Annotated in this window: 226 protein-coding genes, 6 tRNA genes, 3 pseudogenes and 3 riboswitches (2 of these 238 running past the window's edge); of the genes and pseudogenes, 182 read left to right on the forward strand and 53 right to left on the reverse strand. The window is 54.4% G+C overall.

The genetic code is table 11. The features are described from left to right. Window positions 1-147, forward strand: partial view of a hypothetical protein gene (locus GCU45_RS20795; RefSeq protein WP_094595183.1) — the 3' end only. The gene continues 171 nt to the left of window position 1, outside the view; the window shows 147 of its 318 coding nt (coding positions 172-318); its start codon lies beyond the left edge, outside the window; the stop codon is at window positions 145-147. On the opposite strand, the gene GCU45_RS33840 is transcribed toward GCU45_RS20795, so the two are convergent. Both GCU45_RS33840 and GCU45_RS20800 read right to left on the reverse strand, forming a co-directional pair. Further along, on the reverse strand, window positions 131-307 hold the full coding sequence (locus GCU45_RS33840; RefSeq protein WP_163882478.1) for a hypothetical protein: 177 nt from the start codon (window positions 305-307) through the stop codon (window positions 131-133). The genes GCU45_RS20795 and GCU45_RS33840 overlap by 17 nt on opposite strands. 14 nt (window positions 308-321) lie before the next feature. Beyond that, entirely contained in the window at window positions 322-687 is a 366-nt protein-coding gene (locus GCU45_RS20800) for a hypothetical protein (RefSeq protein ID WP_076175060.1), read from the reverse strand. 549 nt (window positions 688-1,236) lie between these two features. On the opposite strand from GCU45_RS20800, the gene glpK reads away from it, so the two are divergent. The 5 genes from glpK (at window position 1,237) to GCU45_RS20825 (ending at window position 8,230) form a co-directional block, all read left to right on the forward strand. After that, window positions 1,237-2,727: a glycerol kinase GlpK gene (gene glpK / locus GCU45_RS20805; protein ID WP_152400223.1), complete on the forward strand. Its 1,491-nt coding sequence runs from the start codon at window positions 1,237-1,239 to the stop codon at window positions 2,725-2,727. A 56-nt stretch (window positions 2,728-2,783) separates the two neighbouring features. Further along, window positions 2,784-4,448: a glycerol-3-phosphate dehydrogenase/oxidase gene (locus tag GCU45_RS20810; RefSeq protein WP_152400225.1), complete on the forward strand. Its 1,665-nt coding sequence runs from the start codon at window positions 2,784-2,786 to the stop codon at window positions 4,446-4,448. A 312-nt stretch (window positions 4,449-4,760) separates the two neighbouring features. Beyond that, a complete protein-coding gene (locus GCU45_RS20815) occupies window positions 4,761-6,170 on the forward strand; it encodes a deoxyguanosinetriphosphate triphosphohydrolase family protein (protein WP_152400227.1) in 1,410 nt (469 codons plus the stop codon). 28 nt (window positions 6,171-6,198) lie between these two features. Beyond that, on the forward strand, window positions 6,199-7,137 hold the full coding sequence (locus tag GCU45_RS20820) for an LLM class flavin-dependent oxidoreductase (RefSeq protein WP_152400229.1): 939 nt from the start codon (window positions 6,199-6,201) through the stop codon (window positions 7,135-7,137). A 142-nt stretch (window positions 7,138-7,279) separates the two neighbouring features. Then, on the forward strand, window positions 7,280-8,230 hold the full coding sequence (locus tag GCU45_RS20825; RefSeq protein ID WP_152400231.1) for a TRM11 family SAM-dependent methyltransferase: 951 nt from the start codon (window positions 7,280-7,282) through the stop codon (window positions 8,228-8,230). A gap of 351 nt (window positions 8,231-8,581) precedes the next feature. Here GCU45_RS20825 and GCU45_RS20830 read toward each other — a convergent pair whose 3' ends face one another. Next, window positions 8,582-9,553 (reverse strand): D-2-hydroxyacid dehydrogenase, encoded by a 972-nt coding sequence (locus GCU45_RS20830; protein WP_152400233.1) that lies wholly within the window; start codon window positions 9,551-9,553, stop codon window positions 8,582-8,584. A gap of 322 nt (window positions 9,554-9,875) precedes the next feature. Here GCU45_RS20830 and thpR point away from each other — a divergent pair, with 322 nt between their 5' ends. The 6 genes from thpR to GCU45_RS33845 all read left to right on the forward strand — a co-directional run bounded on the left by thpR (window position 9,876) and on the right by GCU45_RS33845 (window position 18,405). After that, window positions 9,876-10,493 carry an RNA 2',3'-cyclic phosphodiesterase gene (gene thpR, locus GCU45_RS20835; RefSeq protein WP_167527176.1) on the forward strand — a complete coding sequence of 206 codons (618 nt, stop codon included), beginning with the start codon at window positions 9,876-9,878 and terminating at the stop codon, window positions 10,491-10,493. A gap of 256 nt (window positions 10,494-10,749) precedes the next feature. Beyond that, window positions 10,750-11,607 carry a cell wall hydrolase gene (locus tag GCU45_RS20840; protein ID WP_152400237.1) on the forward strand — a complete coding sequence of 286 codons (858 nt, stop codon included), beginning with the start codon at window positions 10,750-10,752 and terminating at the stop codon, window positions 11,605-11,607. Window positions 11,608-11,662: 55 nt separating this feature from the next. Then, window positions 11,663-12,346 (forward strand): metal-dependent hydrolase, encoded by a 684-nt coding sequence (locus GCU45_RS20845; RefSeq protein ID WP_152400239.1) that lies wholly within the window; start codon window positions 11,663-11,665, stop codon window positions 12,344-12,346. A 95-nt stretch (window positions 12,347-12,441) separates the two neighbouring features. Then, complete coding sequence (locus GCU45_RS20850; protein WP_152400241.1) at window positions 12,442-12,927, forward strand: ferritin-like domain-containing protein; 486 nt, start codon at window positions 12,442-12,444, stop codon at window positions 12,925-12,927. 386 nt (window positions 12,928-13,313) lie between these two features. Further along, window positions 13,314-17,912: a glutamate synthase large subunit gene (gene gltB / locus GCU45_RS20855; protein ID WP_152400244.1), complete on the forward strand. Its 4,599-nt coding sequence runs from the start codon at window positions 13,314-13,316 to the stop codon at window positions 17,910-17,912. Between the two features lie 337 nt (window positions 17,913-18,249). Next, window positions 18,250-18,405, forward strand: coding sequence for a hypothetical protein (locus GCU45_RS33845; protein WP_163882458.1), 156 nt, complete (start codon window positions 18,250-18,252; stop codon window positions 18,403-18,405). 206 nt (window positions 18,406-18,611) lie between these two features. Here GCU45_RS33845 and GCU45_RS20860 read toward each other — a convergent pair whose 3' ends face one another. Beyond that, on the reverse strand, window positions 18,612-18,980 hold the full coding sequence (locus tag GCU45_RS20860; RefSeq protein WP_076175034.1) for a helix-turn-helix domain-containing protein: 369 nt from the start codon (window positions 18,978-18,980) through the stop codon (window positions 18,612-18,614). Window positions 18,981-19,200: 220 nt separating this feature from the next. Here GCU45_RS20860 and GCU45_RS20865 point away from each other — a divergent pair, with 220 nt between their 5' ends. The 5 genes from GCU45_RS20865 (at window position 19,201) to GCU45_RS20885 (ending at window position 23,706) form a co-directional block, all read left to right on the forward strand. Continuing rightward, the gene (locus GCU45_RS20865; protein WP_076175032.1) at window positions 19,201-19,632 is read left to right on the forward strand and encodes a hypothetical protein; all 432 of its coding nucleotides are present in this window, start codon (window positions 19,201-19,203) and stop codon (window positions 19,630-19,632) included. Window positions 19,633-19,855: 223 nt separating this feature from the next. Then, the gene (locus tag GCU45_RS20870) at window positions 19,856-20,527 is read left to right on the forward strand and encodes a sugar transferase (protein WP_167527279.1); all 672 of its coding nucleotides are present in this window, start codon (window positions 19,856-19,858) and stop codon (window positions 20,525-20,527) included. A gap of 61 nt (window positions 20,528-20,588) precedes the next feature. Continuing rightward, window positions 20,589-21,545, forward strand: coding sequence for an LCP family glycopolymer transferase (locus GCU45_RS20875; RefSeq protein ID WP_152400248.1), 957 nt, complete (start codon window positions 20,589-20,591; stop codon window positions 21,543-21,545). Window positions 21,546-22,022: 477 nt separating this feature from the next. Then, window positions 22,023-22,934 carry an ABC transporter ATP-binding protein gene (locus GCU45_RS20880; protein WP_152400250.1) on the forward strand — a complete coding sequence of 304 codons (912 nt, stop codon included), beginning with the start codon at window positions 22,023-22,025 and terminating at the stop codon, window positions 22,932-22,934. Then, a complete protein-coding gene (locus GCU45_RS20885) occupies window positions 22,927-23,706 on the forward strand; it encodes an ABC transporter permease (protein ID WP_152403230.1) in 780 nt (259 codons plus the stop codon). The genes GCU45_RS20880 and GCU45_RS20885 overlap by 8 nt, the downstream gene beginning before the upstream one ends. Window positions 23,707-23,812: 106 nt before the next feature. On the opposite strand, the gene GCU45_RS20890 is transcribed toward GCU45_RS20885, so the two are convergent. Further along, a complete protein-coding gene (locus GCU45_RS20890; RefSeq protein ID WP_089549924.1) occupies window positions 23,813-24,232 on the reverse strand; it encodes a bactofilin family protein in 420 nt (139 codons plus the stop codon). A 148-nt stretch (window positions 24,233-24,380) separates the two neighbouring features. Next, window positions 24,381-25,376: a M23 family metallopeptidase gene (locus tag GCU45_RS20895; protein ID WP_152400252.1), complete on the reverse strand. Its 996-nt coding sequence runs from the start codon at window positions 25,374-25,376 to the stop codon at window positions 24,381-24,383. Between the two features lie 198 nt (window positions 25,377-25,574). On the opposite strand from GCU45_RS20895, the gene cls reads away from it, so the two are divergent. Further along, window positions 25,575-27,011, forward strand: a complete 1,437-nt coding sequence (cls, locus tag GCU45_RS20900) for a cardiolipin synthase (protein ID WP_145160845.1) — start codon at window positions 25,575-25,577, stop codon at window positions 27,009-27,011. Between the two features lie 31 nt (window positions 27,012-27,042). Here the strand turns inward: cls and GCU45_RS20905 are convergent, their stop codons facing one another. Continuing rightward, window positions 27,043-27,366, reverse strand: coding sequence for a YnfA family protein (locus GCU45_RS20905; RefSeq protein WP_076175017.1), 324 nt, complete (start codon window positions 27,364-27,366; stop codon window positions 27,043-27,045). Window positions 27,367-27,623: 257 nt separating this feature from the next. Here GCU45_RS20905 and GCU45_RS20910 point away from each other — a divergent pair, with 257 nt between their 5' ends. Continuing rightward, entirely contained in the window at window positions 27,624-28,448 is an 825-nt protein-coding gene (locus GCU45_RS20910; RefSeq protein WP_234489791.1) for a YitT family protein, read from the forward strand. Between the two features lie 50 nt (window positions 28,449-28,498). Here GCU45_RS20910 and ligD read toward each other — a convergent pair whose 3' ends face one another. From ligD to GCU45_RS20925, 3 genes are all read right to left on the reverse strand, one after another. Then, on the reverse strand, window positions 28,499-29,401 hold the full coding sequence (gene ligD / locus GCU45_RS20915; RefSeq protein WP_152400254.1) for a non-homologous end-joining DNA ligase: 903 nt from the start codon (window positions 29,399-29,401) through the stop codon (window positions 28,499-28,501). A gap of 93 nt (window positions 29,402-29,494) precedes the next feature. Next, complete coding sequence (locus tag GCU45_RS20920; protein ID WP_152400256.1) at window positions 29,495-30,436, reverse strand: ATP-dependent DNA ligase; 942 nt, start codon at window positions 30,434-30,436, stop codon at window positions 29,495-29,497. 22 nt (window positions 30,437-30,458) lie between these two features. Next, on the reverse strand, window positions 30,459-31,367 hold the full coding sequence (locus tag GCU45_RS20925; RefSeq protein ID WP_152400258.1) for a non-homologous end joining protein Ku: 909 nt from the start codon (window positions 31,365-31,367) through the stop codon (window positions 30,459-30,461). 163 nt (window positions 31,368-31,530) lie between these two features. Here GCU45_RS20925 and GCU45_RS20930 point away from each other — a divergent pair, with 163 nt between their 5' ends. The 3 genes from GCU45_RS20930 (at window position 31,531) to GCU45_RS20940 (ending at window position 33,322) form a co-directional block, all read left to right on the forward strand. Then, window positions 31,531-31,854 carry a hypothetical protein gene (locus GCU45_RS20930; RefSeq protein ID WP_152400260.1) on the forward strand — a complete coding sequence of 108 codons (324 nt, stop codon included), beginning with the start codon at window positions 31,531-31,533 and terminating at the stop codon, window positions 31,852-31,854. A gap of 126 nt (window positions 31,855-31,980) precedes the next feature. Further along, window positions 31,981-32,160 carry an H-type small acid-soluble spore protein gene (locus GCU45_RS20935; protein ID WP_094595213.1) on the forward strand — a complete coding sequence of 60 codons (180 nt, stop codon included), beginning with the start codon at window positions 31,981-31,983 and terminating at the stop codon, window positions 32,158-32,160. 352 nt (window positions 32,161-32,512) lie between these two features. Beyond that, on the forward strand, window positions 32,513-33,322 hold the full coding sequence (locus tag GCU45_RS20940) for a phosphotransferase family protein (protein ID WP_167527177.1): 810 nt from the start codon (window positions 32,513-32,515) through the stop codon (window positions 33,320-33,322). 98 nt (window positions 33,323-33,420) lie between these two features. On the opposite strand, the gene GCU45_RS20945 is transcribed toward GCU45_RS20940, so the two are convergent. Further along, on the reverse strand, window positions 33,421-33,960 hold the full coding sequence (locus GCU45_RS20945; protein ID WP_105442066.1) for a GNAT family N-acetyltransferase: 540 nt from the start codon (window positions 33,958-33,960) through the stop codon (window positions 33,421-33,423). Between the two features lie 352 nt (window positions 33,961-34,312). On the opposite strand from GCU45_RS20945, the gene GCU45_RS20950 reads away from it, so the two are divergent. From GCU45_RS20950 to GCU45_RS21045, 20 genes and pseudogenes are all read left to right on the forward strand, one after another. Further along, entirely contained in the window at window positions 34,313-35,212 is a 900-nt protein-coding gene (locus tag GCU45_RS20950; protein WP_152400263.1) for a LysR family transcriptional regulator, read from the forward strand. A gap of 102 nt (window positions 35,213-35,314) precedes the next feature. After that, a complete protein-coding gene (locus GCU45_RS20955) occupies window positions 35,315-36,166 on the forward strand; it encodes a transporter substrate-binding domain-containing protein (protein WP_425281209.1) in 852 nt (283 codons plus the stop codon). A 34-nt stretch (window positions 36,167-36,200) separates the two neighbouring features. Next, a complete protein-coding gene (locus tag GCU45_RS20960; RefSeq protein WP_152400267.1) occupies window positions 36,201-36,986 on the forward strand; it encodes an amino acid ABC transporter permease in 786 nt (261 codons plus the stop codon). After that, window positions 36,983-37,693, forward strand: coding sequence for an amino acid ABC transporter permease (locus tag GCU45_RS20965; protein ID WP_152400269.1), 711 nt, complete (start codon window positions 36,983-36,985; stop codon window positions 37,691-37,693). Before GCU45_RS20960 ends, GCU45_RS20965 begins: the two co-directional genes overlap by 4 nt. After that, entirely contained in the window at window positions 37,690-38,442 is a 753-nt protein-coding gene (locus tag GCU45_RS20970) for an amino acid ABC transporter ATP-binding protein (protein WP_116231873.1), read from the forward strand. Before GCU45_RS20965 ends, GCU45_RS20970 begins: the two co-directional genes overlap by 4 nt. Window positions 38,443-38,454: 12 nt before the next feature. Then, window positions 38,455-39,471: an LLM class flavin-dependent oxidoreductase gene (locus GCU45_RS20975; RefSeq protein ID WP_152400270.1), complete on the forward strand. Its 1,017-nt coding sequence runs from the start codon at window positions 38,455-38,457 to the stop codon at window positions 39,469-39,471. Between the two features lie 74 nt (window positions 39,472-39,545). Beyond that, on the forward strand, window positions 39,546-40,724 hold the full coding sequence (locus tag GCU45_RS20980) for a M20 peptidase aminoacylase family protein (protein WP_152400272.1): 1,179 nt from the start codon (window positions 39,546-39,548) through the stop codon (window positions 40,722-40,724). A 2-nt stretch (window positions 40,725-40,726) separates the two neighbouring features. After that, complete coding sequence (gene solA / locus GCU45_RS20985; RefSeq protein WP_152400274.1) at window positions 40,727-41,893, forward strand: N-methyl-L-tryptophan oxidase; 1,167 nt, start codon at window positions 40,727-40,729, stop codon at window positions 41,891-41,893. A gap of 21 nt (window positions 41,894-41,914) precedes the next feature. After that, window positions 41,915-42,382: a DinB family protein gene (locus tag GCU45_RS20990; RefSeq protein WP_152400276.1), complete on the forward strand. Its 468-nt coding sequence runs from the start codon at window positions 41,915-41,917 to the stop codon at window positions 42,380-42,382. 72 nt (window positions 42,383-42,454) lie between these two features. After that, window positions 42,455-43,792, forward strand: a complete 1,338-nt coding sequence (locus GCU45_RS20995) for an LLM class flavin-dependent oxidoreductase (RefSeq protein WP_089549934.1) — start codon at window positions 42,455-42,457, stop codon at window positions 43,790-43,792. A gap of 11 nt (window positions 43,793-43,803) precedes the next feature. Next, window positions 43,804-45,042 (forward strand): M20 metallopeptidase family protein, encoded by a 1,239-nt coding sequence (locus GCU45_RS21000; protein ID WP_152400278.1) that lies wholly within the window; start codon window positions 43,804-43,806, stop codon window positions 45,040-45,042. 2 nt (window positions 45,043-45,044) lie between these two features. After that, entirely contained in the window at window positions 45,045-45,611 is a 567-nt protein-coding gene (ssuE, locus tag GCU45_RS21005) for an NADPH-dependent FMN reductase (RefSeq protein WP_076174972.1), read from the forward strand. Between the two features lie 318 nt (window positions 45,612-45,929). Beyond that, window positions 45,930-47,258, forward strand: coding sequence for an LLM class flavin-dependent oxidoreductase (locus GCU45_RS21010; protein WP_145160822.1), 1,329 nt, complete (start codon window positions 45,930-45,932; stop codon window positions 47,256-47,258). Between the two features lie 83 nt (window positions 47,259-47,341). After that, window positions 47,342-48,997, forward strand: a complete 1,656-nt coding sequence (locus GCU45_RS21015) for an ABC transporter substrate-binding protein (protein ID WP_152400280.1) — start codon at window positions 47,342-47,344, stop codon at window positions 48,995-48,997. A 19-nt stretch (window positions 48,998-49,016) separates the two neighbouring features. Then, complete coding sequence (locus tag GCU45_RS21020) at window positions 49,017-49,943, forward strand: ABC transporter permease (RefSeq protein WP_152400282.1); 927 nt, start codon at window positions 49,017-49,019, stop codon at window positions 49,941-49,943. Between the two features lie 19 nt (window positions 49,944-49,962). Beyond that, on the forward strand, window positions 49,963-50,859 hold the full coding sequence (locus tag GCU45_RS21025; RefSeq protein WP_089549939.1) for an ABC transporter permease: 897 nt from the start codon (window positions 49,963-49,965) through the stop codon (window positions 50,857-50,859). 16 nt (window positions 50,860-50,875) lie between these two features. After that, a pseudogene (locus tag GCU45_RS34245) lies at window positions 50,876-53,099 on the forward strand (dipeptide ABC transporter ATP-binding protein). Between the two features lie 34 nt (window positions 53,100-53,133). Continuing rightward, window positions 53,134-54,633, forward strand: a complete 1,500-nt coding sequence (locus GCU45_RS21035; RefSeq protein ID WP_244364181.1) for a DHA2 family efflux MFS transporter permease subunit — start codon at window positions 53,134-53,136, stop codon at window positions 54,631-54,633. 30 nt (window positions 54,634-54,663) lie between these two features. Further along, window positions 54,664-55,746 carry an LLM class flavin-dependent oxidoreductase gene (locus GCU45_RS21040; protein ID WP_152400284.1) on the forward strand — a complete coding sequence of 361 codons (1,083 nt, stop codon included), beginning with the start codon at window positions 54,664-54,666 and terminating at the stop codon, window positions 55,744-55,746. 181 nt (window positions 55,747-55,927) lie between these two features. Further along, entirely contained in the window at window positions 55,928-56,323 is a 396-nt protein-coding gene (locus tag GCU45_RS21045) for a DUF1801 domain-containing protein (RefSeq protein WP_244364183.1), read from the forward strand. Window positions 56,324-56,382: 59 nt separating this feature from the next. On the opposite strand, the gene GCU45_RS21050 is transcribed toward GCU45_RS21045, so the two are convergent. Next, the gene (locus tag GCU45_RS21050; protein ID WP_152400286.1) at window positions 56,383-57,120 is read right to left on the reverse strand and encodes an alpha/beta fold hydrolase; all 738 of its coding nucleotides are present in this window, start codon (window positions 57,118-57,120) and stop codon (window positions 56,383-56,385) included. Window positions 57,121-57,467: 347 nt separating this feature from the next. Between GCU45_RS21050 and GCU45_RS21055 the strand changes: the two genes are divergently transcribed. The 6 genes from GCU45_RS21055 (at window position 57,468) to tsaD (ending at window position 61,664) form a co-directional block, all read left to right on the forward strand. Then, complete coding sequence (locus tag GCU45_RS21055; protein ID WP_244364649.1) at window positions 57,468-57,956, forward strand: DUF2269 family protein; 489 nt, start codon at window positions 57,468-57,470, stop codon at window positions 57,954-57,956. A 191-nt stretch (window positions 57,957-58,147) separates the two neighbouring features. Then, window positions 58,148-58,699 (forward strand): nucleotidyltransferase family protein, encoded by a 552-nt coding sequence (locus tag GCU45_RS21060; protein ID WP_152400290.1) that lies wholly within the window; start codon window positions 58,148-58,150, stop codon window positions 58,697-58,699. Window positions 58,700-58,813: 114 nt separating this feature from the next. Beyond that, window positions 58,814-59,308, forward strand: a complete 495-nt coding sequence (gene tsaE, locus GCU45_RS21065; RefSeq protein ID WP_425281210.1) for a tRNA (adenosine(37)-N6)-threonylcarbamoyltransferase complex ATPase subunit type 1 TsaE — start codon at window positions 58,814-58,816, stop codon at window positions 59,306-59,308. Continuing rightward, entirely contained in the window at window positions 59,305-60,081 is a 777-nt protein-coding gene (gene tsaB, locus GCU45_RS21070; protein WP_152400292.1) for a tRNA (adenosine(37)-N6)-threonylcarbamoyltransferase complex dimerization subunit type 1 TsaB, read from the forward strand. The genes tsaE and tsaB overlap by 4 nt, the downstream gene beginning before the upstream one ends. Window positions 60,082-60,100: 19 nt before the next feature. Beyond that, entirely contained in the window at window positions 60,101-60,601 is a 501-nt protein-coding gene (gene rimI / locus GCU45_RS21075; protein ID WP_152400293.1) for a ribosomal protein S18-alanine N-acetyltransferase, read from the forward strand. Between the two features lie 16 nt (window positions 60,602-60,617). Then, the gene (tsaD, locus tag GCU45_RS21080; protein ID WP_152400296.1) at window positions 60,618-61,664 is read left to right on the forward strand and encodes a tRNA (adenosine(37)-N6)-threonylcarbamoyltransferase complex transferase subunit TsaD; all 1,047 of its coding nucleotides are present in this window, start codon (window positions 60,618-60,620) and stop codon (window positions 61,662-61,664) included. A gap of 627 nt (window positions 61,665-62,291) precedes the next feature. On the opposite strand, the gene GCU45_RS21085 is transcribed toward tsaD, so the two are convergent. Then, complete coding sequence (locus GCU45_RS21085) at window positions 62,292-64,256, reverse strand: ABC-F family ATP-binding cassette domain-containing protein (protein WP_076174937.1); 1,965 nt, start codon at window positions 64,254-64,256, stop codon at window positions 62,292-62,294. 192 nt (window positions 64,257-64,448) lie between these two features. Between GCU45_RS21085 and GCU45_RS21090 the strand changes: the two genes are divergently transcribed. From GCU45_RS21090 to ppk1, 9 genes are all read left to right on the forward strand, one after another. Then, entirely contained in the window at window positions 64,449-65,075 is a 627-nt protein-coding gene (locus tag GCU45_RS21090; protein ID WP_244364185.1) for a 5-formyltetrahydrofolate cyclo-ligase, read from the forward strand. Continuing rightward, entirely contained in the window at window positions 65,056-65,529 is a 474-nt protein-coding gene (gene moaC, locus GCU45_RS21095; protein WP_152400300.1) for a cyclic pyranopterin monophosphate synthase MoaC, read from the forward strand. The genes GCU45_RS21090 and moaC overlap by 20 nt, the downstream gene beginning before the upstream one ends. Before the next feature lie 80 nt (window positions 65,530-65,609). Next, window positions 65,610-66,095 carry a MogA/MoaB family molybdenum cofactor biosynthesis protein gene (locus tag GCU45_RS21100; protein ID WP_076174928.1) on the forward strand — a complete coding sequence of 162 codons (486 nt, stop codon included), beginning with the start codon at window positions 65,610-65,612 and terminating at the stop codon, window positions 66,093-66,095. A gap of 218 nt (window positions 66,096-66,313) precedes the next feature. Then, window positions 66,314-66,571, forward strand: a complete 258-nt coding sequence (locus GCU45_RS21105; RefSeq protein ID WP_076175208.1) for a twin-arginine translocase TatA/TatE family subunit — start codon at window positions 66,314-66,316, stop codon at window positions 66,569-66,571. Between the two features lie 96 nt (window positions 66,572-66,667). Further along, a complete protein-coding gene (gene tatC, locus GCU45_RS21110; protein WP_089550500.1) occupies window positions 66,668-67,441 on the forward strand; it encodes a twin-arginine translocase subunit TatC in 774 nt (257 codons plus the stop codon). A 371-nt stretch (window positions 67,442-67,812) separates the two neighbouring features. After that, the gene (gene groES, locus GCU45_RS21115) at window positions 67,813-68,094 is read left to right on the forward strand and encodes a co-chaperone GroES (protein ID WP_076174926.1); all 282 of its coding nucleotides are present in this window, start codon (window positions 67,813-67,815) and stop codon (window positions 68,092-68,094) included. Between the two features lie 92 nt (window positions 68,095-68,186). Next, window positions 68,187-69,815: a chaperonin GroEL gene (gene groL, locus GCU45_RS21120; RefSeq protein ID WP_076174923.1), complete on the forward strand. Its 1,629-nt coding sequence runs from the start codon at window positions 68,187-68,189 to the stop codon at window positions 69,813-69,815. A gap of 191 nt (window positions 69,816-70,006) precedes the next feature. Next, on the forward strand, window positions 70,007-70,918 hold the full coding sequence (locus GCU45_RS21125) for a Ppx/GppA phosphatase family protein (RefSeq protein WP_167527178.1): 912 nt from the start codon (window positions 70,007-70,009) through the stop codon (window positions 70,916-70,918). Next, window positions 70,915-73,053, forward strand: a complete 2,139-nt coding sequence (ppk1, locus tag GCU45_RS21130; RefSeq protein ID WP_152400303.1) for a polyphosphate kinase 1 — start codon at window positions 70,915-70,917, stop codon at window positions 73,051-73,053. Before GCU45_RS21125 ends, ppk1 begins: the two co-directional genes overlap by 4 nt. Window positions 73,054-73,203: 150 nt before the next feature. Here the strand turns inward: ppk1 and GCU45_RS21135 are convergent, their stop codons facing one another. Continuing rightward, the gene (locus GCU45_RS21135) at window positions 73,204-73,431 is read right to left on the reverse strand and encodes a hypothetical protein (protein ID WP_076174906.1); all 228 of its coding nucleotides are present in this window, start codon (window positions 73,429-73,431) and stop codon (window positions 73,204-73,206) included. Between the two features lie 343 nt (window positions 73,432-73,774). Here GCU45_RS21135 and GCU45_RS21140 point away from each other — a divergent pair, with 343 nt between their 5' ends. Further along, window positions 73,775-74,452 carry a DUF4183 domain-containing protein gene (locus GCU45_RS21140; protein WP_244364650.1) on the forward strand — a complete coding sequence of 226 codons (678 nt, stop codon included), beginning with the start codon at window positions 73,775-73,777 and terminating at the stop codon, window positions 74,450-74,452. Window positions 74,453-74,582: 130 nt separating this feature from the next. After that, window positions 74,583-74,867: a DUF4183 domain-containing protein gene (locus GCU45_RS21145; protein WP_152400307.1), complete on the forward strand. Its 285-nt coding sequence runs from the start codon at window positions 74,583-74,585 to the stop codon at window positions 74,865-74,867. Between the two features lie 44 nt (window positions 74,868-74,911). On the opposite strand, the gene GCU45_RS21150 is transcribed toward GCU45_RS21145, so the two are convergent. Beyond that, entirely contained in the window at window positions 74,912-75,592 is a 681-nt protein-coding gene (locus GCU45_RS21150) for an SOS response-associated peptidase (protein WP_152400309.1), read from the reverse strand. Between the two features lie 127 nt (window positions 75,593-75,719). Between GCU45_RS21150 and GCU45_RS21155 the strand changes: the two genes are divergently transcribed. The 3 genes from GCU45_RS21155 to GCU45_RS21160 all read left to right on the forward strand — a co-directional run bounded on the left by GCU45_RS21155 (window position 75,720) and on the right by GCU45_RS21160 (window position 76,634). After that, complete coding sequence (locus tag GCU45_RS21155) at window positions 75,720-75,917, forward strand: YqaE/Pmp3 family membrane protein (protein ID WP_076174899.1); 198 nt, start codon at window positions 75,720-75,722, stop codon at window positions 75,915-75,917. Between the two features lie 188 nt (window positions 75,918-76,105). Then, window positions 76,106-76,228 (forward strand): hypothetical protein, encoded by a 123-nt coding sequence (locus GCU45_RS34415; RefSeq protein ID WP_260869427.1) that lies wholly within the window; start codon window positions 76,106-76,108, stop codon window positions 76,226-76,228. Window positions 76,229-76,430: 202 nt separating this feature from the next. Next, window positions 76,431-76,634 (forward strand): DUF6199 family natural product biosynthesis protein, encoded by a 204-nt coding sequence (locus GCU45_RS21160; RefSeq protein ID WP_105442089.1) that lies wholly within the window; start codon window positions 76,431-76,433, stop codon window positions 76,632-76,634. 56 nt (window positions 76,635-76,690) lie between these two features. Here GCU45_RS21160 and GCU45_RS21165 read toward each other — a convergent pair whose 3' ends face one another. Then, window positions 76,691-77,449 (reverse strand): SDR family NAD(P)-dependent oxidoreductase, encoded by a 759-nt coding sequence (locus GCU45_RS21165; RefSeq protein ID WP_152400311.1) that lies wholly within the window; start codon window positions 77,447-77,449, stop codon window positions 76,691-76,693. A gap of 149 nt (window positions 77,450-77,598) precedes the next feature. Between GCU45_RS21165 and GCU45_RS21170 the strand changes: the two genes are divergently transcribed. From GCU45_RS21170 to tyrS, 7 genes are all read left to right on the forward strand, one after another. After that, window positions 77,599-78,867 (forward strand): helix-turn-helix domain-containing protein, encoded by a 1,269-nt coding sequence (locus GCU45_RS21170; protein ID WP_152400313.1) that lies wholly within the window; start codon window positions 77,599-77,601, stop codon window positions 78,865-78,867. A gap of 375 nt (window positions 78,868-79,242) precedes the next feature. Further along, window positions 79,243-79,815 carry a sulfurtransferase TusA family protein gene (locus tag GCU45_RS21175; protein WP_152400315.1) on the forward strand — a complete coding sequence of 191 codons (573 nt, stop codon included), beginning with the start codon at window positions 79,243-79,245 and terminating at the stop codon, window positions 79,813-79,815. Between the two features lie 46 nt (window positions 79,816-79,861). Beyond that, entirely contained in the window at window positions 79,862-80,257 is a 396-nt protein-coding gene (locus GCU45_RS21180; protein WP_152400317.1) for a DsrE/DsrF/DrsH-like family protein, read from the forward strand. Between the two features lie 17 nt (window positions 80,258-80,274). Continuing rightward, entirely contained in the window at window positions 80,275-81,429 is a 1,155-nt protein-coding gene (locus GCU45_RS21185; protein ID WP_152400319.1) for an MBL fold metallo-hydrolase, read from the forward strand. 71 nt (window positions 81,430-81,500) lie between these two features. Further along, on the forward strand, window positions 81,501-82,292 hold the full coding sequence (locus GCU45_RS21190; RefSeq protein ID WP_152400321.1) for a sulfite exporter TauE/SafE family protein: 792 nt from the start codon (window positions 81,501-81,503) through the stop codon (window positions 82,290-82,292). Between the two features lie 119 nt (window positions 82,293-82,411). Then, window positions 82,412-82,681, forward strand: a complete 270-nt coding sequence (locus tag GCU45_RS21195) for a metal-sensitive transcriptional regulator (protein WP_152400323.1) — start codon at window positions 82,412-82,414, stop codon at window positions 82,679-82,681. A 433-nt stretch (window positions 82,682-83,114) separates the two neighbouring features. Beyond that, the gene (tyrS, locus tag GCU45_RS21200) at window positions 83,115-84,374 is read left to right on the forward strand and encodes a tyrosine--tRNA ligase (RefSeq protein WP_152400324.1); all 1,260 of its coding nucleotides are present in this window, start codon (window positions 83,115-83,117) and stop codon (window positions 84,372-84,374) included. A gap of 161 nt (window positions 84,375-84,535) precedes the next feature. On the opposite strand, the gene GCU45_RS21205 is transcribed toward tyrS, so the two are convergent. After that, the gene (locus GCU45_RS21205; protein ID WP_152403236.1) at window positions 84,536-85,054 is read right to left on the reverse strand and encodes a DUF3231 family protein; all 519 of its coding nucleotides are present in this window, start codon (window positions 85,052-85,054) and stop codon (window positions 84,536-84,538) included. 336 nt (window positions 85,055-85,390) lie between these two features. On the opposite strand from GCU45_RS21205, the gene GCU45_RS21210 reads away from it, so the two are divergent. From GCU45_RS21210 to GCU45_RS21230, 5 genes are all read left to right on the forward strand, one after another. Next, window positions 85,391-86,221: an alpha/beta hydrolase gene (locus GCU45_RS21210; protein ID WP_152400326.1), complete on the forward strand. Its 831-nt coding sequence runs from the start codon at window positions 85,391-85,393 to the stop codon at window positions 86,219-86,221. A 194-nt stretch (window positions 86,222-86,415) separates the two neighbouring features. Beyond that, window positions 86,416-87,927: a YheC/YheD family protein gene (locus tag GCU45_RS21215; RefSeq protein ID WP_167527180.1), complete on the forward strand. Its 1,512-nt coding sequence runs from the start codon at window positions 86,416-86,418 to the stop codon at window positions 87,925-87,927. 94 nt (window positions 87,928-88,021) lie between these two features. Then, entirely contained in the window at window positions 88,022-88,438 is a 417-nt protein-coding gene (locus tag GCU45_RS21220) for a VOC family protein (RefSeq protein ID WP_089549965.1), read from the forward strand. 406 nt (window positions 88,439-88,844) lie between these two features. Next, the gene (locus GCU45_RS21225; RefSeq protein ID WP_152400330.1) at window positions 88,845-89,756 is read left to right on the forward strand and encodes a prenyltransferase; all 912 of its coding nucleotides are present in this window, start codon (window positions 88,845-88,847) and stop codon (window positions 89,754-89,756) included. 46 nt (window positions 89,757-89,802) lie between these two features. Further along, entirely contained in the window at window positions 89,803-90,564 is a 762-nt protein-coding gene (locus GCU45_RS21230) for a DUF6081 family protein (protein WP_105442101.1), read from the forward strand. A gap of 177 nt (window positions 90,565-90,741) precedes the next feature. On the opposite strand, the gene GCU45_RS21235 is transcribed toward GCU45_RS21230, so the two are convergent. The 3 genes from GCU45_RS21235 to GCU45_RS21245 are packed head-to-tail and all read right to left on the reverse strand — an operon-like array spanning window position 90,742 to window position 93,686. Beyond that, window positions 90,742-91,656, reverse strand: a complete 915-nt coding sequence (locus tag GCU45_RS21235) for a glycine betaine ABC transporter substrate-binding protein (protein ID WP_152400332.1) — start codon at window positions 91,654-91,656, stop codon at window positions 90,742-90,744. A 1-nt stretch (window position 91,657) separates the two neighbouring features. Continuing rightward, window positions 91,658-92,491: an ABC transporter permease gene (locus GCU45_RS21240; protein WP_076174858.1), complete on the reverse strand. Its 834-nt coding sequence runs from the start codon at window positions 92,489-92,491 to the stop codon at window positions 91,658-91,660. Next, window positions 92,469-93,686, reverse strand: coding sequence for a quaternary amine ABC transporter ATP-binding protein (locus GCU45_RS21245; protein WP_152400334.1), 1,218 nt, complete (start codon window positions 93,684-93,686; stop codon window positions 92,469-92,471). Before GCU45_RS21245 ends, GCU45_RS21240 begins: the two co-directional genes overlap by 23 nt. A gap of 365 nt (window positions 93,687-94,051) precedes the next feature. On the opposite strand from GCU45_RS21245, the gene GCU45_RS21250 reads away from it, so the two are divergent. From GCU45_RS21250 to GCU45_RS21290, 9 genes are all read left to right on the forward strand, one after another. Beyond that, a complete protein-coding gene (locus GCU45_RS21250) occupies window positions 94,052-94,621 on the forward strand; it encodes a GbsR/MarR family transcriptional regulator (RefSeq protein WP_116231912.1) in 570 nt (189 codons plus the stop codon). A 156-nt stretch (window positions 94,622-94,777) separates the two neighbouring features. Continuing rightward, window positions 94,778-96,073 carry an aspartate aminotransferase type Ic gene (locus tag GCU45_RS21255; RefSeq protein WP_152400336.1) on the forward strand — a complete coding sequence of 432 codons (1,296 nt, stop codon included), beginning with the start codon at window positions 94,778-94,780 and terminating at the stop codon, window positions 96,071-96,073. A gap of 304 nt (window positions 96,074-96,377) precedes the next feature. Further along, complete coding sequence (locus GCU45_RS21260; protein WP_244364187.1) at window positions 96,378-96,986, forward strand: YkoP family protein; 609 nt, start codon at window positions 96,378-96,380, stop codon at window positions 96,984-96,986. Window positions 96,987-97,120: 134 nt separating this feature from the next. Next, a complete protein-coding gene (locus tag GCU45_RS21265; RefSeq protein WP_076174843.1) occupies window positions 97,121-98,227 on the forward strand; it encodes an outer membrane lipoprotein-sorting protein in 1,107 nt (368 codons plus the stop codon). A 305-nt stretch (window positions 98,228-98,532) separates the two neighbouring features. Beyond that, window positions 98,533-99,717, forward strand: a complete 1,185-nt coding sequence (gene alr, locus GCU45_RS21270; RefSeq protein WP_105442107.1) for an alanine racemase — start codon at window positions 98,533-98,535, stop codon at window positions 99,715-99,717. A 230-nt stretch (window positions 99,718-99,947) separates the two neighbouring features. Continuing rightward, the gene (locus GCU45_RS21275; protein ID WP_036648438.1) at window positions 99,948-100,229 is read left to right on the forward strand and encodes a CopG family ribbon-helix-helix protein; all 282 of its coding nucleotides are present in this window, start codon (window positions 99,948-99,950) and stop codon (window positions 100,227-100,229) included. A 3-nt stretch (window positions 100,230-100,232) separates the two neighbouring features. Then, window positions 100,233-100,583, forward strand: coding sequence for a type II toxin-antitoxin system PemK/MazF family toxin (locus GCU45_RS21280; protein ID WP_076174838.1), 351 nt, complete (start codon window positions 100,233-100,235; stop codon window positions 100,581-100,583). Window positions 100,584-100,792: 209 nt separating this feature from the next. Next, entirely contained in the window at window positions 100,793-102,982 is a 2,190-nt protein-coding gene (locus tag GCU45_RS21285) for an alpha-galactosidase (protein ID WP_152400338.1), read from the forward strand. Between the two features lie 544 nt (window positions 102,983-103,526). Beyond that, complete coding sequence (locus GCU45_RS21290; RefSeq protein WP_152403237.1) at window positions 103,527-105,725, forward strand: Tex family protein; 2,199 nt, start codon at window positions 103,527-103,529, stop codon at window positions 105,723-105,725. A 194-nt stretch (window positions 105,726-105,919) separates the two neighbouring features. Here GCU45_RS21290 and GCU45_RS21295 read toward each other — a convergent pair whose 3' ends face one another. Next, window positions 105,920-106,483, reverse strand: a complete 564-nt coding sequence (locus GCU45_RS21295) for a CGNR zinc finger domain-containing protein (protein WP_152400340.1) — start codon at window positions 106,481-106,483, stop codon at window positions 105,920-105,922. A 150-nt stretch (window positions 106,484-106,633) separates the two neighbouring features. On the opposite strand from GCU45_RS21295, the gene GCU45_RS21300 reads away from it, so the two are divergent. Further along, entirely contained in the window at window positions 106,634-107,122 is a 489-nt protein-coding gene (locus tag GCU45_RS21300) for a DinB family protein (RefSeq protein ID WP_152400341.1), read from the forward strand. Between the two features lie 106 nt (window positions 107,123-107,228). Here GCU45_RS21300 and cmpA read toward each other — a convergent pair whose 3' ends face one another. After that, entirely contained in the window at window positions 107,229-107,357 is a 129-nt protein-coding gene (cmpA, locus tag GCU45_RS21305) for a cortex morphogenetic protein CmpA (protein WP_089549977.1), read from the reverse strand. Between the two features lie 209 nt (window positions 107,358-107,566). Further along, window positions 107,567-107,920, reverse strand: coding sequence for a hydrolase/acyltransferase (locus GCU45_RS21310; protein WP_152400343.1), 354 nt, complete (start codon window positions 107,918-107,920; stop codon window positions 107,567-107,569). A 139-nt stretch (window positions 107,921-108,059) separates the two neighbouring features. On the opposite strand from GCU45_RS21310, the gene GCU45_RS21315 reads away from it, so the two are divergent. From GCU45_RS21315 to GCU45_RS21325, 3 genes are all read left to right on the forward strand, one after another. Then, entirely contained in the window at window positions 108,060-108,539 is a 480-nt protein-coding gene (locus GCU45_RS21315; RefSeq protein WP_084204161.1) for a SprT family protein, read from the forward strand. Window positions 108,540-108,570: 31 nt separating this feature from the next. Then, window positions 108,571-108,646 (forward strand) — tRNA-Asn (locus tag GCU45_RS21320). Window positions 108,647-108,653: 7 nt separating this feature from the next. After that, window positions 108,654-108,742: transfer RNA gene (locus tag GCU45_RS21325), tRNA-Ser, on the forward strand. A gap of 316 nt (window positions 108,743-109,058) precedes the next feature. Here the strand turns inward: GCU45_RS21325 and tlp are convergent. Next, window positions 109,059-109,268 (reverse strand): small acid-soluble spore protein Tlp, encoded by a 210-nt coding sequence (gene tlp, locus GCU45_RS21330; protein ID WP_152400345.1) that lies wholly within the window; start codon window positions 109,266-109,268, stop codon window positions 109,059-109,061. A gap of 193 nt (window positions 109,269-109,461) precedes the next feature. On the opposite strand from tlp, the gene GCU45_RS21335 reads away from it, so the two are divergent. From GCU45_RS21335 to GCU45_RS21360, 6 genes are all read left to right on the forward strand, one after another. Further along, window positions 109,462-109,536: transfer RNA gene (locus GCU45_RS21335), tRNA-Glu, on the forward strand. A gap of 196 nt (window positions 109,537-109,732) precedes the next feature. Further along, window positions 109,733-109,808: transfer RNA gene (locus GCU45_RS21340), tRNA-Lys, on the forward strand. Between the two features lie 31 nt (window positions 109,809-109,839). Beyond that, window positions 109,840-109,925 (forward strand) — tRNA-Leu (locus GCU45_RS21345). Between the two features lie 157 nt (window positions 109,926-110,082). Next, a complete protein-coding gene (locus GCU45_RS21350) occupies window positions 110,083-110,739 on the forward strand; it encodes a ThuA domain-containing protein (protein ID WP_167527181.1) in 657 nt (218 codons plus the stop codon). 3 nt (window positions 110,740-110,742) lie between these two features. Further along, window positions 110,743-111,408: an SDR family NAD(P)-dependent oxidoreductase gene (locus GCU45_RS21355; protein ID WP_152400349.1), complete on the forward strand. Its 666-nt coding sequence runs from the start codon at window positions 110,743-110,745 to the stop codon at window positions 111,406-111,408. Between the two features lie 26 nt (window positions 111,409-111,434). Then, on the forward strand, window positions 111,435-112,175 hold the full coding sequence (locus tag GCU45_RS21360; protein ID WP_152400363.1) for an SDR family oxidoreductase: 741 nt from the start codon (window positions 111,435-111,437) through the stop codon (window positions 112,173-112,175). A 152-nt stretch (window positions 112,176-112,327) separates the two neighbouring features. On the opposite strand, the gene GCU45_RS21365 is transcribed toward GCU45_RS21360, so the two are convergent. The 5 genes from GCU45_RS21365 to GCU45_RS21385 all read right to left on the reverse strand — a co-directional run bounded on the left by GCU45_RS21365 (window position 112,328) and on the right by GCU45_RS21385 (window position 118,078). After that, the gene (locus GCU45_RS21365; protein WP_244364189.1) at window positions 112,328-114,280 is read right to left on the reverse strand and encodes an amidase family protein; all 1,953 of its coding nucleotides are present in this window, start codon (window positions 114,278-114,280) and stop codon (window positions 112,328-112,330) included. Between the two features lie 229 nt (window positions 114,281-114,509). Further along, complete coding sequence (locus tag GCU45_RS21370; protein ID WP_152400365.1) at window positions 114,510-115,349, reverse strand: AraC family transcriptional regulator; 840 nt, start codon at window positions 115,347-115,349, stop codon at window positions 114,510-114,512. A gap of 298 nt (window positions 115,350-115,647) precedes the next feature. Next, window positions 115,648-116,865, reverse strand: a complete 1,218-nt coding sequence (locus tag GCU45_RS21375) for an MFS transporter (protein WP_152400367.1) — start codon at window positions 116,863-116,865, stop codon at window positions 115,648-115,650. 9 nt (window positions 116,866-116,874) lie between these two features. Beyond that, a complete protein-coding gene (locus GCU45_RS21380) occupies window positions 116,875-117,258 on the reverse strand; it encodes a MarR family winged helix-turn-helix transcriptional regulator (protein ID WP_167372902.1) in 384 nt (127 codons plus the stop codon). 202 nt (window positions 117,259-117,460) lie between these two features. Further along, window positions 117,461-118,078 carry a PAS domain-containing protein gene (locus GCU45_RS21385; RefSeq protein WP_152400369.1) on the reverse strand — a complete coding sequence of 206 codons (618 nt, stop codon included), beginning with the start codon at window positions 118,076-118,078 and terminating at the stop codon, window positions 117,461-117,463. A gap of 248 nt (window positions 118,079-118,326) precedes the next feature. Between GCU45_RS21385 and GCU45_RS21390 the strand changes: the two genes are divergently transcribed. Next, window positions 118,327-118,683 (forward strand): helix-turn-helix domain-containing protein, encoded by a 357-nt coding sequence (locus GCU45_RS21390; RefSeq protein WP_076173486.1) that lies wholly within the window; start codon window positions 118,327-118,329, stop codon window positions 118,681-118,683. A gap of 89 nt (window positions 118,684-118,772) precedes the next feature. Here the strand turns inward: GCU45_RS21390 and GCU45_RS21395 are convergent, their stop codons facing one another. Then, on the reverse strand, window positions 118,773-119,420 hold the full coding sequence (locus tag GCU45_RS21395; protein ID WP_152400371.1) for an urease accessory UreF family protein: 648 nt from the start codon (window positions 119,418-119,420) through the stop codon (window positions 118,773-118,775). A gap of 252 nt (window positions 119,421-119,672) precedes the next feature. Between GCU45_RS21395 and GCU45_RS21400 the strand changes: the two genes are divergently transcribed. Next, window positions 119,673-119,755 (forward strand) — tRNA-Leu (locus GCU45_RS21400). A gap of 142 nt (window positions 119,756-119,897) precedes the next feature. On the opposite strand, the gene GCU45_RS21405 is transcribed toward GCU45_RS21400, so the two are convergent. Next, entirely contained in the window at window positions 119,898-120,392 is a 495-nt protein-coding gene (locus GCU45_RS21405) for a glutathione peroxidase (RefSeq protein ID WP_089549985.1), read from the reverse strand. Window positions 120,393-120,702: 310 nt separating this feature from the next. Then, window positions 120,703-120,913: riboswitch (cyclic di-AMP (ydaO/yuaA leader) on the forward strand. A 121-nt stretch (window positions 120,914-121,034) separates the two neighbouring features. Then, window positions 121,035-121,207, forward strand: a riboswitch (cyclic di-AMP (ydaO/yuaA leader). 137 nt (window positions 121,208-121,344) lie between these two features. Between GCU45_RS21405 and GCU45_RS21410 the strand changes: the two genes are divergently transcribed. The 5 genes from GCU45_RS21410 to kdpC all read left to right on the forward strand — a co-directional run bounded on the left by GCU45_RS21410 (window position 121,345) and on the right by kdpC (window position 126,430). Beyond that, complete coding sequence (locus tag GCU45_RS21410; protein WP_152400373.1) at window positions 121,345-121,734, forward strand: hypothetical protein; 390 nt, start codon at window positions 121,345-121,347, stop codon at window positions 121,732-121,734. A 141-nt stretch (window positions 121,735-121,875) separates the two neighbouring features. Then, window positions 121,876-121,953 carry a K(+)-transporting ATPase subunit F gene (gene kdpF, locus GCU45_RS34570; RefSeq protein WP_354502751.1) on the forward strand — a complete coding sequence of 26 codons (78 nt, stop codon included), beginning with the start codon at window positions 121,876-121,878 and terminating at the stop codon, window positions 121,951-121,953. 70 nt (window positions 121,954-122,023) lie between these two features. Next, window positions 122,024-123,703, forward strand: coding sequence for a potassium-transporting ATPase subunit KdpA (kdpA, locus tag GCU45_RS21420; RefSeq protein ID WP_152400375.1), 1,680 nt, complete (start codon window positions 122,024-122,026; stop codon window positions 123,701-123,703). Between the two features lie 16 nt (window positions 123,704-123,719). Then, complete coding sequence (gene kdpB, locus GCU45_RS21425; protein WP_152400377.1) at window positions 123,720-125,750, forward strand: potassium-transporting ATPase subunit KdpB; 2,031 nt, start codon at window positions 123,720-123,722, stop codon at window positions 125,748-125,750. A gap of 62 nt (window positions 125,751-125,812) precedes the next feature. Further along, window positions 125,813-126,430, forward strand: coding sequence for a potassium-transporting ATPase subunit KdpC (gene kdpC, locus GCU45_RS21430; protein WP_152400378.1), 618 nt, complete (start codon window positions 125,813-125,815; stop codon window positions 126,428-126,430). A 66-nt stretch (window positions 126,431-126,496) separates the two neighbouring features. On the opposite strand, the gene GCU45_RS21435 is transcribed toward kdpC, so the two are convergent. Beyond that, window positions 126,497-127,846 carry an Nramp family divalent metal transporter gene (locus GCU45_RS21435; RefSeq protein ID WP_152400380.1) on the reverse strand — a complete coding sequence of 450 codons (1,350 nt, stop codon included), beginning with the start codon at window positions 127,844-127,846 and terminating at the stop codon, window positions 126,497-126,499. 242 nt (window positions 127,847-128,088) lie between these two features. Here GCU45_RS21435 and GCU45_RS21440 point away from each other — a divergent pair, with 242 nt between their 5' ends. The 14 genes from GCU45_RS21440 (at window position 128,089) to GCU45_RS21505 (ending at window position 141,441) form a co-directional block, all read left to right on the forward strand. Further along, on the forward strand, window positions 128,089-128,508 hold the full coding sequence (locus GCU45_RS21440; RefSeq protein WP_089549991.1) for an organic hydroperoxide resistance protein: 420 nt from the start codon (window positions 128,089-128,091) through the stop codon (window positions 128,506-128,508). An 80-nt stretch (window positions 128,509-128,588) separates the two neighbouring features. Then, on the forward strand, window positions 128,589-129,014 hold the full coding sequence (locus tag GCU45_RS34250) for a zinc ribbon domain-containing protein (RefSeq protein ID WP_244364191.1): 426 nt from the start codon (window positions 128,589-128,591) through the stop codon (window positions 129,012-129,014). Between the two features lie 180 nt (window positions 129,015-129,194). Then, on the forward strand, window positions 129,195-129,473 hold the full coding sequence (locus tag GCU45_RS21450) for a hypothetical protein (protein ID WP_089549992.1): 279 nt from the start codon (window positions 129,195-129,197) through the stop codon (window positions 129,471-129,473). Between the two features lie 125 nt (window positions 129,474-129,598). Further along, on the forward strand, window positions 129,599-130,021 hold the full coding sequence (locus GCU45_RS21455) for a thiol-disulfide oxidoreductase DCC family protein (protein ID WP_244364193.1): 423 nt from the start codon (window positions 129,599-129,601) through the stop codon (window positions 130,019-130,021). Between the two features lie 177 nt (window positions 130,022-130,198). Then, window positions 130,199-131,362 carry a P-loop NTPase family protein gene (locus tag GCU45_RS21460; RefSeq protein WP_152400382.1) on the forward strand — a complete coding sequence of 388 codons (1,164 nt, stop codon included), beginning with the start codon at window positions 130,199-130,201 and terminating at the stop codon, window positions 131,360-131,362. Beyond that, window positions 131,355-132,581, forward strand: a complete 1,227-nt coding sequence (locus GCU45_RS21465) for a TadA family conjugal transfer-associated ATPase (RefSeq protein WP_152400384.1) — start codon at window positions 131,355-131,357, stop codon at window positions 132,579-132,581. Before GCU45_RS21460 ends, GCU45_RS21465 begins: the two co-directional genes overlap by 8 nt. 239 nt (window positions 132,582-132,820) lie before the next feature. Beyond that, the gene (locus GCU45_RS21470) at window positions 132,821-133,600 is read left to right on the forward strand and encodes a type II secretion system F family protein (protein ID WP_152403240.1); all 780 of its coding nucleotides are present in this window, start codon (window positions 132,821-132,823) and stop codon (window positions 133,598-133,600) included. A 13-nt stretch (window positions 133,601-133,613) separates the two neighbouring features. Then, complete coding sequence (locus tag GCU45_RS21475; protein WP_152400385.1) at window positions 133,614-134,486, forward strand: type II secretion system F family protein; 873 nt, start codon at window positions 133,614-133,616, stop codon at window positions 134,484-134,486. 11 nt (window positions 134,487-134,497) lie between these two features. Then, window positions 134,498-134,686, forward strand: a complete 189-nt coding sequence (locus GCU45_RS21480; RefSeq protein WP_116231932.1) for a Flp1 family type IVb pilin — start codon at window positions 134,498-134,500, stop codon at window positions 134,684-134,686. Beyond that, window positions 134,667-135,353, forward strand: coding sequence for a TadE family protein (locus GCU45_RS21485; RefSeq protein ID WP_280117421.1), 687 nt, complete (start codon window positions 134,667-134,669; stop codon window positions 135,351-135,353). The genes GCU45_RS21480 and GCU45_RS21485 overlap by 20 nt, the downstream gene beginning before the upstream one ends. A 22-nt stretch (window positions 135,354-135,375) precedes the next feature. After that, the gene (locus tag GCU45_RS21490) at window positions 135,376-137,610 is read left to right on the forward strand and encodes a TadE/TadG family type IV pilus assembly protein (protein WP_152400388.1); all 2,235 of its coding nucleotides are present in this window, start codon (window positions 135,376-135,378) and stop codon (window positions 137,608-137,610) included. Further along, window positions 137,579-138,610, forward strand: coding sequence for a TadE/TadG family type IV pilus assembly protein (locus GCU45_RS21495; RefSeq protein ID WP_152400389.1), 1,032 nt, complete (start codon window positions 137,579-137,581; stop codon window positions 138,608-138,610). Before GCU45_RS21490 ends, GCU45_RS21495 begins: the two co-directional genes overlap by 32 nt. 171 nt (window positions 138,611-138,781) lie before the next feature. Further along, window positions 138,782-139,288 carry an A24 family peptidase gene (locus tag GCU45_RS21500; protein ID WP_280117422.1) on the forward strand — a complete coding sequence of 169 codons (507 nt, stop codon included), beginning with the start codon at window positions 138,782-138,784 and terminating at the stop codon, window positions 139,286-139,288. A 47-nt stretch (window positions 139,289-139,335) separates the two neighbouring features. Beyond that, a complete protein-coding gene (locus GCU45_RS21505) occupies window positions 139,336-141,441 on the forward strand; it encodes a DUF6382 and FHA domain-containing protein (protein WP_152400390.1) in 2,106 nt (701 codons plus the stop codon). 17 nt (window positions 141,442-141,458) lie between these two features. Here GCU45_RS21505 and GCU45_RS21510 read toward each other — a convergent pair whose 3' ends face one another. Together GCU45_RS21510 and GCU45_RS21515 are read right to left on the reverse strand one after the other, a co-directional pair. Further along, entirely contained in the window at window positions 141,459-142,364 is a 906-nt protein-coding gene (locus tag GCU45_RS21510) for a TIGR01777 family oxidoreductase (RefSeq protein WP_152400392.1), read from the reverse strand. A 203-nt stretch (window positions 142,365-142,567) separates the two neighbouring features. Next, the gene (locus GCU45_RS21515; RefSeq protein ID WP_152400394.1) at window positions 142,568-143,038 is read right to left on the reverse strand and encodes a DUF2621 family protein; all 471 of its coding nucleotides are present in this window, start codon (window positions 143,036-143,038) and stop codon (window positions 142,568-142,570) included. 123 nt (window positions 143,039-143,161) lie between these two features. Here GCU45_RS21515 and GCU45_RS21520 point away from each other — a divergent pair, with 123 nt between their 5' ends. The 10 genes from GCU45_RS21520 to GCU45_RS21565 all read left to right on the forward strand — a co-directional run bounded on the left by GCU45_RS21520 (window position 143,162) and on the right by GCU45_RS21565 (window position 158,535). Next, entirely contained in the window at window positions 143,162-144,283 is a 1,122-nt protein-coding gene (locus tag GCU45_RS21520; RefSeq protein WP_076173461.1) for a deoxyribonuclease IV, read from the forward strand. Between the two features lie 70 nt (window positions 144,284-144,353). Beyond that, entirely contained in the window at window positions 144,354-145,253 is a 900-nt protein-coding gene (purU, locus tag GCU45_RS21525; RefSeq protein ID WP_152400397.1) for a formyltetrahydrofolate deformylase, read from the forward strand. A gap of 366 nt (window positions 145,254-145,619) precedes the next feature. Further along, a complete protein-coding gene (locus GCU45_RS21530; protein WP_152400399.1) occupies window positions 145,620-147,992 on the forward strand; it encodes a DUF8725 domain-containing protein in 2,373 nt (790 codons plus the stop codon). Then, complete coding sequence (locus tag GCU45_RS21535; RefSeq protein ID WP_089545525.1) at window positions 147,989-148,918, forward strand: ABC transporter ATP-binding protein; 930 nt, start codon at window positions 147,989-147,991, stop codon at window positions 148,916-148,918. Before GCU45_RS21530 ends, GCU45_RS21535 begins: the two co-directional genes overlap by 4 nt. Beyond that, window positions 148,915-149,850 (forward strand): ABC transporter permease, encoded by a 936-nt coding sequence (locus GCU45_RS21540; RefSeq protein ID WP_076173457.1) that lies wholly within the window; start codon window positions 148,915-148,917, stop codon window positions 149,848-149,850. Before GCU45_RS21535 ends, GCU45_RS21540 begins: the two co-directional genes overlap by 4 nt. Window positions 149,851-149,935: 85 nt before the next feature. Then, entirely contained in the window at window positions 149,936-151,627 is a 1,692-nt protein-coding gene (locus GCU45_RS21545; RefSeq protein ID WP_152400401.1) for a DUF8809 domain-containing protein, read from the forward strand. Window positions 151,628-151,650: 23 nt separating this feature from the next. Further along, on the forward strand, window positions 151,651-152,640 hold the full coding sequence (locus tag GCU45_RS21550) for an AAA family ATPase (protein WP_152400403.1): 990 nt from the start codon (window positions 151,651-151,653) through the stop codon (window positions 152,638-152,640). Beyond that, complete coding sequence (locus tag GCU45_RS21555; RefSeq protein WP_152400405.1) at window positions 152,637-153,572, forward strand: DUF58 domain-containing protein; 936 nt, start codon at window positions 152,637-152,639, stop codon at window positions 153,570-153,572. Before GCU45_RS21550 ends, GCU45_RS21555 begins: the two co-directional genes overlap by 4 nt. Window positions 153,573-153,605: 33 nt before the next feature. Beyond that, window positions 153,606-155,612, forward strand: a complete 2,007-nt coding sequence (locus tag GCU45_RS21560; protein ID WP_152400407.1) for a vWA domain-containing protein — start codon at window positions 153,606-153,608, stop codon at window positions 155,610-155,612. Further along, the gene (locus GCU45_RS21565; protein ID WP_152400409.1) at window positions 155,596-158,535 is read left to right on the forward strand and encodes a VWA domain-containing protein; all 2,940 of its coding nucleotides are present in this window, start codon (window positions 155,596-155,598) and stop codon (window positions 158,533-158,535) included. Before GCU45_RS21560 ends, GCU45_RS21565 begins: the two co-directional genes overlap by 17 nt. A 147-nt stretch (window positions 158,536-158,682) precedes the next feature. On the opposite strand, the gene GCU45_RS21570 is transcribed toward GCU45_RS21565, so the two are convergent. From GCU45_RS21570 to GCU45_RS21585, 4 genes are all read right to left on the reverse strand, one after another. Continuing rightward, entirely contained in the window at window positions 158,683-159,615 is a 933-nt protein-coding gene (locus GCU45_RS21570; protein WP_152400411.1) for a sensor histidine kinase, read from the reverse strand. Window positions 159,616-159,700: 85 nt separating this feature from the next. Beyond that, complete coding sequence (locus GCU45_RS21575; protein ID WP_152400413.1) at window positions 159,701-160,450, reverse strand: ABC transporter permease; 750 nt, start codon at window positions 160,448-160,450, stop codon at window positions 159,701-159,703. Further along, window positions 160,447-161,367, reverse strand: a complete 921-nt coding sequence (locus tag GCU45_RS21580; protein ID WP_152400415.1) for an ATP-binding cassette domain-containing protein — start codon at window positions 161,365-161,367, stop codon at window positions 160,447-160,449. The genes GCU45_RS21575 and GCU45_RS21580 overlap by 4 nt, the downstream gene beginning before the upstream one ends. A gap of 197 nt (window positions 161,368-161,564) precedes the next feature. Beyond that, complete coding sequence (locus GCU45_RS21585; RefSeq protein ID WP_152400417.1) at window positions 161,565-162,257, reverse strand: response regulator transcription factor; 693 nt, start codon at window positions 162,255-162,257, stop codon at window positions 161,565-161,567. 435 nt (window positions 162,258-162,692) lie between these two features. On the opposite strand from GCU45_RS21585, the gene tkt reads away from it, so the two are divergent. Both tkt and GCU45_RS21595 read left to right on the forward strand, forming a co-directional pair. After that, window positions 162,693-164,735 carry a transketolase gene (gene tkt, locus GCU45_RS21590; protein WP_116231948.1) on the forward strand — a complete coding sequence of 681 codons (2,043 nt, stop codon included), beginning with the start codon at window positions 162,693-162,695 and terminating at the stop codon, window positions 164,733-164,735. Between the two features lie 50 nt (window positions 164,736-164,785). Beyond that, complete coding sequence (locus tag GCU45_RS21595; RefSeq protein WP_076173446.1) at window positions 164,786-165,103, forward strand: pyrimidine/purine nucleoside phosphorylase; 318 nt, start codon at window positions 164,786-164,788, stop codon at window positions 165,101-165,103. A gap of 122 nt (window positions 165,104-165,225) precedes the next feature. Here the strand turns inward: GCU45_RS21595 and GCU45_RS21600 are convergent, their stop codons facing one another. Continuing rightward, complete coding sequence (locus GCU45_RS21600) at window positions 165,226-166,125, reverse strand: NAD(P)-dependent oxidoreductase (RefSeq protein WP_105446021.1); 900 nt, start codon at window positions 166,123-166,125, stop codon at window positions 165,226-165,228. Window positions 166,126-166,337: 212 nt separating this feature from the next. Here GCU45_RS21600 and GCU45_RS21605 point away from each other — a divergent pair, with 212 nt between their 5' ends. The 3 genes from GCU45_RS21605 (at window position 166,338) to GCU45_RS21615 (ending at window position 169,023) form a co-directional block, all read left to right on the forward strand. Next, a complete protein-coding gene (locus GCU45_RS21605) occupies window positions 166,338-167,693 on the forward strand; it encodes a glucose-6-phosphate isomerase (RefSeq protein ID WP_116231950.1) in 1,356 nt (451 codons plus the stop codon). Between the two features lie 107 nt (window positions 167,694-167,800). After that, window positions 167,801-168,433, forward strand: a complete 633-nt coding sequence (locus GCU45_RS21610; protein WP_076173443.1) for a YigZ family protein — start codon at window positions 167,801-167,803, stop codon at window positions 168,431-168,433. A gap of 5 nt (window positions 168,434-168,438) precedes the next feature. After that, on the forward strand, window positions 168,439-169,023 hold the full coding sequence (locus GCU45_RS21615) for a TetR/AcrR family transcriptional regulator (RefSeq protein WP_076173442.1): 585 nt from the start codon (window positions 168,439-168,441) through the stop codon (window positions 169,021-169,023). A gap of 173 nt (window positions 169,024-169,196) precedes the next feature. Here the strand turns inward: GCU45_RS21615 and GCU45_RS21620 are convergent, their stop codons facing one another. Further along, on the reverse strand, window positions 169,197-169,598 hold the full coding sequence (locus tag GCU45_RS21620; protein WP_152400419.1) for a secondary thiamine-phosphate synthase enzyme YjbQ: 402 nt from the start codon (window positions 169,596-169,598) through the stop codon (window positions 169,197-169,199). Between the two features lie 126 nt (window positions 169,599-169,724). Continuing rightward, window positions 169,725-170,270, reverse strand: a complete 546-nt coding sequence (locus GCU45_RS21625) for a helix-turn-helix domain-containing protein (RefSeq protein WP_152400421.1) — start codon at window positions 170,268-170,270, stop codon at window positions 169,725-169,727. A 299-nt stretch (window positions 170,271-170,569) separates the two neighbouring features. Between GCU45_RS21625 and GCU45_RS21630 the strand changes: the two genes are divergently transcribed. The 7 genes from GCU45_RS21630 (at window position 170,570) to GCU45_RS21665 (ending at window position 177,898) form a co-directional block, all read left to right on the forward strand. Next, entirely contained in the window at window positions 170,570-171,454 is an 885-nt protein-coding gene (locus GCU45_RS21630; RefSeq protein WP_152400423.1) for an MBL fold metallo-hydrolase, read from the forward strand. 36 nt (window positions 171,455-171,490) lie between these two features. Next, entirely contained in the window at window positions 171,491-172,489 is a 999-nt protein-coding gene (locus GCU45_RS21635; RefSeq protein WP_152400425.1) for an alpha/beta hydrolase, read from the forward strand. A gap of 333 nt (window positions 172,490-172,822) precedes the next feature. Beyond that, window positions 172,823-173,617, forward strand: a complete 795-nt coding sequence (locus GCU45_RS21645; protein WP_152400426.1) for a DMT family transporter — start codon at window positions 172,823-172,825, stop codon at window positions 173,615-173,617. A 323-nt stretch (window positions 173,618-173,940) separates the two neighbouring features. Then, window positions 173,941-174,756, forward strand: a complete 816-nt coding sequence (cysT, locus tag GCU45_RS21650; RefSeq protein WP_076173436.1) for a sulfate ABC transporter permease subunit CysT — start codon at window positions 173,941-173,943, stop codon at window positions 174,754-174,756. Next, complete coding sequence (locus GCU45_RS21655; protein ID WP_116231956.1) at window positions 174,753-175,550, forward strand: sulfate ABC transporter permease subunit; 798 nt, start codon at window positions 174,753-174,755, stop codon at window positions 175,548-175,550. The genes cysT and GCU45_RS21655 overlap by 4 nt, the downstream gene beginning before the upstream one ends. A gap of 1 nt (window position 175,551) precedes the next feature. Beyond that, entirely contained in the window at window positions 175,552-176,616 is a 1,065-nt protein-coding gene (locus tag GCU45_RS21660) for a sulfate/molybdate ABC transporter ATP-binding protein (RefSeq protein ID WP_076173434.1), read from the forward strand. A gap of 214 nt (window positions 176,617-176,830) precedes the next feature. Next, window positions 176,831-177,898: a sulfate ABC transporter substrate-binding protein gene (locus GCU45_RS21665; RefSeq protein WP_152403242.1), complete on the forward strand. Its 1,068-nt coding sequence runs from the start codon at window positions 176,831-176,833 to the stop codon at window positions 177,896-177,898. A gap of 129 nt (window positions 177,899-178,027) precedes the next feature. Here the strand turns inward: GCU45_RS21665 and GCU45_RS21670 are convergent, their stop codons facing one another. Further along, window positions 178,028-179,290 carry an MFS transporter gene (locus GCU45_RS21670; protein ID WP_152400428.1) on the reverse strand — a complete coding sequence of 421 codons (1,263 nt, stop codon included), beginning with the start codon at window positions 179,288-179,290 and terminating at the stop codon, window positions 178,028-178,030. A 448-nt stretch (window positions 179,291-179,738) separates the two neighbouring features. Between GCU45_RS21670 and GCU45_RS21675 the strand changes: the two genes are divergently transcribed. The 3 genes from GCU45_RS21675 (at window position 179,739) to GCU45_RS21685 (ending at window position 183,143) form a co-directional block, all read left to right on the forward strand. Next, a complete protein-coding gene (locus GCU45_RS21675) occupies window positions 179,739-180,515 on the forward strand; it encodes an MBL fold metallo-hydrolase (protein ID WP_152400430.1) in 777 nt (258 codons plus the stop codon). A gap of 30 nt (window positions 180,516-180,545) precedes the next feature. Further along, a complete protein-coding gene (locus tag GCU45_RS21680; RefSeq protein WP_244364199.1) occupies window positions 180,546-181,493 on the forward strand; it encodes an AraC family transcriptional regulator in 948 nt (315 codons plus the stop codon). A gap of 141 nt (window positions 181,494-181,634) precedes the next feature. Further along, complete coding sequence (locus tag GCU45_RS21685) at window positions 181,635-183,143, forward strand: alpha-glucosidase/alpha-galactosidase (RefSeq protein ID WP_152400432.1); 1,509 nt, start codon at window positions 181,635-181,637, stop codon at window positions 183,141-183,143. 125 nt (window positions 183,144-183,268) lie between these two features. On the opposite strand, the gene GCU45_RS21690 is transcribed toward GCU45_RS21685, so the two are convergent. Both GCU45_RS21690 and GCU45_RS21695 read right to left on the reverse strand, forming a co-directional pair. Beyond that, window positions 183,269-184,066 carry a Cof-type HAD-IIB family hydrolase gene (locus tag GCU45_RS21690; protein ID WP_076173429.1) on the reverse strand — a complete coding sequence of 266 codons (798 nt, stop codon included), beginning with the start codon at window positions 184,064-184,066 and terminating at the stop codon, window positions 183,269-183,271. A gap of 345 nt (window positions 184,067-184,411) precedes the next feature. Then, complete coding sequence (locus tag GCU45_RS21695; RefSeq protein WP_076173428.1) at window positions 184,412-185,314, reverse strand: DMT family transporter; 903 nt, start codon at window positions 185,312-185,314, stop codon at window positions 184,412-184,414. A 175-nt stretch (window positions 185,315-185,489) separates the two neighbouring features. Here GCU45_RS21695 and GCU45_RS21700 point away from each other — a divergent pair, with 175 nt between their 5' ends. Beyond that, window positions 185,490-185,750 (forward strand): YqkE family protein, encoded by a 261-nt coding sequence (locus GCU45_RS21700; RefSeq protein ID WP_105446012.1) that lies wholly within the window; start codon window positions 185,490-185,492, stop codon window positions 185,748-185,750. A 52-nt stretch (window positions 185,751-185,802) separates the two neighbouring features. Here the strand turns inward: GCU45_RS21700 and GCU45_RS21705 are convergent, their stop codons facing one another. Then, a complete protein-coding gene (locus GCU45_RS21705) occupies window positions 185,803-186,267 on the reverse strand; it encodes a GNAT family N-acetyltransferase (RefSeq protein WP_152400434.1) in 465 nt (154 codons plus the stop codon). 187 nt (window positions 186,268-186,454) lie between these two features. After that, window positions 186,455-187,456 carry a lipoate--protein ligase gene (locus GCU45_RS21710; RefSeq protein WP_152400435.1) on the reverse strand — a complete coding sequence of 334 codons (1,002 nt, stop codon included), beginning with the start codon at window positions 187,454-187,456 and terminating at the stop codon, window positions 186,455-186,457. A gap of 172 nt (window positions 187,457-187,628) precedes the next feature. On the opposite strand from GCU45_RS21710, the gene cobD reads away from it, so the two are divergent. The 14 genes from cobD (at window position 187,629) to GCU45_RS21780 (ending at window position 203,374) form a co-directional block, all read left to right on the forward strand. Then, window positions 187,629-188,723: a threonine-phosphate decarboxylase CobD gene (gene cobD, locus GCU45_RS21715; protein WP_152400438.1), complete on the forward strand. Its 1,095-nt coding sequence runs from the start codon at window positions 187,629-187,631 to the stop codon at window positions 188,721-188,723. A gap of 160 nt (window positions 188,724-188,883) precedes the next feature. Further along, window positions 188,884-189,606, forward strand: a complete 723-nt coding sequence (locus tag GCU45_RS21720) for an adenosylcobinamide amidohydrolase (RefSeq protein WP_152400440.1) — start codon at window positions 188,884-188,886, stop codon at window positions 189,604-189,606. Continuing rightward, window positions 189,603-190,574: an adenosylcobinamide-phosphate synthase CbiB gene (cbiB, locus tag GCU45_RS21725; RefSeq protein ID WP_152400442.1), complete on the forward strand. Its 972-nt coding sequence runs from the start codon at window positions 189,603-189,605 to the stop codon at window positions 190,572-190,574. The genes GCU45_RS21720 and cbiB overlap by 4 nt, the downstream gene beginning before the upstream one ends. After that, window positions 190,562-191,347: a histidine phosphatase family protein gene (locus tag GCU45_RS21730; RefSeq protein WP_152400444.1), complete on the forward strand. Its 786-nt coding sequence runs from the start codon at window positions 190,562-190,564 to the stop codon at window positions 191,345-191,347. Before cbiB ends, GCU45_RS21730 begins: the two co-directional genes overlap by 13 nt. Before the next feature lie 284 nt (window positions 191,348-191,631). Then, window positions 191,632-191,849, forward strand: a riboswitch (cobalamin riboswitch). 351 nt (window positions 191,850-192,200) lie between these two features. Then, window positions 192,201-193,214 (forward strand): ABC transporter substrate-binding protein, encoded by a 1,014-nt coding sequence (locus GCU45_RS21735; protein WP_152400446.1) that lies wholly within the window; start codon window positions 192,201-192,203, stop codon window positions 193,212-193,214. Next, window positions 193,214-194,260: a FecCD family ABC transporter permease gene (locus tag GCU45_RS21740; RefSeq protein WP_076173418.1), complete on the forward strand. Its 1,047-nt coding sequence runs from the start codon at window positions 193,214-193,216 to the stop codon at window positions 194,258-194,260. Before GCU45_RS21735 ends, GCU45_RS21740 begins: the two co-directional genes overlap by 1 nt. Further along, complete coding sequence (locus GCU45_RS21745; RefSeq protein ID WP_152400448.1) at window positions 194,257-195,036, forward strand: ABC transporter ATP-binding protein; 780 nt, start codon at window positions 194,257-194,259, stop codon at window positions 195,034-195,036. The genes GCU45_RS21740 and GCU45_RS21745 overlap by 4 nt, the downstream gene beginning before the upstream one ends. Before the next feature lie 93 nt (window positions 195,037-195,129). Further along, complete coding sequence (gene cobT, locus GCU45_RS21750) at window positions 195,130-196,200, forward strand: nicotinate-nucleotide--dimethylbenzimidazole phosphoribosyltransferase (protein WP_152400450.1); 1,071 nt, start codon at window positions 195,130-195,132, stop codon at window positions 196,198-196,200. After that, on the forward strand, window positions 196,197-196,790 hold the full coding sequence (gene cobU / locus GCU45_RS21755; RefSeq protein ID WP_152400452.1) for a bifunctional adenosylcobinamide kinase/adenosylcobinamide-phosphate guanylyltransferase: 594 nt from the start codon (window positions 196,197-196,199) through the stop codon (window positions 196,788-196,790). The genes cobT and cobU overlap by 4 nt, the downstream gene beginning before the upstream one ends. Continuing rightward, the gene (cobS, locus tag GCU45_RS21760) at window positions 196,787-197,620 is read left to right on the forward strand and encodes an adenosylcobinamide-GDP ribazoletransferase (protein WP_152400454.1); all 834 of its coding nucleotides are present in this window, start codon (window positions 196,787-196,789) and stop codon (window positions 197,618-197,620) included. Before cobU ends, cobS begins: the two co-directional genes overlap by 4 nt. 16 nt (window positions 197,621-197,636) lie before the next feature. Next, window positions 197,637-199,250 carry a cobyric acid synthase gene (locus GCU45_RS21765; protein WP_244364201.1) on the forward strand — a complete coding sequence of 538 codons (1,614 nt, stop codon included), beginning with the start codon at window positions 197,637-197,639 and terminating at the stop codon, window positions 199,248-199,250. 240 nt (window positions 199,251-199,490) lie between these two features. Next, window positions 199,491-200,885 (forward strand): L-cystine transporter, encoded by a 1,395-nt coding sequence (locus tag GCU45_RS21770; protein ID WP_152400455.1) that lies wholly within the window; start codon window positions 199,491-199,493, stop codon window positions 200,883-200,885. Between the two features lie 425 nt (window positions 200,886-201,310). Next, on the forward strand, window positions 201,311-202,393 hold the full coding sequence (locus GCU45_RS21775; protein ID WP_152400457.1) for a hypothetical protein: 1,083 nt from the start codon (window positions 201,311-201,313) through the stop codon (window positions 202,391-202,393). A 297-nt stretch (window positions 202,394-202,690) separates the two neighbouring features. Next, on the forward strand, window positions 202,691-203,374 hold the full coding sequence (locus GCU45_RS21780) for a queuosine precursor transporter (RefSeq protein ID WP_105446003.1): 684 nt from the start codon (window positions 202,691-202,693) through the stop codon (window positions 203,372-203,374). Between the two features lie 124 nt (window positions 203,375-203,498). On the opposite strand, the gene GCU45_RS21785 is transcribed toward GCU45_RS21780, so the two are convergent. Both GCU45_RS21785 and GCU45_RS21790 read right to left on the reverse strand, forming a co-directional pair. After that, window positions 203,499-204,590, reverse strand: coding sequence for a M24 family metallopeptidase (locus GCU45_RS21785; RefSeq protein WP_152400460.1), 1,092 nt, complete (start codon window positions 204,588-204,590; stop codon window positions 203,499-203,501). A gap of 208 nt (window positions 204,591-204,798) precedes the next feature. Beyond that, window positions 204,799-205,530: an MBL fold metallo-hydrolase gene (locus GCU45_RS21790; RefSeq protein WP_152400461.1), complete on the reverse strand. Its 732-nt coding sequence runs from the start codon at window positions 205,528-205,530 to the stop codon at window positions 204,799-204,801. 320 nt (window positions 205,531-205,850) lie between these two features. Here GCU45_RS21790 and GCU45_RS21795 point away from each other — a divergent pair, with 320 nt between their 5' ends. Continuing rightward, window positions 205,851-206,696, forward strand: coding sequence for an SDR family oxidoreductase (locus GCU45_RS21795; protein ID WP_152403248.1), 846 nt, complete (start codon window positions 205,851-205,853; stop codon window positions 206,694-206,696). A 98-nt stretch (window positions 206,697-206,794) separates the two neighbouring features. After that, complete coding sequence (locus GCU45_RS21800) at window positions 206,795-207,301, forward strand: GNAT family N-acetyltransferase (protein ID WP_089545564.1); 507 nt, start codon at window positions 206,795-206,797, stop codon at window positions 207,299-207,301. Between the two features lie 125 nt (window positions 207,302-207,426). Here the strand turns inward: GCU45_RS21800 and GCU45_RS21805 are convergent, their stop codons facing one another. After that, the gene (locus GCU45_RS21805; RefSeq protein WP_152400463.1) at window positions 207,427-207,810 is read right to left on the reverse strand and encodes a winged helix-turn-helix transcriptional regulator; all 384 of its coding nucleotides are present in this window, start codon (window positions 207,808-207,810) and stop codon (window positions 207,427-207,429) included. Between the two features lie 150 nt (window positions 207,811-207,960). Here GCU45_RS21805 and GCU45_RS21810 point away from each other — a divergent pair, with 150 nt between their 5' ends. The 4 genes and pseudogenes from GCU45_RS21810 to GCU45_RS21825 all read left to right on the forward strand — a co-directional run bounded on the left by GCU45_RS21810 (window position 207,961) and on the right by GCU45_RS21825 (window position 211,418). After that, the gene (locus GCU45_RS21810; RefSeq protein ID WP_152400465.1) at window positions 207,961-209,532 is read left to right on the forward strand and encodes a copper amine oxidase N-terminal domain-containing protein; all 1,572 of its coding nucleotides are present in this window, start codon (window positions 207,961-207,963) and stop codon (window positions 209,530-209,532) included. A 173-nt stretch (window positions 209,533-209,705) separates the two neighbouring features. Then, window positions 209,706-209,894 (forward strand): annotated as a pseudogene (locus GCU45_RS21815) (tyrosine-type recombinase/integrase); the annotation flags it as partial. 152 nt (window positions 209,895-210,046) lie between these two features. After that, window positions 210,047-210,700 carry a lysozyme inhibitor LprI family protein gene (locus GCU45_RS21820; protein ID WP_152400467.1) on the forward strand — a complete coding sequence of 218 codons (654 nt, stop codon included), beginning with the start codon at window positions 210,047-210,049 and terminating at the stop codon, window positions 210,698-210,700. Window positions 210,701-210,935: 235 nt separating this feature from the next. Then, window positions 210,936-211,418, forward strand: a complete 483-nt coding sequence (locus tag GCU45_RS21825) for a DinB family protein (protein WP_152400469.1) — start codon at window positions 210,936-210,938, stop codon at window positions 211,416-211,418. A 232-nt stretch (window positions 211,419-211,650) separates the two neighbouring features. On the opposite strand, the gene GCU45_RS21830 is transcribed toward GCU45_RS21825, so the two are convergent. Continuing rightward, window positions 211,651-211,911, reverse strand: coding sequence for a hypothetical protein (locus GCU45_RS21830; protein ID WP_152400471.1), 261 nt, complete (start codon window positions 211,909-211,911; stop codon window positions 211,651-211,653). A gap of 331 nt (window positions 211,912-212,242) precedes the next feature. On the opposite strand from GCU45_RS21830, the gene GCU45_RS21835 reads away from it, so the two are divergent. From GCU45_RS21835 to GCU45_RS21910, 18 genes and pseudogenes are all read left to right on the forward strand, one after another. Further along, the gene (locus GCU45_RS21835; protein ID WP_244364203.1) at window positions 212,243-213,772 is read left to right on the forward strand and encodes a PucR family transcriptional regulator; all 1,530 of its coding nucleotides are present in this window, start codon (window positions 212,243-212,245) and stop codon (window positions 213,770-213,772) included. A gap of 135 nt (window positions 213,773-213,907) precedes the next feature. After that, window positions 213,908-215,173, forward strand: a complete 1,266-nt coding sequence (locus GCU45_RS21840; protein ID WP_152400476.1) for a cytosine permease — start codon at window positions 213,908-213,910, stop codon at window positions 215,171-215,173. Beyond that, on the forward strand, window positions 215,174-216,277 hold the full coding sequence (locus tag GCU45_RS21845) for an S-methyl thiohydantoin desulfurase family protein (RefSeq protein WP_152400478.1): 1,104 nt from the start codon (window positions 215,174-215,176) through the stop codon (window positions 216,275-216,277). It begins immediately after the preceding gene. Continuing rightward, on the forward strand, window positions 216,270-217,820 hold the full coding sequence (locus GCU45_RS21850) for a hydantoinase/oxoprolinase family protein (protein ID WP_152400480.1): 1,551 nt from the start codon (window positions 216,270-216,272) through the stop codon (window positions 217,818-217,820). Before GCU45_RS21845 ends, GCU45_RS21850 begins: the two co-directional genes overlap by 8 nt. A gap of 314 nt (window positions 217,821-218,134) precedes the next feature. After that, on the forward strand, window positions 218,135-218,287 hold the full coding sequence (locus tag GCU45_RS33850) for a hypothetical protein (RefSeq protein ID WP_167527182.1): 153 nt from the start codon (window positions 218,135-218,137) through the stop codon (window positions 218,285-218,287). Window positions 218,288-218,305: 18 nt separating this feature from the next. Further along, window positions 218,306-218,635, forward strand: coding sequence for a low molecular weight protein tyrosine phosphatase family protein (locus tag GCU45_RS21855; protein ID WP_192716627.1), 330 nt, complete (start codon window positions 218,306-218,308; stop codon window positions 218,633-218,635). 166 nt (window positions 218,636-218,801) lie between these two features. Then, window positions 218,802-218,987 carry a DUF4177 domain-containing protein gene (locus tag GCU45_RS21860; RefSeq protein ID WP_145160624.1) on the forward strand — a complete coding sequence of 62 codons (186 nt, stop codon included), beginning with the start codon at window positions 218,802-218,804 and terminating at the stop codon, window positions 218,985-218,987. Between the two features lie 313 nt (window positions 218,988-219,300). Next, a complete protein-coding gene (locus tag GCU45_RS21865; protein ID WP_152400485.1) occupies window positions 219,301-219,750 on the forward strand; it encodes a hypothetical protein in 450 nt (149 codons plus the stop codon). Window positions 219,751-219,846: 96 nt separating this feature from the next. Beyond that, window positions 219,847-220,359, forward strand: coding sequence for a phosphotransferase-like protein (locus GCU45_RS21870; protein ID WP_152400486.1), 513 nt, complete (start codon window positions 219,847-219,849; stop codon window positions 220,357-220,359). A 178-nt stretch (window positions 220,360-220,537) separates the two neighbouring features. Then, the gene (locus GCU45_RS21875; RefSeq protein WP_152400488.1) at window positions 220,538-220,864 is read left to right on the forward strand and encodes a hypothetical protein; all 327 of its coding nucleotides are present in this window, start codon (window positions 220,538-220,540) and stop codon (window positions 220,862-220,864) included. Window positions 220,865-221,270: 406 nt separating this feature from the next. Further along, a complete protein-coding gene (locus GCU45_RS21880) occupies window positions 221,271-221,735 on the forward strand; it encodes a VOC family protein (RefSeq protein ID WP_152400490.1) in 465 nt (154 codons plus the stop codon). A gap of 148 nt (window positions 221,736-221,883) precedes the next feature. Next, window positions 221,884-222,630 carry a class I SAM-dependent methyltransferase gene (locus tag GCU45_RS21885; RefSeq protein WP_152400492.1) on the forward strand — a complete coding sequence of 249 codons (747 nt, stop codon included), beginning with the start codon at window positions 221,884-221,886 and terminating at the stop codon, window positions 222,628-222,630. 17 nt (window positions 222,631-222,647) lie between these two features. Further along, window positions 222,648-223,028, forward strand: coding sequence for a VOC family protein (locus GCU45_RS21890; RefSeq protein ID WP_152403249.1), 381 nt, complete (start codon window positions 222,648-222,650; stop codon window positions 223,026-223,028). A gap of 42 nt (window positions 223,029-223,070) precedes the next feature. Continuing rightward, the gene (locus GCU45_RS21895; protein ID WP_152400494.1) at window positions 223,071-223,883 is read left to right on the forward strand and encodes a class I SAM-dependent methyltransferase; all 813 of its coding nucleotides are present in this window, start codon (window positions 223,071-223,073) and stop codon (window positions 223,881-223,883) included. Window positions 223,884-224,029: 146 nt separating this feature from the next. Beyond that, a complete protein-coding gene (locus GCU45_RS21900) occupies window positions 224,030-224,392 on the forward strand; it encodes a VOC family protein (RefSeq protein WP_152400496.1) in 363 nt (120 codons plus the stop codon). A 124-nt stretch (window positions 224,393-224,516) separates the two neighbouring features. Then, complete coding sequence (locus GCU45_RS33855) at window positions 224,517-224,678, forward strand: hypothetical protein (protein WP_163879033.1); 162 nt, start codon at window positions 224,517-224,519, stop codon at window positions 224,676-224,678. A gap of 149 nt (window positions 224,679-224,827) precedes the next feature. Next, window positions 224,828-224,905 (forward strand): annotated as a pseudogene (locus GCU45_RS34575) (hypothetical protein); the annotation flags it as partial. A gap of 326 nt (window positions 224,906-225,231) precedes the next feature. Further along, the gene (locus tag GCU45_RS21910; protein ID WP_152400501.1) at window positions 225,232-225,651 is read left to right on the forward strand and encodes a GNAT family N-acetyltransferase; all 420 of its coding nucleotides are present in this window, start codon (window positions 225,232-225,234) and stop codon (window positions 225,649-225,651) included. Window positions 225,652-226,045: 394 nt separating this feature from the next. Here GCU45_RS21910 and GCU45_RS21915 read toward each other — a convergent pair whose 3' ends face one another. Beyond that, a complete protein-coding gene (locus GCU45_RS21915) occupies window positions 226,046-226,246 on the reverse strand; it encodes a hypothetical protein (RefSeq protein ID WP_152400503.1) in 201 nt (66 codons plus the stop codon). 217 nt (window positions 226,247-226,463) lie between these two features. Continuing rightward, on the reverse strand, window positions 226,464-226,691 hold the full coding sequence (locus GCU45_RS21920) for a DUF6199 family natural product biosynthesis protein (protein WP_152400505.1): 228 nt from the start codon (window positions 226,689-226,691) through the stop codon (window positions 226,464-226,466). Between the two features lie 923 nt (window positions 226,692-227,614). Here GCU45_RS21920 and GCU45_RS21930 point away from each other — a divergent pair. The 4 genes from GCU45_RS21930 (at window position 227,615) to GCU45_RS21945 (ending at window position 230,297) form a co-directional block, all read left to right on the forward strand. Further along, window positions 227,615-228,178: a GNAT family N-acetyltransferase gene (locus tag GCU45_RS21930; RefSeq protein ID WP_152400507.1), complete on the forward strand. Its 564-nt coding sequence runs from the start codon at window positions 227,615-227,617 to the stop codon at window positions 228,176-228,178. Between the two features lie 242 nt (window positions 228,179-228,420). After that, window positions 228,421-228,840: a GNAT family N-acetyltransferase gene (locus GCU45_RS21935; protein ID WP_152400509.1), complete on the forward strand. Its 420-nt coding sequence runs from the start codon at window positions 228,421-228,423 to the stop codon at window positions 228,838-228,840. Window positions 228,841-229,125: 285 nt separating this feature from the next. Beyond that, the gene (locus GCU45_RS21940) at window positions 229,126-229,566 is read left to right on the forward strand and encodes a pentapeptide repeat-containing protein (RefSeq protein ID WP_152400511.1); all 441 of its coding nucleotides are present in this window, start codon (window positions 229,126-229,128) and stop codon (window positions 229,564-229,566) included. 236 nt (window positions 229,567-229,802) lie between these two features. Next, window positions 229,803-230,297, forward strand: a complete 495-nt coding sequence (locus tag GCU45_RS21945; RefSeq protein WP_152400513.1) for an NUDIX domain-containing protein — start codon at window positions 229,803-229,805, stop codon at window positions 230,295-230,297. Between the two features lie 24 nt (window positions 230,298-230,321). Here the strand turns inward: GCU45_RS21945 and GCU45_RS21950 are convergent, their stop codons facing one another. Continuing rightward, on the reverse strand, window positions 230,322-230,686 hold the 3' portion of the coding sequence (locus GCU45_RS21950; protein WP_152400515.1) for an AraC family transcriptional regulator. It continues 100 nt past the right edge of the window; only the last 365 of its 465 coding nucleotides appear in the window; its start codon lies beyond the right edge, outside the window; it ends in the stop codon at window positions 230,322-230,324.

Here is a 230,686-nt window from a genome sequence, read left to right on the forward strand (position 1 = left end):
CACGATCCGGTGGACGACTATACAGAGTGCCATCTGCTGTCATGCGACCGGATCGGTCAGGACTATGAATACCTGAGTCTTTCCGTGGAACAGGCCCGTTCCGTGGAAAGGTTCGCAGCCCAGATCCCCGTTATTTCCCGGAGTTAGCGGAAGCTTGCTCGCGTTTGACCCGCTCGTATTCTTCCTCGATCGTTTTGGACAGCAGCTCCGTGGCGGTCATGTTCAGCTTCTTGGCCGCTTCGGCAAGCTGCTTTTTAATGTAGGCAGGCACGTCGTAATGAAATTTAACCTTGTTGCCGTATGGCATAACCCAAACCCCCTTTACCCCATAACTTCCTGGTACTTACGCTCGATAATCCGGATTAGCAGCTGGGTAGCGGACATATCCTGCAGCGCAGCCGCTTCGATCAGCTTCTCTTTGATTTCCGGCTGGAACTCGTATGGCAGCTTGAGCTTCGGTTCGGACATGTGGCCTTCCATCGTTTTTTCCGCATCAATTGCGAGCTTCACCAGCTCGTCCAACGTCGAAGTCTGGGATGCTTCGCGGCCGTATTTTGGCAGCACCCGGATCAAATACTGCTTCAGCGACTTCTGGTCTTCCTCGGCGATGTCCAGCTGCAGCCGGTCTTCTTCGACGTTCAGCTTGCAGTCCACGTGATAGCCAAACAGGTTAATCGAATAGTTCATGCAAAAGCCCCTCCTTGGATATTTGTTGTTTATTATATAGTGTATCGATACGCATTACAATATAATAATTTTATCCGTTTGATATAGCTTCCACTCCTCAGTAATGGGTCCTCACAATGTCCTTACTACGTCATCGTCATATCCCACAATGTCTTCACTTCGTAAGCATCAAGTCCTCGCCACGTCCCCACAATGTTCCCCGCTTCGTCATCGCCAAGCCCTCACAATGTCTTCTCAATGTCCCCACTAGGTCGCTAACACGCCCTCATCCTGTCCTAAATTCCTCTTTTACCGTTCCCTTTCTCGCCCTTCAATTCTCCCCAAGCACCTCATCAGTCCCAACGTCTGTACTCCGCCATTTCCTTCGCCAATCTTCGATTTTGTTAACCCGAACCCGCTCCAAATATAGTATGATGTCACTAAGGAAAACCATGTAAACGTCACCAAGCGACATGGTTTGTCTTCCTTACCGGATATACATCCAGCAACATCCCGAATGTGCACAACCACAACGAGCGCATCGTTCGCTGACGGAGCAGGGAGGGTTCTATGGAAAAATACATTTTATCACTGGACCAGGGGACGACGAGTTCCCGGGCTATCTTATTTAATGAAAAAGGAGAAGCCGTACATACGGCCCAGCGGGAGATAACGCAGCATTTTCCCCATCCGGGCTGGGTGGAGCATAACGCAAATGAGATTTGGGGGTCGGTCCTGTCGGTGATCGCGTCCGTGCTGTCGGAATCGGGCGTGAAGCCCGAGCAGATCGCGGCGATCGGCATCACGAACCAACGGGAGACCGCGGTAGTGTGGGATAAGGAAACGGGCGATCCTGTGTACCATGCGATTGTGTGGCAGTCGCGGCAGACGAGCGGCATTTGCGAAGAACTCAAGGCCCAAGGGCTCGACGACACCATCCGCGCCAAAACAGGGCTTCTGATCGATCCGTACTTTTCCGGTACGAAGGTCAAATGGATTCTGGACGAAGTCGAAGGCGCCCGGGAGAAGGCGGAGCAGGGCAAGCTGCTGTTTGGTACGATCGATACGTGGCTCATTTGGAAATTTACCGGCGGCCGCGCGCATGTGACCGACTATTCGAACGCATCGCGCACGCTGATGTATAACATTTACGATTTAAAATGGGACGACGAGCTGCTGGAGATTTTGGGGGTTCCGGCCTCCATGCTCCCGCAGGTACGTCCATCCTCAGAGGTATACGGCCTGACGGTGCCGTACCACTTCTTCGGCACAGAGGTGCCGATCGCCGGCGTTGCGGGCGACCAGCAGGCGGCCCTGTTCGGGCAGGCGTGCTACAGCAAGGGCATGGCCAAGAACACCTACGGCACCGGCTGCTTTATGCTGATGAATACCGGCGAAACGGCTGTCCGCTCGGAGCACGGTCTGCTGACGACGCTCGCATGGGGCATCAACGGCAAAGTGGAATATGCGCTGGAAGGCAGCATTTTCGTGGCAGGCTCGGCCATCCAATGGCTGCGCGACGGGCTGCGGATGCTGAATGAGTCGAAGGAGAGCGAGACTTATGCCTCGCGCGTGGCTTCGACGGACGGCGTGTACGTCGTTCCCGCATTCGTTGGGCTCGGTACCCCATACTGGGACAGTGATGTGCGCGGAGCGGTGTTTGGCCTGACACGCGGCACGTCCAAGGAGCATTTTATCCGGGCGACGCTGGAATCGCTGGCCTACCAGACGAAGGATGTGCTGTCCGCGATGGAGGCCGACTCGGGTATCGAGCTGACCACACTGCGAGTCGACGGCGGTGCCGTGCACAACGATTTTCTGATGCAGTTCCAGAGCGACGTGCTCGGCGTCTCGGTCGAACGGCCGGTCATTAATGAGACGACGGCGCTGGGCGCTGCGTATTTGGCGGGGCTTGCCGTTGGCTACTGGAAGAGCCAGGACGACATCTCCGGCCAGTGGGCGATCGAGCGCGAGTTCCATCCGGTGATGGAAGAGAAGGAGCGAACCGGGCTGTACGAAGGCTGGAAGAAGGCCGTACACGCAGCAATGGCTTTTAAATAAACACAGAAACATATCTTGGGGGGTCTCTTTTTCGATCTGGAGGGAGATAAGCACAGATGATATGGTCCAATACGAATCGCGAACAAATCAAGGAGAGCCTGAAGCAGGAAAAGTTTGACGTCCTGATCATCGGCGGCGGTATTACCGGGGCAGGCATTGCGCTGGATGCGACGACCCGCGGGATGAAGACGGCGCTGGTGGAAATGCAGGATTTTGCCGCAGGCACATCCAGCCGCTCGACGAAGCTGGTGCACGGCGGGCTCCGCTATCTGAAGCAGTTTGAGGTCAAAATGGTCGCCGAGGTCGGCAAGGAGCGGGCGGTCGTGTACGAGAATGGTCCGCATGTCACCACGCCGGAGTGGATGCTGCTGCCGATCCACAAGGGCGGTACGTTCGGCAAATTCAGCACGTCTTTCGGACTGCGGGTGTACGACTATTTGGCCGGCGTAAAAAAAGCAGAGCGCCGCATGATGCTCTCCCCGCAGCAAACGCTGGCGAAGGAGCCGCTCATCAAGAAGGAGGGGCTGAAGGGCGGCGGGTACTACGTGGAATACCGCACCGACGACGCCCGCCTGACGATCGAAGTGATGAAAGCGGCTGTGGCGCACGGGGCTGCGGCGCTCAATTACAGCAAGGTCGAGGAGCTGCTGTATGACGCCCGGAATAACGTGCGCGGCGCGGTGGTCCACGACCAGCTGACCGGGGACACCTATGAAGTCCAGGCCGCCAAGGTCATTAACGCCGCAGGGCCGTGGGTCGACCGCATCCGCGAGAAGGACGCATCGAAGGAGGGCAAAACGCTGCGCCTCACCAAAGGCGTCCACCTGGTCATCGACCAATCCCGGTTTCCGCTGGAGCAGGCAGTGTACTTCGACACGCCGGATAAAAGAATGGTGTTCGCCATTCCCCGCGACGGCAAGGCGTATGTGGGGACGACGGATACTTTCTTCGACCGGGATACGGCGCATCCCCGGATGACGTACCAAGACCGCGACTATATTATTAACGCGATCAATTATATGTTTCCCGAGCTGCAAATTACGGCGGAGGACGTGGAGTCCAGCTGGGCCGGGGTCCGGCCGCTCATTCTTGAACAGGGCAAGGATCCGTCGGAAATATCCCGCAAGGACGAGATCTGGGAGTCCGGTTCGGGACTGCTGACGATCGCCGGGGGCAAGCTGACGGGCTACCGGAAGATGGCCGAGACGATTGTGGACGTGCTGTCCCGGGAGCTGACTGAACAAACAGGGCGCCCGTTTAAAGCATGCCAGACGAAGCATCTGCCGATTTCGGGCGGGGACTTCGGTGGCTCGGCGCAGTATGAGCCTTTCGTGAGGAAGACCGCCCAAGCCGGAATCGAGGCGGGGCTGGCCCCCGATGAAGCCCTCGCGATCGCCGGCAAATACGGCACGAATGCATCCGGCGTCTTCCGGCTGATCCAGAGCCACCGGGCGGAGGCGGAAGCGCACGGGCTGCCGCTGATGCTGTTCGGCCAGCTGGCCTATGCGCTGGAAGCGGAGATGGCTGCGACGCCGGTGGACTTTTTTACCCGCCGGCTCGGCGCGACGCTGTTCGATATTCAGCTCGTGCGCACCTGGAAGGCGCCGGTCATCGAATATATGGGCAGCGTGCTGAACTGGAGCCCGGCGGCGAAGGAAGCGTACGCGGCCGATCTCGACCGCGCACTGCTGGAGGCCGTGGAGCCGGCGGAATCCGATTGAGCGAATATAAGGCGGTCGAATGCAGCATTCCATCAGGAACCTCTCATCCCCAGGATGAAAGGTTCCTTTTTGGCTTGGGATGATACCCACCAAAACCCGCAGGCTCCCAGTCTCGACAATGGTGAATCAATGAGCAAACGATGCTTTCCTGTCAATCCACTGTCAGTGATGTTAACACCAACTGTTCGGATATTTGCGATAAACTTTGCATTTTTATGGAAAATAGGCACTCGCCCGCGTCCCATGTTAGTACACCTCCGGCAAAATCGCTTATAATAAAAAAACCATACTGTCGTGAGAGGAGTGCTGTACATGAACATTAAAGAAAAAAGAGAGCATCGGCAGTACCCCGAACAAGTGAAATCCGACGCGTCCCGCGCGCCATATGAGCGGGATTATTCGCGGCTGATCCATTCGCCGACGTTCCGGAGGCTGCAGGGCAAATCCCAAGTGTTCGGCGCGGGTACGGGGGACTATTACCGGACGCGGCTGACCCACTCGCTTGAGGTGGCGCAAATCGCCCGGGAAGCAGCGCGCAGCCTGCTGCGGGCGCATCCCGAGGTCAGCGACGAGCAGGCGGACAATCCCGGGCTCGTAATCGATCCGGAGGTGGTGGAGTGCGCGGCGATCGCGCATGACTTCGGCCATCCTCCTTTTGGACATAAAGGGGAAGAGGTGCTGGACGGCATTCTGGATCAGCTGATCCGGGACCGGACGAAAGAAGCCGTGAAGGGGCTGCATCTGTCCCCGGATGAAGTGAATGACGTCCGCGCTAGGCTGCGGAAAAAATACGAGCATTTCGAAGGCAACGCGCACAACTTCAGGCTGATTATGTTTTTGGAGAAGCGGGAAAATGTGGACGGCCTGAACCTGTCCGACGCGATCCTGCTCGGCATCAATAAATATCCATACCCCGGCACCCTGCTCAAAAAGGGGCTGTACCAGCACGAATGGGGCTATATTTCGCAGATCCGCCAGGACTGGGGTATTCCTGCAGGCAAAAAGACGCTCGAAGCCCAGCTGATGGACTTATGCGACGATATCGCCTATTCGGCCCATGATCTCGAAGACGGCATCAAGGCCGGGAAAATCGAAGTGCACGAGCATTTTCTGAAAGATCCGCATATTTTGCGCCTGATTGTCGAGAAAATCATGACGCTGGAGGATGCGTTCTGGGATAACTGCCCGGAAGAGCATATCCGCTACAAGGTGGAGGAAGTGCTGACCTCCTTTTTAAAAGTGTGGAATGAGAAGCTTCCGTACTGCGAGTTCGACTACTCCCGTACCCGCCGCGAGGTCAAGGCTTACTGGGTAAGCCTGTTCGTCAGCAGCCTCGGCGTCATTGACGACGGGGGCTGGAAGAAGGTGACCTTCGTCAAGGAAGGCCAGGAGGATCAGGATATGCTCCGCACCGTCAGCGTGCTGAAAAGCTTCGCGTGGGTCACGATGATCCGCGACCTGCGGGTGCAGCGGCTGCAGAAGCGCAGCGAGTGGATGATCCAGCGGCTGTGGGACGCTTTTCTCGATCCGGTCGCCTCCAAATCGATTATCCCCTCCGACTGGCTGCAGCGGTTCGAGAAGGATCAGGCCGGGCCGAATCCGATCTGGACGTGGGAGCACATGGTGATCGACTATATTGCGGGCATGACGGATGCGTTTGCTGAAAAAATTTACAATGAGCTGTACGGATTGAAGGTAGGTTCCATTTACGACCTGGATTAGGCAGCCATAGAAGGGAAGGAAAGACCGGATGGGCGCTCTTAAACTTAGCGTGCTGGATCTTGTACCAAAAATAGGAGAGGCGTCCTTTGAGGAAGCACTGCAGGAAGCGGCCAGTCTGGCCCGCCATGCAGAACAGTGGGGTTACACCCGATATTGGGCGGCGGAGCACCACGACCTGGTGAACCTGTCCTGCGCCGCACCGGAAGTGCTGCTGGCGCATATCGGAGCCCGGACCGAGCGGATCCGCATCGGGTCGGGGGCGGTCCTGCTGCCGCATTACAGCCCGCTGAAGGTCGCGGAGAACTTTCGCATGCTGGCTGCGCTTTATCCCGGCCGCGTCGATCTTGGCATCGGCCGGGCGCCCGGCGGCTCAGCGCATGCCTCGATGGCGCTGAGCGGCAATTATTTGCAGCATGTGGCCGAGATGCCGGCCCGCGTCGGCGCACTGATCGAGCTGCTGGAGGACCGCTATGCGTACGAGGACGTGCCGGTCGCGGCCAAGCCCGTCCCGCGGATCCAGCCGGAGCTGTGGATGCTCGGGACGAACAACAAAAGCGCCGGCTTCGCGGCGGCGAACGGGACGGGCTACGTGTTCGGCCAGTTCATGAGTGACCGCGACGGCGCCGAGGTGCTGGCGGCCTACCGGGAGGGCTTCAAGCCGTCGGCGCTGCTGGAGCGGCCGAGAAGCATCGCGGCCATCAGCGTCATTTGCGCCGCGACCGAGCAGGAGGCACTGGCGCTGTCCCGCCGGTCGGCCCTGCCGGAAGTCGAGCGGCCGGGAGCTGAGGCCAGCGAGCCGCAGCCGCAGGCGACCCGGCTGATCACCGGGTCGCCGAAGCAGGTGAAGTCGAAGCTGCTGGAGTTGGCGGATTCCTTCGGGTGCGACGAGTTCCTGGTCACCACGCCGGTGATGAGTTATGCCGAGCGGCTGGAATCCTACCGGCTGCTGGCGTCGGTGTGCTTATAAAAGGGAGCCAGGCTAGCTCGCCTACCATTCTGCAGACTCGATTCTTGATTGGGAATGGGAATTCGGGAATGTAGAGTAAGGGCGGTGCTGAACGGTTAGACCGCAATGGAGCCCGAAGATAGGAAGAACGAACGGAGGAACTATGGAATTGACATCCGAACCATCGGAGTTTATTTATATGTACGCCAGCCACGAGTCGGAAACGGAGCTGTGCCGAATGGAGCTGAATGCTCTGCTCGGGCAAGCGAAATCCTTGAAAGGGAGAGGCCCAATGCTGCGCAGCTCCCGGTTGCTTGACCCGGACCGCAGTCCGTATGTGTCGATGCGTCTGGACGTGCTGATGCAGGGCGACTCGGTCGAAGAAATTGCCCGGCAGGCTTCGGAGTTAGAGCTTGGGGACGCCACATTCAAAGTAACCTACGTAAAATCCGGCGATCCCTGCTCCTACGAGGACCAGCGGATGCTAGAGCGGCGCGTCGGCAGCAGCATCCGGGGGAAGGCGGAGATGAAGCATCCGGACGTGCAGTTCGGCCTTCTGTCCGCCGAGGGACAGTGGATGCTCGGATGGTGCCGGCATCCCGACCGCGCTTGGCGGCTGCACAAGGACAAGCCGCACAATTATTCCACCGGGCTCAGCGTCACGACCGCCCGTTCGCTCGTGAACATCCTTGTGCCGGAGCCTGCGGGTGTCCGGGCCGCCGATCCCTGTTGCGGCATGGGGAACGTGCTGATCGAAGCCCTGTCGATGGGCATCGATATCCGGGGCTGGGACATCAATCCGCTGGCCATCCGGGGGGCCCGGGCCAACCTGAAGCACTTCGGCTACCCGGAGGTGGTGACGCTCGGAGATATGACGCAGGTGACGGATCGCTTCGATGCGGCTGTCCTGGACATGCCGTACAACCTGTGCTCGGTGCTCAGCACGGATCAGCGGCTCGTTATGCTGCAGAGCCTGCGCCGTATGGCGAAGCGGGCTGTCATTGTATCGACAGAGGAAGCGGCGGAATCGATTCAGCAGGCGGGCTTTGCCATTCTGGACAGCGCCCGGGTATGGAAGGGCGGCTTTGTCCGGAACGTCTGGCTTTGCGGGTGACGGAGGCGGATAAGCCATCCGGCATGCGATTACTTTCTACTATATAATAGAAGAAAGTTTCTCATCCTAATAATAGAAGAAAGATTCTCTCTCATCCTATTAGTAGTAGAAGTTTCTCATTATAATAGAAGAAGATTACCATCATGAGTTGAAGTCAAGTCAATCATCTCAGTGCTCATCATGAGCACTTCAAGCCAAAAAAGGCTGTCTCACGATCCGGTCAGAATCGACCGGTAACGCGGGACAGCCTTTTTTCATGCTCCGAATATATCAGGACGCTCGCATAGCATGCGGAAAATTTCGGAGGCAAAACTCCACCTTGCGGGGGACAGCTGCTGAGAGATGTCCGTATTAATAAGCACGCTTATAATTGACGAGATTACGCGGAAGCTCTTTTCCCTGCACGTAGGCCTTCAGGTTTTCGACAAAAATATCGATGACCCGTTCGGTATACCGATCGGTGCTTCCGGAAACATGCGGTGTAATGATGACCTGCTCCATATCCCACAGCGGGTGGTCCTCAGGCAGCGGCTCCTTCTCAAACACGTCGAGCCCGGCGCAGCTGATCTGCCCGCTGCGGAGCGCTTCAAGCAGGGATGCCGTATCCATCGTCGGCCCGCGGCCCGCATTGATGAAGCAGGCGCCCGGCTTGGCCGCCGCCCAGGCATCGGCGTTCAGCAGATGATGCGTCTCATCGGTAAGCGGCAGCACGCTGATGATGTAATCGCCTTGGCTCAGCGCCTTGTGGAGCCCGTCCATGGTGAACATCTCGTCCACGTGAGGATCGGCTTTGCCGGAACGGCGGACGCCGACGGTGCGCATCCCGAACGCCTTGGCCAGGCGAGCTGCCTCGCTGCCGATCTCGCCGACGCCGACGATGACGGCCGTTCGGCCGTGCAGCTCGGACAAGGTGTCCCGTCCCGGCGCGGCCAATTTCGTCTCCCAGCTGTGCTTGAGCTGATTGCGGACCGAGACGTGCAGCTGACGCGAGAAGGAGAGCATCATGCCAAGGATCGTCTCCGAGATCGGAATCGCATGGACGCCGCTGGAATTCGTCAGCAGCACGCCTTTCTGTTCGAGCTTGTCCAGCGGAAGCGTGTCCACGCCGGCCGACCAGGCCTGCAGCCATTTCAGCCGGCTGTCTTGATTCAGCACCTGATCGGCAATTTGCCTGGACCAGCCGACCAATATTTCCGCTTCGTTCACGAGTGCGGGATCCGCATCGGTGCTTTTGACGACGGTCAGCTTATAGCCGGGAGCGGCTTGTTCAATCAAACGGGTCTGCTCCGGAGTCAGGGAATGCAGACAAACAATTTGCTTCATACCGTTTCAGCCTCCTTCATGTATGTACCCTTGATGTGGCGTTTGTGCAACTTTAGTTCAATCTATATATTATGAATATATTCAGGATAACAGATTTGAAACGATATACAACAGGGTCACCCGAGGCCAAGTGAATGAAAGGGAGCAGCGGTCAAGTAAACGCCCTCCTAAGAGTATGCTTTTGCGTAACTCTGCTGCATGACAATGGGCCCGAAAGGCGAAACTATATTAATGAAGGAATTCATGCGAATTATACCTTCGGTACCAATTTTTACAGGATGATTTTATGCGGCGCAAAGGGGAAGAAAGGGGAAGTACTTGCATGGAAATGAAAGAGAAACAAGTTCAAGATAAGCCTTTAAGGCTATTCGTCGCGGTCCGGATACCGGAATCGATCCGATCATTACTGGAAGAATGGAGGCACCGGAACGAGAAAGAGCTCGCTTTTCAAAAATGGACGCACCGGGAGGATTACCATATTACCGTCCAGTTTCTGGGAGACGCAGATGCTGGAAGAGTGCCGGAAATCACGGCTGCCTTAAAAAGGGCTTCCTTGAAAATCAACCCATTTCAACTGGAATTTGGAGCATTCGGCACCTTCGGGTCAGCGGAGTCTCCCCGGGTGTTATGGGCTGGAGTAATTGACCAATCCGGCGGCCTGGACAAGCTCTATGAAGCGGTCACTTCCGAGATGGGGGAACTGGGGTTCGCAAAAGAGGCGAGGCCTTACCGTCCCCATGTCACGATTGCCCGTAAATACGCGGGAAAATCGACTTTTACAGGCTCCAATTTACCGTCTTTGACAGTGGAAAAATCCGGTTCTGAAGGGAAAAATCAGCCTCTGATTTGGGAGGTTGATGAATTTGTACTTTTTTCCACGCATTTGCACGAAAAGCCAATGTATGAGATACTAGAGGCCGTTCAAATGAAAGATTCGTAGATTGGAAATAAATAGCAATAGAAATCGAATATATTTTTCCGCACATGATCGAATATCGAATTCCCTTTGTTGCCGTATCCTGTGAAGTAAATTTGTGCCGTTCCTAAGCAACATGTGTTGTAAAGACTGTCCTGTTTGTCAGTTATTGTACGATCTCGGATACAGCAATTGACTGAAAATGTTTCCAAAGGTTATTCAAAACCTGTATTTTTGGTTACTTAATGAGGGAATGTGCCGGAAATATAGGAGGAGAAACATGTACACATTACGTCAAAACCGCTGGATGGCACTGCTGATCGGTGTGCTTCTGGTGTGTTTCTCTGCAATTTGTATGCTGCTGCAAAACGAGCAGATGCATAAAATGCAGTATAACGACAGCACGAATCAACTGGGGGCCGTAACATACAGCAAGAACGATAAAGCAGGCGCAAGCCCGCAGCATTTATCCATACAGGGGGCAAAACACCCGTTAACCGCGGAAAACTCCGTGCAGCTTTCGAATGTAAATTTATTGAAAAAATGGAACGTTAAGCATCATCCCCTTTTTGTTGAAGGGATTTCAGCACAAACACCGGCTGCCGCCAAAAAGGCCCAAGCTGTGCAAGCGAAGCCTAAGGCGAAGAAAGCTGTAGCTGTTTCAGCGAAGTCGAAGCTGGATCCAAAACTGAATCCCCCCACCACGTTATTCTTCAGCCGGACCAAACTGCTCAGTCCTTCCCAGAAGTCGGAAGCGACCAAACAGTATAAGGTAACCGCTGAGGACGTGCTTCTGCTCCGTAGAATCGTGATGGCAGAAGCCGAAGGCGAACCGTACAAAGGCAAAGTGGCTGTGGCCAACGTTGTCTTGAACCGGCTGCGGTCAGCCAATTTTCCCGATACGATTAGAAAAGTCATTTACCAGAGATATCAGTTCAGTCCTGTGGCGAACGGCCGTTTTGACCGTGTGAAGCCGAACGAGGATTCGATTCATGCCGTCAATGAGGCGCTTAACGGACGCAAGGAAGTCTCGGATGATACGTATTATTTTCTGTCGCTGAAGCTGGCCGACGACCTGACGGTTCACCATACGCGGACCTTGGCCAAGACGATCGGCAACCACTCCTTTTACAAATAAATCCCGTAAGTTTAAAATGTTTATGGGTAAAGGATAATGAGGAGGTGGCGTTCATATGAAAATTACGTATTATGGTCATTCCTGTGTGGTGGTGGAGGAAGGCGGCCGGAGCGTGATCATCGATCCGTTTCTCTCGGGCAATCCGGCATCGGGTATCGCGCCTGCGGATATCCGTGTGGATGCGGTGCTGCTCACCCATGGGCACTCCGACCACTTTGGCGATGCGCTGGAGATTGCCAAAGCGAATGATTGTCCGATTGTCGCCGTGTTCGAGCTGGCGGAGTTCTGCCGCAAGAAGGGCGCGAAAACCTTTGCCATGAACATCGGTGGGCAGCAGCAGTTTGACGGATTCAAGGTCAAATATACGCTGGCTTTCCACAGCTCTGCGGTACAGGACGGCGACGCGCTGATCTATGCCGGAGAACCGGCGGGCATCCTGCTGACCATGGGCGGCAAAACGTTCTTCCATGCGGGAGATACGGCGCTGTTCGGCGACATGCGGCTTATCGGTGAAATGAATCAGATCGATGCTGCTGCGCTGCCGATCGGCGACGTGCTGACGATGGGACCGGACGATGCGCTGCTGGCGGCCAAATGGCTGCGGGCGAACCGCGTCATTCCGGTGCATTACAACACTTTCCCTGCCATTAACCAGAACAGTACGCTCTTCTGCGACCGTCTTCATCAGGAAGGCATTGAAGGACACGCGCTCAAGCCGGGAGAGAGCATTGAGATCTGACCGCTAATGAAGCGGTGGCTTTGACAAATGGCACCCCCCGCCGTATCCGGGCATACAGTATCGTAACATTAGCCTATCGGAAAGGCGGGGGTTGATTGTTTTACCGAACTAGTGAACTTAACGGGTATTTGCCGGCCGGCGAGCTGCAGAAAGCCGTACAGGGCGAGTACGAAGCGATCCGAAAGGGACGAAGGCTTCAGGAGCTGGCTCCCCCGGACCACCGGATTTATTTCAGCCGCGTGGTCGAAGAGGAGCGGCAGGGCCGTCTTGCCGAGCTGACCCGTCTCTATTATGAGCATACCGGCTGCTACCCGGTTTTTAGCAAGGTTGAAACGCCCAGGGCGTATGTAACCGGACTGAAAACGACCGTCGATGACGCACTCGAAAATGCGTGGAATTATTCGGACCTGATGCTGACGGCGACGGACCCGAAGATCCAGAAGCTGATGCTGCGCGCGATGAACAGCGAAATGCGCTGGGTCAGCCGGCTGCAGTTTTTGTACAGCAATTATTTCCACGAAAACGGCGACATGAAGCACAAGGGCACCATTGGCATCGCCGACAAACAGCTTCCCTCTTGAGTTGGGGGAGGCTGTTTTTCTGTATATTGGAAAAAACCTGGTTGAAATGAATAATCATACGCTTTTCAGGTTAATTACAACATGCCGCTTTAATGCTTCACTGCAAAACATTTCTTATCACATTCATAAAAAGTTTAAATTGCGCAGAGGTTTAGTGGGTGTTAAAATAATATAACCAATTCATTTTGAATAATTATCGACGTTTTATAACAAAAAGAAAACCATTCCCCCATGCAACGAGGATTTCCGCCGTTGTCGCATACCCCATTCCCCTAGTGAGCATGAAGTATTATTCTTGTAGCCAATGTCGTCTTCGTACTGGTTTATTTTGATGTATCTGGATTTACTTGCATTTATTTATTCTGAAGATAGAAAGGTTGCTTTCCATGAGACATACGGTACTTCCCCCTAAGCAGGGACTTTATGATCCGCAGTTTGAAAAAGACGCCTGCGGCATGGGCTTCGTCGCTCATATCAAAGGCCGGGCCTCCCATGAGATCGTAGGCCAGGCTCTGACGATGCTCGAGAATATGGAGCACCGCGGCGGACAGGGCAGCGAGCCTAATTCCGGTGACGGCGCCGGGATCATGCTGCAAATTCCTCACCGCTTCTTTGCGGAAGAAGCGGCCCGGATCGGCTTTGAGCTGCCTGAACCGGGGCAATACGGCGTAGGCATGCTGTTCCTTTCCCACGACGAAGCCGTTCGGGAGGCTCATGAGAGCCGGCTCGTCGAAATCATCCGGGAAGAAGGTCAGCAGTTCCTGGGCTTCCGCGACGTTCCGACCTATGACGAGATGCTGGGCAAATCCGCGAAGGAAGCCAAGCCGTACGTACGGCAGATTTTCATCGGACGCAGCATCGATGTGAAGGACGAAATGGACTTTGAGCGCAAGCTGTACATCATCCGCAGACGCGCCGAGCTGGCCATCCGTTATGGCGACGCTCCGCAGGCGGACTCCTTCTATATTTCCAGCCTTTCGTGCCGGAAAATCGTATACAAAGGGATGCTGACCACCAATCAGGTGGGGCAGTTCTATCTGGACCTGAGAAACGAGCTGGTGGAGACGGCGATCGCCCTCGTTCACTCGCGTTTCAGCACGAACACCTTCCCGAGCTGGGAACGGGCGCACCCGTACCGCTTCATGATTCACAACGGGGAGATCAACACGCTTCGCGGCAACGTGAACTGGATGCATGCGCGCCAGTCGCTGTTTAAGAGCGATATTTTTGGGGATGACCTGGAGAAGGTCAAGCCGGTCATCAATCCGGACGGTTCGGACACCGCCATGTTCGATAACACGTTTGAGTTCCTGTACCTGAGTGGACGTTCCCTGCCACACGTCGCCATGATGATGGTGCCGGAGCCTTGGAACAACCATGAAAGCATGGACGAAACGAAAAAAGCGTTCTACGAATACCACAGCACGCTGATGGAACCGTGGGACGGACCAGCCGCTATGGCGTTCACTGACGGTATCCAAATCGGCGCCATCCTTGACCGGAATGGACTCCGCCCGTCGCGTTACTACGTGACGAAGGACGACCTGATTATTCTTTCTTCGGAAGCCGGCGTGCTCGACATTCCAGCTGAGGATGTCCTGTACAAGGACCGTCTCCGTCCGGGCAGAATGCTGCTCGTAGATACGAAGGAAGGACGGATCATTTCCGACGAGGAAGTGAAAGCCCAGATCGCTGCCGAGCAGCCGTACCGCGAGTGGCTCGACGAGCATCTGGTCAATCTGGATGAGCTTCCGGACGCGCCGGAGCTGCCGAATCCGAAGCATGACAACGTGCAGCAACTGCAGCTCTCCTTCGGCTATACGTTCGAAGATCTGCGCAAGGTGCTGGAGCCGATGGCTTCGACCGGTCAGGAAGCGGTAGCCTCGATGGGCTACGACGCGCCGCTGGCGGTGCTGTCCGACAAGCCGCAGCGCCTGTACAACTACTTTAAACAAATGTTCGCGCAGGTGACCAACCCGCCGATCGACGCGATCCGCGAAGAGATTATCACCGCGACCGGAACGACGATCGGACCGGAGCGCAACCTGCTGCATCCGGAGCCTGAGAGCTGCCGCCAGATCCGTCTGGACACACCGGTTCTCTCGAATGAGGACTTCGCGAAGATCCGCCACGTGCATCGTCCCGGCTTCAAGTCGATGACGATTCCGATCTTCTTCCCGGCAGAGGAGGGGGCGGAAGGCCTGCGTAAGGCGCTTGACGGATTGTGTGAAGCGGCCGACCGCGTGATCAAGAAAGGCCACAACATCCTGATCCTGTCCGACCGCGGCGTGGACAAAGAAAATGCGGCGATTCCGGCGCTTCTTGCCGTATCCTGCCTGCATCATCATTTGATCCGCCAAGGAACGCGGACGAAAGTCAGCATTTTGCTCGAATCCGGCGAACCTCGTGAAGTGCATCATTACGCGCTGCTGCTCGGTTACGGCGTGAGTGCCGTCAACCCTTACCTGGCGTTCGAAACGCTGGACGACATGATCCAGCAGGGGCTGCTGCGCGGCGTGACGCACGAGAAAGCCGTTAAAAACTATATCAAAGCCGCGACGAAGAGCGTGGTGAAAATTTTGTCCAAAATGGGCATCTCGACAATCCAATCCTACCGCGGCGCGCAAATCTTTGAAGCCGTCGGCCTGAAAGAGGATTTTGTCGAGAAGTACTTTACCCGTACGCCGTCCCGCATCGGCGGTATCGGCCTGGAAGAAGTGGCTGCCGAAGCGCTGGCCCACCACAACCGCGCCTTTACCGACAAGGACGGAAGCGACAAGGTGCTCGATTCCGGCGGTGACTATCAATGGCGCAAGGACGGGGAGGAGCATCTGTTCAACCCGCAGACGATCCACCTGCTTCAGCAGGCCGTACGCACAGGGGATTACCAGGTGTACAAAAAGTACGCGAAGCTTGTTCAGGGTGAAAACGAGAAGCATCTGACGATCCGCTCGCTGCTGAAGCTGAAACCGGTAGGAGCTCCGGTTCCGATCGAGGAAGTCGAGCCGATCGAGTCCATTATGAGACGCTTCAAGACCGGTGCCATGTCCTTCGGCTCCATCAGTAAGGAAGCTCACGAAAGCCTCGCGATTGCGATGAACCGCATCGGCGGCAAGAGCAACACCGGTGAGGGCGGCGAAGATCCGGCGCGCTATATTCCGGATGCGAACGGCGATTCCCGCCGCAGCGCGATCAAGCAGGTGGCGTCCGGCCGGTTCGGCGTGACGTCGAACTACCTGGTGAACGCGGACGAAATTCAAATCAAGATGGCGCAGGGAGCGAAGCCGGGTGAAGGCGGACAGCTTCCGGGCCGTAAAGTATATCCTTGGGTTGCCGAAGTGCGCGGTTCTACGCCGGGCGTGGGCTTGATTTCTCCGCCGCCGCATCATGACATTTACTCGATCGAGGATTTGGCGGAGCTGATTTATGATCTGAAGAACTCCAATCCGCGCGCGAACATCAACGTGAAGCTCGTGTCCGAGGTTGGCGTCGGAACGATCGCGGCCGGGGTGGCCAAAGGCCGTGCCGACATTATCCTCGTCAGCGGATATGACGGTGGTACCGGCGCATCGCCGCAGGGCTCCATCCGCCATGCGGGTCTTCCTTGGGAACTGGGCGTTGCGGAAACGCACCAGACGCTCATCCTGAATAACCTGCGCGACCGCGTCGTCCTGGAAACGGACGGCAAAATGCTGAACGGACGCGATCTGGCCGTCGCAGCCCTGCTGGGTGCCGAAGAGTATGGCTTCTCTACGGCTCCTCTCGTGGCACTTGGCTGTATCATGATGCGCGTCTGCCAGATGGATACCTGTCCGGTGGGGGTAGCTACCCAGAATCCGGAACTGCGCAAGAACTTCATGGGCGATCCGGCGCATGTCGTTAACTTCATGAGATTCGTGGCAGAAGATATGCGTGAAATTATGGCGGAGCTCGGCTTCCGTACGATCCAAGAGATGATCGGACGCACGGACTGCCTGGATGCCGAAGAGGCGAACGGACATTGGAAGAAGCAAGGCATCGATCTGTCCGTTCTGCTGCACACACCGGAGCTTCCGGAAGGTAGCACGCGCTACCGCACGAAGACCCAGAACCACGGTCTCGAAGAGACGCTGGATATGCGTGAACTGTTGAAGCTGGCGGCACCTGCGCTGGAAGACGGAACACCAGTTACTGGCGAGCTTTCGATTACGAACGTAGACCGCGCCGTAGGCACGATTCTCGGCAGCGAAGTCACGCGGAAGTACGGGGCAGCCGGCCTGCCGGAAGACACGATTTCGCTGACCTTTACGGGAACGGCCGGCCAGAGCTTGGGCGCCTTCGCTCCGAAGGGCATCACGCTGACCGTGGTTGGCGACGCGAATGACTACACCGGCAAAGGGTTGTCCGGCGGGAAGCTGATCGTGAAGCCGTCGCCGAAATCAACGTTCAAGGCCGAAGAGAATATCATTATCGGCAACACGGCTTTCTATGGCGCGACAAGCGGCGAGGCGTACATCCGCGGCATCGCCGGCGAACGCTTTGCGGTCCGCAACTCCGGCGTGAATGTCGTCGTTGAAGGCGTTGGCGATCACGGATGCGAATATATGACAGGCGGCCGCGTCGTCATCCTAGGGGAAACGGGACGTAACTTTGGCGCCGGCATGTCGGGCGGCATCGCCTACGTCTATGATCCGCAGGGTACGTTTATCGACCGCTGCAACCTGGAGATGATTCTTCTGGAACGCGTTGAAGATGCAGAGGAAGTCCAGGAACTGAAGAGCATGATCGAGAAGCATGTCAACTACACGGAAAGTGCTGTCGGCGAGCGTGTGCTGGAAGACTGGGAGAACAGCCTGGGCCAGTTTGTCCGCGTCATTCCGAAGGATTACAAGCGGATGACACAGCAAATCCGCAAGGTTCAGGAGAATGGACTGAGCGGCGAAGCAGCCCTGTTGGCCGCCTTCGAAGCCAACATGCGCGAGCTCGCGAGAGCGGGAAACAACTAATTCTTCCAAACCGGATGTTATAAAGAAAGAATTCCTATCAACAAGGTTGAAATTTTCATATTTGCGCAATATTTGCTGGAAAGGGCATACGAAATGTTTTCAATTGGAGACATAAATCGTATGCCCATTTTTTTCGACAAAAATAGAACCTGCTTCAAAAAGCAATTGTCCCATTAGACGACAACATCCAGAAGAGGCTTGGGATATAATAAAAAAGACCTAGTCACTTGGCTGATTCTTGACATTCATACTTGGAACAGACGTTGTATTTGTCAACAAAAGAGTAGCCGTGGAAATCATTTTGGATAATATGTTGAGTGGAGCGAGGGTATCTTCGATGAGAGATGAGAGAAAGTTCGGTGCCGAGGCCCGGTCCAACCAAGAACTTCCGGAGCAAACCCAATTAGACATCATGAAAGTGTTGGAGCAATGCGGGATTCATCCTGACAACTGGAAGCGCTTTGTTCAAAAGATGGAGAAGGGGACGGATTAGCGGAAATTTCGCAGATCGTGTCCGGGGGGTTCACATAAAACGACAAGGAGGGACAGAATACGTTTTATCATTCCGATTTTAGACAGGGAGGCCACCCTGCAGCAGTTGTCTTCCATATGCTCCAAAAGGGGACCCCGTCGAATTACGGTAACCGAACCTATAAAAACCTCAGCCCTCCTAAGTTCAAGGAAAGCTGAGGTTTTTCATTATTTCATGGACCGTTCCATCCGCACAAAAGCGATAAAACGTTTGGCTTCTTCCTCAGACAAGCGGCGGCCGTCAATCGTCAAATTGAACTTTTCCAGCAAGTCCTCGTCCGAAAGCTCCAGTTGATCGACAAAATCCCGGACCTCCGGATCCATGACAATCTTCGGCTGGTTCGTACGGCCGATCAGATAATCGATGGAAACGTCAAATTTGTCAGCCAGTTTGGTCAGAATCTCAAAATCAGGTTTACGGCGGTTCTTTTCATAGTGGGATAGTGCGGCTCGCGTAATGCCTATGGATTGGGCCAATTCCTCCTGGGTCCAGCCGCGTTGGTCCCGCAATTCTGCGATGCGATTACCATGATTCATGAATTAACCTCCTCCGAATACCTGAAAAAATACATAAAGTTAGAAACAAAATGTCGCAAAAATAGATTCATATAGGAAATAAGTATTGACTAGTTACAAAATGTATCGTAAAGTGAAAATTGGAAATGATACCATTTGTATCAATTGTTGAGACGTTTCGTATCCTTTAGCAGTATAAGGCGTTATCCCGATTTTCATACCATGAGGCAGGAATAATCCGATGAATATGTTAACAGCACATGGCATACATCTTCAAACGTATATGTATATCCATCAGGTCGGGAACCAGACGGTTTTTCTGCATCGGACCCGTCCTGTCATCTTATGGGAATACGAGCCAAGCCGAATGGTAATCATCAGCGACTTGGATCTCCCCGTCGTGCCCGAGCTCAGGCTGGGGTTCATTATCCACGTTCCAAATGCCCCTGCCCGTCAGGTGTACGGCACCGTGGCTTGGAAAGAAAGCAGCATCTCCTTTAAGGCCCACCAATACGGCATTCGTATTGAATCCCCGCAGCAGGAGCCGGAGCGCATGACAAAACACCACAACCGCCCGCAACGAGGCGGCCGAGCGGCCTCCACACCGTATGAAAGTCCCTGTGACCATGATTCTTTCCCCGGCCCAGGACACCATTTTGATATCAAAGCATAAAAATCTTACGTTTTTTCGTAATGGGATACAGACATTTTACACTATTTATCAAAGGGCTGCATAGTGCTTTGCTTTAAAAAGGCTGAAGTATAAGCCTGTCATGTGATCGTCCGGTTGGACTTATATTGAGAGCGGGGGATGGATCAGTCATGGGACGTACGTTGACCTTGGATTTCCTGATGCAAATGCTTCAAAGGGACGAGGATGTTCATTTATGAGCAGCATGAATCCGCTGAACAAAACGGTGGACGTCGGCAAGCCCCTTCCGATCACTCCCCGGAAAGACAGGATGTTGTACCTTTGGGCCAAGCGAACCCTGGATATTAGCTTATCGCTTATAGGGCTGATTTTTTTATGTCCGGCATTCCTAGCCGTTGCCTTGCTTATCAAGCTGGAGGATCCAAAAGGCTCGGTGTTTTTCTCCCAGGTCCGCGTCGGCCGTGGGGGCATACCATTTAAGATGTACAAATTCCGGTCGATGGTCAGCGGAGCCGAGCTGATGCTCGGCAATTTGATCCAGCAAAGCGATGTGACCGGAGCGATGTTCAAAATGAAAAACGATCCGCGGGTCACCCGGGTCGGCCGGTTCATCCGCAAAACGAGTATTGATGAGCTGCCCCAGCTTGTGAATGTGCTGAGAGGGAATATGAGCCTGGTCGGGCCAAGACCGCCTTTGCCGCGGGAGGTAAGCGACTATACTTCCTACGATATGCAGAGGCTGCTCGTTGTCCCGGGGTGTACAGGTTTGTGGCAGGTCAGTGGAAGGAACCATGTGGGATTTCAGGAAATGGTCGAGCTGGACCTCAAATACATAAACGAACAGTCGATATGGATGGATATGATCATCATATGTAAAACGGTCAAGGTGCTGTTCGGCGCGGATAATGCGTACTAATCGCTGCGTGTCCAAGTGCGCAGGGCGCAGATGTGTCCATTAGGAAGGTGGCAGATGCATCATGAAAAAATGGGTTGTTTCGACCATCGCCGTCGTATCGGTGCTGGTGGTCGGCGTCGCGGGATACGGATTGTATATTTACAATTCGGTCAAAGCGACGGCTAACGAAATATATGAAAAGCGAGAACCGTCGGTTGTTCCGGTAACCGTCAGCTCGGATGGCAAGACGGGCGGCCAGGCGGATACGACCAAGAGCGCCGAAAACCCGCCGGCGGTTCATCTGAATGAAAGGGAGCCGTTTACCGTTCTGGTCATGGGCGTGGATCAGCGTGAGGACGACCCGGGCCGCTCGGACTCGATGATCCTGCTGACGGTAAATCCGGCCAAGCAGAGTATCCTGATGTTCAACATCCCGCGTGACACGAGAACCGAAATCGTCGGCCACGGGACGACGGATAAGATCAACCATGCTTACGCCTTTGGCGGCGTAAACATGTCGGTCGCGACGGTAGAGCACTTCCTCGGTTATCCGGTCAACTATTACATCAAGGTCAATATGGAGGGCTTCGCCAAAATCATTGATTTGCTCGGCGGGGTGGAAGTGAATAATCCGTTTGCCTTCCAATATGAAGGGTACGATTTCAAACAGGGCGACTTGAAGCTGGACGGCTCCGAGGCGCTGGCCTTCTCCCGGATGCGGTATGACGATCCGCGTGGAGATTTGGGGCGTAATGCACGGCAGCGGGAAATTTTGGAGCAGGTGATTAACAATGCGCTCAAAATATCAAATGTCGTAAAAATCGAATCCCTACTGAACCAGGTAGGCGACAGTGTCAGAACGGACATCTCCTTCGACAATATGAAGACCTTCGTGACCGATTATCGCACCGACCTGAAGACAATCGAGCAAGTGGAGATCAAGGGTCAGGGCAAGAAGATCAACGGAATTTGGTATTACATGGTCAGCGAAGAGGAGCGGCAGCGAATCCATAATGTCATAAAAGAGCATTTACAATAAGAGGCAGGCGTGGCTTGATGTCACGCTTGTCTTTTCATTTCCGGCGTCCTTTGCAGCATCTCAGAACCCGAATTGATTCATAAGCCCCACGTTGTGGGGTTATTTTTCGACGAAAACCGTCAGTTTCCTTGACAAAGGATGCAGATTCATGTAGATTTCTTGGTGTGCATGTTACAAAATGTATCTATAATAAGTCGTTGGTCATAATTTTAAGCGCAAAGACACACTTCATGGAAGGGAAGTCGATTCTCTTGAACAGTCAGCTATCCGTATTCTGCTTGCGATGTGAGCAGGTCATCCCTATGTCGGACACGGCACTTGTGTTCCGGACGGGATTTTACCGCACAGTGATTCCCCTGGGCTGCTGTACCCTATGTTATTCGCAGACACAATCAGAGGCAGATTTCCCATATGATGGGCATCTGCAAGGCGAATATGCTACAATGGGGCCAGACTTGGGCAGAAGGGGTGATAGAAATGCAGCAGGAACCGGTGGTTCGGCTGGAAGGTGTCACGAAGAAAGTCTCATCCAAAACATTGGTTGAGGATGTTACGCTGGACATCCCTCCCGGGCAGGTCTTTGGTTTTCTCGGTCCGAACGGGGCCGGAAAAACGACGACTATCCGCATGATGGTCGGGCTGACCAGGATCACCAAGGGAGATATTAAAATTTGCGGTTACAGCATCAAGGATCATTTTGAGCAGGCCATCGTCCACGTGGGGGCGATCGTGGAAAACCCGGAGATGTATAAGTTTTTGACGGGGTATGAAAACCTCCGGCACTTTGCCCGGATGATGTCAGGGATTACCGAGGAGCGAATTCAGGAAGTGGTTCAGCTCGTAGGGCTGAGCAACCGGATTCAGGACCCGGTGCGGACGTATTCACTGGGCATGCGGCAGCGCCTGGGCGTAGCTCAGGCGATTTTGCACCGTCCGAAGCTGCTGATCCTGGACGAGCCCACCAACGGGCTGGACCCGCAGGGAATCCGCGAGCTGAGGGACTACCTGCGCCGGCTGTGCAGGGAAGAAGGGACGACGGTATTCGTCTCCAGCCATTTGCTGTCCGAGATGGAGCTGATGTGCGACGCCGTGGCGATCATCCAGAACGGACGGTTGATTGACGTACGCACACTGGCCGGTGTTGAGGGAGCGCAGGAGACGACTGTGGAAACGGCATTTGCGCTGGACCGGCCGGAGCAGGCGCAGGAGCTGCTTGGGGGCGGTACGGTACGCGATGGACTGCTGATCGTCCGGCTCGACCGAAATGGCATTGCCGACACGAATGCCCAGCTCGTCCAGAGCGGATTCAAGGTGTACGGGATTCAGAAGATAACCCGATCGCTGGAGGACCAATTCTTGGAAATGACGGGAAGTGATCAGATTGGGTAGCTTTATCCATCTCGTGCAGAACGAGAACATGAAGATATACCGGAGAGCCCGGACGTGGATCATGCTGTCGATCCTGGCCATCGTCAACATTCTGATGCCGCTCCTGTTTCACTTGGCAGATAGCGGGGGCAATATCAGCTTGTGGGAAAGCGTGCTTCAGACCGGGGCGTTTACGTTTTTTCTGTGCACCATATTTTCGGTTGTGGTCGCCTCGGATTCCGTTGCAGGCGAATTCTCCTGGGGTACCATCAAGCTGCTGCTGATCCGCCCATGGAGCCGATCGAAGATTCTGCTCTCCAAATATATTGCCGTTGTGCTGTTCAGCCTGCTGTGCACGGTGCTGCTGATCGTTGTGTCATACGGGGTCTCTGCAATCTTCTTCTCGGGAGGAGCGGGCGGGTCCCTTATGGGCGAGCTCATCGGGCCGCGTCATTACTTTCTAATTATGCTATGCGATTATGTAGACTTGTTCATGACCGTGGCGCTGGCCTTCATGCTCTCGGCCGTATTCCGGGCAAGCGGGCTCGCCATCGGGCTGTCGCTGTTCATCATGTTCGCGAAGGGCATCTTTAATATGCTGTTCAACCCTGAGCGCTACAGCTGGGCAAAATTTTTGCCGTTTATGCACATGGACCTTTCGCAGTATCTGGCCTCTTCGGTGGGACCTGGAGGCGTGACGCTCGGCTTCTCGATTTTGATCCTGGCCATCTACTACGTCTTGTTTCTGGTCATCGCCTGGACCGTGTTCGGTAAACGGGACGTCGCGGCATGACCTGTCACGATATTAAAAGCCAAAAAACGCAGTGCATGTGGACGTGATCCGTTCACTTGCGACTGCGTTTTTTGTTGATTTAAGAAAGCAGAAGCTTCAGGCCACATCAGCCGGCTTCCGATTCCAAATACCGCGGGGTGGAGGCGGTCTCCTGCGCCATTTCCTCCGGGGCGTCCTTCAGCTCCATTTTGCTGGATCCGTGGAGGATGCCGCCCTCGGTAATGACCAGCGACGTTGCCCCCAGCACGTCACCGAACATCTGCCCGGTCGCCGTGATGGTCAGCCGGCCGAGCGTCGTCACATCGCCGTACACTTTTCCGGCAATGATGACCTCTTTGGCATGAATGTGCGATCTTGCCACTGCATGCTCCCCGACAATGACGCTGCCTTTGCTCTCAATGACGCCGTTAAATTTGCCTTCGATGCGCAGGTTGGCCTCACAGGCCAGCGTCCCTTCGATTTCTGTCCCTTTGCCGATCAAAGTGTCCGTTGCGCTCTGGTGCCGGCTCGCTTTGGATCTGCTCATGTTTGATATCCCTCCTTTTTAAGATTATAGAATTTATAAAATTCAGCGAAGCTGAACCATTCTATAATCGCAAGAAAAACTTCAGCTAAACGCGGTCTGTCTTCTTTGAAGGTACGTCGATAGACGTTTTTCTTACGATCAAACCCTACTACTGAATATAGGGTAGCGGGTTAACGGGCTTATCCTTCTTCACGACCTGAAAATGAAGATGGGGGCCGGTGCTTCGCCCGGTCGAGCCGAGCTCGGCAATCTGTTCGCCTTTGTAGACGGTTTGGCCGACATTGGCTTGGATTTTGCTGAGGTGCATATACCAGGTTTGCAGGCCGTTCGGATGCTCAATGACGATATACCGTCCCCGCGCACCGCCGCTGTTCTCAGCCGTCACGATCGTACCCGCTCCCGCCGCATATACGGGGCTTCCGTTATCCCCGGCAATATCGATCCCCGCATGGAAGGACGCCCTTCCGGTAAAAGGGTCCGTCCGGTAGCCGAAGCTTGAGGTCGTCACCCGGGACTCGGTCGGCCACAGGTCGGGCTGCCCGGAGATCCGATCCTGCGTTTCCTCCGCTTTTTTCAAGGTCGAAGGGATTTGGTTCTCCATGGACCGCAGCAGTGTCTGCATCTCTTGAAAGTCATCTTTCGTCTCCTGGGCCAGGTCCAGCATATCGTTCTCATGCACAGCGATATATTCGCCACCGACATGCTGCGAGGCATCCCAGGACAGGGAAGACGCTTTGGCCCCGGAAGCAGGCTCGGCCATACTGGTGGTCCCGTGCTTGTCAATGAACTGCTTCAGCTGGTTCTCCAGTTCATCCACGCGGTCCATCCTCTGCTTCATATCTTTGGCTTGGCTCGACAGGTTGACGATTTCGTTCTGCAGGCGCTCGATGGACTGCTCCCGGCTGTTCACCGTACGCTGCATCTGGACGTTCTTCAGGCTTTCGGCGGTGACCTTCTGCTCCAGCTGGGAGATCACTTGGGACGAGTGGGCCTGCAGCGCAAGAACGAGTCCCGACAGCGACAGAACGGCCACGGCGGGGACGGCCATCATCAAGGGCTTGGAGAGATGCAGCTGTTTGACGGAATGCTGGGCGTCCCGCATGACCAGGAGCGTCACCCGCCCATTGCCTTTGGCATTTTTCATGGCGGCTCCTTTCCTCGGCTTGATTGTACTTGTCTTATCTTCTATGTATTCTCTGATCTCTTAAAACATGTCAAAAATGTGATCTTTGCCGCCGCTGCGTCTGCATCAGGCCGATCCGGGTAAATACTGAATAAAGCAGGTTGAAAGTGGTCAATCCTGAACATACAGATTGCTTTTGACCCGCAAGGAGGCTGACGTATGCTGTGGCTGCTTATCGCACTACTCGTTTTTATTTTTCAAACGGCAACGATTCTGCTTCTGGAATTCCGCAATCCTTACAAGACGGTCGCCTGGCTGTTTATATTGTTTTGCTGCCCGTTGATCGGCTTTGTGGTCTATTATTTTGTAGCCCAGGACTATAAAGCGAGGAAGAAGGTTCGTACGCAGGGTTCGCGCCTGTTTCAAGAGATCCGTCCCTTGATATGGAGTCAGGCGTCCTTGGTAAAGCGTGCCGGGGATATGCACAGCAAGGATTTTCAGCATCAGGAGCGCTTGTTTAATTTGCTGTCCCATCTGTCCGAGAGCCCGATTACCGGCTGCAACAAGAGCAGGGTGCTGACCGACGGGGAGGATACCTTTGGCGCGATGCTCGCCGCCATGGATAAAGCAGAAGATCACTTACATATTCAATTTTATATTTTCCGGGACGACGATATCGGGAACCGGTTCAAGGACATCATGGTCCGGAAGGCGAAAGCCGGGGTCAAGGTGAGGCTGCTCTGCGACGGCTTCGGAAGCTACAGGCTTGGCCGCAGGCGCGGGTTCATCCAGGAGCTGAAGGAAGCGGGCGTGGAGTTTCACTTCTTCCTGCCGCCGCTGCTGGCAATGATCGACCGCAGGATCAACTACCGCAACCACCGCAAAATTATTGTCGTCGATGGGACCAAAGGCTTTGTCGGCGGGCTGAATGTCGGCGATGACTATTTGGGGAAATATCAGAAAATGGGGTATTGGCGCGACACGCACCTGGAGATCGAGGGAGATGCCGTTTATTTTTTGCAAAATGTGTTTTTGAGCGACTGGAAGCTCGCTTCAGGCGAGCGGTTGTCGGACCCTGCGCTGTTTCCCAAGCATCAATGCGAAGCCGATGAACAGGTTCAAATCGTCAGCAGCGGACCCGATCAGGATTGGAACGCCATTCAGGAGATGTGCTTTGGCGCGATTACGGTCGCGAAAAAAAGGATCTGGATCACCTCGCCCTACTTTATTCCCGATCAGGGCATCTATGAAGGACTCAAAACCGCTGCGGTCAGCGGAGTGGACGTGCGGATCATCATTCCGTTGAAAGCCGATTCCAGGCTGGTGCATCTCGCTTCGCTCTCCTATATTGAAGACCTGCTGCTGGCCGGAGTGAAGTTCTATGAATATCAGAAAGGCTTCATTCATGCCAAGGTCATGATCGTCGACGACCTGATGGCCTCGGTAGGTACCGCTAATATGGACATGCGGAGCTTTTTCTGCAATTTCGAGCTGACGGCAGCGCTGTTCGAGCAGTCCTCGATCGACCGGCTGGTGAAAGATTTCAAGGAAGATATGAGCCAGAGCCATCAAATCGTTACCGAGGAGTTTCAGGCCCGGCCGTTTCGGCATAAGCTGGCGGAAGTGCTGTGCCGGATGCTGTCCCCGCTGTTATGACCGCGCGCTCCTGAATCTGCTGCTGCCAAGCCTAGTGCCGTGGAGCCCATAGAATAACGGATACGCCGGCCATGCACAGAGCCGCTCCGATCCAGTCGTAGACGTCGGGCGTGTTTTTGTCGATCCACCAGCCCCACAGCAGGGCCAGGACGATAAAGATGCCCCCGTATGCGGCATAAACCCGGCCGAAGGAAGGATAATTCTGCAGGGTGGGAATGATCCCGTACAGGATCAGGAGCAGGCTGCCCGCCGCGCCGAACCACCAGGGCTTCGCGTCCTTGATCCACAGCCATACCAGGTAACCGCCGCCGATCTCGGCCAGCCCGGCCGCAATAAATAATAATAAGGATTTCATGACAGAAAAACTCCCATCCTGATAATATACAGCTAAAAACTATGATATAATAAAGTAAGGGAATAATCACGGAAGTCCAGATTTCTTAGGCTGTACACGATGCTACCCGGGCGTTTCATGTCCCTTTATGCTACAACAATCTATAGAATCGGGGGGATTCGATGGCTGTACCTTCAAACCCGCAATCCACGGATAGGCCAAACCTGCCGCAGGATTTGCAGCCGCTCAAGGCGCCGACCTCGAAAGCCAGAGTGTTCATGCGCATCCTGGTCATGCTGATCGGAGCCGGATTGGTCTCTGTTGCACTGGAAGTATTCCTCGTAAACAATAACATCATTGACGGCGGGATTACCGGCATTTCCATTATGCTGTCCCACCTTTTTCATCTGCCGCTCGGTATTTTTCTTACGGTTCTCAATATTCCTTTCTTGTTTCTGGGTTACAAGCAAATCGGCAAGACGTTTGCCTTCTCCACGCTGGCAGCCGTCCTGGTGATGTCGATTGGCACCGCGCTGCTGGAGCCTGTTAAACCCATTACGTTCGATCCGCTGCTGGCGGCCATCTTCGGAGGCGTTATCCTGGGTGCGGGCGTCGGCCTGGTCATCCGGGCAGGGGGTTCCACGGACGGCAGCGAAATCGTCGCGATTCTCATCAACAAAAAGACGCCGTTCTCTGTCGGGGAGATCATCATGTTCATCAACTTCTTTATCCTGACGAGCGCGGGCTTCGTATTCGGTTGGAATAACGCGATGTATTCGCTGATCGCCTACTTTATCGCCTTTAAAGTGATTGATATCACCAACGAAGGGATCGACCAGTCCAAATCGGTATGGATCATCAGTGAGAAATACAAGGACATCGGCGATGCCCTCACCCAGCGCCTGGGACGCGGCGTCACGTATTTGGAAGGGGAAGGAGCCTACTCCGGAGACAGCAAGAAAGTGATCTTTGTGGTCATCACCCGTCTGGAAGAAGCTAAGCTGAAGACCATCGTCGGTGATTGGGATCCGGATGCCTTCCTTGCGGTTGGTAATATCCATGACGTTAAGGGCGGCCGTTTCAAGAAAAAAGATATCCATTAGCGGGGCAGCGAAGCTGGACTGACCCGTGAAATGCAGCAAAGCCCGGAAGGTTACCTTCCGGGCTTTGCTGCGCTTAAATGGCGGATCACCTGCTCGATTGGCTGCGGGGCGAGCGCGGCGATCAGGTCGCCGTGGCGGGCAAGCCGCTCCTCGATGTTAAGCAGGTGAAAATCGGTCGGGGCAACGTTGCTGTCCACTTCCTCCCAGTGCAGCGGGGTTGACACCGTTGCGCCTGGACGTGCCCGGGGGGTGTAAGGAGCGGCGAGTGTTTTTCCCTGATAGTGCTGAAGGTAATCGAAGTAGATTTTATCGCCGCGGTTTTTCTTGAGCCGCTCCAGGGTGAACAGTTCCGGGTGCTTCTCCGTCACGAACATGCCAACGAAATGCCCGACGGTGCGCAGCTCGTCGAACGTGATCCCTTCATTGATCGGCACGATGATCTGAATACCCGTCGCCCCGGACGTCTTCGGCACCGACTGCAGTCCGAGCGAGCGCAGCACCTTGCCGACGATGGACGCGGCCTCCATGATCCGCGGTTCGACCTCCCGCGATGGGTCGAGGTCAATCATCCATTCACAGGGCAGCGTGCTCCCTGCGTAATGGAGGGACGGGTGAAACTCCAGCGCGGCCAGGTTGCCCAGCCACAGCAGCTCGGGCAGGCCGTTCAGCAGGATGTAATTGATCCCGTCCTTCTCGGCCGTCTGCACAAAGGGAGGGAGAGGCTCTGGCGCATTTTTTTGATAAAAAAATTCGCCAGGCACCCCATGCGGATAGCGGATCGTCGTGAGCAGCCGGTTCCGGCAGTATTTCAGCAAATAAGGAGCGAGCGCCGCGAGCTTTTGCAAATAAATGGCCTTGGTAATGCCCATTTCCGGCCACAGCGGCTTGTCGGGATTGGTTATGGGAATGTCTTGTCCCTCGATCGAAATCGTGCCTTTCACGGTTCGCGGCATACGGATACCTCCAATCATTTTAGGCGGGATGCCATTTCTGAGCTGCATGATGGAACGTCACGGGCATAAGAACTCGCCATGATCCTTTGGAAGCTACGGATCCAGCCGGCAGTCCGCGGGGGGAACATCGACAAACGCCTGAATACTGGGCTGGCGCAGGGTGCCGCCGGGCGTCCATTCCAGGAAATTCACCTTGACCACCCACCCGGGACGGATCCAGACCGCCCCTTTCTGCCGCTCCGGCTGGTTGACGAAGGGACGGTCCTTCACCGCCATGTCCGCGACCCGCTCGGTGATGCTGCGCCAGTCGGCCACCTTCAGCTTGCCCGTTCCGGCATGGCCGATATAGACCAGGCTCCCGTCGTCGGCGTACAGGCCGAGCAGCAGCGCATTCACGATGCCGTCCCGGAACGTCACCCCGCCGACCACGGCGTTCACGTCCTGGATGTTCTTCCGCTTCTGCCACCGCTTGTCCTTGCCGCCCAGGGCATAGACGCTGTTAAGGTCTTTGACGACGATGCCTTCAAGCCGGTGCTGGACCGACACGTCATGCAGCAGCGGGATGTCCGTATAGCTCGGCACAAGCTGGACGTGCCCGCTGGGGATCACGGTTTCCGTCAGGAGCTGCTGCCGCTCGCGCAGCGGCCGACCGGTTACCCATTCGCCGTTATAATACAGGATGTCGAAGATCATATAGACGATCGGCACCTTCCGGACGCGGGCTTTGATTTGCTGCTCTACGCGGAGGCTGTCCCGTTTCATGACCTGATGAAAGGAAGGCACCCCGTCTACCAGGGCGATGATTTCGCCGTCCAGAATGACCGAATCGGCACGGCAGTAAGAAGCGATATCCAGCAGCTCTGGATACTGGCGCGTCCGGTTATTCCCCTTGCGGTTCACAAGCTGGACCTCCTCGCCGTCGTAATAGGTGATCATCCGGACACCGTCCCATTTGATCTGGGCGATCCACTGCTCTCCGGAAGGGAGGACGTCCGTCATGACGGGTTCGAAAGGGACGATCGGGGTAAGCGGCATCGATGATCCTCCGATCTAACCGTTACGAGACGGTTTCGTTTTTCTTGGCCGTCTTGCGGCGTTTTGGTTTGGGTCCTTCGCCGGCAGCGGCGGCAGGTTCCGCAGGTTTGGCTTTGGCTTTGCCCCTGGCGGTCTTCTTGGCCGGACCCGGGTCGGTCGCTACAGGCTTGGCCGCTTCGATGCTGGCCTGCAGAGCGGCCATCAAGTCGATAACATTCGTCTCCTGCTTCGCCGGAGCGATCTTGATCTCTTCGCCGGCCACCTTGTGCTCGATCAGATCGAGCAGGCGCTCGCGGTAGTCGTCCCCGTATTTTTTCGGCTCAAACGGTGTGGAGAGCTGCTCGATCAGCATTTGCGCCATGCCAAGCTCCTTATCGTTGACCTGGATATTTTCCGGAAGGTTCGGCACTTGGGAGACCGGGCGGATTTCATCCGGGTAGAACATCGTTTCGATCGCAAGGCACTCATCCAGCACGCGGATCGCCGCGAGGCTGCTCTTGGAGCGGATGGAGATTTTGGCGATCCCGATCTTGCCGCTCTGCTGCATCGCCTCTTTCAGCAGCTGGTAAGCGTTACCCCCGGCCTGATCCGGAGCGAGGTAATACGTCTTCTGGAAGTAGATCGGATCGATTTCGGACAGATCGACAAAGTCGAGGATGGCAATCGCCTTGTTGGCCTGCTCGGTAATCTGCTCGAGCTCCTCTTTTTCAAACAAAACAAACTTTCCTTTCTCGTATTCATAGCCCTTTGCGATTTCTTCCCAGTCCACTTCCTCGTCACAGACCGGGCATTTGCGGACGTAGGAGAGGGGGCTGCCGCACTCTTTATGGACGTACCTCATGGAAATATCTTTGTCCTCCGTAGCGGAGAACATTTTCACCGGGACGTGGACCAGGCCGAAGCTGATCGCTCCCTTCCAGACGGTATGCATAGTTATCGCTCCTTTAACGCTTTTTCCTACTAGTATGGGGAAAATATCCCGTTTCTATAAGGCCCGCCGCCGATTTGGCCAGGGAAAAAATGAATGGTTTGGCTGCCTGCAGGGCATATTGAACCCATGACTACATGCATGCTGCAGCGAGGAGGGAGCAAGGTTGAAGGACAGAAGACAGGACCCGGACGACGACAAGGAGCTGACGCTGGAAGCGCTCGAAAATTACGAGGCGGCCAGAGACACAATCGAATCTTCGGATTATATCGATGCGGACAACGTCAACTGGCATAACGTAACCTCGCCGGATGAGGATATATCGCTGGATACCCATATGCTCGATATCGACCGGATGGTCAATGAGGGACTGGGTGGTGGCAACGTTACGGCCGACAACGGCTACATTGGGGCGAGCACGACCGACACGATCGTCGTTGAGCCGGGCATGATCGGTCCCGCGCAAGAGGGAGATCCCGAGGAAGGCTGAAATGTACAAGCAATTAAGATTTTCAAAGTAAAAGATGCAGAAGAGCGGCAGGTCTCTAGCGAAGAATGCTAGGTTCTGCGCACAATGATAGCTTATGATTCTATTACACAGGAGGCTGAAACCATCATGGACGCTCAGCGCGCGCTGGATATTTATCAGGCAAAGGACACCATTCCGGTAAACCTGGAAGGGGTACCGGTATGGATCGAAAAGGTGGATGTCGACAACGGGGTGGCCACGGTTCAGGTCGGCACCCGGCCTACCGACACCCAGACGGTGAATGTGGAACGTCTAAAGGAAGGATAAACCTGACCTGATTTCCCGTCATCCTTATGGGATGAAGGAGAAGATGGATGTAAGGAAGCCGCTCGGGCTGCGGAGAGCATACTGCCGCCCTGGCGGCTTTTTTGAAGAGATCAGAAAGTATAAGTTTCGGAGCTTCAGCTTCCTGATCTCGCAAGAGAAACTTCCTCTATTCTTTGAAAGTACGTCGATAGACGTTTTTCTTATGTCTGCTGCTGACGGGAGAACGAATACGGCGCAGCGCAATATCCCCGTATCCATATCTGCGGGGGATAAGGTACAATGGACCTGCAAGCGGCCCATGTTCTTCGGTTTTGGGAAAGGGAGCAGGGCGGCAGAGAGGAGCTGTGTACATATGGGGGGAAGTCCGGTGGTCGCTGCCGGCAGAACGGCGGAGGTTCTGTCCTATCAGCCAGGCCAGGTGCTGAAGCTGTACCGGGAAGGCATGCCGCGCGGCATGGCGGAAGAGGAATATCAAATCAGCTTGAAGGTGTATAACACGGGAGTGACGACACCCCGGCCGGTTCGGCTTATGGAGCAAGGCGCCCGCTTCGGGGTCGTCTACGAGCTGGCATCCGGCATCACCATGCTCCAGGCTATTTCCGTTAATCCGGACATCCTGCACGAAGAAGCAGCCCGGATGGCGAGGCTTCATCTGGAGCTGCATGCCCGGGACATTCACGGTCTGCCGGAGCAAAAGACGGTTCTGAAAAACCGCATTCAGCATGCGCCTTCCTTGGCAGAAGAGGAGAAGGAGCGGATTGTTGACTATCTGATGCAGCTTCCGGAAGGATCGAAGCTGTGTCATGGGGATTTTCATCCGGACAACATCATTCTCGGGGAGAAGGAATGGGTCATTGACTGGATGACGGGCATGCGCGGCAATCCGGCCGGAGACGTCGCCCGAACCTTGGTGCTGCTCCAAATGGGCACCATGCCCGACGGCACGCTGGATGAAGCTGTGAAGCAGTTTGACCGGATGAGGGAGGAGCTCGTCAAGGAGTATACCCGGCAGTACATCGAAAGCGGGAGCCTCAGCCAAGCGGATGTGGATGTCTGGCGGCTGCCGGTGGCGGCGGCCCGGCTGACGGAATGGATTCCCGAAGCCGAGAAGGCCAATCTGCTTGCTTTGGTGCGCGAGGCATTGGACAGTTCTGTGGCATGATCCGGTTAGACTAGAATGGCATATAGCAGCAAGGGCGGTTCCGGCTTCAGCCGGACCGCCTTTTCGTATTTTCTATGGAAGTATGGAAGCGATGAGGGCTACACAGCGTTCTGAAGCAGCAGGGAGCCGGGAACGTCGATCCGGTATCCTTTGACCAGCGTCTCCCCATTAGTCGTATCGGTCTCGTAGTGCCGCTGGAACCCGAGCTTCTCATACAGCTTCACGGCCGAGGCCATCATATCGGAAGTGTGGAGATTCAGCGTCGTGGCTCCAAGCTCCAGCGCACGGCGTGCCGCTTCCCGGATGAGCGCGGTGGCCACACCGCGTCCTCTCGCGGAAGGATGAACGGCCAGGAGGCGGATGATCGGCGAGTGAATCCCCATCTCCGGATTGCCGTAAGCGGCTTCCGAGGAGAGGAACATCTGGACGCTTCCGACGATCCGGCCGTCGATTTCGGCAACGATTCGGGCATAGGGAGCATTTCCATACACGGAATTCCGGATGGAATCCCGGTACTGCTCCCACCGTTCCTGGGGCATATCAAAGGCATACTGCTGATAGGATTCCAGCATCACTTCGGCAATCAATTCGCGTTCGGAATCCTTGGCGTCCCGGAGGATCAATTCTTCTGGATTCATCGCTTTCACTCCTTTTGGAAGGGATTCAGGTGATTTGGTGTGAGCTAAGTATAGCAGGTAATACCTACTATTCGCATCGGAAAATAAAATAATTAATTCAGATATCAAAAAAATCTATAAGCTTTTAGGCTTCATCATAGCGGCTAAGGCAGACCTGAGTACATCCCTTCGTGCCCGAAAATAGTTGTCACTTCGGCCTTTTCCCACCCTGGAGGAACAGCCTGTTACGAAAATAAACGATTGACAATAATTTGCCAACTGCCTAAGATAAGGATAATTTATACCCTTTTTCAGGTTTAAAACCACCTAAATTCATTGGAATAGTGAGTGATAAAACTTCGGGGGTGTTACCGTGAACATCGAAAACATTGAGGCTTTTGTGTACATCAACCATTACGGCAGCTTCAACAAGGCGGCGGATGTCCTGTTCCTGTCACAGCCCACAGTCACCGCGCGCATTCAATCGCTCGAACGCGAGCTCGATTGCCGTCTGTTCGACCGCCTGGGCAAACAGATCCATCTGACGGAAAAAGGCAAGCAGTTTCTCCCCTATGCCCAGCAAATTCTCCAGACCTACCAGAAGGGCAAGCATCACCTCCAATCCAAACGGGCCATGCCCAACGAACTGCGGATCGGCAGCACCGTCTCTGTATCCAATTATTTGATGCCCCATCTGCTGATGGGACTGACCCGGCGTTTTCCTGAAATCAAATTCAAGCTGACCACGGCGCCGACCGACGAGCTGACCGCCAAGCTGTCTGCGGGGGAGCTCGACCTGGCCTTCGTTCGCAAAATGATGAACCCGGCGTTCCAGTCCTATCCTTTTTACGAAGACCCCATTCGCCTGTATGTCTATCCCGATCACCGTCTCGCCTCGGCCGGCCGGGCGTCGATCCGGGAAATCCGTCACGAAACGCTGGTGTTTTTCGAGTGCGGTTCCCTGGACTGGCTGCGGATTCACCGGGTGTTCGAAAGCCTGGATCAGCCGCCGAACATCGTCTATCAGGTCGACAACTCCGAGACGGCGAAGAAGCTTGTCCTGGAGCGGGCGGGCATCTGCTTTCTTCCCGGCCTCTGCGCAAGGCAGGAGGAGGAGATGGGCAGCCTCGTTCCCGTGGACATCACCGAAACGGCAGGCGTCTCCCTGCAGACCAACCTCATTTCGCTCACCGGCGAGAACACGGATATCCTTGAATTTCTGCTGGAGTTGAAGCAGTCGTCCGTCCCATTAATGAATTACATGATCGGATAGAAAAACTCTATTAGACGCGTTGTGCAAATCGCGGTAAAGTTAGTGACAACATAATCCTTACTAAATCTATAGGAATTATCAATCAAGGAAAAATGGAGCCATATGAAAGGGGATGAGGTCGTGAGAAAAACATTAGCAGTCGTTGCAGGGATCATGCTGGCAGGGGTGATTGCCGGGTGCGGATCCGGATCGAAGGGCGGGGAAACGTCCGCGGATACGGCGGCGAATGCCGCAGGAGGAACCGTCAAAAAAATCGTCGTAGGCACAGGCACGGCCTTTCCGAAAATTTGCTTTATCGATGAGAACGGAAAGCTGACCGGCTTCGACGTAGAGCTGGTGCGCGAGATCGACAAGCGCCTGCCGGACTACGAGTTCGATATCCAGACGCAGGAATTTTCCAATCTGCTGCTCAGCCTGGAGACGAAGAAGATCGATTTTGTGGCGCATGAAATGGAGAAAAACCCGGAGCGTACGGAAAAATATCTTTTTAACAAAGAGCCGTATGCCCACTGGAGAAACAAGATCATTGTCGCCAAGGACAACGATTCGATCCACTCGCTGGACGACTTGAAGGGCAAGAAGGTGTTAACCGGCGCTACAAGCGCGGAAGCCCAAATTCTTGAGAACTACAACAAGGAACATGATAATGCGATTCAAATTGTCTATCAAAATGGCGCTGCCAACGATACTGTGAATCAAATTACGACCGGACGGGTGGACGCGACGATCGGAGCGGACTTCTCGCTGCCGCTGATCGACCCGCAGGGCAAGTTGAAAGTCACCGGTGACGACTTGTCTGAGCATGACATTCTGTTCGTCTTCCGCAAGGACGATCCGGAAGAACAGAAGCTGGCCGATGCGGTTGACGGGGCGATCAAGGAGCTGAAGCAGGACGGAACGCTTGGCAAGCTGAGCAAGGAATGGCTTGGCAGCGACTTTACGGCGGATAAATAGTCCGGATTAAACCAGGAAGGGGGCAGGTTGTAATATGGGTGCACCGTTCGATTTCTCATTTGTGTTCAGCTTTTTTCCGAAGCTGGCATCGACGCTGGGCATCACCTTGCTGATCGTCGCAGGCTCGCTGGTGGTGGGAATGATTGTCGGTTTTCTGATCGCCCTTCCCCGGCTGTACCGGATACCGGCGCTGCGCACGTTCTCCCAGGTGTACGTCTCGTTCTTTCGGGGTACGCCGATTCTGATCCAGCTGTTCCTGTTCTACTACGGACTGCCGGAGATCCTGAAGCTCATCGGAATCGACATGTCAAAAGCGCCTGTGCTCGTGTTTGTCATCCTGACGTACGGTCTTCACACCGGGGCCTTCATGTCGGAGATGATCCGGGCGTCGGTCATGGCGGTGGACCGAGGGCAGCTTGAGGCGGCTTATGCCGTGGGGATGACAGGCCGTCAGGCGTTTACCCGGATCGTTCTGCCCCAGGCGCTGGCGATCGCCGTCCCGGTATTCTCGAACCTGGTGATCGCCCTGCTGAAAGATACGTCGCTGGCCTTCACGCTCGGCGTGATGGAGATGACGGGAAAAGCGCAGACGCTCGGTTCGGTCACCCAGCATTTTATCGAGTCCTACATCGCTTTGGCGCTCATCTACCTGGTTGTGAGCTTTACGCTGGAGAAGGTGCTCAAGGCTATGGAGGTCCGCCTCATGCGGCATGAGCTTCCGGATACACCGGCACGCACCGGCTTCCGGATCCACAAGAAAGGGTCCTACCGGCGCGTAGTCGCAGGGATCGGAACGGAAAAAGGAGGCGCTGAGCTGTGAAAATCGACGTTACGTTTATTTGGACCGCCTTTGTCCACCTGCTGTCCGCCATACCAACCACCCTACTCATTACCGCCGTCTCTGTGACGGTCGGTTTTATCATCGGGCTGATCGGAGCCGTGGTGCGCATCTACAAAGTCCCGGTGCTCAGCCAGATCGCCACGGCTTATGTCACCTTCATCCGCGGTACGCCGATGCTCACGCACCTGCTGCTCATTTATTTCGGGCTGCCGGTCATCGTTGACGCGGTATCCGCCGCTCTCGGCCTGGGCTTCAAATCCTCATCCATTCCGATGATCGGCTTTGCCTTCATCTCTTTCTCCATCACGGCGGGGGCCTATATGTCCGAGGTGATTCGCTCCGGCCTGCTCGCCGTGAACCGCGGCCAGCTGGAGGCCGCCTATTCCATCGGCATGACGACGCCGCAGGCGCTGCGCCGCATTGTCCTCCCTCAAGCGCTGGCCGTCAGCCTGCCGAACCTGTCGAATTCGGTGATCGGAATGCTGCATGGCTCGACGCTCGCATTTACCGTATCCGTCGTGGACATTAACGCCAAAGCGCAAATTGTGGCGTCGACCAACTGGAAGTTCTTTGAGGCGTACCTGGCAGCCGCGGCTATTTTCTGGGGGCTGACGCTTCTGATCGAAAGGCTGACGGCGCTGCTGGAGAAACGCATCAATCTGTACAATCGGGGGGGAGTGGCATGATCAAGCTCACGAATATATCCAAGTCTTTCGGCCGGAACCCGGTGCTGAAATCGATTGATTTGACCGTGAACAAAGGGGAAGTCGTCGTCATTCTGGGGCCGAGCGGCTCCGGCAAAACGACGCTGCTGCGGTGCGTGAACTACCTGGAGAAGCCGAGCGGCGGAGAGATTGCCATCGGCGACTTCCGGATGAACGCGGAGCATGCGGCAAAGAAGGACATTCACGCGCTCCGGCAAAAAACGGCGATGGTATTCCAGCAGTACAATCTGTTCAAGCATAAGACGGCGATCGAGAACGTGATGGAGGGACTCGTCATCGTCAAAAAAATACCGAAGGACGAAGCGCGCAAACGCAGTGCGGCACTCCTGGAGAAGGTCGGGCTGGCGGGCAAGCTGGACGCCTATCCGAGCCAGCTGTCGGGCGGGCAGCAGCAGCGCGTCGGCATCGCCCGGGCGCTGGCGTTGGAACCGGAGGTCATCCTGTTCGACGAACCGACATCGGCGCTGGATCCCGAGCTCGTCGGCGAAGTGCTGGAGGTCATCCGCAAAATTGCCAAGGAAGGCATCACCATGATCGTCGTGACGCATGAAATGGGCTTCGCCCGCGATGTGGCGAACCACGTCGTGTTCATGGACGGGGGAGTCATCGTGGAGGAAGGGCCGCCGGCCCAGCTGTTCAACCATCCCCGCGAGGAACGGACCAAGCAGTTTCTGAAGCGGATTACGCCGGAACTGAACTACAGCATTTAGGAGGAGAGCCATATGAGCATTACGATTAGCGTTCTGGATCAAAGCCCGGTTTATCCCGGAGAGACTTCAGCGGAGGCGTTCGAGCATACGATACGGCTGGCCCAGAAATCCGAGGCGCTCGGGTTCCGGCGGTTCTGGGTGTCGGAGCATCATGACTCCGATCATGTGGCCGGCTCTTCGCCGGAGGTGCTGATTTCTTACCTGCTGGCCAAAACCCAAACGATCCGCATCGGATCGGGCGGCGTGATGCTGCAGCATTACAGCCCGTATAAGGTGGCGGAGAACTTCAACGTGCTGGCGTCCCTGGCGCCGGGCCGGGTCGATCTCGGCATCGGCCGCGCGCCCGGCGGGCTGCCGCGGAGCACACAGGCGCTGCAGCGCGGAGCCGGGGATTCCGCTTCCCTGACGGATAAAATCGTGGAGCTGGGCAAGTACATCCACAACCGGCTGGAAGCGGACCATCCGCTGCACGGGCTGCGCGCCACGCCGCTGCCGGAGACGGCTCCTGAGCTGTACGTGCTGGGCGCCAGCGTAGGCAGCGCAGAGATCGCAGCCGGCTTGGGGCTGCCTTATGTATTCTCCCTGTTCATCAACGGGGATGAAGCGACCGCGCTGGCGGCCATCCGCGCCTACCGGGACGCATTTGACGATTCGCACGGAACCCGGCCGCAGGTCATCGTAGCGTTGTCCGTCGTCGTGGCGGACAGCGTGGAAGAAGCTGCCGAGCTGGCCGGATCCCACAAGCTGGTGAAGATTCACCTCGCCAGCGGCCGTACGCTGACGGTCGGTACGCTGGAGCAGGCCGAGGAATTCGGCCGCCAGGCCAATGAGCCGTATACGGTCGAGGAGCAGGAGCCTTCGGTGCTGAAGGGCACGAAGGAAACCGTCCGCGAGAAGCTGCTTGAGCTTCAACAGGCGTCGGGGATCGATGAGTTCGTCGTCACAACCAACATCCAGCCTTTCGACAAGCGTCTCCGTTCGTTTGAACTGTTGGCGGAAGCGCTGGCCGAGGTGCCGGCGGAAGCTTGAGGCCATGAGCGGGGAAGGGTTCGGGTTGAATCCGCCTAAGTACCCATAGACACAAGTAAAAGGAGGATGGCGACATGCCAAGCGATGCTGTACGGATCCCCTCCGCCGCGGGGGTGGACCGCTTGATCGAAATCCGCCGGGAGCTGCACCGCTTCCCGGAGCTGTCCGGCGAGGAGCATGAAACGACGCGCCGGATCCGGGGCTGGCTGAGCGAAGCAGGCATCCGGATCCTGGACCTTCCGCTGGCCACCGGCGTGGTGGCCGAGGTCGGCGGCCTGCAGCCCGGGCCGATCATCGCGATTCGCGCGGACATCGACGCGCTTCCGATTCAGGAAGAGACGGGACTGCCGTTCGCGTCCGAGATTGAAGGCAGAATGCATGCCTGCGGGCATGATTTTCATACCGCCGCCCTGATCGGGACGGCGTACGCGCTGAAAGCCCGTGAAGACAGGCTTCGCGGCACGATCCGGCTGATCTTCCAGCCGGCCGAAGAGAAGGCGAAGGGCGCGAAGCAGGTCATCGGGAGCGGAGCGCTGGAAGGAGTGCAGGCCATCTTCGGCATGCACAACAAGCCCGATCTTCCCGTTGGGACGATCGGCATCAAGGAAGGGCCGCTGATGGCGGCGGCCGACGGCTTCGTCGTCGAAGTCGCCGGGAAGGGCTCGCATGCGGCCGTTCCAGAGGCCGGGCTGGACCCGATCGTGACGGCTTCGCATATCATTACGGCGCTGCAGTCGGTGGTGAGCCGCAACATCAGCTCCCTGAGCAGCGCGGTGATCAGCGTCACGAAGCTGCACAGCGGAACGGCGTGGAACGTTATTCCGGAGCAGGCGCTCCTGGAAGGCACGATCCGCACGTTTGACCAACAGGTGCGCGAGCAGGTGCTGGCGCGGTTCGAGCAGGTCGTCCGGGGCGTTGCAGAAGCCTTCGGCACCACGGCCGCGGTCCGCTGGATTGAAGGGCCGCCGCCGGTGGACAACGACCCTGCTCTGGCCGAGCTTGGCACAGCCGCGGCCGAGGCGGCGGGATATCGGGCGATCGTCCCGGTTCCATCGCCCGCCGGGGAAGATTTTGCCGTCTACCAGCAAGCCGTTCCCGGGTTGTTCGTCTTCATGGGGACGAACGGCAAGCAGGAATGGCATCACCCCGCCTTTGACCTGGATGAGAATGCGCTCCCGGTCAGCATCGCCTTTTTTACGCAGTTAGCCGAAGACGCCCTGGCGCATTTCGGCCACGGGGGTGCATCGAAATAGCCATGGGAAAATGGTATGACGTCATTGTCGTAGGGGCGGGCTCGGTCGGCATGAGCACTGGGTATTACCTGGCCCGCCGCGGAGTGAAGACGCTGCTGATCGATGCGTTTGACCCGCCGCATCAGGAGGGGAGCCACCACGGGGAACCGCGCCTGATCCGGCACGCTTACAGCGGCGATCCGGTTTATACGGAAATGGCGATCCGCGCGCACCGACTCTGGAACGAAGTCGAGGACTTGACCGAGACGAAGCTGCTCGTCCAGTCCGGCGTGCTGAACCTCGCCGACAGCGGCCTGTATTCCTACAGGGAACGGATCGAACTGGCCAAGCGGCATGGTTTGCATCCCGAATGGCTGGATGCGGCGGAGATCCGCAGACGCTGGCCCGAGCTGCGCGTGCCGGATTCGTTCGAGGCGATGTATGAGCCGGCCGCCGGATATCTGCACAGCGAGCGCTGCGTCGGAGCTTACCGCAAGCTGGCCCTCTCCAAAGGCGCAGAGCTGCTGACTTACGCAAAGGTCCGGGGCATCGAAGCGCATCAGGACGGGGTCACGGTATCGACAAAGGAAGGCACTTACCATGCCTCGTTCGCGGTTCTGAGCGCCGGCGCCTGGTTCGGCACGCTGTCCCCGTTCGTTAACCTTCCGGTTCGAGCCGTCCGCAAAACGGTGGGCTGGTTCGAGACGAACACCCCTGCTTTCGATAACGGACGGTTCCCCGGGTTTACGCTGAATGCGCCGGAGGGCTCTTATTACGGCTTTCCTAGCATCGGCGGGGCCGGGCTCAAAATCGGCCGGCACGACACCGGGCATGCCTGGCAGCCGGGCGAGGAGCTGGCACCCTTTGGTTCGCTCCCCGAGGACGAAGGCGACTTGAGGCGCGCCTTGGATGCCTACATGCCGGGAGCTTCGGGCCGGTTGAAGCGGGGAGTGGTATGTAAATACGAAATGTCGCCCGACGAGGGCTTTATCATTGACCGGCATCCAGAGCACCCGCAAGTGTGGGCAGCGGGCGGATTTTCGGGGCATGGCTTTAAATTTTCGAGCGCGGTCGGCAGCCTGCTGGCGGACCTGATCTTGGACGGCCGCAGTCCGCACAATATTGCGCCGTTCTCCCTGTCCCGGTTTCATCCATCGCCCGCCGACACGCCAATATCACCCGTATCCTAATCAGTTGGAAGGAGCGTTCATATGAGCGAGGTTCAAATTGACAAATTCAGCGGCACACACCGTCAACTGCTCGCAGCCATCGAAGGTCTGAGCGAGGAGCAGCTGACCTGGAAGCGGGCGCCGGAAGTATGGAGCGTGCAGGAGGTCCTCTCGCACCTGACCGATCACAGCATCGTGACCTCATTTCGCATCCGCGACATTCTTGCGGGCACGGCAGCGCAGCTGCCAGCGTTCGAACAGGACGCCTGGGTCAGCGGCCAGCATGCCAATCAAGGCGGCACGCCGGACATCCTCGATGCTTTCCACGCGCTGCTCACGTATAACACGCTGCTGCTCCAGCGGCTTACGCCCGAAGACCTGACGAAAACCGGCGTAAATCCTAGAGGTCAAACCGTCAGCGTCGCCGATCTGGTCAACGGATTTATCCGGCACGTGGAGAACCACTTGGGGCAAATCGAGCGCATTAAGCAGGCGGCAGCATTGGTCTAAGCCCTTTTCAGGCGGGAGGACTGAATTTTTATCCATAATAGAATCGCTTTTTAAATAAGGAGGATGGAAGAGATGGCCAAGAAAAGACAATTGAAACTCGGCGCGCTGCTGCACGGTGTCGGAGGGGGAACCTCCATGTGGCGCCATCCGGATGCCCAGCCCGACGCCAGCGTCAATTTTGAGATTTACAAACGGTGGATCCAAAAAGCCGAGGAAGGGAAGATGGACCTCATCTTTATCGCGGACGGCTTGTATATTAACGAAAAATCGATCCCGCATTTTCTGAACCGTTTTGAGCCGATCACGATTCTGAGCGCGCTCGCGTCCGTCAGCAAGAACATCGGGCTTGTCGGCACGTTATCCACCTCCTACAGCGAACCCTTTACCGTATCCCGCCAGTTCGCTTCGCTCGATATGATCAGTGGCGGGCGCGCCGGCTGGAACATCGTGACGTCCCCGCTGGAAGGGTCGGCACTGAACTACAGCAAGAAGGAGCATCCCGAACACGATAAGCGCTACCGGATCGCGACCGAATTTCTGGAAGTGGCCCGGGGGCTGTGGGATTCGTGGGAGGACGACGCGTTTGTGCGGAACAAGGAAACCGGGGTATTCTTCGATCCGGAGAAAATGCACACCTTGAACCATGAAGGCGAGTTTTTCTCGGTCAAAGGACCGCTGAACATCGCTCGCTCCAAGCAGGGGCAGCCGGTTATCTTTCAGGCGGGGTCGTCCGAGGTCGGCAAAAACTACGCTTCGAAGGAAGCGGACGCCGTCTTTACGGGGCACGAAACGCTGGCGGATGCGAAAGCCTTTTATCAGGATGTCAAAACCCGAGCCGCCTCTTTTGGACGCAATCCGGACGACGTGCTGATCTTCCCGGGCATCAGCCCGATTATCGGCAGCACACCGGAGGAAGCCGAGCGGAAATATCAGGAGGTTGCCAGCCTGGTGACGATCGAAAATGCGCTGAACTACCTCGGCCGGTTTTTCGAGCATCACGACTTTTCCCAGTATCCGCTTGACGAGCCGTTCCCGGATCTCGGCGATCTCGGCAAGAACAGCTTCCAGAGCGGTACGGACAAAATCAAAAAGGATGCCAAGGAAAAAGGCCTGACGCTCCGGCAGGTGGCGCTGCAGTCGGCCACACCTCGCGGCAATTTTATCGGAACCGCGGAGCAGGTTGCGGACCGAATTCAGGAGTGGTACGAGGAAGGCGGGGCCGATGGCTTCATGATTACGGCCGCCGTGCCGAAAGGGCTGGAGGAATTCGTGGACCAGGTGGTACCGATTCTGCAGGAACGCGGTATTTACCGGACCGAATACGAGAGCGACACACTGCGCGGCAATCTCGGGCTGGCGGTGCCGGAGAACCGGTATGCCGGAGCCAAGGCCGCGGCCGGACGTTCTTAAAGGAGCGGACGATGATCGGGCTGACACAGGCGGATGAACTGATGGAATTTGCCGGAGGGCTCCGCGAGGAGCTCGTCCGGATTCGCCGGGACCTGCACCGCCATCCTGAGCTGCTGTACGATGTGGCCCGCACCTCGGGCATCGTGGCCGGCCTGCTGGAATCCTGGGGGATCGAGGTCAGGCGCGGCGTCGGCAAGCACTTTGGCATGGGGGTCGTCGGAACGCTGCACGGTACCAGCGGCAGCGGCCCGACCCTGCTGCTTCGCGCCGACATGGATGCCCTTCCGATCCAAGAAGAGAATGAAGCCGAGTACCGCTCGATCCATGAAGGCGTCATGCATGCCTGCGGCCATGACGCCCACACAGCGATGCTGCTCGGCGCGGCACGGACGCTGGCGGCGCACCGCCACCGGATCCGGGGCACGATCCGGTTCGTGTTTCAGCCAGCGGAGGAAGGCGCGCTGCGAAGCCCGCTGGACGGGCGGCTGCTGTCGGGCGGCCGCGACATGATCGAGGACGGTGTGCTGGACGGCGTCGACCAATGCTTCGCGCTGCATGTCATGCCGGAGCTGCCCGTCGGCACACTGGGCGTGCATCCGCGCGAAGCAATGGCGGCTTCCAGCCATTTTACCGTCCGGTTTCAGGGCGCGTCCGGGCATCACAGCGCCCCGCACCAGGCGGTGGACGCGCTGCAGATGGCGGCGCGGTTCGTCACCGAGGTGAACGGTCTGATGGCGAACCGGGTCAATCCCGCGGAAGCGGCCGTTCTCGCCTTCGGCACGCTGCATGCCGGGTCGGCCGTGAACGTCATTGCAGCTGACAGCGAGCTGAGGGGGACCTTCCGGGCCTTCCGGAAGGAAACCGTTGCGGCGATCACGGAAGGGCTTCGGCGTCTGGCCGCCACCATCGCGGAAGCGGCCGGCGGAAGTTACGCCATGGAGCTGCGCGAAGGCATCGCCGTCGTGAATGACGGGGCCGCCGTCCGGCGGATCATGGCTGCGGCGCGGCAGGTGCTCGGCGAGGAGCAGGTGAGCTACCTCGATCCGCCCAGCCTGGCCGGCGAAGATTTCGGCTGGTACCTGGACCGCGTTCCCGGCGCTTTTGCCTTTATCGGCTGCGGGAACAAGGGAGCGGGAATCGTGCATGCGATCCACCAGCCCCGGTTTGACCTCGACGAGGATGTGCTGGTGCACGGGGTCCGGATATTTGTGAAGTTGGCAGTCTCAACCCCATCCCATGAGGAGGAATGATGATGACGAAAATAGCATTTATTGTGGGGAGCCCGACGCATGGGTCCCGCCTGTTCGCTTTGACCCAGTTTTTCGAGGACCGGCTGGCGCTGGCCGGATACGGGATCGATTTCATCTCGGCGGCGGATTTGCCGGCAGAGGATTTGCTCCGCGCAGATTTCAACAGTCCGGTGATCCGGCAGGTGATTGCGGCCGTGGAAGAAGCGGACGCAGTCATTATCGCGAGCCCGGTATATAAAGCTTCCTACTCGGGGGCGCTGAAGACGATTCTGGACGTCATCCCGCAGAAAGGCCTGCAGGGCAAACTGGTGCTGCCGCTGTTTATCGGGGGCACGATCGCCCATCTTCTGGCCGTGGATTATGCCCTGAAGCCGGTGGTAGCCGCACTGGGAGGCACGCATATTCTTGGCGGTGTATTCGCCGTAGACGGATGGATCACGCGCCTGGAGAACGGCGGTTTCGAGATCAAGGAAGAGCTGAGAGATCGCCTGGAATCCGCTTTAACTGAGCTTCGCAGCGAGCTTACCCGTTACGCCGTATTAACGCCGGCTGAAGAGCAGGCAGTCTGACCTCTATTTCATACTCCCTGTACTCCACATATAATACAGAGCTGTCCGAAACAACCCTGAGAACCGCGGTCCGCTAAGCACGGATCGGGGTTTTTCACATACCCGGAAAAGCCCGCAGTGTAAAGCCTTATAGAGAATGGAAAAGCCTGAATAGAAGATTTTAATACGGTATTGTAGCCCGAAAGGCATAGATGGTACAGTATCAGCAATAATCCCGACTATACTCATTGGAAAAATAATATTGAAACCGTCGAGGGTCATCTTTGGAGTCATTTTAAGCATCAACTCAAATTTATAAAAAGATGGAGTGAGTGAACTATGGGCAAAAACAGACAGCTTCGACTGGGGGCCACCATACACGGCGTGGGCAGCAGCCACACCGCCTGGAGACATCCGCAAATTCCTTCGGATGCGAGCGTAAACATTTCGTTCTATACACAGCAGGCACAGAAGGCGGAAGAGGGCAAGTTCGATTTTGTTTTCATTGCCGACGGCCTGTATATCAACGAAAAGTCGATTCCGCACTTTCTGAACCGGTTTGAGCCGATTACGATCTTGTCCGCGCTCGGCGCAGCCACTTCCCGGATCGGGCTTGTCGGCACGCTGTCGACCTCTTACAGTGAGCCGTTTACGGTCGCCAGGCAGTTCGCCTCCATCGACCACATCAGCGGCGGGCGCGCGGGATGGAACGTGGTAACTTCACCACTGGAAGGGACCGCGCTGAATTTCGGCGGCCGGCCGCATCCGGCCCATTCCGAGCGGTACCGGATCGCGGAAGAGTATCTTGAGGTGGTCAAAGGGCTGTGGGACTCTTGGGAAGACGATGCCTTTGTGCGGGATAAGGAGAGCGGGGTGTTCTTCGATCCGGACAAATTGCACCGGCTGAACCATGAAGGGGAGTTCTTCTCTGTGCAGGGGCCGCTGAACATTGCGCGCTCCCGGCAGGGGCAGCCGGTCGTGTTCCAGGCGGGCTCCTCGGACAGCGGCCGCAGCCTGGCGGCGAAAACGGCGGACGCCGTGTTCACCGGCCCGGAGACGATCGAGGAGGCCAAGGCCTTTTACCGGGACGTGAAGCAACGGGCAGCCGCACTCGGGCGCGCTCCGGAGGAAATTCTGATCTTTCCGGGCATCGGGCCGATCGTGGGCCGCACGGAAGAGGAAGCCGAGCGCAAATACCAGGAAATCGCCGGGTTGGTGACGATTGAGAAGGCTTTGGAATACCTTGGACGCTACTTCGAGCACCATGACTTTTCCCAATACCCGCTGGATGAGCCGTTTCCCGACCTGGGTGACTTTGGCTCGAACAGCTTCCGCAGCACGACCGACCGTATCAAGAGACGCGCCAAAGAGGAGAACTTGACGCTGCGTGAAATAGCGCTGCAGGAAGCGACGCCGCGGACGGTGTTTATCGGGACGCCGGAGAAGGTGGCGGATTTGGTGCAGCAGTGGTTTGAGGAAGAGGCCGCCGACGGCTTCATTATCGGATCGGGCGTGCCGGGCGGATTGGACGATTTCGTCGAGCTGGTGGTCCCGATTCTGCGCGAGCGGGGGTTGTTCCGCACGGAATACGAGGGAGATACGCTGCGGGGAAATCTGGGCCTGCCGGTGCCGGAGAACCGCTATACAAAGCAAAAAGCGCTGTCCTAAACGGGACGGGGGCTCTGCCAATCTGCGGAGTCCCTGCACCCTGCATGCAAACGATATTTGGATCTGAAGGGAGTCTGAGAGAGATGAAGTTTTATTCGAAAAACAGGCGTAAATCGGCAGCCGCCGCTCTGCTGGTCATGGTTATGCTGCTGTCCGCTTGCGGAGGCAAGCAGACGGCCTCCCAAGGGCAGACGGATAGCGGGGCGGCACCGGCCGTACAGGGAGCATCCGCCAAGGGCGGGGAGCTCACCTACGCTCTGGCGACGTCGCCGGATACACTGGACCCGCACCGCAGCGGCCTGGCCGTCGCGGTCCGTGTCATCCGCACCATCTACGACAGCCTGGTCGTTCAGCTGCCGGACAATACGATCAAGCCGTGGCTGGCGACGGAATGGACCATTTCAGACGATGGGCTGAGCTACACGTTTAAGCTGCGGAAGGACGTCAAGTTCCAGGACGGAACGCCGTTTAACGCCGAGGCGGTCAAGTTCAACTTCGACCGGATTCTGGACCCCGCCACCAAGGCGGCGAATGCGGCCGCCCTGCTTCAGCCCTACAAGTCTTCCGAGGTCATCGACGAGTACACGATCAAGCTGAATTTGTCGACGCCCTCACGGGCTTTTCTGGGCAACCTGAGCCAGGCGCTGCTTGGCATTGTGTCGCCGACTGCAGCCAAGCAATACGGGGATCAGCTTGGGCAGCATCCGGTAGGCACGGGGCCGTTCAAATTCGTCAAGTGGGATGAGAATGCCGACATCAAGGTCGAGCGCAATCCGGACTACGCTTGGGCGCCGGAGATCGTGACCAATACAGGGGCGCCTTACCTGGACAGCATCGATTTTAAAATCGTACCCGAAGAGGCCACCCGGATCGGCAGCGTACAGAGCAAGCAGGTGCTGGCCGCCGAGACGGTGCCGCCTCAGAACATCCTGACCTTGAAAAAGGATCCGAATTTCCAGCTGCTGCAGGCAAATACGCTCGGCCTGCCGTACACGCTGTTCTTCAACCAGGAGCGCGCGCCGTGGAACGAGCTGAAGGCAAGGCAGGCGGTGCAGCTGGCCGTGGACGTGGACGCCATCGTCAAAACGCTGTACTTGGGCACGTACGAGCGGGCCTGGTCCCCGCTGACCCCGGGCACCTTCGGTTATGACCCGTCGCTGGAAAACTCGGTCAAACCGGATATCGCCAAAGCCAATCAGCTGCTTGACGATCTGGGATGGGTTAAGGGAGCGGACGGCGTCCGGACCAAGGACGGGAAGAAACTGACCTTGCACTACGTCGACGGCACGCCAAACCGGGAGAAACGCAACGACATCGCGGTCATGGTGCAGCAGCAGCTGAAGCAGATCGGCGTGGACGTTGAGGTCGAGATCACGAAGGATGTCCGCACTGTGGTCTACACCAACGGAAACTATGATTTGTACGGCAACAGCCAGGTCAACTCCGATCCGAATGCGCTGTACTCCTTCTACCATTCCTATGATCCAAAGAGCCGGCCGACACTGCCGAGACTCGCCAGTCCGGAAGTCGACAAGTGGCTGGAAGAGGGACGGGTCGAGAAGGACGATGCCAAGCGCGAGGAGCTGTACCAAAAAATTCAGCATTATATCATCGACAACGCGGTCATTCTGCCGATTTACGTCTTCCCGTATACGGTGGCCGCTTCCAAATCGGTACAGGGACTTACCTTTGATTCCCTCGGGTATCCGCTGTTCAACGACGTATCTTTGCAAAAATAGAAAGGAGGCTTGAGGCGGCATGCTGTGGATGGTAACCCGGCGCCTTGTAACGTCGCTCCTCGTCATTATCGGCTCGCTCGTTTTGGTGTTCACGATCCTCTACGTTCTTCCCGGGGATCCGACCGACAACATGGTCGATCCCTCGATGGCGACGCCGGAGGTCATTGCGAACTTAAGGCATCAGCTGGGTGTGGACCAGCCGTTTCACATCCAGCTGCTCCATTATTTCGGGAGCATCCTGCAGGGGGATTTCGGCAAATCCCTGCTGAATTCCGATCCGGTGCTGCCCAAAATCGCCGAGAGCTTCCCCGCCACCTTGGCCCTGACCGGAGCCAGCGTGCTGGTATCCGTGACCGTGGGTCTGCTGCTTGGCGTCCTGTCGGCCATTCACCGGAACGGGGCGATTGACATCATCGCCCGCGTCATCGGGCTGTTCGGCATCTCCATGCCAACCTTCTGGTCGGGCATCCTGCTCATTCTGATTTTCTCCATTACGCTGGGCTGGTTTCCGGCGATGGGATCGGACGGGTGGCAAACGCTGGTTCTGCCCGCACTGGCGCTTGGCACGGTCGGGAGCGGCTTTATTATCCGGATGGTCCGCAACAGCATGCTGGAGGTCATCAGCGAACAGTTCATCGTGACGCTTCGTTCCAAAGGACTGGCGGAGCGGGCGGTCATGTACCGTCACGCGCTGCGCAATGCGCTGATACCGGCCGTCACGATGACGGGCATGCTGATCGGTGACATGCTGGCCGGCACGGTTGTCGTCGAGACGGTGTTTTCCCGCCAGGGCATCGGCCGGATCATTTCGGACGCGATCATGGCCAAGGATCTCCCGGTTGTCCAGGGCGTCATTTTGTTCTCAGCCATCATCTATACGCTGGTTAACCTGCTGGTGGATCTGTCCTATACGCTGATCGATCCGCGCGTGAGACGTTCAACATAAACCTTAGGAGGGAGCAGTTATGAGGGAGGCGGTATCCGCCAAGACGGTCTGGCGCGAGCGGAAGCTTGCAGCCGCGGCCGCACCGAAAATCCGTAAATTTACGGCAAGCGACCTGTTCCTGGTGGCGGCCGGATTAATCATTTTGTTTGTGGCGGCCTGTGCCATCGTGCCGCAGTGGATTGCGCCCTATGCCCCGACGGAGATGCGGACGGACAGCATCATGCAGGCGCCAAGCGGCGCGCATCTGTTCGGTACCGACTATTTCGGCCGGGATATTTTCAGCGTGGTCGTGTACGGGAGCCGGGACTCGCTCTTTATCGGCTTTGCTTCCGTCCTCGTCGGCGGCCTGCTTGGGGGAACGATCGGGGCGCTGTCCGGTTATGCGGGCGGCTGGATCGACACGGCGATCATGCGTCTCAATGACGTGCTGATGACGATCCCGGGCATCCTGCTGGCGCTGGCCATCGCCGGTGCGCTCGGTCCTAGCCTGTTTAACATCGTGCTGGCGGTAGCCGTATCCTCCGTGCCGGGTTATGCCCGGGTGATGCGGGCGCAGGTGCTGAGCATCAAGAGCCGGACGTTCGTCAAAGCGTCAGTATCCATCGGCGCTTCGCCGCTGCGTGTGTTCTGGAAGCATGTGCTGCCGAACAGCCTGTCTCCGCTGCTGGTCATGGCAGCCATCGGTATCGGGACGTCCATTCTGACGGGATCGGGCCTGAGCTTTCTGGGCCTCGGGGTTCTGCGCGAGGTTCCGGACTGGGGGACGCTGCTCTCCCAAGGCAGAGGCTATTTGACCGCGGCCTGGTGGATCTGCACCTTCCCGGGATTGGCCATCACCGCATTCGTGTTGTCCGTCAACATTATCGGCGACCGGCTCCGGGACCATTTCGATCCGAAGAAAGTCACGCAGCGCTAAAGGAGGAGGAACGTCAATGAGCACTTTGCTTGATATCCGGGAGCTGTCCGTCGATTTTACGACCCGGAAAGGGACGCTGCAGGCGATCCGGGACGTGACCCTGTCGATCGAAGCCGGGGAAACCGTCTGCCTCGTCGGGGAGTCGGGCAGCGGCAAGACGGTGGCCTCCAAAGCGATCATGCGTCTGATCGACCATGAGAACGGGCGCATCAGCGGAGGAAGCCTTCTTCTGGACTGGGACGGACCTGGCAGGCCTGCCGGAGGCCGAACTGCGCCGGATTCGCGGCAAACGGATGGCGATGGTGTTCCAGGAGCCGATGGCGGCCTTCGACCCGGTCTTTACGATCGGGCAGCAAATTCAGGAGACCATCTTGCAGCATGAGAAAGTTTCCAAGCGGGAGGCCAGGGAGCGCGCCGTCCGGCTGCTGAAGCGGGTCGGTATTCCGGAGCCGGAGCTGCGGCTGAAGCAGTATCCGGGCGAGCTGTCCGGCGGAATGCTGCAGCGGGCCATGATCGCCATGGCGCTGTCCTGCGGGCCGGACCTGCTCATCGCGGATGAGCCGACCACCGCGCTGGACGTTACGATCCAGGCGCAAATTTTGCGCCTGCTGAAAGAGCTGCAGGCCGAGCTCGGCATGTCGATCCTGCTGATCACCCATGATCTCGGGATCGCCGCTGAAATTGCCGACCGGGTGGTCGTCATGTATGCCGGCGAAATCGTCGAGGAGGCGCCGGCTTCCGAGCTGTTCCGCCTTCCGCGCCACCCGTATACGCGGGGCCTGCTCCGTTCCGTCGCGACGCTCGACACGGTCCGCGGCACGAAGCTGCATTCTATCGAAGGGTCCATCCCGAGCCTGGCCGCACTTCCGCTGGGCTGCCGCTTTCACCCTCGCTGCCCCTTTGCCACGGAGCGCTGCACGCAGGAGGCGCCGGTCTTAACCGGATCCGGCGAGCGCCGGAGCGCATGCTGGCATGCGGAGGAGCTGGTTCAGTCGGAGGGCTGGATGGCCCCTGTCGTGCCGGCGGGCTCCGGTGCAACTGAGGGTTCCGGTGCAGCCGATGGTTTCGGTACAGCAGTAGGTCTCGGTACAGCTGAAGGTTTCGTTGCGGCGGCATCCAATGCGATGGCTGTTTCGGGTGCAGCTGCAGGTTCTGGCGCCCCGGCGGCTTCCACCGAGACGGCTGCTTTACGCGTTACACGGGATGGCGGCGCAGAAGAAGACATTGAGGGACGACGCGAAGCCGGCTCAACTGGGGCAGCGGAAGAAGCGGATGCTTTGTTTACCGTAGATCACCTGAAAAAGTATTACCCGGTGCATGGCGGAGGCATCGGCAAAGCGAAAAAGCTGATCCGCGCCGTGGACGACGTCAGCTTTACGATCCGCAAGCGCGAAACCTTCGGCCTGGTCGGCGAGTCCGGCAGCGGAAAGTCGACGCTGGGCCGGGTGCTGCTCCAGATGGAGCGTGCCACGGCAGGGACGGTTCTTTTTGACGGCAAGGACCTGACGAACCTGGGAGGACGTGAACTGCGCGCCGCCCGCCAGCATATGCAGACGATCTTCCAGGATCCGTACGGATCGCTGGATCCGCGCTGGAGGATCGGCGACAGCATCGCCGAGCCCCTTAAGGTGCACGGTCAGGGGCAGCGCCCCCCGGCCGACATCAGTCGCCGCGTCAGCGAGCTGCTTGAGCTGGTTGGGCTAGACCCGTCATGGGCGCAGCGGTATCCGCACGAGTTCTCCGGCGGGCAGCGGCAGCGGATCGGCATCGCCCGCGCGATCGCCCTGAACCCGCGGTTCATTCTCGCCGACGAAGCCGTATCCGCGCTGGATGTATCGGTTCAGGCCCAGATCATCAATTTGCTGCAGGACCTGCAGCAAAAGCTGGGGCTGACCTACCTGTTCATCGCCCATGGCCTGCAGGTTGTCCGGCATCTGTCGGACCGGATCGGCGTGATGTACCTCGGGAAGCTCGTGGAGATCGCACCGAGCGAGTCGCTGTTTCTCGCCCCGGCCCACCCGTATACCCAGGCTCTGATCGAGGCCATACCGCAGACCACGCCCCGCCAAGGCCAGCCGGCCGGAAGCCTGGAAGGGGAGATTCCCTCGCCGGCCAATCCGCCCTCGGGCTGCCGGTTCCATACCCGGTGTCCGTTTGCCACAGACCGCTGCCGGCAGGAGGAGCCAGCGCTGCGCCAATTGGACAGCGGTCACCACGCGGCCTGCCACTATGCGCTGTGACGGGATGGCCGCCACCTGAACGGGAGGTTATGAATTGTCAGTCACGATGAATGCTGCCGCGGCAAAGGCCGAAGAGGGGCAGGGCAGTCTGCCGTTTTGGCCGGTTCTGCTCACCCTGTTCTGCGGTTCCTTTGTCGGCATGTATCCCATGGTTTCATTAAACGTTTCGCTGCCCGGCTTTATCGGCATCTTTCACACCGGCCTCGGGACGGTGCAGTGGATCATTACGGGCTTTACGCTGGCCTTCGGCATGATTGCTCCCGTCAGCGGCTATCTCTCCAGCCGTTTCGGCGGCAGGCGGATGTTTCTGCTGTCACTGGCCGGAATCACCGTCAGTTCCGTAATGTGTTCCCTGTCCTGGAATATTCATGCACTGATTTTCTTCCGCATCTTGCAGGGCTTATGGTGCGGACTGATTCAGCCCGTGTCCCTGGCCATGATTTATCAGACGCTGCCGCGAGGAAGACAGCCTCTAGCGGTCAGCGTCTGGTCGTTTTCGACGGTGCTTGGCACGGCGGTGGGCCCCTCGGTTAGCGGGTGGCTTCAGCAGCACGACTGGCACCTGATTTTTCTCGTGACGCTGCCGGCCGGTATTCTGGCCTGGTTGGCGGGCCGTATCCTGCTCCCGAAGGATGTTCGGGGTCCGCAAAAGCGTCTGGATGCCGCCGGACTCCTGCTGGCCACTGTGGGCAGCCTTACCATCCTGCTGCTGTTCGGCAATCTGCACGCCTGGGGCATGCGGTCGGCCTGGACGTGGAGCTGCCTCCTGATCGGCGGCGCATGCACCGCTCTTTTCATCAGGCTCGAGCTGCGCGCGAAGGAGCCACTGCTGAACCTCAGATTGTTCGGCAATTTCACGTTCGCCGCAAGCCTCGGTGTATCGCTGATCTTGTCCTTTGCCCTCTACTCCGGCGTATACTTTGTCCCGCTGTTCCTGGAAGAAGTTCAAGGGCTGTCTTCTTTTCAAGTCGGGCTGCTCTTTCTTCCCGCGGCCGCGTGTCTGACCCTGGCCACGTTCCTGTCAGGGAAAGGATACCGCACCTTTGGGCCGGCAGCGCTGATTGCCCTGGGCAGCCTGATCCTGCTGGTGACGACTTTTCGCTTCAGCCGGCTCGGCACGGAAACGACGCTCGTCTCCGTCATGATCTGGCTGGCGATCCGCAACGTCGGTACGGGGCTGTCGCTGACGCCGGCGACCAGCGCGGCGATGGCGGCGGTTCCGCAGTCCGAATCGGGCCATGCGTCGGCCCTGATCAACTGGCTGCGGCAGCTATTCAGCGCGGGAGCGCTCGGCATGTTCACATCGGTGTTTTATGCGCGGATGAGCGTGCACGAGTCCCGTCTGCACGCTAACTATGCGGCGCAGGGCACGGAGTGGATACGCCGCGAGGCGTATACGCGGAGCATCGACGATGCGTTTTTGTTCGCGAGCGCGCTGGTGGCGCTGGCCATTCCGCTGGCGCTCCTTCTGCGCAAACGGAAGGAAGCGGCTGGTGCCGGACCACGCCTGGAGCAGCCGACCGAACTCAACTGATTTTTGAATGGATAGGAGGCCAGATTCCATATGAAAGTGGCTGTATTTAGCCTTATGATGAATCTTCCCAATGCAGTAACAGGGGAGTCCTTGACCGCGCAGCAAAAGTTCCACAACGTCATCTCGCAGGCGGTCCTCGCCGAGAAGCTTGGCTTCGACGCTTACGGTGTGGGAGAACGGCACGGAGCTCCCTTCCTGTCCTCGGCGCCGCCTGTAGTGCTGACCGCCATCGCGTCCCGCACGACCCGCATCCGCCTGCTCACCACCGTGACTGTGCTGAGCGTGCTTGATCCGGTGCGGGTGGCCGAGGATTATGCCACACTGGACCATTTGTCCGGCGGCCGGCTGGAGATGATCATCGGCAAAGGAAACGACCCCCGGCATTATCCGCTGTTCGGCATTACGGAGGAAGAACAGTGGGATTCGATGGAAGAGCGGTACAGGCTGCTGAAACGGTTGTGGACTGAAGAAAACGTCACTTGGGAAGGAAAGTACCGGCCGCCGCTGCGGGAAGTGACGACGTTCCCCCGTCCGTATCAGGCCTCCATTCCGGTTTGGCACGGCAGCGCTTCGAGCACGCGCTCGACCGAGCTGGCGGCCAAGTTCGGAGAGCCGATTTTTTCCTCCAACGCCTTCCATCCGCAGGCCAAGTATAAAGCGCTGATCGATCATTACCGCGAGCGTCTTGCCTATTACGGCCATGATCCCGCCAAAGCGGTCGTCGGCGCGGGCTCCGGGAGCCTGTACTTGGGAAATACGACCGAGGAGGCGATCCGGCAGTACCGGCCGTATTATACGGCCTTCAGCGCAACGGAATCGGCAAAACATAACCAATCGCCTTTTCACAGCCTGGAAGATCAGATCGAGAACGGCCCGGCGCTGATCGGCAGCCCTGAAAAGGTCATCGAGAAAATATTGAATTACCACGAGGCGTTCGGCCATACGGTGCTGAGCATCGGTGTGGATGGGCTGACCGAGTCGGAGCAGCAAGAGCAGCTGCAGCGGTTCGCGGAGGAAGTGCTGCCGGTACTCAGGCGCGAAATTCCTAGTCGGGTATGGGAGAGCGGACCGGTGCTGGCCGGGGAAGAGACAGCGGTTTTGTCCGAATCTTGAGCGGGTTGATAGGCAGTCCATAGACCCAGGGAAAGAGATAGAGAAAAGTGCGTAAGGTGGTTACGCACTTTTTTTATTTTTCTATTCAGTTGGTCATCACAAAGATCGGACGGAGGCAGGACATACGGTATGACGCAGCGAATGTAGTGCACCAAAATAATCGGAGTCAGGAGTGATAACCGTGCCAAAGCCGTCCAGCCAGCATGTGGAGGACTTTCTGAACCAGCTGGATCATCCGCTTAAGCCTGAAATGGAGGAAGTTCGGAAAATCATATTGAACACGGATAAAGGGCTCTCCGAGCATATCAAGTGGAACGCCCCAAGCTTTCTCTTCCAGAATGACGACAGGGTGACCTTTAATCTGCATGGAAAAGGATTTTTCAGGCTGGTGCTGCATCGCGGGGCGAAGTCAAAAGATCCTGTCAACCTTAGGCCGTTTTTCGAACAAGCGCAGGAGCTGCTGGAATGGTCTGCGCCTGACCGGGCAACGATCCGATTTACCGGTATGGATGACGTCGAGTCCAAGCGGGATGTGCTGCAGGCCCTCATCCGCAAATGGCTGGAGGTCTCCGGGTAACAAGTAAAAGTGGAAGAGGGCTCCAATAATGCAGACAGGGGTGCCCGGCCGTCTGCCCGTTACCCTGCCGCGGACACCGAGGTACAAAACTTTTGTAGCAGCTGACGCAGCTCATCCGGGTGGCTCAGCATGGGCAGATGGCCGGACTCAAGTCGTTCGACGCGGGCGCCCAAATTTCCGGCCATCTTGTCCTGCAGGCCCGGCTTCAGCTCCTGATCCTGACCAAGCTTGATGTACAGGGAAGGGACCTGAAGCCGGGAAGCAGCCTCTACCCGGTCCGTGTAGACCCGGATCGATTCGGGGGTAAACCGGCGGACGATTTCGTCGGCCTGCTCCTCGGTGAGATCGCTGCAGAGCCCGCGGCGGATGGCTTGTTCCGGAGGCTTGGTCCCGAACAAGCGCATCATCAGGGGCAGCAGGAGCCGCTGCCCTGAAGGGAAGGCGGACGTGAACGATCCCCCGCTTGCCGGGATCACCGCTCCGATGGCGGCAAAACCGGCGACCCGGTCCGCCATTTCGTCGGCGATGCTCAGACCGAGTACACCACCGAGAGAATGAGTGACCAGAATGAATTTTTCCACATCCCAGCTGCGGATCTGCTCCTTTACATGTGCACAATAATCCTTTAAGGACAGCTTGCTTGTTCCTCCGTTTTTCGTTCCTCTGCCCGGATAGTCCACCGTCAGACAAGGCGCCGGCAGCTCCCCTGTCACCCTGTCCCATATTTGGGCGTCCAGGCCCGCCCCGGGAATGAATACATATCCGATCTGTTTGCGATCCTTGAGAGCTTTTTCCATTTTAAATCTCCTCCATGTTCATTTTTTAATGTAAAGCCGGCAGACGATGCTGTCAGCGCATTGGCATATTTGCGGGCTGTTTGCCCTTCAACCCCATCATACCCCTACTTCACTGACAACTCCGGTCAGTGGAGATTTGTCGAATGGCCGTTTTCCTAAAATGACTGTCGATTCTGCGGCTTCCCTAATTCGCCATATTCCGCGGCTGCTGGGGCTTGCCGCCAAATTTCACGGATTGCGTACATCGTTGTCACAGGTTTGCAATCTCCGGCCGGTAGGATAGGACTTATGGCCTGACTCCGAAAGTTGCGGGCTTGGGGGAAGGGAGGAGGACAAATGTGAAGAAAATGAGCGCACCCGTCATGAAGTGGCTGAAGATCGTGCATATCGTATTGGTGTCCTTGTTTTTTGGCGGCATTCTGAGCTCGGTGACCGTCAACTTTGCACTAGGGTTAGGCAGCTATGAAGATACGCTGAAATCTTATAAAGTCATCGTGCTCATCAGCGACGGTGTGATCCGGACGGGGGCCGTGGGGACGCTCGCGGTCGCCTTCGTGTACGGCTTTTTTACGCCATGGGGCTTCTTCAGGCACCGCTGGCTGGCCGTGAAATGGATTTTGTTTCTGCTGCAGACGTTCATGGGCATTTTCGTCGTGGATAAGCTGATGCTTGCCAATCTCTATCTGCTGGAGACGATGGGGCCGGAGGCGCTTGAAGACCCTGGATTTCTCCGTAACCATGGTCTCAGAAATGCGTTCGTCTTCATCCAGATCGTTCTGACGCTGGTCATATTCATCATTTCGGTCATCAAGCCATGGAAAAAGAAACGAAGATAGTTTTCGATACGATCATTCACGCCTTACGCGCGAAATATAACCCCTGTCCCTTCCCGGACAGGGACTTTGCTCGTTGGCAGGAAGCCGCGGGAGTCCGCTGGTCGCTTTTCTCCCCCAACGGTACTTCTGTGATTCCGTGATATAATGAAGGAACACGGCGGATGAGCCGCCAAAGGAATTGGAGGATGCGTATGTCCTACGAAGAACGTTTACGGCAGTATATCCTGGAGAATGATCTTTTACTGAAAGATCTGGAACGGGTGCGGGAGCTTGGGCTTCCGCAGTGCTACATCGCGGCCGGGTACGTCAGGGGGACGGTGTGGGACCGGCTGCACGGATATGTGAACCAGGCGGCCCATACCGATATTGACGTTATTTACTATGATCCGGGAGATCTGTCGGAGGAACGCGAATGGCTGCTGGAGCAAAGACTGATCGAACAAACCGGGAATGATAAATGGTCTGTTAAAAATCAGGCGCGCATGCATATCCGCAACGGCAATCCGCCTTACCGTTCCTCGGAGGACGCGGTCAGCTGGTGGCCGGAGACGGCGACCGCAGTAGGCGCACGCCTGAATACCGGGAACAGGCTGGAGATCTTGGCCCCTTACGGGCTGGACGATCTGTTCGGCCTCGTCGTACGCAGGAGTCCCCGGTTTGAGGATAGAACCTACTATATCAGCCGGGTACGGTCGAAAAACTGGAAGCAGCAGTGGCCGCAGCTGACCATCCTTGAGGATTAGGGATAAGGCTGACTGGAACACACGGCCCCCAGTCCTTGCGGGTGTCAGGGTTGACCGATATAATTAAGGGCAAGTTGCATTCAAGGATTTGGAAGGAGAAGGTGGAATCCCATCGTGGAAAGCAATCATAACGGGAAACCGTTCATCTATTCCTCCCGCAGCCCCGAGGATACGGAGGCGCTGGCCGCGTGGCTGGCAGGCGTAGCGGAGCCGGGGACCGTGATCGGCCTGGACGGCGATCTGGGGGCGGGAAAGACCGCCTTTTCGCAGGCGTTCGCCAGACATTTTGGGGTGCAGGATGTTGTGAACAGCCCCACATTCACCATTATTAAGGAATACGAAGGGCGTCTGCCCTTTTACCATATGGATGTCTACCGGGTGTCTCTGGAGGAGGCCGAGGATCTGGGACTGGACGAGTACTTCTTCGGAAACGGCGTCAGCCTGGTCGAATGGTCGCAAATCATCGAAGAACTGCTGCCGGACCGGCATTTGCATGTCTACATCGAGACTGTCGGCCTCACGGAGCGAAGCATTACGGTCCGGGGGTATGGGCAGCCTTATGAAGAATGGGTCGGCAGTTTGAACAGAAATGGAGTCGTATCAACATGAATAACGAGAATTCACAGCCGCTGCGGCGGTTTTTGGCGCTTGATACCTCGACGGCCTGCCTGGCGCTGGCGGTCATGGAGGACGACCGCGTGCTCCATACAATCGAGGCTTCAGGCGAGCGGAATCATTCGGTCCATCTGCTGCCTTTGATCCAGAAAGGCCTCCGAGAAGCCGGCGTGGAAGCATCCCAAGTCGACGGCGTCGCCGTGGGCGTTGGCCCGGGTTCTTATACCGGAACGCGGATTGCCGTCACGGCCGCCAAGACGCTGGCCTGGGCCTGGAACGTGCCGGTCGCCGGCATTTCCAGCCTGCATGCGCTGGCCTGGAGCGGACTGATGGCCGGTCCGGACACTCGGGCCTCAGGCGGAACGAGCTGGGTCATTCCGCTCGTGGACGCTAGAAGAGGACAGGCGTATACGGCCTTGTTTGCGGCCGGGCAGGCGGTCATCCCGCAGCGGAAGAAGGACGATGCCATCCGGCTGATGCAGCCGTGGGTGGAGGAACTGGAGCAGCTCCTCTTGTCCATGCCGGAGGAAGAATGGCCGGCTGCCGTCCATTTTGTCGGCGAGATCGGCAATCATCAGGAATCGGCGCAGAGGCTGCATCCCATGCTGGGAGACCGGCTTCATCTGACTTCCTGCGATATGAAAGGGGAGCCGGTAGGGCAGCTTGGTGCGGACCGCCTCCTCCGGGGAGAGCGGGATGAGCTGCACGCCCTGGTGCCAAACTATACGCAGCTTGCCGAAGCTGAAAAGCTCCTGCGCAAGCCGTGAAGGGAGTCTTTTGACAATCATGGAGCAGGAGATCAAACAGGATGCGGAAGGATTAACTTTCCGTCCGATGACATTAGAGGATATACCCGCCGTGATGGTGATCGAGCATGACGCATTCACTCTGCCCTGGACGGAGGAAGCGTTTCGGAACGAGCTGACGCATAATCATTTTGCGCGTTATATGATGATGGAATGGAACGGGGAGCCTGTCGGATATGCGGGGATGTGGACGGTCATTGACGAAGCGCATGTGACGAATATTGCCGTTTTGTCCCCTTACCGCGGCCGCAAATGGGGAGAGCGCCTGCTGCTTGAACTGATGAAGACAGCCTCGCAGCTTGGCATGAAACGGATGACACTCGAAGTCCGGATCTCCAACCGGGTGGCGCAAAATTTATATATGAAAATGGGATTCGAGCCGGCCGGACTCCGAAAAGGGTATTATTCGGACAACCAGGAGGACGCGATGATCATGTGGGCCGAGCTGTTTCCGGACCGCAGTCAGAACGCCCGCGGCTAGGAAGGAAAGTACACAAATGAATCAAGCCAACATACAATCACAACCATGCTATATTCTGGCGGTGGAAACGAGCTGTGACGAAACGTCCGCCGCGGTGGTCAAAGACGGCAAAGAGGTGCTCAGCAACCTGATCGCCAGCCAGATCGAAACCCACAAGGCGTTCGGCGGCGTCGTGCCGGAGGTCGCTTCCCGCAAGCATGTCGAGAATATTACGCTGATGCTTCAGGAAGCAGTGCAGGCCGCGGGCATCACCCCGCAGGACTTGTCGGCGATTGCCGTCACCCAGGGCCCCGGCCTCGTCGGGGCTTTGCTTGTGGGCGTCGTCGCGGCGACCAGTCTGGCGTTTGCGCTCTCGAAGCCGCTCATCGGCACGCATCATATTGCCGGCCATATTTACGCCAACAACCTGGTGGCCGACCTGAAGTACCCGTGTATGGCGCTGGTGACTTCCGGCGGGCATACGGAGCTGGTCTACCTGGAAAAAGAGGGCCACTTCGAAGTCATCGGGCGCACGCGGGATGACGCGGTCGGCGAGGCGTACGACAAAGTGGCGCGGGCGCTCGGCTTTCCGTATCCTGGCGGCCCGCACGTGGACCGTCTGGCGCTGGAATCCGAAGAGGCCGTCCCGCTTCCGCGGGTCTGGCTTGAGCCGGACACCTACGATTTCAGCTTCAGCGGCTTGAAGTCGGCGGTGCTGAACGTGGTGAACCAGCGCAAAATGCGCGGGGAGCCGGCCGCGGAGGGTGCGATTGCGCGCGGCTTCCAGGAATCCGTCGTGGAAGTGCTCGTCACGAAGTCGATCCGCGCGGTGAAGTCTTACCATGCGAAGCAGCTGCTGCTGTGCGGGGGCGTGGCGGCGAACAAGGGCCTGCGGGCGGAGCTGTCCCGCCAGTGCGAGCAGGAAGGCATCGAGCTGATTATCCCGCCGTTCAAATACTGCACGGATAATGCGGCCATGATCGGAGCCGCTGCTTATTTGAAATGGAAGGAGCAGCAGTTCGCCGGTTTGGACCTGCGGGCGATGCCGCAATTTTCGCTGGAGGAATGGTCCGTGCGCGCTTGAAAGCTGGCCGTACGTTTTCCCGATCATGAGATCCGGCCTGAGCCGGAGGGAAATCAGTAACATAGACCTTGTGAATTATGAACAGCCTGTTGTCTCGTTGATGAGACGGCAGGCTGTTTTGCATCTTTGACGGTTATGGCGGTTGTTGTCCGACGATAGGGGACGAAAAAGCCGTTATGCCGTCGAAGGCTCCTGTCATTCTTGTCGGAAGAATCGGCGAATCGGCAGGCTAAGGACCTATTTTGGGGCTATATCTTAGGACCTGGTCCTTGTCAAGATGTGGACAAGGTTATCCACATATTCCACCGAAATTGTGCACAACCACCTGTTTCTTAATAAAATCGCTGGTTTATAGAGGGGTGAAAATAGGGGATAGGTTTTTCACAGGTTTCCTGTGGGAATTGTGGATAATGTGGATAATTTGGTGGATAAAGATGGATATTTTACAAAGAGGCGCATTTGCTCAACAAAAAATGGCCCTTAAGGCCATCCTTTGTTGGAAGTTATGCACTTTTTTTGGGGATAAGGCTGTGAATAAGTGGAATCTTAACATCAAAACTTTTTTTGTAAATTTGACAAAAGTTCGAACATTTGAGCTTCCGCCGGCTCCATTTGTTGAAAATCGGCTTACTCCGCGGCCAATGTTTCCCATTCGGCATAAATCGTTTCCAGCTGGTTTTTCTTTTCCTCCTGCTGCTGCTGATGCTCCTGCAGGGCGACGTAGTCTTGGTAGACCTCCGGCTTGGCCATTTCCGCGTCAAGTTCCGAAATTTCTTCCTCCAGGCTCTGGATCTGCTCCTCGAGCGCGGCAAGCCTGCGCTGCCGGTTTCGTTCCTCGCGCTTAGCCTGTTTGTCGGCCTCGAACGAAGATACGCCGGATTTATCGCTGTTATCGTTTGCTGCCTCTGGTTTGGAGGGGCTGTTCTTCGCTCCGGCTCCGCCTGCCTGCTCAAGCGCTTCTTGGCTGAGCTCCTCCAGCTCCTGTTTTTTCGCTACATAGTCGTCATAGTTGCCGAGGTAATGCTCGGTCCCTTCGGGATGAAGCTCAATAATGCGTTCGGCCATTTTGTTCAGGAAGTACCGGTCGTGCGAAATAAACAGCAGGGTGCCTTCGTAATCGATCAGAGCCGACTCCAGCACTTCCTTGCTGAAGAGGTCCAGATGGTTGGTGGGCTCGTCCAGTATAAGCATATTGGCTTCCAGCAGCATCAGCTTGGCCAGCGATACCCTAGCCTTCTCGCCGCCGCTGAGCGCAGCGATTTTCTTGAGCACGTCCTCGCCGCTGAACAGGAAGTTGCCGAGCACGGTGCGAATCCGGGCCTCCTCCATGTGCGGGTAGGCGCTCCAAAGCTCCTCGAGCACGGTATTGGAAGGATTAAGGTTGGTCTGCTCCTGGTCGTAATACCCGATTTTGACCTTGGTTCCCCAGTGGATCGCTCCGGTCTGCGGCTGGCTGGTTCCGATCAGGCACTTGAGCAGGGTCGATTTGCCGATCCCGTTCGGCCCGATGAGCGCGACCGTTTCCCCGCGGCGCAGGTCGAAGGATACGTCCTTAAACAGCGCCTTTGGCGGCTGGAACGACACGGACAAGTCACGCACCTGCAGCACTTCCTTGCCGGACATGTACTCGACCTCGAAGGAGAAGTGGGCCTTCTTCAAATCGCCGAGCGGCTTGTCCATCCGGTCCATTTTCTCGAGTGCCTTGCGCCGGCTCTGGGCCCGCTTGGTGGTCGACGCACGGACGATGTTGCGCTGGATAAAAGCTTCCATCTTGGCGATCTCGTCCTGCTGCTTCTCATACATCTTCATCTGGGATTCGTACTCGGCCGCCTTGAGCTCCATATACCGGCTGTAATTGCCCGTATACCGCTTGGACTGATGCCGCTCGATCTCGACGATGGTCGTCACGAGGCGGTCCAGAAAATACCTGTCATGGGATACGACCAGCAGCGATCCGGAATACGCGCGCAAATAGTCCTCGAGCCAGGTCAGCGTCGCAATGTCCAGGTGGTTGGTCGGCTCGTCGAGCATGAGCAGGTCCGGGGCCTGCAGCAGGATGCGCGCCAGCGCTAGCCGCGTCTTCTGCCCGCCGCTGAGCGTGGCGATCGGGGTCTCCGGCGCAAAGCTGCCAAAGCCCATGCCGTGCAGCACGCTGCGGATCCGCGTTTCCATTTCGTAGCCTCCGTGGTCCTTGAACCAGTCCGAACGGGAAGCATAACGGTCCAGCAGATCCTGGTATTTCTTCGGATTGTCCATCACCGCCGGATCGGCTATTTGTTGCTCCATCACCCGGAGCTCTTTTTCCGTCTCAATTAAAGGGGTGAACACATCCAGCATTTCTTCCCAAATGGTACGGTCGGATTGAAGCCCGCTGTTCTGGGCGAGATACCCGATCGTCGTTTCCTTCGATTTATAAATTTGCCCGCCGTCATAGGACATTTCCCCTGCCAAAATTTGCAGAAGGGTCGACTTGCCCGCGCCGTTGACGCCGACGAGGCCGATACGTTCCCTCTCTTGAACCTGCAGGTTGATGCCTTCCAGCACGGGAGTGATGCCGAATAATTTTTTGATTCCGCTCGCTTGAAGAAGCATGTGACGTTGCAACCTCCATCTATCATCTTAATAAGATCAGTTTACATGAAATACTGAGAATGCGCGACTTGCAGTGCAGGACTTCGGGACAATCTTGGCGAAAGAGAAGCAACAGTGGTAAGATAAGAGCAAATCAACGGATGCAGGACTGAAAATCGAAAGCGTCGTTGGATGCCACAGGGGGCGGCTTGGATGAAAGAAGAGAAGGCGCGTCTTCGCTTTGCCATGCGGCAGGTGCGGGATGGTCTGCCGGAAGAGGAGCGGAGACGCGCTTCCGATCAGGCCTGCCGTCATGCATCGGCGTGGATGGAAGCGGCTGGATGCCGGAGCTTGATGGTGTACGTTCCGTTCCGCAGCGAGCTGGACACGCGGCCGCTGATCGAACGGGCCTGGCTTCGGGGTGCAGATGTGTACGTCCCGCGCTGCCATCCGGGGGATCGTTCCATGACGATTCACCGGCTGCGGCGGTGGGACGAGCTCCAGACCGGCGCATACGGCATCCTGGAGCCGGACCCCGAGCGGGTGCAGGCCGAGCAGGACGGGATGCTGCCGGATGCGGTGCTGGTGCCTGGTCTCGCTTTTGATCTCGAAGGGGGAAGACTCGGGTACGGTGCGGGGTACTACGACAGGCTTTACGAACGATGGAGCGCTGCGGCCGGGGACGGTACCATGCCTGTGTGGGCCGGGATCGGTTTTGCGCCGCAGGTAGTAGACCGCGTCCCCATGGACGAGAACGACGCCCGTCTTCAGGTCCTCATAACCGACCAAGGGATATACACGATGAACAAGGGGGCTGACGATGGATCTGACGCATTTTAACGAACAAGGCCGGGCCAAAATGGTAGACGTCTCGGAGAAGGACGTCACCTCGCGTACGGCGGTGGCCCGCACGACGGTCACGATGGCGCCAGAAACGCTGGCGCGGATCAAGGAAGGTCGGATCGGCAAAGGAGACGTGCTCGCCGTCGCTTCTGTTGCCGGCGTCATGGCGGCGAAGAAAACGTCGGATATCATTCCGATGTGTCACCCGCTGCCGCTGACAGGCATTGATATTCATTTCAGCGATAACAGAAATGATGAACTTTATATAGAAGGAACTGTGAAGACTACGGGCAAGACCGGCGTCGAAATGGAGGCGCTGACCGCCGTATCGGCTGCCGCTCTGACGGTCTATGACATGTGCAAGGCACTGCAGAAGGATATGGTCATCGGTCCGACCCGGCTGGAATCCAAGACCGGGGGCAAGAGCGGCGACTACAGCCGCGAAGCTTGAGTATAGTCGAAGAAGGACGTGCTCGGATCAGACGGTTCACAAAGATAAGAACTTAGGGTTAAAGGAGGAGGGGTGATCTTATGGTGTGGAGAACAGCGATCCTGACGGCAAGCGATAAGGGAGCCCGAGGTGAACGTGAAGATACGAGCGCACAGGTCATCCGGGAGCTGGTGGAGGAGGAATTGGGCGGGGAGATCGTGGAATACCGCATCGTTCCTGACGAGCAGGATGATATTATCGCGTCGCTCATTGAGTTAACCGATTATTTCCAGGCGGACCTGGTGCTCACGACCGGAGGTACGGAGCTGGCGATCCGGGACGTAACGCCGGAGGCCACACGCCGGGTCATCGAGCGGGAAGTGCCGGGCATCGCGGAGGCCATGCGGGCGACCGTCATGCAGAAGAACCGCGCAGCGATGCTGTTCCGCGGCATTGTCGGCATCCGCGGACGGACGCTGATCGTCAACCTGCCGGGCTCGCCCAAGGGCGTGCACGAGCACTTGGCGGCCATTATGGACCAGCTGCCGGAAGCGCTGCTGATGGTGACCGGGCAATACCGCCAATAATCCAGCATTTACCTGACTTTTTTCAAAATTGTCACACTTATTTGATATTGTAATGATCCGTGATATGGTATGATGGCGATGTGGCAATTTTTTGTCATTGCTGTGAACAAGCCCAATCGAATGCAAACATCCATCAATGATCTGCTTTACTCGGACACGGTGTGTTACATATCCGGATTTTGGTTAAGAGTAAAGTACAGAGAGGAGAATACCATATGCTGAGTGGAATCGGTGTGCCAGGCATTATTTTGCTGGTCATTTTGGCATTGCTGCTGTTTGGACCCAACAAGCTCCCTGAACTCGGACGGGCCGTCGGCCGCACATTCCGCGAGTTCAAGGACGGTGCCCGCGATATCATCGGCGAAGACGATCAGGCGCCGCGCAAGAGCGAGCCTAAGCCGCTGGCCGCAAGTGAAACGCAGCAGCCTGCACCTGTGCAGAGCAGCGCTGCCCAAGATAAGCGCCTGCCGGAGTGATTTCGGGGAGAAATCCAGGCAGTCTATATCCATCCCTTCCTTGCGGGGAGGGATTTTGTTTTGTCCGGAAGGCTTAAAGCGAAGGAAGGTGACCTCATCGTGGAAAAACAGGAAGAAATGTCGATCGTTGAGCATTTGGGCGAGCTGCGCAAACGGATCATTTACGTCCTCGTTGTGCTCGTGCTCGGGCTTGTGGTCGGCCTGGTCTGCGCCAATCCCATCTACCAGTACCTGATCAGCGTCGACTCGGCGAAGGATTTCGAGCTGCACGCATTTTCCTTCTGGGACGGGATCGGCATGTACATGAAGATCGCCATGATCGTATCGCTTGTGGCGACGATTCCGTTTACGGCGTACCAGCTGTGGGCTTTCGTCAGTCCGGGGCTCCGCGAAGTGGAACGCAAAGCCGCGCTGCGCTATGTGCCTTACGTATTTCTGCTGTTTCTGGCCGGACTTGCCTTCGGCTATTACGTTGTATTCCCGATGGCGCTGGGCTTTACGACCCAGGTGACCGAGTCGATGGGACTGAAGGAGACGTACGGCATCTCCCAATACTTCAGCTTTTTGTTTACGCTGGTCGTGCCGGTGGCGCTGCTGTTCGAGCTGCCGATCATCGTCATGTTTCTGACCAAGCTGCGGATCCTGAACCCGCTGCGGCTGCGGAAAATGCGGAAGGTCGCCTATTTCGCCCTCGTATTCATCGCGATCGTCATTACGCCGCCGGATTTCATCTCGGATTTTCTCGTGACGATTCCGCTGCTCGTGCTGTATGAGTTCAGCGTGTTTTTATCCTCCGTCGTGTACCGCAAGCAGCTGGCTGCGGATGCGGCGGTGGAGGCCAGATACCGGTTCCCGGCCGAACCGCAATAAGAGGACACAGGCATTCTTTTTCTGGACGGAAAAAGGATGCTTTTTTCTTTTCTTCGAAAATGGGCATTTCTTTTTCAGAAATCAGGGAAAACGGCATATTTCGGATTCCGGTGGATACAATGATGGAGGGTGTCTTATTCGCTGCGGAGGCCTGTGACAGGCTTGTCCGGTGCAGGATGGGACGGGTTCGGCGGAGGTGCTATGAAAAGTGTGAAGTTCTTAGAAAAATGCTTCAAAGAGGACTTGAAATCTGTTCCCAAGTTGAGTATCATAAAAGTGGTTGTTAGCACTGAACGTTGTCGAGTGCTAACAAGAATCGTCAACCAGACTTTAACCGCAGCACAACATACTAAATAAGGAGGCTATTTTTCATGATCAAACCTTTGGGTGACCGCGTTTTGGTAGAACCAATCCAACAAGAGGAAACAACTTCGTTCGGGATTGTCCTTCCGGACTCCGCCAAGGAAAAGCCGCAAGAAGGCAAAATTATCGCTGTTGGCAGCGGAGCCGTTAAAGACGGGGCACGCGTTCCTTTGGAAGTCAAAGAAGGCGACCGTGTGTTGTTCTCCAAATATGCCGGAACAGAAATCAAATATGAAGGTAAAGAATATTTGATTATGAAAGAAAGCGACATACATGCAATCGTAGGCTAAGCGACTTTTTGATCCGGCGAGGATTGAATTTTCGGCGAAGAGCCTGAACATATGAGCAACATCTATATCATTTATGGGAGGTTTTTATCAACATGGCAAAAGATATCCGTTTCAGTGAAGACGCACGCCGCTCCATGCTGCGTGGTGTAGACGCTTTGGCTAACGCTGTAAAAGTGACGCTCGGACCTAAAGGCCGCAACGTCGTTCTGGAGAAAAAATTCGGCAGCCCGCTCATTACTAATGACGGTGTGACGATCGCTAAAGAAATCGAACTGGAAGACGCTTTTGAAAATATGGGCGCTCAGCTCGTTAAAGAAGTAGCAACCAAAACCAACGATGTAGCCGGTGACGGTACGACGACTGCTACGGTTCTGGCTCAAGCCATGATCCGCGAAGGTCTGAAGAACGTAACTGCAGGCGCTAACCCAATGGTTGTCCGCAAAGGGATCGACAAAGCGGTTAAAGCGGCAGTTGCCGAGCTGAAGAACATCGCAAACGAAGTTAAAGGGAAACAAGAAATCGCTCAAGTCGCTTCCATTTCCGCAGCTGACGAAGAAGTGGGCCAACTGATCGCCGAAGCGATGGAAAAAGTGGGCAAAGACGGCGTTATCACCGTTGAAGAATCCCGTGGATTCGCTACAGAGCTTGAAGTCGTGGAAGGTATGCAGTTCGACCGCGGCTACATTTCCCCATACATGATCACCGATACGGATAAAATGGAAGCTGTGCTTGAAAATCCATACATCCTGATCACGGACAAGAAAATCAGCAACACGCAGGAAATCCTGCCGCTGCTTGAAAAAATCGTTCAACAAGCCAGACCGCTTGTGATCATCGCTGAAGACATCGAAGGCGAAGCTCAAGCGATGCTGATCGTGAACAAACTGCGCGGCACGTTCAACGCGGTAGCCGTTAAAGCTCCTGGCTTTGGCGACCGTCGCGAAGCAATGCTGCAGGATATCGCTGCCCTGACTGGCGGCCAAGTGATCACCGAGAAGCTCGGCCTGGATCTGAAGAGCACATCCATCGAGCAACTGGGTAACGCCCGTCAAGTGCGCGTAACGAAAGAAAACACAACCATCGTTGACGGAAGCGGCGAGAAGAGCGACATCAACGCTCGTATCTCCCAAATCCGTTCGCAGCTGGAAGAAACCACTTCCGAGTTCGACAAAGAGAAACTGCAAGAGCGTCTGGCTAAACTGGCCGGCGGCGTAGCAGTTATCAAAGTCGGTGCTGCAACCGAAACCGAACTGAAAGAGCGCAAACTGCGCATCGAAGACGCCCTGAACGCAACCCGCGCTGCGGTTGAAGAAGGTATCGTATCCGGTGGCGGTACAGCTCTCGTGAACGTATATCATGCGGTAGCTGCCGTTGACGTGACTGGCGACGAAAAAACAGGCGTGAACATCGTTCTGCGCGCTCTCGAAGAGCCAATCCGCACGATCGCTGCCAACGCTGGTCAAGAAGGTTCCGTAATCGTGGACCGCTTGAAGAAAGAAAAAGTGGGCATCGGCTACAACGCGGCTACAGACGAGTGGGTGAACATGTTCGAAGCAGGTATCGTTGACCCTGCGAAAGTAACACGTTCCGCGCTGCAAAACGCAGCTTCCGTTGCGGCTATGTTCCTGACAACAGAAGCCGTAATCGCCGACAAGCCAGAGCCTGAGAAGGCTGCTGCTCCAGACATGGGCGGCATGGGCGGAATGGGCGGCATGATGTAATATAAGGCTCCCAAAGCCTGATATAGCAATAAGAGAAAGGCTCCCGAGAGGGAGCCTTTTTTGTATGCCTATATCGCCATATTCGACTTAATTTGCGGCTATTTCTAGGACATCTTCCTGATTTTACATTGCGATAACATTTCGAGATTAATATATGAGAGAAAATGTAGATTTAAGGTGTGGTGAACAGGTTGATTGCTGCAATTGTTGACGTCGGATCAAATACGATCCGTTTGACCGTATACCAATACGAAGGTCAGGATACACAGGTATTGTTTCATCGTAAAACCATGGCCGGGCTTGTCCATTATATCGACAAGAAGCGCATGAGTGACGCCGGCATACGGGTCGTCTACCAGACCCTGAACGACTATATAAGCATGCTGAAGCAGCTGCCCGTTATACCGGACAGCATTCATGTGTTTGCAACGGCCGCCATCCGCAATATCGCCAATACCCGGCAAGTGGTCGATGCGATCCGCGAAAGCGCCGGCATTGAGGTGGAGGTGATTTCGGGCGATGAAGAGGCCAGGCTCAGCTATGTGGGAGCTATGCACAATGTAGAGCTGGAGGAGGGCGTACTCGTCGACATCGGCGGCGGGAGCTCTGAAATTGCCGTTTTTCAAAATAAAGAGATTTGTTACAGCGATAGCCTGCCTATCGGGTGCTTAAATGCCTACGAGAAATGCGTCGAGAAAATTATTCCGTCCGAGAAAGAGCGACAAGCGATTGCGGAACTGGTTCAAAAGCAGCTGCAGGCCATGTCCATCCCGGAACTGGGTCCCCTGCCGATCTGCGGCGTGGGCGGCACGATCCGCGCATCCTTCAAATTGAAGGGGGTTCTTGGCGAAACGGATCATGCCAACCAGATGAGCATCGAAGAGCTGCAAGGGATGATTCGGCGTTTTAAAAACCACAAGAAAAAGCATATCGCTCCCATTTTGATGAAGACGCCGGATCGGATTCACACCCTGATCCCAGGGATGATTCTGCTTAACGAAATCGCCCGTTTTTTTCAAAGCGAAGTGGTGCATATCAGCCGTTTCGGGGTTCGTGAAGGGTTTTTATACGATCGCTTAGCCAAAGGAAGTGAAGAGAAATGACAGCCTCCACGCCATTGAAAACACAAACCTCTTATATGCAGAACCGGGAGCTATCCTGGCTCAGGTTTAATGAGCGCGTGCTTGAAGAAGCGATGGATGAGCGGGTTCCGCTGTTCGAGCGTCTGAAGTTCGTTTCCATCTTCACCAGCAATTTGGATGAGTTCTATATGATCCGGGTCGGCAGCTTAACCGATTTGGCCGGTATGAAGGAAGAGCATCGGGATAACAAAACCGGATGGACGGCCCAGGAGCAGTTGAATTACATTTTTGAGGCCACCGAGCCTTATTATGAGAAGCGAAACGCTATTTTTGCCCAGATCGAACAAGCTTTGGAGAACTATCAGATTTACCGCGTCGGCATGGATGACCTCAGCAAGCAGGAGAAAAAGTTCATTGAGGATTATTATGCAGAGCATATTTTCCCGGTCCTGTCGCCGATTGTGGTCGATTCGCATCATCCGTTTCCGCATCTGATGAACAAGCAGCAGTACGTGATGTGCAGTTTCGAGGACAAAAACCAAACGCTTGGCATTATCCCGGTCTCGCCGTCTTTTCCGGACTTCATCCAATTACCTGGAGATTCCTTTCGGTACATATTGACGAGCCACGTCATCCTGGGATATGCCAAGCAGCTGTTCAATATGTACAAAGTGAGCAGCACCCAATTGGTAGCCGTTACCCGGAACGCCGACATTGCGCTGGATGACGAACATCTGGAATACGACGACGATGACGATATCCGGCAGCTGATGAAGAAGACGCTCAAGAAACGGGCGCGCCTGGCTCCGGTCCGATTGGAGGTCGAAGGCCAGCTTCCCAAACGCGTCGGGCAATTGTTGTGTGACAAGCTGCAGCTGAGCCGCAAACAAGTGTTCAACAGCGTAGCTCCGATCGTGCTGAACTATCCGTTCGAGTTGATCCAGCGCATGCCGAAGCATTTGGAAATGAAATGCACGTATCCTCCTTTCAGGGCCAACAATCTTCTCGATACGCAGGCCTATCCTACGGTGACGGAATGGTGCTTGAAGGAAGATATGATGCTCTTTTACCCCTATGATTCGATGGAGCCTTTTCTGCAGCTGCTCAAGGAAAGCGCCGAGGACCCCCATGTCGTGTCGATCAAGATCACGATTTACCGGCTGGCTCAGCACTCGATCATTACCCAATATTTATGCCTCGCGGCCGAAAACGGCAAAGACGTCACCGTCCTGATTGAACTGCAGGCGAGATTCGATGAACAAAATAACATTGAATGGGCCGAGCGGCTGGAAGAGGCCGGCTGCCAGGTCATCTATGGCGTCGAGGGCTATAAGGTTCACAGCAAGATATGCCTCATTACGCGCAAGGACCGGAATAAAATTCAATATATTACGCAGATCAGCACGGGCAATTACAACGAAAAGACCGCCAAGCTGTACACGGATGTCTCAATGATGACCTCGCATGAAGAGATCGGGCGCGACGCGGACGCCTTCTTCAAAAATATGGCGATCTCGAATCTGGACGGGCAGTACCGGCATCTGCTCGTCGCGCCGAATCATTTTAAGCAGCCCCTGCTTGAATGCATGGACCGGGAGATTGAGAAAGCAGGGCGGGACGAGCCGTGCCGGATTTTGATGAAGTCCAATTCCTTGACGGACAGGGAAATTCTGCAGAAGCTGTTCGAGGCATCGGAAGCCGGGGTTCCCGTTCAGCTCATCATCCGCGGGATCTGCTGCCTGCTGCCGGGCGTCCCGGGAAAAACGGACAATATTACGGTTCGCAGCATCGTCGGACGTTTTCTCGAGCATTCCCGGATTTTCTGCTTCGGTGTGGATGAGGATTGCTCCATCTACATTTCGTCAGGGGATTTAATGACGCGCAGTACGACCCGCCGTGTCGAGACGGCTTGCCCGGTGTATGACCCTCGGCTGAAGCAGCGCATCCTTCATCATCTGGATGTCATGCTGCAGGACAATGATAAAGCAAGGCAAATGTCCAGCAACGGGCAGTACAAACGGCTGTCCTCGCCGTATGAAGCCAACCTGATGGACAGCCAGAAGCATTTCATCGAAGAGGCAATGCAGGGCATGGACCGGCGGCAGCCGAGACATTTGCGCTTTTGGCGCAGGTGGGCCCGCTTGCTGCAGCATTGATTGGGCACAAATTCAGGATTATTAACATCCACGATACCAATGGATTCAAAAAAGATGACTCCCGTATGATACTGGGGTCATCTCTTTTATAGCTGCAAGCCTATTAAAAGAGCTGCCTAGCGGCAGCCTTTCGATCCTCAACATTAGCGTTTAACCTTCCCCTTGTTGAATCCACTCCCCGAACTGTTTCATGGCTTTCTCGCTGTGCACGTATTTGTACTTTTTGCCGTCGTCGTAATGGAAAATCGCCGCGCTGTCCTCGTCGCCTTCGATTTCGGACGTGATCGATAGTATACGCTGGGTGTCGAGCAGCTTGAAATTGCCTTGGTCGTCTTCGGCGGGAATCGCCTGTTGCTTCGGTTCTTCTTCCATATTCATCGTTGCAGCCTCCATAGGTCGTTTGGTTTTATTGTACCCGAACGGAAAGCGATTTGCATGGATGCCACCAGTTTTTCTCATTATGCCTAATTTTCCAACCTTCATCCGGTGACACCGAAGATAGCGAAAAGTCCACTCTCATGATGTGCATTGGACATATACATATGTCATATACACATATTCCTAATTTTTTAAGGGAAGGGTGCCGCAAATGGGAAAAGGAGGAAAAACGAAGCGCACATATGTAAAGAAGAAAATAAAATGCATCGGCGCGAAAAGAATCAAAAGGGCCGTCGTTTGCAAAAAGGTGAACCCTAGAAGAAAACGGAAGATCCGAACTTTGATGGATCAGCATGCCTTACAAGCGGCAATCGAGGAAGCCAAGGCACAAATCAAAGCAGAGCTGGCGCTATTGACCGGGATGCAGGGCGATCATGGTCCTCAGGGGGAACGGGGGGCGGATGGTACGGCAGGACTGCCCGGGATTCCCGGACCGCAAGCCCTACAGGGGGTACAGGGCCCTCCTGGGACGTCAGGTCTGCGCGGGCCGGAGGGGCCGCAAGGCGTACAGGGGCTCCCCGGACAACCGGGTGGCCCTGGCCCCCAAGGGGCACCAGGGATGCAAGGGGCACCAGGCGCACCGGGCATTCAAGGGCCGGCTGGTCCGGAAGGACCCGAAGGTCCGCAGGGCCCGCCTGGACCTGTCGTTATACCAGGAGTAACTGTGCTGCCGACGGCCGCCCGTTATTTTTATCAGCCAGAGACCGATCTGGATTTAACGGCGTCGGCCGCGGTTGCGGCGAGCCAATTCACGAATGATGAAGGCGATGCGGTGGCCGATTTTTCGACGCTTGGTCCCAATAGTTTCAGCAACCTCTATATCAATGGGATCATCCAGCCGGGGAATTCGTACAGCATCAATCCGTCGGAACTATATTTTCCACCGCAAAGCACGACTATATATGCGGGGACTCCTATTGTTTTGGAAACGGTGCAGTTAACGGCGAATATTACAGTCTAGCACTTTTTCGTATTTTCCCCCACGCCAATTCAAACCTTCCTGCATTTAATAGGGTAGAGGATCAAGATGGTTTTCAAAGATTTTGGTTTGAAAATCTATTTGTTCCTCAACCAAGAAGGGAGGAGAGAATATGCCTATCGTAACCCCGTATCAGAACAGCGTGAGATTCACTTCGACCATTGGTGCAGGTACCGGAACCGGAGCGACCTTCGCTATAGCCGCAACGGCCTTCACCAATGACGCTGGAGTGGCTGCTACGGCGTTTCCTGGGACGTTCAACTACTATAACCTTTATTTGAATGGTTTGATGCAGACGGCCGACGTTTCGTCAGTGACAACAACGACGCTTACCATTCCTGGAGGCGATGTGTTGGACTCCGGTACCCCGGTTGTCGTTCAGTTTGTTGTTTCTTGATCAGACGAGGACTAACGGATGACCCGGAGGTCCTCTTTGCCTTTTTATTTGGAATTCAGGGCGATTTTCTCGATCAGTTCCTCACCTTCGTTCCGTACATTTCCGACCGATCCGGGCACGGGATAGGAGTACATGTCCTCTGCCTCGTAAGGCCGCAGCAGCCCCTGCAGCAAGTCCTTATCGGACACGCCGGGATCCAGCCAGATGTTCAGCTCTTCCTCACCAAGAATAACGGGCATACGGTCGTGGACCTTCTTCGTAAGGGAATTCGGCTTTGTCGTTATGATCGTGCAGCTCGTGATTATCTCGCCCTCAGGGCTTTTCCAATCATCGTACAGGCCGGCAAAAGCAAACACGTCTCTCGATTTAATCCGGAACCGGTAGGGCTGCTTATGCTCGCCTTCATGAGTCCACTCGTAGAATCCGTCTGCCAACACGGCCATTCGTTTCTCAGGAAAAGCGGACCGAAATGCCGGCTTGATGTCAATCGACTCCGCACGGGCATTAAACGTATGGTAGGCCATCTTTTTCGTCTTGGCCCAGAACGGAAGCAGCCCCCAGCGAAACCCCTGCAATATCCGCTTTCCGTGATCGCTTCGAACGCCGGCAACCGTTTGGGTCGGGGCTATATTATACCGTGGAGTTATTTCATATTGGACATCATCGATGTCAAATGGCTGGACGAGATCCTCTTCTTCAACCGCCAACGTATACCGACCGCACATGTCATGTCCTCCTAACTTCATCTCCGTTTTCTTTTTATTACCCAAAAAATGAGTGCGGCATAAAATGAAACGAAGATACCGCGGCGGCGTATTATAGATCATTCAAACAGAAATGAGGTTAACGCCAATGCGTTATTTATTATGCTTTCTTCCGCCGCTGGCCGTTCTGAGCTGCGGTAAATTGGGACAGTTCATCTTAAGCATCATCCTTACATGTATCGGCTACATTCCGGGCGTCATTCATGCGATGCTTGTGGTTCATTCATACAAAGAAGATCAACGGGCGGATCGGATCGTACGGGCGATTCGGGAGCAGCATCGGTAAAACGAGGGTCATTCTTATAATATAGAACAGGCGTCTGATATCAATTAAAGGTTCCCAAAGGTGGGGGCCTTTTCCTTTATATAGGATTCAACTATGTTGTTTTTCACCCAGCCGTTTTTTACTGCAACAAAAATTAACATACAGCCCACTTTCCTGTATAATTAAGGAAAAGTTGCGAGGTGGAACCAATGAAGCGTTTTTCCTTAGGGGATAAGATCCTGATTTTTTTCCTGCTCGGGTTGGCGGCACTGTTTATTATCAGTTTTTTTGTGGTGCGTTACATCATCCGGCATGTGTCGTTTGCTCCGTAAGCAGGCAGCCATTGATTTAAAAGGAGTGGCCCTATGAAAAATATGAGGTACAATCAAATCGAACGTTATGCGGATAGATCCACCTGGCTTTTGGATGTGCTGCTGTATCTCCCTCGGTTACTTATCAAATTGCTCAGTTAACTTGCTTATCTTGTAGCGACGGCTGCGTGATCCCGTTCTATCCATAAAGGAGTCGATACATATGCCAGTGCTGATCATGGGAATCGTGCTTGCTGCGATTGGCTGGTTTGCCAGAAAAAAGCCGGAATCGTGGTGGTTTCGAAGATTCGGCGAGGATTGGGATGCGGAGCTGAGTGAAGATCGGCGATGGTACCTTCGCTTTGCCGGCATGATTCTTATGATCTTCGGTGGACTGCTGTGTTTGGCAGGTGTGTTCAGTATTTGAGAATGAGAAAAACCCTCTCTGATTCCAGAGAGGGTTTTTGTCGTAAGCTAAGCCGCTTACAGTGTCAGGCCGCCGTCCACAAGGACTATGGAGCCAACCATATAGCTTGACCGGTCGGAGGCCAGGAAGGAGACCATTTCGGCCAATTCCTCCGGCTGCGCGTAGCGTCCGATCCGCATGTTGCTGACTTCTTCGGGCATATAGCCGCCCGCTTTGAACTGTTCTTCCACGCTTTGGGTCAGCGAGGTCTGCACGCCGCCAGGGCAGATGGCGTTGACCCGGATGCCTCTTTTCACGTATTCCATGGCTGCCGACTTTGTCAATCCGATCACCGCATGCTTGGTTGCAGAGTACACGGACACGCTGTGCTCGCTGCGGATGCCGGCGGTCGACGCCGTATTGATGATCGAGCCGCTGCCCTGCTTCTCCATCACTTTGAGTACATATTTCAGCCCCAGGAAGGCACCCTTCATGTTAACGGCAACGAGGCGGTCGAACTCCGCTTCTTCCACGTCGGCCAGCAGTGAAAATTTCTGGATGATGCCGGCATTGTTGAAAAAGGCGTCGATCCGGCCATAGGTGTCCACGGCGGCATTGACGTAGCGCTGCACGTCTTCGCTCTTGGATACGTCCGCCTGAACGAAAATGCCTTCGCCGCCCTGGTCCTGGACCATCCGCAGCGTTTCTTCGCCGGTTTCGCGGTTAAAATCGACCAGCACAACTTTGGCCCCATTGGCGGCCATCTTTAAACTGCTGGCTCTGCCGATGCCGCTTCCGGCGCCGGTGACCAGCACGATTTTATTTTCCAATTCCATCGTACATTCCCCCTAATCGATGATCATGATCTGTTCATTGACCATTGTACGAGGGTTTGATCGGCAAATATTGTACTTTTCTACGCTTAATTGTATTATTTTAATGTAAAGAAACCGTTATCATTTATGCCGGCAAAAGGGGGAGCGTCATGCGGTTCGCATTGGAAGAAATTAAATACGTGTGCCACCATCTGCATGAGGCCCATGGCGTGTCTGTATTTTACGTCAACACCCGCGGGCAATTTGCATATGAAAGTCCGGCTGCGAGCATCCGCCAGAGCCCGTATTATGTTCCGCTTCAGGAGCAGATCAGGGAACATGCTGTAAATGGCGGGCAGAAGAAGATTCCGGTCTTTTTTTCCATCAACAGGCTGCATTTTTTTCGAATCGGCCTGCAGCATGACGATGCAGTCTTGGGGCAAATCGTGGTCGGACCCTGTCTCGACACCGGGCTGGACGAAACGCAGATCGATTACATCACGGAGCTGATGCACGAATTTTCCAATGTCCGCGTGCTGATTGAGTTTTACCAATCCCTGCCGGTTATTGGCCCGGAGCGTTTTCGTTCCATGAGCCTGTTGGTTTACAGCCTGCTCTACCAGGAACGGTTGGACCCGGCACAGATCGTTGAGACCAGCGGTGAGCAGCCGCCAGAGAATCAGCAGCCGCATGCGCCGGATCTGGAGATTTCGCGGGAACGGATGAACCTGATTTCCCATACCAACCTTTCGCATGAGCGGGTGCTGCTGGATTATGTCCGCAAGGGACGCACCGATAAAGTCCAGGACGTCGTCCGTTATTCATTGATCGGCGAAGACGAGCTGGGCAAGCTGTCCAGGCGCAGCCGGATCCGCAGCGAGAAAAACCTGATGATCACCGGCGTGGCCTTGATTTGCCGGGCGGCGATCGAAGGCGGGCTGAACGAGGAGACGGCCTTTACGCTGAGCGATTACTATATTCAGCAGCTGGAGGAGCAGGAAAGCCTGCAGGCGATATCCAAGGTGATGACCGAGGCGGTTTTCGCATTTACGGAACGGGTGTCCAAGGTTAAGGAGCAGCAGTATTCGTCGACGATTACGGCCTGCCAGCACTATATTTCCGACCACCTCTACGACGACATTACACTCGAGCAGCTGGCGAAGCTGACCTATTTAAGTCCCAACTACTTATCCAGCCTGTTCAAGAAAAAAGTAGGTGTCTCCATCAGCGAATATATCCAGCGCGAAAGAATCGACGAGGCCAAAAAGCTGCTGACGCTGACGAAATACAAGGTTTCGGACATCTGCTCGTGGCTGAACTTTAACGATCAGAGTTACTTCAACAGGGTGTTTAAAAAAATGACCGGCGTGACGCCAAAACGGTACCGGGAGCAGGGCTCAGCCGGGCGAGCCGCGGAAAAAACAAAAGAACCAAAATAACGAATACAGGAAGAACAGGAAGAACAGGAAGAACAGGAAGAACAGGAAGAACAAGAAGAACAAGAAGAACAAGAAGAACAAAAAGAACAAAAAGAACAAAAAGAACAAGAAGAACCGAAGTTCCCTGGTTAACAAAGAGAAACGCAGCCTTGAGTTCCTTTGACGATTCATATGCTGCTGTCTAAGGGCAACAATGAAAAGATAAACAAGCTTCCAGCAGGCGCGTCCTGCGGGAGGCTTTTTTTAATATCCCATGATTTGGCGGTTTGACAATTCGCTGCTTCCATCCTAGAATTATACCCATAGGGGTATACGTATAATACCTCGATAAAAGCAACACATCCGGATTTTACTTTATAAGGGAGGTTTACAAGCATGGCGGATATTTCGGTAAATGTCACTGTGGACTGCAAAGGTTTGTCCTGCCCGATGCCTATCGTCCGAACCAAAAAAGCGATGGACCAGCTTGAAGCGGGTCAGGTCATCGAGGTGTTGGCCACGGACCGGGGGTCTTTGGCGGACATGCAGGGCTGGGCCAAAAATACGGGCCACCAGTACCTGGGGACGCTCGAAGACGGGGAGGTGCTGAAGCATTACCTGCGCAAATCCCGGCCGGAAGAGCTGAAGGAAGCGGCGAATTACCCGCATACCATTTCCAATGAAGAGCTTCAAAGCAAGCTCGCAGCGAGCGAGGACATAGTCACTCTCGACGTGCGGGAGCCGGCTGAATATGCGTTTGGTCACATACCCGGGGCGGTATCTATTCCGCTGGGGGACCTGGAGGCGCGCCTTTCGGAGTTGGATCCTGAAGACAGCATTCATGTAGTATGCCGCACAGGATCGCGCAGCGATCTGGCATGTCACCTTCTTGCCGAGCATGGATTTCAGTATGTAAGCAACGTCGTGCCCGGCATGTCCGCATGGACGGGACCGATTGGAAATCAATAAAACCAAAACCAACAACCAAATTCAATAATTTACGGAGGTATGATCCATGAGTACAAAAGTAGCGATTATCGCCAGCAACGGCGGACAGTTTGATGCCTATAAAGTGTTTAACATTGCCACGGCGGCCGCAGCCACCGAGGCGGAGGTAGCCATCTTCTTTACATTCGAAGGATTGAATCTGATTCACAAGCAGGCCCATCAGCAGCTTCCGCTGCCGGCTGGACGCGAGCAATTCGCCGAAGGTTTTCAAAAAGCTAACGTTCCGGGCATTCCGGAACTGGTCGCGATGGCCCAGGAGCTTGGCGTCCGGATGATCGGCTGCCAAATGACGATGGATGTCATGAATTTGACGAAGGATGAATTTATCGACGGGATTGAAGTCGGCGGAGCGGTGACCTTCCTCGACTTTGCCAAGGATGCCAACGTCACCTTATCGTTCTGACAAGGAGGAATGGAAAAATGACAGCTTCAGCGAATGCGAATCCGGGCGTGATGACAGCCAAGGAGCTGACACGGCGGATTTTGGCCAAGGAAGAACTGTTGATTTTGGACGTCCGCAATGAGAGTGACTTTAACGACTGGAAGATCGAAGGGGAGCGGATAGAGATCGTCAACATCCCGTACTTCGATCTGCTGGACGGTGTTGATGACGCCCTTGCCCGGCTGCCTGAAGGCAAAGAGGTTCTCGTCGTGTGCGCCAAGGAGGGATCCTCCCAATTCGTCGCCGAACAGCTGGCTGAAGCGGGCAGAACCGGCGTGTCCTACCTGGAAGGCGGCATGAAATCCTGGAGCGAGCATTTGGAACCGGTCCAGATCGCCGAATTGGACGGCGGGGGCGCGCTGTATCAGTTCGTGCGGATCGGCAAAGGCTGCCTGTCTTATATGGTGGTCTCCGGCGGCGAAGCTGCCGTTATCGATACGCCGCGCATGACGGGCATCCTGGAAAGCTTTGCAGGCGAACAGGGGGCGGTGATCAAGCATACGCTGGACACGCACCTGCATGCCGACCACATTTCCGGCGGAAAAGCGTTAGCCGAACGCACTGGAGCGTCCTACTGGCTGCCGCCGAAAGATGCGGAGGAAGTTACCTTCTCCTACGAGCGCCTGGAGGAAGGCCGGGAGATTAACGTGGGAAGCACCACCATCGCAATCGAGCCGGTATATTCCCCGGGGCATACGATTGGAAGCACGTCGCTGATCATCGATGGGAAGTATCTGCTGACCGGCGATATTTTATTCGTCGAATCGATCGGCCGTCCAGACCTGGCGGGCCAAGCGGAGGATTGGGTGGACGACCTGCGGAGCACGCTGTACAGCCGGTATAAAGGGCTGTCCGAGGACTTGATCGTCCTGCCGGCGCATTTCGGCAAAATCTCCGAGCTTGGTGAGAACGGGAAGGTCATGGCCCGGCTGGCGGACCTGTTCCGTCACAATCCGGGGCTGAACATTCAGGACGAGGAATCGTTCCGGCGCACCGTTACGGAAAATCTCCCGCCGCAGCCCCATGCCTATCAGGAGATCCGGCAGGCAAACATGGGCAAAATCCATCCGACCGAGGAGGAGCAGCGTGAGATGGAGATCGGGCCGAACCGCTGTGCGGTTCATGACAAGTAACCAGCTTACGAAATGCGCGACAGCCTGTTTTCACTAAGGATGCTTAGGGAGGAGAAAGGAGGGAGGACGCCATGACGGATATGATGCTCTACGCTGTCATGCTGCTGCTGGGTCTCGTCGGATCGTTCTTCTCCGGACTGCTCGGCATCGGCGGGGCGATCATCAATTTCCCCCTGCTGCTGTATGTTCCGCCTATGCTGGGATTGCCGTCGTTCTCCGCGCATGAGGTTTCCGCGATCAGCATGTTCCAGGTTTTCTTCTCTTCACTGGCCGGCGTGCTGGCGTACCGTTCGAAGCCGGAACCGAAAGGAGGGGCGGTGCACAAAGGTCTCGTCATGTATATGGGGGGAGGCATTCTGGCCGGCAGCCTGCTCGGAGGACTGGCCTCCGGAACGATGGACGGAACGGCTATCAACGTGATTTACGGCATTTTGGCGGTACTCGCCGTCGTCCTCATGCTCATTCCGAACCGGGGAACGGAGAGCCGGTCTGAACCGCTAACGTTTAACAAAACCGTAGCCGTCATGGCGGCTTTTCTGGTCGGTGCTGTGTCCGGCATCGTGGGTGCGGGCGGATCGTTTATACTGATTCCGATCATGCTGACGGTGCTGCGCATTCCCACCCGGACGACGATCGCTTCCTCGCTGGCCATCGTGCTGATTTCGGCGGTCGGTGGAGTCATCGGCAAAATCGCGGGCGGGGGCATTCCGCTCGGACCGACCGTCTTTACCGTCCTTGGCAGCCTGATCGGGGCTCCGCTCGGATCGAGAATCAGCTCCAGGATGAACGTGACATTTTTGCGGTATGCGCTGGTAGTGTTAATCGCCTTCACAGCTGTAAAAATATGGGCGTCCCTGCTGTGAGAAAGATCGGGTGGAATAAATTTCAGTGCGGCAGCGGGATCCGTACCAGTGTAGTTTTGTTTTTTTTGCTCTATAATATACCCATACCGGTATATCGTTAGAAAAGGTGGGATCCTGACATGGATTACAATTACACGGATGAAATGAAAACACGTCTGCGCCGCATCGAAGGGCAGATCCGGGGCGTGCTTCGCCTCATGGATGAAGGAAAATCATGTAAAGAGGTCGTCTCCCAATTGTCCGCCGTGCGCAACGCCTCGGATAAGGCGATCGCCCAGATCGTTGCGGAGAACCTGCAGCAGTGCATCCTGGCAGAGCAGGAGGCCGGGAATATGGACACCGGAAAAATGGTGAAGGAAGCCGTGGAGCTGCTGGTGAAAAGCCGGTAAACCCTGGCATTTGACAACCCCGGAGGAAATCAATATACTTTGCTTATCCATTTGAATATTCGGAATATACGCGGAAAGAGCGAAGTAGCGGGAAGTCCCTGTTCTCAGAAAGCCGGGGGTCGATGCGACCCGGCAGCACACGGTCCTGACGAATTACACTCTGGAGTATCTTGGGTAATGCCAAGCGGAATGGCCAACGTTACATGCGCCGTCGAGTGGTGCAGCATGCTTTGAATGAGGCAGCCCTGCGCAATGTGGGTGGTAACACGGTTATTACAATCGTCCCTTAGGTCTGTTTCAGGCCGGGGGGCGATTTTTTGCGTTTCCCGGCTTCATGAAGAAGCCTTGCATCCGGGAGAAGCCCGCCTCGATCCATGTATAACCGATTTTTAACCCCATATATCATGAACAAGCAAAGGAGCTGGACAAGAAAATGAACATTATTGACGAACTGGAGTGGCGCGAGGCCATTAACCAACAGACGGACGCGGAGGGACTCCGCCAATTGACGGAGGAGAAATCGATCTCCCTGTACTGCGGCGTCGACCCGACCGGGGACAGCATGCACATCGGGCACCTGATCCCGTTCATGATGCTGAAACGGTTCCAGCTGGCCGGACACCGGCCGGTCATTCTGATCGGCGGCGCCACCGGAACGATCGGCGACCCGAGCGGACGCCAGTCCGAACGCACGCTGCAGACGATGGAACAGGTGCAGGCGAACGTGGACGCCCTGACCGCCCAAATGAAGAAGCTGTTCCTGACGGAAGGCGACAACCAGCTGCGCATGGTGAACAACTACGACTGGACGCATCAGCTGAACGTCATTGATTTTCTCCGCGATTACGGGAAAAACTTCAGCATCAACACGATGCTGGCCAAGGATATCGTTGCCAACCGGCTCGAAACCGGCATTTCGTACACGGAATTTTCCTACCAAATTCTGCAGTCGATGGACTTCCTGCACCTGTACCGGGAAGAGGACGTCCAGCTGCAGATCGGCGGCTCCGACCAATGGGGCAACATTACGAGCGGCCTGGATCTGATCCGGAAAAAGGAAGGCCCGGAAGCGAAAGCATTCGGCCTGACCATTCCGCTCATGCTGAAGGCGGACGGCACGAAATTCGGCAAAACCGCCGGCGGCGCCATTTGGCTCGATCCGAAGAAAACGACGCCGTACGAGTTCTACCAGTTCTGGGCGAACACGGACGACCGCGACGTCGTCAAGTACCTGAAGTACTTCACCTTCCTGGACAAAGAAGCGATCGACGCTTTGGCGGAAAAGGTGCAGACCGAGCCGCACAAACGCGAAGCACAGATTACGCTGGCCGAGGAAATGACCCGGTTCGTCCATGGCGAAGAAATGCTGGCCCAGGCTAAAAAGATCACGGCTGCGCTCTTCAGCGGCGACATCAAGTCGCTTACCGCGGACGAAATCGAGCAGGGCTTCAAGGAAATGCCGACGTTTGAAGCGCCGAAGGAATCCAAGAACATCGTCGACTGGCTTGTTGATGTCGGTATCGAGCCGTCCAAGCGCCAAGCGCGCGAGGATCTGAATTCGGGAGCCATCTCCATGAACGGTGAGCGCGTCACCGACGCCGAACTTGAAGTAAGCGCCGACCATGCCATCGAAGGCCGGTTTATCATCATCCGCAAAGGCAAGAAAAAATACCATCTCGTGAAGCTGTCCTAGTCTCCGGACTTTTTTCGGAGTCAAGAACTGCGTCAGAACGTCAAACGAAATCTATCACAAAAAAGGCTTTCCTGCCGTCCATGGGGACGAAGGGAAAGCCTTTTTGCCGTACATTCCGACTTGCGTGAACGGGAGTCGCCGTAAACGGCAGAGGGGTTGGGTTATGCCTTTTCCTCAACCGGACGCTCAACGTGAAGCGGTGGAGGAACAAGCCAGCCCTTCTCCTTGTTCATACGCAAAATCCGCACGCCGAGGGCGGTCTTGGTCGTATGGTATTTGGCGAATAATGCGCCGATGTCCTCGCGGATGGACATACCCATAATCGCGCTGCAGGCGGCCAGTCCCGCGGCGGTGTCGGCTGCCAGCTTGGCGCCGATTTCCTGGTCCATAAAGCGGGCCCCGGGCGGTATGTCTTCCAGATGGACGGCCGGTCTATCGGCCATAATCGGCGCCGGGACGACGCCGTTGTCGGTCAGCAGCTTGTCGCATTCCTTGATTTCGGTCTTGGCTTGGTCGATCAGGTCCTCAAGAATTTGTTTGAGGTCTTTGTCTCCGGCATGGTTCAGATATACCTGATAGCAGGAGACGAGTCCTTTGGCCATCATCGAAACTTCCCATAAATTGAAGACTTCGCCGTAATGCATAGGCTGGTGTTTCGGATTTCCGTCGAGAATACCCATCGATTTCATTCTCTCCTTAGTTTTAGGTAGGGCAGTACCGTTACATTATGAGCAATTCCCTTCGGTTTCATGTACGCAGCTGAAGCTTGTAGCTCCGCTACCGGATTGCATATCACGAGTCGCCGGACCGCGTTTCGATGACCGGCTGGCACGATACCGAACCGATCGGCAGATGAGTTTTCAGCACGAAACGTCGTTGGCGGATTGTATATCAAGCTGCTGAAGAATCAGGGGCTTTCGCGCTGGCTTTTCGGCTAAATTGAGTGTAAGCCCTTTAATTATGTGTGCTCCCATTGTAAAATGGTGGACAAAACCATATGACAAGGGGACGATCGAATGAGCACAGCAGCAAGCAGGCTGCCTGACAGCAAGCAGCGCATACCACTATGGGAGGATGTTCCGCTGGGACAAAGCGGGCCGGAGAACGAGGGCTGCCCCAGCATTACGCCTTACCTGCTTGAAGGGGAGGGTCCTTTCCCGATGATGGTGGTATGCCCGGGAGGCGGATACGTCATGCGCGCAGACCATGAAGGCGAACCGATCGCCTTGTGGCTGAACAGCATCGGGGTGTCGGCGGTGGTCCTGAACTACCGCGTGTCGCCGAACCGCCACCCGGTTCCGCTGGGAGACGCCCAGCGGGCGATCCGCACGGTGCGAAGCCTCGCGGCCGATTGGAACATCGACCCGGCGCGGGTAGGCATTTTGGGCTTTTCCGCCGGTGGGCACTTGGCGTCCACCGCTGGCACCCATTTTGATGCAGGCCAGGCGGATGCGGAAGATCCGGTCGAGCGCGAGAGCAGCCGTCCCGACCTGCAGGTGCTGTGCTATCCGGTCATCAGCTTCGGGCCATATACCCACGAAGGCAGCAAGTATTCGCTGCTCGGGGAAGAGCCGGACCCGGAACTGGTCCAGTATTTGTCCAACGAGACGCGGGTCACGCCGGATACGCCGCCGGCCTTTATTTGGCATACGGCCGATGACGGGGCCGTTCCTGCGGAGAACAGCCTGTTCTTAGCCCTCGCTTTAAGCCGCGAGAAGATTCCTTATGCGCTGCATGTATTTGAGGCCGGACGGCACGGACTTGGGCTCGCGGAGGAAGAAGAGGCCGTCAAGGCATGGCCGGACCTGTGCGCGACCTGGCTGAGAGAACGGCAATTCATACAATAATGCTATCACCCGAAAGAAAGGGACGACGCTTATGGAGCGGACGTCCCTTCTTGCCGTTAAGGAGGGGATAAGCACTTCCATCCTCTCCAAGGCATACGCTGGTTACGAACGAGTTGAATTGAAAACCCCCAGGAGGATGATACAGAAGTGATGACCCGTACTTTTGGCATCGGAAACTCAGGCAGGGGATGGGTATGAACACCACGCTCGGCCTAATGTCTGCCAAGACGGCCGGAAGGTCCCATTTTCTTCCCTATGTTGAGGCAGCGAATGAGGCAGGTTTCAAACGGTTGATTCTTTTTGCGCCTGAAGATGTGAACTTGGCCCGGCGAAAAATTACCGGTTACACTTATCAAAAGCATAAATGGGTGCGTACGGTACAGGGATTTCCGGATCTCATTTATGATATAGGCCATTACAGGACGATCCGCGGTTACCAGCAAGCGGAAGAAATCAAATCCTTCAGCCGGCTGCCCTTTGTTGGGGACTGGCTTGGCAATAAGTGGGTCGTCTATCAGGGACTGAAGGCGTCCCCGGAAATCGCGGAGCATTTGGTGGAGACGGAGCTGCTGATTCGGGCGGCCGACGGGATTTCCATGCTGGAGCAGCACAAAGCGCTCATGCTGAAACCGGTCAGCGGAGAATCGGGTACCGGGATCAAACGGATCAGTCTTCGCAAGGACATGCTGATTATTGAGGAAGACGGGGGCGTATGCCGCGGCATCAAGGTGGAATCGGCAGGGAGATATTTAGATCAGCTGGCCGCCAAAGGTTATATGATGCAGCCGGCGCTCGATTTGCGCGTGAACAGCCGAAACCCCTGGGACTGCCGTGCGCTGATTCAGAAAGATGGGCTGGGCAGCTGGAGCTTTACCGGGCTCGTCGTCCATGTAGGACAGACAAGCCGTCTGACGACGCATCCGGAGCACGGCGGGCAAACGTTGGAGGGGTATCCCTTCTTGGCCAAAAGATTTGGGGAGGAGGAAGCGAAGAGGCTGTACGAACAGGTTGGGGACCTGTCACGGCGGATCGCAGAGCAGCTGGAGCTATATTACAACCGGAGCTTTGCCGAATTGGGCGTCGACTTGGCCATAGGCGAAGATCGGTCCCTCTATATTCTGGAAGTGAACCATAAGCCGGGCAAGCCGTTCATGCGAACGGAGCGTGACCTCGAACTCTATTTGAAAAGCATCCGGGTGCCGTTCCAATACGCGGCTTATCTGGCTCATAGGCAAGCGGCGGTTATTCCGGCGGCACCTCCATGGTCGCGGGATACGTCCGGATGCTCCAGAGCGGAGCTCATCGAACAGATCATCCAGGACGGCATGGCATTCTACCGGACTCCATACCGGTTCGGTGCGGTGCCCTGGTCCATCGACGCGTTCGATTGCAGCTCCTTCATGCAATTTATTTTTGCCAAAAACGGTCTGCTGCTGCCGCGTACGTCCAGACAGCAAAGCCTCCTGGGATATGACGTGGCTAGAACGAACCTGCAGCGGGGCGATCTGCTGTTCTTTTCCGTCCACTCCCGAACGCATAAAAAAGGGCTGGAACGAATCGGCCATGTCGGCATTTATCTTGGCGGCGGCCGGTTCCTTCATTCCTGCAAAGCGGGCGGCGTCGTGGTCACGGAGCTCTCGGATCCGTATTGGAATCGGCTGTATATTAAGGGCCGCCGGGTGATTGAAGAGGATGGCCGCTCGTAAGCGGCGTCCTTTTTTCAGCATGTCCTTATCAATCGCTGAGGCGTGGGATATAATGGATTGTGCATGTCCCATATGATAAAGGAGGACTTCCCGAATGAGTGTAAAGATATCGCCTTACATTGTAATGAATGGCAATTGTGCCGAGGCCGTTGCGTTTTATGAAAAAGTGTTGCAGGCCAAAAACCTGGGATTGTCCCGCTTCAGCGATATGCCGGATCCGGATCATCCGCTGCCGGATGAAGCCAAAGATCGCGTACTGCACGCCGCACTTGAATTTGACGGCAACACGCTGCTCTTCTCCGATACGTTTCCGGGAAATCCGTATCAGCTTGGGGATCAGTTGAGCATCGCCATTACATCAAATGACAGCGAGCGTCTCCAATCGGTCTTCGCCGGATTGTCGGATGGGGGACAGGTGCTGATGGAACTGCAGAAGACGTTCTGGAGCCCGGCCTTCGGCATGGTCCGGGACAAGTTCGGCATTACGTGGCAGGTCAGCACAGAGCAATAGGAATTAGGTCAGGCAGGTCGGTACGGACTGCGGATCCAGGCAGGCGCTTCTAAGACAATCTACCAGTTGATTCTCGTCAATCAGAAACAAGCCACGGCACAACCGGAACGCTCCCTTCTTCATTCGAAGGGCAGCGGAAAAGAGGGCCGTGGCTTTTTTGGCTTGGTCTGAAACCTGACATCGCGTGGAATCTTCCTGATTTATACATTCCGGTGACAACATCCGCGAAAGTGTGATATCCTTGTGAAGGATGATACAAACCTGCTTTCCTGTAGGTTGTCGTTAACGATATCCATCATGGGAAAGTTTGTGAAAAATATCATTTGTTTGGCAATACGGCGTTTTCGCCCGAAAATTATACGAACCCATTTATCATGGGTACATTATAAGGAAGGGAGCATGGTGCATGCTCAAACAGTTCATGAAAGCCTCACGCTTCGGAGTTGTACCGGTCATGCTGATTCCGGTCGCGCTGGGAGCGTTGGGGGCTTTTGTATGGAACGGCGTTTTTAACGTCTGGCTGTTTCTGATTACGCTTGTCGGCGCGGCGGCGGCCCACCTGTTCTCCAACATGGTGAACGACCTGTGGGATTACAAGAGCGGGACCGATACGGCTGCCAAAGAGGCAGTGGATGCGGTCTCCACGAACTCGGGCTTTTTGACGGGCGGCGTATGGAGCATTCGCAAGTTTGCGGCGGTCACTTGGGCGCTGTTTGGCCTTGCCGCGGCTTGCGGAATTATATTGGCCGTATTCTCAGGGCCGTGGGCTTTCATTTTCGGCGCACTCGGCGGCTTGATCGCATACTTCTATGTGGCGCCGCCACTGAAGTTCGGATACCGGGGCAAAGGCTACTCGGAAGTCGCAATCCTGCTCTCGTTCGGCGTTCTTCCGGTCATGGGTGCCTATTATGTGCAAACCTCGCATTTGGATCTGCGGGCGCTGCTCCTGTCCCTGCCGATCGGCCTGTTAACTACGCTGATTCTGTTCAACCATCACTTTTTACACTGGCAGGCCGACCGCCAGGCCGGCAAACGTACGCTGGTCGTCGTGTGGGGCGAGCAAAGAGCGCTTGGCTTCTCCCGGTTTCTGCTGTTTCTGTCCGCGCTGATGCTCGTGGTCAGCGTCATTGCCGGGGCGCTTCCGGTGTACGGACTGCTGGCCCTGCCGGGCATGATTCCGCTGTACCAGGTGTACGGCAAGCTGAAGTCTCATAATAACAGTCATGCCTATATTCCGCTGATGGGAGCTTCGGTGAAATCGACCCAGCGGAGCGGGATCATTATGATTATATGTTTACTGATACAAGGCTTGATCTGACCTTACGGCCATATTGACTTAAGCGAGAAAGGAAGTTCGATGCTACATGGTACAACAACGCGTTTTTGGGGATTTTCATACGATTTTGTCGGAGGGCGAGGTTTGGAAAATCGGCGGCTTTCCGCTGCCGGACGGTACGTTCTGGGAATACCGGGAGCCTGATGCGGTAGTCATTGTCCGCAACGGCATTCTGTACGTCCGTGCTCCATTGAGCCGGCAAAACGACCAGATTCAAATTTTGGACAACGCGAAGCACATGTATTATTCAGTGGAAACGGTCAAAGTACCGGATCACGGAGTGGTCGACTTCGAACTGCAGATCCGTGCCCGCTCGGTCAATACCGTGCCGAACGATCTGTACGACGGCTACGTATCGCTTAACCTGCTGGATTTCACGACCGGAGCGGCGCTGGATTTCTTTGCCGGCAACGACAAGTATGCCAGCGTATACGCTGTTCTTCCTTTCCCGGGGGTAGAGGTTCCGCCATCGGACAAGACCCGGTACTTCTGCATCTTTAAAGAAGACACCAACTTTAAGCCACGTGAATTTAATACCTACAAAATTACGTATGACCGCGGAAACGACGAAGCTGTGTTCTATTTGAACGGCACGGAAATCCGCCGGGAGAAGAACATCCCGATCAAGTTCAACGAGTTTACGATCGCGCTCGGCATCATGACTGAGAAGGACATCTCGCCGGAAGGCAGCGTGTCCGTTCATGGGCAGGTCGTGACGGCCGAGTATTCGCCGGTCACCGTGACGATCGACGACCGTTCGGAGAATAAGCGGGCTGCTGAAGAAGAGTAACCGTCAGAGTAGAGAGGCTCACAGCAGAGCCATTCTATAGAATGACTGTACCGGTTCGGTGTCTGGATGACGGACCGGATTCCTCTTCCAGCAAAAAAAAAGGGCTGGGTCCCCAGGTAGAACAATCTACCGGGGCCCAGCCCTTTTTTTGTATGAACCTATAGAGAATGAATTGAATTATTTCTTCAGGTCTTCGATGGACTTAATGTCAACGTAGGACGGCACGACCAATCCGGTTTTGACGCCGGTCATATTAGCGCCCAGATCATCGATCTGGTCTTTGAATTTGGCGAGGTAATCGGCATGGGTCAGCGGCAGCCAGGCTGCGGCCGATGCGTCCACGTCCCCGTTGGCGACGCCGGTCCACATCGGTCCTGCCTCTACCTGCAGGGCGGTTACCTTGTAGCCCAGTTTCTCCTGGAGGATGTACTGCAGCAGGTTGGTGCTGGCGATTTCTGAATCCCAGGCTACGTAGCTCAGCTTCAGCGGGTTGCCGTTAACGGGCTTCAGGTCCTTGGTCCATTCATTGACCCGGTCGGCGTGGCTGTCAGCCCATGCCTTGGCGGCCTCTTCCGGCTTCTTGCCTTCCTGGATCGCTGTCATGATCTCGCCCATTTCATCGGAGGACCATTCAAACCGGTCCAGGAATGCGTAAGCGGTCGGCTCATCCTGCTCCAGACCTTTGCGGGCAATCGTATGGATTTCCTCGGCTTCACCGTATACTTTCTTCGGATCATCCAGATACTTCAGGTCATATTTGGAGAACATCCAGTGCGGTGTCCATCCGGTAATGACGATCGGCTTTTTGGCCTTAATGTCTTTGGCCAGCGTCGCAGTCATCGCCGCGCCGGAGCCTTCAATCAGCTTCCAGTCGGACAGGCCGTATTCTTCGATGGCTTTGTTGGTCGCCTTCATGATCCCGGCACCAGGGTCGATGCCGATGATTTCGTAGTTGACCTGCTTACCGAAGGAATCAGCGCTGCCTTCTCCGCTTGCCGACCCGCCGGATCCGTTTTGGCCGCAGGCGGACAGCATCAATGCTCCTGCCAGGCCCAAGCTGGCCAGGATCGTCCATTTTTTCTGTTTTTTCATGTTATGCACCCCTTTTTTTGGATTTAAATAAGTTTTGCGTAAATCGGTCGAGCACGATGGCGAGAATAACCACCGCAAGACCGGCTTCGAAGCCTTTCCCAATTTGGAGCTGGGTTACCGCGCGGTATACCTCAGCCCCGATGCCTTGGGCGCCGATCATTGAAGCGATGACGACCATGGACAGCGACAGCATGATGGTCTGGTTGATGCCGGCCATCAGCGTTGGCATAGCCAACGGCAGCTGCACCTTGAAGAGCTTCTGCGGTCCGGTGGACCCGAAGGCATCGGCTGCTTCCGTGAGCTCGCCCGATACCTGCTGAATGCCGAGCAGGGTCAGGCGGATCGTCGGCGGAATCGCGAAGATAACCGAAGCGATGACCCCTGGCACGACGCCCAGGCTGAAGAAGGTAACTGCCGGCAGCAGATAGACGAAGGCCGGCATCGTCTGCATGAAATCGAGTATCGGCGTAATGATACGGGAAGCTCCTCTGCTGTAAGCACACCAGATGCCGATCGGAACGCCTAAGACGACCGAGATCAGGGCGGAGGTAATGACGAGACTGAGAGTATCCATCGTCTGCGGCCAGTACCCCAGGTTATAGATCAGCAGAAATCCGATCACCGAGAAAAGCGTCAGGGATATCCGCCCGACCAGGAAGGCAAGAATACCGAGTATGACGATAAACAGGAACGGATGCGGCAGCATGAATAGCCAGGTAAATCCGTTAACGATGCCTTCGATGACGCTCGAAATGAAGTCGAACAGGACCGTCAGATGGTCCCCCATCCAGCCGACCAATGCTTCAATCCACTCATCCAGCGGTATTTTCGGCATTTGGGCTCACCTCCTTCGAACTGTTCTCCCCGGCGAGCGCACCAAGCAGGGCTCCCCGGACGATCACGCCAGCAAGACGGTCGTTGTCGTCGACGACGGCGAGCGGTACCTTGGACATGCTGGTAATTTCAAACAGCTCGTTGATTAGGACGTCCGGATGCACTCTTGGACCGTCCGTGATCAGAATGTCCGCAAGCGTTTTGCCGCTGCGCATCGCTTCCGAGGCATCCTCCGCCGTGATGACGCCGAGCAGCCGCTTGCCGCGGTCGATGACGAACAGGTTGGAGATGCCGCGCTCGCGCATCAGCTCGAGCGCCACCCGCGGCCCCCGGTCCGGCATGATCGTTTCCGGACGGCGCATGACATGGGCGGCGGTCAGCACCTTGGACAGGTCGACGTCCTCGACGAACCGCTCCACATAGGCGTTGGCCGGCTGCGTCAGAATTTCTTCCGGCGTGCCCACCTGCACGACGGCGCCATCCTTCATGAGCGCAATCCGATCGCCGATCCGCAGCGCTTCGTCCAGATCGTGCGTGATGAAGATAATCGTTTTCTTCATCGTCTCCTGCAGTTCGAGCAGCTCATCCTGCATGTCACGGCGGATCAGCGGATCAAGCGCGCTGAAGGCTTCGTCCATCAGCAGAATCTCCGGGTCGTTCGCGAGCGCCCGGGCCAGACCGACGCGCTGCTGCATGCCGCCGCTCAGTTCGTCGGGAGATTTGTTTTCCCAGCCCTTGAGGCCGACCAGCTCGAGCGACTTCATCGCTTTCTCCGTGCGCTCCGGCTTTTTGACCTTTTGAATCTCAAGCCCGTATTCCACGTTTTCCAGTACGGTCCGGTGCGGAAACAGCGCGAACTTCTGAAAGACCATACTGATCGTCTGGCGCCGTACCTTACGGAGCTGCTCCTTACTCATTTTTCTTAAATCCTGCCCGTGAACGAGGATTTCCCCCGCCGTAGGCTCAATCAGCCGGTTCAGCATCCGGACGAGGGTGGATTTGCCGCTGCCGGACAGCCCCATAATGACGAAAATTTCGCCAGCTTCAATACTGAGGTTGACCCGGTTCACCCCGACGGTCACGGATTTTTCCTTCGCCAGCTTCTCCTTGTTCCAGCCTTGTTCGAGCAGTCCGACGCTTTGCTCCGCCTGGGCTCCGAACAATTTGCTGACTTGTTTAAGCTGCAAAATAGACAACAGTGATACCCCCTTATTGCTTCTCTATCGTTGATAAGTGCGAACACGATGCTGCGTGAATAACCAACGGGTAACAGTGTAACAATTAATATATATAGTATCAAACGTTTTAACCGTACGTAAAGAACGTACAGAAAAAACTGTACGAAATTTACTGCCGAATGCTCCCCTATCCGCCGTTTTCCTGACGGATCGGTTTCTTTACAATTAAAATACGTTTACATACAATAGACGATGAAGGTTTGGTCTTCTCCATACTTTTTCACTTACAATCACGGGCAACACAAGCGGATTCCGGACCTTGTACAGGCTTATGGGCCGGGGATTCTGCGGAGAATGGTTGAACAAATAAGGAGGTTGCAAGCATGAGCTTGGACCAATTCGAAGATGAACGCGACGCAGCAATCCACAAGGTACGCAAGCGCGTCATTGAAACGATCGGAAGAAACATGGACTTATATGGAATCTCCCAGTCCACCGGACATTTATACGGGCTGCTTTTTTTTGCGGACAAGCCGATGACCCTGGATGAAATGGGACGGGAAATGAAAATGAGCAAGACCAGCATGAGCACGGGCGTCCGGACCCTGCTGGACTTGAAGATGGTCAATAAAGTATGGGAGAAGGGCTCCCGCAAGGACTTATATGAAGTGGAATACGACTGGTATCAGACGTTTACCGACTTTTTCGATATCAAGTGGAGAAAATCGGTAGAGAGCAATATCCAGATTCTGAGCAAGTCCATCGACGAAATGGGCCGCTTGCTGACGGAGTACGAGCATGATCCCGAGTTCACCGAGCTGCTGCGCAAGGATATCGCCAAACTGCACGAGGCGGTTGCTTATTACGGCTGGCTGGACCGGCTCATCGATACGTTTGAGAGCGGAGAGATATTCAAGCTGGTCCCGAAGGAGCCTCCAACCCCACATAACTAAACATAAAAAGCACCGGAGCCGGGCTGCGCTACAGCAGTCCGGTTTTTTTGGATTTTCATGACGCCAGGCGTGGTGATTTTTGTAGTTGACATCCGCCTGCTTTCGGTCATATGGTGTAATTTAGTAAAAGTTAGACGAAGAGCTGAGTGAGGAGAGATGAAGATGGTTACGGGTTATGCCGGATGGCAGGAAGATGAGTTAAGGCGGGAGCAAGCCCGGCTGCAAGCTGAATACGAGGCATACCGGAGTCTTAATTTGAAGCTGGATATGTCCCGGGGCAAGCCGTGCCCGGAGCAACTGCAGCTTTCGAACGAAATGCTGGACGTTCTGCCGTCCGGGGAAGAGCTTCGGGCGGAGGATGGGACGGACTGCCGCAATTACGGAGGCCTTGACGGGCTCCCGGAGGCGAAGCGTTTTTTTGCCGAGATGCTTGGGGTTCAGTCTTCCGAAGTGATTGTTCAAGGCAACTCCAGCCTAAACTTGATGTATGATGCGCTGGCACGGGCGATGCTGTTCGGGGTGCTTGGCAGTGAGCAGCCGTGGAGCAGGCTCCCGTCCGTCAAATTCCTGTGTCCAAGCCCTGGGTATGACCGCCATTTTGCGATCTGCGAGCAGCTGAATATTGAAATGATCACCGTAGATATGACGCCGGAAGGGCCGGATATGGACGCAGTAGAAAGGCTTGTCGCCGAAGATGACTCCATCAAGGGGATTTGGTGTGTGCCGAAGTACAGCAACCCCGGCGGTATCACGTATTCCGACGAAACGGTGGAACGGCTGGCCCGGATGAAGACGAGGGCTGGCGATTTCCGCATTTTCTGGGATGACGCTTATACGGTCCATCATCTGACTTCAAGGCATGACGAGCTGAAAAATATGCTGGAAGCCTGCTCGAACGCCGGCAATCCCGACCGTGTATTCATCTTTGCATCCACTTCCAAGGTGACTTTTCCGGGGTCCGGCGTAGCGGCCTTGGCGGCGAGCAGGGACAACCTCAGCCATTTGAAAAAACAGCTGTCCGTGCAGACGATCGGCCCGGATAAAGTGAATCAGCTGCGGCACATCCGCTTTCTGAAGGATATGGAGCACCTGGGCCGCCACATGGAAAAGCATGCCGCGATCATCAAGCCGAAATTTGACTTGGTACTGAACAAGCTGGAATCCGGGCTCGGCTCTAAAGATATCGCTTTATGGAGTAAGCCCAACGGCGGTTATTTTATCAGCCTGAATACGATGGACGGCTGCGCACGGGAAGTCGTGCAGCGTGCAGCCGAGGCTGGGGTGACACTAACGCCTGCCGGAGCCACGTATCCGTACGGGCGCGATCCGCGGGACCGCAATATCCGAATTGCGCCAACCTATCCATCGCTCGAAGAGCTTGCGCAGGCCATCGATATTTTGTGCGTATGCGTGCAGCTGGTATCGATCGACCGTATTTTGGCGGATCAATAGAGCAGCATTTTTATTGAGACAGGCAGGTCAGGAGGAAGGGGTCAGATATGGTACCGCAGGATCGGTATCCCGGCCCAGCCCCCGGCCTGCCGTTTCTTTTTGCCCGATGACTGGGAAATAAGCGGCCTTCCCCGCCAACGGAAACCGGGCATGATGTTAGACAGCGCCGCGGACACGTCTTGTTCCACGAGGAACGTTTCACGGTCAGCGCATCAGACAAATAACTTTTTTTGGATGATTTGCATGGATTCCCTCATTTGAACCGTCAAACTGAATAGAACGAACTTAATAGAGAAGAGATGTGATGAAATTGATTAAAACGACGGCTTTGAAGACGGGAGTCCAGACGGCATGGATGAAATGGGAGGGCTTGTTCGACCGGATCACGCGGCTGCGGAGCAAGCGGGTGCTGAGTTACGGAATTTGCAAGCTGGTGGTTCGGCCTTTTCACGGGAAAAGCATCCGCAGTGACAGCGGGCAGTGGCTTCATGCCGGCGACTGGATTGGGGAGCTTCATTTGGATAACGGGCAGGTGCTGGAGCTGTCGCGGAGCCTTGGGCCGGACAGGGCGGCGCTGAAAACCGCCAGGCTCCTGAAGCAATCGCTCAGACAGATCCATGAAGCGATGGACCAGGTTCCCGAACTGGCTGAGGTCAAAGCGCTGACCGGAATTACGCTGCTTCACCGGGGACTGACCCATGGGCTGGGCTTTGAGCAGCACCAGCTGAAGGCCGGGTGGTTCCGTCTGCTGACGACGATCTATTTAAGGTTTCTGCTGCGAATGCTTCATCCCGCCGGGCAAAAACGCGTGAAGCACAGCGCTCCCAAGCTGGTTCCGCAGATGCTGCTCATGACAAGGCAAGCGTTCATGGAGCGGTACCGCCGAGAGTCACCTTTATATAACGTCGTATAACAGCGAACTAATAACATTAAATTCAGTAACACGGATTCGGTATCAGGCTTGTCATGCTAGTCTGCATAATGTGACCAAGTCCCTCATAGACATGTATCAATCAGTTCAAACCAAGTGCTAAGGGGGATGATGTCATGCGCCGGATTTCATGGATGCTCGCCATGATCTTGTGCGTTACGGTTGTGTTGGCAGGCTGTGGTGGCAAAAAGGATGCCGCTTCCGTTGTCAAAGACTTGAACAACGTGGTCGATACACTGCAAAGCAAGGATGGCTCTTACAAAGGAACGGGGAAAATGACGCTGTATACCGGGGAAAAGCCGCAGGAATACCAGGTGGAGGTATGGTACCAGAATCCAAACTACTACCGCATCAGCCTGACGAACGCCCAGAAGGACGTTACGCAAATCGTTCTCCGCAACGACGACGGGGTATTCGTGCTGACGCCAAGCCTGAACAAAAGCTTCCGGTTTAAAAGCGACTGGCCGGACAACCAGGGGCAAGTCTATTTATACCAAACGCTCGTCAGGGGCATCTTAAGCGATAACACCCGGCAGTTTGCCGCAGACAAGGACAGCTATGTATTCGATGTTGCGGCCAACTATCACAGCCAGTCTCTCGTCCGCCAGAAAATTTGGCTCAGCAAGGACAATTACGCGCCAAAACAAGTACAAGTCTCCGACTCTGACGCCCATGTCGTCGTTGAGGTCAAGTTCGACCAGTTCCAGTTCGATGCGAAATTCGATAAGGATTCTTTTGACATGAAACGCAACATGACCGTGCAAAGTGATCCGTCGGTCGGAACGGTGGCTGAGGTCGACGAAAACGGCAATCCGGTCGCATCCCAGGACCAGCCGCAGGGCGATAACGGGGAAGCGGCGCAGGAAGTCACCAAGGAACTGGGCGACTTTGGCATGATTATCCCGGATTACCTGCCTGAAGGCGTTACGCTCAAGGACAGCAACAAGTTGGACAACAGTGACAACCATGCGCTGCTGCTTCGGTATGACGGTACATACCAGTTCACGATCATGGAATCCCGTCCGCAGGACCGTGCCGTGTCCCTGATGTCGGGTGAAGTGGTGGACCTCGGATTTACGGCGGGCCTCCTGGCTGGCGATGAGCAGCAGACGCTGACCTGGATGAATGGGGACGGCGTGGAATTCCGTATTACAAGCGCAAACCTGCCGGTGGACGAAATGATACAGATCGCAGCGTCTTTACAGGAACAATCGGGTAAATAATACGCAGACAGGCGGACCCTTCGGGCCGGCGGGGCATGATTCCACCGGCTAAACGAAGGGGCTTTCGCCTATCCATCTTCGAAAACCGCTGTGGTACGGTAAACCAGCCGGATTCAGCCGGGGCGTGGTTCATTGACAGTCACCTTCCTGAACATTACGATTACATAGGATAAACGAAAGGTAAATGACAACAGATTTTCGATCCGATCCATCTATGTCATAGAATGATCGAACGAAAATGACAACTCTCCTTTCAATGACTGTATGTAATGAGTGTGTTAATTCTTAGAGAAGGTGACGAATGAATGCAGCAACAATATAGAGCAACTAGAGCGGAAATCAATCTGGACCATCTTCAGGCGAACGTTACGGCGTTTCGCCGGGCTCTGCCCGAAGGCATGAAATTTCTGGCCTGCGTCAAGGCAGATGCGTACGGTCATGGAGCCGTGCAGGTGGCGCGGGAGCTTGCGAGCATCGGAGTGGACTATTTAAGCGTCGCTTTCCTGGATGAAGCGATTGAACTGCGGCATGCCGGTTTGACGCTGCCCATCCTGGTGCTTGGCTACACGCCTCCGGAAGGCATAAGAACGGCGTGGGAGAATAACATAACAGTGACGGTGTTCAGCCCGGAGGTACGGGAAGCGATCCGGCAGCTCCCGGCGGACGCCGAGTCCAGACCGCTGAAGGTCCACATTAAGATCGACAGCGGAATGGGCAGACTGGGACTTCTTCCCGGCCCGGACGCCATTTCGTTTATCGAGTCGCTCTATGCTCTTTCGCAGGCTGAGGTTGAAGGCTTGTTTACCCATTTTTCCAAAGCGGACGAAGAAGATAAAAGCTATACACTGGAGCAGTACCGGCGTTTCGAGAGCGTGGTGGCCTCGCTCGGGGAGAAAGGATTCAGCCCTCCTCTTATACATACGGGCAACAGCGCCACAGCGATTGATACCCCTCAGCTGTCCTACAATATGGTCCGCGTCGGCATCAGCCTGTACGGATTGTATCCATCGGATGAGGTGAATCATCAGACTGTCGCACTTTCCCCGGTATTGACGCTGAAGACAGAGCTTGTATATGTCAAAACCCTTCCGCCGCATTGGGGCGTCAGCTACGGCGCCAGATATGTGACGGATCAAGATGAAGTCATTGGAACGCTGCCGATCGGCTATGCCGACGGGTACTCGCGGATGCTGAGCGGTAAAGCGGAAGTCCTGATCCGCGGCCGCCGCGTTCCCGTTGTCGGAACGATCTGTATGGACCAGTGTATGGTAACACTTCAATCTTTTGCCGAAGAGGCAGAAGAAATTCATGCGGGCGAGGAGGTTGTGCTCATCGGTCAGCAGTCTGGCCAGTGTATTACGGCAGATGAGCTGGCTTCTCAGCTGGGTACCATCCACTATGAGGTCATCTGTATGATTTCCCACCGGGTACCTCGTGTTTACACGAAGCACGGGGCGCTATACAACCGGGTCAACCCACTGCTCACCTAGTGCGAAGAAAGGCGGAATTTCAGCCTTTTTGCTGGAAATGAAGGAATACGGCACAAGCATCCCGAATAAAGGTAATGACGGAATGACTGTACGTAAATGCCGAGTCTAGTTTATAATGTATGCAGCATACCTGGTATATCTTCGGCATATATATTCCTTTGTATAAATTTCCTTGATTCAAGTTATACTGGGCACAAGGGTGAGAAGGTATTGTGGGGGTGGAACAGAAGGTGGCTAATATGCAGAATACCAAACGAATTATGATCAGCTTGCCAGATCATCTTTTGCAGGAAGTGGATGGCATCGTTGCGATGGAGAATTCGAACCGCAGTGAACTCATCAGGCAAGCCATGAAACTGTATTTAACGGAGCGCAAGAAACGTTATATACGGGAGTCAATGCAGCGCGGCTATATGGAAATGGCCAAGATCAATTTGACGATGGCATCGGAGGCCTTTCACGCGGAAGAAGATGCAGACAGCACTCTAGGCCGCTTAGTGAGCGGGGTGTAGACATTGATCGTAAAACGCGGCGACGTTTTTTTTGCGGATCTTTCACCCGTAGTCGGTTCGGAGCAAGGTGGAGTCAGGCCGGTTCTGATCATTCAGAACGATATCGGCAACCGTTTTAGTCCTACGGTCATCGTGGCGGCTATTACCGCCCAGATTCAAAAGGCAAAGCTGCCGACCCATGTGGAAATCGATGCGGTTTCGCATGGTTTCGACAGGGATTCGGTCATTTTGCTGGAGCAAATCCGGACCATTGATAAGCAGAGACTGACGGACAAAATTACCCACCTGGATGAAGAAACGATGAAAAAGGTGGATGATTCGCTGCAAATCAGTCTCAGCCTGATCGATTTTTAAGCGTTGAACCATAAGGTTGATGATATGGTTGTGAAGGATAAGGCGTACCCGAAAGGGGCGCCTTTTTCTTGTTTTTGAACTTGTTTTTAAGTCACATAAGTCCATTGTAAGGGGTTACGCATCCGCTATAATGAATGGTATCCAACGTATGAGCGGACAGGTGAGTACTGCATCTGCGTCTATCCGCTTGTGATATCAGGGAGGGAATTATGGCGATTCATATCGATACCAAGCAGCAATTATTTCATCTTCAGACCCGCAATTCAAGCTACGTATTTCAGATTCTTCCGTCCGGCTATGCCGCCCATCTCTATTACGGGAAAAGGCTGCGCGACGCTGACCTGAGCTGGCTGCTCGTGACGACCGAGCGGGCTTCCTTCAGCCCGAATCCGGTGCCGGAGGATCGTACGATCTCCCTGGACACGCTGCCGCAGGAGCTTCCGGTGTACGGAACGAGCGATTTCCGTCACCCGCTGGTACAGTTCCGGCTGCCTGACGGCTCAACCGTCACCGAATTCAAGTATGTGTCGCATCGGGTAGAACAGGGCAAGCCGCGGATGGAGGGACTTCCTTCGACATATGTGGAGAGCGAGTCCGAAGCCGAAACACTGTTTGTAAATATGCAGGATCCCGTGTCGGGGCTGCATGTGGAGCTGCAGTACACGGTGATGGAAGCTTATGATGCGCTGACCCGCTCGTTAAAAATCGTGAACGACAGCACGGAGCCGGTGGAACTGCTTAGAGCCCTCAGCGCAAGCGTGGACTTCCCGCGCTCCGATTACGAGTGGCTGCAGCTGTCCGGCGCCTGGACCCGAGAACGCGACGTTGTGCGCCGTCCGGTCGCCTATGGCATGCAGGCGGTGGAGAGCCGCCGCGGGGCCAGCAGCCACCAGCAGAACCCGTTTGCCGCGCTGCTGTCTCCGGGGGCGGATGAAGACCACGGCGAGGCCTACGGCTTCAGCCTGGTATACAGCGGAAGCTTTATCGCCCAGGCCGAGGTGGACCAATTCCGGACGACCCGTCTGTCGATCGGGATCAACCCGTTCGATTTCACCTGGCTGCTGGAACCGGGAGCCGCGTTCCAGACGCCGGAGGCCGTCATGGTCTATTCCTCCGAAGGCCTGGGAGGCATGTCGCGGACGTATCACCGGCTGTACCGCGAGCGCCTGGCCCGCGGCCAGTTCCGGGACAAGGAGCGCCCGATCCTCGTCAACAACTGGGAGGCGACTTACTTCCAGTTCAATGCGGATAAAATTGTCGACATCGCCAAGGCCGGCAAAGAGCTTGGGATCGAGCTGTTCGTCCTGGACGACGGTTGGTTCGGCCATCGCGACAGCGACAATTCCTCGCTTGGCGACTGGGTGGTGGATAAGAACAAGCTGCCGGGCGGACTGGAAGACCTGGTGAACCGCGTGACGGGCATGGGAATGCAGTTTGGCCTGTGGTTCGAGCCGGAGATGGTTTCACCGGACAGCGACCTGTACCGCAAGCACCCGGACTGGTGCCTGCACGTACCGGACCGGCGCCGTACGGAAGGCCGCCAGCAGCTGATCCTCGACTTCTCGCGGCAGGATGTGCGCGAGGAGATCGTACGGATGCTGACGGAGGTGCTGAGCAGCGCGCCGATTACGTACGTGAAGTGGGACATGAACCGCAACATGACGGAAATCGGTTCGGCGCTGCTGCCGCCGGAGCGTCAGCGGGAGACGGCGCACCGCTACATGCTCGGCCTCTACGAAGTGATGGAACGGATCACGTCGGCGTTCCCGAACATCCTGTTCGAGAGCTGCTCCGGCGGCGGCGGACGCTTCGATCCCGGCCTGCTCTATTACATGCCGCAGACGTGGACGAGCGATAACACCGATGCGGTGTCCCGCCTACGTATCCAGTACGGCACGAGCATCGTTTACCCGGTGAGCGCCATGGGCTCGCATATTTCCGCCGTTCCGAACCACCAGGTGGGACGGTCTACGCCGCTCGACATGCGCGGCTACGTCGCCATGTCAGGCAACTTTGGCTACGAGCTCGACTTGACGAAGTTCACCGAAGAAGAGAAGGAAGTCGTCAAGCGGCAGGTGGCGCTGTATAAGGAAATCCGCGGGCTCGTCCAGACCGGCGAGATGTACCGGCTCCTCAGCCCGTTTGAAGGCAATGAGACCGCCTGGATGTTCGTTGCGGAAGACGGCAGCGAGGCCGCGGTCTTCTATTTCCGGGTGCTGGCCGAATCCAACGCGCCGCTGAACCGCCTCAAGCTGAAGGGGCTCGATCCTGCCGCAGATTATGCGCTGGTGGGCACAAGCGAGGTGTACACTGGCGACGCCCTGATGTATGCAGGCATCGCGGTAGGCGCAGAGCGCGGGGATTACCACAGCGAGTTTTTCCGCTTCCGGCGCGTATAAGCCCCGGCCCTTTCCAAAATTAACCGGCCTCCGGCCTGCGTAAAGGTCTATACAGATGGAAGCCGCAGCAGTATGATGAACCTTGCCCTGTTTATGGGGTAAGGTTCTTTTTGCTTTTTCAGGGGAAATCTACCGTGGTATGGAAGCTTTCTCCTGCCAAACATGACCGCTGGAAAAATGGTTAAAAGTTTGTGATAATAAGATATGAAAACTTTGTAGATTTGCCTAAAGTTTTGGTTTGATCTCACAGTTTTCCATAGTGGCTGTCCGCCCGTTAATCGGACTGGCCGCCAGGCAAGCTGACACTGATACCTATAACGCCGCAGGAAGCCGCCCCGCTGATATGAAATTTTCGGTACAGGCGGTTTGCGGGAGCAGGCGTTTATAAACCAGACCAAGCCGATTTTTCGACTCGGACAAGTCTGTGGACCAATCACATGATGACGAATGAATGTTTTAATGACGACGATGATGAGAGAACGTTTGAATACATGGAAACACAAGTACGAATGGGAAAGAGGGATTTCTTTTGACGGAAAAGGAAATGGTTATCGAACAGAACGGTGAAGTACTGAAGGCACAGGAAAAGGAGCGGATCGTGCAGCAGATTGCCAAGGAGCTGCAGTTGTCCCTGAAGCAGATTCGGACGACGGTGGGACTGCTGGATGAGGGCAACACGATTCCGTTTATCGCCCGTTACCGTAAGGAAATGACCGGGGAATTGGATGAGAACCAGCTGCGCGGAATCGAAGAGCGCGTGACTTATCTGCGGAATCTGGAAGAGCGCAAGCGCGAGGTCATCCGGATTATCGACGAGCAGGGGAAATTGACCGGGGAGCTCAAGACGGCGATCGAGAAGGCGGCCAAGCTCCAGGAAGTGGAGGACTTGTACCGTCCGTACCGGCAGAAGCGTAAAACCCGTGCCAGCGTCGCCAAAGAGAAGGGACTCGAGCCGCTCTCCGAGTGGATCATGGCTCAGCCGAAGCAGGGGGATGTGCATAAGGAAGCCGCTAAATACGTCGATGCGGAAAAGGGCGTGGAAACGGCGGACGATGCGATTTCCGGCGCGATGGATATTCTGGCGGAGAACCTGGCCGACGATGCGACCATCCGGGCCTGGGTGCGGCGTTATACGATGGACCATGGGATGCTGACCTCGGAAGCGAAGGATCCCGAGCAGGAGTCCGTGTACGAGAACTATTACAACTACCGGGAGCTGGCGAAAAAAATGCCGCCTCACCGCATTTTGGCCATTAACCGCGGAGAACGCGAAAATATTCTTAAAGTTGGCCTCGACGTACAGCCTGAGTCGATCCACAATTTTATGGCGCGTCAGGTTATCAAGGGCAGCTCGGCGGTGCAGCCGATTCTCACGGCCGTTATTGAAGATGCTTACAAACGGCTGATCGCCCCTTCCATCGAACGCGAAATCCGTGCTGAGCTGACCGAGAAGGGGGAGAATCAGGCGATTTCGATCTTCTCAGGCAACCTGCGCAGCCTGCTGCTGCAGCCGCCGGTCAAGGGCCGCTGCGTCCTCGGGGTGGATCCGGCCTACCGGACAGGCTGCAAGCTCGCCGTCGTGGACGATACCGGCAAGCTTCTGGAGGTGGCCGTGACGTACCCAACGCCGCCGAACAACAAAAAGAAAGAAGCCGCCGCGAAGTTCAACGAGCTGATTAAGAAATACAGCATCCAGCTGATTGTGATCGGCAACGGGACGGCTTCGCGCGAGACGGAACAGTTCGTGGCAGAAGTGATCAGCGACATCGGCGTGCCGGACCTGGCTTACCTGATCGTCAACGAGGCTGGAGCAAGCGTGTATTCGGCGTCCAAGCTGGCCCAGGAAGAATTCCCGGATCTTGACGTTGCGGAGCGCAGCGCCGTGTCCATCGCCCGCCGCGTGCAGGACCCGCTGGCTGAGCTTGTAAAGATCGAGCCGAAGGCGATCGGTGTCGGCCAATACCAGCATGACGTCTCCCAGAAGCATTTGGACGAGAGTCTGAAGACCGTTGTGGAATCGGCCGTCAACCATGTCGGTGTCGACGTGAATACCGCTTCACCGTCGCTGCTGTCCTATGTGTCCGGCGTCAATGCGACGACCGCCAAAAACATCGTGAAATACCGCGATTCCAACGGTAAGTTTTTGAGCCGTAAAGAACTGCAAAACGTACCGCGGCTGGGAGCCAAAACCTACGAGCAGTGCATCGGATTTATGCGCATCTCCGAGGGCGATAACCCCCTCGACCGCACTCCGATCCACCCGGAATCGTACAAGGTGGTGGACCATCTGTTCCGCGAGCTTGGCGTCGGCATGGAGAAGCTGGGTACGCCTGAGCTGTCCGAGCTGCTGGGGCGTCAGGACGTGGAGAAGCTGGCGGAGGTGCTGGAAGTCGGCGTGCCTACGCTGCGCGACATTCTGGAGAGCCTTCAGCGTCCGGGCCGCGACCCGCGGGAGGAGCTGCCGCTGCCTATTTTCCGGACGGATGTGCTGAAGATCGAGGATTTGACCCCAGGCATGGAACTGCAGGGCACCGTACGCAACGTCATTGACTTCGGCGCCTTCGTGGACATCGGGATCAAGAGCGACGGTCTCGTCCACATTTCACAGCTTAGCAACGGCTACGTCAAGCATCCGATGGACGTGGTGTCCGTTGGCGATAACGTCACGGTATGGGTGCTCAACGTCGATTTGAAAAAAGGCCGTGTCGGCCTGACGATGCGCAACCCGAATCAGGGAGAATAACTTGATCGCAAGACTGCAAGTGTACAAGATCGGATCTTAATACGATCAGGATTCAACAAGATCAGTATATAGGGAGTTCCGGCCAACTAGGTGTTCTTTAGCTGGTCCATGATCGCTGCCGGACTCCTTCCCATAGCCCACCCGAAGAATGGAAAAAAATGTTTCCGGTCTTCGGGATTTTGGCATGTTCGGGTTTAGGTTTGGTTATGGTCATGCGGGGTGGCTTTTTTCCGTGTCCGGAATCGTCGAACCTTCATCAGATTCCCGCACATTTTATCATCGCAGTAGCGTTTGGAGCGGTTGCGGGTATCGTCATAATACACCCAGAGGCAGTCCGGATTGTCACAGATCCTGATTCTTGCCGTTTCGCCATTGGCGATCGTTTCGGCAAAAGACGCGGCGATCTCCGACATGACCTGCTGCCAGTCCCAGCGGACCGGATTGTTCCCAGTAGACAAGCTGTCTTCTCGGTAGAACAGCTCCCGAATGACGGGGCCGGCGGACATGACCGCATTTAGCCTGCCGATCGCCTCGGCGTCAAGGGAAACACCCTGGACGATGGAGGTGACCAAGCCATGGATCAAGGAGCGGAGCTCTTTCAGCTGCTGCAGCTCGTGGGGTTTTGGTTCATCGAGTAACGGCAGCTGCTGCTCCTGCAGCCATGCCCGCAGCCATCCGGGCCGGTCCAACCGGTCCTCGGACTTGCCGCTGCCCCGCCAATCATGCCAGTCGCTGTTCAAAAAATCATCCCAAAGCATTCGTTATCCTTCCTTTCAGGAACATTGTAACAACTAAATAATTATTTTGCTAGTTACTTGACCGGCAGAAATGGACTGTGTTAATTTATGGATGTAACTAATAAATTGATTTTAGTTCGTTACAAAAAACCGGACAGGGAGGATTTGCAGATGGGCCAAACTCAAGAGCAGCTGCAAAGATGGGATGAATGTTTCGATCAGGAAGGCTGGTATCCGCCGCTTGTACCGGCATTGGATGGTGTAACCGCCGAGGAAGCGGTATGGAAGCCGGAAGGGGAAGCCGTCAACACGATCTGGGAGAACGTAAACCACCTGCTTTATTACAAGGAATATTACCTGCAGCGGATGCGCGGCGAGGAACCAGACGGCAAGGCGTCCAGCAACGATGAGACGTTCAGCAACGTCGAAGATGGAGACGAAGCTTGGCAGAAGACGGTCGATCGTCTCAAAAAGGCCCATGGCGAGATCCGTAGCTTCCTGTCTGGTTTGAGTGATAGCGAGCTGAACGCGCCGTTTCGGGACAGGCCGCTTTCCGGCTTGATTCACAGCCTGATGATGCATGACGCCTATCATACGGGTCAGATCATTTTGCTTCGCAAGCTGAGAGGGAGCTGGCCGGCTTCGAGAAGCTTTGAGTAAGTAACAAGGAGCACACCAACTATAGAAATCATCAAAACCACACGCAAAAAACAGGCGGGTACACGGTACCGGCCTGTTTGCATGGAGCGGGCTCATTTCAAAATATTTATCGGGCGTCCGAGTTTTCTTCCGGGGCGTTTCGGTAGAAGAACCAGCATTCGTTGAGCAGTTTGATCTGGCGTCTGTCTTTTTTGTGAAACGCCTTCCTCAGCTGATTACAGAGCCATTGCGGCAAGGGTGATCTCCTCCTCTTGCATTCCGTCTCTACGGTCAGCATATGGGGAGAACGCCCAAAGCGTGCAGGTCTCATTTGAATTTCCCGGGTTCGGCAAGGGGACGGGATTGTATTTTTATAAACGTATCCCATTATGCATTCCTTCACGTTTCTCTTCGCTGTGAACTCGGTTCAGTTCATGGCTATTTCCGTAATAACGCTGCGGCCGCCTAGCCCTCCGCTTCCTCCTCATACCACTGTTCCAGTTGGGCTTGAAGGGCACGGATTTCGGTCAGCAGGGCGATGAGGGGATAGCTCTGTTCATCAATCGAAGCAAAGGACTGCTCCAGTGCGTTGATGTAGGCAAGCCCGTCCTGAATTTGCAGATGTTCCTGCAGCAGATCCAGCTGGTCGCATTCCGCCACGGCGAGAGGCAGCTCGGGGACGACGGTAGCCGTCAATTTGTCTATTTCCTTATTGAGGCGCAGGTTCAGCGCGCTGAGCTGGTAAGCATAATCGGCGGGCATTTCCACAAAAAAGAGGTCGGCATTTTTCTGTAAAATTACATATCTCATCTTCGGCATAAGGCGCAAAAATCTCCCTCCATAACATTCTACTTGTCAGTGTAGCGTATGGGGAAGTTATAATTCAAGAGAATGTTTCTTTCGGGACAACCGCCCCGAAGACCGTCAAATTCAGTCAGAGGAGGACCTCATGGACGTCATGAGCAATGAAGAGCTGCAAGCTTGGGTGGAGCGGATTTCGGAGGAAAGCTTCGGCCTGCCTTTCAGGCACCGGGCCACGTTCAACCGGAGATTGTCCACAACGGGCGGGCGCTATTTTATGAAAAGCCATCATATCGAGATCAATCCCCATCAGCTCGAAGCGAACGGGCGGGAGGAAGTGGAAAAGATCATCAAGCATGAGCTGTGCCATTACCATTTGCACCTGACGGGAAGGGGGTACAAGCACCGGGATCCGGATTTTAAAATGCTGCTGCAGCAGGTCGGGGGAAGCCGATACTGCCAGTCGCTGCCTTCGGCGCGCGAGCGTAAGGTTCAGCCTTACCGGTACCAGCTGGTGTGCCGCCAGTGCGGGATGGTATATCTGCGCAAACGCAAGGTCGATCCCCGCCGTTACCGGTGCGGGAAATGCGCCGGAAATCTTCGCTTGAACAAGCTTGACTCCGCTACAAAATCATGATAAATTATTTGGTGTTACCATATAACAACGTTCCCTGATAGCTCAGTTGGTAGAGCACTCGACTGTTAATCGAGTTGTCACAGGTTCGAGTCCTGTTCGGGGAGCCATTTTCTTGGAGAGATACCCAAGTGGCTATAAGGGGACCCTCTGCTAAGGGGTTAGACTGCGTAAGCGGTGCGAGGGTTCGAATCCCTCTCTCTCCGTTTTGAGATACTTCGTAAGAAAGCTCCCACCGCCTTTGCGGCTGGGGGCTTTTTGGTGTGAAAGGGATGAGGACCCTCAGGGGAGGGTTCGTCGGAGCATAAGCTTCGGGGGGATAGGCTTCGCAGTCTCGAACGAAGTGAGAGTATCCCTCTCTCTCCGTTTTGAAATACTTCGTAAGAAAGCTCCCACCGCCTTTGCGGCTGGGGGCTTTTTGGTGTAAAAGGGATGAGGACCCTCGGGGAGGGTTCGTCGGAGCAACAAAACAACCCCCATCCATCATTGGACAGGGGGCTGCTTGGACGAATCCTCAAAGCTTTATTTTTCGTCTTCGTACTCTTCCCGCAAGCCTTCAATCGCTCTTTCGCGCTTGGCGTTTTTGTGCTGAAGGTTGTGTACTTCCTGTCCGGAAATTTCCTCGGCGTGTTCGGCCAAATAGTCGTTGGTTTCGTTAATGTTGTCCTGCGTGTTGATAATGGCGGTTTTGATCTTTTCCGCGTTATCAGAACGGTCGTCTGGTTTAGCCATTGATTTTGTCTCCTTGTCGTGTGTTGATGTCATTGACATGTATAGGATGCCAAATAAGGGATGATTTTATGCCCGGGAATAGGAGAGAAATGGCAACGACACTTTTTTTAAAAATATTACAAAAAGGGCTTGCCAACCTTTTTTGTTCTATGCTATACTCAATCTTGTCGTCAAGAAAGTGATGTTACGATATGGCCCGTTGGTCAAGGGGTTAAGACACCTCCCTTTCACGGAGGTAACATGGGTTCGAATCCCATACGGGTCACCACTTTCATTGCTTGCAGCAGGGATGAGAATCCAATTATGGGTTCGTCGAAGCGCTGCATCGTTAGGATCAGCTTCGCAGTCTCGAACGAAGTGAGAGTATCCCATACGGGTCACCACTTTCATTGCTTGCAGCAGAATGAGAATTCCAATATCTGTACCATCTATAGCTTATGGGCGCACAGGTTGTGGATCATCGAGAGCCATTAGCTCAGTTGGTAGAGCACCTGACTTTTAATCAGGGTGTCGAAGGTTCGAGTCCTTCATGGCTCACCAGTTTTTTAAAATAGAAGTTCCCTTTAAACGTGCGGTAGTGGTGGAATGGCAGACACGCTATCTTGAGGGGGTAGTGGGCGTACGCCCGTGGAGGTTCGAGTCCTCTCTACCGCACCATAATTTGATTAATGACAATCCTTGCGAATGAGCAAGGATTTTTTTGTTATATCCGCATTCTGCATGATCGGACCTGGAACCGGGTTGCGTGGCAAGCGGGTTTCTGGAATACTGGGAGTAACACGCTTTGCAAACGCTGTCAAAGGAGGGGAACATCGTGAACATACTCGTATTATGCGACGAGCAATGGCATCCGGCCGATGTAGTGAAGGGAGGCTTGGAACCGCTTCGGACAGGCGGGTTCAATTTTCACTACATTTTGGAAACCGATGCCCAATGGCAGGACTCGCTGGAAAGGTTGCTTACGGAATATGACTTGCTGATCTTGGCGAAATCCAATCGGGTCTCCGCGGTAAAAGAGCAACCGTGGCTCACAGCCCAAACCGGTGGTCTGCTGCAGCGTTACGTCAGCGGGGGTGGCGGTCTGCTCGTTCTGCACTCCGGTACGGTGGGTTACCGGGACATAGAGGACGTGCGCGGGCTGGTCGGAGGTGTCTTTCATCACCATCCGGAGCAGTGTCCGGTCACGGTCGAGCCTATACAAGAAACAGAGATTACCCGGGGAGTCCAGGCCTTCACTTTGCAAGACGAGCACTATTTCATGGATATGACCGACCTGAGTGACGTGAATATATTTATGGTGACCCGGTCGGAACATGGGGAGCAGCCGGGCGGATGGACCCGAACGGAAGGCGAGGGAAGGGTTTGCGTGCTGACACCCGGCCACAATTTGGCGGTTTGGCTGCATCCGGGCTACCAGCAGCAGCTGCGGCAAGCCTTGACGTGGACCGCATCAGCGCCGAAAGGAGAATAAATCATGGACCAGGTTGTTTTGATTACGGAAGTTCACCGTCCGTGGGAATACGCACTAGTTCAGGAATTCGCCAAAAAGGGATGGCGCGTCATGGGGTGCAGTCCCGTTCCCGAAGAGGAATTTCAGGACGCCTTTGATACGGATAAAATACATATCTTCACGATGGATACAAGATCCAGAGAATCGGTGCAGCAGGCCGTCCGGCGGATTCAGGAGCATACTTGCCGGGTGGATCTGCTCGTTTGCGGAACGGCATCCAGCCAGGGCAGGGAGGCGGCTGGAATCGCCAAAATGTCGGCGGATCTCGTATTGGAAGATTACCAGGCGAATACGCTAGGTCCGATTCGTGTCATCGAGGCGTGCCTGCCACTTATGGATAACGGGCTGCGAAGAATCGCGCTGCTGTCCGATGTCCAGGGCAGTTTGGGGCTTGGCCTTTCGGGGGCAGGGACAGGATATGCGATGTCCAAAGCTGCCCTGCATATGGCGTACACCATGCTGCATGGAGATTTGAGCGGCAAGGGGTTCACGTTCCGGCTGTTTGAGCCTGGATCGGAGCTTGAAACGGGAGATTCGGCTGAAGCGGCGGCGGCTTATTTTACCGGGGCCCGGGAGGATGAAGAGCGGGTGGTTATGCTGGATTGGCGGGGACAGGAGATTTCTTTATAACGGGCTTAAAAAGGAGGTGCTTACGGATGAGCAGGAGCAGAATCGCCGTTGTTACAGGCGCGGACCGGGGGTTGGGACTTGGCATCACAAAAAGGCTGCTGGAGCTGGGCTGGGACGTTTTTGCCGGGAGTTACCTGGCGGATTGGCCGGAACTGACAGAGCTTAGACAGAAAGAGCCGGAGCGGCTGCATGTCATTCCGCTGGACGTAGCCAGCGATGAGAGCGTTCGGGCGGCCAGCAGGGCGGTTGGGGGCAAGACTGATCGGGTGGATGTGCTGATCAATAATGCAGGGATCGCCACGCGTTACCCCAGAACGATTCATGAAGAGCAGGTCGAGGAGGAACTGCTGCGAATTTACAACGTTAACGCGGTTGGGCCCATGAGGATGGCGCAGGCGTTTATGCCGCTGCTGAGAGCGGGGTCCGGAAAGCGCATGTGCTTCGTGTCCTCGGAAGCGGGGAGCATCAACCGCAGCTTTCGCGATAACTGGTACGGGTACTGTATGTCCAAAACCGCGCTGAACCGGGGTGTTCAATGCCTGTTTGACGAACTCCGTCCTGATGGCTTTACCTTTCGCCTGTACCATCCGGGCTGGGTCAGATCCTATATGTCGGGTGAGCTGAATACCGAGGGTGACCTGGATGCCGATGATGCGGCGCGCATGGCGGTGGCCTATTTTCTGCGGGATCGCTATGAAGGACAAGGGATTCAGGAGGAAGACCGGCTGGTCATGAGGGACTGGATGGGCAGGGAGTGGCCATGGTAGGAAGCTGATATGGAAAAAGGAAAAAGCGCACCTTACGGCACGCTGAAAGGGTCGGACCTGATTGGGGTGTCCGCCCGGACAGGCAGCCGGGGGTGCGCTTTTTGAAAATGATTCTTAGATGGTATGTCGGATAGACGATTTCTTGGGTGTCATTAAGGCGTCGTCTGCGGTGCCACGCGGTGGTGAGTGTGCTGCTCAAAGCTGTACGCCAGCTTGATCAGCTCCGGCTCGCTGAAGGCTCTGCCGAAGAAATCGATGCCGACCGGCAGATGGTCGCTGGTGAAGCCGGCCGGTACGGTGACCGTCGGCCAGCCGGTGAATGAGCTTAGTTTGAAGGCGTCGCCCGCCACCTGCTCCTGGCCGATTTTCACGGCTGTTTTGGAGGAGGTCGGGAAGATAAGGGCATCCAGATGGTTGTCCGCCATCATTTTGAGGACCGCTTCCTGTACGTATTTGGTGCGGAACAGGACGATGTCCTTGTACTCCTGGGAGTCCAGCGATTCACGGTTGTTGCGGTCAATCAGGGCCTTTTCAATCGACGGGTCGTATTTGCCCGAAGCGATCAGCTCGTCCAAAGACTTGTAAGGCGTAGCGTCGCCGAGGGACTTCAGGTAGTCGTTGAATTGGAACTTGAATTCCCAGGCGCTTAGGCTTCCGTATTTATTGATGAGATCGAAGTTCGGAATTTTGACGTTGTCCACCAACGTCGCCCCGGCCGCTTTCATCTCTTCGATAGCCTGGGACACGACTGCGTTGACCTGGGCATCGTCTCCGAATACTTCGCGGACGATACCGATCCGGGCTCCTTTGAGGCCGTCCTTATCGAGATAATCCGTATAATCCTTCGGTACGAAGCCGACGCTCTTCGCGGTGGCGATGTCCTTCGGGTCATAGCCGGCCGTCGCGTTCAATATGAATGCGGCGTCTTCCACGGTACGGGCGATCGGGCCGCCGGTATCCTGCGTCAGGGCAAGCGGAGCGATGCCGTAGCGGCTCGACAATCCGACCGTCGGACGAATGCCGACCAGGCTGTTGAACGAGGAAGGAATCCGGATCGATCCGCCGGTGTCGGTACCCATGCCTACGGCTGCCAGATTGGCGGCTACTGCGGCTGCGGTTCCACCGCTGGATCCGCCGGGTACGCGGGTCGGATCATAAGGATTCAGCGTCTGCCCACCCAATGAGCTGACGGTTGTATAGCCAAAAGCGAACTCATGCAGGTTAGCTTTGCCGATAATAATTGCCCCGGCATCGCGCAGCTCCTTGACTTGTGTGGCGTCCTCCGGAGGGATGACATCCTTTAAGCCGATATTCCCGGAAGAGGTCGGCATGTCGGAAGTGTTGTAGTTGTCTTTGACGATCACCGGAATCCCGTGCAGCGGGCTGCGTTCCCCTTTGGCTGCGCGTTCGGCATCCAGCTGCTTCGCCGTTTCCAGCGCTTTATCGTTCAAGGTGATGATGGTGTTCAGCTTCGGGCCCTGGTCATCGTACTTCGCGATCCGGTCCAAATACTGCTGGACAAGTTCCTCTGAGGTCAGCCGGCCGGTTTCCATCGCCTTTTGCATCTCTGTAATGGTCGCTTCCGTCAGCTTGAATGGCTGCAAATATTGATACAGGCGGTAGATGATCGTGGCGGCTTCCCGGTGCGTCAGCGGCTTGCCGTATCCGAAAGTTTGGGAGGAGCTGCCTTGCATCAGGCCGGCGGTATAGACATTGGCGATGGCTTTGCTGTAAGGACTGCCTCCGGCAATGTCTTGGTAGCCTGCGGAAGCGGCGTAAGGGACATGGATGACGGAATCCAGCAGTACGGCGGCCTTTTCGCGTGTCAATGCACCGCTAATATTGGAACCGGACGGGCTTACCGTCGTCCCGGCTTCTTCAGCTGCGAGTTTCATCGCTTCGGCAAACTCTGCGGCGGTAATCGGTTTGCTGCTGGCGGTAAGGGAGGTCAGAGATTTGGGCATCCAGCTCTGGGACAGTGCATCGGCCGTCTCACCGCTTAGAGCTGCTGCGGAAGCGGCTGGTGAGGCAAAGGCCAGCGTCGGGGTCAGCGATAAAGCTGAAACGATTAAAACCGTGAATAGATTGCTCTTAAAACTCTTCAAGTCGTTCTCCTCCAATACAGCGTTATGTATTCTGACTTTTTGGCGGAAGGAAGGCATCGTTTGAAATCTCCGCGGGAGAAACTTCGCAGGATGGAGGACGAACCCGCAGAAACTGGGGATAAACGAATGCCTTCACTCCGTCATTGGAGTCTATTATATTGAAGAAGAGTTAACATGAATTGTATAAAACGGAAGTCGTGTCAGGAAAGTTTACGCAACAATAACTAGATTACGATTTCCGCAGGAGCTGCACCATCCAGCGGGTTGGGCATTCGCTGCTGAATTTTTTGAACTCGTGGATAAAGTGGGCCTGGTCGTAATAGCCGTACTCTGAAATGATGTCGTTAAAAGCCGCCCGCGACGGATGCAGCAGTCTGCCCACGGCCGATTGATACCGGATGATTTGGCAGAACAGCTTGGGAGAGAGGCCTATATATGCCTCGAACAGGGAACGAAAACTCCGTGTTGAACAGTCCATGGCTGTAGAGAGCTCGGTTATGCTGATATTGCCGCAGGACTGAAAAATAAGCCGGATGGCCTGATAAAAGTGCGATGGTACAGAAGCGGCAGTGCATGGCCCGGAATGAAGCAGCTTACGGAGGCCGCTGTGGAAACTGGATATTCTGCGATGGAAAGAGGCCTCTTCCTGCTGGATTTGCTGTATGGCGGCGGCTGGAATGGATAAGGCGAGATCCAGCGGCGTGGATCGGTCCGCCAATTCTTTTAGCGGAATTTTAAAAGCAGGAGCGAGGGGGACGGGGAGCAGCCGGACACCGAAGTATAACGTGCCTGGACGAAACGGCACCTCCCGACGGCAAAGAACGCTGCCGAGAAGCAAGGAATCGGTATGGGGGCCTCCGACCGGGAACAACATATCGACATGTCCCCCAGGCAGCACGGGGCAGCGTCCTGAGTGGCCGCATGGGACCGAGAATTGGTAGAACAGAACAGGCAGCGGAGTGTCTGGTAATAAGTCGCAATGCTCTGTGTAATCGGAAAAATGCTTGGCAAAGCCCGGCTGAACGGGCATAAACGTCTCGAAGGCAGTGGATGCGGCCGGCATGTTCATCGTAATCTCTCCCCCGGAATTGGAATAGGAATATAGCTTATGGTAGATAATATGACTATTTTACTCCTTGATTGATAGATTTGAAAGTATATTTAACATTTTAAGTAATAAAATATGACATTAAATTATGAAGTGATTTTCAATGATGCATTGGGAGAGCCTCTAGAGGAACCCAGGGGAACTACAGGGAGTAGAGTGATCTGTGGACTGGGGGGCATTTGGCTGTGATTGTAAAAAAATAAAAAGCACCCTTCTGCCAGGTGCAGAAAGGTGCTGAATCGATAAAGCCTAAGGGGCTTTATACGGTTGTGGACGTTCCGGTATCGCGGTTTGGCATGTTGTTGTTCTTGGCCCGTTTGGCAAGATAGAACGCGTATACCATGATGAACAGGACGAGGAACAAGGATGCGTAACGGTACATTGCCCCGTAAGTCGAGTATTGGGCGATCTGGCCCAAAATCATGGCTCCAACGGCGATGCCAAGGTCCAGCGAGTTGAAATACATACTGTTGGCGAGTCCCTGCTTTTGCGGAGGAACCTGCTGCAGCATCCAAGATTGAAGGGTCGGCTGAACCGTACCGAATCCGAGGCCGTAACACAGGGCGGCCAGGGCTAAAAATCCGGTGGTATGGGCATAAGACAGCAGCCATAGCCCTCCAATGAGCAGCACCGCCGACGGAATGAGCAGGGCGATATGTCCCTTGCGGTCGTAGATTTTGCCCGAGATGGGCCGAATCAGCACGACGGCGACCGCATTAAACAGAAAGAACAGCGATGCGTTCGCGAGGCTGGCCTCTTTTCCGAACAAATTAATAAAACTGAGCAGTCCGCCATAGGTAATGGACATCAGCAGGTTCATCAGGCTGGGCAGAAGGAGCGCTTTTGGAAAGCCCTGCTTCTGGGGAACCGCCGTAAATTCTTTTGGAATGGCAGGGGCGGCCGGCTTTACCTTTTTGGTCAGCGGAATGACCAGCGGGAAGATCAGGGCAATAACGATTAGTGTAGCATATACCAGCGTATCGAACCCTTTGTTCTCCAGAAGCGCCGTCCCGATGACAGGTCCAAGCGAAAGGGCGATGCTTGTCGATAGTCCGAAATAGCCCATTCCCTCGCCCAGTCTGCGGACCGGTATGATACCGGATGCCATCGTAGGCAGCGTCGTGCTGCCCATGCCGAAGCCCACCCCGAACACGATCCGCATCAGCAGCAGCAGCGCCATCGTGCCGCTCCACAGGTAACCGAAGGTGGCGAGCAGCGCTAAGGCAAGGCCGATATATAAGATTTGATTACGGATGCCTCTCTCCAAAGCCTTGGCGGAATACAGGCGCGCCGCGATCGCAGCCAGCGAGAACAGGGTCGTAAACATGCTGACCATGAAGGCGCTGGCGTGAAAATGTTCTTTTACATAGCCGGACAGAGGGGATACGATCATTTGCAAATTTAAAAATAACAGCAGGTTGCACAGCGTAAGCATAATAAACTCACGCGTCCACAGTTTCTCTCGGGTGTCGTTCATAGGTGACTCCTACTCCATTAAAATTCGATCTATATTTTTATTGATTTGATCCATGATGCGGTTCAGTGACTCCAATTGCTCGTCGGTAATGCCGGCGATCAGCTCGTCATTGAGCTTCAGCTCCATCGGGATCGTTTCTTTCATCAGCTCCTGCACGGCTGGCGTGGCGTAGATTAAATAAGCCCGGCGGTCAGCCGGATCCGGCTTGCGCTGAATCAGTTCTTTCTTGTCCAGCACATCGAGAATGCGGGTGATGGAGGGCTGGTCTTTGCCGGAACGAAGCGCGAGTTCCTTCTGGTTAATGCCTTCCTGGAGGTGAACCTGGTACAGCACGGACCATTGCTCGGGCGTGATGCCGTAAGGCTTAAGCAGGCCTGCAAAAATAGAAGACATTCTGCGGGACATATTTCCGTATCGGAAACCGATCGTTTGGGACGAAGATGAGAAGCGGGTCAGGGAAAACACTCCTTCAAAATATAATTGTCATAACAATTATATGGATATGAACAAAGAACGTCAACGAAAAAAAGATGCGGCGCGTTGACGATGATTTTGAAGAAGTGTTTGGTTGGGGAAGAGACTGGAGGTGGTGCAGCTACTGATGAGTAGGCGTGTCCAATATGGACGAGTACTTGGGATACAGCCGGCGTATGCAGTCCGGGCAAATATCGTGCGTGAATTCGGTGTGGGCATGCTTTTGCAAAAAACTCTCGATGGAATTCCACAAGTCATCGTCATCGCGTATTCGTTTGCAGACGGCGCAGATGGGCAGCAATCCGCGTAGAGTGCGGATCTGAGACAAGGCGGTCATCAAGTCGTTCTCCAGCTGCTTGCTTCGGCTGATATCCGACAGGCAGACGATCATTCCTCGGGGATCCTCCCTGGCGCCGTTCCGGAGGGGGAAAGCCTCGATTTGAAACCAGCGGGAGGGCTGGATGCAGCTCGACCGGAATTCGTTCCTGTAGTATGTAGAAATACCCTGCAAAACCGCCTGGAGTCTGTCCAGGTCTTGTTCGTCTTCTCCTGAAAGGGCGTCGGCGATTTGCATAAAATTAATACCAACCCAGTTAAAGGATTGGGGGACGCCTTCGTCATATGCGCTTTGAATCCAGGCGTGGTTCACTGAAATGATAACTCCTCCGGCATCCACGACGGCAATACATTGCCTCATGGCATGGATCAATTCATGATAAGAAATGTCGAGTGTGTGCAAAAGCGGTCGCTCCCTGTCTTGGTATTGGTCATAAGCGGGCCCGAATCGCGTTGGAAAGGTAATGTCAGATATGAAGTGAATGATTGCAGGGCGGTTGGATTAGAAAAGGGACTAATGATACAATAAGAGCCATAGGTATGGAAATTCCTAATATAAAGAATACTATACACGTTTTTGCGTCATATTGCAAGCATAAAAATTACTTAAATGCGTCGTTTTTTTGCGACATGACTGGAAGGCGGTTTTTTATGCAATCCATTTACGGACGTATTGAGGCATTGATTAAGCAGAAGGGGATGACCAAAAAGTCGTTTTGCGAGCAGCTTAATATCAGCACGGGGAATTTCGGAGATTGGAAAAGGGGGAAGTCCACCCCGAGTACCAATAAATTGATCGAAATTTCGAGCTTTTTCGGCGTCAGCCTTGACTGGCTGATTCTGGGCAAGGAACCGGGGCCGTATATGGTGAAAGAGCAGCAGGATCCTTATTTGTGGGAGAACGGAAGGCAGTTAAACGAAATGCCGCTATCCGATCACGAGAAGGAGTTTATCAAGGAGTACATCAAGTTTGTGGAATACCGGAAGAACCAGTCCCGCGATCAGTAAAATGAAGGTCAAGTACATAGATGGGAACAGAAAAGGCACTTCGCTGCGGCAGGGCAGAGCGGAGTGCCTTTGTGGTGTTGTTAAAGGGGTCACGAGGCGATATGGGAGTCGTTCTTCTGGATATTGACAAGGTCTGTGGGCAGGGAGTCTTTCTCCGCTGTCCATGCGCGCTCCATTTCAGCCGTCCATTTGCCGGCCAACGCTTTGGCGTCGTGAGGCGGAATGCTTAGCGAGCGGGCAGCGAGCTGGATGCATGTGCAGACCGCAGATTGCATATAGCCATAAACGGTGTGGTCGCGGCTGGACCCGAGCTGATAGTTGACATAGGCATGCGCCGTGGCCAGGCAGACGGGAGACAACTCCTTCTGCGCGAGTTCGTCAAGAACCTTCAGATTGAGCCAGGGGTACAGGGCCTGGGCCAGTTTCAAAAGTCTTCTGCCCCGTTGGCGCACTGCTTCATCATTTTCATGTCCGAGGATGTACCGGTCAATTCGGGCGATCTGACGGATATCCCGTTGGTCGGCAGCTGCGTAAATCGCCAGAATGGCCGCGCCGTCTTGGTGGACCAAGCGATTCATCATCGGATGAAGGATGAACCCTTCCAGCTCTTCCTGGCTCTGGATGCGCCCTTCTGCAATTCGGGTTTGGAGGTCAAACACATGGCTGAAGCCTCCAACCGACAAGTCGTTATCCAGCGTTTGCACGTAATCGAGCAGTTTGGTGCTTTTGTCGTTCAACACGGTCACCTCCAGATTATCTTATGATAAAAAATATGACGTGAATTGCAGAATGAAATCATCGATCACTATTATTTGTAAGTTAATATTACATAATTATAATGATTTGTCAATGTAAGAGCAACTTATTCACTGTATTTATTGGTTTTCGTGTTATATAATATTACACAAATGATGTTCTAACGCATTTCCCTTTACAATTCGGATGATTTTGTGTATAATAAAAAAGTTCGCTAAATGAACTTTGGATATGCGGTAGTGGTGGAATGGCAGACACGCTATCTTGAGGGGGTAGTGGGCGTACGCCCGTGGAGGTTCGAGTCCTCTCTACCGCATCTATGAACACAGAAAGAAGCTTCCTTGGAGAAATCCAGGGAAGCTTTTTTTTTGCTTATTGCATTTTCGTATATTTCGGAGTCCCGCAAAGCAAGTGAATTCGATCGCAGCAAGTAGCGTTATTTTATGGGGCTAATTTGCCTATTCGCTTTTTCCGGATGCAAGCAGCTTGCGGATGTCGTTTTCGATTTTGTCGGGTGTCGTTTTGGGCGCGTAACGCTTGATGACCCTTCCCTTGGAATCGACCAGGAACTTGGTAAAGTTCCACTTGACCGCTTTGGATCCGAGCACACCTGGCGCTTCCCTGGTCAGGTATTGAAACAGTGGATGGGCGTTGCTGCCCTTGACGTCGATCTTCTCAAACATCGGGAACGTGACCCCGTAATTCATCTGGCAAAATTCGCCGATCTCCTCGCTGGTACCAGGCTCCTGATTGGCAAACTGGTTGCTCGGAAAACCGAGAATTTGAAAATGATGGTCGCGGAACTCGTCGTACAGCTCCTGCAGCCCGCGAAACTGCGGCGTAAATCCGCATTTGCTGGCCGTGTTCACGATCAGTAGCACGTCACCTTCATATTCCTTTAACGATACCTCTTTGCCGCGTAGCGTGTTTACCTGAAAATCATAGACGCTCACTGCCATCCTCCTCCTTTTGTGCTGCTATGAATCATCATCCAGCCGAAGCATTTACCAAGCACGCAATTTAATTTTAAACGATTGAACTGTAATGTCAATGTGGGTATTCCTGCGAGCCAGTGTCCCCGAATGTCCTGGTTTCCATAAACGCGCCAAATCGGGAGCATAAAAGAGGTAGAAGTCAAAAAGCCGAAATGTAAGCGCTAATAAGAGCCTGGATGTTCCAAAATTCGCTGTTCATGATTTTTAGACTGCCTTTACAGCTTGGAAGGAGCGGGTGTATGATTCAGAGCGTATTCAATACAGTTTCCATTACTAATCGCTGAGTTTCCGCAAAAAAGTGCGGAAATCGGGGGAACCAAACGCGTGCCATGGAGCAGCGAACCGGTGTGAGAGTCGGGGGTCTGCTGCCAGCCGCAGGGGTGAATCCCGGCTACGGATGCCATGGATCCGGCCGGGTAGAGCGACTCTCACCGCTCGAATCCGTCAGCTAACCTCGTAAGCGTCGTTTGAGAGAGGAATGATGAAACTTGCGACCCGAATAAACTTTCGGATCACAGGGGATCAGCTGGCCTCTGTGTTTTTTTTACCCTTTTTTAGCTTACTGGAACAAAAGAGAGCATTCATCACAATCACATACACTTATCAATAACGCTTAATTTCGGCCGGAAACGGCCGGGAGCGGGGGAACCACAGCGGCCGCCTGGAATGGAAGCCGCCGGGGTGAATCTTTCCGGTACGGTAAGTACCGGAAGGTAGGGCGACTCTCACGCCCGAATCCGACAGCTAACCTCGTCAGCGTAACGGGAGAGGCAGCACTTGTCGTGCGCATGTTGAATATAGGACGATCCTATTTATATTCGTCCACATTCAAGAAGCCGCGGGAAAGGTCCTTCTTTCCCTGCGGCTTCTTTTGCGTATTCGCGGCTGCCGCACAGGAGGAGCCTTTGAAATGGACAACGTCGTCATCGTGACCGCGCCGAACGAGGCGGGACGCAATTTTATCAAGCTGCTGATGTATTGGAAGAAGCCCTTTGCCGTTCTGACCAACAGTGCCCGGGAGGAACGCCTCTTGAGAAAAATGGGGGTGCAGCGGATCATCCGGCTGAATACGAATCACGCGGAGGATTGGGTGGTGCCCGAAATAGAGGTCGGCAAAATCTTTCTGTTTGAAAGCAGCCTCAACCTGACCTGCCGCTATTTGCAAATCTGCCGTCCCTGGACGTCGGAACCGGTATATGTCATTACGCAGAGGGGCAGCTCACCCGGCATTTACCGGGGGCTTGGTGCCGATCACATCATTTATACCTTAAACGGCGAAGTCGGATTTTTACTGAAATAAAGATGATTCTAACCATGCAAAGGAGAGACCGGAAACGATGATGGATGTATATATGATACTTGCACTCGCTGCCACTTATGGCGTGTTCTTGTTATTTCTTCATTGGTGCGGCCGAGTGGTGGAAGAAGGGGGCAAAGACCAATGATTGTCGTTGGGGCATTCGCCGTGCTTGTCTTTATCTATTTGGTTTACGCCTTGATCCATCCGGAAAAATTTTGACGGGGAATTTTAAATCTGTAAGCCTCAAGGGGCCAAAGCAGAACATGCTCGTAAGAGGGGGAAGCCAGCCTTGGATATTTTGCAAATTTGTATCGTGATTTTCGTGCTCCTGCTGCTCGTGAAGCCGGTAGGCACTTACGTATATCATATGTTCTCCAATGAACCGAATCGGACGGACCGGATCTTTGGCGGCGTGGAAAGAGTTCTATACCGGATCATCGGGCTGAAGCAGCGGGGCAGCATGAATTGGAAAAAGTACGCGCTCAGCATGATCGCAACCAATATCTTTCTGGTAGCGATCAGCTATATATTGCTGCGAACGATGGGCGCCCTTCCGGGCAACCCGAGCGGCATCGGCAATATGGAGGCGAGCCTGTCCTTCAACACGGTCATCAGCTTTATGACGAACACGAACCTCCAGCATTACAGCGGAGAGAGCGGCATGTCTTATTTTAGCCAAATGATCGTCATCACGATGATGATGTTTACCTCGGCCGCCTCGGGCCTGGCGATCGCGATTGCTTTTATGCGCGGCATCACCCGCAGGGGTGAGGGGCTCGGGAACTTCTTCGAGGATTTTATCAAGGCGCATGTCCGCCTGTTCGTGCCGCTCGCCCTCATCGTGACCCTGGTGCTGGTCGGACTCAAGGTGCCGCAGACGCTGGAGCCTATGCGGGCCGTGCAAACGCTGGGTGGCGGCGTGCAGCAGATTCCGCTGGGTCCTGTAGCCTCGCTGGAATCGATCAAACACCTCGGAACGAACGGGGGAGGTTTCTTCGGCGTCAACTCGGCCCATCCGTTCGAGAACCCGAGCCCGCTGACCAACGTGATCGAAATTCTCAGCATGTGGACGATTTCAGCGTCGCTGCCTTACACGTTCGGACGGTTCGCCCGGAACAAGAAGCAGGGCTGGATGATTTTCAGCGTCATGATGACGCTGTTCGTAGCGTTCCTGTGCCTGACGTATTTCTCGGAGAAAGCCGGCAACCCGCTGATCAACCAATTGGGAATCAACAGCTCGGCCGGCAGCATGGAAGGCAAGGAGGTGCGCTTTGGCATCGCGCAGTCCGCGTTGTTCACAACCGTTACCACCGCCGCAACGACGGGGTCGGTCAACAACATGCATGATACGCTGACGCCGCTGGGAGGACTTGCGCCCTTGGCCGAAATGATGCTGAACGTCGTGTTCGGCGGCAAGGGGGTCGGTTTCGTAAATATGATCATGTATGCAATCCTTGGCGTATTTATCTGCGGCCTGATGGTTGGCCGGACGCCGGAATTTCTGGGCCGGAAGATCGAAGCCCGGGAGATGAAGCTGATCGCGGTGGCGATTCTGATGCATCCCTTCATTATTCTTGCGCCGACGGCGATTTCGTTTATGACGCACCTGGGTACCGACGCCTTCTCCAATCCATCGTATCACAGCTTGAGCCAGTCGCTCTATGAGTTCACCTCCTCGGCGGCGAATAACGGCTCCGGGTTCGAGGGATTGGCGGACAATACCGTATTCTGGAACGTCAGCACCGGTCTGGTGATGCTCCTCGGCCGATATATTTCGATTATCGCGCTGCTCGCCGTTGCAGGTTCGCTGGCGGTGAAGCAGAAGGTCGCCGAGACCCCGGGCACCTTCCGGACCGACAACAAGCTGTTCGCCGGCATTTTGACCGGAACCGTGCTGCTGATCGGGGCGCTGACGTTCCTTCCGGTCCTCGTTTTGGGGCCGGTCGCCGAATTTTTAACACTTAACTAAAGAGGTGGAGCAAGTCATGAGCGGACAACGCAAAAGCATGCTGTCTGGCGGCATTGCCAAACAGGCGCTGAAAGACAGCTTTATGAAACTGAACCCGGCCGTGATGATGAAAAATCCGGTCATGTTCGTTGTGGAGGTCGGCACCTTTGTGGTGCTGCTGATGGTTCTTTTTCCCTCTTATTTTCATACCGAGGGACGGATAGGGTTTAATCTGACCGTGTTTCTGATATTGCTCTTCACCGTCCTGTTCGCGAATTTCGCGGAGGCGCTGGCGGAAGGCCGGGGCAAGGCCCAGGCCGATACTCTCAAGAAGAGTAAAAAAGACACGACGGCGAACAAAATCGTGGGCGGCGAGATCAAGGTCGTCAGCTCGGCCGAGCTGCGCAAAGGCGATGTCGTCATCGTCTCCCAGGGCGAGATGATCCCGGGTGACGGGGAAGTCATTGAAGGCCTGGCATCGGTGGACGAATCGGCGATTACCGGCGAATCGGCACCGGTGATCAAAGAAGCCGGCGGCGATTTCAGCTCGGTCACCGGGGGAACCCGCGTCGTCAGTGACCAAATCAAGGTGATGATCAAAAGCGATCCGGGCGAATCGTTCCTGGACCGGATGATATCCCTGGTCGAAGGGGCGGCGCGCCAGAAGACACCTAATGAAATTGCGCTTAACACGCTGCTTACAACACTAACGTTGATATTTCTGATTGTGGTCGTCACGCTGGCGCCAATTGCCAAGCATTTCGGCATTTCGCTGGATATCCCGGTGCTGATCTCCCTGCTCGTATGCCTCATTCCGACGACGATCGGCGGGCTGCTGTCCGCCATCGGCATCGCGGGCATGGACCGGGTTACGCAGTTCAACGTGCTGGCCATGTCGGGGAAAGCCGTCGAGGCATCCGGCGACATCAACACGATCATTTTGGATAAAACGGGTACGATTACCTTAGGTAACCGGATGGCGAGCCAGTTCATTCCGGTGGGGGACGCGGATTATGAGGAAACCGCCTATTGGGCAGCCGTCAGCTCGGTTAAAGACGAGACGCCGGAAGGCCGCTCCGTGCTGGAGCTGGTGAAGAAGCAGTCGATGGAGGTTCATCCGGAAGCGGCCGCCGCTGGAGAGTTTATCGAGTTCAAGGCGGAGACGCGGATGAGCGGCATCGACCTGGTGGATGGGCGGCATGTCCGTAAAGGGGCGGTGGACGCGGTGAAGCGCTGGGTGCAGGCCCAAGGTGGAAGTATTCCGGCGGATCTGGATATGGAATCCGATAAAATCGCGTCAGAAGGCGGTACGCCGCTGGCTGTCGCCGTGGACAGTCGTATTTACGGGTTGATTCACCTGAAGGATACGGTCAAACCCGGCATGAAGGAACGCTTTGACCAGCTCCGGCAAATGGGGATCAAGACGATCATGTGTACCGGCGACAACCCGCTGACCGCGGCTACGATCGCCCGGGAGGCGGGCGTCGATGACTTTATCGCCGAGAGCAAGCCGGAGGACAAAATCGCGGTCATCCGCCGCGAGCAGGCCGAGGGCAAGCTGGTCGCCATGACCGGCGACGGCACGAACGACGCGCCGGCGCTGGCTCAGGCTGACGTCGGGCTCGCGATGAACAGCGGCACGGCGGCCGCGAAGGAAGCGGCCAACATGGTAGACCTTGATTCCGATCCGACGAAGATCATCGAGGTCGTGGCCATCGGCAAGCAGCTGCTGATGACCCGCGGCGCGCTTACCACATTCAGCATCGCGAATGACGTGGCCAAATATTTTGCCATCATTCCCGCCATGTTCATGGCCGCGATTCCCGAAATGAACGTGCTGAACGTGATGAAGCTCGGCTCACCGCTTTCGGCGATCTTGAGCGCCTTGATTTTCAATGCGGTCATTATCCCGCTGCTCATCCCGCTGGCGATGAAAGGGGTGGCCTACAAGCCGATAAGCTCGTCGCGGCTGCTCAGCCGCAACCTGCTGATCTTTGGCCTTGGCGGCGTGATTGCGCCTTTTATCGGCATCAAGCTGATTGATCTGGTGGTTCATTTGTGGATTTAGATAGAATGAACTAAAGAAATGGATAAGCGATTGATAGATTATGAAAAAAGGGATGATACGATATGAAAACGACGGTGACGACGGCGGTCGGCGAAGAAAAGTGGAACGGTTCCTTGTGGGGTGTCGCGCTGCGCACGAGTCTGGTGCTGATCGTCCTATGCGGGATTGCGTATCCGCTGGTGAGCACCGGCCTGGCCCAGCTGATCTTCCCAAGCCAGGCGAGCGGCAGCATGCTAAAGGACAGCACAGGAAAGGTCGTGGGTTCCGAGCTGATTGGCCAGTCCTTTACGGACCCTTCCTTCTTCCAGGGGCGGGTTTCCAGCATTGATTACAAGGCAGAGGGTTCGGGATCGAACAACTATGCTCCGTCCAATCCCGAGCTGCTGAAGCGGGTTCAAGCCTCGATCGCGGATTGGCAAAAGAACAACCCGGACGTACCGGTCAGCGAGCTTCCGGTGGACCTGATCACCAACTCGGGCTCCGGGCTGGATCCCCATATTACACCCGAATCCGCGAAAGCCCAGGTACCGCGGATCAGCAAGCTGCGCGGCGTTTCGGCCGATGAGCTGAACCGCCTCGTTGAGCGGAACACGGAGGGGCGGGACCTCGGTGTATTCGGCGAAAAGCGGGTCAATGTGCTGAAGCTGAACCTGGCCCTGAGCGAGCTTGGCAAGTCCTGATATTTTAAAAAAGCCCCGTATCCATGGAATCCATGAGATACGGGGCTTTGATTGTATCCATCGCTATTAACCGAAAATGGTCTGAACCAGAAGGTACACGTTCAGGACAATGATAAATGCCGCCACGACCCAGGCCAATATTTTGACCCAAACCGGATTGACGAATTTGCCCATAAGCTTCTTGTCGCTAGTAAACTTGACCAGCGGAACCACCGCAAACGGCAGCTGGAGGGACAGGATGACCTGGCTCAGAATGAGCAGATCCTCGGTGCCGCTCTCGCCGTAGATGGCCGTCACGATGACCGCCGGGATGATGGCGATCATCCGGGTGATCAGCCGGCGCAGCCAGGACGGCAGCCGCAGGTTCAGGAAGCCCTCCATGACGATCTGTCCGGCGAGCGTGCCGGTCAGCGTCGAGTTCTGGCCCGATGCCAGCAGGGCGACGGCGAACAAAATGCTTCCGAGCGTCGTTCCGAGCAGCGGCGTCAGCAGATGGTACGCATCGCTGATGTCGGCGACCGTAGTCATCCCCGCCTTGTGGAATGTCGCCGCCGAGACGATCAGGATCGCCGCGTTGATGAACAGGGCAAGCGTCAGCGCAATCGTCGAATCCCACACGGAAAATTTGATGGCTTCCCGCTTGCCCTTGTCGGTGTTTTCGTACTGCCGGGTCTGCACGATCGATGAGTGAAGGTACAGGTTATGCGGCATAACGGTCGCGCCCAGGATGCCGATGGCGATATAGAGCTTCTGATGATCGGTCACCAGATCGGCCGTCGGGATGAACCCGGTGAGGATGCTGGCGGCATCTGGCTTGGAGAGCCACAGATCGATCCCGAAGCACAGTCCGATCGTCACGATCAGCACGATGACGAGCGTCTCGATCGCCCGAAAGCCCTTGTGCTGCAGCAGCAGCACGAGCAGGACGTCGAGGGCGGTGATCAGCACGCCGTACAGGATCGGAATCCCGAACAGCAGCTTCAGGGCGATCGCCGAACCGATGACTTCGGCCAGATCGCAGGCTGCGATGGCCAGTTCACACAGCACCCACAGACCGATGCTGACCGGCTTGCTGTAATGGCTGCGGCACGCCTGCGCCAGGTCGTGGCCTGTAACGATGCCGAGCTTGCTGCACAGCGACTGGAGCAGGACGGCCATCAGGTTCGACAGCAGGATCACGGCCAGCAGGGAATAGCCGAACTGGGATCCCCCGGCGATGTCCGTCGCCCAGTTTCCGGGATCCATATAGCCTACAGCAACCAGATATCCGGGGCCGACAAAGGCCAGAAATTTGCGAAAAGTCGAGGCGTTCACCGGGACTTTCATAGATTGGTTAACGTCAGACAGCGAAGTTCTTTCCTTCGGTTTCTCCCACGTATTGGACTTGGAAGGATGTATAATTTCGGTGTCTTTCATATGCATCACACCTTATTAAAATTATTGTAATGTAATAAATGTTCTACTATTCATTGTACTCATACAAATTTGTTTGTCTAGGGAAACTTTTGTGTGGTTGTACAATTATTTTTAGGACACACAAGAATGGGATACGCTCTTCTTTCTGAATAGCCATTACCCGAAGGATCCCGTTTCAATTTGGAAGGATCGCTTTAATTAATGAGGGTAGGGTCAAATTTCAGGAAAAGGAGTCGATGAAGATGAAAGCTCTATATACGGCAACGGCAACGGTCCATGGCGGCCGGGAGGGTTCGGTCGCATCCTCCGATGGTGTCCTGAAGCATGAACTCAGTATGCCCAAAGAATTAGGCGGAGCCGGCGGCAATGGAACCAACCCCGAGCAGCTGTTTGCAGCCGGGTACGGTGCCTGCTACGAAAGCGCACTGGCCAATGTGGCCCGCCAGGCCGGCGTGAAGTTGAATGATGTGGAAGTCACTTCCAACGTCATGATCGGCAAAGACGAGAGCGACGGCGGTTTCCGCCTTGCGGCCCGTCTCGATATCAAGCTGCCCGGGATCGAACGCGAACAAGCGGAAGAGCTTGCGAAAAAGGCGCATGAATTCTGCCCGTATTCCAAAGCCACGCGGGGGAATATCGATGTCGAGCTGAACGTTATTTAAATAATGCCAGGATGTATCCGAACGTCTATCGACGTACCTTCATAGAAAACTGGCCGCGTTTCGCGGAAGTTTTCCGTGCGATGATGGAATGGTTCAGTTCCGCTGAACTTTATCATCGTAACAAAAGCCGGGGGCTCACCACGTGGTGGCGGCTGCTTCCGGCTTTTTGTCGTATCATTTTCGGCATAACCTTATCCTTGGAACGATTTCCACCGCCCTGGCGTAAAATAGTTAGGCACCAAAGGAAAGGGGAGATCAGCTTGAGCATTAAGGACATCATTGAGGATCGTTTTGTTTGCGTTAAGTGCAAGGGGCGGATCTGCGACATCCGTGAGGTTTCCATGACGGGAGCCGGCCTCAGCAAGATGTTTGATATCCAGCATATCCATTATTTATTTGTTTCCTGCAAGCATTGCGGGAATGTCGAGGTGCTTAATCCCGATATTTTGGAAGGGAAAAGGAAAGATCAGCTTGGTACGATTCTGGATATTTTCTTTGGGAGTTAGGCATCCTTTATATTGAAGAGAAACAAAAGAGATCGGTACTGTAGAGACATATTGGGGCCAAATACATGAATTACATACCCTTCTTTGTTGACATGATATATAAAATTCATTTAATATGTCTAAGTACTTGTTACGTACTATTTGTCCGAGGCAAGAAAACTAAATAAACGGGTGATGCATATGTCTTACAGACCGATCATTACGAACGTCAGAGAAGCCAGCAGCAATGAAAAAAGCGGATTGTACGAATTCATTATCAACCTGGCTGACGGAACAGAGTGCCGTGCGTTCTATAACCGTTTTCCGGAATGGAAAATGACTAACATCAGCCGATTGCAGAAAACTCCTTGTCCTGTATGCCGCAAAGACTTTATTTGCAAGTGCATGGAGAGCTTTACAGGCGAGCTGGAACAGCAAATCGTTGAGAACCAATGGATTGATAAGGCGCTTGCCCACTAATATCATCCAGGAGATACAGGTGCGGGATTATGAATCCCGTGCTTTTTTCTATTTTCGGGGAGTAATAAGGTGGCTTGATTTACGAGGCAATAAGGAAGATACTGGAGGTAAGGGAGGGCTCGCCGATGACCATGCAGCAAGGAAGCGCAGGTAAGCCAAATGCCATTGTTCTGATTGACGGCGTCTGTCATTTATGCCAGGGGCTGACCAAGTTCATTCTCCAACGGGATCCGGCAGGAATATTCCATTTTGCCTCACTTCAGTCCGAGATCGGAGAGAAGCTGCTCCGGGAGGGCGGATTGCCAGTCGGAACCCTAAATACCGTCGTTCTGATTGAAAACGGACGCTATTATACGGAATCTGCTGCGGCTTTGCGGATTGTGCGGCGTTTAAAGCAGCCTTGGCCGCTTCTGTATGCTTTCATCGCTGTGCCTGCGCCGCTCCGGAACGTGATCTATCGCTGGGTCGCGCGCAACCGGTACCGCTGGTTTGGCAAGGAGGAAGCCTGCCTGCTGCCCACGCCAGAGATTAGGAACCGTTTTCTGTGAAAAATGAACCGTTACCGGATCGATTTTTTCATGTCAAAGTGTATTGTGTTTCCGGTCCGGATGTGATAAATTCTAAATTAAGTAAATACTTACCAATAACGGAAGCACCGTTTAACACCCGCCAGGCGGGTTGTTGGACGGTGCTTTTTTGCTGTCTGAAACAAGGAGGGATCATTCGTGATGGTACCATACCGAATTACGCTCGCGGTCAAGGAGGCGCAGTATCTGGAGGGTATCCTGCACTATGTTCACAGCAGCGAGTTTGGGGACAAGATGCACATATCCGGATTCACTAAATTGGACGCTTTTATGAAGTATATGGACGGCGAGGAGCTGCCCGACGCCGTCGTTGGGGAGGCAGCCTTCCTGGAACCCTGGCTTGCCGGGAAGAACGGCGATATACCGAACTGGATTTTGCTCGGACATGGGGAGGCCGCCTCTATACAAGGACCGGTGCTCCCCAAATATCAGCCCCTTCCAGAGTTGATGGCTTCCATCCTCGGCTTATGCCGGAGGGAAGGTCAGCGGCGTACGCTACCGGTGGCGGACGGAGAGGCCGTGACGATCGGCTTCGTCTCCGTTGTAGGCGGGAGCGGGAAGACGACGGCCGCCGTTAATATGGCCAAACAGCTGGGGGCGGCCGGCCTGTCGGTATTTTATATGAACCTGGAAACCGTGAACAGCAGCGGAATTTTTCCCAGGCAGGGGGGCGGTGCGGAGAGTGCCGAGGGGCTGCCCGAGATGCTGTATGAGCTGAAAGCGGCCCACGAGGAGAAGCATGTGCAGACGATGGTATCTCCGGAGCCGTACACCGTCCATCATCCAGGAATTCGTGCGGATTGGTTCAAACCCGTCACCAATTTGAAAGAGCTGGTTCAATTGGGTAAGGCCGATACGCGGAAGCTGCTGCAGAGCATCGCGGCAAGCGGCCGGTACGACGTGGTAATCGCCGACACGGATTCCGGGCCGAACGAACGCCTGGCCGCCGTCCTGGAAGGATGCCGCCACCTGGTCTGGCTGATGCTGGACGATATCACCAATCTGTACAAAAACGGCCAGTGGTTTGCGTTTATGGAGCGGAGCCAGCCGGAGCTGTTCGCCGAGCTTGCCGGAAAGAGCCGGTACGTGGTCAATCGGTTCACCGGTCAGCTGGCCAATCCGCTGCCCGCGTGCATTCCGGAGGTGGACGGCGTTCTGCCGTATATCCCTTCCTGGAAACAGAACAGCAACGAAGAGCTGCTGCTCAGCTCGCCGATCTACCAGCGGGATATCCTCAAGCTGTGCAAGTCCCTCTTGGGGGACTCATTCGTCAGTGGTTCAGGGGTGAGGGGATATGGATGAAGAGCTGTTCCGCGAGCTCCGTCAAGAAATCCGGTCCGGACTGGACGTGACTTCTGCGCTGGGCAACCGGGAGCTGATGCAGTATATCGAGCGGACGGTGTTCAGGAGACCTGAGCTTCGCGAGCTGACCGCGCAGGAGAAGCGCAGCCTGATCCGGCGGATCTTCGATTCGTTCCGCGGGCTCGACATTTTGCAGCCTTTGGTGGACAATCCTGCGATTACCGAAATTATGATCAACAGCCACGAGGATATTTTTATCGAGCAGGACGGCGTGGTGTCCCGGCTGCCGCTGAAGTTCGAATCGAGGTCGAGGCTTGAAGACATTATCCAGTCGATCGTTGCCGGCGTGAACCGCGTCGTCAACGAGTCTTCGCCGATCGTGGACGCCAGGCTGAAGGACGGCTCGCGGGTCAACATCGTCCTGCCGCCGGTTGCGCTGAAGGGGCCGACGATGACGATCCGGAAGTTCCCCGAATCGCCGATGACGATGCAGGACTTGATCGTCCGGAGAGCGCTGAGTCCGGAGGCGGCTGAGTTTCTGCAGCAGCTGGTGGTGGGGAAATACAACATCTTTATCAGCGGCGGGACGGGTTCTGGCAAAACGACGTTCCTCAATGCCCTGTCGCAATTCATCCCGCCGGACGAACGGGTGATCACGATTGAGGATTCGGCTGAGCTTCAGATTGTCACGGTCCCCAATCTGGTCGCTCTGGAGACCCGTAACGCGAACACGGAGGGGAGAGGGGAAATCGCCATCCGGGATCTGATCCGCTCCTCCCTTCGGATGCGTCCCAATCGGATCGTGGTCGGCGAGGTCCGGGGGAGCGAGGCGCTCGATATGCTGCAGGCGATGAACACCGGCCATGATGGAAGTTTATCAACCGGCCATGCGAACAACACGCGCGATATGATCAGCCGGCTGGAGACGATGGTGCTGAGCGGAGCGGATCTGCCTGTGCCTGTCGTCCGCCAGCAGATCAGCTCGGCGATCGATATTTTTGTCCATCTGTCCAGGATGCGCGACCGCACGCGGAAGGTCACTGAAATCAGCGAGGTGGCCGGGCTGGAGAACGGCGAGGTGGTCCTTAATCCGCTGTTCCGTTTTCGGGAGACGGGGGAGAAGGAAGGAAAGGTTGAAGGGGAGCTGGAGCCGACGGGAAACGGATTGATTCATGTAGCAAAGCTTCAGGCTGCCGGAATCGCCGCCGCAAAGAAGTGAAGCGGACATTTTAATTCAAATATGAAGAGATTGGGGTCGCAGGCTGCTTGATTCAGCATCAAATTTAAAGGCCTTAATAAACCAGTTGGGTACTGTCACTAAGGAGGGGAGGTGAAGCGATGTTACGTCACCAGGGAGGTGAAGCGAAGTTACACGAACAGCAGGGAACAGGGAGCAGCGGTAACCGGCGGGAGGCCGTTCCTCCCAAGAAGCCAGGTAGGGCGCTCGGGAGGCAAGGCATGGACGGATCTCCCCCACCAGAGGGTATAGGGCAGAAGCTTCCGGATTACCAGACTTATGAGCTGAACGGGCTCCAGCGTACGGCATGCATTGCTATTGGGGGCTTGTTATGCTTCGGAATTGGCTATTTGTTCTATCATCAATGGCTCGTAGCTATAATCATGGCATCCGGCGGATGGATCGTTCCGCGGTTTTGGAGGGCTCATCTTCTGGAGCGCCGGAGGACCGCGATGAATCTTCATTTTAAGCAGGCACTGTATTCGCTGTCTTCCTCCCTGTCTGCGGGCAAATCGGTGGAGAACGGTTTTAGGGAGGCTATTCAGGACCTGCGGATGCTCGACCCGGATGCGGAAAATGACCTGATTACCGAGCTGGGCATTATCTGCGCGCGGATGGAGTATGGCGAACCGGTCGAGGATGCGCTGAATGACTTCAGCCGCCGTGCGGCAATGGAGGATATTACGAATTTTGCGGATGTGTTCACGACGTGTAAGCGCACGGGCGGGGACCTTGTCGAGGTTGTGCGGCATACCTCAACTGTGATCGGCGAGAAGCTGGATATCAAACAGGAGATCTCGGTCATGATCGCCCAGAAAAAGTTTGAATCCAGAGCCTTGTTGGCTGCGCCTATCTTGATGCTGATGTTTATGAATTTTACGGCCGGAGACTATATGCAGCCGCTGTACAGCGGGATGGGCATCGTGATTTCGACAGGTGCATTGGCGGGACTGGCCGGGTGCCTGCTATGGATTATGAAAATGATGAATATCAAGGTGTGAACGGGGTGAAGTCATGAAATTATTGGCTGCCGTGATGTTGGCTCTGCTGGCGGGAGGTTGGGTGGTGCAGAACCAGCGCTGCGGCGACAAGTATAGGCGGTTGATGACATTGCCGATGGAAGGGATTCGGCTGAGAGCGGTGATGCGGCCCATGCTGTACATCATCGACCAGTACAAGCTGACTGCGCGTTTTCCGCTCTTCTTCTTCAGGCTTCAGCGCTCGATCCAGAAGATTTACGGGCAGCGGCACAGCGTGGAGATGACGCTCCTGTATGCCGGAGAGATGCTGTGTTACAGCTGGCTTATGCTGATGCTGGGCTGCCTGCTGACGCTTGCCGCCGGGGGGAACACGGGGCTTATTATTGGAGGGCTGCTGGCCATCCTTCTGCCGGCCGCGATCATTAAGGACCTGCACACGAAGGTTGATAAGCGGGACCAGGATATTACGATCGAGCTGGCGGAGCTGCTGAACAAGGTCGTCCTGCTCGTCGGAGCCGGCGAGACGGTGCAGAAGGCCATCACGCGATGCGCACGTCAGAAGGAAGCCCAAAGGGATCATCCGCTTTATAAGGAACTAATCCGGATGATCGATGATCTGGAAGGCGGATATTCCTTTCAGCAGTCGTTTGAGAATTTTAGCAAACGCTGTGCCGTGCAGGAGGTATCCGCGTTTACGACAGCCGTGCTGCTCAATTTGCGGCGAGGGGGCAGCGACTTTGCCATGGCTCTGAACGACTTGTCCCGGGGATTATGGGAGAAGCGCAAGGCCATTACCCGGACACGAGGAGAGCAAGCCTCGTCAAAGCTCGTTTTTCCAATGATGGTCATTTTTATGATCGTGATTGTGCTGGTGGGCACACCGGCTTTTATGATGATGAACATGTAGGAGGGGTATAAATGCTGACAATGATAAGACGAAGCGGCAAGAAATTATGGAAGGACGAGGAGGGGCTCGGAACGCTCGAAATGCTGCTGATTATCGTCGTGATCCTCATTATCGCGCTTCTGTTTAAGAAGCAAATTATGGAGCTTATCAACAAACTGCTGGCTAACGTCAACAAAAAAAGTGAAGAATTTACGAGCTAGGTTAAAAGAATGCGAGGGGAGCTTTACGCTGGAAGCCTCCCTCGTCATGCCGATCGTTCTGTTCACGACGATGATTCTGCTGTTTCTGTCCCTGTATATGTATCAGCAGAGCATGCTGCATCAAGCGGCGTCTGCAGCCGCGGAGCGCACGGCCTACAGCTGGGATAACAGCCATAAAGAAGCGCTTGACGGCTCGGTGCCGGTCAACCAGTATGATTCGCTGTATTGGCGAATGACAGACGATCAATGGCTTGGTGCGTTGTTTGGCTGGGCAGGAGCCGAAAACTCACAGACGGTACCTGTTCCAAGTACCTCTTCCACGCAAGGGGCGCTGACGGCGATCAAGCTGAGCAAAACCGGCTCGGCGATTCCGGCGGGCATGCAGGGGGATATGACCTATAAAAATGCTCTGCTGCAGCGGAAAGTAACCGCCAGCTTGAACCAAATGATCTCCCTCCGGCCGCTCGATGCCATGCTGGACGAAGGGAGCGAGCTTCGAACCTCCGGGAGTTCATTGGTCGTGGATCCGGTAGAATTTATCCGCAGCATCCATCTGATGAGATACTACGGCTCGAAGTTCAAGAAGAATGATGCTGGTGAAGGGATGGATCGAGGCAGCGCGGCTGGGGTGCTGCAGCAGCTTCAAGCTTCCGGAAGCCAGCCTTAGGACCCGAGAGGAGGATTGGCGGGTGTTCGGTAAGAGACGCTCGGAAAGTGGCTCGGTATCCATCTTTCTTATTGGGGTTTTGGCCATGATTTTTGCGTTTGTCGCATTATTTATCGACTACGCCCGGATCGCGGCGATGAAGGCGCAGAGCGAGCGGTTGGTCCGTGCGGCGGTCCGGTCGGTCATGTCGTCGTACGACCCTGAACTGCAGGAAAGGTATGGACTTTTTGCACACGGCAGCACGAGCGGCGATCAAATTATGGCTGGCGTGCTTAACAGCACGATGGACAAGGGAGACCGCAGCGATCGGTTTGATCTGCTTCCGCTTCAGTTGGACACCTCATCGCTCAAGATGGAACGGATGCTGGGGGAGTATGACATTTTTAATAGGGAAGTCAGCGAGGAGATGAAGTATAAAGCGCCCATCGACTTTTCCCTGGAACTTGTCAGCAGGTTCAAGCCGCTGTCCGAATCCATGAAGGAAGCCTCGGATACGGTGGATGTCCTGGGCAAGCTGCAGAAGCTGTATGACAAGCGCGAGGAGGCCCTCGATCAGATGCTTGCGGCCCAGAGAAAGGCCGGTCAAAGCCTGAAGGAGGCTCCGGGTTTGATCATGAGCCCTGCCGGTGGGGCGATTCCGGACCAATCGCTCGGTTCTTCGGAAGTGGTCACCACGGCCGACATTGCCGCACAATATGAGGACTACGTAGACAAGGTCAATCAGGATGCAAACCGTGGCGAAGACGAAGAGGAACAGTACAGCTCGGAAATCCGGGAGTATAACCGCAGCTCAGGAAAGGTCATTTCCCGCCTGCAGGGAATCCAGTCCTCGGCGGCCAAGAGCCATGCAAAGGAACTCCAGAATGCCCTGGAGTACTGGGAGGAGGCCCGGAGCAGCAACGATAAGATGAAGGAAGTGATTGCAGAAGCCGGAAACCGCGGCGGGACCGAAGGCTACGATCAGGTCGGGAGCGCCATCATCCCGGGGGCGGCACCGGAAGCATCCGGAAGTGATCCAGCGGCGATTCATGGCATCCGGGACGGCATAGACCAACTGCTGCTGTCTGATAGTCTGCTTCAGGAACTGAATGATGTAATTAAGACCCAAAAGCAGGATTATAGTGCATTTAACAACCGGTTATCTACCCTTTTATCTTCCCTTGCCGAGTCTTCCGGGGTTCAGGGAAGCAGTGGGCGCATGAAAAATGAGGTGATCCGGGGAGTAAGCGCCGCTGACCGTTATGTCCATGATTACGCCGTGTCAGGCAGCGGGAATAAGCTCGACCGGGTAGCAGGTCAGCTGCAGGAGCATCGGGGATCCGACAAGGAAAGGAAAGAAAAAGAGAAACAGAGCAAGGCCAAGCTGTCCGAAGCAGCGGGCATTTTGGAAAGCATTAATAAGCTGGACCAGAAAGTGAAGCAGCACAATGAGGAATACCAGGAGCTTCAGCAGTATTACGACGATAGCTTGACCTTTAATAAGGAAGACGCAGGCAGCGAGTACAAGGGGACCGATCTTGATCATGACCCCTATGATGCGGGCAAATCGGCCATGAAGCAGACGGACTCGGTGTATGGATCCATGGCGGGGATGATGTCGGGCATCAAGGATGAACTGTTCCAGAACGAATATGCAGCGCTGTATTTTACCCATTTTGATCTTGGACTGCTGAAAGATGCGGCGGCAAGCCCGGGAAGCCGGCTTGGGGATGCGGTTGCCGATGAGATGAGCGTAAGCCATCAAGAGCTGGAGTATATCGTGTACGGCTTCCATAACCCGGTGGGTAATGTGTCAGCGGCCTATGCCGAAATTTTTGCGGCACGGCTGGCGGTTCGGACCATGGAGGGGCTCGTGAAGAACAGCAAACTGGGAAATCCTCTGCTCGTTCTAGCTGCAGCGCTGCTGTACGGAGTAGAGATGGCCATGGCCGACATGGTGAAGCTCTGCAGGGAAGGATCCGTAGAGCTGTCCAGTTACGTCAAGATTCAAATGACATACCGCGACTACTTGAGATTGTTCCTGCTGATCCACAGCGACAATGAGAAGAAAATGTCCAGAATGCTGGCGCTGATTCGTCTGAATACGGGAATTAATCCCGCCGAACGAGCCACGTATGCGTCAGGAGAAGTCCGGATCGGAATGAGGCTGTGGTTTCTTCCCGGCGTGATCCAAATGGCGGGTTATGCCGGAGGCAGTCCGGATAACGTGGAAGGAAACCGTTACTATGTTACGAAAAAAGCGGATTTTGCTTATTGATCGGCTGCACCGCATGAATTGGGGGAGAGCTTCTGCTTTCGCCAAGGCGTTTCCGAAGCGGGGGAAGCGGGAGCTGGGCAGCATCGTCCTGGAAGCCTCATTGGTGCTGCCCGTCTTTTTGTTCTTCGTCATTTTTCTGATTTATATCGTGCAGATGACACTCATTTCTACGGCGCTGCAGAGCACCGTTTCGGATACCGTCAAGCTGGTATCTTCCCACATTTATCCGGTGGCTTTGGCCATCCAGCCGGAAGCATCCGCAGGGACGGGAAACGAATCCAAGGAGCGTGACTCCGGGAGCTGGTCGGTTCCCGAGCTGTCGCTAAGCGATTGGGCTTCCCAATATACGGGGGCTCTTCCGTCTCCCCTGAAGGAATGGACGAATGAGGCAGTGGGGCGGGCCGAAGCCCCGCTCCAGGATTTAAAAAATCAGACGGCAGAGGCGGTGCTCGATCCGGTGGTCAAACCGATATTGAAGCCACAAATGCAAAGCCATTTTCTAAGCTACGAGCGAATTCATGTTTCCAATATTCAAATCCCTGACCTCAAGAACAGGACGGATCCATACTTTGGCATTGAAGTGAGCTACGAGCTACCGATAAAGGTCCCTTTTATCAATAGAAAAATCGTGATTCAGGCCAAAGCACAGGAACGCCTGTGGATCGGCGCCACTGATGAAGAAGGCTTTGGAGAGGGAGAAGGGGATGTTGATGGACGCACATCCATCAGCATTTTATCCAAACCAGATCCCGCGTATGTCGGCAAAAAGGCCAAGGTGCGCGCCAAGATCGCTCCAAACGGATCGGCAAATTTATCCGTGTTTTATAAAAGCGGCCAAAGCACCGCCAAATACTTGGGGGAAAAGCAGGCGGACGCGGACGGAACCATCGAGTGGGAATGGTGGGTCGGACCTAACACGACACCCGGAACCTGGCCCTTCGTCATTACGACTTCGGACGGCCAGCGGCTGGAGGTTATGTTTACCGTCGTAAAGGGATAGCTCATACCTCAAATGGTGTGGTTTTACCTCAATTGGTGTACTAGCCTCGTTTGGGTCGTGAAAAACCTCTTTTGGCCTGCTTAACCTCATGTGTCCGATACCTTACCGTAATTACGGTAACAGTTAGTTTAGTTCAACTACATAAAGAAGGGGAAAGGAGGCGGTTGTACCGTGAATCCAGCTATATACGGATGTGCAGTGCTGATTGCCGCTGCTTTTGTGACCGATATCCGGACGATGAAAATCCCGAATAAGCTAAATTTCAGCGCAATTATCGCGGGGATAACCTTCCACGGAATTTGGGACGGCTGGTCCGGGCTCGCGTTTGCAGGGAAAGGGATGGCTGTCGGATTCCTGGTGCTGCTCGTCATGTACTGGATGGGCGCGGTCGGAGCCGGTGATGTGAAGCTGTTTGCCGGGATCGGTGCCTGGATGGGCGCTCTGTTTGCGGTTCAGTGCGTGGTTTATTCGGTCATCTTTGCGGGAATTATCGGGCTGTTGATCTCCTTGTGGAGGAGGGACGCAATGAAGCGACTGCGCCAAGCCGCGGGAAGCCTGTCCGGATTTTTTGTATTAAGGAGTCTGACCAGCTTGAGGGGAAATCGGAAAGAGCAGCTTCATTTTCCGTTTATGCTCGCCGTGCTGCCTGGCTTTATATGCGCGTGCATGTATTTATGATTCTCGTGTTTACGAAGTGATAAGTTCCTACAGATGGTTTTTTGGAGGTGAACACCGGTTTGGAGTCCCTGACGCGTGACTTTATTCAACGTGACGGAACCTTTATGGTCATTGGCCCTGCTGAAGGGTACCGTCCCGACGAATTAAACAATATAGAGTTATCTATGATTTCGGCCTCCCGGATTGCCAGATTTCTTCCGCTGCGCCTGAAGGAGATGGATCTCCGGGTAACGCTCCAGTATGACATTACAGGCAAGAAGATGCTGTCCCATATGCTGAGGGGAGAGAGGCTCAGCATGCCGGATTATTACGGGCTTTTGTGCCAGGTGGCCGGGACGCTGGAAGAGAGCAAGTCTTACATGCTGCAGCCGGATAAGTATGTGCTGGACGAGGATTACATCTTCATTGACGGGTCCTTGCACTCGGGAACGCTTTATTTTACCTATGTTCCACTGGAGGAGCCGTTTCAGGACAAGCCGCTGCGAATCCGATTGAAGGAATTAGTCACCCGGCTGATGGCCACGGTCCAGGAGCTAAAGGGAAACGGTGTTCAAAGACTGCTTCAATTCACCGGAGGCGAGGACTTTTCGGTCTCCGGCTTTAAAAAGCTCCTGCTCGAACTGTTAACCGCCGAGGAGGATGATGGACATGGATATGCTGACCATCCGGGAGGCGGCCAGCCGTTAGAAGGGTATCGAAATCATTTTCAGCAGGCTGACAGGCAAGGGTTGCCAGGTGGCAGTCGTGTGCCGGGAAAAGGAATAAGAGAAGCAGAAGATTCTGCAGCGGGCAGCGTGGCACCGTTTCATAAGGCAAGAACGAATGCCCGGGCAGCCGAAGGGGATCGGCCGCGGTCCGTACCACTGAAGCAGGAAGACCGCCCAGGCCTCGAAAGGGACTCCTTTCCGGGAGTGGGCGGGCTTCAGGAAGCGTTTGACCATTGGAACCGGAATCCGGACCGTGACGATGTCTTATACGCAAACGATGAGCGGGAAGCAAACGGAAAGTCTGGTGGAAAGATTTATATTGCTTTGGGATGTCTATTATGTGCCGCCGTCATCTGGCGGATGATTTATATGCCGAAACCCACGACAAGCTCGCTGCTGATCAGTATCTTATTGACGATTCTGCTTGGTGCGGCGGCTTGGCTTAGCTGGTCTGGAAAGCTAAAGCTGGGCCGTTCTGCGCAGCAAGTGCTGGAAGGGGAAATCCCGGATTTCGGATCGGGTGAAATCGATGATGATCGTCATTCGGCTTCACGAAAGAGAATCCCACGGTTTCAGGTGGAGCAGCTGACCGGCTGGTTCGGCAAAGGCAGCAGACGAAAGGATTGCGATGATGACGATCACGGAACAGATGATGTGGAACCGGATTGGAAGTGGAAGTTTTCGCAGGATTTACTTGCAGCATCAACAGGTATTGAGCTGAAGGGAGGAGGGCAGAGGACAAGCGAGACAAGTTGGCCAAGCTACTCGGCGGTAGGCTCTAACAATAAGGGGCTAGGACTGGGGAGCGGAGTTGGGATCGGACAGGAAGGACGGGATGGTCGGGAAGATAGGGAAGATAGGGAAGATCGGGAAGGTCGGGAAGGTCGGGAAACTCCGGCCGACCGGGAACATTATTCGGACATCCGGCAGCGTCTGTGGAGCCATCTCGAGGCTACCCATGCAGCCGGGGTTGAACGTGCGGCTAACGAGCATGCTGGATCGGATGGAAGCGCCGGGCACGATTTCCGTTTGAAGGAAGAACAGGCTATGTCCGGCACCGGACGAAGTAATGCGACTGTACTTCTATCTGCGCCTGTGGATGGTGCTGCCGGAGGGAAGAGCCATCGCTCCGGCAGTCCCGGCTATTATTTGATTCGCGAAGGGGAGCAGGGGCGCCCCTCTGAACGGATCGAGCTGAAGCTGCCGCACTTCGTGATCGGAAGGTCGGAAGAGGTTGCCCAGTATGTAGAATCCTCCACAGGCACCTCACGCGCGCATGTCGAGCTGGCCAGAAGCGAGGACGGCGGCTACCTGATCAAGGATCTGGGCTCCCGCAACGGAACCAAGCTGCATGGAGAGCTTATGGTGCCCTACAAGGAGTATCCGCTGAAGGACGGGGACACTTTTACTATCATCAGCGGAGTCTATACGTTCAAGGTATCCTGAGATCCCTTGTAGAACGTTCAACCCTGCTTGTTGGCAAGGTCGTTCAAAGCCTCCTGAAGGCGGGGATACCGGAATTTAAAGCCCAGCTCAAGCGCCTTGGCCGGAAGAATGCGCTGGCCTTCCAAGATGATCAAGGATTGTTCGCCAAGAACGGCCTTCATCATCACGGCGGGTACCGGAAACCAATGAGGCCGGTGATACGCGCGGCCAACGGCTTGTCCGAATTGATCATTAGTAACCGGTTCAGGTGCCGTTGCGTTCACCGGACCCTCTGCCTCCGGATGCGTCATGCAAAACTCGATCAGCCGGACGATGTCTTCCAGATGAATCCAGGACAGCCACTGCCGGCCGCTGCCGATTTTGCCGCCGACCCCCAGCCTGTAGGGGAGGCGCATGATCGGGAAGGCTCCCCCCTGATTTCCAAGCACGACGCCGATGCGCAGCTTAACGAGCCGTACGCCCTGGATGCTGTCGGCAGCGTCTTCCCACCGGCTGACGACATCCGAAGGAAAATCCATGACACGCTTCGGACTGTTTTCGTCAAAGGTGTCGGTCCATGAGGTGCCGTAGACGGCAATAGCTGAGGCCTGAATGACGACCCCTGGCTTGCTGTGCAGCTCCTCCACGAGCTTGTCGACGGCAGCTACGGTAGTGAGGCGAGAGCGGATAATGCTGTCCTTTGCCTTGGCGGTCCACCGCTGGCTTAATGAAGAACCGGCCAAGTTGACCAGCGCATCCATGCCCTCCATCAATTCAGGATGGCTCGCAATCTCATCCCACGTATACAACACCAGCCTAGGATCGCGTTTATGATCGGGCGGAAGCTTGCGGGTGACAACAGTCACCTCGTGTCCGTTCTTGAGCAAATGCTCCGACAGCGCGCTGCCGATAAAGCCGGTACCTCCGCAAATGGCGACTCTCATCCGATCCTCTCCTCTCCTCCGAAGTTGATTTCATTTTATGATATGTATATAAATAACCCCCGGCAGAGATCAGACTGTCGAAATGAACCCATTTCTTCAATGTGAGCACTCCTGCACGGGGGTGTTCCTTCTATAAAGCGCTATTCTATTTCCCGTTCCCGGGTCTTCGGAAAAGGTCCTGAAAACCCGGTCCCAGCTGCGGATTATTCGTCCATCAAATGCTTGTAAGGCGTATAGTCAATTTGGTTCTTGTTCAGAAAGGCCACCAGGAATTTATTATCCCGTTTTGGCGTTGCTTTGATATATCCTTGGATGCAGTGATCCTGCGTCACTTCCTTGGCTCCGCTCTCCACCGCAATTTTTCCGATTTCGGCTGCAATCGAATGCTTGGCGATATCCCGGAAGGGACCCGGTACCGGCTTCACCAGTTTGTCCAGAAACGCCTTGGATTCGTCCGTCCACAGATGCCGGCTGGTTTCGACCCAGTAATTCTGCCAGTCCAGCTTGGACTTGCCGTCATTCTTCGGCAGCACCTTCAGAAATTTGCGGATCATAAAATATCCGCCGATCACCATGCACACAAGCAAAATGATGGCCCACACAAATATGGAATTCATAAACGTGTTGGACGGCGCCGTTGCAATCAGCAACTTTGTGCCCAGTGAACTATGCATATTTTCACCTCTATAAATCGTTTATCGCAGTTATATTCCATTCTTTAGAATTATAACGCATTTATAGATTTATTTCATTATCCACGATAAAATAAGGGATAATTCGTTTAAGGGGGATAAACCATGCTCAAAATTGGTTCTCACGTGTCCTTTTCGGACAAGGGCCTGTTAACTGCAACCAAAGAAGCGGACACCTATGGATCGAGTTCGTTTATGATATATACGGGCGCACCGCAGAATACGCGGCGTAAGCCCATTGAATCGATGTACATCGAAGAAGGCAAAGCTCAAATGAAAGAGAGCGGTATCGACGAAATCGTCGTTCACGCGCCTTACATTATTAACCTCGGCTCTTATAAGTCGAATACGTTTGAGCTCGCCGTAAACTTTTTGCAGGAGGAAATCCGCCGGACCCATGCCATCGGGGTCAAAAACATCGTGCTGCATCCCGGCGCTTACACCGACATGGATGCCGAATACGGCATTCAGCGCATCGCCGACGGTTTGAATGAAGTGCTTGACGGAACCAACGAGACGGAGGTTCATATCGCACTGGAGACGATGGCCGGCAAAGGCACGGAGATGGGACGCACGTTCGACGAAATCGCCCGCATGATCGACAAGGTGAAGCATAACGAACGCCTGACGATCTGCATGGACACCTGCCACATTCATGACGCAGGTTATGATATCGTGGACGACCTTGATGGCGTGCTGGAAGAGTTCGACCGGATCATCGGTCTGAACCGGATCGGCGTTGTTCATATCAATGACAGCAAAAATCCGCGCGGCGCCGCCAAAGACCGTCATACGCCAATCGGATCCGGCTGGATCGGCTTTGACGCCATCAACCGCGTTGTCCACCACGAGAAGCTGCAAGGGCTCCCGTTCATTCTGGAAACGCCGTGGATCGGCAAGGATGCGAAGACGCAGCGGCCGATGTACGAGGTGGAGATTGCGCTGCTTCGCGGCAATGTCGGCGAACGCTTCGGCTCTGAGTTCCTCGGCCAGGTTGAACAGCTGCATTCCTTCTTTGGCAAACAGGAAGTCGATCCACGCCAATATGTGCTGGACGTGTGGAATGTGCTGAAAACCGACGCCAAGGCGAAGAAAGCCGATCCGCGCGAGCCGATGGAGCGACTGTACGACATGATTATGGAAGCGGGACTGTTCCCTGAGCTCAGCGAGGAGCAGATCAATCTGCGCCTGACCGCCTGGTTTGCGGGTAAAGGGATTTTGGCGTAAGCCGAACGGAATCACAGAGGGGCCATACGGTTCAAGAGAGAGAACACGAGAGAGAGGAATGGATTTACACATGGAATTGCATGTCAAAAAAGAAAACAACACGGGAAGTGCGCACGCCAACCGCGCAAGAATGCTGATTTCGTGTCCGGACGGACCGGGAATCGTGGCGGCGGTATCGCATTTTCTGCATCAGCACGGCGCGAATATCGTCCAATCGGACCAATATACGATGGATCCGGAAGGCGGCATGTTCTTTATGCGCGTTGAATTCGACCTGCCGGAACTGGAGAAGAGGCTGCCGGAGCTGGAAAGCCAATTCAGCGAAGTGGCATCGACCTTCCGGATGGATTGGAAAATGCAGAACGTCAGCCGTAAGAAGAAGCTGGCCATTTTCGTATCCAAGGAAGACCACTGTCTGGTCGAGCTGCTGTGGCAGTGGCAGGCTGGCGACCTGGATGCCGAAATCGCCATGGTGGTCAGCAACCACCCGGATATGAAGGAATATGTGGAATCGTTCGGCATTCCGTACCATCACATTCCGGTGACGGCGGATACGAAGAAGGAAGCGGAGCAGCGCCAGCTTGAAGTCGTGGGCAGTGACATCGACGTGATCATCCTCGCCCGGTATATGCAGATCGTTTCACCGTTCTTTATCGAGCATTACCGCAACCGGATCATCAACATCCACCATTCGTTCCTGCCGGCCTTCGTCGGCGGCAAACCGTATGCCCAAGCCTATCAGCGCGGGGTGAAGATCATCGGGGCGACTGCGCACTACGTGACGGAGGAGCTGGATGGAGGACCGATCATCGAGCAGGACGTTCAGCGGGTCAGCCACCGCGACGATGTCAGCGAGCTGAAGCGGATCGGCCGGACGATCGAGCGTGTCGTACTGGCGCGTGCGGTGAAATGGCATATCGAGGACCGCATTCTGGTGCATGAGAACAAGACGGTCGTTTTTAACGGGTAACCCGCAATAGACAGGCACCCTTGGCGCGAACGATAGCGCAGGCAGCCAGTATCTATGAATCATTGAAAAAATGAATAAAGGCTTTTTGCGTACGAGAAACGGCTCGCTAGTTTTCAGGAGATGTGACGAGGATGCAGGGTTTGACCCCATCGCGTTCGTCAATAGGATGAATGACATAGAGCTATGGGGATCACCGTGCGCATCAAGCTGTAGGTATGTCCGTCCCGCTCTTCATGGAGCGGGATTTTTTTGTCGATTTAGCCCAGTTCGGACAATTTATCCAAAATTATGAAAATATTTTACCAATTTCGCCGCATCCCTATAGTAGAATGACCAAAGAAGCCTGAGAGAAGAGAGGAGACAATCATGCAATCATTTCGACGTTACATAAGGCGGATCGTACTTCCAGTGCTGCTTACCATATGGGTGCTGCTGCTCCTGCCTGGATGGGGCGGCACCGCGCATGCGGAGGATGCCCCTTCCATTTCGCTGAAAACCGAAATCGGCTACAACGGCAACATGAAAATGGGCAGCTGGAATCCCGTCAAATTCACCCTCACCAGCAGCCAGGATATTTCTGGAGATCTGGTTATCCAAATCGACACCGGAATGGCTCCCGCCACTTACGTCCAGCACGTCGAACTGCCGAAGGGTACGGCCAAGGTCGTCGTCATGGGCGTTCCGGGGGACAACTTCACCAAGGATACGAATGAAATCCGCTTTTATAAAAATTCTTTCCAAAAGGGCAAGCGGGTCAGCTTCAGCTCCGGTACGCCTTATTTGAAAGGCATGCCTGTGACGGCCTCCAATGTGGCTGTTCTGTCGGAGGACCCCGACACGATGAATTTTTTAAACGTGCTGCGGAGCAGCGGGTATGACTTGAACGTTCTGCCGCTGAAAGGTACGGATTTGCCCGAGGATCCGATGCTGCTGGACAGCCTTGACGTCATCGTGCTGAACCGTTTTGCCTCGGACACCTTGTCCAAAGGGCAGGCCGCAGCCGTAGAGCAGTGGGTGCGTTCCGGCGGCGAGCTGGTCCTTGCCGGCGGTGCGGCATATCCGAAGTCGGCGGCCGCTTTCGAGCAGATTGCTCCGGTTCAGTATACGGGCACTTACACGGCATCATCCCTTCCGGAGCTCGCCAAGCTGGGCGGCAAGCCGCTGGAGCTGGGCGGTGAGCTCACGCTCTCCGACGCTTCCCCGGTAGAAGGAGGAGAGGTCATGTATCAGGCCGGCGGCAAGCCGCTCATCGCCTCCCGCCAAGTCGAGCAGGGCACCGTGCTGTATGCAGCCTACGATTTGTCGATGGAACCGCTGGCTTCCTGGAGCGGTCATCCGTCGGTGTGGTCGTATCTGCTTCGCGATCACCTGGCGCTGTCCAATCAGCCGAACAACAAATTCAACATGATGCAGAACCAGATGTACAATCTCATCAACGTACTGGATTATTTTCCTTCGCTCAAAATGCCGTCTTTTCCAGTCATGGCCTGGCTGCTCATCGTTTATGCCGTGATTGTGGCGCCGGTGCTGTACTGGATTCTGAAAAAGGCCGACAAGCGCGAATGGGCCTGGTGGATCATTCCGCTCATCGCGGTTATCGCCAGCGGCACTGTCTACATGATCGGAGCGGCCGATAAAACCAAACAGCTCGCCCATACCATCAACATGCTGGAGATGGACGGCAAGGGCAATGCCTCAGAGGTCAGCGCTTCGGCGTTCTTTACGCCCCGGAGCGGGGAGTTCACGATTGATTTTCCGGCACATACCTATCTGACGGTTGATCGGACCAACGGGGCTTTCAGCAGTTCGAACCGTTCGAACAGCTTTGTGGAGGTCGGTGATCAGTCGACCCGATTAACCTTGAGTGATATGCCGCAGTGGTCCCTCGCGAAGGTATGGTCCAATCGCCGGGAGAACCGGAAGGTCGGCCAGTTCGATGTGAAGATCCAGCTGGATGCCAAGGGGAACATCGGAGGGCAGGTGACGAACAACACTTCCTATAATCTGAATCATGCGGTGCTGGCGCTAGGCGGAAGCCTGTTTGAGCTCGGCGACTTCGGCAAAGGGGAAACCAAACCGCTGTCGGCTGCCAGTAAACCGACCGCCGTTAATCCGTACAATATGGCCAACCAAATCTTTGGCAATCTTACCGGAGGCCAGGCGGACGAATTTACGCGGGAACGCGAAATTCTGATGAACACAGTTCCGAACACGGCATGGTATCAGTCAGGCTCCTACGTGATGGCCTGGAGCAAGGATCCGCTGGTCAGCTACACCATGGAGGGCAAGAAGCTGGAAGGCAATCAGCTGAACCTGTGGGCACAGCCCGTTTCCATCGACTGGGCGCAGAACGGAAAGCTCAACATTCCTTTTGGGTTTATTCAGCCGAAGGTTACTCAGATATCGTCACCGGGATGGTATGAAGATCCGAGCGGAACGACCGAAATGGACCAAGGCAGCATCACCTTCGAGTACACGGTGCCTGCGCTGAAGCAGGGTGCCTCTGCCGTGCTGACTCTCCGTGCGAACAACCCCGGAAAGAAAACGCAATACCAGATTTTCAACAATGACAAACAGACTTGGGACCCGGTAACCTGGGATGCCACCAAGCAGTGGAAGGCTGAAAAGAACGTCCAACAATACTTGGCGGGCGGCCGGATTCGTCTGATGCTGACAGCCCAGGAGCATGTCCAGTTGAAACTTCCGGAGATCAGCTTGAAGGGAGCGGAGAAGCCGTGATCGAGATTGAACATTTAACGAAAACTTATGGGAGCTTTCAAGCGTTAAAAGATATTAATATGTACATTCCGCAGGGAACCGTTTTTGGATTCGTCGGTCCGAACGGGGCCGGCAAATCGACGACGATGTCGATCCTGGCCACGCTTATGCTGCCCACTTCGGGCACCGCGCGGGTAGACGGCTTTGAAGTGACCGAAAACCCCAAGGAGGTCCGCAAAAGAATCGGCTACATGCCGGATTTCTTCGGGGTCTATGATCAGCTGAAAACGACGGAGTACCTGCATTTTTACGGAGCCAGCTACAACATCCCGCGCGGGGAGCGGGACAAATTGATTCCCCAGCTGCTGGAGCTCGTCAACCTGAGCGACAAAGCGGACACTTACGTCGACAGCCTGTCCCGGGGGATGAAGCAGCGGCTGTGCCTGGCCAGATGTCTGGTACATGACCCTAAGGTGCTCATTCTCGACGAACCAGCATCCGGGCTCGACCCGCGGGCGCGCATCGAAATGCGCGAAATTTTGAAGGAACTGAAGCTGATGGGCAAAACGATCATCATTTCCTCGCACATCCTGCCCGAGCTGGCGGAAATGGTCGATGAAATCGGCGTCATCGAGCACGGGCAAATGGTCGCCCAAGGCCGGGTGGCCGATATCCAGAATCGTCTTCGCGTTAAAAAAGTGCTGCACATCCGTTCGCTGGACAAGGAAGAAGAACTTGCGGCACGGCTGCGGGACGAACCTTACGTCAGCGGCGTGCTTGCCGACAACACCGGCATCCATGTTCATTTCGGCGGTGGGGATGAGGATCAGGGGGCCCTGCTTCAGAGAATCGTCTCATGGGGTTACCCCGTACTGTCGTTTCACGAGGCGCAGACCAATCTGGAAGACGTATTCCTCGAAATTACGAAAGGAGGGCCCGCGACATGAATTGGACGCGCAAATGGATCAATCCCGTGCTGGATAAGGAATTCCGGCTGCGGATGCGGACCCCCCGGTCGGCGATTTCCCTGATGGTGTATATTTTGGTTCTCGGGCTGATCGCCCTGGGCTTTATTTATGTAAGCATGTACCTCGGGAACGGCGGCGGGCAGACCCGATTCAACTCGGGCATGGGCCAGATCATGTTCTATGTGCTGAGCTTTGCCCAGCTGGTGCTGATCGCATTCATGGCACCGGCGCTGACGGCGGGCGTCATCAGCAGCGAACGGGAAAAGCAGACGCTCAGCATGCTGCTAACCACCCAACAGAGCTCGTCGACGATCATTTTGAGCAAGCTGGTATCCTCGCTCAGCTTTATGGCCTTGATCGTGGTAGCAACGCTGCCGGTATACAGCATCGTATTTATGTATGGCGGCATTTCCCTGAATCAGCTGGTCTCACTGTTCCTGTTCTATCTGTTCATTATGCTGATGCTGGGATCGCTGGGGGTTCTTTTTTCCACGCTGCTGAAGCGGACGATGATCTCCGTGATCGTGACCTATGGCGTTGGTTTGTGCATCTTTTTGCTGACTGGACTGCTGTATCTGTTCGCCCTAAGCTTGGTTCAGAGACAAAATGCACAATCAGTGCTGCAACCGGATTACTCCTGGGTTGGTTATATCCTGGGCTTGAATCCGGCGGCGGCGCTGATCAGCTTATTCGAACCGAGCTTTTCCAAACAGGCTTTCCTCGTCCGGGGAACGACGCTCAACGCGGATGCGCCGATTCAGCTGTGGCAGGAGTTTGTGGTGGTGTACAGCGTGGTCATCATCGTGTCGCTCTGGATCAGCATCCGCCGGATTCGCCCGGTTCGCCGGAGAAGGAAGCAGGCAGAGACAGACGGCACGGATGGCGGAGCAACGATGGAGCCCGTGAAGTAAGTACTGGACGGGATTTAAAAAAAGCAGAACGGGATTATAAGCACACTGGCCGAGTATTTTATCCGTAAAAAAGGAGGTGGAAACCATGGACCCGATCATGCAGGCGATTCACCGGGCCCGCACCCGTCTGCAGGTCTTCAGAATGCTGAGGTATTTGGCATACGGGTTGTCCTTCGGTTTGACGGCGGCGTTGCTTCTCCTGCTCGCCGCCAGGCTGTGGCCGATTCCTTTCTATCAGCTGGCGGCTGCCGGGCTTGCGGTAGCAGGAGCGGCAGCTGGTCTGGCTGCCGGGCTGCTGCACCGCATCCGTGTGAAGGAAGCGGCTGAAGCGATGGATCTCGCCAGCGGCAGCGCGGAGCGAAGCGACATGATGGTGACCGCATTGTCTTTTGCCGGGAACGATTCGGCGGCGGCGCGATGGCAGCGGACCCAGGCGGCCGATTACGGACGCCTGTTTGCGGCACAGATGAAGACAAGGCTGAGAATGCCGAAGTTGACGAAGTGGTGGGCTGGCTGCGGCGGGGGGCTTGCCGTATGCCTTGCTCTGGCGCTGCTGCCAAGCCCGATGGATGACAAGCTTGCCCAGGCGGCGGAGCAGAAGCAGTGGGTTCAGGAGCAGCGAAAGAAAACGGAAGATCTGGTGAAAGAGCTCGAAACGAAGAAACTGGATCTGACGGCGAAAAAACCGCTGGATGACCACCTCAAGACGCTGCAAAAGGAACTGGACGGGACCAAGGATCCGGACCGGGCCCTGGAGCAGCTGGAGAAAACGATGAAGGCGATGGAGCAGACGGCCAAACAGCAGGAAGAGAAGGCGCGGAACCTGTCGGAGCTGGGCCGGAAGATGCAGCAGACGCCCCAGCTGTCTTCCATCGGGAAGAGCCTGGAGCAGAAGGATCAGGCTGCGATGAAAAAAGCGCTGGACCAGATGAAGCAGCAGATCCAGAAGCTGTCGCCGAAAGAGAAGGAGCAGCTGCGGGAGGCTCTGAAGAAGATGGCCGAAGAGGCCGGGAAGAAACAGGACACCAAGGCCCTTCAGGAAGCGCTCAACAAGGCGGAGCAGGCGCTGGCCGGCACGGACTCTTCTAAACTGGACGAAGCCCTGAAGGGGTTGGAGGATGAGCTGGCCAAAGCGATTGCCGCGAGCCAGGCGTCTTCCAGCCAATCCGACGCTGCTTCGGCATTGGCCGCAAGCCTGGCATCGCAGGGGCTCGGCCTGGCTTCGCAAATGACGGCGGCCGGCATGCCCGTATCGGATGCATGGGCCACCGGCGGCGCGGCGGAACAGCTGGCCCTGGCGGATTCGGCCGGGATGGGCGAGCCTTCGGACAGCGGCGGAGGCGATCCATCGGAGCTGATTGACGGGGCGGGCCAAGGTAATAGTCCAGGCCAGGGATCCGGCAGTGGATCCGGCAGTGGATCCGGAAGCGGCTCCGGTTCCGGCGCCGGACAGGGCGGATCCGGACGCGGCGGGGCCGGCCAGGGGCAGGGTCCTGGTGCAGGCCTTGGCCAAGGCGGACGCGAGCTCGTGACGACGCCGCGCGAGTTTGCCGGCAAAGGGAATGTGAAGGCGGACACCGGTCCGATCCAAGGCGGCGGCGGAACGGTCCAGAAAGGCGGCGTCGCTCCGGGAGTCGAGGGGGCGAGCCGACCTTACGAGGAAGTGTACAAACAATATGAGGCCGAGGCCAAAAAGTCGCTGGGGCGCAGCGACCTGCCGCAGCAGATGCAGGGTCTGGTCGAGGAATATTTTACGGGAATCAATCCGAATCCCTGATCCACTATTGAGGAGGAAGGTTAATGCTGGATACGCAAATTCAACCGGAAGCTTGGAAGGAGACGATATCCCGGGTACGGGGGCAGATCGCCGAGGTGATCGTGGGCCAGCAGGAGGTCGTCGAGCAGATGCTGTGGTGCATCTTTGCGGGAGGCCACGCCCTTCTGGAGGGCATTCCCGGTCTGGGCAAGACGATGCTGGTCCGCACGATTGCCGATACGCTCGACTTGTCGTTCTCGCGCATCCAGTTTACGCCGGATTTGATGCCAAGCGACATTACAGGCACGCAGGTCATCTCTTTCGGCCGTCAGGGGGAGACTTCGATGTCCTTTCAGCGCGGGCCGCTCTTCAGCAGCATCGTGCTGGCGGACGAAATCAACCGGGCGACCCCGAAAACGCAGAGCGCTTTGCTCGAGGCGATGCAGGAGAAAACGGTGACGGTTGGCAGCGAGACGCACGTTCTGCCGAAACCGTTCTTCGTCCTGGCGACGCAAAACCCGCTTGAAAACGAAGGGACCTATCCGCTACCGGAAGCCCAGCTGGACCGGTTCCTGCTCAAAATTCTCGTGCCGTATCCGGGAAGCGAGGAGCTGAAGGAAATCGTCCGGCGGACAACGACGAACCGCCAGCCGGAGGTGCGGAAGCAAGCTGGTGCCGCTGAGCTGCTGGAAATCCAGCAGGGAGCCAGGGAAGTGCTGGTCGCCGATGAAGTGCTGGATTATGCGGCCAGGCTGCTGATGATGACCCATCCGGAAGAGGCGTCGGCGCCGGAGGGCGTCAAGAAGTACGTGCGCTTCGGTTCGGGGCCGCGCGGCATCCAGTCGATCATTTCGGCGGGGAAGGTCCGGGCGGTCTGCCAAGGCAGGATGCACCTGTCCACCGGCGATATCCATGCCGTCGCGGTGCCGGCACTGCGGCACCGGATATTTTTGAACTTTGAAGGCCAGGCCATGGGAGTTACGACAGACCAGGTGATCCGCGAGATGCTCGAGCGGGCGGAGGCGCAGGGATGAGCGCGGAATACCTGCTGCCCCCGGACTGGATGGTCCGGCTGGAGCGGATGAGCCTTGGCTCTGCGAAGCGTGTGGCCGGTACCCTGCAGGGCAAGCGGCGCTCCAGCCGGCTCGGCTCTTCTCTCGAATTCGCCGATTACCGGCCTTACGCTCCCGGGGATGACATCCGCCGGTTCGACTGGGGCGTGTATGCGCGGACAGGCAAGCCGTTCGTCCGGCAGTTTATGGACGAGCAGGAGCTGATGGTCAGCCTGTACGTGGACTGCTCGGCATCGATGGATTTTGCAGGCGGGACCCGGGGACGGGAGGGGAATGGGAATGAAGCGATTCCCTCCAAGCTGCGGTATGCAAAGCAGCTGGCCGCCAGCATCGGATATGTTGCGCTGTGCTCTTACGAACGGCTGCAGGCCTGCTGCTTCAGCGGCCAGATCGACGCCCGCCTGCCCGTGCTCCGCGGGCGCGGGGCGGCCCACCGGCTGTTTCGGTTTTTTCAGGACGCGGCCCCCGGAGAAGAAGGAAGCCTGGCGGCCGCCTTCGGCGCACCAGGAGCGATGCCCAGACTGCCGGGGATGACCTGGATCTTCTCGGACTTTTGGCTGGATGAACGGGAGGAGGATCTCGGGCTGATGCTGAGCCGCCTAAGAGGGGCGGGGCAGGAAGTCGTACTCGTTCAGGTGCTAGCCCCGGAGGAAATCGACCCGGCCTACAGCGGCGACTTAAGACTGATCGACAGCGAGCTGGGTACCGGGAAGGATATCGCCTTCACCGGCAAAGTGTTACGGGCCTACCAGGACGAGCTTGAACGGTATCAGGAATACCTGATGAAGCTGGCTGCAGATCGCGGCATGACCTTCATCCGGGTTTCGACAGATATGAGCCTGCAAAAGGCGGTGTTTGGCGTAATGGCGGAGGCAGGTCTCGTCATCGCCTGACGAGCTTGGCGTACAGAGAAAGGGGGAAGCATTGTGGGAATCGGTTCATGGGCAGGGCTGTGGTTTGCGCTCAGCATACCGGCGATTCTGCTGATGTATTTGCTCAAACGCAAGTTTATAGACACCACCGTGCCCAGCCACCTGCTGTGGGACCGGGTGCTGAAAAATATCGAAGCCAACCGCCCATGGCAGAAGCTGCAAAATCGCCTGCTGCTGTGGCTGCAGCTGCTTGCCGCTGCGCTGCTCGTTTTTGCCCTGCTGCAGCCTTATCTGTGGGTATCCGGAAATAGCGGGGGGCATATCGTCTTCGTTGCCGATACATCCGGGAGCATGGGTGCAATAGCGGCGCCGCCAGCCGGCAATGCAGAACAGTCTTCCCAGGACCCGCAGGAGACGCGGATCGAACGAATGAAATCCGAGATGAAGCAGTACGTGAAGAAGCATGCCCGCGGCAGCGAGGTTACCCTGCTCAGCATGAAATCCGAGCCCGACGTGATCATTTCCCGGGAAAAGGATGCGAAGCGCATTCAGGATGCGATCGACGGTCTCACGCCTTACTACGGTCAGGCGGCGTATAATGAGACGCTTTCGCTGGCCTCTGCGCTTACGCGGGAGGAGCAGAACGCGGAGGTTGTTCTTTTTACGGACGGCGAATGGAAGGGCGCCAGCGACCAGGTGACGTTTGAAGTTCCTGCACACACAGTCCTGGTTGGAAACGGTCCGGTGAAAAATGCCGGCATCCAGCAGTTTGGCATTCAGCAGGGCAAGGAAGGTAATGATGCGGTGGCAGTGCTCGGCTCGAGCGGGACATGGGATGCGCGGGTCGATGTACGCATTTATGGGGACAACAAGCTGCTGCGTACCGATTCGGCCGATCTTACCCGGCACAGCGCCACGCTGGTTCTGCAGTCTCTGCCGCCGGCTGACGTGTACCGGATTGAGCTGGATGGCGATGACGGATATGCCGCGGACAACGCAGCTTACGCTTTTGGGAAAAGCAGCCGGGAGCCGAGCATTCTGCTGCTGACGCCGGGCAATCTGTTTCTGGAAAAGGCGCTGCAGCTGACCGGAGCGCAGGTGACCCGGATGACAACGGAAGAGGTGGCATCCAGCAATTCCGCGAAAACGGCGGATTCAGGGAACGCTGCGTCTGTTCCACAGGTTCCCAAGGATCCGCCGGATTTGATCGTTGTAGACGGGCAGGCGCCTGATTTTACGAAGGAAGGTTCCTGGAAGCAGCTGCTTGAAGAGACCCCGCTGTGGTCGATCGGCGGCAGCGGTCCGGAAGTCAAGGTGAACGGTCAGGAGCCTAAAGTATCCGATCATCCGGTGAATCGGTACATCACGCTGAAAGGCCTCTACGTGGGCGAGCTGCACAAGGAACCGCTGCCGGCCTGGGCCGAGCCGCTGGTGACAATCGGTGGTACGCCTGCGGTATATGCGGGCAAGGAAGCGGGACATCCGCGGCTGTCGTTTTTGTTCCGGCTGCAGGACACGGATCTGCCGCTGTCGGCGGAATTTCCGATCCTCGTCCATAACGCGGTTTCTTGGCTGAACGAAGGCGAAGGTATGGGCCTCGGCAGGGTAACAGCCGGATCGGGCATGGAGGTGCCGATCGCAGCGGATGCGGAGCAAGCGGAATGGAAGGTGCAGCATACCGGGGTGCCTGGTGCGGGAGCGTCGGTTCCAGAGGTGCAAAAACGGGAGCGGGCGATATCCTCCCTGCAGATGGCGCCGCAAGTACCCGGATTGTATGCTTTTGAAGAGCGAAACAGTCAGGGGAACACCACCAGCTATCTGGTGGAGGCGACTGCCGATCCTTTTGAGGGGACCTTTGCCTCCTCTAAACCGGTTGTTTTGAAATCGGGCCAAGACGATACAGGCAGGGCTGAGGCAGGTGCCGGAGAACAGGCAGGGAATCCGGGAACGGATGGAAAAATCGGTCAAAGCCGCTACTCGCTCATGTGGCTGGCCGCCGCCGTCGTACTGCTGATGATCGTGACCGAATGGGGGGTGTACCAGCGTGGGCGTTCAATTTAATCACCCTTGGCTGCTGCTCTTGCTCCTTCCGCTGGCGCTTCTGATGGTGTATGCGTACAAATCGGACTTTCGCCTGGCCGGCCGCCGCAAAACCTGGGCGATCGCCATCCGTTCCGTGATCCTGCTGCTGCTCGTGCTGATGCTGTCCGGATTGCAATCTTATACTGTATTGCACCAAAAGAAGGTCGTATATGTCGTTGACCGCTCGATGAGCATGACGGACACGGAAAGCGCCGAAGCGTTTATTGGACAATCGGCCAAAGGCAAGGAAGCGAAGGACACCATCGCGGTGGTATCCACAGGTCTGGACGCGGCTGTTGAGCAAAAAGAGACCCATGAGCTCCCGGGCTCCCTTCGGCTGAATGCGGACCTGAAGCGGGAGTACACGAATCTGGAAGCCGGCATGATGCTCTCCGGGAGCATGCTGGACAGCCGCTCGGATTCCCGGATCGTCCTGATCACCGACGGGGAGGAGAATGTCGGCAGCATGCTGTCGGCCGGACGGCTGTTGAAGGACCAGGGCATCCCGGTTGACGTGCTGGAGATGCCTTCGTCCGAACAGCAGGACGTCTCCGTGGAGGAAGTCAAAGTCCCGGAAAAGCTCTACCAAGCAGAGTCCTATTATATTGAAGTGCTGGTGCGGAGCACCTATAAAGGCAAGGGTGAGCTCCGACTGTATGAAGACAACGCCGAGATCGGCCGCGAGTCGGTGGACGTGACCCCTGGAGACAACCGATACGCCGTGAAGGGGCTGGCGAAAAAAACGGGGCTTCACCGCTACCGTGCCGAAATTTTCATGGACGGCGACCGCCAGTCGGCCAACAATGCGGGATATGCCTTTACCCGGGTGGAAGGTCCGCCCAAGGTGCTGATCGTGGAAGGCGAGAAGGGAAACGCGGCCAATCTTGCGTCGGCTCTCTCATCGGGCCTGGTTCAGTATGAGCGGATCGATCCGAGTGTTCTGCCGCTGGAGCCGGCGAAATATGCTGCGTACGACTCCATCATTTTTAACAACGTTTCCGGTGACCAGGTGGGCGAGCGGCGGATGGCAATGATCGAACAGGCGGTCCGAACTTACGGGGTCGGCTTTATGATGGCCGGTGGCGAGGACAGTTACGGCATGGGCGGCTATTTCAAGACGCCGATTGAAAAGCTGCTCCCCGTCTCCATGGAGCTGGAGGGCAAGCGGGAGATCCCGTCCCTCGGTCTGATCCTGGTCATTGACCGTTCGGGCAGCATGAGCGGGGACAAAATGGAGCTCGCCAAGGAAGCGGCGATCCGTACGGTGGAAATGCTGAGATCCAAGGATACGGTCGGCGTGCTCGCCTTTGATTCCCAGCCGTGGTGGGTCGTGACCCCTCAGCCCCTGGCGAACGGCAAGGAGGATGTCATCTCACAAATCCAATCCATCCAAAGCGAGGGCGGTACCGATATTTACCCGGCCGCCGCGTCCGCCGTGGAGGAGATGCTGAAGGTCAAGGCCCAGCGGAAGCATATCATCCTGATGACCGACGGACAGTCGGCCGGAAACGGCGGATACAGCGATTTGATCGAGCAAATGAAAGGCGGCAAAATCACGATGTCCACGGTTGCGGTCGGAATGGACGCGGACGTCAATCTGCTGCAGTCGCTGGCGGATGAGGCCAAGGGCCGATACTACTTTGTGGATGACGCTTCGTCGATACCGTCGATTTTCAGTCGCGAAGCCGCGATGATGTCCAAGTCCTACATCGTGGACAAGCCGTTTGTGCCGGCACTGCAAAACGGCGGGGACTGGACGTCTTTGTTCGAAAATGGCGTGCCGCAAGTTTACGGCTATGTCGCCACGACGCCGAAGCAGGGGGCGCAGACGGTGCTGACCAGTCCGGAGCCCGACCCGCTGCTGGCGAGGTGGCAGTACGGATCCGGCCGAACCGTCGCCTGGACAAGCGACCTGATGGGCAAATGGTCGAAGGACTGGGTAGCTTGGCCCGCCTTCTCCAATATCGTGACCCAGATGGTGAAGTGGACCTTCCCGCAGTTTACGGCTTCCCCGTATGAGGTAAGCACACAGATCGAGGGGAACCGGGTCCGTTTTGAAGTCAAAGCGGATACGGCGGGCGTGGATCAACTGCAGGCGGTCATTACCGGGGAAGATCTGCAGGAGCATAAGGTGGATCTGGTTCAGGAGGCGCCGGGAAGCTATACCGGAGAGCTGCCGGTGGACCAGTCCGGTTCGTATCTGATGACGCTGCTCGATGGCAGCGGCAAGCCGGCTGCGCCCGGCACCGGACTGGTCGTCCCTTACTCTCCGGAATACCGGATTGCGGACGGGAATGCGGATCAGGGGCTTCAGCGATTGGCTGAGCTGACCGGCGGCCGGATGCTGTCGATGGACCATCCGGAGCAGGTATTTGCCGCCAAAGCCAAGCCGAGCCGCCAGCTCCATGATTGGAGCTATGCGCTGCTGGCGGCGGCCCTGGTGCTGTGGGTGGCGGACATTGCCGTCCGCCGCCTGGCGCTCCCATGGGGCGCCATCGCTGCGCGGGCCGCCGCCATCCTGCGGCGGCGGCAAGCACCGGCCGGCGGGGCGGAGGCCCCGGACGCCGGCCTGGGCCGGTTGGCGGCGCGCAAGCAGCGCACCGCCGCCTTCTACGGCGGCCGCTCTGCCGGGCCGCCGGCACCGGCGCCGCAGGCGCGCGCGGAGCGCGGCGCGGCCGGCGCCAGCGGGCGCAGCCCGCAGGAAGCCGGAGCGGAGCGTCCGGCTTCGGGGGCGTCCCGCCCGGCGGCTTCGCCTTCGCCGCCGCGCGGGGCGCCAACAGCCCGGCCGCCGGAGGCCGGGCCGGGCAAGGAAGCTGCGGCGCAAAGCCCGCCGCAGCCGGAGGAAGAGCGGTCCGCAGCGATGGACCGCCTGCTGGCCGCGCGTAAGCGGAACTCGCGCTAGGGCGCGGACCACGCCAAATTTACTCAAACCAAAGAACCCCTTGGAGGCCGGAGGGCTGAAGCCCGCCAGTGAATGCCATTCCAAGGGGTTCTTTTTCATATGAATTTTTAATTACAATATGTGAATTTTCAATTATAACATCTTCTCTCAGGTAACCGACGTTCCCTGCGAACTCCCGTCGGCAGTGAGCTCCCAGCGGCATGTCATCGTCAGTACGTCCCCGCTCAGTTCGGCGGACAGCCGGCCGCCCATCTTCTCCATCAGGCTGCGGGCGATGGACAGGCCGAGGCCGGTCCCTTTACCGGAGCGCGTTTGGTCGGCTGTATAGAACCGGTCAAATAGCAGGGAGGGATCGGTGCCGGCGAGATGCGGGGCATCATTGCGGATGACCAGCACCGCCTCGTTATTTTCCCGCTTCAGCCCGATGCCGACTTCGCCGCGCGTGTGCTTGATCGTATTGAGCAGCAGGTTTTCGATGACCCGTTTGACGGCCGACTCATCCGCGAACCCGATGATCTCCTCTTCAGGAAACTCCAGTAATGGGGTGATACTGCAGTCGGTGAACTGGTCATACAGGCTCATGATCACGTCCTGCAGCACCGGGACGAAACGGATGCGCGCCGGCTTCAGCTCGTAATCGGTGGACTCGATCACGGACAGCTCGAAAAAATCGTTCAGCAGCGCCTGCAGACGCTGCGAACGGTGTTTGATTACACTTAAGTAGGCATGCTTTTCTTCGGGACTGAGGTCCTCGGCCTCAAGCAGCTGAATATAGCCGAAGATCGACGTCAGCGGCGTGCGGATATCATGGGACATGTTGGCGATCGCCTGCTTCAGCTCGTTTTCCGTTCGGCGCTGCAGGGCGCCGCTCTCGGTCACCCGGTCGATCAGACGGTTGATTTCAGCCGCAAGCGATTCAAGATCTTTTTCGTAATAGGACAAATCGGTTTTTTTGCCCGACCTGCCTTCGTTGTAGCTCTTCAGCTGGGCGGTTACCCGCCGAAGTTCCCTGCGCATCCGCAGGAGGCGGACGACGAGCAGAGCAATAACGGCGACAGCGATAATGGTGATGTAGAGCATCGTTTGTCCGCCTCCTTTGGTTAGATGGTTTCCCACGAAAATAGATTCACTACCTTGCAGCTCATTATTTGTATGGGGTTGCCTCTTACTTAATCTCCTTCTTCCGGAAGGCCAGAATCCCCAAAGCTCCAAACATCATGAACCAGACGACCGGAACCACGACCATGGCGCTGAGCTGACCGCCGCTTTGTTCCAGGATCGGCACGTTGTTGACCAACTTAAATACGGAGTAATCATAAATGGTGCCTATAAATGGAACGTACTTTCCAGCCATCGCTAGCATGGAATCCATCAGCAGGAAGAAAATGAACAAAAATCCGATCGATTTGCCGCTGTCGGTCAGCAAGGTGGAAAACAAGGCGGCGATGCCGGCGAATCCTGCCGCATAGAGGACGGTAAATCCCAGGGCTCGCAGTACAAAAGGCAGCGGTAACGATCCCGCGTCCCCATTTGCGATCACCATCACGGCTGTCGCTACCACAGGCAGGGTGAGCGCAAGCAAGGCCGTACCAACGGTGAAGACCAGCAGCTTAGCGGCGAACAGCCGGATCCGGCTGTTGCCGGAAGAGGCGATGCATTTCATGACGCCGGTCGAATATTCGCTGGAAATAAAGAAACCGGCCAGCAGGGCGGCGGAAAACTTCAGCACATAGGCGTTGCCGGCCAGCACATTTTGCATAAACTCCAGGCTCGTGACTTCCGGCTCGCCGGCGGTATGGTCCATGATGACGAGCAGGGGATACACGATGGCGGCTGCCGCAATGCACAGGAGCAGGGTCCGGAACGAGAGGTCCTTTCGCAGCTTGAACCATTCCGCTTTGATGACGTTGCTCATGGCTGCACACCTCCGATCCGTTTCGTGAAAAACGTCTCCAGGTCTTCGCCTTTCGGCATAAACTGCTCGATCTCCAGGCCGGATGCGGCTAATGCGGTCGATACGCGCCCGGGATGCTCCAAATGATCGTAGAGCTGGATGGACCCGTCCGGCATGACCTCGAATTCGGTGGTGTCCAGACGGTTCTGCAGGACCGATGCCGCCGCGGCGGGGGCGTTGACTTTGATATGAATGAACTGCCGGCATTTCTCCTGCAGTTCCTTGGCCGTCAGTTCCTCGAGTAGGACGCCGCGGTGAATGATGCCGTAATGGGTGGCCAGCAGATGCAGCTCGCTTAAAATATGGCTGGAAATCAGGATGGTGATCCGCCGTTCCTGGTTCAGCCGCTTGAGCAGCTCGCGCATTTCGACGACGCCCATGGGGTCAAGCCCATTAGTGGGCTCGTCCAGAATGAGAAACTCGGGATCACCCAGCAGGGCGATCGCCAGGCCCAGACGCTGCTTCATGCCCAGCGAGAAGTTTTTCGCCTTCTTCCGACCGGTCCCTTCCAGGCCCACTAGTTCGAGCGATCGCTTGACGATATCTTTTCCGGGAATGCCCCGCAGAAGCCGATTGGCTTCGACGTTCTCCTCCGCCGTCATTTGCGGGAACAGCGCCGGACTTTCAATGATCGATCCGATGCGTTTGCGCGCCTCGTTTGTTTCCGCAGGACCGCTGTATCCGAACAGCTCCACCGACCCTTCCGTCGGAAAGGCCAGCCCCGCGGCGATGCGGATGAGCGTGGATTTGCCGGCTCCGTTTTGCCCGATGAATCCGTAAATGGCCCCCCGTTTGATCGAGAGATTCACCTTGTCCAAAGCGATCCCATTTTTGAACGTTTTGGTGAGATTTGTAGTGCGAAGAACATATTCGCTCATGATTTTCTCATCAGCCTCCCTCCAGTGATAGGCTCAGTGTATTCCGGAAAGCGTAAGAAAAGTTTAAGGCAATTCTTAAGAAAGGCTTAAGCCTGAAGGGCCGACTGCGGCCGGTACAAGACTGCAGCGGATAACGCTCTGCTGTTGAAGATGCGGCTGCACAGCCCTAAAAGGCAGCGGACCTAAGCTCCACCTCCTCACGGTTTCAGCCGGTAGCCGATGCCCCAGACGGTTTCGATCCATTCCTCGCCGGGGCAAGCTTTGGCCAGCTTGCTGCGCAGATTGCTCATATGTACGTTGACGGTATTGTCATCCCCGAGAAACTCCTCGCCCCAGATGCTTTCATACAGATTGGATTTGGAAAATACCTTTTTGGGCGATGCCATGAACAGATGGAGGATATCGAATTCGCGGGCGGTCAGGGAAATCGGCTCGCCGTCGGCGTGTACGGTTTTAGCTTCCGGGTCGAGCAGCAAATTTTTATGCGAATAGATGACCGGCTTGGCGGAGTTCGCGGCACGATGGACCCGTCTAAGATGCGAGTCGATGCGTGCAGATACCTCCTCGATGTCGAACGGCTTCGTGATATAGTCGTCGGCACCGCCGCGTAGGGCGGCGATCTTTCCGGACTGGTCGCCCTTGGCGGATATGATCATCACCGGCGGAGCGCCGTGTTCCCGAACTTCGTTCAGCACTTCCTCGCCGGATAAGCCGGGAAGCATCAAATCCAGAAGGACCATGTCCCAGGGCTGCTGCTTCAAATAAATGAGGGCCTCGGTTCCGGAAAAGGCGGGCTGTGCGGTATATCCGCTGCGGCGGACGATGCTACAGAGCAGGCCGCTGATGTCGTTGTCGTCTTCCACGACCAGAATGTGCGTATTTCCGTTCATTTGACGTTTTCACCTCGTTACATGCAGTTGAGTTACGAACTATCATACTCGAAGAAACGGCTGTTTCCAATGGTTTTTGCTGTTTCAGGACCGGATCATGCGGGTCATAGATGGAAGACGCGTCAACCCGCAGGGGTACATGAAAGAAGTTTGAAACTATTGCCAGACGGAGGGAGGGCGAGACTTCGCTCAATACCGCTCGGCTCTTGGCTTCGGGCGGTATCTGCTGCCCCTTTATCCGATCTGATTTGCTCCGCATAATGACCTTCTTCATGGGGAATGGTGATAAAGGTTATGGAAAAGAAGAAAGGCAAGTGTTATAATAAGTCAAAATGAAACATTCAAGCGGATGTTCTTCTAAGCCGCCGGGTTTTTCCGTGCTTTCAAGTGTGCCCGCTTCATGTTAATTTCCCAGAAATACTGAGGAGGATAACCATGACTGACAAGAATCAAGCGATTGACAAGGCCGAGAACGCGACCATCGATAATCTGTCGATTACGACGATCCGTACCCTCGCGATCGATGCGATCGAGAAAGCCAACTCCGGACATCCGGGTATGCCGATGGGCTCTGCACCAATGGGATACCAGCTGTTCGCAAAGACGATGAACCACAATCCGGAGAATCCGACTTGGATTAACCGCGACCGTTTTGTTCTCTCCGCTGGGCACGGCTCTATGCTGCTGTACAGCCTGCTTCACCTGAGCGGATACGATCTTCCAATGGAAGAACTGAAACAATTCCGTCAATGGGGAAGCCTGACTCCAGGTCACCCAGAGTTCGGTCACACCGCTGGCGTTGACGCAACGACAGGTCCTCTTGGACAAGGCGTGGCTATGGCCGTTGGTATGGCAATGGCTGAAGCTCAGCTGGCTGCAACTTACAACAAAGACAACTACAAAGTGGTTGACCACTATACGTACGCGATCTGCGGCGACGGCGACCTGATGGAAGGTATCTCGCATGAGGCTGCTTCTTTGGCGGGCCATCAACAGCTCGGCAAGCTGATCATGCTGTACGATTCCAATGACATTTCCCTCGACGGTAAACTTAACCTGTCCTTCTCCGAAAACGTACAAAAGCGTTTTGAAGCATACGGATGGCAAGTGCTGCGCGTGGAAGACGGCAACGATCTTCCGGCCATCGAGAAAGCCATTGCGGAAGCGCAAGCCGAAACGAGCAAACCGACCCTGATCGAAGTGAAAACCGTCATCGGTTACGGAAGCCCGAACAAACAAGGTAAAGGCGGCCATGGCGGTACTCACGGATCCCCGCTGGGTGCGGAAGAAGCCAAGCTGACCAAAGAATTCTACAAATGGGTATACGAAGAAGACTTCTACGTGCCTGAAGAAGTTCGCGCTCATTTCGCGAAAGTGAAAGAACACGGCGTGAAAGTCAACAAAGAATGGAACGAGCAGTTCGAAGCTTACAAGAAAGCTTATCCTGAACTGGCCGCTCAATTCGAAAAGGCTGTTGCCGGCGACCTTGCTGAAGGATGGGATAAAGACCTTCCGAAGTATTCCGTGGAAGACAAAGCCGTATCGACACGCGTTGCTTCCGGTAACGCCCTGAACGGTCTTACAGGCGGCGTACCACAGCTGCTGGGCGGATCCGCCGACTTGGAAAGCTCCACGATGACTCACCTGAACAACCTGGCTAACTTCACGCCTGACAGCCGCGAAGGCCGCAACATCTACTTCGGCGTACGCGAATTCGCGATGGCTGCCGTGATGAACGGCATGACGCTGCATGGCGGACTGAAAGTATTCGGCGGTACGTTCTTCGTATTTACCGACTACCTGCGTCCGGCGGTTCGTCTGGCTTCGATCATGAAGCTGCCTGTCACTTATGTTCTGACTCATGACAGTATTGCGGTTGGTGAAGACGGTCCTACCCATGAACCGATCGAACAGCTGGCATCGCTGCGCATCATTCCTGGATTGACTGTGATCCGTCCGGCTGACGCCAACGAAACATCGGCTGCCTGGGCTTACACTGTTGAAAATAAAGAGAACCCGGTAGCGCTCGTATTGACGCGCCAAAACCTGCCAATCCTGGCCGCTACGGTTGAGGGTGCACGCGAAGGCATCAAGCGCGGTGCTTATGTAGTAGCTGACGCGAAGAACGGCAAACCTCAAGCGCAAATCATCGCAACGGGTTCCGAAGTACAGTTGGCTGTGAAAGCCGCCGAAGCGCTGTCCAAAGAGGGCATCGAGGTTCGCGTCATCAGCATGCCAAGCTGGGATCTGTTCGAAAAACAAGATCAAGCTTACAAAGATTCCGTCCTGCTGCCTGACGTCAAAGCGCGTCTTGCCATCGAAATGGCTTCGCCATTCGGTTGGGAACGCTATGTCGGCGACAAAGGCGACATTCTCGGCATCTCCATCTTTGGCGCATCCGCTCCTGGCAACCGCGTCATCGAAGAATACGGATTTACGGTGGACAATGTAGTCAGCCGTGTCAAAGGGCTGCTGTAAGGTCATAGCCGTTTAATTCATATTTTGAGTTCAAAAGGAGCAGTGAGCACATGTCGCAGTTCAGCAATGCCACCATCGTCAAAGCAGCCAACGTCTATTATGACGGCCAGGTGACCAGCCGCACCGTCATTCTGGAAGATGGTAGCAAGGTTACGCTCGGAATCATGCTTCCGGGCACGTATGAATTTGGGACGGACGGTCCTGAAATTATGGAGATCCTGTCCGGCCACCTGAAGGTCCTTCTTCCCGGTGAAGAATCCTGGCAAGAAATTCAGGGAGCACACACGTTTCACGTGCCTGCCCATTCCAAATTCGCTCTGGAAGTGTTCAGCGTAACCGATTACTGCTGCTCCTACCCGGCGGAGTAACGAAAAAGGGTAAGTCCGTCATCTTGGCGGACTTACCCTTTTCTCTCCGGTTAACTCAATTTTCTGCATAATTTGGAGCCGTTCCATTCAACCTATGGCTGTATATGGAAGGAGCCTGTCCATTATTGCAGCGGCTTGCCGCCGATCGTCTGTCCGATCCATGCTTCATAGCATTTGACGACAGCGGAAAGGTCCTCATCTCCGAAGCCCTGCGTCTGCCCGGCTTGAAACAGGCTTTTTGCCAGGTTCAGCATTGGGGACGGTACGCCAGTTGCGTCGGTGAGGGAGGAGGCAAGCTTCAGGTCTTTGAGCATCAGCGCAAGGGAGAACTGGTTGCTGAAGTCGTGGTCGATGATCTTCCGGCCTTTCAGGTCCGCGGCCTTGCTTCCGGCCGAACCGAGCTGCACCAGCTCGAGGAAGCTGTCCGCAGGAATGCCGGATTTGGCGGCGATGGCGAAGCCTTCCGCCAGGGCCAGGTTGTTGATGCCGACCATCGTGTTATGGGCAAGCTTGGCAACGGAACCGCTGCCGCTTGGTCCCATATGGATGACCTTCTTGCCCAGCGTATCAAACAGGCCGGATGCGGCTTCCAGCACGGAAGCTTCTCCGCCGACCATAAAAACGAGTGTGCCGTCGATGGCCGCCGGCTTGCTGCCGGTAACCGGTGCGTCGAGGAAATAGGCTCCGAGCTTGTGAACCTCGGCGGCCAGCTCTTTAACGAGCCCCGGGGAAATGGTGCTGCTGTCAATGACGGTGGTGCCTTGAGCCAGCGTTTTCAGAATGCCGTCCTCGCCGTAAAACACCTCGCGGATGGAATCGTCATTGCTGACCATCGTGATGACCGCATCCTGTCCTGAGGCTGCTTCGGCGGGAGTGGCCGCTTGGGACGCACCTTCCCGGACAAGCGCTTCGGCCTTGGAAGCCGTGCGGTTATAGACGGTTACCTCGTAACCTTGTTTTAACAAATTGGAAGCCATGGGCGCTCCCATGGTGCCCAGTCCGATGAAGCCTATTTTTTTCATGAGAATCACCTTTTCCTGTGAGATATAAGCATTCATTAAGTTTACCATGAGGCCATGCGACAATCCATGGGGGGAGAAGTGAATTTGTGGGTGGATAAGCTTCATATTGTCCTTGCCAAATGCAGTCAAATTACAGTATCCTATTCTAAAGCTGTTTTTTTCGGAGCGTAATAGAATAGAGATGAAGCCAAACTAGGAGGTTTACATTAGATATGTCTACCAAATTAAATTTCGATTACAGTAAGGCGCTCTCCTTTATCGGTCAGCACGAAGTGGATTATCTGGCAGAGCCGATCCGACTCGCTCACGAGCAGCTTCATAACAAGACAGGCGTAGGTTCTGACTTCTTGGGATGGATCGATCTTCCTACCCAATACGACAAGGAAGAATTTGCACGCATCCAAAAAGCAGCAGCGAAAATCCAAAGCGATTCTGACGTTCTGATCGTCATCGGAATCGGCGGATCTTACCTCGGCGCACGCGCGGCGATTGAAGCTCTGTCCCATTCCTTCTATAATGTATTACCAAAGGATAAGCGCAAGACGCCTGAGATCTATTTCGCCGGCAACAACATCAGCTCCACTTACGTGGCGCATTTGCTCGATCTGATCGAAGGCAAGGACTTCTCCGTGAACGTCATTTCCAAGTCCGGCACAACGACGGAACCTGCAATTGCATTCCGTATTTTCAAAGCCGAGCTGGAGAAGAAATACGGCAAGGAAGAAGCCCGCAAGCGTATCTATGCAACAACCGACAAGGAAAGAGGAGCCCTCAAGAAGCTCGCGAATGAAGAAGGCTATGAGTCCTTTATCATTCCGGACGACGTGGGCGGAAGATATTCCGTACTGACTGCGGTTGGCCTGCTGCCGATTGCTACTGCCGGAATCAACATCGAAGAGATGATGCAGGGTGCCGCTGACGCTTCCAAGGAATTCAGCAACCCGAACGTGCATGAGAACCTCAGCTACCAATACGCTGCCGTGCGTAACGCACTGTACCGCAAAGGCAAAGCCATCGAGATTCTCGTGAACTACGAGCCTTCTCTTCACTTCGTATCCGAGTGGTGGAAACAGCTGTACGGCGAAAGCGAAGGCAAGGACTACAAAGGCATTTATCCGGCATCCGTCGACTTCTCGACCGATCTGCACTCCATGGGACAATTCGTTCAGGAAGGCAGCCGCAACATTTTCGAAACCGTCATCCAGGTGGACAATGTAGCGAAGCAAATTACGATCGAAAGCGATCCGGACGATTTGGACGGCCTGAACTTCCTGGCTGGCAAAACGATGGATTTCGTCAACAAAAAGGCCTTCCAAGGCACGATGTTGGCACATACAGACGGACAGGTTCCTAACCTGATCGTAACCGTACCGGATATGACTCCGTATTCCTTCGGATATCTGGTGTACTTCTTTGAAAAGGCGTGCGGTATCAGCGGCTATCTGCTTGGCGTCAATCCGTTTGACCAGCCTGGCGTGGAAGCCTATAAGAAGAACATGTTCGCTTTGCTCGGCAAACCGGGCTACGAGGAAGAAAAAGCGAAGCTGGAAGCAAGACTGTCCGAATAAGAATAACATCAGCAACTTTTGAATAGACTTACAAAGCTAGGGAAGCAGTTCACCGGTTAATCAACAGCGGGGGACTGCTTTCTTGGCAAATAAGAAAGGGCATGAACATGATTGATCGCTATCGAACCGTCCGGGGGGCGGGATCCAAGGAAATTGTCATTAAGAAGTCCCGTTTTATCGGCCATGTGAAACCGGTGGACAGCGAAGATGATGCAAACGCTTTTATTGAAGAGATCAAGAAGCTGCACTGGAATGCCACGCATAACTGCTCCGCCTACATGATTGGGGAGAGGGATGAAATCCAGAAGCAGTCGGATGACGGGGAGCCGAGCGGAACGGCCGGCAAGCCGATTCTCGAGGTGATCCGCAATCAAGGGTTGAAAAATGTGGCGATCGTCGTGACCCGGTACTTCGGCGGCATCATGCTGGGGGCGGGGGGACTGATCCGGGCTTACACGGACGGTGCTGTGGCGGCGATTGAAGCGGGGGAAGCGATCACACGCGTGCTTCACCGCGAGATTTTTGTAGAAATCGACTATACCTGGCTGGGGAAGGTCGAGAACGAGCTCCGGGGCCGTGAGGTCCGAATGGGGGAAACGGTGTTTACGGATAAGGTGCGGCTGACGTGCCTGCCGGAAGACCGTGAAGCGGAGACGTTTATGTCGTGGATGGTGGATTTGACGCAGGGGCAATCCCTGATTACGGAGGGCGAAAAGCTTTATTTTATTGAAGGGGAATAAGGTCTATGGCAAGAAGAGCAGTGGAACAGGAGTTGTCGAGGGAGAGGATTCTGGAAGCGGCCAGGCATTTGTTTGTGACCAAGGGATACCGGGCCATTTCTATGCGCAGTATTGGTCAGCATTTAGGTTACAGTCATGGTTCCTTATACTATCATTTCAAGGAAAAGGCAGAATTGTTCTACGCCATCGTGGTTGAGGATTTCAACAATCTCGCTGTACAGCTGAATAAGGTGCTCAAAGTCGCTCCGACCCAGGACTTGACCAAGGTGGAACAGCTCATGCTGGAGTTCATCCGTTTCGGCCTGGACCATCCTTATCAGTACGAGATCATGTTCATGATCCGGGACGAAGAACTGCTGTCCTACTGCCGTTCTGAGCAGGGGCGCTGCTTCGAATTGTTTGCCTCCATGGTGCGCCGTTATATGAACGAGGAGGAGCACGGCCCCGATCATTGCCGCAATCTGCCGTTAACGTTATTTTTGTCCATGCACGGATTCATATCGTATTACATCCAGGATCGCGTGACTTTTGAGGAGATCAAACCCGCGGCCATCACGCATGTGAAGATATGCTGCCGCAGTCTGCGGTAATTTTTTTAGATACTTACTTTATAACGGTGAATTGGTATTGCGCCAACGTATAAATGCTGTGGTGAGTGTGAGCGCAGCTGAAAAAAATAAGGTGAAGGGGAGGGCATGCAGAAATGCCTCACACCCCGACACCTGTTTTGTCATGCGTGCTTTTGGGGATACGGCGGGCTTCTTTATCCCTCCATAATTTTTACATGGTATTGTCTGCGGCGCGGCCCGTCGAACTCGCAAAAATAAATCCCCTGCCAGCGTCCGAGCAGCAGCTCACCTTCCGTAATGATCACGGTCTGCGAAGGTCCGCAGGTGATCGACTTCAAATGGGAAGCTGTGTTGCCTTCGGCGTGGCGGTATTTTGGATGCTCCCACGGATACACCTCATCCAAACGCAGCAGCACATCATGCTTCACGTCCGGATCGGCGTTCTCATTAATGGCGATGCCGGCGGTCGTGTGCGGGCAGTAAACCAGCACCTTCCCCTCCTTGACCCCGCTCTGATGAACCAGCGAGATAATCTCGCGGGTAATATCCCTCATTTCGTCCCGTGACGCCGTACTTAATTCAAGGGTATGCAGCATGTCGTATGTCTCCTTTCCTAAAGTGTATTTTACCTAATATTGGACATGTTATAAGGCTATGATACAGCTGCTGCGCCGTAAGCACAATGAACGGGCTGGCCTATTCCTCCACAGGATAAAGTGAATCTAGAAGGTAGCTGGAGAGGGAACGGCAATCAGCAGCGTCTCCCCCTCGGCGATATTTTTGTAACTATGCGGCGTTCGGGCATCGTAATAAATGCTGTCGCCTTCTTCGAACGTGAACCGTTCATTTCCAAGGATGAACTCCAATCGTCCGGTATGGATAAAAAGAAACTCTTCCCCTTCGGGATGGCCAACGCTGACGTCCCCTGATGTTGCGCCTTTTTCGAGAACTCCCCAAATCGGTCCCATCTTATTGCCGCTTCCATGACTGAGAGCATACCAAGTTATTCTGGAACCTTCGGAGTGAACGAGAGGTTTTCGTTCGTTTTTTCTGATGACGATACTTCGTTTCTCCTCGCCAAACAGATCGGTAAAATTCACACCCAGAGCGTTTGCTATACGCTTGAGAACGCTTAGGGATGGATTCACTTTGTCGCGTTCGATTTCACTGAGAAAAGACAAAGAGATGGAGGCCATGGTGGAAACCTCTTTGAGCGTCAATTTTTGTTTTTTTCTCGTATTTCGAATGGTATCGCCGATTGAATTCATCTGAAGTCCTCCTCACCTGAAAATTTCGCTGTGAACGTAATTTTTACGTGTATCATATCGGATATTTGCAGTGGTATCAAGCACTTTGAAGCAGAGCGAATTACGCTGTAAAACCGTTGAAATATCAGGGGTTAAGAACTACTATTATATCAAGGTTGATGTTCAGTCTCATACCCGGGTATTTACGAATTCCTTCAACCATTTCCATATTGAGCGAAATTTTTGGGGTGCTTTCAGATCCCATTATAATAGTTGTCTCGAACGATCTACGATTTAGAAAGAAAACCGGAGGATTTCAAATGAACAAAGTCTATAAAGTAGGCGACGCAACCGTAACCCGTGTCACGGAAATGACGCTGAGCGGCGTCCCGCCGGAAGTTTATTTTGCGGGCTCGTGGGATCCGGCGTTTCTGGAAAAGAATCGGGATATCCTGCCCGCCGGTCTAATCGACAGCGATTCTCAGCTTGTCGTTAGTATTGGAACTTGGGTCGTGAAGACTCCGGACCATACGATCCTTATTGATACAGCCACGGGAAATGATAAAAATCTTCCGTATAATCCGGAATTGTCCAATCTAAAGCTGCCGTATCTTGATCGTCTCCTGGAGGCAGGGGTTACGCCGGAAGACGTGGACTATGTCCTGTTGACGCATTTGCATGTGGATCATGTCGGCTGGAATACAAGGCTTGCAGGCGGTAAATGGATACCGACGTTCCCGAACGCCACCTATGTATTTCCGCTTTCGGAACAACTATATTACTCGAGCCCGGCCAGCCATAATAAAGAAAACGAACCCAACTTTAACGCATATGAAGAGAGCGTTCTGCCTGTTGTCGAAGCTGGAATGATAAAGACGATCTCTCCCGAGGGGGAGGAGTTCCTCGATATGTTCAAATTTATTCCGACTCCCGGCCATAGCATCGGTCAGATGTCGATCAGCCTTACGTCCGGCGGAGAAGAAGCTTTGTTCGGTGCTGACGTGATGCACCATCCGTTTCAGGTATATCATCCCGAGTGGAATTCCATGTATTGCGAATTCACGGAACAAGCACGCGTTTCCCGGCGCAGGGTATTGGATTATGTCGCGGATCGGCCCATCATTTATTTCAGTACCCATTTTCCGGGGAGTTCTGCGGGGTACGTGACTCGTGACGGCAACGGATTCAAATGGGAATTCATCTAATAAACTACCCTAATCACATTGAAAGGTGCTGACAACATGACGACAAACGATTTTAGGCACGATATACCGATTTTGACCGAAGACCACTGTATCCCCAGCGATACGTCCGGAATCGAACTATATGTACGCAACAAACGTCCGGCTTCCATGAACACGTTCACGAACGAAAAAACGATTGTCATGGTTCACGGCGCCACATATCCGATTGGCAGTTTGTATGACGTTGAATTGGATGGCTTCACGTTCTTGGACTATTTGGCAAGTCATGGTTACGACGTGTATGCCGTGGATGTACGCGGCTATGGAGGCTCGACGAGACCCCCTGAGATGGAGCAGCCCGCTGACTCCAACCCTCCGCTGGTTCGCACGGAGACGGGGGTTCGCGACCTGGGCTCGGCGGTAGACTTCGTTTTAAACCATCGGAACTTATCGAAGGTCAACATTCTGGGAATGTCCTGGGGCGGAACGGTCGCCGGGGCGTATACGAGCCGAAACAACGATAAAGTAAACAAGCTTATCCTTGTTGCGCCTCAGTGGCTGAGCACGAGACCGGTCCCTATCGATACCGGAGGTGCACTCGGCTCCTATCGTCTCGTCCCGGTCGGAAGCACGAAGGAACGCTGGCTAAGCGCCGCCCCTGAAGATAAACGCGGCGATCTGATTCCGGAAGGCTGGTTCGAACAATGGACCGAAGCGACGTTAGCTTCCGATCCGGGAAGCCAAAGCGTCCATCCGGGACATATTCGGGCGACCAATGGGCCGATTCTGGACATCCGTGAATACTGGACGGCTAACAGAGCTTTTTATGAGCCCAAGGAGATCACGGTGCCTGTCCTTCTTGTTCACGCAGAATGGGACATCGATGTGCCTCTAGATTTGGCGCAAAACTTCTTCACGTCACTGACCGGCGCCGTTTATCGCCGCTGGGTAGAGATTGGGGAAGGAACGCACATGGTGCTGCTGGAGAAGAACAGGATGCAGGCTTTTCAAGCGATCCGCGGCTTCCTGGATGAATCGTACATCCCGGCGAAATAACCCGGGTGCAGTGCCCAAAGTTTCATATGCCTAAAACGAGGCCTGCGGCATGCTGCCGCAGGCTTTTTTCGTACCCACTTTTTTTGAAAGAAGGCGAATCGTTTGCGATCCTATCTGCTTCTATTGTTTTGCGGATCACTCTACGGTAGCAACTTCGTACTGGGCTCGCTTTTGCTGCAAGCATTTCCAGCGCTGCATCTATCGGCCTATCGGCTTGCCGTCTCCTCGGTGTTCCTGCTGGTTTATTTGAAGATTATAGAATTTATAAATTTCAGCGAAGCTGAACCATTCTATAATCGCAAGAAAAACTTCCGCTAAACGCGGTCTGTCTTCTTGGAAGGTACGTCGATAGACGTTTTTCTTATAGGCACCCGCCGATTAGTTCGGGTTACGCTGCGGGATACCGTGTATTTAATACCTTATGCTCTAGTGGGAATGCTGCTGCATCAAGTCTCCTTCTTTACGGGGCTGCGCACGGTCGATGCGACGACGGCTTCATTGATATTATCGTTATCACCGATTTGCACTGCGCTGTTTGCCCGCTTGTTTCTGAAGGAATCGTTTACGCTTCGGATGACGATGGGGTCGGTCGTCGCCTTTGCCGGTGTCTTTTTCGTTGTGGCGAATGGCGCAGGTTTTATGCTTCGCATCTCGTCCGGGATTGGATGGATGCTGATTTGCATGCGGGCATTTTCAGGGTCTGTCATTCTCATGAAAAAGCTGACAGAGCGCATCGAACCGCTTGTAGCAACGGCCTACTCTACGATGCTGGGGTGTATTGCGGTATTCCCGGTATCGATCTGGAGCGAACCGCATGCTGAGATTCGTCCACACTATGGGTGGTGGCTTGTCTTAATTGGATCCGCGCTGCTTATCCAAGGATTATGCGCCGTCGTCTGGAACGCTCAAATTCGCCGGGTAGGTGCCGCGACCGCGTCCCTGTTTCTGAATTTGCAGCCATTTGTTGCAATGGTGTCAGGCTACTTCATTCTAGGTACGCCGATCAGCTACATGCAAGTTGCGGGTTCGGTGTTGATTATTTGCGGCGTCATCCTGGCAACCTTCCAAAGACGTTCGAAAAGAACTGCGCATGCCGATCAACTCCATATGTCCGTGGTGAAGCGATAACAGAGTGGAGTGCTGGGAGTTCCATCGCCGACGGTCTCGATGAGGCAAAGGATCATCACGGTTAGACCTTGGCTTTGCACCGAAACGTGCCGAATGTTTTGGACTGAAAAATGCAGAGCCTGCACTCGTGCAGGCTCTTTTTTTTGCGGCGTAAACGGAGACTGGAAATAAATCTATTTTTGTATTGACGGTGTGAGACAGTTTTTGGTAAAGTACTGATAAGCAAAAACCAAGTAGTCAAATAGGAATAATTTAATCTCTAATGGAAATCATCAATCGTCAAGCGCCGACCGGGCCGATTCCCGGAGGCAGGGAGGGGTCAAGTGAATACACTGCTGCGACATAAAGGCTGGACCTGGGGTTTTCGAAGCACCGTTCTTCTTTATTTTGTACTGCTGGTCGTGCTCCCTTTGCTGGGAGTGTATTATCATTCGTTCTCGCTGGGATGGAGCGCTTTTGCGGAAAGCGTGAAAGACCCGATCGCGTGGAAATCCGTGCTCCTTACGCTGAAATTGGCCCTTGTGGCCACGATGATTAACGTTCTGATCGGTACGATGATCGGCTGGGTGATCGTCCGCTACCGTTTTCCGGGCAGATCGCTGCTGAACAGTCTGGTGGATCTCCCGTTTGCCTTGCCGACCGCGGTCGGGGGCCTCATGATTCTGCTTCTGCTCGGACCGGGCAGCCTGATCGGCGGAGCCGCCGAAGCGCTCGGCTTTGAAATCGTGTTCCATCAGCCGGCGATCGTCATCGCTATGGTATTCGTCACGTTTCCTTTCGTCATCCGCGCGGTGCAGCCGCTGCTGGAGGAGATCGATCCTTCCGAGGAGGAGGCGGCGCGGACACTGGGGGCTTCGGGCACCAAAATCTTTTTCCAAGTCGTGCTGCCGTCCATGCTGCCGGGCATGCTCAGCGGAGGAATGCTGGCCTTCTCCCGGGCGCTGGCGGAGTTTGGGGCCGTCGTACTCGTCGCCGGCAACATTCCGGGCCGGACGCTGATCGCCTCCGTGTTTATTTACGGGGAGGTTGAGAGCGACAATACTGCCGGGGCCGCTGCCGTGTCGATTCTGCTGCTGACGCTGTCTTTTGTCATACTCTGGGTCGTGAATTTTGTGCAGACGAAGGGGAAGAGAGCATGAAGAAACTGTGGATTACGCTGACATACCTGGTCTTTTTCCTGCTGCTGATCGCTCCCCTCGGCAAAATGGTCATGGGTGCCTTCGAAGGTGGTTTGGGCGGTCTGGGCGATGCCCTGGCAAGGCCTGAGGCGCTGCACGCCCTCATGATGACCGGACTCATCGTCGTCACCGTGACGGTGCTGAACACACTGCTCGGTATGATGATGGCTATCTATCTCGTTCGCGGCAGCTGGATGAGCGGCGGGCTCCGGCGGTTTCTGAACAGCATTGTCGACCTGCCGTATGCGGTGTCCCCCGTGATTGGGGGGCTGATGATCGTGCTCCTGCTGGGGCCGGGAAGCGCGGTGGGGGCCTTTTTCGAGGATATTGGCTTTAAAATCGTATATGCCTTTCCGGGGATGGTCATTGCCACGCTGTTCGTCACTTTTCCGCTCATGGTGCGCGAGGTGATGCCAGTGCTGCAGGAAATCGGGGCTCAGCAGGAGGAAGCCGCCTCGACGCTGGGGGCCTACGGCTGGACGACGTTCTGGAAAGTAACCTGGCCATCGATCCGCTGGGCGGTCATATACGGCATCGTGCTGACGGTGGCCCGCTCGCTGGGCGAGTTCGGAGCGGTGCTCGTCGTATCGGGTAATATCATTAACAGGACCCAAACGGCGACGACGCTGGTATACCAGGACGTGGAAAATTTCAATGTCATTTCGGCCAACAGCGTTGCGCTGGTTCTGGCTGCTTTTTCGGTAAGTCTGCTCCTCCTGATGGAATGGGCCAAAAAAAGAAGGGAAGTGCGCTGATATGCATGTGGAAGTTCGCGGATTGAACAAGCATTTTGGTGATTTTCATGCCGTAAAGGATGTGCATTTTGGGATTGAAAAGGGCCACCTAATCGGTCTGCTCGGGCCGAGCGGCGGCGGCAAAACGTCGATTCTGCGGATGCTTGCGGGGCTGGAGACGCCGGACAGCGGGGAAATCCGCTTCCACGGAGAGCTGGTCAACGCGCTTCCGCCGCAGGAGCGGGGCATCGGGTTTGTGTTTCAGAACTACGCGCTGTTTAAGCATATGACGGTGTTCGACAATATTGCTTTTGGCTTGAAAGTGAAGAAAACGCCGAAGTCGCAGATCAAGGACCGGGTTATGGAGCTGGTCGAGCTGACCGGGCTGGCGGGTTTTGAGAAGCGTTATCCGCAGCAGCTCTCTGGCGGGCAGCGTCAGCGGGTCGCCTTTGCCCGGGCGCTCGCGCCGGAGCCGCAGCTGCTGCTGCTGGATGAGCCGTTTGCGGCGATCGACGCCAAGATCCGGCAGGAGCTCCGCTCCTGGCTGAGAGAGCTGATCGAGCGCGTGGGCATCACGTCGATCTTCGTGACGCATGACCAGGACGAGGCGATCGAGGTAGCCGACGAAATCATGATCATTAATCAGGGACGCCTGGAGCAAAAGGGCACCCCGTGGGATATTTACAAGGAGCCGAAGACGCCGTTCGTCGCGACCTTTATCGGGGAGTCCACTGTGGTGGAGAATGCGCGTGAGCTGAAAGGCTTCGAGGAAGCTGCCGGGGGCAGCGGCACCCGGGCGCTCATCCGGCCGGAGTACATTGAAGTCGGCGGGCCCGACGAATTCCGGGTGCTGTCCGCGACGGAGGAAGGCATCGTGCGCCATCTGCATTTCCGCGGGAGCGAGTGGATGGTGGAGGTCGAAGTCGGCAGCCACAAGCTGATGACGTACCGCTCGCTGGAGAAGGATACGCTGCAGCCGGGACAGCCGGTACGGGTGCTGGTGCACCGCGCGTACCTGTTCAACGACGAGCGCAGCTGGATCGAAGAAAACCGGCTTAAGGTCGACCCGATGCCGGTCATTATTTAAAGAGATCGGAGTATCGCTTATTTGAAATCTTATATTTGTCCTCGGAAAATACTTACTTTTAGCACGGATACTTCTGTAATTTAGAGATGACACAGCCATACCGCTTCTGTGAAGATCATCCGTATTACGATTCCAGCCTGCCCTCCGGCAGGCTGATGCGGCAAACACGGCAAGTTTCAGCCTAAAGGAGTGGCAGACGATGCGAAAGCAGACGATGCAAAATCACGATAGAAAGCCGGCACTCCGCCCGGGTCTTCTCGGCGCTCTGCTGCTGGCCTGCATTCTCGTCTTTACCGGCTGCAGCAAGGATGCGCCGGTGAATGGCTCCGTATCGGCAGCGGGCGGCGACGTCACCCTGGTGATCGGCGCGTACAGCGTGGCGAAGGATGCGATGGCCGACATCCTGCCGAAGTTTCAGCAGGAATGGAAGGAGAAGACCGGGCAGACGGTCAAATTCCAGGAGTCCTATGAGGCGTCGGGAACCCAGGCGCGGGCGATTGCCGGCGGCTTTGAGGCCGACGTCACGATGCTCGCGATGGAGGGGGACGTCGATAAGCTCGTCAGCGCGGGGCTCATCGATAAGGACTGGAAGACGAAACATCCGGACCAGGGCATGGTCACCCGCTCCATCGTCGTGCTGGGCACGCGGGAAGGGAACCCGCTGGGGATCAAGGATTTTCAGGACCTGACCAAGCCGGGGGTCAAAGTGCTGTACCCCAACCCGAAGACTTCGGGCGGGGCGCAGTGGGACATCAACGCCATTTACGGCGCAGGTCTGAAAGCTTCGGAGCAGCAGGGACACAAGGATCCGGCCGCGGCCAAAGCTTTCCTGGAGCAGGTCCACAAGAACGTGGAGTCGCTCGACAAGAGCGGCCGGGCGTCTATGGCGGCGTTCGAGTACGGCGTGGGCGACGTCATCGTCACGTACGAGAATGAGCTCCTGGCGCGCATCCAGCAGGGCGTCAAATACGACGTCGTCATTCCGGAGAACACGATCCTGATCGAGAATCCGGCCGCCGTCGTGGACGCTTTTGCCAAGAAGCACGGCACCACCAAGGTGGCCGAGGCGTTCGTGAAGTACCTGTGGAGCAAGGAAGCGCAGGAAATCTTCGCCGCACACGGCTTCCGCCCCGTCGACGACGAGGTGCTGAAGGCCAACGCGGCCAAGTACCCGGTGCCGAAAGGGCTGTTCGATATCAACTATCTCGGCGGCTGGGGTGAGGTGCGCAGCACGCTCTACTCCAAGCGGGGTGTGTGGTACCAGGTGCTGGCGGGGATTTGAGTGACAGGAGTCGGAGCAGTGTTTAAGCAGGTGACCGCTTGGCGGGGCCTGCTTTTTTGTGCTTGGCTGCAAGAATGGCCAGTAGGCGGACGAAAGTGCACTCCCCACCATGAAAAAAAAGCCCGGCCATCAGCCGGGCATTTCAACGTTCATCTCCTGCTGCTGGTGCCTGCGGCTGAGCGAAGGCAGGACGGCAAGGTAGTAGACGCTGACGATAAAGATGCTGGCCGCCAGGATCCAGTACAATGCGGTGACGGATACCAGGCCGGGGAAGGCGACGGCCAGAAATCCGAGCGCGATCGCCTGGCCGGTCGTGTTGAGCGGCTCGATCCAGGCGCTGACGCGGCCCATGCTTTGGGGCTCGACGAGCTCCGGCAGCCATCCGCCCAGCACGACGTTGATCGGAGCGAGGATCACACCGAGCAGCACCATCGTGCCCAAATACAGCTGAATGTTGTGGAAACCGCCGGCGACCAGCGTAATGATGCCGATGAGGAACAGTCCGGTGATCAGCACGCCCACTTTACCGATTTTTTTGATAAGCAGGGTGCTGATTGCGCTGCCCACAAGGTAGCCGATCCCAAGGAACACCATTACCAAAGGTGTGTATACCTCGTAGTGTTCCGGGCTGAGCTTGTATTTCATCGTAAAGAGGGGCAGGATCGAAAACACGCCGTTGACGATGCCGAAGAAGAAAAAGCCGAGAATAATCGCCAGCAGCAGGCGCGAACGGACGATGTATTGAAAGCCCATGCCGAAGTCGGCGGCGATGCTTTTCAGATTCAGGTCTTTCAAGCGTACTTTGCCGTTGGGCTGGGAGACATGCTGCGGGAAACGGCATGACATGAGAAGCAGGGCTGAGATGACGAAGCTGGCCATGTCGATCAGAATGGCGCCTTCAATGCCGAGGTAATAGTAAGCTGCCGAGCCGAGACTCATGCCAAAGAGCATGAATACGCCCGAGATGGACATGTTCAGGCTGGAGGCCTGCACGTACTGTTCGGGTTTCATGACCCCCTGGAGCAGGCTCATTTCGGCGGGTGCAAAAAACTTCGAGATGGCGCTGCGCAGAAATAGAAGGGCAAACGCGCCGACGATCCAGTTTTCATAAATCGCGAGCAGCAGGACCAGGGAGAGGACCGCGCGGATCCAGTCGCTGTTGACGGCGATACGTTTGCGGTCCAGTCTGTCGGCAAGCACGCCGACGAACAGGAACACGACCAGCGTCGGCAGAGAATACATTAGCTCGGCTAATGTGGCGTAGGCGGGCTGGTTGCTGAAGCGATCAACGAGATAAAAGGCGAAAGCCATGCTGCCAACCATCGAGCCAAGCTGGGACGCGAAGTTGGCCAAAAACATTTTAACAAATGTGGCATTGCGGAAAAGCTCCATGCGGGTGACCTCGTTTCTTTTAAATTTTACGGTACAAATATGGCGAACTTGGAGTGGTTGATGGACTTCACCCAGGCACCGGGCACCCGCATCATGCGGTTCATCCGATCATCTGTGTCCGGCTTGCGCCGGTCAGGGGCAGTTTTAACAGCGGTGCCTGATGCGTCCGTCGTTCGCAGCTTTGATCTCAGTGTACTCGAATTAGCGGCCGGCATAAATCGCCGCTGGTATGATTTTGCAGTCGGTCTCTAGACCGAGAACTCTCGGAAAGGCGAATATGGTATCATATTATAGATTGAACTCAAGTTTCGAATTGAACCCCCTGTTGTAACAGCTTATCCAAGCCCTTCAACATGAATTTCTTGAGTTCATTTTATATAGCTGTAACGAACCTGGAATATAACCACCACCCTACATACATAGGAAAAATAAGGAGATGACCGACGCAATGGACGCATTGATCTTTTTGGGAACCGGGGACGCGATGGGCGTCCCGCGCGTGTACTGCAGCTGCGAGGTGTGCGAGGAGGCCCGGACGACGGGGATGAACCGGCGCTTGCGTTCTTCCGTGCTCGTCCAGGGGCAGGGGGAGGCCGACGGCTTTATTATCGATTGCGGCCCGGATTGGCGCAGCCAGATGGAAGCGATCGGGCAGCGGGCGACGGCGCGGATGCTGGTGACGCATGCGCATTTTGACCATATCGGCGGGCTGCCGGAGTGGGCGGATGAATGCCGCTGGCGGCAGGCCAAAGGGGAGCTGTATGCCCCGCAGGAGGTGCTGGACCAAATTCAGCGGCAGTTTCCGTGGATACACCGGCAGCTTCAAATGATTCCCGCTGATGCTGGAATCGAGCTTGGCGGCTGGAACATCACCACGTGGAAGGTGACGCATGGGGCGAACGGTTATGCCTATGCATACCGGCTGGAGAAGCCGGGCTTCCGCTGGGTGTACTGCTCGGACTCGATCGGTCTGAACGAGGAGGAGAAAAGGCCGCTGCACGGCCTGGATCTGCTGGTGCTTGGGACGAGCTTTTTTCATGAGACGGCCCCTTATCCCACCCGGTCCGTGTACGATATGAAGGAAGCGGCAGAGCTGCTGCAAGAGGTGAAGCCGCTGCGAACGGTCTACACCCATATGTCGCATGATATCGACCTGAACCGGTCTTATCCGCTCCCTCCGCAGGTGACGCTAGCCGTGGCCGGGATGAAGGTTGAGCTGGGCTGACCGTTAAGGGAAAAAAGGAGGTTCGTATCCATGGCAAACGTCAGCGGATGGAATGGCAGCGAATTGGACGGATGGGAACCCGGCGGATTATTTCCCCAAAAGCTGATGCTGGCGGACTGCCGTCCGGAGGTGAGCGCCTACTATTTTAAAGAGTGGAACGGTTTTGACATGGCACTGCATACCCATGACTCCTCCGAAATCATGTATGTCATAGACGGGAACTGCTCAGTCGGGGTGAAGCCGTTTGGAGAAAACGAAGCGGTTGTGCATCTGACCAAGGGCGGCTTTATCCTGCTGGACGGAACCGTTCCCCATCGTCTGCTGGTGACGGGGCGCTGCCGGATGCTCAACATCGAATTCCGCTTTGTCGAGCGGGATGGGGTGCTGCCGTCGACGAAACAGCTGGCCGAGGGAGAGGAGGCGCTTGCGGCGCTGTTCCAGAACCCGGCTCCCTATGTCGTGCTTAGGGAATTTCATGACGTGCATCAGCTGCTGAAAAATCTTGTTCTGGAGCTGGACGCAGCCGAATCCGGACAGGAGCTGATGCCGCAGCTGATGCTCGCCGAGCTGCTGATCCGGATTGCCCGGCTGCATCAGGAATACGTGGAGGCCGGTCCCGATACGCAGAGTATGTACGTGCGGCAGTGCATCGAGTACCTGTATCAGAACTACGATCGCAGCATCCAGGTAAAAGACGCCGCCGAGCATGTCCGGCTTCACCCCGGGTATTTGCAGCGGGTATTCAAGCAGAAGACGGGCATGTCGATCATGGAATACCTGAACGCCTACCGAATGGACAAAACGGCGATGCTCCTGCGGCAGACGGAAATTCCTGTGGCGGATATCGCGGATTACGTGGGGATCGGCAGCCGCCAGTATCTGCATCTGATGTTCAAAAAGCATACCGGCCAGACGCCGGTCGAGTACCGGAAGGCTTCCCGGATCGCAGGGTACGTGGATTCCCGGGACGTGCAGTAATCCAAATCCAAAAAGTGAGAATTGTTGACACTTTTCCGGCAAAGAGGTCATGAATTTGATAACGTTTTCCCAGGAAGGGTTGCTACAATACCTGTATCAGGGTGAACCTGGCGACTATTCTTGAGGGAGGCGGTTTTTGCCGTGTCATTTAAAATTGCTTTTATCGGGGCGGGAAGCATTGGCTTTACCCGTGGACTGCTGCGCGACCTGTTGTCCGTTCCGGAATTTCATAACGTGGAAGTTGCTTTTACGGACATCAATCCGCACAACCTGGACATGGTAACCGAGCTGTGCCAGCGGGACATTCGGGAGAACGGGCTGGACATTAACATTCACGCGACGACGAACCGCCGCGAGGCGCTGAAGGATGCCAAATACGTTATCTGTACGATCCGCGTGGGCGGCTTGGAGGCGTTTGCGACGGATGTGGACATTCCGCTGAAATACGGCGTTGATCAATGCGTGGGCGACACGCTGTGCGCAGGCGGCATCATGTACGGACAGCGCGGCATTGCCGAGATGCTGAACATCTGCAGGGACATCCGCGAAATGGCGTCCAAGGACGTGCTGCTGCTGAACTACGCCAATCCGATGGCGATGCTCACGTGGGCCTGCAACAAATACGGCGGGGTCCGCACGGTCGGACTGTGCCATGGGGTGCAGGGCGGTCACTGGCAAATTGCGGAAGCTTTTGGCCTGAAGCAGGAGGAAGTGGATATCATTTGCGCGGGCATCAACCATCAGACGTGGTATATCCAGATCCGCCATAACGGAGAGGACTTGACCGGCAAGCTGCTGGAAGCGTTCGAGAAGCATCCGGATTTCAGCCGGACGGAGAAGGTACGGATCGACATGCTGCGCCGCTTCGGCTATTACAGCACGGAATCGAACGGACATCTCAGCGAGTATGTTCCGTGGTACCGCAAGCGGGCGGACGAAATCAACGACTGGATCGACCTCGGCAGCTGGATCAACGGGGAGACCGGAGGATACCTTCGCGTTTGCACGGAAGGGCGCAACTGGTTTGAGACCGATTTTCCCAACTGGATGAAGGAGAAGCCGTTCGAATACAAGCAGGACCAGCGCAGCCATGAGCACGGATCCTACATCATCGAAGGCTTGGAGACGGGACGGGTGTACCGGGGGCATTTCAACGTGGTCAACAACGGAGTGATCACCAATCTGCCGGATGACGCGATCATCGAGGCTCCGGGATACGTCGACCGCAACGGCATCTCCATGCCGGTGGTCGGGGATCTGCCGCTCGGACCGGCGGCGGTCTGCAATGCGAGCATTTCCGTGCAGCGGCTGGCGGTGGAAGCGGCCGTGCATGGCGACGACAAGCTGCTCCGCCAGGCGTTCATGATGGACCCGCTGGTTGGCGCGGTGTGCAACCCGAACGAAATTTGGCAGATGGTCGACGAAATGCTCGTGGCGCAGGAGCAGTGGCTGCCGCAATACGGGGATGCCATCGCCGAGGCGTCGGTACGGCTGGCTTCCGGCAACCTGATTCCGACCCGGGAAGGATACCGCGGCGCGGCACGCCTCAAGGTGAAGACCGTGGAGGAAATGCAGCAGGACCGGGAAGCCGCCAACAAAAACGCCGGCGAATCGGATAAAGGCAAGGACCGGGCCAAAGCGGTTCAGTAAACGGTAAACCAGCAGCCGGGAAATATCAGCCGGCAAACAAAAAGACAGCTTGGGAACTAGGATCGGTGATCCTGATTCGCGGCTGTCTTTTTTAAACCTTGCTTATCGCTAAATATTCGACCGAATTAAACGTTCAGCACAAACTTCTCGATCGCGGCCTTCACGCCTTCGTCGTTGTTGCTTAACGTTACGTAGTTCGCAATGTCCTTCAGCGCCGGGATGGCGTTGCCCATCGCAATGCCCAGGCCTGCCGCTTCCAGCATCTCATGATCGTTCCAGGAATCGCCGATGGCGATCGTCTCGGACATGTCGCAGCCAAAGTGGCTGGCGAGGAAGGTGAGGGCATGGCCTTTGGTGCCTTCGCGGTGCATGATTTCGAGGAAGTGCGGCTTCGATTTGGTGATGTGCACTTCGTCTCCCAGCAGGTCGCGCAGAATCGGGATCAGCTGATCCAGGTAGGCCGGATCGTCGATGATGAGCATCTTCGGCGTCTTCTGGGCGATCAGCTTTTCAAAATCCGGCTCGATATAGTAAGGCGTGCGGTTGAGTTCGCTGTAATCCTTCAGCTTCTGGTTCTCTTCGCGGGCATACAGCTTGTCGTCAATATAAACCTGCAGGTGAAGGTTATGCTCGATGCAGTATTGGAACAGCTTGTAGCCCGCATCCTTTGGCACGTAGCGCTCGTAAAGGACTTTTTCGTCCATCAGGTTTTTGACCAGTGCCCCTTGGTACGTAATGATCGGCACGTTCAACCCGGTTTGGCGGGCAATGGCTTGGGCAGAGGCATAGGCCCGGCCCGTGGCCAGCGTGACGACCACGTCTTTGGCGACCGCCTGCTCCAGCGCCTGCTGGGTGCCCGGGGTCACCTCTTTATCGTCGTTAATCAGAGTATCGTCGATGTCGATCGCGATCAATTTGTACATGGTTCTCTCTCCTTTAATCATGGCGAACCTTTCAGCCTTTAAATGCGCTGAACAGCTCGTCCATGTTCTCTCTACCGCAGGAAGGGTATTTATCTAAACGTTCCTGCACAGTATGGCTCTTATCTACATAATAGAATCTATCGTTTTCAGCGAAGCTGAAGCATTCTATTATCGCAAGAAAAGATTCCACTAAAAGCGGTCTGTCTTCTGTGGGTTACATCGATCATACTTCTCTTTAGAGATCAGAAAGTCCAACCTCTATTGGGAAAAGCATCTTGATCTCGCAAGAAAAGTTTCCACTGAAAGCGGTCTGTCTTCTGTGAAAGTACTTCGATCATACTTTTCTTATTGTACCTCACGCGGGGCAGATTTCAATTCCGCGAGGATCATTCCGGCAAAAATACAAATACATCCCAGTCCCGCCGCAGCGCCCAGCACCTCTCCGCCGAAGGTGACGCCCGTCAATGCCGCAAAGACCGGTTCCATGGCAAAAATAACGGCAACCCGCGACGGGTTCGTATATTTCTGGCACACGGTTTGAATCCAAAAGGCGAACGCGCTGGTCGGACCGATCGACACCAGGAGCGCCCAGATCACTTCCGGCTTCAGCAGACGATCCGCCACCTGCGTCAACGGGCCCACATCCTCAAATAACAACGAGGAGAGGAGGCTGAGCAGCCCGACGACTGCCATCTGCATCGCAGCCAGAGGCAGCGCGGAATAGCGAGGCGCAAACACGCCCGTATACGCCACATGCAGAGCGAACGCCACCGCGCACAGGAAGATGAGAAAGTCGCCTTTATTCAGCGTCAGAGCCGTGCCGGCGAAAGCCAGCAGGTACAAGCCGGCGGCGGCCAGCAGCGCGCTGATCCACGTATAGCGGGATATGGGGCTTTTCAGCAGCAGGAGCGCCAAAAACGGAACAAACACGACGGACAAACCCGTAATAAAACCGGCGTTTGAAGTGGTCGTGTACAGCAGTCCCACCGTTTGGAAGGCATAGCCCAGAAACAAAAAAAGGCCCAGCAGGCACGAGTGGAGCAGCATTTTGCCGGAAATGTCCCGCCACTGGCTGCGGTAGAAGAACGTAATGATCAGAGCCAGCAGCACAGCCGCACCCAAGAAGCGGATGCCGTTGAAGGCAAGGGGAGGCAGGACCCGGACCGCATGCTGCACGATCAAAAAGGTACATCCCCACATCATCGCCACGATGAGCAGGCTGAGGTCGGCAATACGGGAGCGGTTCAAATGAAGTCATTCCTTTCACGGTTCGTACGATCGGCCTGTGCAAAACAGGCAAGCGACCAAATTGTATCGTAAAACCCGAGGGAGAACAAGGATCAAAAAGGCGCTATGGGCGGCTTCAGGGCATGACGGAGCCTGGGAAACCTGCTATAATGTGGGTGGAAACGGAGATGATACGATGGCTAAGAAGAACCGAAACCAAGCCCCGAGCAAGCCGCAAGTCTCGGATAAACCGGCGACGCTGAAGGATCTCCTGAGCAGCGAGGTGCTGGATAAGCTGAAGCAGCAGTCCAACGAGCTGAAGGCGGAGCAGCAGAAGCAGAAGGAAGAGCAGGAGAGACAAGCGGCCGAAGCGCGCAAAGCGGAACAGAAGCGCCTGGATAACGATTTTGAACATCTGCTGGAGAACAGCAGCATGGACTGGCGTAAATATAAATGAGAAAATGATATCTATAAGAAAAGCTGCCGGTTAGCGGCAGCTTTTTGTGTGCTTATTTTTCACTGTCCATATTTAGCTTCTTTTCGAATAAGATGTAATCCTGCCCCGGACCGGCATAGTCTTTGGCCATCGTCAGCTTAAAGCCCATGCGGGTGTGAAATTTCATGGACGTTTCGTTCACAGCTGAGGTAATGCAGCGCACCGTGTCGCAGCCGAGCTGAAGGGCTTTTTCGAAAAACAGCTCATACAGCGTCCGGGCCGTACCCTGCTTGCGGTAATCCGGATGGACGCCGACAAAATGGATATACGCCTCGTTCTGATGCGTCTGGGACTGGAAACCGATCAGGAAGGCGACAAGCTTCCCACTCTCTTTTTCCTCCATCACAAAACTGGTATTTTGAAAGTGCTCGAAAAACAGCTTCGGCAGCAGATGCGTCATTTGGCGCCCGCCCCACCAGTCGTTGACGACCGGGATCACGCGGTCATAGTCGGTTTCCAAGATCGGCCTGATTTCCATCGAAAAACCTTACCTCCGTTCATGTGAGCCTGAGCGGTGAGGGAAAGACACCCGTCTGCAAGCTTTTGCAGCCGATTATACCATAGGATGAGAGGGTTCGAGCGATAAAAAAGAGAGGTCCATGGAATTCATGGTGCCTCTCTTTGCTGTATGTCACTACTACCATAAGGACGAATTCCGGGTCCGACTATTCTTCCAAGAAGATCAGACCGATCAGGTCATCTATCCCGATGTTGCCAAAATAGTGCTTCACGTCGATGTCCGCGAGGGCTTCCCGGACTTCGGACTCTTCGTAACGCTTGCCGCGCAGACGGTCCTCAATATCCGCCACATCGCCGACACCGAAAAAGTCACCGTAAATTTTGATTTCCTGAATCCGCGCGTCCTTGATGTCCATCCGGATGTCAATGATACCGACCGGGAACCGCTTCGTATGCTTGACGTTGGACTGCGGAGACTGCCCGTAATTCCATTCCCAGTTCTGATACCGGTCCTTGGAAATTTGGTTGATGATCTCCCAATCGGCTTCCGTCAGCTTGTACTGCGGCACTTCGTTTGGTTCCATGCCGAAAATGTAGCGGAGCAGCTCGGAGCGGAACTCCTCGATCGCCATCTTCTGGTTCATCAGCTCACTGATGTTAGCAACGCGGCTGCGTACGGACTTGGTGCTCTTCGACTTGAATTTCTCCGGATTGGCGTTCAGGGAAGCCTGAACATCGTCCAGATTCAGGTTGAACATGAGCGTGCCGTGGCTGAACATCCGGCCCCGGGTCGAGAATTGGGCGTTACCGGAAATCTTTTGCTCGCCGACCTGCAGGTCGTTGCGTCCACTCAGCTCCGCATTAACACCCATATGGTGCAGCGCGTCGATGACCGGCTGGGTAAACTTCAGGAAATTGTGGAACGATTCCCCGTCGTCCTTGGTGATGAAGCTGAAGTTGAGGTTGCCGAGGTCGTGGTACACCGCACCGCCGCCGGAGAGCCGGCGAACAACCTTGATATTGTGGTCTTTCACGTATTCCTGGTTGATCTCCTCGATCGTGTTCTGATGTTTACCGATGATGATCGAAGGACGGTTAATGTAAAACAGCAGGTAGCTGTCGTCCATGGGCAGATGTTTGAGGGCGAATTCTTCAATCGCCAGATTGACGGCAGGGTCGGTAATTCCCTGGTTATCGATAAACAGCATATTTGATTCCTCCGTTAAAAGGCCTTAATTAATTCAGTTCCTTGTCTATTGTAAACCAATTGCGGACAAGAAACAAAAGCGAAAACCGAATTGACGCGCACCGAAATTTGGCGTAATAATGGGGTCATTCGCAAGCGATGTAAGACAGAGAACTGCTGGGGGGAAAATACATATGCTGGAACGATACGGACATGGCGGGGATCTGGAGAGCGCTTCGGAACTGTACGGTGGCGATCCGGCGTCCTTTCTGGATTTCAGCGCCAACATCAATCCGCTGGGTCCGCCGGAAGGCGTCATGGCGAAGCTGGGACAGGCACTGCCTTCCATCCTTCGTTATCCGGATCCAGGACACCGCCGTTTGAAATCGCTGCTGTCCCGCAAACTGGGCGTGACGCCGGAACATTTAAGCATCGGCAACGGGGCAGCGGAATCGATGGCGCTCCTGCTGCTCGGGCTGGCACCGTCGAGGGTCGGGATCGTGCAGCCCTGCTTTTCGGAGTACGGGCAGCTGTCGGAGCAGTTCGGCGCCGAGGTGCATGCCGTCTTCGGCAGCCGGGTGCGCGACTGGAGAGCAGAGGTTTCGGACATTGCCGGACTGATGAAAAAGGTGGACCTGCTCTTTCTGGGGCAGCCGAACAATCCGAATGGTGTGCAGTATCCGCTCGAAGAGATTCGGGAATTGGCGGCGGAGGCGGAGCGGACGCGGACCTATTTTGTCGTCGATGAGGCGTTCATCGACTTCATCCCGGAAGGGCGGCGGATGACGCTGCTGCCGGAGCTGGAGCGGTTTCCGCGGACGATCCTGGTCCGCTCAATGACGAAGTTTTATGCCATTCCGGGGCTGCGGCTGGGCTATGCGGCCGCGCATCCGGACGTGATCCGGGCGATGACGGGCAAGCAGGTGACGTGGAGCGTCAACGGCTTGGCCCTGCTCGCCGGGGAATTTTGCCTGGAAGGCGGTGAGGCGCATGAGCGCGAGACGCTGGAGCTGATCGCCGCAGAGCGCGCCCGACTGAGGGCTGGTCTGCGGGATCTGGGCTGCCGCGTGAGCGGCGGCGAAGCCAACTTCCTGCTCGCGGAGCTGCCGGCACCGTGGAGTGCCGGGGAGCTGCAGCGCGAGCTCGGGCTTCGCGGCGTCCTGATCCGCAGCTGCGCCATGTACCCGGGCCTGGGGCCGGGACATGTCCGGTTTGCGGTGAAGGGAGCGGACGCCAACGCGTGGCTGCTGGCGGTGCTGGGCGATGTGCTCGCCAGCCGGGGGGATTGATCTGCACTGATCTGCACGAAAGGACAGGCTGTGCAGGCCCAAGACGCAGGGCTGGTACGGCTGCTATGCCGGTAGGCGTCGACGCGGGATGTGCACATCCTTTGCGGACCGGATTTTGGAGTCCGCATAAACACAAGATCGATATGGGGGATAAGAAGCGATGACGACACCATTTATGGACGGATTGCAGGATACGTACCGTTCCACCGTGTGGCCGGGGCTCGTGCTGACGCGGAAAGAGCGGCATTTGCTGCTTGAGGCGCCGGAGCTGCTGGACAGCCTCGGAAGCTCCATTCACGGAGGCGGCATGAGCAGGCTGCAGCGGGTGACCAATATATACGTGGACCGGACGTACGACTGCAGCGATCCGGTGCGCGATGCGGAGGAATGGCTCACGGCGTGGGGATACCCGCTGGATTCGACAGCGGGGCTGCTGACGGCGGTCCAGCTGCGCCATGCGGCGGTGCATGAGGAGAAGAACGAACAGGCCGCGGTGTTCTGCTGCACGACGGCGGGCATATCCAACGCGGCCCGCGCGGGCTCGGAGCGGCGGACGTTCGCGGCTTATACGCCGGGAACGATCAACATCATGCTGGCCATCGACGGCCAGTTGACGAAGGCGGCCATGCTGAACGCCGTCATGACGGCGGTGGAGGCCAAGGCCGCGGCGCTGGCCGACCTGGATGTGCGCGACCCGGACAATGGGCTGGTCGCCACGGGAACGACGACGGACGCCGTCGTTCTCGGCGTCAGCCAAAGCGCCGCTTACGCCGGGCTGCACCGCTATGCGGGCACCGCGACCGACCTCGGCGCGATGATCGGCCGCGCGGTGTACACCACGGTGAAGGAAGGCCTGCTGGCGGCCTGGAGCGAGCGGAAATGACCGCAATATGGATCCTTGCCGCGGCTTTTATCATCGATTGGATCATCGGCGATCCAAGGTGGATTCCCCATCCGGTCATCGGCATGGGCAAGGCGATTAAAAAGGTGGAGAACGCCATTCGGGCAAGGGTCACCCGCCCGGCAGGACTCAAGAGAGCGGGAATTCTGCTCCCGGTCATCGTGGCGGGCGGCTCTATGCTGCTGACATGGTTTGTTCTCTGGGGGCTGCATCTGGTGCATCCGTGGCTGGCCTGGGCAATGGAGGCGGTGCTCATCGCCACGACGATCGCCGTCAAGGGCCTGAAGGATGCCGGCAAGGAAGTGCTTGGCCATCTGCGGCGAGGCGATCTGCCCGAGGCGCGCAAGTCGCTCGGCATGATCGTCGGCCGGGACACGGCCCATCTGGACGAGCCGGAGATCGTCCGCGGCACGGTCGAAACGGTGGCGGAAAATATCGTCGACGCCGTCGTTTCGCCGCTGTTCTACGCCATCATCGGCGGCGCGCCGCTGGCGTTGGCCTACCGGGCGGTGAACACGCTCGATTCCATGGTCGGCTACAAGAACGACAAATATTTGCATCTTGGCTGGGCGTCGGCGAGGCTGGATGACATCGCCAACTTCATTCCCGCCCGGATCACCGCGGGCATCCTGGTGCTGTCCGCCTGGCTGCTGCGTCTGGACGCCGCCAGAGCCTGGCGCACCGTGCGCCGGGACGCGCGCCGTCATCCGAGCCCGAACAGCGGCTTCCCCGAATCCGCGGTGGCGGGCGCGCTCGGCATCCGGCTCGGCGGCGAGAACGTGTACCACGGCGTCGTCTCGTTCCGGGCTTACATGGGCGAGGCGCTGCGCCCGATGGAGGCGCGCGACATCACGATGACGATCCGGCTGCTTATCACAGTATCGGTCATCTTTATTCTGCTGGGCATCGCCGTGCTGTGGGCGGCAGGGGGCAGCTTATGGACGTCCTAGTGAAACAGGACGATCTTGTGTTGGTCCGGCACGGCACGACGCCGTGGAACCGGGAGAAGCGTTACCTCGGGCATACGGATATCCCGCTGGATCGGGGCGGTAGGGACGAGCTTGCGCCGCTGGCCCGGGAGCTGGCCGGGAAGGCGTTCCACGGCGTATTTTGCAGCGACCTGGCCCGATGCCAGGAGACACTGGCGATCATCAGTCCGGCGCACGCAGATACAGCGATGTATGACCCACGGCTGCGGGAAATGGACTTTGGCGCCTGGGAAGGGCATACCTATGAGCAGCTGCAGCATGAGCCCCTATACCGCCAGTGGATCGATTCGCCGCAGCAGGTGACCCCGCCGGGCGGGGAGTCATGGGCGGATTTTGCCGGGAGGATCGACGGGTTTGTCGGCAGCTTGTTGAAGGACGTGGAAGAGGCATGCAGCAGACCGGCAGAGGCCCAGACCGGCGGCGGGTCGGAACTTTCCCGATTGCAAAGGATCGAGACCGGTAAGGCGGCACTGCCCGGATCGAAAGGAATCGGTGACAGGAAGGAGGCTCTTTCCCGATCGCAAGGACCGGAAGACACCGGCCCCGAATCTCAGGTTCCGCCGAAAATGCTGATCGTCGCCCATGGCGGCGTCTTGCGGCAGCTCGCTGTCAGCTTCGTCCCGGGGCTGTCCTTCTGGGACGTTCACGTTCAGCCCGGGAGTTTGCTGCGGATCCGGCTGAGCTTCACTGAAGAAACCGGCGGTTGGGACGGCATGCTGGTGAATGAAGCTTGAGAGAGGATGCGAGCGAGGTAATGGTCGTCATCGACTGGTCCGAGCTTTTCTGCACTCCGGCAATGGGAAGCGGCGAAAGGGCTAAGGCCGCCGGCATACAAGGACGAGCTTCCCGAATCGTCCGTTCCCCCGGGTTTGGCCATGCTCGCGGGCCCGCGTCCGGACATGCTCCCGGGCACGTGACCGGGCATGCACCCCGGCGCGTGGGTGGACACAAAAATTCCATTGTCACCCGCAGGCTTTTCCCCTATAATCAGGACAAAAGAAGCATGGCCAGGATAATTGAATAGGAGTGCTTGTGAGGTCCCGGAAGCTGTCTGCCGTATAAGGCGAGCGTTGATCCGGGTGAAAAGGGAAGCCGGTGCAACTCCGGCACGGTCCCGCCACTGTAAACAGGTATGTCCCCAGGAAGCCACTGTTCCGCCGCTACACGGGATGGGAAGGCGGGGACGATTTTACCCAGCCTGTAAGTCAGGAGACCTGCCTCACGAGAGGAAATGACGGTCCTTCGAGGAAAGGATTACGTTTCACGTGCCCTTCATAACGCATGTTCGCCGCGGCTCAAGCAAGCATTGGCTTGAACTCTTGGCCTCGCAGCATGCCACAAGGCACACCGGTCCATCGCGGCGATGCCGCGGGATGTTCCGTGCAGACGTAATCCCTGATTCTTGATCGAACAAGAGTCAGGGTTTTTTAGTTGACAAAGAATGGAGGGCAGACGCCATACACCTGCTCATGGTGAGCAGCGGCGCTGCAACTCTAGTATTTCCGTCAGGTTTATTCCGTTTTCGTATACCGGTCAGGCCTCTTTTGTGAAAATTATTCGATAGACAAAGAGGGAGAGAACGAAATCATGAACGTAACGTTGAAACGCTGGTCCACAGGCCTTGCGGCGCTGCTGCTTGCCTTATCGCTGAGCGCCTGCGGCGCCAAGAATGAAGACAGCTCCGCCTCGCAGCAGCCTGCTGCCCAAACGGAGCAAAACACGGATAAAAGTGCGTCGCAGACAAAGACAGACGAACTGAAAACAACCTATCCGCTGACCATTCAGGATGCGACGGGAGAGTCCTTTACTTTCAAGGAAGCACCGAAGCATATCATCTCGGTATCTCCGGCGGAAACGGAGGCGCTCTTTGCGATCGGACTGGACAGCGAGATCGTCGGGGTGTCCGATTATGACGATTATCCGGAAGCAGCCAAGTCCAAGGCGAAAATGGGCGGCATTACTAAACCGAACGAGGAAGCGATCATTGCGGCCCAGCCGGACATCGTATTCACGGGCATTTCGATGAGCGAGGAAGCGGTAAAGAAGCTGCGCGACCTCGGCATTCAAATTTTCAAGACCGATCCGAAAACAGTCGATGACGTCATCAAAAATATCGAAACCTACGGCCTCATCACCGACCATCAGGCGGAAGCCAAAGCGGTGGTCGACAAGATGAAACAGGAGGAAAATGAGGTTACCGAAGCAGTCAAATCGCTGACGCCGGAGCAGAAGAAAAAGGTATACATCGAATTTTCTCCGGGCTGGACGGTCGGCAAGGGGGAGTTCATGGATGAGCTGATCACCCTGGCCGGCGGTGTGAACGTGGCGGCGGACACCGAGGGCTGGAGTGAAATCAGCGAAGAGAAAATCATCAAGGACAATCCGGACGTGATTTTGTATGCCAACAGCGTCATCGACGAGAAGACGAAGAAGAGCCTTGGCGACATCATTAAAGGCCGCAGCGGCTGGGACCAGATTACAGCCGTGAAGAACGATGCGGTCATCGGTCTTGACGACAATCTGCTGAGCCGTCCGGGCCCGCGCGTCACGCAGGGCTTGAAGGAAGTGGCGAAAGCCATTTATCCGGACCTGTTTAAGTAATGAGCAAAAAGCTGGCAGGCTATGGAGGAATCGGCATCGTCCTGCTCGTCCTGACCCTGCTGATCTGTCTGGGGATCGGCTCGGTCGCGCTGCCGATCCGGGACATCGCCCTCATTCTGCTGCACCGGATTCCATGGATCGGGAGCCATATCGACCCGACGTGGAACGCATCGTTTGAGCAGATTATCGTGAAGGTGCGGCTGCCGCGTATTCTGCTGGGCATGCTGGTCGGCGCGGCTCTGGCCGTGGCCGGCTCGGGGTTTCAGGGCGTGCTGCGAAATCCGCTCGCCGATCCGTTTACGCTCGGGGTTTCCTCGGGGTCTGCGGTAGGCGCATCGTTCCTGATCTTTTTCGGGCTGCAGTATTCGTTTTTCGGCGGCTGGACGCTGCCTGCGGTCGCTTTCGTGACCGGAATGCTGACGCTATGGATGGTTATCGCGTTGGCCAGGGAGAGTGGAAAAATTCCGACGAACAGCCTGATTCTGTCAGGCGTGGTGATGCAGTCCTTTCTCGGAGCGGTCGTATCCTTCCTTTCGGCGATGTCGAACCGGACGATCAATGAAATTATATATTGGACAATGGGCAGCCTCAGCCTGCGTGGATGGTCGTATACGGCCATCCTTTTGCCGTATTTTCTGGTGGGATTTGCGGTGGTCTGGAGCCGGGCCCGGGCGCTGAATCTATTGTCCTTAGGTGAGCGGCAGGCGGCCCATATGGGGATGAACGTGGACCGGGTGAAGCTGGGGGTGCTGCTCGTCAGCACGCTGCTCACGGCTGCCGCGGTATCGGTTGCGGGCATTATCGGGTTCGTCGGTCTCGTCATTCCACATGTGATCCGGCTGATCACGGGTCCTGATTACCGGCTGATCGTGCCGCTGTCGGCCATCGGCGGGGCTGTTTTTATGGTCTGGGCCGACACGATCGCCCGCTCCCTGCTGGCGCCGACCGAGATTCCGCTCGGGGTGGTGACTGCCTTCGTAGGCGCTCCGTTTTTTGCCTATTTGCTGTACCGGAACAAAAAGCAGCGGAAGGGGAGATGGACATGATCGAGATCAGGGAAGCAGGGAAGCAGTATGGCGGCATCACAGCTCTCCATGGCCTCAACTGGTCGGTCCAGGAAGGCGAATGGTGGGGGATTATCGGGCCGAACGGCAGCGGTAAGTCGACGCTGCTGCAGCTGGTCTCCGGCGTGGAGAAGGCCAGCAGCGGCGAGGTGCTGATTCACGGCAAACCAGCCTCTGCCTATAACCGGAAAATCCTTTCCCGCATGATGGCCGTTCTCCAGCAGGACGGCCTTCCTCCTGTCCATTATCCGGTCAGGGAAGTGCTGGAGATGGGACGTTACCCGTACCAGGATTGGCTCGGCCGGGACGAGGGCGGCGATCCTGACGCCTTGATCGAGAGCATTATGGAGAAGCTGCAGCTGCACGAACTTGCCGACCGCCCCTTGGATGAGCTGAGCGGCGGGCAGCGCCAGCGCGTCGCCCTTGGCAAAGTGATGGCGCAGGAGCCGCAGATTCTGCTGCTTGACGAGCCGACAACGTATCTGGACATCCGATACCAGCACCAGTTCATGGAGCTGGTGGCGCAGTGGCGAAAGGAAGAAGGCATCACGGTCGTCGCAGTCCTGCATGATTTGAACCTGGCGGCGCAGTTTTGTGATAAACTGCTGGTATTAAGGGACGGGCAGGCGGTCGGAATGGGGACGCCGGAAGACATGCTTACCGAGGAAACGATCCGTCTGGTGTACGGCATTGAGCCGGTCATCGTTCCCCATCCGGTCAGCGGTATTCCGCAGGTGCTGGTGACCAGGCAGCGGTAGGATTAAAGCAGCCCGGAGACGAGTGCGGAAAGTAGGCGGGCCGTGAGTTGATCGGTTTGAAGGCAGTTTTACGAGAGAGGGAGTAGATGCAAGATGAACGAACTTTTGAAGCAGTACGTGGAGCGGATTCAGCCCCTGGATGAGACCGCATCGAAGGAGGCGGCAGCCCATATCGCCAACCTGACGGTGCCGCCGGGCAGCCTCGGCAAGCTGGAGTCGCTGGCAATCCGCCTGGCCGGCATAACCGGCGAGACGAAGCCGCTGTTCGAGCGCAAAGAGGTTATCATCATGGCCGCGGATCATGGGGTGTGCGAGGAAGGCGTCAGCGCCTTCCCGCAGGAAGTGACGCCGCAGATGATCCTTAACTTTCTATCCGGAGGTGCGGCGGTCAACGTGCTGTCGCGGCTGGCCGGCGCGGACATCGTCTGCGTCGACATCGGAGTGAAGAGCGACCTGGCCCATCCGCAGCTGGTCTCCCGCAAGGTGCGGTACGGGACGGCCAATATGGCCAAGGGACCGGCGATGACCCGCGAGGAAGCGGAGCAGTCGATCCTGACCGGCCTCGCCGTCGTCGAGGAAGCGGTGGCGCAAGGCGTCCGCATCTTCGTTACCGGCGAAATGGGCATCGGCAACACGACGGCCAGCTCGGCCGTCATGTGCGCGCTGACCGGCACGCCGGTCAAGGAGGCGGCCGGACGCGGGACAGGCCTGACCAACGAGCGCCTGCTTCATAAGATCGGCGTCATCGAGAAGGCGCTCGCCGTCAACGCGCCGGACGCGGCCGACCCGATCGATGTGCTCGCCAAGGTCGGCGGGCTTGAAATCGGCGGCCTGGCCGGCGTCATCCTCGGCGCCGCCGCCCATCGATGTCCCGTGGTCATCGACGGATTTATTTCCAGCGCCGCCGCTCTGCTTGCGCGGGCCATCTGTCCGCTGGCCGCGGAATACATGATCGCGTCCCACGCCTCGCATGAGCAGGGGCACCGCCTGCTGCTGCAGGAGCTCGGGCTGGCTCCGATGCTCGATCTGGACATGCGCATCGGCGAAGGCACCGGCGGCGTGCTCGGCCTGACGCTGGTGGACGCGGCGTGCCGCATCGTGCGCGAGATGGCCACCTTCGAAAGCGCCGGCATCTCCGGCGGCGAGGCGGTGACGTCCGAGTGAGCGTACTCGTAACGGGCGGCGCCCGCAGCGGCAAGAGCTCCTTTGCGGAGCGCTGGATGATGGCCCACGCCGGGCAGGCGGTGTACGTGGCGACGGCGCAGGCCTTCGACCGTGAGATGGAGGAGCGGATCGCCCTCCATCGGCAGCAGCGCACCGAAGCGGCGTATCCCTGGGAGACCCGGGAGGAGCCGCTGCGGCTGGTGGAGCTGCTGCAGGCGCTGCGCACCGGGCAGGCTGATCCTGCTGGCGCAGCTTCATCCGCGGAAGATCGCGCGCCGGCCGTGCTGGTGGACTGCCTGACCTTGTGGCTGTCCAATACGCTTCTGGCCCTGGAGGGCGAGGAGGATATGGAACCGCGCCTCATGGAAGCCATCAACCAGCTCGTGGAGCAGATTCAGGCGTATCCCGCTCCGCTGGTGCTGGTCACCAATGAGGTCGGTGACGGCATCGTGCCGGAATACCGGCTGGGCCGGGTGTTCCGCGATTACGCGGGCATCTTGAACCGCAAGGTAGCGGCCGTCAGCGACCAGGTATTTCTGGTGACGGTCGGCATTCCGATCGAGCTTAAGAGCAGGGAGTATCACCTATGAAAATGAACGTTCAGGCGGCTGCGGCCGCTTTTCAATTTCTGACCCGTTTTCCGGTCAAGATGACTCTGGATTATACGCCAGAGCTGTTTCGGCGGAGTACGCGCTTCTATCCGCTGGTCGGGCTGGCGGTCGGCTTGACCGTCTGGATCGGCGGAGCGGCCGCTTCGTATCTGCTCCCGCCGCTTCCTGCCGCCGTGCTCATGCTGATCCTGTGGGTCGGCCTGACCGGAGGCCTGCATCTCGACGGCTGGATGGACACGGCGGACGGCCTGCTCAGCTACCGCTCGCGGGAGCGGATGCTGGAGATCATGAAGGACAGCCGGGTCGGAGCCATGGGCGTCATGGCCTGCGTGGTGCTCCTGCTGCTGAAGGCATCGCTGATTTACTCGCTGCTGCTCGGCGGCCTCCCGCCGCTGCTTCTGCTGCTGCCGCCTGTGTGGAGCCGCTGGTTCATGGTCCATGCGATGGCCTCCTGGCCGATGGCGCGGGGCAAAGAGGGACTGGCGGGCAGTTATTTCAACGGCATGACCCGGAAGCAGAGCATGGAGGCCTTCCTGCTGGCGGCAGGGCTCACCCTGATCGCGGCGCTGCTGTCTCCGCTGCTTCCCTACGGACCTGCCGGGATCTGGAATTATAGAGGCATCACCTGGCTTCATGCCGGATTAGCCTGGCTGCTGCTTCCTTTGGCGGCATGGGCTGCCGGATGGTGGGCAGGGCGGCGGATGAACGCCAAGCTCGGCGGCTTAACGGGCGACACCTACGGCGCGCTGAACGAGGGCATTGAGACTGTGCTTCTGCTCGTGCTGACCATACTCATCTACCGTTTTTGACTAGGAGGCAGACGCGATGGAATTAACCGATACAACACGGAAGGACGGCTCACCGGGAGCCGTGCTGATGCTGCAGGGAACGGCTTCGGACGTCGGCAAAAGCGTCGTGACCGCGGCGCTCTGCCGCATCTTCGTGCAGGACGGATACCGCACGGCACCGTTCAAGTCGCAAAATATGGCGCTGAATTCCTACGTGACGGCGGACGGCAAGGAAATCGGACGGGCGCAGGGTATGCAGGCCGAAGCCTGCGGGATCGAGGCGACCACCGATATGAATCCGATCCTGATCAAGCCGACGGGCGATATGCATTCGCAGATCGTCGTTCACGGACGCCCGCTGGCACACATGAGCGCGACCGATTACCGCAGCCGCTTTTTGCCGGAAGCGAAGGACACGGTGTTGGAAGCCCTCGACAGGCTGCGCGGGCAGTACGACATCGTCGTGATGGAAGGCGCAGGCAGCCCGGCCGAGATTAATCTGAAGGATCGGGACATCGTCAACATGAACCTGGCCGGCTGGGCCGATGCGCCCGTCCTGCTCGTTGCGGACATCGACCGGGGCGGCGTGTTCGCGTTCCTGGTGGGTACTTTAGAGCTGCTGGAGCCGCACGAGCGGCAGCGGGTGAAAGGTTTTATCATCAACAAGTTCCGGGGGGACTTGTCCCTGCTGCAGCCAGGGCTGGACTGGCTGGAAGAGCGGACCGGCATTCCGGTGCTGGGCGTGCTTCCGTACATCCCGGACATCCGCATCGAGGCGGAGGACTCCGTCGTGCTGGATGAGCTGACCGCCAAAGGGCAGTCCAGCCCGGAAGCGGACATCGACATTGCCGTGATCCGCTATCCTCGCATTTCCAATTTCACTGACTTTGACCCGCTGCAGGAGGAAAGGGACGTCCGGGTCCGCTTTATTACCAAGGCTGCCGATCTCGGTCATCCGGATGTGATCATTCTGCCGGGGACGAAGGATACGATCGGGGACCTGCAGTATCTCCGCAGCCAGGGCTTCGATCTGGCGATCGCCGCAGCCGTCGAATCGGGCGATGCGCAGCTGGCCGGCATCTGCGGAGGGTACCAGATGCTTGGCAAAATGCTGCATGATCCGGACGCCGCCGATGGCGGCGTAGCTCGCGAGGAGGAAGGACTCGGCTATTTGCCGGTCGCAACGACGTTTGCGAAGGAGAAGCGCACAGTCCGGGTGACCGGCCAGGTTGCGGACCATTCCCCTCTGCTGCTGTCCGCGGAGAGCCGATGCCTGCTGGCCGCCGGCGAACCGATTCCCGTCGAAGGGTACGAAATCCATATGGGGCAGAGCCGCAGCCTGAAAGGGGAGCAGATGGCCCCGGTGTTTAAGCTGGGGCCAGACGGAGAGCAGCCGGCAGCTGAAGGCTGGGGGACGCTGGACGGGCGGATCTGGGGCACTTATCTGCACGGTGTGTTTCATAACGACCGGCTTCGCCGTTTATGGCTCGACCGGATCCGCGAGAGTAAAGGGCTCCGCCCGGTAAAGGAGACATTCTCCGCGTCGGGGCTGAAGGAGCAGGAGTTTGACCGGGTTGCGTCGCTCGTCAGAGAGCATCTCGATCTGGAGAAGGTGTATCAAATCATGGGAATATCCGCCAAGACGGTATAGTTTTGAGCAGGATACGGGTAATAAATAGAAGTCATTCCGAAGCACACTTGGCGAATGGCTTCTTTTTTCTTTTTTTACAGCAAATTGTAACATGAAATTAACCCTACCCAAATAGTATGAATTATGCTACACTAAAGTCCAGTTTCACAGATTGCCCAAAAAAGCAAGCGACCTGCCCGCGGGCAAGCCGCAGGGACAGGCGTTAACATTATTGTTACAAGAGGGGAGAACGAAAGAGAGATGGACACACTTTGGACTGTGGTGAACGTCGTTGTGATGCTCATCCTGATCGGCCTGTTGATCTGGATGCAGAAGAAGCACGTATCGTTCACGAAACGCGTATTTACCGGCCTTGCGCTCGGTATTATTTTCGGATTTATCCTTCAATGGGCCTTCGGCACGCAATCGGAGGTCATCAGCAAGTCTACCGACTGGTTCAGCCTTGTCGGCAGCGGCTATGTCGGCTTGTTACAAATGGTCGTCATCCCGCTGATCATGGTTTCGATCATTTCGGCGATCATGAACCTGAAGGGCAGACAGAACCTCGGCAAAATGAGCGGCTCGATCATCGCTGTTCTGCTCATCACCGTAGCGATTGCAGCTTCGGTAAGTATCGTAACCAGCTTGTCCTTTAACCTGAAGGCGATTGAGATTCAAGCGGGAGACCGCGAGCAAGCCCAAGGTCAGAAGCTGGAAGAAAAAGTGGGAGACGTGAAGGACAAATCGATCCCGCAGCAGGTGCTGGAATTCATTCCGACCAATCCGTTCGCGGATATGACCGGAGCACGCCGCTCCTCAACGCTGGCTGTCGTTATTTTCTCGGCCTTTATCGGAGTTGCCGTTCTCGGCATTGACCGTAAAAAACCGGAACAGGCGGCTACCTTCCGCAAAATGGTTGAAGCGGTCTATGCGGTGGTCCTGCGAATCGTTACACTGGTGCTCAGGCTGACGCCATATGGCATCCTGGCCTTGATCACGAAGACGACCGCTACCACGAATATCGATGAGATTCTGAAGCTGGCCAAATTTGTCGGCGCTTCGTATGTGGCTCTGATCGTTATGTTCATCATTCATCTGATTCTGATTACACTGTTCGGGTTCAACCCGATCCAATACGTACGCAAAGTATTTCCGACGCTTGTCTTCGCATTCACTTCCCGTTCCAGTGCGGCAACCATCCCGCTGAACGTGGAAACCCAGACGAAGAAGCTTGGGGTATCGGAAGGGATCGCCAACCTGTCGGCAACCTTCGGTGCCACAATCGGCCAGAACGGCTGCGCCGGTATTTATCCGGCGATGCTGGCGGTGATGATCGCACCGACGGTCGGCATCGATCCGACAAGCTGGGATTTCATTATTAAACTGATTCTGATCGTAACCATCAGCTCCTTCGGGGTTGCCGGCGTCGGCGGCGGTGCTACCTTCGCATCCCTGATCGTGCTGTCCACGATGAACCTGCCGGTGGCGCTCGCCGGTCTCCTGATCTCGGTTGAACCGCTGATCGACATGGGACGCACGGCGCTGAACGTCAACGACTCGATCACGGCCGGTCTGATCTCGAGCAAAATTTTGAAAGAGAACGACCAGGATACGTTTAACAACAATCATGTCGAACTTGACTCGGCGCATGCGTAAGCTTGCGGACGCGTCCGAAGAAACCAAAGCCTTTGCGGGCTTTGGTTTCTTTTTTTTTGATATGAGAACGTATAGCTTGAGAGGATCGGCATTTTTAGATTGCAATAAAAATTTAGACCATTCGACGTTATTTTCTGCGACCAAAGGACTGGCTGGCGAGCCCAATTGACCTGTCCTCAGGGCGGGGAGGGGCGCGGAGAAAGGATACGTGCCGCAGCAAGCCTTAACAGCGCTGAGATGTTTGAGAGCCCCGCACCATCGGGCAAAATAGATTCGTCACGAAACAATCCCAAGAAATGAGCCTTTGGCCGCAGTCCCTAAAAAAAGGAAAACACCGCACCTTCGCGAACATGTTAACCATCCGAAATGACATCCCACGATCGCCACCTGGAAGGATACTCTTACAAATTCAGGAGGGAATGAGCATGAAAAAGACGAAATGGCTGCTGAACATCGGCCTGCTGGGCACGCTGCTGCTGTCCGGATCGGCTGCGGCTTTTGCGGACGACGCGGAGCTGGTACCGATTGAGACGCTGAAACCGGCGGTCCCCATGGTGAAACCGGTGCTGACGGGAACGGGCGGATCCCTGATCCTGAGCGACTCCCCGGAATCCCCTAAAGTTGAAGGCGCTTACTACAGGGATGCGGTGACCGGATCGTTCCGCGTATTTTGGCATCATCAAAATATGACCGGCGAGCCGCTGACCGTAGCCGTGGCTGTGACCAACACATCCGACGAGCCTGTCATGCTGTTCTCGGAGGGGATCGGGCTTGCGACGGATTATTATCCGGATGTCGCCGGTCAGATGGCCTTGGCTGATTTTATGAGCAATCGTGCGGCCCAGAAGAAGGAAGCAATCCTGCAGCCGGGAGAGAGCTATTACTTGACCGCCCTTGCAGAAAATACACACACCGCCAGCGGCATCGCCAATTTTGCCGCGTACACGCAGCAAGGGCATGGGGACGCGACCGTCACGGTCACGACGCTGGGCTATAAAGAGCAGCCGGCCAACCCATTGGACGTACCGATTCTGCCGAAGGATGTGCACGTGCGCGGGACATTCCCTCATGCGGACCGTACCGGTACATTGGACTACAATACGTCGAGCGGCAATTCGCTGATCCGCATTTCCTCAGCGGCGAGCGGTCCGTGGAGCGACAGCATGCCGGGTGAATATGAGGAAGGCTGGAACACGGTGGACGGCGGAACCGTCATCAACAACGGCAACTATGGGGTCATGTACAACCTCAGCGTGGCCATCAACAACGATTTGGACGTCAAACGGACCATTTCCGTGTACGATAACCCCTCCGGCGGCGCAGGCCACTACGTGATCGGCTGGGGCAGGGATCTGCTGCAGTCGCCGTTCGTAAACTATCAGAACGCATGGAAGTTTACCGAATTTACGGTGAACAAAAAGGGTAAAACGATCGCGGCCGAGCTGAGCCTGACCGGTGGAGCGGCCGGACCGCAAACGCTGTATTTTACCAATTCGGACGTGAAGTAAAGACGTGCCTTGTGCCTTGTTCAGGTTGATGAACGAGTGTGATCCATTTTATATGAAATATTGAAAACACTGCCCACGCCGGCCGCGAACGCCGGAACGTGGGCAGTGTTTGTTTGCAGCAGTGTCTCCCGGTGGTTCCGGAGCCTGCCCAAGACATTTCCAGTCCCAGAAAAAAACATGGAAACTTCCGTTTCCGTGTGATACAGTAGTACATGTTTTGGGTTTGAAAGAATAGACAAAGACCCCAAAACCGCGGTTCGTAACCATCCCGCGTAATCAAAACTAGGAGGAACACGAGTGTACAATTTGTTGTGGGGTATTTTGTTCGTACTTGTTAATTTTTCGCTGTATCTGCTGTGCTACCGTTTATTCGGCAAAAAGGGGCTGTACGCCTGGATCGGGGTCGCGACGGTGATCGCGAACATTCAGGTGACGAAGACGATCGATATTTTCGGCATCGTCTTGACGCTGGGCAACACGATGTATGTCAGTTTGTATATGACCAGTGACCTGCTGAACGAAAAATACGGCCGGAAGGAAGCGCAGAAGGCGGTGTGGTTCGGCTTTTTCACGCTGCTGATGACGACGCTGCTGATGCAGATGGCGCTGTTCTTTACGCCGGACGAGAGCGACCTCGCGCAGGAATCGCTGCAGAACATCTTCGGTCTGATGCCGCGCCTGGCGCTGGGAAGCTTGACGGCTTACTTCGTCAGCCAGTTCCTGGACGTGCGCCTGTATGCCTGGCTGCGCAAGCTGTTCGGCGCGCGGAACCAATTCTGGATCCGCAACAACGGCAGCACGATGATCAGCTCGCTGGTGGACACACTTATTTTCTGCACGATTGCTTTTGCCGGACGTTACGAGCTGTCGGTCTGGATTGAAATTTTCTTGACGACGTATCTGATCAAGTTCGTGCTGACCGCGGTGGGAACGCCGTTTCTATATATCGCCCGCGATTTCAAATTCAAGGACGAGGATTAAGCAGAGCAGACGGCCACTGTAATGATTGCCGCTGTTCATTAGATAAGCTGAATGGTTGCAGCACAAAAAAACCGGAAGATCCATCTGTCGATGGGATCTTCCGGTTTTCCTGTTTCATAAGGCATTAACCGCCGATAACCGTTAATTCTTTCGGATACGAGGTCAGGACTTCAACGCCGTTGTCGGTGACGACGATATCGTCTTCGATCCGCACGCCGCCCAGTCCCGGCACGTAGATGCCCGGCTCCACGGTGAAAACCATTCCCGGCTGCGCCAAGTCGGTATTGCCGCCGTGCACAGACGGATACTCGTGGACATCCATGCCGAGGCCGTGCCCGAGACGGTGCATGAAGTACTGGCCGTAGCCTGCGTCCTCCGTTACTTTGCGGGCGGCCTGGTCGATGGAAGCCAGCGTCACGCCCGGCTTGATCGCCTGAATGCCCTGCAGGTTGGCTTCCAGCACGGTGTTGTAAATCTTCGTCAGCTCCGGCGAAATGTCGCCGACCGCAAACGTCCGGGTGATGTCGGAAGCGTAGCCGTTGGCATAGACCCCCATGTCAAACATGAGCAGGTCGCCGGACTGGATCTTAGTCTGACCTGGCGTGCCGTGTGGGAGCGCCGTCTTCGGTCCGGTCAGAACCATCGTGTCGAACGAAGGACCGTCCGCACCGAGTTTCTTCATTAAATATTCGAGCTCGGCGACGATTTCGATCTCGGTCACACCCGGCTTCACGCGGGAGAGGCCCTGCCGCAGCACTTCTTCAATCAGGTCAATCGCATGCTTCATGCGTTGAATTTCTTCCGGCGACTTGCTGACGCGCATCGCGCGCAGCAGCGGGCCGATATCTTCGTACTGCCCGGCGCCAACCGACTGCTGCAGCTGTTCGTAGCGCGCCACGCTGATTTGTTCCTTTTCGATGCCGAGCGTGCCGATCGTGTTCTTGAACTGCTCCCGAAGCAGGTCGTACGGATTGTCTGTGTCGGCATGCGTGATGATGTTTTTTACCGAAGATGCGGCTTGGGCGGCCTCGGCATCGAGGGCGGGCACGATCAGGAGCGGCTGTTCGCCGCGGGTCAGCAGCAGGCCGAGAAACCGTTCATGCGGGTTGCTAGCAAAACCGGTCAGGTAATAAACATGCTTAGGGTCGGTAACGAGCAGGCTGTCGAGGCCGTGTTCGTTCATGGCCTTTTCCAAGGCGGTGATTCGGTTGCTCATGGTTATTCATCCTTTCTTATGTAGAGGGGGCTGGTGGGCAGGCAGTGTCCGTCAATGTTGTTGTCCGATTGCCCGATGGCTCGATTGCTCGTTGATCGAACTGCCCGATCCAAGCTCCCCGTGTCACTTCAATCATATGGTTACGCGGTCCGAAAACTTCCGTTAAACGCGGTCATCTTTAACGCAATAACGCTGATAGACGTATGGGTTACCGGTGACTTTGAATGATCTCCCGGATGCGTTCGTTCGGAGACTTGTCGTACAAGCCGCCGTGGTAGCAGAACACTCCATCCAGCGGCAGATCGGCCAGCTTGCCCATGCTTTCGATGGCCTGCGCCATATTCGGCGTGAAACCGGGTACCGGTCCCTGCAGTTCGCCCTCGCGAATGGTCAACTCATCGGCTGCGAGCAGCAGCTTTTCTTTGGGAAGGTACAGACAAATATGTCCCGGTGTATGCCCTGGTGTATGGATTACTTGAATGCCGCCGTGCAGCTCCAGATGATCCCCGTCATGCAGCACCCGGCTGATGGAAATGGAGGAACGCTCGTCGAGAACGTTTTGAATCGCCTCCCGGGCCGCTTCGGGCATTTGGGCGAGGCGCTCCGGCGTGACCTTGATCAATGGCTCTTGTCCGGTGATGACGGGAATATCGTCTTCATGGGCCCAGATCTCGATGCCGGGATTGGCTTCAAGCAGGCGGGATACGTTGCCGATGTGGTCAATGTCCTGGTGCGTGAGGATGACGCGCTTGATATCGTTCAGGGTGAGACCGGCTTCGGAGACTGCTTTCTGGACCTGGTCGAACTGGCCGACATTGCCGGTGTCGACGAGCGTGGCTCCGGTTTCATCCCACAGCAGGACCGGCTGGTAAGCAGGCTGCTCGGCCGTCGGCTGGGCAAACAGCTCAATGGATACGATCTGATGTCCGATTTGCATCATTTCCCGGATAAATCCGGTACACCTCCTATGTTTTTTAATGTGAAAGCATGGATTGCTTCTATTATAAACCTCTCATCTGCAAAAAGAAAAAGCAGTTCTTGAAAGTGCCTCGGGTCTTGGTGCTGCAAAATGCTGTCCGTTATGGCCCGGTCCTGCAGGATGCCACTCTAGTATGAGCCTGCGGAAAAGCCGTATATAAGGGCGCTGCCTATGCGGAAAGAAGAGGGGAGGAATTCAGCAGGACCATCTACGCTTTCCCATGCCTGTGTGCTAGTATTTTAGAAAAAGCAGTACGCATAAAGGGAGGGATCAGGGTGAGCATGGAGCAAAAAACGGTAGTCGTGACCGGCGCCAACTCCGGCATGGGACTGGCGACGACGGTCGAGCTGGCGAAGCAAGGGGCACGGGTCATAATGGTGTGCCGGAGCGAGTCGCGCGGTCAAGCTGCGCTGCAGGAGGCTATCCGCCGGAGCGGCTCGGAGGCGATTGAGCTGATGCTGTGCGATTTGGGCGATCTGGCGAGCATCCGCCGCTTTGCAGAAGAGTTTAAGGCGCGTTATCCGGTGCTGGATGTGCTGGTCAACAACGCGGGAGTAGTTATGCTGAAAAGACAGCTAACCCGCGACGGCTTCGAAATGGACATTGGCGTGAACCACCTGGGCCATTTTCTGCTGACCAACTTGCTGCTGGACCGGCTGACCGCGGCGGAGCAGGGAAGAATCGTGGTCGTTGCATCCGGAGCATATAAGGCCGGCAGCATCCATTTTGACGATCCGTTTTTGTCTCGCAGCTTTAATCCGATCAAGGCGTACGCCCAGTCGAAGCTCGCGAACATTTTGTTCACGGTGGAGCTGGCTGAGCGGCTGAAAGACACCCAGGTCACCGTGAACTGCGTCCATCCCGGCGCTGTCGCAACGCAGATCGGGGTAAACCGCGATACGGGCTTTGGCAAGCGGGTGCTGGCCATGCTGAAGCCCATGTTTTTGACGCCGGAGCAGGGGGCGGATACCGCCATTTACTTGGCAGCTTCGCCGGAGGTTGCGGGCGTGAGCGGGAAATATTTTTACCGGAAAAAGCAGCAGGCACTGAAGTCCAAAGCAGCCGACCGGGAGAGTGCAAAACGCTTGTGGGCTTGGAGCGAGCAGATGGTGGGACTGGACAGGTGAGTGAAGCGTCAAAAGCTTCCTATAGCACAGATTCCCGGATTCTTTTACAATAGAAAATAACGATTCGTAGACAAGCGGTAGGAGGCTGAACAGGGCAGATGACGACGCAACAACATTACATCATTGAAGACGCCGCGCTGGAGGATTTGCAGGCGGTGGTCGATATTTACAACACGACGGTGGCGGGAAGAATGGTGACCGCGGATCTGGAGCCCGTGACGGTAGAGAGCCGGCTGGCCTGGTTCCATGAGCATAACAGCCATCACCGTCCGCTGTGGGTCATGCGTTCCGAAGGGAAGGTTGTTGCCTGGCTCAGCTTCCAGTCTTTCTATGGGCGGGCAGCCTATAACGCGACGGCGGAGATCAGCATTTATGTGGCGGAAGAGTGCCGCGGGGCGGGCGTCGGCCGGATTTTGCTGGAAAAGGCGCTGGCCGAAGCTCCACGCTTCGGACTGAACCGGCTGGTGGGCTTTGTGTTCGGGCATAACGAACCGAGTCTGAAGCTGCTGCGCCGCTATGGCTTTGAGGATTGGGGCGTGCTGCCGGGCGTGGCCGAGCTGGATGGCGTGGAACGGGATTTGGTCATCGTCGGCCGCAAAGTATAGTAAGCCCGGAGGTAATGACGGCTCATTATCCATAATAAAGGCAGGAATATCGAAAAGGCGCTCTGCATGCAGCAGGCGCCTTTTGTTGTGAGTGATGATGAGGGCGTTGGTCCAATCCGTACGTATTAAAGGTCCTCGTCGCAGGCAGGCTTCGCTTCGCAGCACATGGCAGCTTCGGCGGGCGTGGAGTCCGCATTATCAATCGTGACCCATTGCTCGGACCAGAGCTCGATTCCCCGGATGACCGGTTCGAGTGCCATGCCCTTCTCGGTCAGGGAATATTCGATTCGCACCGGCGTTTCTGGAAAAACCTCTCTCCGGACGACACCGTCCTGCTCTAAATCCTTAAGCCGCTCCGACAATAACCGGCCGCTGATCGGCAGGGAGGATTCAATGGTGCAAAAACGCTTCGGGCCGCTCAGCAGCTGATGGATGATCAGGCTGGTCCAGCGCCGGTTGATAATTTCCATCCCTTTTTCCAATTTGGGGCACAAAGGACTTGATTGCATGCTTCTTCACCTCGTTTATGATGTTCATTATATCGTAAATGCCGCGTTAAATATATACGGTTTGAAATGTTCTTTACATCCGGTGTTACCTGCTGGCATACTATATAAAATGGAATTTTTTCCATACATACATAATGGGGAGGTAAACTGATGAAGAAGCGTTTCAAATGGGGATTGGCGCTTGGACTGGCCATCATGCTGATTGTGCTGGCAGGCTGTCAGGCCGTTGGCGGCCTGGACGTCAACAAAGCGGTGCTCAGTACGCTGGATGTCAAATCGTCCGAAGCGAAGTCCTCGCTGTCGCTTGAACTGGTGCCTGCGGATAGCGGCCTGACGGCAGAAGATAAGCAGATGATCGACCTGATCAACTCGATTTCGCTCACGATTGACTCGGCTCGTACGCAGGATCCAAACACCGGATCGATTGAAGGCGCCGTGAAGGTTAACGGCAAACAGATTCCTTTCCACTTGTCCGTAGATAAGGACAACCTGGCCTTGTCTCTTGAAGGCATGACCCAACCTGTCGTGATTCCGCTGAACGGTATGGAAGGCATGGAAGGGCTCACGATGACTGGGCTTCAAATGTCCAACGAAAGCGCGTTGAAAATGGTGAAGGATGTCGGCGGCTTCCTGATCAAGCACGCTCCGAACCCGTCCTCGATCGCACTGTCCTCCGTGACTGACAAAGTGAACGGTGAATCGCTGTCGCTGCAGAAGCTGCACATCGACATTCGCGGGGATGAGCTGGCAGGCTTGGTTAAAGGCTTCCTGACCAGCGTATCCCAGGACAAAGAAGGATTGAAACAAATGATCGCGGCCGTCTACGACGTCTACTATCCGATCTTTGAATCTACGTTTAGCCAGTCCGGTGAGGACATGGGCGATATGGCTGCAGCGTTCGGCACGCCGGAAAGCGTGCTGAAGGATAAAGACGCGGCGGTGACTTATTTTACCGATGAAGCGCTGAAGGCGCTGAACGAGTTCATGCCGAAGTACGACGACACCGTCAAGGAATTGACAGCTGACCCGGATCTGTCCGTACTGCTTGGCAAGGATACCGTGCTATCCCTGGACTTCTTCCTGGACAGCAAGCTGCAGATCCGCAAGCAGAACATGGACCTGACGATCCAAATTCCGCAGGGTGAAGGCGTGCCTGTGAAGCAGGTGAAAGTTCACTCGCAGTCGGAGACGTGGAACGTCAACCAGCCGGTGACCGTGAACAAGGTCGACACGTCCAAAGGCGTGTGGGAACCAAGCTTGATCGGCGTGACGCCAGGCGAAGTGATCCGTCATCTCGATGCGAAATCCGACCTGTACCGTCTCTTGACGGAAGACGCGAAGATTACGCAAAAGCAGATTTCGCTGACAACGCGCCAAAATGCTGAAGACGACGAAGACTACTGGTACTACCCGGAAGCCATTATCGTGAACAACACGACGATGGTGCCGATCAAGTATGTGGCCGGTCAACTGGATGCTCAGTTAAAATGGAACGGGGCCACGAAGCAGCTGACGATGGTGGATGACCTGAAAGGCACTCAGATCGTCATCAAGGAAGGCTCCAAGCAAGCGACGATCGACGGCAAAGCCGTTACCTTGACCCAGCCGGTGATCAACCGCGACAGCACGCTGTACGTGCCGCTGCGTTTTGTGGCCGACGCTTTCGGCACGAAGGTGAACTGGGACAAGAGCGAGCAGTTGGTGACGATTGAGCGGGAGTAGATTATTAATGGGTTTGAAAGCTGGAAAGCTTGAAAAACTCGGATGAAGCGGATGAAGAATGTGGAACGTATGAGAAGAATTGAAGGCAGCCCTGAGAGGCTGTCTTTTTTAATGGGGATAAGGGACATAGGGGGCGAGTCGACTAACAAAAAAGTCAAAGAGGCGAGGGAAATGATAAGCCCGCCACGGTACATACACCGAAGCATTCTTTCACCACACATCTTCTTGAATCAGGTACTGATCTCCGGTACATTCAAAAATTATTAGGGTATGAAAGCTCTAAAACCACCGGAATCTATACCCGTGTCAGTATCAAAGACGTCCGCCGTAAACTGAGTCAGCTGGATCGATTATTGAATTGAATAATTTGGTAATTTCGCATACCATGGGAGATACAAATGTAATACGAATATCGCATACCCGGTGGGAAAGGAAAGAGTATGCGATATTCGTAGATTGGGAGTTATGCACCATTACCGGTAAATATTAAAGATAATATTTAAGGAGATCATTTATGAAAGGTAAGATACTCTTATTATTTTTTATTACGATAGTGTTTTCATCTTGTCAAAATACTAGTCAATCAGCTACCTTGAACAGCGAAACTAGATCAATAAGTAACTCTGAACTGCCTCCTGATGTAGCGAGTACAGGTAATGGAGCAGAATCGGAAGGAATAACTGAAGATCGATCAGATCCTTCTAACCATGAAGTGTTTTCCATGAGCATTGGGAACTATGATTTGAAAGGAGAATTTTATGATGAAATGCTTCGAAATCCTATAGATCATGATTATGAAGTCGAATTAAATGAATTAATAAATTCCAAAGAGATTAATACAACATTGGGATGGGGGGCGTTGGAAGGCAAATATACAGAGATTTGGGATAAAGAGTTGAATCAAATATATAAAAAGCTTCTTTCTAAGTTGGATAGAGAACCAAGAGAAGCACTCATTGAATCGCAGAAAGAATGGTTACAGTATCACTTAAAGGAAACAACATTTGTAGAGAAGACATTTATTAATAATGGTTACCTTGGATCACGAGGATCGGTAAGCCTGGCCAAGGATGAGCGAGAGAGAATTAGGGAAAGAACAATGCAATTATTTGAATATCGATATTTGCTAGATCGTGAAGTTGAGTTTATATACCAAAGTAAAAAATAGAGTTGGAATCTTGAACAATGGTTTTTAGGTGATGCTTCGAAGACAGTAAAGGCGCATAACAATGTATTTACTCTTCGGGCTATCGCCCTCGGTTGTCAGATGAATGATCATAGAGGTATCTCAGACAACAAATGACCCATCCTAGGATAAGAGCTATCTAAGGTTGGGTCGTTTCGTGAATACCCAAACGTTACCCGAAATAAAAGAAAGATTAATAGAAAAGTGAGGTAGAAGGATGAGTTATAGATCTATTCTCATAGACCAGTTAAAAGCCTGTTATCACGATAAGAGTTGGTTCATTCCACTCCATGAAATCTTAAAAGATTTAAATGCTACACAAGCTGCATGGGAGAATGAAAGTAAACAATCCATTTGGTCGATCGTGAATCATCTCATATTTTGGAATGAGAAGTGGCTTGAGAGATATAACGTTGAACAATTTGAATTAGAGAGTTCAATAAACAATGATGATACTTTTTATGTGAATCCACATACAATAAATGATTTTGAGTGGAAGAAGACCTTACAGAGACTTGAAACAGTCTTTGAAAGTTGGAATAGGGCACTTGAGGAAAGCGAAGATCTTAAACTTATAAAAGAAATCCCCTCATATTTCAATGCTCCTTGGTGGGGAGTAGTATCAAATTTATGTATTCATAATGCATATCATATTGGTCAGATCATGCTGCTCAAAAAACAATTGATAAGTGTAGGTTAGGTAATATTTCAGAGGAGTCAGATGCAGACTCAGCAGCTGACAACCCTGCGGACCTAAACGCATTGCGGCCGGCAACTGATGCTGCCTTAAGGTACTCGGGTCCGTAGATACAACAACGTTATACGCAAGTTCGTTCAACCTTTATGAAATAACTAATTTCTCAAAATCGATTTTCAACCCATATTAGATAGAGGGAGAGAAACAATAGGCAGACCATTTACAAGATGGATTTTCATCGTAGACCTTTGATTCCGGTAAAGGACTGCTCAATGACTTCAATATACTCATTTCCGGTGTAGAATATATAGAGTTCCCTAGTAGGCTCTGACAAATGAAGTTTTTTATATGAAGCCCATGCATCCTTAGGGTCATCATATTCAGAAACAATCGACATTTCTTCAATAGTTCTTTGGTGATTGTTAGAATGAGTGGCAAGAGCTTCAACTAGTACCCACCGATTAGGGTAGATATTACGAACATTACTCCACTTCATGCAGGAACACCCCTGGTAGACTTATAAATTAATTGTACAGTAAGAAGTCCTCAACAGGGGATGATATTTGTACGAGCCGATTTTAGACGCAGCATCTTAGTGGACCAAGCCGAATATGCAAAAAATTTCATAGTTGGCAAAGGAACTTACTTGGTTGCTTATCTTAACGAGGGTTATACTAATATTATCTATAAAAGATGTAGAGAAGTATATGATCAAGCTATTGCACAGATTGAAGAATAGGAGCAGCTTGAATCGACAAAAAAGTGGTGGTTGAATTGGGGTAACCGTTAAAGATGTACTGCAGCTGCCTTCATTTAGAGGAGCTCAGGTGGTCACTGGAACAAGCAGGCTTCATCAGACCGTATCCTCTTTATCTGTTTTAGAGGTGGCGGATGTTAATTTCTTTTCGCAAATTATTCAGACCGTTCAAGAAGAGTGGTATGCCGAAGAGCTGGTCATCAGCTCTTTTTATTCCATAAAGGACAGCGTGGAGCAGCAGTGCAAAACCATTCAGTACCTGCATGACCTGGGTGAAGTGGGGCTGATTCTGTACTATGTTGGCATTGTAATGCCAGATATCGCCGATGAAGTGCTCGAGCTGGCTGAATCTTTGAATTTTATTATCATTTGCATGCCGAGAAACGATTACTCTCTTCGATATAATGAAGTCATTTATGAAGTCATGGAGGCGATCGTCAGCAATCAGAATGTGAATGAGCATTTCGTGAATGAATCACTGGAAAAGGTATCGCTGCTGCCGGAACATTTGCGGAGCGTGGAAATTACCCTTAAACTGCTGTCGGACCGGATGAAAGCGAACATCGTTCTGACAAACAGCAACCTGGATATCATCAATCGTGTCATGTGGCCGCGCAATTCATCGCTCCCTGTTGCGGATCTGATCCAGTCCATGGCGCCTTCCATTTTGAACGGCAGAACGGGAGAAGGAGAGCTGGATTCGTCCTGCTTTGTTGAATACAAACGTGTTCAGCAAAAAAACGGCGAGTCCCTGTACCTGTTTATCATTAAAGAAAATTCGAAGCTGCCGCCGAAGACGATGGATCAAATCAGCGAGGTGGTGCAGGTGGCCATCAATTTGTGGGGAGATAAGCATAACGAGGTCAGCGAATACGCTTTGGTTAAAGCCATCGTGAATGATGAAAGCGAAAAAATGCGCAGATTGGCCAGTTTGCTGTATATCGACGTTTCCGCCATCCAAATGATGTGGCTCGTGTACATTCAGGATTTGTCGGAGGAACGAAGGATAAGGGAAGACTTAAAAGCGTATCTCTCGCAATATTATAAAACCGCGGTCATTCAAACGATCGATCACGGCATTGTCGTTTTGCTAGGGAATTGCTCCTATAAATACAATGAGTTTGAAATTGCAGCGGAATATATCGAAACCACGAGTCTCATCGCTGAAATATCGAGCATCGTATATTCTCCGAGGATGCGGAACACACAGGACGTACGCCGAATGTACCAGCTCGTCAACGAAGCCTCTAAAGAGGTACACCGCATCTACCATCACCGCAAATTATACACCGCGGCTGAAGTCCGTTCCATGAAACGGGCGATCGACCTCAGCAAACAAGGGGAAGAGATCACTGAAGAATGCTTGTCTGTCCTAGAGCCGATATTGGACGACCCTGACGCACTGAAAACCCTGATGACTTTTCTTCTGGATGCGAAGGGGAATATGGATGACTGCAGCAAGCTGTTGTTCGTCCACAAAAATACGGTGAAATATCGCATCAAAAAAATTTGCGAGCTCATCGGATATGATGTGACCATCAATTCGGAATCGTACGATGTTTATACCGCCTGCATGGTCTACCGTCTCATCCATAACTAAAAAGTTCCGATGTTTTGTCCAATCAGACAAAAACATCGGATTTTTTTTTGTTTTCTGAAAAAGACGCTGCCCGGCTTCATCTTTTACAATAAGAAAAAACAATTCGAACGAACAAGGTTGAGGAGGGGAGATCATATGAAAGCCGTTAAAGAGCATCAATCCTGGTTCAGTCTCGGGATCATCTGGGCCGGCGCGGTCATCAGCATCCCCAGTTTATTGGTGGGAAACACGCTGGTGGCAGGCATGGGATTGTCGAAAGCGCTGCTCGTCACGTTGGTGGGTTACTCCATCATTGTATTGCTCATGATTTTGCAGGGGATTCAAAGCACGGAGCTGGGAAGACCGACGGTTCAGGTTGCGGGTCAGGTGTTCGGCAAACAAGGATCCCGGACGATTCTTTCGATCATCCTCGCCATTGCGTGCCTCGGATGGTTCGGAATTCAGGCGAATGTGTGCGGTGCGGCCTTGGCCAATTTGTTAGCCGTAGGTGGAATGAGTGTCCCGGTTCCGCTGGCTTCTCTTATCTGCGGTCTTGTGATGGTGGTCTCGGCGATCTATGGCGTTAAAGTGCTGCGCGTCATCAGCTATATTGCCGTTCCTTTATTGATTGGGATCAGCGTATTTGGTCTTATCAAAGCATTGACCGGTGACTCCCTTCAGATTATTCAGAATTTTAAGCCACATGGAGCTATGAGCTTTACGGACGGACTGGCGGTAACCCTGGGTTCGTTTGCCTTGGGAGCGGTTGTCGCGGGAGATTACTCCCAATTTTCGAGAAAACGGTCCGATGTCCTGAAAGCCGCCCTATTCGGAATTATCCCAGCAGGCTTGCTGATGATCGGTGCAGGAGCCGTCCTGACGATTGCTTACCAGGCCAGCGATATTACAGCAACCTTTTTGAGCATCACGACTCCGTTTATTGGCGGTGTGGTTTTGATCCTCGCTACATGGAAGACGAACCTCGTGAATGCCATTTCAGGCGGTTTTGCCTTAATAAACGTGTTCAACGTATCGAAGGAAAAAGAAAAATGGGCCGTCGGCATCGCCGGAACGATTGGGACGGTACTGGCTGTCGTTGGCATACTCAACTATTTTACGCCGATTATGTCCATCCTGTCGGCCATGATTCCGCCGGTGGCAGGCGTGATGATCGCATCATACTGGGTGCTTGGCAAAGGGGATAAGAGCCGCTGGCATGAGGTCGAAGGCGTGAATATACTGGGCGTTATTTCCTGGCTTGTGGGCGCGGTCATCGCTTGTGCCCCTGTTGTGTTATCCCTGTTCCCAAGCCTGCCGCAGTTACCGAATCAGCCGTTGATCGGGATTGTCATTTCTTTTGTCATCTATTATGCAGGCTATCGTTTATCGGCTCGGAAAACAGTCATATTGGAGGAAACGTAAATGAGATATTTAGATCAAGCAGCTGTTGAAAACATCGCTGTCGGCGCAGCATTCTTAGGAACCGGGGGAGGGGGGGACTCTTACATCGGCAAATTGATGGCTCTCTCGGCCATTGAGAAGTTTGGACCTGTAAAACTGTTCTCCGTCGATGAGATTCAGGATGAGGACTTTTTTATCCCGGCCGCGATGATGGGGGCGCCTTCCGTACTCGTGGAGAAATTCCCTAAAGGGGACGAGTTTGTGAAGGTTTTTCAAAAATTAGCGAATTACTTGGGAAAAGAACAGATCGCCGGCACGTTTCCGATGGAAGCGGGGGGCGTCAATTCTATGATTCCCATCGTCGTTGCAGCGCAGCTGGGATTGCCTCTGATCGACTGTGACGGTATGGGACGGGCATTCCCGGAGCTGCAAATGGTCACGTTTAACCTGGACGGCATACCGGCGACACCGATGGCGATTACGGATGAAAAAGGGAACATCGGCATCTTTGAGACCATTGATAACAAATGGACGGAACGGCTGGCGAGAGTGGCTACGGTTGAAATGGGTGCCAGTGCTTTAGTCAGCCTGTACCCGGCAACGGGTGCGCAAATCAAGCAGAGCGGCGTTCATCATATCGTGACCCTGTCCGAACAGATCGGAGCCATCATTACATCGAAGAATCGGGACGCGGGCGATAAGCTTCAAGAACTGCTGAAACTGGTGTCCGGCTATGAACTTTTCCAAGGCAAAATTGTGGATGTCATCCGGGAAACCAAGGGAGGATTTAACCTCGGCCAAATGCATCTTGAAGGAATCGAGGCGTTTAAAGGCGGCGAGATGAAGGTTCATTTTCAAAATGAAAACCTGATTGCTGAAAAGAACGGTCAAGTGGTAGCGATGACCCCCGATTTGATCTGTCTGGTTGATTACGAAACCTTGTCGCCTGTAACTACGGAGAGCCTGAAATACGGTAAACGCGTACGGGTGGTTGGACTGCCTGCTCATGAAAAGTGGAGAACGGAAAAGGGAGTCCAGACGGTAGGACCAAGATACTTCGGATATGATTACGATTATGTTGCTATTGAGGAACTGGTGAAAAAGGCGGTGGCTGAGAATGTATAGAATCGGGATCGATGTAGGCGGCACCAACACAGATGCCATCATATTGGATGAGAATCATCATTTGATTCATGCGGTTAAATCCCCAACAAGTCTAGATATTAAAACAGGGATTGAAACTTCGCTCCGGAATTTGCTGAAGGAATCGAATATTGATAAAACCCAAATCACGCATGCCATGTTAGGCACGACGCAGTGTACTAATGCCATTGTTGAGCGTAAAAAGCTGGCCCAAGTCGGAGTCATTCGTCTGGGTTATCCGGCAACGGCCTCCGTTGCTCCGTACACGTCTTGGCCTGAGGATATGGTTCAGAAGCTGTCGGGTAAATATGCTCTCGTTCATGGCGGATATGAATATGACGGCCAAGTGCTTGGAGAAGTTGATAAAGCTGAAATTACAGCTCTTTTAGAAGAATGGGGGAGCAGTGTCGAGTCCATCGCAGTCATTGGTGTGTTTTCGTCCATTAAAAATGATCAGGAGCTCCAGATTCGCGATCTCATCCATCAAGTATACGGACCTGAATTCCCTGTTTCCTGTTCTTCATTGATTGGTTCTGTCGGCTTAATTGAACGGGAAAATGCGACCATACTGAACGCAGCCTTATGCAAGGTGATTGAAACGACGACCCAAGGATTTGTGCAGGCGTTAGAAGAAGAGGGCATCACGGACGCAGCGGTGTTTTTATGCCAGAATGACGGTACCCTGATGTCAATCGATTACGCTAAGCAATTTCCGATCCTAACCATTGCATGCGGGCCGACGAACAGCATACGTGGTGCCTCTTATTTGGCGAAGATCAAAGATACGATGGTTCTCGACGTGGGAGGGACGACATCGGACATCGGGGTGTTGCAGGACGGCTTCCCGAGAGAATCTTCGGTTGCGGTCGAGGTTGGCGATATCCGCACGAATTTCCGCATGCCGGATATTATCTCCGTCGGGTTGGGCGGCGGAAGCATTGTGCGTTCGGAGAACGGCAAAATTACAGTTGGCCCTGACAGCGTAGGATACAAGATTGGACAGGAAGCGCTGGTCTTTGGCGGGCATACGCTGACGACAACAGACATTGCCGTTCGGCTGGGTCTCGCGGATGTCGGGGATAAGAGCTTGGTAGCGCATCTGGATGAAGATTTCGCTAAAAAGGTGCAGTCTGAAATTGCAGCCATCATTGAGCAGGCCATTGATAAAATGAAGACCTCCTCGGGAGACGTTGAGCTTGTTTTGGTAGGCGGCGGCAGTGTCGTTATCCCGGACACCATTCGCGGGGTATCCCATATGATTAAGCCTGAGAACGGGGGCGTAGCCAACGCCATTGGCGCGTGTATAGCTCAAATCAGCGGACAATATGAACAAATTTATATCTATTCTACAGAGCCCCGTGAGGATTCATTAAGAGATGCGCAAGAAAAAGCCGTGAAGCAGGCGGTGCTGGCTGGCGCTGATCCGGCTACGGTGGAGCTTGTGGAAGTGGAAGAAACCCCGCTGGCTTATCATCCGGGAAATGCGACGAGACTGAGAGTGAAAGTAGTAGGAAACATGAAGTAGATGAGAGGCTTCACGCGAGTTCATACGACTTGTGTGAGGCTCTTTTTTTGTTAAGAGATCAGAAAGTATAAGTTTCGGAGCTTCACCTTCCTGATCTACAAGAAAAGCTTCCGCTAAACGTGGTCTGTCTTCTTTGAAGGTACGTCGATAGACGTTTTTCTTATCCATAAGGTGCACCGAGATGAGCAAAAATGAGATCTCACGCATTCTATAAGAACCTTGAGCGTAAATATGATAAAAGGTAAAATATAATATATTATAGCTACAATTCAATCTTAGGCGGACATGGTCTCCCTTCGTAAGGAGGTGGAGCCATGAAAGTGAAAGATGCATTAACACAACAAGAGAAAGTAAAACCCACCCAAAGGTTGAGGCCAGAGGTGGGTTTTGTTCCTGTACGACTTAGAGTGGGAATAAGCCATCCAAGCCAATTATTGCTTTTTTATTTTGAGGGAGATATGAAATAATTTCTGAAGGTGATCAATATAAAGTTGTTATTTATCTGTAGTAGAAATAGATGGAGAAGTCTTACAGCAGAGAAGATATTTGAACAGTACAACATGTATGATGTAAAATCTGCCGGTACAGAAGAGAACGCGAGAATCAAAGTTACTGCCGGCCATATTGGATGGGCTGATTTAATATTTGTAATGGAGAAAAAACATGAAAGAAGACTGAAAGAAAAATTCAGCTTAGATCTAAACGGAAAGCGAGTAATAAGACTTGATATAGAAGATGAGTATAGATATATGGATGAAGAACTAATTGAAATATTGAAAACAAGAGTATCAGAATACATTGAAGTACCTGAATAAATGAAGAGAATATGGAATGGTCTATTTTTGAGATTATTCAAGAATGCCCCGACAACATATAACAGCCACGCTGCGGTTAAGTCGGTGGGACGTCGTAATAGAGGAACGTTAGATGAAATTATTGCTTGCCGAAAGAAAAATAAATCAATTGGGAGGTATGAAGTAAATGTACAAATATATTTTTGTAGAGACTGATCTTGGTGGATTTTTTAGAGAGGCTACACACCATGAAACAATAGCTGAATATGCCAAGAATGGGTGGAGATTAGTTCAAGTTCTACCAACCAACTATAACGGTCAAGGCAAGCCCACGGATTATGAAATCATCTTTGAAAAGCTTGTAGACGAATAGAAGAATTGAAAATTAGGTGGTTACATAGGAAAGGCATATAAGATCAGATGTAGGAATGTAGATAAGAGCGAGCTATTTTGAAAATAGATTAATGTAAGACCTTTGGAACCCGCCATATATTCATCCAGCTGAAGAGACTATTGAAAGTTGATCAAGAAACCGTTCTTCGCGTAACAACCCATTCAATTCGTCGTCCCTTTGTCCGCCTGTCGCATTTCGAGAAGCTGATTGGCCGGACAACCCTGCATTTAACCGCAGTGAAACAAGAAATAATATAAATCTATTTACAAATACTCACTAATTGGAGTGCAGAATGAATAAATGGATCGCTATATTAATATGTTTCCTTCTATTTTCAGCAGGGTGCAGTACAACTCACAGTGTAGATACCGATTCAACCAAAGAATTAACAAAAGATTTGAAGGATCTTTCTCCGTCGATCGAAAAAGTCCAATTTACATTCACTCGTCCCAACCTTTTTTGCAGAATAGATATGAGCAAAGAATCGAGTAAAGAAGAACTGGAATCGATTCTTAAAGAAATTGAGAAATTTGCAACAATGGATAACATCAATGATATTGCTCGGAGTGTCAAATGGGGATTGGAAATATCAAATATATATCTGGATATTAATACGGATAAAGATAAAAAAACAATTGAACATGCGTATTACGCTAGGTACTTCAAGACATCGGACGCTAGTGATCACTCAGAAACAAACATTGAGGGTTACAGAACTTGGTATGAAAGAACTGAAAGATAATAATAGGATAGTTTTCAAGGAAAGTTATCCGAAACCCCTAAGATATTATGATGAGTGTAATTCTTATCTATAACCACTCACAGGAAGAGGAGACAGATGGATAAAGGGAAAATTATCTTTTTGAATGGAGTAACAAGCTCTGGAAAAACTTCTATCGTTGATGCAATTCAATCGTACACGGATCCATTTTTTTATGTAGTTGCAAATGACCTTTTTGAACAAATGATAGGGGATAAACATCTGCATGAAGATTATTGGAAGTATCTTAGCGAAGTCATTATTATGATGTACCATACAGCAAGATTATTTTCAGATAGTGGCAAGAACATTCTAATCGATGGGATTTTAGTTGAAAGACCCGAGTTAGTTCCACACTATGACAAGGTTAAAGGCATTTTTATGGGGTATCCATTAGAAATTGTTGAGGTGTATTGTCCTTTAGATATATGTCGCAAGCGCAATATTGAGCGTGGGGATAGATCAGAGGATCAGTCAGATTGGCAAAGTGAATTAATGGCGGAGAACATTCAATATAGTTGCTCAGTCGATACCAGTTTAAATACACCAGAAGAGTGTGCAGAAATTATAATTAGCACACTATTTAAGTAATCGTAAAACAACACAAGATATTATTGGTAACTGTTCGAAGAAGTCGGGAGCATCGGACGCTGCCGGCCGTTCGGCCTTGGTTCACAAGAAGTACGGTAACGCTATCCGAACTTCCGGTTTTGATTAAAAATACAGATATATCGGCACTGAATATTATGTGTAATTTGGGGTGATCTCCTTGGAGAGATGGGAAAAACTTATTCAAATTGTGAAAGATGAATCAGCTCGATTCGATGAAAGAGATGATGCAATTATTGTCTTGGCCGAATTTAATAACAATGAAGTTATCGAAGCTCTATTTAATATAGCAAAGAATAATCAGATCGATATAATGCTACAAGCAAGTGCCGGAGAGGTTTTGACTGAAATCTGGATAAGAAATTCGAATATTGACTTCAAAAAACTAACTATATTTACAGATTCAGCATTGAATGAAGCTTTAGGATTATTAAAAACTCATAAAATAGAATGGTACAACGAATATGAAAAACTAAAAACAAGTTAGCTTTTCAAGAAATGCTGACCTCGGTGCGCCAGGTGGATTACGGAGAAGTGACGTTAAGGCGGACATATCCAATTGAGGACGCTTGTACGCAAATGCCAATAAAGGTAAAATATAACTAATCGAATCTTAGGTGGGCAGGGTCTTCATTCTTGCTCTATTAACATACATCTATAAAACAACTAGAGAAAGTAAAAACCCACCCAAAGGTTGAGGCCGAAGGTGGGTTTTCTTCCTGTACGACTTAGAAAGGAATAAACCATCCAAGCCAATTGTACTGACCAAGTGTTCGCAGCACTTGGTCTTTATTACATATATAATAACACTAAGAAAAATCGTACCCAAGCGAGAAATAGAACTGAAAGTGCAGCCTGAATTGATTAACCAATGATGAGAGGGAGGAAATGATATGAGCGCAAATGAGGGAAACGATGTAGAGGAAAGCCTGGAAGACATTACGGGGATCACTTGTATTTACGTGCCAGTAAACGATGTTTACGAGTCTATTCAATGGTACCAAATAAATTTAGGGTACCAACCTGCAAACAACGATCTTGTTGAGCCTGGAATGAAGACGGCTGTATTGAATCTTCCCGATCGCAATGGAAACATGCCGTCACCTGGTTTAAGGCAAGTCGTACCTGCATTGTTCCTTCACCAATCGGACGAAGAAGGCGGTCGATTGCGTTTTTCATGGTCATTGGACAACGGCAAACCCCATGCAATGGCATGCTTTATTACTCCCAGAATTCAAGAACTGTCTAAACGATTCAAGGAAAACGGAGTGAACATTTTAGGTGAACGAGTAACAAGCGGACCGAACATAACGTTCGCAGATCCTGATGGTAACATATGGGAAGTGTGGCAACCTTAATTGAAGAACGAATATAAGAGAGCTGCTTCGCGAATGACAGCAAGTTTTTTGTTTAAGAAGGGGATTTCGTATAACACCATATTCGTGCTGTGGGGCGTTCGCTCTTCGGTTTGGCCGAGGGGTATCGAAAGAAGAGGAGGACAATAGATTGAATAAGCATCATGTTCATGAAACAAACAGCTTCTATTGGGATACGAAAGGAAATGACTTTTTAAGAGCCATCGTGCTTCCTTATTATGGGGCCTTTGTTTCAGAAGAAAAGTGCCAACTTTTTGGCGATGTTTCCGGAAAAAAGTTATTAGAGATTGGTTGTGGAAACGGTCACTCCTTGCAATATCACGGGGATCGCAAAGCATCTGAACTATGGGGAATCGATATATCAGAAAAACAAATTGAAAGGGCAAAGCAGCATATGACGGCGTGCGGCCTGTCAGCAAAATTGATCTGTTCTCCCATGGAAGAAGAGTGTGGCATACCCGCAGATTATTTTGATGTTGTTTATTCAATTTACGCCATAGGCTGGACAACTGACCTTGAAGGCACTTTTTGCCGGGTCGCTTCTTATTTAAAAAAAGACGGCATATTTATTTTCAGCTGGTCTCATCCTATACACCGATGTGTTGTTCAAGAAAATAATAGATTTGCTATGAACAAGCCTTATTTCGATGAATCCTGGTATTCGGTATCTCCAGATTTTTGTCAAGGCGAACTGACCTTATCTGATCGTAAACTATCAACCTACATCAATGCTTTGGCGAAAGCAGGTTTTGTTATTGAACAAATGATTGAAGAAACTGACAATGAAATCATACAATTGCACGATGCAAATGATGATTTGGTAAAAAGAGCGAAGATGTTTCCGGTAACCTTCGTGATCAAAGCAAGAAAACTTTAAAATAGGGGTTGATTAAAATAAACATCAATCGTTTAGATCATTTAGTGTTGACTGTTTCGAATATTGATCAAACCTGTGAATTTTATTCTCGGGTCTTAGGAATGCGAACAGTTACGTTTGGAGAAGGACGAAAGGCATTGCATTTTGGGCAGCAAAAAATAAATCTACATGAAGCAGGCAAAGAGTTTGAGCCAAAAGCGAAAACGCCTATGCCAGGCACTGCTGATTTATGTTTTATAACTGACGATCCTATACCCGATGTCATACGCCATTTAGAATATTGCAATGTAATGATTGAGGAAGGTCCTGTATTTAGAACAGGGGCATTAGGATCGATCACGTCTGTTTATCTAAGAGATCCAGATGGAAATTTAATCGAAATCTCTAATTACAACTAATCCTAAATGATAGTTTTATAAGGAATCAAGGGGGAGGTATTTATGGAGATGAATGACAAGTGCATTTTTCCGGACCCTTCAAAACATCCGGATTGGATCACCCCTCATACTCCGGAATGGTATTCGCAATTAAATAGTAGTGTTGGTGAATATCGATACCCATGGAATTCCACATTTGAAATGCCGACTGCAGAAAGGATTTTTGCTGAGCATCTATCTTCATTCATAACTCCAGACTCTCGAATGTTAGATGTTGGTTGCGGGCATGGAGATTTTACAGGTATCTGGGGAAATAAAGTGAAAGAAGTAATCGGGATTGATAATAGAGAAAACTTTATTAAAAGGGCGAATATAAACAATAACCATGAGTCAACTAAATATTTAGTAGTTAACGCAGATGATGAATTGCCCTTTCCAGATCATTATTTCGATATTGTTTACACCAAGAAGGGTCCATGGTTATACCAAGAGGCATCTCGTATTTTAAAGCAAGACGGATTTATTTTGGGATTATACCATGGAGGAACGGATGGGGGATTAAGAGACCTGTTTCCCGGATTGTTTTCTCCGTTACCTTATGATCCGTACAACCTGGATGCAGTAGAAGAACGGCATAAATTAAATCAAAGTGTGGGTTTATCTCAAATGAGTATTCGTCTACTAGAGGAAGTGGAGTATCTTGCTGCACCTGAAGATGTTTTGATCAAAAAGTGTTTTGGTCAGAGCGAAGAACTAAAAGATTTTGTCTGGAGTCAATGTCTTAAGGGAGTAGAAGAAATCTTCTATAAGTATGCAACTGAGAAAGGGCTAAGAGTTATCAATTATCATTATTTAATAACTGCGAAAGTAGAATAAGGGGGCTAATTTGATTTAATTTCCAAGAAGGGATCTTCATCATATAACAAAGTATTCACCGTCGGGCCAGACGGCCCTTGGCTACGTTGCGATATGCCTTAAGCCGAACGAAGCGATATATTAAAACCTTTAGAAGGAGCATTGATATGATAAAACGATTTCACCATGCCCAAATCACAATTCCCAAGGGAAAAGAAGAAGAAGCCAGGAACTTCTATTGTGGCATTCTGAAACTGGAAGAAATCCCAAAACCGGAATCATTAGTTGGTCGAGGCGGCTTTTGGGTTCAGGTAGGAGAACAACAATTACATGTTGGAACTGAAGATGGAGTGGATCGTTTACAAACGAAAGCCCATCTAGCGTATGAAGTGGAAAACTTAATAGAAATGGAAAAGCTGCTTAACAATAATGGTATTGAGATACTGGAATCTGTAGCAATACCAGGATATGAAAGATTTGAATTCAGGGATCCATTTGGCAATCGGGTTGAGTTTATTAAACCAATTTAAAAATATGTAATCTCAAAGGCATTTTAAAGGTGAAAATAAGAAGTACATGATTTGAGGTGTTACAAAGTTCCTTCTTTTAACAAAGTGCTGCAGCGTCGATTTAACAAAAATAAGGAGTTAATTTATGAATAATAGTGAGTTCACTGTTGGCTGGGGAACACTTGCATTAATTAATGCAGGATTAGCACAAGGAAAGAACAGAAGCGGACTTCATTGGTTTCTAATATCACTATTAATTGGACCATTAGCAACGCTGTTCATCGTGGTGTGGGATAGGAAAGATTAATGGCTTTGTAGGGAATATCGAGAAAGTCGATTCATCCGATAGCACTGCATCGCGGCCGGCTCCTGGCTGTCAAGCAGATCGGCATTCCATCATGAATATTGAGCTACTGGAAGTATATCGACACCGATTCGTATTCAAATGCCAAAGAGGTGCACGAAGCGGCGCCGTATCCACTGATTATCCTAAGCCATGGGATGGGCACGGGGATGGTACTTCACGCTTCACAGGCTGAAGAACTGGCAAGCCACGGCTACGTCGTTGCCGCGATCGACCATACCTACAGTACGTTGGCGACGATTTTTCCGGATGGCAGGCTGACGGACTACAGAGATGTCTTGGATGAGGATCTTTTTTTGGAACAGGGACGGAACATCGGGAAAGTATGGAGCGAATCGATATTATGGGACATTCCTTCGGTGGGGCTTCGGCGTTTGATGCGTCCTACACGGACGACCGGATCAAGGCGGGAATCGATATGGACGGGACGGTTTGCAGTTCAACTATGAAATACACGCAAAGTAAATATAAAATCATATCAGAAGGGAGCATCTATATGATCTGTAAGGTTAGTGATTTATCAGATCAAGTTCTCTATGAATTTTTATCCTATTGTATGAGCCCGGTTGCTGAAAGGATCGAGACCGAATGTAGTAAATACAAAACAAAAACAAACAGAGAACTGTATGGAATATATTTAAATAACACATTAAGAGGGATTATTGGATTAATTCGAGGTGAATCAGCAACAGAGTTAAAACATATTGCAATACATCCTGAATTTAGAATGCAGGGGTTGGGAAGTAAGTTAATAGAATACGTAATTAAGTCAACAAAAATCAATAAATTAGTAGCGGAAACTGATAAGGATGCAGTGAATTTTTATAAAAAGAAGGGCTTTAAGATTATAAGTTTAGGAGAAAAATATCCAGGGGTAGAACGATTTAAATGCGAGTATAGTAACAACTCATTGTAGGGACTCGTGGAAAGATATGAACATTCCATAACAATGTATCCACGTTGCATCGCTAACAGTATAAAGCGTCTTCAGGAGAGTAGACTTAGCAGCAGGCAACCCAGAGAACCTATCAGAGTTTCGGCGACCATTACAGACCTTTAAGTTTTCGGGTTCGTAGATCATAAAGAAGCACTGGTTCGAGGATCAATAGTTAGAAACAAGAAAGTAAACTAAGTGTCTTAGAATTATTAATAAATGACGATGACGAAGAAATTAGGAGCATAGCTAAAGAAAGAATATTAAAGGGCGAATATAAAGAATAGCTATGATTAGTCCAGTCTGACCGGGCGACAAAGTCTTGATATCTCCTACAGGTCAAATTATGAACCACATTCCTTCACTTTTCCATTTTTTATTCCTTTTTTTTAAAGAAATCGTACTTGATCACAAAATCAAAGAGAGCCGTATTTGCAATTGCTCCAAGCGGAATCATTAAGTATGCCCATGGCGGATTATTTGGAACTTCACCAGGGGGTGCTTCAATTAAAATCCCATAAAGGACAATACAGTAAATAATGGCCACCACAATACCTGTTACGTTTCTATTTTTCATAGCTGTTTTTCACCTCCAGGCTGAACATCATTTCATGTCTCGGTGGGGCATTCGTCATGCCGGTTACAGAGTATATAAGAGACGATCAACCCTGTCGTATCGGTACCCTTTGCTTTTGTACGATCGCTTTTGGCAAACTATACTTATATGAACGGATAAATAAGAGGGACAAAGGGATTAGACTCGGCTCGTATAAATAACTTGGCTTACTGAGAGCTTAATATATGAATATTAGTAGAATTCCAAGTGCAAAGAAAAATGAACCAATCACGATCGCAATAAACCCACCGAATTTTCGGGCTTCAATGTAGGCATCACTTGGCTCGGAGTCATCTTTTACTTTCCACGCTTCATTCATATTCCAACCAAACGTGGGTTTAATGCGACTAAGGATACCGAGTGCAATAAATATAGCGCTGAAAATAATTAAGGTTGCTTGAACCATGGGTAAATCAGCTCCTTTATTATAAGACGCTTAGGAGTTACTCGAAGTTCCGCCCCATATCACTTACGATTCTTAACGTAAAACAATCCACTTACTATAAAATACCTATCACAAGAAATATCCAATATGCGATTCCCATAAGCACTACCAGCAGGAAAAATTTTTTACCACTCATGTTATCACCTCCCAATAGACTAAGACTATTACAGGGGAATATATTCAGGGAGAGTGGATGGAAGCAGAAGTTAGATTTTCGAGGACGCCGGGGCCGATATTTATGAATTAAAAGCAAACCATATGATCAAATAAATTAACCCATAGATAGCGATTAATCCAAATGCACAGATAAGCACAATCAAGAGCACAAGTTTTTTACCATTCATGGATGCACCTCATTATAGACCTTAGCACAAAATAAGGGTTTTAATCCATAAATAACCACTAACGATCAATCATCAATAAGAATAGAGGTAATGACACAGTAGAGTCAGAAGTCAGAAAAAATACTATTCGTTCTTCTTCTGTATCCGCTTCTCAATGTAAATCCAGACATAGTAAGTAATCCAAAAGGCAATCATGGCTAGTAATGCAAAAGACTTTTTATCGTCTGGAAGAGTGAAAGCCAGGATGATTGCGAGAAGGAGGAACAGTGGTAAAAGGGTGAAGTATTTCTTTTTATGCAATTTAACTATCTCCTTATTATTAATTAGTTATAAATACATTATCACTATTAACAAATTCTGGGAAGTGCATGATAACGATATGTCTGATGAATTCTAGAATGACATTGTAGGTTTAAGCAAATAGGCACGTCAGTGCCTAACATTTGGGACTGACGCCCCTCGGTCACCCAATGTATAATCATGGAAGATGTCCCAGATGACACAAGAAGCTTTAAAAACCCATAAACCGGAGGATCCAATATGCCTTTTAAAGATGCATTTACTTCTTTCCCTAAGCTTGAAACTGAAAGATTTATATTGAGAGAATTACGTTCGGAAGATGCCGAGGCATACTACAGTTATTTCTCAGATCATGAAGTAACAAAATACTGGGGATATCCAGGGCCCAAAAATATCGAGACAGCCTCAAAGACATTTACGCGCTTTCAAAACGCATTTACCAGAAAAGAAATGATCACTTGGGGAATAGCTACGAAAGATGAGGATCAAATTATTGGGACATGCGTATTGAACGATTTTGTTAGAGGATCCATGGTTAACTTATCCTACAACTTATCAAGAGATTATTGGGGAAAAGGGATCATGACCGAAGTGCTCAATGCGATTATTCCTTTTGCATTTAATGAGCTGGATATGAACCGAATACAAGCTAAAGTAATGCCGGAAAACCATTCGTCTGTAAATCTTTTAACGAAGTTGGGTTTTGTGCAGGAGGGTTTGCTTCGGGACTATATATTTGGTGAGTTCATCATGGATACATTGATATTCTCGATGCTGAAGAAAGATTCTATTACAGCTGCGTAGCTGCGGCTTTTTAGTTTAGAACATATATCGTTTGCAGAAAATGCTCAACTTCAAGGGAGCAGCTCAACAGACAACCCTGCACCGACTACCCGCTCTGCTGCCGGCCAACTCGCTCTTATTCACCCCAAAGATCTTCCATGTGTATATTTCATTCGCGACATTCTGTTGCTTGAAGGGGTTTAACCATTTCCTTTATTATGTTTATATAACTCATAATTTTTTGTAGATAGGAGATTGATCTTATAATTATCAGAGAAGCAAGTATAATAGACTACCCTGAGTTAAGACAAATATATCTTGAATCGCGTCGCAAGAGCTTTCACTGGGCAAATGCAGAAGAAATGAATTTAGATGATTTTGATAGAGATACAACTGAGGAATATATACTATTAGCTGAAGAAAATTCGCGAATCCTTGGTTTCGCATCTTTATATTTACCTGAGAACTTTATTCATAATTTATTTGTACACCCCGATTTTAGCGGTAAAGGGGTTGGTACTCAATTAGTTAACCATGCTATAGAAAAAATGGGTAAGCCCGTAAAATTAAAGTGTGTATCTGAAAATCATAAAGCATTAGGTTTCTATGAGAGAAGTGGATGGAAAAAGGTTGTTGAAGAAGGAAAACCCGGAGAGAAGTATTGGGTTTTAGTATATGAATAATAAAAATAGAGGTCTTCAGTAAAAAGATCGTTTAGCGGGCCGACGTCTTGTCTTTATTCGAAGAAGCGGGCCCATTACATCACATTTCGGGGCTTACGCCTTTTGTTTGTCAGATGTATAATTATGGAAGATGGTTCAGACAACACACGACCCGGCCTAAGATAGGAGTTATCTAAGGCCGGGTCGCGTCGTTCATTTCGGGAGACGTTATATGAAACAAGTATGATCCACTATTAAACATCATTGAAATTCACATACAAACCTAAATTGAAAAGGAGAATGAGCATGGGATTGGAAGTTACAAAGATGGAATTGGAGATGAAAGATATTTCAGGATCTAAGTTCAAAGAAGTTAATGCGGAGGGTTTAGACTTTGATAATGTTAATTTATCAAAGTCTAAGATTAATAATGCAAATATGAGTGGAATGATCTTAAATGACGTTAATGCTAGTGAAGTTGATATTAGAAATGCTAACCTATCCGCGACTTCAGTTCAGCATGCAAATATGAGCCATATGAAGGTAGATCATGTACATCTATTCGGGACTGAGTTTGTAAATATTGTTTTGCCTCAGGAAGGTGACAGAAATTATGATCCAAACGGAGATTACAAGCCTATAGTGTTTCATAATTGTAATTTGAGCAATATGGAGATAAATAATTGTGACATTACCGGCTTAAAGATCAACGGGATATTGATAGAAGAGCTGCTTAAGAACAAATGATAAACTTTTTGTGAGTAACTCGAAGACGGCACTGGCACACAGATAACATAGTATTCACGCTGCGGATCGGCTACGCTGATCTTTGCTTCTCCCGGGGAGATGAGCAGGGGAGCTGAATCAGGTGGAAACATCGATCTCCCTAAGATAGGAGCAATCAAAGGGAGATCGACGTCGTGAATACGAGAGCCTTAGGTAAAAGAAATGCATATACATAATAATTTATTGAGGTGTCATAGATGATTAGAAATACTGTCCGGGCACTGATTATTCAAGACGGACGTTTACTCGCAATTAAGAAGGAACGTCCTGAAGTAGGAGTTTATTATGCTTTGCCAGGAGGGGCACAGGAGATCGGCGAAACCCTAGAGAAGACATTACAACGTGAATGCTTAGAAGAACTAGGAATTGAGGTCGCAGAACACAGGTTTATTTGTATTAGAGAATACATATCCAAAAATCATGAGTACTCTTTTATCATGAAGGAAGTACATGCAGTAGAGTTTATTTATGAATGCAGGATCAAAGCGACTGATACTTTTATCAGCTCACAGGCTGATGTTGGACAAATTGGAACAGAGTGGATACCCATTGAAAGTATAAAACAATCTGTATCCGAGCCAGACCAATTATCAATCGCATATCAATTCCCTATAACAACAAATGACTTTTTAAAAGAATACTTCAACGATCAGATCTTAGATCCGTATAGAAATACGACTTATGAAAGCTAATCACAACATCAAAAGGATTCTGGATTATAACGCTTTTACAGGTATACAGATCTCGCAATAATGGTTATACAACATATCACCAATGTATCTTTCGAATATGGGTTTGTTGTCTATTTGATATCCACTACTATTTAACGCAGGAAAAATATCAGCCCACGCTTTTTGAATATCCTCGGCTGTATGCTTCACCTTATAGGTAACATAATTACCGCCAGCGAGTTTAGTTTCGAAAATGTTATTATCCGTGTCTTCTATCCGATAATCGTCGGGAATAACAATACAAGCATCATAACGACAGTTCTCGGGAGACGTAGTTTCCGGATTATCTTGGGCAATTCCAAGCAGTATGGATGATTCGTTAAGTAAACTTTTTTCTGCAGCCCATTTCT

Origin of the sequence: Paenibacillus cellulositrophicus (assembly GCF_009363095.1) — a bacterium.
GTDB classification, from domain to species: domain Bacteria; phylum Bacillota; class Bacilli; order Paenibacillales; family Paenibacillaceae; genus Paenibacillus_AQ; species Paenibacillus_AQ favisporus.

Bases quoted from the DNA above. Each gene is read 5' to 3' on its own strand.
- GCU45_RS33840 (WP_163882478.1), bottom strand. From the start codon at position 307: ATGCCATACGGCAACAAGGTTAAATTTCATTACGACGTGCCTGCCTAC.
- GCU45_RS20800 (WP_076175060.1), bottom strand. From the start codon at position 687: ATGAACTATTCGATTAACCTGTTTGGCTATCACGTGGACTGCAAGCTG.
- glpK (WP_152400223.1), top strand. From the start codon at position 1,237: ATGGAAAAATACATTTTATCACTGGACCAGGGGACGACGAGTTCCCGG.
- GCU45_RS20810 (WP_152400225.1), top strand. From the start codon at position 2,784: ATGATATGGTCCAATACGAATCGCGAACAAATCAAGGAGAGCCTGAAG.
- GCU45_RS20815 (WP_152400227.1), top strand. From the start codon at position 4,761: ATGAACATTAAAGAAAAAAGAGAGCATCGGCAGTACCCCGAACAAGTG.
- GCU45_RS20820 (WP_152400229.1), top strand. From the start codon at position 6,199: ATGGGCGCTCTTAAACTTAGCGTGCTGGATCTTGTACCAAAAATAGGA.
- GCU45_RS20825 (WP_152400231.1), top strand. From the start codon at position 7,280: ATGGAATTGACATCCGAACCATCGGAGTTTATTTATATGTACGCCAGC.
- GCU45_RS20830 (WP_152400233.1), bottom strand. From the start codon at position 9,553: ATGAAGCAAATTGTTTGTCTGCATTCCCTGACTCCGGAGCAGACCCGT.
- thpR (WP_167527176.1), top strand. From the start codon at position 9,876: ATGGAAATGAAAGAGAAACAAGTTCAAGATAAGCCTTTAAGGCTATTC.
- GCU45_RS20840 (WP_152400237.1), top strand. From the start codon at position 10,750: ATGTACACATTACGTCAAAACCGCTGGATGGCACTGCTGATCGGTGTG.
- GCU45_RS20845 (WP_152400239.1), top strand. From the start codon at position 11,663: ATGAAAATTACGTATTATGGTCATTCCTGTGTGGTGGTGGAGGAAGGC.
- gltB (WP_152400244.1), top strand. From the start codon at position 13,314: ATGAGACATACGGTACTTCCCCCTAAGCAGGGACTTTATGATCCGCAG.
- GCU45_RS33845 (WP_163882458.1), top strand. From the start codon at position 18,250: ATGAGAGATGAGAGAAAGTTCGGTGCCGAGGCCCGGTCCAACCAAGAA.
- GCU45_RS20860 (WP_076175034.1), bottom strand. From the start codon at position 18,980: ATGAATCATGGTAATCGCATCGCAGAATTGCGGGACCAACGCGGCTGG.
- GCU45_RS20865 (WP_076175032.1), top strand. From the start codon at position 19,201: ATGAATATGTTAACAGCACATGGCATACATCTTCAAACGTATATGTAT.
- GCU45_RS20870 (WP_167527279.1), top strand. From the start codon at position 19,856: ATGAATCCGCTGAACAAAACGGTGGACGTCGGCAAGCCCCTTCCGATC.
- GCU45_RS20875 (WP_152400248.1), top strand. From the start codon at position 20,589: ATGAAAAAATGGGTTGTTTCGACCATCGCCGTCGTATCGGTGCTGGTG.
- GCU45_RS20880 (WP_152400250.1), top strand. From the start codon at position 22,023: ATGCAGCAGGAACCGGTGGTTCGGCTGGAAGGTGTCACGAAGAAAGTC.
- GCU45_RS20890 (WP_089549924.1), bottom strand. From the start codon at position 24,232: ATGAGCAGATCCAAAGCGAGCCGGCACCAGAGCGCAACGGACACTTTG.
- GCU45_RS20895 (WP_152400252.1), bottom strand. From the start codon at position 25,376: ATGAAAAATGCCAAAGGCAATGGGCGGGTGACGCTCCTGGTCATGCGG.
- cls (WP_145160845.1), top strand. From the start codon at position 25,575: ATGCTGTGGCTGCTTATCGCACTACTCGTTTTTATTTTTCAAACGGCA.
- GCU45_RS20905 (WP_076175017.1), bottom strand. From the start codon at position 27,366: ATGAAATCCTTATTATTATTTATTGCGGCCGGGCTGGCCGAGATCGGC.
- GCU45_RS20910 (WP_234489791.1), top strand. From the start codon at position 27,624: ATGCGCATCCTGGTCATGCTGATCGGAGCCGGATTGGTCTCTGTTGCA.
- ligD (WP_152400254.1), bottom strand. From the start codon at position 29,401: ATGCCGCGAACCGTGAAAGGCACGATTTCGATCGAGGGACAAGACATT.
- GCU45_RS20920 (WP_152400256.1), bottom strand. From the start codon at position 30,436: ATGCCGCTTACCCCGATCGTCCCTTTCGAACCCGTCATGACGGACGTC.
- GCU45_RS20925 (WP_152400258.1), bottom strand. From the start codon at position 31,367: ATGCATACCGTCTGGAAGGGAGCGATCAGCTTCGGCCTGGTCCACGTC.
- GCU45_RS20935 (WP_094595213.1), top strand. From the start codon at position 31,981: ATGGACGCTCAGCGCGCGCTGGATATTTATCAGGCAAAGGACACCATT.
- GCU45_RS20940 (WP_167527177.1), top strand. From the start codon at position 32,513: ATGGGGGGAAGTCCGGTGGTCGCTGCCGGCAGAACGGCGGAGGTTCTG.
- GCU45_RS20945 (WP_105442066.1), bottom strand. From the start codon at position 33,960: ATGAATCCAGAAGAATTGATCCTCCGGGACGCCAAGGATTCCGAACGC.
- GCU45_RS20955 (WP_425281209.1), top strand. From the start codon at position 35,315: ATGAAAGGGGATGAGGTCGTGAGAAAAACATTAGCAGTCGTTGCAGGG.
- GCU45_RS20960 (WP_152400267.1), top strand. From the start codon at position 36,201: ATGGGTGCACCGTTCGATTTCTCATTTGTGTTCAGCTTTTTTCCGAAG.
- GCU45_RS20970 (WP_116231873.1), top strand. From the start codon at position 37,690: ATGATCAAGCTCACGAATATATCCAAGTCTTTCGGCCGGAACCCGGTG.
- GCU45_RS20975 (WP_152400270.1), top strand. From the start codon at position 38,455: ATGAGCATTACGATTAGCGTTCTGGATCAAAGCCCGGTTTATCCCGGA.
- GCU45_RS20980 (WP_152400272.1), top strand. From the start codon at position 39,546: ATGCCAAGCGATGCTGTACGGATCCCCTCCGCCGCGGGGGTGGACCGC.
- solA (WP_152400274.1), top strand. From the start codon at position 40,727: ATGGGAAAATGGTATGACGTCATTGTCGTAGGGGCGGGCTCGGTCGGC.
- GCU45_RS20990 (WP_152400276.1), top strand. From the start codon at position 41,915: ATGAGCGAGGTTCAAATTGACAAATTCAGCGGCACACACCGTCAACTG.
- GCU45_RS20995 (WP_089549934.1), top strand. From the start codon at position 42,455: ATGGCCAAGAAAAGACAATTGAAACTCGGCGCGCTGCTGCACGGTGTC.
- GCU45_RS21000 (WP_152400278.1), top strand. From the start codon at position 43,804: ATGATCGGGCTGACACAGGCGGATGAACTGATGGAATTTGCCGGAGGG.
- ssuE (WP_076174972.1), top strand. From the start codon at position 45,045: ATGACGAAAATAGCATTTATTGTGGGGAGCCCGACGCATGGGTCCCGC.
- GCU45_RS21010 (WP_145160822.1), top strand. From the start codon at position 45,930: ATGGGCAAAAACAGACAGCTTCGACTGGGGGCCACCATACACGGCGTG.
- GCU45_RS21015 (WP_152400280.1), top strand. From the start codon at position 47,342: ATGAAGTTTTATTCGAAAAACAGGCGTAAATCGGCAGCCGCCGCTCTG.
- GCU45_RS21020 (WP_152400282.1), top strand. From the start codon at position 49,017: ATGCTGTGGATGGTAACCCGGCGCCTTGTAACGTCGCTCCTCGTCATT.
- GCU45_RS21025 (WP_089549939.1), top strand. From the start codon at position 49,963: ATGAGGGAGGCGGTATCCGCCAAGACGGTCTGGCGCGAGCGGAAGCTT.
- GCU45_RS21040 (WP_152400284.1), top strand. From the start codon at position 54,664: ATGAAAGTGGCTGTATTTAGCCTTATGATGAATCTTCCCAATGCAGTA.
- GCU45_RS21050 (WP_152400286.1), bottom strand. From the start codon at position 57,120: ATGGAAAAAGCTCTCAAGGATCGCAAACAGATCGGATATGTATTCATT.
- GCU45_RS21055 (WP_244364649.1), top strand. From the start codon at position 57,468: ATGAGCGCACCCGTCATGAAGTGGCTGAAGATCGTGCATATCGTATTG.
- GCU45_RS21060 (WP_152400290.1), top strand. From the start codon at position 58,148: ATGTCCTACGAAGAACGTTTACGGCAGTATATCCTGGAGAATGATCTT.
- tsaB (WP_152400292.1), top strand. From the start codon at position 59,305: ATGAATAACGAGAATTCACAGCCGCTGCGGCGGTTTTTGGCGCTTGAT.
- rimI (WP_152400293.1), top strand. From the start codon at position 60,101: ATGGAGCAGGAGATCAAACAGGATGCGGAAGGATTAACTTTCCGTCCG.
- tsaD (WP_152400296.1), top strand. From the start codon at position 60,618: ATGAATCAAGCCAACATACAATCACAACCATGCTATATTCTGGCGGTG.
- GCU45_RS21085 (WP_076174937.1), bottom strand. From the start codon at position 64,256: ATGCTTCTTCAAGCGAGCGGAATCAAAAAATTATTCGGCATCACTCCC.
- GCU45_RS21090 (WP_244364185.1), top strand. From the start codon at position 64,449: ATGAAAGAAGAGAAGGCGCGTCTTCGCTTTGCCATGCGGCAGGTGCGG.
- moaC (WP_152400300.1), top strand. From the start codon at position 65,056: ATGGATCTGACGCATTTTAACGAACAAGGCCGGGCCAAAATGGTAGAC.
- GCU45_RS21100 (WP_076174928.1), top strand. From the start codon at position 65,610: ATGGTGTGGAGAACAGCGATCCTGACGGCAAGCGATAAGGGAGCCCGA.
- groES (WP_076174926.1), top strand. From the start codon at position 67,813: ATGATCAAACCTTTGGGTGACCGCGTTTTGGTAGAACCAATCCAACAA.
- groL (WP_076174923.1), top strand. From the start codon at position 68,187: ATGGCAAAAGATATCCGTTTCAGTGAAGACGCACGCCGCTCCATGCTG.
- ppk1 (WP_152400303.1), top strand. From the start codon at position 70,915: ATGACAGCCTCCACGCCATTGAAAACACAAACCTCTTATATGCAGAAC.
- GCU45_RS21135 (WP_076174906.1), bottom strand. From the start codon at position 73,431: ATGAATATGGAAGAAGAACCGAAGCAACAGGCGATTCCCGCCGAAGAC.
- GCU45_RS21140 (WP_244364650.1), top strand. From the start codon at position 73,775: ATGGATCAGCATGCCTTACAAGCGGCAATCGAGGAAGCCAAGGCACAA.
- GCU45_RS21145 (WP_152400307.1), top strand. From the start codon at position 74,583: ATGCCTATCGTAACCCCGTATCAGAACAGCGTGAGATTCACTTCGACC.
- GCU45_RS21150 (WP_152400309.1), bottom strand. From the start codon at position 75,592: ATGTGCGGTCGGTATACGTTGGCGGTTGAAGAAGAGGATCTCGTCCAG.
- GCU45_RS21155 (WP_076174899.1), top strand. From the start codon at position 75,720: ATGCGTTATTTATTATGCTTTCTTCCGCCGCTGGCCGTTCTGAGCTGC.
- GCU45_RS34415 (WP_260869427.1), top strand. From the start codon at position 76,106: ATGAAGCGTTTTTCCTTAGGGGATAAGATCCTGATTTTTTTCCTGCTC.
- GCU45_RS21160 (WP_105442089.1), top strand. From the start codon at position 76,431: ATGCCAGTGCTGATCATGGGAATCGTGCTTGCTGCGATTGGCTGGTTT.
- GCU45_RS21165 (WP_152400311.1), bottom strand. From the start codon at position 77,449: ATGGAATTGGAAAATAAAATCGTGCTGGTCACCGGCGCCGGAAGCGGC.
- GCU45_RS21170 (WP_152400313.1), top strand. From the start codon at position 77,599: ATGCGGTTCGCATTGGAAGAAATTAAATACGTGTGCCACCATCTGCAT.
- GCU45_RS21175 (WP_152400315.1), top strand. From the start codon at position 79,243: ATGGCGGATATTTCGGTAAATGTCACTGTGGACTGCAAAGGTTTGTCC.
- GCU45_RS21180 (WP_152400317.1), top strand. From the start codon at position 79,862: ATGAGTACAAAAGTAGCGATTATCGCCAGCAACGGCGGACAGTTTGAT.
- GCU45_RS21185 (WP_152400319.1), top strand. From the start codon at position 80,275: ATGACAGCTTCAGCGAATGCGAATCCGGGCGTGATGACAGCCAAGGAG.
- GCU45_RS21190 (WP_152400321.1), top strand. From the start codon at position 81,501: ATGACGGATATGATGCTCTACGCTGTCATGCTGCTGCTGGGTCTCGTC.
- GCU45_RS21195 (WP_152400323.1), top strand. From the start codon at position 82,412: ATGGATTACAATTACACGGATGAAATGAAAACACGTCTGCGCCGCATC.
- tyrS (WP_152400324.1), top strand. From the start codon at position 83,115: ATGAACATTATTGACGAACTGGAGTGGCGCGAGGCCATTAACCAACAG.
- GCU45_RS21205 (WP_152403236.1), bottom strand. From the start codon at position 85,054: ATGGGTATTCTCGACGGAAATCCGAAACACCAGCCTATGCATTACGGC.
- GCU45_RS21210 (WP_152400326.1), top strand. From the start codon at position 85,391: ATGAGCACAGCAGCAAGCAGGCTGCCTGACAGCAAGCAGCGCATACCA.
- GCU45_RS21215 (WP_167527180.1), top strand. From the start codon at position 86,416: ATGAACACCACGCTCGGCCTAATGTCTGCCAAGACGGCCGGAAGGTCC.
- GCU45_RS21220 (WP_089549965.1), top strand. From the start codon at position 88,022: ATGAGTGTAAAGATATCGCCTTACATTGTAATGAATGGCAATTGTGCC.
- GCU45_RS21225 (WP_152400330.1), top strand. From the start codon at position 88,845: ATGCTCAAACAGTTCATGAAAGCCTCACGCTTCGGAGTTGTACCGGTC.
- GCU45_RS21230 (WP_105442101.1), top strand. From the start codon at position 89,803: ATGGTACAACAACGCGTTTTTGGGGATTTTCATACGATTTTGTCGGAG.
- GCU45_RS21235 (WP_152400332.1), bottom strand. From the start codon at position 91,656: ATGAAAAAACAGAAAAAATGGACGATCCTGGCCAGCTTGGGCCTGGCA.
- GCU45_RS21240 (WP_076174858.1), bottom strand. From the start codon at position 92,491: ATGCCGAAAATACCGCTGGATGAGTGGATTGAAGCATTGGTCGGCTGG.
- GCU45_RS21250 (WP_116231912.1), top strand. From the start codon at position 94,052: ATGAGCTTGGACCAATTCGAAGATGAACGCGACGCAGCAATCCACAAG.
- GCU45_RS21255 (WP_152400336.1), top strand. From the start codon at position 94,778: ATGAAGATGGTTACGGGTTATGCCGGATGGCAGGAAGATGAGTTAAGG.
- GCU45_RS21260 (WP_244364187.1), top strand. From the start codon at position 96,378: ATGAAATTGATTAAAACGACGGCTTTGAAGACGGGAGTCCAGACGGCA.
- GCU45_RS21265 (WP_076174843.1), top strand. From the start codon at position 97,121: ATGCGCCGGATTTCATGGATGCTCGCCATGATCTTGTGCGTTACGGTT.
- alr (WP_105442107.1), top strand. From the start codon at position 98,533: ATGCAGCAACAATATAGAGCAACTAGAGCGGAAATCAATCTGGACCAT.
- GCU45_RS21285 (WP_152400338.1), top strand. From the start codon at position 100,793: ATGGCGATTCATATCGATACCAAGCAGCAATTATTTCATCTTCAGACC.
- GCU45_RS21290 (WP_152403237.1), top strand. From the start codon at position 103,527: ATGGTTATCGAACAGAACGGTGAAGTACTGAAGGCACAGGAAAAGGAG.
- GCU45_RS21295 (WP_152400340.1), bottom strand. From the start codon at position 106,483: ATGCTTTGGGATGATTTTTTGAACAGCGACTGGCATGATTGGCGGGGC.
- GCU45_RS21300 (WP_152400341.1), top strand. From the start codon at position 106,634: ATGGGCCAAACTCAAGAGCAGCTGCAAAGATGGGATGAATGTTTCGAT.
- GCU45_RS21310 (WP_152400343.1), bottom strand. From the start codon at position 107,920: ATGCCGAAGATGAGATATGTAATTTTACAGAAAAATGCCGACCTCTTT.
- GCU45_RS21315 (WP_084204161.1), top strand. From the start codon at position 108,060: ATGAGCAATGAAGAGCTGCAAGCTTGGGTGGAGCGGATTTCGGAGGAA.
- tlp (WP_152400345.1), bottom strand. From the start codon at position 109,268: ATGGCTAAACCAGACGACCGTTCTGATAACGCGGAAAAGATCAAAACC.
- GCU45_RS21355 (WP_152400349.1), top strand. From the start codon at position 110,743: ATGGACCAGGTTGTTTTGATTACGGAAGTTCACCGTCCGTGGGAATAC.
- GCU45_RS21360 (WP_152400363.1), top strand. From the start codon at position 111,435: ATGAGCAGGAGCAGAATCGCCGTTGTTACAGGCGCGGACCGGGGGTTG.
- GCU45_RS21370 (WP_152400365.1), bottom strand. From the start codon at position 115,349: ATGAACATGCCGGCCGCATCCACTGCCTTCGAGACGTTTATGCCCGTT.
- GCU45_RS21375 (WP_152400367.1), bottom strand. From the start codon at position 116,865: ATGAACGACACCCGAGAGAAACTGTGGACGCGTGAGTTTATTATGCTT.
- GCU45_RS21380 (WP_167372902.1), bottom strand. From the start codon at position 117,258: ATGTCTTCTATTTTTGCAGGCCTGCTTAAGCCTTACGGCATCACGCCC.
- GCU45_RS21390 (WP_076173486.1), top strand. From the start codon at position 118,327: ATGCAATCCATTTACGGACGTATTGAGGCATTGATTAAGCAGAAGGGG.
- GCU45_RS21410 (WP_152400373.1), top strand. From the start codon at position 121,345: ATGGACAACGTCGTCATCGTGACCGCGCCGAACGAGGCGGGACGCAAT.
- kdpF (WP_354502751.1), top strand. From the start codon at position 121,876: ATGATTGTCGTTGGGGCATTCGCCGTGCTTGTCTTTATCTATTTGGTT.
- kdpB (WP_152400377.1), top strand. From the start codon at position 123,720: ATGAGCGGACAACGCAAAAGCATGCTGTCTGGCGGCATTGCCAAACAG.
- kdpC (WP_152400378.1), top strand. From the start codon at position 125,813: ATGAAAACGACGGTGACGACGGCGGTCGGCGAAGAAAAGTGGAACGGT.
- GCU45_RS21435 (WP_152400380.1), bottom strand. From the start codon at position 127,846: ATGAAAGACACCGAAATTATACATCCTTCCAAGTCCAATACGTGGGAG.
- GCU45_RS21440 (WP_089549991.1), top strand. From the start codon at position 128,089: ATGAAAGCTCTATATACGGCAACGGCAACGGTCCATGGCGGCCGGGAG.
- GCU45_RS34250 (WP_244364191.1), top strand. From the start codon at position 128,589: ATGATGGAATGGTTCAGTTCCGCTGAACTTTATCATCGTAACAAAAGC.
- GCU45_RS21450 (WP_089549992.1), top strand. From the start codon at position 129,195: ATGTCTTACAGACCGATCATTACGAACGTCAGAGAAGCCAGCAGCAAT.
- GCU45_RS21455 (WP_244364193.1), top strand. From the start codon at position 129,599: ATGACCATGCAGCAAGGAAGCGCAGGTAAGCCAAATGCCATTGTTCTG.
- GCU45_RS21465 (WP_152400384.1), top strand. From the start codon at position 131,355: ATGGATGAAGAGCTGTTCCGCGAGCTCCGTCAAGAAATCCGGTCCGGA.
- GCU45_RS21470 (WP_152403240.1), top strand. From the start codon at position 132,821: ATGGACGGATCTCCCCCACCAGAGGGTATAGGGCAGAAGCTTCCGGAT.
- GCU45_RS21475 (WP_152400385.1), top strand. From the start codon at position 133,614: ATGAAATTATTGGCTGCCGTGATGTTGGCTCTGCTGGCGGGAGGTTGG.
- GCU45_RS21480 (WP_116231932.1), top strand. From the start codon at position 134,498: ATGCTGACAATGATAAGACGAAGCGGCAAGAAATTATGGAAGGACGAG.
- GCU45_RS21495 (WP_152400389.1), top strand. From the start codon at position 137,579: ATGTTACGAAAAAAGCGGATTTTGCTTATTGATCGGCTGCACCGCATG.
- GCU45_RS21510 (WP_152400392.1), bottom strand. From the start codon at position 142,364: ATGAGAGTCGCCATTTGCGGAGGTACCGGCTTTATCGGCAGCGCGCTG.
- GCU45_RS21515 (WP_152400394.1), bottom strand. From the start codon at position 143,038: ATGCATAGTTCACTGGGCACAAAGTTGCTGATTGCAACGGCGCCGTCC.
- GCU45_RS21520 (WP_076173461.1), top strand. From the start codon at position 143,162: ATGCTCAAAATTGGTTCTCACGTGTCCTTTTCGGACAAGGGCCTGTTA.
- purU (WP_152400397.1), top strand. From the start codon at position 144,354: ATGGAATTGCATGTCAAAAAAGAAAACAACACGGGAAGTGCGCACGCC.
- GCU45_RS21530 (WP_152400399.1), top strand. From the start codon at position 145,620: ATGCAATCATTTCGACGTTACATAAGGCGGATCGTACTTCCAGTGCTG.
- GCU45_RS21540 (WP_076173457.1), top strand. From the start codon at position 148,915: ATGAATTGGACGCGCAAATGGATCAATCCCGTGCTGGATAAGGAATTC.
- GCU45_RS21545 (WP_152400401.1), top strand. From the start codon at position 149,936: ATGGACCCGATCATGCAGGCGATTCACCGGGCCCGCACCCGTCTGCAG.
- GCU45_RS21550 (WP_152400403.1), top strand. From the start codon at position 151,651: ATGCTGGATACGCAAATTCAACCGGAAGCTTGGAAGGAGACGATATCC.
- GCU45_RS21555 (WP_152400405.1), top strand. From the start codon at position 152,637: ATGAGCGCGGAATACCTGCTGCCCCCGGACTGGATGGTCCGGCTGGAG.
- GCU45_RS21570 (WP_152400411.1), bottom strand. From the start codon at position 159,615: ATGCTCTACATCACCATTATCGCTGTCGCCGTTATTGCTCTGCTCGTC.
- GCU45_RS21575 (WP_152400413.1), bottom strand. From the start codon at position 160,450: ATGAGCAACGTCATCAAAGCGGAATGGTTCAAGCTGCGAAAGGACCTC.
- GCU45_RS21580 (WP_152400415.1), bottom strand. From the start codon at position 161,367: ATGAGCGAATATGTTCTTCGCACTACAAATCTCACCAAAACGTTCAAA.
- GCU45_RS21585 (WP_152400417.1), bottom strand. From the start codon at position 162,257: ATGAACGGAAATACGCACATTCTGGTCGTGGAAGACGACAACGACATC.
- tkt (WP_116231948.1), top strand. From the start codon at position 162,693: ATGACTGACAAGAATCAAGCGATTGACAAGGCCGAGAACGCGACCATC.
- GCU45_RS21595 (WP_076173446.1), top strand. From the start codon at position 164,786: ATGTCGCAGTTCAGCAATGCCACCATCGTCAAAGCAGCCAACGTCTAT.
- GCU45_RS21600 (WP_105446021.1), bottom strand. From the start codon at position 166,125: ATGAAAAAAATAGGCTTCATCGGACTGGGCACCATGGGAGCGCCCATG.
- GCU45_RS21605 (WP_116231950.1), top strand. From the start codon at position 166,338: ATGTCTACCAAATTAAATTTCGATTACAGTAAGGCGCTCTCCTTTATC.
- GCU45_RS21610 (WP_076173443.1), top strand. From the start codon at position 167,801: ATGATTGATCGCTATCGAACCGTCCGGGGGGCGGGATCCAAGGAAATT.
- GCU45_RS21615 (WP_076173442.1), top strand. From the start codon at position 168,439: ATGGCAAGAAGAGCAGTGGAACAGGAGTTGTCGAGGGAGAGGATTCTG.
- GCU45_RS21620 (WP_152400419.1), bottom strand. From the start codon at position 169,598: ATGCTGCATACCCTTGAATTAAGTACGGCGTCACGGGACGAAATGAGG.
- GCU45_RS21625 (WP_152400421.1), bottom strand. From the start codon at position 170,270: ATGAATTCAATCGGCGATACCATTCGAAATACGAGAAAAAAACAAAAA.
- GCU45_RS21630 (WP_152400423.1), top strand. From the start codon at position 170,570: ATGAACAAAGTCTATAAAGTAGGCGACGCAACCGTAACCCGTGTCACG.
- GCU45_RS21635 (WP_152400425.1), top strand. From the start codon at position 171,491: ATGACGACAAACGATTTTAGGCACGATATACCGATTTTGACCGAAGAC.
- GCU45_RS21655 (WP_116231956.1), top strand. From the start codon at position 174,753: ATGAAGAAACTGTGGATTACGCTGACATACCTGGTCTTTTTCCTGCTG.
- GCU45_RS21660 (WP_076173434.1), top strand. From the start codon at position 175,552: ATGCATGTGGAAGTTCGCGGATTGAACAAGCATTTTGGTGATTTTCAT.
- GCU45_RS21665 (WP_152403242.1), top strand. From the start codon at position 176,831: ATGCAAAATCACGATAGAAAGCCGGCACTCCGCCCGGGTCTTCTCGGC.
- GCU45_RS21670 (WP_152400428.1), bottom strand. From the start codon at position 179,290: ATGGAGCTTTTCCGCAATGCCACATTTGTTAAAATGTTTTTGGCCAAC.
- GCU45_RS21675 (WP_152400430.1), top strand. From the start codon at position 179,739: ATGGACGCATTGATCTTTTTGGGAACCGGGGACGCGATGGGCGTCCCG.
- GCU45_RS21680 (WP_244364199.1), top strand. From the start codon at position 180,546: ATGGCAAACGTCAGCGGATGGAATGGCAGCGAATTGGACGGATGGGAA.
- GCU45_RS21690 (WP_076173429.1), bottom strand. From the start codon at position 184,066: ATGTACAAATTGATCGCGATCGACATCGACGATACTCTGATTAACGAC.
- GCU45_RS21700 (WP_105446012.1), top strand. From the start codon at position 185,490: ATGGCTAAGAAGAACCGAAACCAAGCCCCGAGCAAGCCGCAAGTCTCG.
- GCU45_RS21705 (WP_152400434.1), bottom strand. From the start codon at position 186,267: ATGGAAATCAGGCCGATCTTGGAAACCGACTATGACCGCGTGATCCCG.
- GCU45_RS21710 (WP_152400435.1), bottom strand. From the start codon at position 187,456: ATGCTGTTTATCGATAACCAGGGAATTACCGACCCTGCCGTCAATCTG.
- cobD (WP_152400438.1), top strand. From the start codon at position 187,629: ATGCTGGAACGATACGGACATGGCGGGGATCTGGAGAGCGCTTCGGAA.
- GCU45_RS21720 (WP_152400440.1), top strand. From the start codon at position 188,884: ATGACGACACCATTTATGGACGGATTGCAGGATACGTACCGTTCCACC.
- cbiB (WP_152400442.1), top strand. From the start codon at position 189,603: ATGACCGCAATATGGATCCTTGCCGCGGCTTTTATCATCGATTGGATC.
- GCU45_RS21730 (WP_152400444.1), top strand. From the start codon at position 190,562: ATGGACGTCCTAGTGAAACAGGACGATCTTGTGTTGGTCCGGCACGGC.
- GCU45_RS21735 (WP_152400446.1), top strand. From the start codon at position 192,201: ATGAACGTAACGTTGAAACGCTGGTCCACAGGCCTTGCGGCGCTGCTG.
- GCU45_RS21740 (WP_076173418.1), top strand. From the start codon at position 193,214: ATGAGCAAAAAGCTGGCAGGCTATGGAGGAATCGGCATCGTCCTGCTC.
- GCU45_RS21745 (WP_152400448.1), top strand. From the start codon at position 194,257: ATGATCGAGATCAGGGAAGCAGGGAAGCAGTATGGCGGCATCACAGCT.
- cobT (WP_152400450.1), top strand. From the start codon at position 195,130: ATGAACGAACTTTTGAAGCAGTACGTGGAGCGGATTCAGCCCCTGGAT.
- cobS (WP_152400454.1), top strand. From the start codon at position 196,787: ATGAAAATGAACGTTCAGGCGGCTGCGGCCGCTTTTCAATTTCTGACC.
- GCU45_RS21765 (WP_244364201.1), top strand. From the start codon at position 197,637: ATGGAATTAACCGATACAACACGGAAGGACGGCTCACCGGGAGCCGTG.
- GCU45_RS21770 (WP_152400455.1), top strand. From the start codon at position 199,491: ATGGACACACTTTGGACTGTGGTGAACGTCGTTGTGATGCTCATCCTG.
- GCU45_RS21775 (WP_152400457.1), top strand. From the start codon at position 201,311: ATGAAAAAGACGAAATGGCTGCTGAACATCGGCCTGCTGGGCACGCTG.
- GCU45_RS21785 (WP_152400460.1), bottom strand. From the start codon at position 204,590: ATGAGCAACCGAATCACCGCCTTGGAAAAGGCCATGAACGAACACGGC.
- GCU45_RS21790 (WP_152400461.1), bottom strand. From the start codon at position 205,530: ATGATGCAAATCGGACATCAGATCGTATCCATTGAGCTGTTTGCCCAG.
- GCU45_RS21795 (WP_152403248.1), top strand. From the start codon at position 205,851: ATGGAGCAAAAAACGGTAGTCGTGACCGGCGCCAACTCCGGCATGGGA.
- GCU45_RS21800 (WP_089545564.1), top strand. From the start codon at position 206,795: ATGACGACGCAACAACATTACATCATTGAAGACGCCGCGCTGGAGGAT.
- GCU45_RS21805 (WP_152400463.1), bottom strand. From the start codon at position 207,810: ATGCAATCAAGTCCTTTGTGCCCCAAATTGGAAAAAGGGATGGAAATT.
- GCU45_RS21810 (WP_152400465.1), top strand. From the start codon at position 207,961: ATGAAGAAGCGTTTCAAATGGGGATTGGCGCTTGGACTGGCCATCATG.
- GCU45_RS21820 (WP_152400467.1), top strand. From the start codon at position 210,047: ATGAAAGGTAAGATACTCTTATTATTTTTTATTACGATAGTGTTTTCA.
- GCU45_RS21825 (WP_152400469.1), top strand. From the start codon at position 210,936: ATGAGTTATAGATCTATTCTCATAGACCAGTTAAAAGCCTGTTATCAC.
- GCU45_RS21830 (WP_152400471.1), bottom strand. From the start codon at position 211,911: ATGAAGTGGAGTAATGTTCGTAATATCTACCCTAATCGGTGGGTACTA.
- GCU45_RS21840 (WP_152400476.1), top strand. From the start codon at position 213,908: ATGAAAGCCGTTAAAGAGCATCAATCCTGGTTCAGTCTCGGGATCATC.
- GCU45_RS21845 (WP_152400478.1), top strand. From the start codon at position 215,174: ATGAGATATTTAGATCAAGCAGCTGTTGAAAACATCGCTGTCGGCGCA.
- GCU45_RS21850 (WP_152400480.1), top strand. From the start codon at position 216,270: ATGTATAGAATCGGGATCGATGTAGGCGGCACCAACACAGATGCCATC.
- GCU45_RS33850 (WP_167527182.1), top strand. From the start codon at position 218,135: ATGAAAGTGAAAGATGCATTAACACAACAAGAGAAAGTAAAACCCACC.
- GCU45_RS21860 (WP_145160624.1), top strand. From the start codon at position 218,802: ATGTACAAATATATTTTTGTAGAGACTGATCTTGGTGGATTTTTTAGA.
- GCU45_RS21865 (WP_152400485.1), top strand. From the start codon at position 219,301: ATGAATAAATGGATCGCTATATTAATATGTTTCCTTCTATTTTCAGCA.
- GCU45_RS21870 (WP_152400486.1), top strand. From the start codon at position 219,847: ATGGATAAAGGGAAAATTATCTTTTTGAATGGAGTAACAAGCTCTGGA.
- GCU45_RS21880 (WP_152400490.1), top strand. From the start codon at position 221,271: ATGAGCGCAAATGAGGGAAACGATGTAGAGGAAAGCCTGGAAGACATT.
- GCU45_RS21895 (WP_152400494.1), top strand. From the start codon at position 223,071: ATGGAGATGAATGACAAGTGCATTTTTCCGGACCCTTCAAAACATCCG.
- GCU45_RS21900 (WP_152400496.1), top strand. From the start codon at position 224,030: ATGATAAAACGATTTCACCATGCCCAAATCACAATTCCCAAGGGAAAA.
- GCU45_RS33855 (WP_163879033.1), top strand. From the start codon at position 224,517: ATGAATAATAGTGAGTTCACTGTTGGCTGGGGAACACTTGCATTAATT.
- GCU45_RS21910 (WP_152400501.1), top strand. From the start codon at position 225,232: ATGATCTGTAAGGTTAGTGATTTATCAGATCAAGTTCTCTATGAATTT.
- GCU45_RS21915 (WP_152400503.1), bottom strand. From the start codon at position 226,246: ATGAAAAATAGAAACGTAACAGGTATTGTGGTGGCCATTATTTACTGT.
- GCU45_RS21920 (WP_152400505.1), bottom strand. From the start codon at position 226,691: ATGGTTCAAGCAACCTTAATTATTTTCAGCGCTATATTTATTGCACTC.
- GCU45_RS21930 (WP_152400507.1), top strand. From the start codon at position 227,615: ATGCCTTTTAAAGATGCATTTACTTCTTTCCCTAAGCTTGAAACTGAA.
- GCU45_RS21940 (WP_152400511.1), top strand. From the start codon at position 229,126: ATGGGATTGGAAGTTACAAAGATGGAATTGGAGATGAAAGATATTTCA.
- GCU45_RS21945 (WP_152400513.1), top strand. From the start codon at position 229,803: ATGATTAGAAATACTGTCCGGGCACTGATTATTCAAGACGGACGTTTA.